This window comes from Aquimarina sp. MMG016 (assembly GCF_018100805.1).
Lineage (GTDB): Bacteria > Bacteroidota > Bacteroidia > Flavobacteriales > Flavobacteriaceae > Aquimarina.
In genome coordinates this window covers 288356-519041 of the sequence record NZ_JAGJEA010000001.1, presented here as the reverse complement: position 1 = coordinate 519041, position 230686 = coordinate 288356, and the positions used below count along the sequence as shown (strand labels likewise).

Below are 230686 nucleotides of genomic sequence, written 5' to 3'. Positions count from 1 at the left end.
AGATCTTTTATAATCTCAAAATCATTTTTAAAATCGGGGTCAGTGTCCAATAACCTATTAAAGTTATCTTTCTCTTCTGGGGCCAATGTTCCTTGAAGGAACTTATCGATGAGCTCTTCTCGTTCCATTTTAAATAGGGGTTTTAATTAGTTCTTTTAGGGATTTTAAACAACGAGATTTCTGACTTTTTACCACATTTTTATTTTCATAACCAAGGGTTTCAGTAATCTCATCAATAGTTAGTCCCCTATAATAGAATAAGGTTAACATTTCTTGGCAGCGTTTTCCCAAAGCGGAAAAATGCTTACGTAGTAACTGCTGTTCAGGTGTTAGTTCAGGTTCTTCAAAAATTTCCGGTGTGTCGGACATGTCCTTGAAATCCGAATGATCTTCATACGAGACAGTGTTATTTTTTTTTCGTAGTCGATCATAAATCATGTATTTACCAATACTGAATAAGTAGGTTTTTACGGAGCTTTTCAGGTGATTTAGTTTTCCTTCTATAGCATGTTCACGTAGCGCTATAAAAGCATCCTGATAAACATCAATTAATGAATCGTCATCTAGATTGTACTTTTTTGCAAACTGTAAAAAAGATATGCGATACTCAGTATAAATTTTTTCTAGGGATCGATTATCGCCTTTTTTTAAGGTTAAGAGTTCTTCCTTCATACTTGATAAACCTGGTTGAGGTAGTAATTAGGTGTGTAATTATGTCTTAAAGTTAATCTTTTTTACTGAATCAAATAAAATAGATAGATGAAGCTTGTAGTATTTATGTTTTTAGATAATTATTTAGAGTAATTAAAAATGTTTGTTAAACGAAAAATAAAATAATGTCAAAGTTAATTGTTTTTCATTGCTAAATGTTAAAATTCACAAACAGAAACTACGGTTTTTCCGTAAGTTTTGATGGCTTAAAAAATGGCTTGTTTTATAACTGAAAAAACATTGTGAATAAGTGTGAAATTCATACTTGTGGGGTTTTTGTTTGGACTTAAAACTAAAGAAGTTGATTTAGTTTAAATTACTGATAATCAATGTTTTGATTTAAAATTTAAATATTACTTTTTTAAAGGGGGAATCCCCCCGTGTTGAAAACTTTGTTGAAAACGTTTATTAACTTTCTGTAAAACTTTTACCACATTTCTTGATCTTTGTTAGTCCCTAGGGGAAAGAAAAAAACACCATAATCGCAAAAGAAAATTAACATGAACTCGGTTGAGCCAATCCTACAAGAAAATAAAGATAGATTCGTAATATTTCCAATTAAACATCATGACATTTGGGATTGGTATAAAAAGTCAGAGGCTAGTTTTTGGACTGCAGAAGAAATTGATCTTCATCAGGACTTAACAGATTGGTCTACAAAACTTACTGATGATGAGCGCTATTTTATTAAACATATCTTGGCTTTTTTCGCAGCTTCAGACGGAATTGTGAATGAAAATCTTGCTGAAAATTTTGTGAATGAAGTTCAATATTCTGAGGCTAAGTTCTTCTATGGTTTTCAGATTATGATGGAAAATATACATTCTGAAACATATTCATTATTGATTGATACTTATGTAAAGGATGAAAAAGAAAAAGATCTTTTATTCAATGCAATAGAGAATTTCCCGGCGATTAAGAAAAAAGCAGATTGGGCACTGAAATGGATAGAGTCTGATTCTTTCGCAGAACGATTAATAGCTTTTGCAGCTGTAGAAGGTATTTTCTTCTCAGGAGCGTTTTGTTCTATTTTCTGGTTAAAGAAACGTGGACTGATGCCTGGACTTACATTTTCTAACGAGCTAATCTCTAGAGATGAAGGAGTACACTGTGATTTTGCAGTGCATTTGCACAATAAGCATTTAGTAAATAAAGTACCAAAAGAAAGAATCCGTGAGATTATTGTAGATGCACTTAATATAGAAAGAGAATTTATTACTGAATCACTTCCTGTAAGTTTGATAGGAATGAACTCTAAACTAATGACACAATATCTGGAGTTTGTAACAGATAGATTATTAGTAGAATTAGAATGTGAAAAAGAATACGGAACAGCAAATCCATTTGATTTTATGGATATGATTTCTTTACAAGGAAAAACAAATTTCTTTGAGAAAAGAGTTTCAGAATACCAAAAAGCTGGAGTTCTTAATAAGGATAATGAAGATAGTAAGATAAGTTTTGATGCGGATTTTTAATTAAAAAACCTTCAAAACAAACAATATATTCATTCTGAGCTAGTCAAAAACTGTTACTTCTGTTTGATTAGATTAGCTCAGTTTGATAAGGTTCTTCTAGCTAGAAGAGCTTATAGCAAAGGGCGAAAGTCAAACAATTATATTTTTATGTAAAGAATACTCTGGGTTTGAATAAAAACAGAGCGTTTCTTTTAGTACCCAATCGGGGGATTGGAGTAAATGTAGTTTTTGATTTTCTAGGGAAAAATAGTTAGACAAATTAATAGCATTTTCTTCGAGAGAAGAAATCAACAAAAAACCAAAAGACGTATGTATGTAGTAAAAAGAGACGGGCGCAAAGAGCCGATTATGTTTGACAAAATTACCGCAAGGGTAAGAAAATTATGCTATGGATTAAATCCGTTGGTTGATCCGGTAAAGGTGGCAATGAGAGTGATAGAAGGATTGTATGATGGGGTAACCACTAGTGAATTGGATAATCTAGCCGCAGAAATTGCAGCTACGATGACTATAACACATCCTGATTATGCAAAACTTGCAGCGCGTATCTCTGTCTCTAACTTACATAAAAACACAAAGAAAACTTTCTCTGAAGTAGTTACTGATTTATATGAATATGTAAATCCAAGAACAGAAAAGAAAGCGCCTTTGATTTCTGATGAAGTATATGATGTGATTATAGCAAATAAAGAAAAGCTAGACTCTACCATCATTTACAATCGCGATTTTGGTTATGATTATTTTGGTTTTAAAACATTAGAACGTTCTTACTTGCTAAAAATCAATGGTAAGATCGCAGAACGTCCTCAACATATGTTAATGAGAGTTTCAATAGGAATCCATCTTAATGATTTGGATGCTGCTATTGAGACTTATGAGTTAATGTCTAAAAAATACTTTACACACGCTACACCTACGTTATTTAATTCTGGAACACCAAAACCGCAAATGTCATCTTGTTTCTTATTAACCATGCAGGATGATAGTATTGATGGAATATATGACACATTAAAACAGACTGCAAAAATTTCTCAATCTGCTGGAGGGATAGGATTGTCTATCCATAACGTTCGTGCAACTGGGTCTTATATAGCTGGAACTAATGGGACATCTAATGGTATTGTTCCTATGCTTAGAGTATATAATGATACCGCTCGTTATGTAGATCAGGGTGGAGGAAAACGTAAAGGATCTTTTGCAATATATGTAGAGCCTTGGCATGCAGATATCTTTGATTTTCTGGATCTAAAAAAGAACCATGGTAAAGAAGAAATGCGTGCTCGTGATTTATTCTATGCGATGTGGATCCCGGATCTATTTATGAAACGTGTACAGGATGATGCAGAATGGACGCTAATGTGTCCAAACGAATGTCCTGGTTTATTCGATATCCATAGTGATGAGTTTGAAGAAGCATATTTGCGTTTCGAAGCAGAAGGGAAAGGTCGTAGAACCATAAAGGCAAGAGAGCTTTGGGAAAAGATCTTAGAATCTCAGATAGAAACAGGTACACCATATATGTTGTATAAAGATGCTGCTAACCGTAAATCTAATCAACAGAACCTAGGTACCATTCGTTCTTCTAACTTATGTACAGAGATCTTAGAGTATACTAGTCCTGATGAGGTGGCAGTTTGTAACCTGGCTTCTATAGCGTTACCCATGTTTGTAAAGAACGGAGAGTTTGATCATAAAGAATTGTTCAGAATTACAAAACGTGTAACTAAAAACCTAAACAAGGTAATTGATCGTAATTATTATCCGGTAAAGGAAGCTGAAAACTCTAATATGCGTCATCGTCCTATCGGACTGGGAGTTCAGGGATTAGCAGATGCATTTATCCAGTTACGTTTACCATTTACCAGTGATGAAGCTAAGAAGTTAAACCAAGAGATTTTCGAAACATTATATTTTGCAGCAGTAACTGCTTCTATGGAAGAAGCGAAGGCTGATGGTCCATACCAAAGTTATGAAGGATCTCCAATTTCTAAAGGAGAATTCCAATACAACTTATGGGGAATCAAAGATGAAGAATTGAGTGGTCGTTGGGATTGGGGTAAATTGCGTAAGCAAGTGCTTAAGAATGGAGTACGCAACTCACTTCTAGTAGCACCAATGCCTACAGCATCTACTTCTCAGATCTTAGGAAATAATGAGGCATTCGAACCATATACAAGTAATATCTATACACGCCGTGTATTATCTGGTGAGTTTATTGTAGTAAACAAGCACTTGTTAGAGGATTTAGTAAAATTAGGATTATGGACAGATGATCTTAAGGATGCAATTATGCGTGCTAATGGATCAATCCAGAATATTGATATCATTCCTCAGGATTTAAAAGAGCTGTATAGAACTGTTTGGGAAATGAGTATGAAAGATATCATTGATATGTCTCGTCATAGAGGATACTTTATCGATCAGTCTCAGTCTCTAAATCTTTTTATGGAAGGAGCTACGATGGCAAAATTAACATCAATGCATTTCTATGCTTGGAAGAGCGGATTAAAAACAGGGATGTATTACCTGAGAACAAAGTCTGCTGTAGATGCGATTAAGTTTACACTAAAAAGCGAGAAGAAAGAAGCACCACAACCTGAAAAAGTAGCTGTAGCTGCAGCACAGGTAATGGAGGCGCAAGTGGCTAAGGCAGAACCAAAAGCAGAGCCTGTTTCTCCAGAAGGAACAGCACTATCTCCGGATGAACTTCGTGCAATTATTGCACAATCTAAAGAAGCTGAAGGAGACGATTGTTTAATGTGTGGGTCATAGACCTAGATTTATATAGGGCAAAAGGGGGAGTTTCCTTCAAGGATCTCTCCCTTTTTTAAATGAAAGTAAGTTAATTAACGGATAAATAGATTATATAAGAATAAAGAAAAGATTGATGAAGAGATGTAAAACTAGGAAATAAAAAAGGGACGCGTGAACATCCCTAGCTTATATTCTTAAATTAAAATTCGGCTGCACACCTAAAATTTAATTAAGAAAAAGAAATGAGATTATCTCATCTCCTATTTTGTTACTCCAAATGTAGCATATTAGATTCTTCTAGACAAGCCAAAATGTTCCAAATAAGTTATCAACATTAACACTCTTTGTGATTAATTGATTTTACTGATAGCTGAAATTATTTTTTTAATAAATTAAAAGATATTTAAAAAATGGAATATAAAATTTCTGTAAATCAAATGGCGGATTTTTCAAAATCCTCGGAAGCAAAAAAAAGAAGTATAATTAGACAACAAAAAAAGCCTAGCACTTTTAAGGTTGCTTGGTATCAATTGGCGAGAGCTAGATTTAAGAAATCAATAGCAATGAATGGTGATTTGGAACCTATTTTTCAAGGTATTGAAGAACTGATTGCTCGAAACCCACAGAAACAAAGACAGGTAACTGATAGAGTAGTTTCGTTAGAAGCGATGCAAAGATTTATTGTATTAAAACTCCCCTCTTTGATAAAGGTTCCTTCGGAAATTATAAAGAAGGTTGATTCTAAGTCTATTATTATAAATGGAGTTGAAGTAATAGTTTCTCCAGACGTTATTTTTAAGATAAAACTGGATGGTAAATACTATTTAGGAGCTGTGAAAATTCATATTTCTAAGAACAATATCTTTAATAATAAACAATCTCGTTATGTGTCCAGTTCTATTTACAAGTATTTGAAAGAGGTTGTTGCTGAAGAAGATTGCGAGGTTCTACCTGAATTATGTCTTTCTATAGATGTTTTTGGGGAGAGGGTCATATCCGTTCCAAATAATCTTGAAAAGTGTATTTCTGAAATAGAGGTTCTTTGTGAAGAGATTAAGAGTATTTGGAATGCCGCCTCTTAGAAAATGATAAATTGTGTAAACATGAAAAGGGAAGTTTTCTTAGGATTACTTTCCTTTTTAGTATATTCGGATTTTCTTAAAAATATGATGAATTGGGAACAGCTCCTGTCCTTAAAAAGACAAGGAGATAAGAATAAAAGATTACGTAAGGAACAGGATGAAACGCGATTAGGTTTTGAAGTGGATTATGATCGTATTATCTTCTCTTCAGCCTTTAGAAGCTTACAAGATAAAACACAAGTAATACCATTATCTAAAACTAGTTTTGTACATACACGTTTAACTCATAGCCTTGAAGTCTCAGTAGTAGGTCGGTCCTTGGGTAGAGTTGTGGGGAAAAAGATTCTAGAAAAGCATCCACATTTGTCTACAATACATGGATATCAATTTAATGATTTTGGAGCTATTGTAGCGGCAGCCGCTTTAGCCCATGATATTGGAAATCCGCCATTTGGACATTCCGGAGAAAAAGCGATTGGAGAATACTTTAAAACTGGAAATGGAAAAAGATATAAAAATCAATTAACCCCAAAGCAATATCAAGACCTAATTGATTTTGAAGGAAATGCTAATGGATTTAAAATTCTTACTGAGTCACGAGAAGGAATCGAAGGCGGATTAAGACTTTCTTATGCTACGCTGGGAGCATTTATGAAATACCCTAAGGAATCTCTTCCTAAAAAACCAACCAAACACATATCACATAAGAAATTTGGATATTTTCAGAACGAGAAACCTTTCTTTGATAAGGTGGCCGAAGAAGTAGGTTTGCTAAAACATAAAATAGGAGAAGAGACTACGTATAGTCGTCACCCTTTAACTTTTTTGGTAGAAGCTGCTGATGATATTTGTTATACCATCATAGATTTTGAAGATGGGATTAATTTAGGATTGATTCAGGAAGAATATGCGCTTGAATATTTAATCAAGCTCGTAAAGGATAGCATTAATACGTCTAAATATAATAATCTGGTAACCACAGCAGATCGCCTCAGTTACTTGAGGTCATTAGCAATTAATACATTGATACAAGAAGCGGCAAATATTTTTATCGAAAATGAAGAACAGATATTATCAGGTAGTTTTGATAATGCATTGATCGATAGAAGTAAATACCAAGCGCAAATTGATGATATTATCAATATTTGTATCTCTAAAATTTATCAAAGTTCTGAAGTTGTCGAAAAAGAAATTGCAGGATATGAGATTCTGGCGACGTTGTTAGGTCGCTATTGTGAAGCTACAGAGAATCATAACCGATCAGAAAGTTCAAACTATGACAAGTTAATTCTGAAAGCTGAAGGAAAAAACTTCGATTATAAGAATGATAATTTGTATGATAGATTGATAAGTATCAGCAATTATGTTGCAAGTCTAACGGATGGTAATGCTTTATTGAAGTTTCAGAAAATTAAAGGGTTACAGATATAATATGTATATTTATCACATCTTCACATAAGTTTTGGGAAAATATTACATGTAAGGTATAAGGCTTATTTTATAAAATTTATAATACATGAGACGATTTTACACTTTGTTTATTGTGGTTTTTTTGGGTTTGAATTTTGTTCATGCTCAATCTTCTACTAGCCTTCAATTGATTAAAAACTATTTACAGGAACAAGGAATGTCTTCTAAAGATATTTCTGAACTTAAAATTCAATCCGAATCTTTTTCTAAAAGCCTGAAAGCTAATAATGTTTATGTAGTACAACAATATAAGGGTATTCCTATAAAAAATGCTGTCGGGAGTTTTGCAATTAAAAATGGAAAGGTTATTTCTTTTGCAGGTACATATATTAATGATATTTTTTCTAAAATAAACACCATAACATCTACCATATCTCCTAAGAGTGCTGTTAATAACGCTTCATTATCTCTTGGTCTGGGTGTGGCTAAAGGCATTAAAACTCTTAATAAAAAATCTGGAAGTAATAATGCTGTTTTAATGTCTAAAGGAAATATTTCTATTGATGATATTCCAGTAGAATTGATTTATGAGCTTAAGGATGATAAACTTGTATTATGTTGGGAGCTAAGTATTCACACATTAGACGGTAAGAACTGGTTTAATATTAGAATTGATGCTAATAATGGTAAACTGCATAGTATGAATGATTGGATTGTGGAGTGTACTTTTGATAGTCATATTCATAACCAAACAGAGATTAAAAAACCTTCTATATTATTGAAGTCAACATCAGAAGCTTCTAGTTTTATAATGGATCCTGTATATAATGTATTTCAGATTCCTTCTATAGAAAGCCCTAATCATGGTGGTAGGCAATTAATTTCAGGGCAAGAAGATGCTACTGCTTCGCCATTTGGATGGCATGATACAAACGGAGTTACTGGTGCAGATTTTACAACTACTACGGGTAATAATGTAATCGTATATGAGGATTTTAATGGAAACAATGGAACTGGACGTCAAGCTGATGGCGGTGCTAGTCTTCAATTTGATTTTCCATATGATCCGAATGGAGTGGTTGCTAATCACGAAAATGCTTCAATTACTAATTTGTTTTATGTGAACAATGTGGTTCATGATGTTTGGTATCAATACGGATTTGATGAAGCTTCTGGAAATTTTCAATTTAATAACTATGGAAATGGTGGATCAGGGGGTGATGAAGTCCGTGCAGATGCTATAGATGGCTCTAGTTTTAATAATGCTAATTTTGGAACACCACCAGATGGTTCTAACCCGAGAATGCAGATGTTTTTGTGGAATCCACAATCTGATCCTAATACACAGGTGTTTGTGGTTAATAATACTGCTGCTGCAGGATCTTATAGTATTGTAGATAATAGTTTTGATCCTGGACATGTAGATGCGCCAGAGTTTCCAGCGGGAATCACTGCAAATTTGGTTTTGGCAATTGATGATAATGCAACTCCAAACTTGAGTGATGCTTGTAGCTCTTTAATAAATGGAGCTGCTATTAATGGAAATATAGCTGTGGTAAGAAGAGGGGAGTGCAATTTTGATGATAAGGTTTTCAGGTGTCAAGAAGCTGGAGCTATTGCGGTGTTAGTTGTTAATAATGCGGCTACAGATCCAATTGCTATGGGTGGAGATAATGGAGCAATTACTATACCTGCGGTTATGATAGGTATGAGTGATGGAGAAGCTATTATCAATCAGATGACTGGTAACACAGTCAATGTTACATTATCAGATGCGGGATTGAATATACTGGCAACGGATGGTTCTTTTGATAATGGAATTATTATTCATGAATATGGACACGGGATTTCTAATCGCCTTACTGGAGGAGCTGTTAATTCAAGTTGTTTAAGAGCTTGTGTAGATTTTGATGCAGAAGGTAATTGTTTGCAAACAACAGAGCAAATGGGAGAAGGCTGGTCAGATTGGTTTGCTCTGATGATGACAATTGAAGCTGGTGATACAGGCGCAGATTCTAGAGGTATTGGTACGTTTGCTATAGGACAACCAGTAACGGGAGTAGGAATAAGGCCTTTTCCGTACAGTACAAATATAAATGTCAATCCGGTTACCTATGATATGACTAACGATGAAGTTAATTTTTCTGCTCCACATGGAGTGGGTTCAGTTTGGGCATCTATGTTATGGGATTTAACTTGGGCTTTGATAGAACAAGAAGGATTCGATCCTGATCTTTATAATGGAACTGGAGGAAACAATAAAGCAATGCAATTAGTTATTGATGGTTTGAAATTGCAACCTTGTAGCCCTGGATTTATAGATGGGCGTGATGCTATTTTGGCCGCTGATGAAGCTGCTAATGGTGGTGCTAATGCTTGTTTGATATGGGGGGTTTTTGCAAGACGAGGACTAGGTTGGAGTGCAACTCAAGGAGATACATTATTAAGGACCGATCAAACAGAAGCTTTTGATTTACCTCCTGTTGCTGAGTTAGATTGTTCGACGCTAGGAGTGGATGATGTTAATGAAGGTATTTTTAAGATAGAGCCGAATCCTTCCACTGGTAGTTTTAATATAAGAGTTTCTCAAAGTATTGGAAATAGTACCATCTCTATATTTGATATGAATGGAAGAATTATTTTTATAGATAAAGCCCAAATAGATAACATTTATAGAGTAGATACTAATGTTAGACCGGGAATCTATTTACTTAGAATTGAGTCAGAAGATGGATCAGCTATATCTACCTCTAAAATGGTGATAAACTAGTTTTGATCCGTCTATATCGTTAATGATTAAAGCTGAATGATAATATTGTTATTCAGCTTTTTTTGATTTGTACTGTTTCCTTTTTAATGCTGGGTGATTTTTTCCGTTTTAGAATAATTACAAAGTCTTTGATAAGAAAAAACCTGTCTAAAAAGTTTTTTTGACAGGTTAAGTAGAATGTCGACGTTATTTTATTTCTTAGTATAAGTTTCTATATAAACAAACTCTTCACCATCTTCTACTTCTTTATATTCGAATTTAAGTGTGGTTGTAGTTAATTCAATTATCTTTTCTGAATCTTGATCAAAACCACCATCGACAAGTTCTGTATTCAGGATATTGCCAGAGGATAGAGACCAAACATATTCGTTGCTAGTTGATAGTTCACAATCACTTCCATTTGATATATCCTCTATAAAAGTTGCACGGTTTTCTCCTTGTTCATTTACAAATAAGTTTATGGTGTATTGTACTTCGCATGCATCTAGTACTAGTGCAACTCCGTTTTCTGTTTCAGAAGTTAGTTTCCATGATCCAATTAGATTAGCTTCTGTAATTTCTAATTCCGTTTCAATTACAGGAGGTTCTATTTGGTCATCATCTTCTCCACAGGAAATAAATGAGAATGTGAAAATACACATTAAAATTAGTAGTAAATCAAATTTTTTCATTTGTTGTTTTTATATAATACTGAATCATTTTTTGATGTGACAAAATTGATAAATAAGTATGATTAGTAAGCTAAATATTTTCTCAAAATAGGCTTTGAGTTTCTAAAAATGTATTATGAATTTCTAAACTAAAATTTGATAGAGCTTATATATTTAAAAAACTAATGTAGGAGGCTCAGAATTGTTTCTTTGATCTTTGATGAAGAGATTCCACAAATATCATGTAATTGCTCTACAGTTCCTTGATGAATAAACTCATCAGGAACCCCTAGATTGATAATTTTATTGCAGAAATTATGTTGGTTTGCAAATTCTAGTATCGAAAACCCAAAACCACCTTTAATAACTCCATCCTCGATCGTAATAATAGTTTTATGATCTTGTAGAATTTGTTTCAATAAAGTAGAGTCCAGAGGTTTGATAAAACCAAAGTGATAATGACTTATATTTTCTTTAAGGGTTTCTAAGGCCTTAGTTGCATTATAGCCAATGCTTCCTGTAGAGATGATTGCTATATCAGATCCTTTTTTTAAGATAGTCCCTTTACCTACTTCAATTTTCTGAAATGGTTTTTGCCAATCTTTAATATGACCTCGCCCTCGTGGATATCTGATTGCAATAGGTTGTTTTAGTCCTAAAGAAGCTGTGTGTAGTAAGTTGCGTAATTCAATTTCATTAGCCGGTGCAGCAACGATCATATTCGGAATACAATTCAAATATGCAATATCAAAAATGCCATGATGTGTTGCTCCATCTGCACCAACTAATCCGGCACGGTCTATGCAAAATATAACCGGAAGATTTTGTAAAGCCACATCATGAATAAGTTGGTCATATGCTCGCTGTAAAAAAGTAGAATAAATTGTGCAAAAAGGAATCAATCCCTGTGTCGCCATGCCTGCAGCCAATGTAACAGCGTGTTGTTCTGCAATACCTACGTCAAAGGCTCGATCTGGCATTTCTTCCATCATATATTTCAGAGAACTACCAGTTGGCATAGCTGGGGTAATACCAACAATTTTTTTATTTATCCTCGCAAGTTCTAAAATTGTATGGCCAAATACATCTTGGAATTTAGGTGGTAATGAAGTACTATCTTTTGAGATCAAATCACCGGTAGTAGCATCAAATTTTCCGGGGGCGTGATATTTTACCTGATTTTCTTCAGCTTGTTTTAAGCCTTTACCTTTGGTAGTTATGATATGTAAAAGTTTGGGACCGGATTTAGATTTTAGTTGCTCAAATGTTTTGAGTAAATTAGGTAAATCATGGCCGTCAATAGGTCCGAAATAATCAAAATTCAAAGCTTCAATTATATTGTCGGTTTTAGGTTTAAAACCTACTTTAGCTTTAGTAAGATATTCTTTTAATGCACCAACACTAGGATCGATTCCTATTGAATTGTCATTTAGGATAATTAACATATTTGCATCAGTAACTCCGGCGTGATTTAGCCCTTCAAAAGCCATCCCGCTGGCAATAGAAGCATCTCCGATCACAGCGATATGTTGTTTTCCTAGTTCTCCTTTGAGTTTAGAAGCAATTGCCATTCCTAACGCTGCTGAAATAGAAGTTGAGGAATGTCCTACACCAAAAGTGTCATATTCACTTTCACTACGTTTTGGAAATCCGCTAATACCATTTAATTGTCGATTGGTATGAAATATATCTTTCCTTCCGGTTAGGATTTTATGTGGATATGCCTGGTGTCCCACATCCCAAACTAATAGGTCATTTGGCGTGTCAAATATATAATGTAAAGCAATAGTAAGCTCGATAACACCTAAACTTGCTCCTAGATGCCCTTCTTTTGTCGCAACAATATTGATAACAAAATCGCGTAGCTCATTAGCAAGTTGTAATAATTCGGGCTTAGAGAGTTTTCGAAGATCCGAAGGGTATTTTATTTGAGAAAGTAGCGATGTAGCCATAGCACAAAAATACCAATTTGTAGCGGTTCTTAATAAACTTTTATTTCCTTCAGAATACGAAGAATTTATTTACTAGATTTACTTCAAAATTCGATATTATGTTTGATCCATACGATGATGCTCATTTTATGCGAAAAGCACTTCAGGAAGCAGAATCAGCTTATGATAAAGGAGAAATTCCAATAGGTGCGGTTATAGTAGTGGCTGATCGAGTGATTGCCAGAGCACATAATCTTACAGAATTATTGAATGATGTCACTGCACATGCCGAGATGCAGGCAATTACAGCCGCAGCTAATTATCTCGGAGGGAAATATCTAAAAGAATGCACACTATATGTTACCATAGAACCTTGTCAAATGTGTGCTGGAGCTTTATATTGGAGTCAGATAAAAAGAATTGTTTATGGAGCTGTAGATGAACAAAGGGGATGCACTGTGATGGGTACAAAACTACACCCAAAAACCGAAATGATTGGTGGGATATTAGAAGAGGAATGTAGCGAAATCCTAAAACGGTTTTTTATTGAAAAAAGGAATCTGAATTAAAATACTGCAACGCTACTCTCTTGATCTGGTCTTTTTATGCATTAGATGATTTAGATGCGTAACATTACTTTTATTTTTGTACTATGTTTTGCTTTTGTCGGTTTTGCCCAGGAAAATTCAAAACTTCAGGGTAAGATTGTTGCAGATACGCTTCAGGTCAGTGTTATTCATATTATCAATACGACTCAGAAGTTAGGTGTTGTCAGTGATCAAAATGGATATTTTGAAATAAATGCAGATGTGGGCGATGTCATACATTTTTCTTCGGTAGAATATACTTCTAAAACACATAAAGTAAGATCAGAAGATTTGGATAATGACGATTTTGTTGTCAGGTTAGAGTTTTTCGTAAATCAATTGGATGAGGTAATAATTTCTCAATATTCTTTATCTGGAGATGTCAAAAAGGACTTAAAAATGATCCCTACCTATGAGCAGAACTTACCATTATGGAATGCTGCAGAACTAAAACGGTTAGGAGTAGAAGGATTTAATGATGCTCAATCTCCTGTAAAGAATTATGCACTGGGAGATGAAATGAAAGCAACCCCTATAGATCTGATGGGCTTGGTTGACTTAGTTAATAACACTTTTAGAAAGAAAAAAATATTTACAGAAGTAAGTGCAGAAATTACTGATTTTTATACAGAAGAACTTATTGTTGAAGAACTCAAAATCCCGATAGCTGAGTATTATAATTTTTTAGATTATATTAATGAGCAAGCCGAGATGCAGGAATTACTTAGGATAAAGGATGACTTGAAGATTTTAGAATTTCTTATGAGGCAAGCGATTGCATACAAAGTAGAATATAACATTAAGGAATAAAAAAACGCCACAAAAGTAGCGTTTCTGAAACTTAGTAATACTATATCTTAATCGTGAATCACACGCACTTGTGCAGCAATGATTCCCTTGCGTCCTTCTTCTTCTTGATACTCTACTTTGTCACCTTCATTTAATGCTTCGCCATTCAGACTAGTTGCATGTACAAAGATGTCTTTACCTGTTTCGTCGTTGGTAATAAAACCGTAACCTTTTGATTCATTAAAAAATTTAACTGTTCCTTCCATTGTAATAAAAAATAAAATTTAAGTAATAAAGGTAGCAGTAAAAATTTAATGAATCGTTATGAAAATGTGAATATTTAGAAAATTTAGTGCTTTTTTTTATCCAATTTCTTCTCGTAATCCCTCATTTTATTAAGGTTTTCTTCAGTAAGCATATAATCTTTTACTTTTTTATTTTTCCATCTATGATAAATGAAAATTGGCATTAGAATGAAAGAAGCAGCCAATATTCCTATTCCTACCCATTTATCTCCCGTAGCGTGATCTCCTGAGTTTTTAAAATAATAGCCGGTACTTACTGCTACAATAATTGCAAAAAATAGTATACGAATGATATATTTCATAATACTGGATTCACTTTTTTTAATGGTTTCAGAATAACTTATTAACAATCAAAGGTTTTCGTACAATAGTAAACTAATAGATTTATAAAAGATGCGTTTAAAAAAAACAATTACTATCAGTAGTTCAAAACATACTTCAAATCTAAACTAATTAAAGATTATATATAAATCAAACACAAACTAAAATTAAAAAAATCGCACAATGAGAAAAAAAATATTAATTGGGGTGATAACCATTCTTTGTTTGTCAAAAAAAGGGTATTCCCAATCTGATGTAAACCTACCCTTTGTTTGGGAAAATGCTACGATTTATTTTGTTCTTACGGATCGTTTTGAAAACGGTGATACTTCTAATGATTTTGCATATGGTAGGGCGCAGAATGGTCCACCTTTAAGAAGTTATGAAGGAGGAGATTTACAAGGCTTAATCAATAAGTTAGATGAAGGTTATTTTGATGATTTAGGAGTAAATGCTATTTGGATTACACCTCCTATAGAAAATATCTACGGTTCTATAAGTGCAGGATATGCTTTTCATGGATATTGGGCAAAGGATTGGACAACAATAGATCGTAATTTAGGAACAGACGATCTTTTTAAAATCTTTGTGGATACTGCCCATAAACATGGGATAAGAATACTATTGGATGTAGTATTGAATCATGTCGGGCCAGAGAACTCTGTTGATCAGAACCAAACCTGGCCAGATGAATGGGTGAGAAGGAGTCCAAATTGTAATTTTCAAGGACCTCAGGGTACGATACCTTGCGAACTAGTTGATAATTTACCAGATATTAGAACTGATTCTAATGATGATGTAAGTTTGCCTGGTTGGTTATTGAGTAAGTGGGAGCAAGAAGGACGTAGAACAGAACAGGAAAGTGAACTTAATGATTTTTTTACTAGAACAGGAAAACCGAGGTCTCCAAGAAATTATATTATCAAGTGGTTAACAGACTATGTTCGAAAATATGGAGTAGATGGGTTTAGAGTGGATACTGTAAAGCACGTAGAAGAATTTGTTTGGAAAGAGCTGGAAGCTGAAGGTATTATAGCCTTAAGAGAATGGAAGAGTAATAATCCAAATAAAAAATTAGATGATTTAGATTTTTGGATGACTGGAGAGGTGTTTAATTATAACGCTCCCAGTATGGGAAGAAGTTTTACAGGAGATGGTTTTAACGTGGATTATTATAGTAACGGTTTTGCTAATCTAATTAATTTTGAGTTTAGGTTTAATGCCAACCAAGGTTTAGAAAGTATTTTTAGTAGGTACGATAATTTGTTACAAAATCAATTGGGAGATGGCAAAAGCGCAATGAATTTTTTAACGAATCATGATACTGATCAGGTTTTTGACCGAAATCGAGAAAAAACCTTTGAAGCAGGTACTAAATTATTATTAACTCCGGGGCCGGCACAAATATATTACGGAGATGAGACGGCTAGGACATTAACTCCTGGTGGGGGCGCAGATGGAGATGCCACACTAAGATCTTATATGAATTTTAATGAATTAAATAACCCTAATTCTTTAGCTTCTCTAACGTTAAAACACTTTCAGAAAATAGGAAAATTTAGAAGAGAGCATATTGCGGTGGGAGCAGGAAAACATACTAAGTTACAGGATAGTCCATATACCTTTAAGAGAGAATACAATAAAAATGGTTTTGAAGATGAAGCTCTTGTGTATACTGGTAACGATAATGATTTTACAGGAGCGTTGAATGTATTTGGGATTTGGTCGGATGGAACAGAGCTACAGGATTATTTTTCGGGTACGTTGGCAACAGTTTCTAATGGAACCGTAACATTTGGGACGACTTTTGGACTGGTGTTGATAGGGAAGCCAACCTTAAGAATACTTGGTGTTGAAGATATAAATACATTGAGTCCTAGTTTTGTAAAAGCATGGCCAAATCCTTTTGCTAATTCAGTAAAAGTTTCTTTTTTGAGTTCAGCAATAAAGTTAGAGGATGTAGAATTAGAAATGTATGATCTTTTAGGTAAAAAAGTTATCGAAGATGGCTCATTAATGAATATTCAAGGAAATATAATTGAGATTAATACCCCAAATCTTACAAAAGGAATGTATTTAATGAAAGTGTCTTTTAATGCTCAAAACCAAGTTTTTCAGTTGATTAAAGAATAATGCTTAAATAATACATATAGAATTAAAGAAACCTGTTGGGATAAACCTCAATAGGTTTTTCTTTTTGTCAGACATTCTATAATTTGATTTTTTACATCAAGTTCAAATCTTTACCTAGTAAAATTAATCAACTTTCTGCGATAAGAAGTAAGTAATTTCGATTTTGAGATAAAACCGTGATATTTACCATCTTTGATTACCGGTAAATTCCATACTCCAGTATCCTGAAATTTTTTCATTACTGTTTTTGCATCATCTTCTTCAAAAACAATAATAGTAGTGGTAGTAGACATTAGCATCTCTACTGTTGTTTTGTGATACAAGGTAATATCGAACATAATATCTCTAATATCGTCAAGCTTAACAATGCCAATAAGATGATCCATTTCGTCTATAACCGGAAATAAATTTCTATTTGATTTTGCTACCGCTTCACTCAGTAATTGTTTTAAAGTGAAATTTGATTTAACCGAAATAAAATTGGTTTCAATACAGTCTCCCAGATTCATGAGAGTTAAAACAGTTTGATCTTTATCATGTGTTAATAAATCTCCTTGTTCTGCAAGTTCACGGGTATAGATGTTATGTTCTATTTTGTTTTTTGATATAATAAAAGATATCGCAGTAGTAATCATAAGAGGTACAAACAATTCATAACTGGAGGTGATTTCTGCAATTAGAAATATTGATGTAAGCGGGGCGTGCAATACACCTGCTATAAGTCCAGCCATTCCTAATAAAGTAAAATTAGCTTCAGAAACTTGAAAGCCAATACCTAGATTATTAATAACCTTAGAAACTACATTGCCTAAGGCGCTACCCATGACCATAGTTGGGATAATAATACCTCCTGACCCTCCTGCGGCAAAGGTGGCTGTCATAGCTACAGCTTTAAAAACAGTAATACCTGCTAATAAGGCAATAACTATCCAAATATTATCCGTCATATGATCAAATGGACTTTTACCAATAGCTGTAATGTGATCACCGTGTAATAGATCATTTATAAAACCAAGACCTTCACCATAAAGAGGTGGTATGAAATATAACATGATACCAATAGCAAGTCCACCGATCAAAAGACGATGTATTTTTTTTGAAAATCGGTCAAAGAAATGTAAAATACCAAAATACATTTTAGTAAAATATATTGAAGCAAACGCGGTTCCTATCCCTAAGATGATATAAAAAGGGGTGTCATAAATGTCAAATTTTTCTAATACATCAAATCGAAATAGCACTTCATCTCCTAGAAAAAAATAAGAGGTAATTATGGATGATACCGAAGCAAAAAGCAATGGTAATAACGAGGTAAGTGTGAGATCTAGACTGAATACTTCTACCGCAAAAACCAATCCTGCCAAAGGTGATTTAAAAACAGCAGATATAGCACCAGCGGCTGCGCAACCAATTAACAGGAAGCGAGTTTTAGTATCTAACTTGAATAAATTACTAATATCTGAACTTAAGGTAGAACCAGATCCTATAGCAGGTCCTAATAGCCCAACTGATCCTCCAAATCCAACTGTAATTGGAGCTAAAATAAGTGGCAGATATCCATTAATACGTTTGATCACCCCATCTTTTTTAGAAAGTGAATATAGTATTAGAGGTATAGCCGATTTTACATCCTTTTTGATGATAAACTTAGTAAAAATATAAACCATCAATAAACCGATGACAGGTATGATAAAATAGAAAGATGTTTGCCAAGAGATAATATCACTTTCTAAAACAACTTGGATTAAGTGAGTGATATTTTTTAATAAAAGAGATATAAGACCAGCGGTAAACCCTATAAAAATACTAAGAATAAGAATGAAGTTCTTATTAGAGATATTTCGGTAACGCCATTTTAATAATCGATAAAGCAATGTCTTCTTTTGGGGACTCGCCATATTTGGATTGGATCTTGATTTTAATAAAGGTATAAAAAATCCCGCTTTTGGCGGGATGTTTTATATTACAAATCAAGTTTGATATTTAATTCTTTGAGTTGCTCCTCATCAATATTTGCGGGGGCGTCGATCATTACATCTCTACCGCTGTTGTTTTTAGGAAAGGCTATAAAGTCTCTAATTGTTTCCTGGCCTCCAAGAATTGCCACTAATCTGTCAAAACCAAATGCAATTCCACCATGAGGGGGAGCACCATATTGAAAAGCATCCATTAAGAACCCGAATTGAGCTTTTGCTTCTTCAGGAGTAAATCCTAGATGGTCAAACATTAATGCTTGAGTTTCCTTATCATGAATACGAATTGATCCACCACCAATTTCATTTCCGTTTAATACCAAATCATAGGCATTTGCTCTAACATCTCCTGGCTTAGTGTCTAATAAAGGAATGTCTTCTGGTTTTGGAGATGTAAATGGATGATGCATCGCATGGTAGCGTTCTGTTTCTTCATCCCATTCTAATAGAGGAAAATCAACTACCCATAACGGCGCAAATTCTTCAGGATTTCTTAACCCTAATCTTTCTGCTAGTTCCATACGTAATGCGCTTAACTGTGATCTCACTTTATTGGTTTGACCAGAAAGAATACAGATAAGATCGCCGGCTTTGGCTCCTGTAGACTTCGCCCATTTAGCTAAATCCTCTTGATCATAAAATTTATCTACAGAAGATTTATAAGTTCCATCATCATTACACTTTACATATACCATTCCTAGAGCTCCAACCTGAGGGCGTTTCACCCAATCGATAAGTTTATCAATTTCTTTACGGGTATACGAAGCACCACCCGGAACAGCAATACCAACCACTAATTCGGCATCATTAAAAACTTTAAAGTCTTTATGTTGAGCAACCTCATTTAATTCACCAAACTTCATCCCAAAACGAATATCCGGTTTGTCATTACCATAAGTACGGACGGCCTCATCATAAGTCATTCTAGGAAATTCATTAATTTCAACTCCCTTAATATCTTTGATGAGATGATGAGTAAGTCCTTCGAAAATATGTAGAATATCTTCTTGCTCTACAAATGCCATTTCGCAGTCTATCTGAGTAAATTCAGGTTGTCTATCTGCGCGAAGATCCTCATCTCTAAAGCATTTTACAATCTGGAAGTATTTATCCATTCCCCCAACCATCAATAACTGCTTGAAAGTTTGTGGCGATTGCGGAAGTGCATAAAATTGACCTTCATTCATACGAGAAGGAACTACAAAATCACGAGCACCTTCAGGCGTGGATTTAATCAAATAAGGGGTTTCAACTTCTATAAAACCTTCTTCAGAAAGATAATTTCTTACCTTCATTGCTACCTGATGACGAAACATCAAGCTGTTTTTTACAGGATTACGTCGAATATCCAGGTATCGGTACTTCATCCTGATATCTTCACCACCATCAGTTTCATCTTCTATGGTAAAAGGAGGAACAAGAGCTTCATTTAGTATAGATAATTCTTTTACCAAAATTTCTATTTCCCCTGTAGGAATATTTTTATTTTTAGATTCACGTTCTATAACCGTTCCTGTGACTTTAATAACAAACTCTCTTCCTAAAGTTTTTGCTTTTTCTACAACATCTTTTGGTGTACGTTGTTCATCAAAAATCAATTGAGTGATCCCGTAACGATCTCTCAGATCAACCCAAATCATAAACCCTTTATCCCTTGACTTTTGAACCCATCCAGAGATGGTTACTTCTTTATTGATGTCTGAGGCGCGTAATTCACCACATGAATGACTTCTGTACATAATATCTGTTATTAAGGGAGCAAAAATAAGAAGTTTTGAGATAAATAAGTGGAGTTTCAATAAAAATGAAAAATCAAATTTTAATGTTAAGGCAACAGTATTTTGTTGAGGTTGTTGTATTGGTTTTGTGGTTTTTTTACATCTATGTTAAGGTTTTTACGTTTTTTGTACGAACAATCGTTAGTTTTAACATTTTTTTATAATTATCTTTTAATAGCTTTAGCGAAGCAAAAATTTAAACAAATCATTATGAGAAAACACACAAATCATAGCAATGGGCTTTTGCTATTGTTATTATTCATTTTTCCTGTGATGCTACTAGCACAGGAAACAATTACCGGAAAGGTAGTCATTCAAGGCTCTGGAGAACCCGCAGCCTTTGTCAATGTTGTAGAAGATGGCACTAATAATGGAACTGCTAGTGATATCGATGGAAACTTTTCTATAACAGTTGGAAGTTTACCAGCGACACTTAAGGTTTTTGCTTTAGGTTTTGCCGAAACTTCTGTTAACGTGCAAACTGCAGGCGATATTACAGTAGAGATTGCAGAATCCTCAGAATCTCTGGAAGAAGTTGTTATTACAGGTTTAGGTACTTCTATCAAAAGAGCTAACCTTGCCAATGCTGTAGCAACTGTTTCTGCTGAAGAGTTAGTTGGTAACACAGGACAACCAACAGTAGATGGGGCATTATATGGTAAAGTACCCGGTGTAAATATAGTTTCTTCTTCCGGTGCACCAGGAGGAGGTTTTGCACTTAGATTAAGAGGAGTTTCGTCCATAAATGGTCAAAATCAGCCGCTTTTTGTAATTGATGGAGTATATTATAATAACGACGAAATCCCTACAGGTCTAAGAGCTGCATCTGGGGCTAATAGAGGTAATGAAGAAAACTCCGCTAATAGATTAGCGGATTTAGACCCTAATGATATTGAAAATATTGAGGTGCTTAAAGGAGCTTCCGCGGCAGCAATCTATGGACAACGTGCAAGTGCAGGGGTTATCATAATAACAACAAAAAGAGGTAAAGGTGGTAAAACAAAGATTAGTTTTAACCAAGATGTTGGATTTGCAAAGATTGCAAACCCTCTGGGATTAAGACCATGGACAGCACAGTCTGTAGAAGATACATTTGGTGCAGCTGAACGTGTTTTATTTGAACAAGCTATAGCAAGTGGTGGTTTAATTGACTACGAAGATGAAATTTACGGAGAAACAGGTTTTATTACTGAGACCAGGCTTAGTGCTGCTGGCGGAAATGAAAAAACTAAATTTTATGTAGGTGGCTCTTATCGTGATGAAGGAGGAATTATTAAAAACACTGGTTTTGATAGGCTATCCATTAGAGCTAATATCGATCATAAAATTTCGAATGTTTTTGACTTCTCTATAAACTCTAACTATGTAAAAAGTAATAATAGCAGAAGTTTTACAGGTAATGAAAATGAAGGTGGATTGAGTTATGGATATAATTTAGCATTTACTCGACCTTGGATTAATTTGTTCCCTGATGCTAATGGTGATTATCCAAATAATCCAAATGCTAATGGTAATATGATTTTTGTTAGAGATCAGGCAAGAAATGAAGATGCTACTAACAGGTTTTTACAAGGCTATAAGTTGAATGTAAAGTTGTTAACAACAGATAATAATAGAGTTAGATTCTTAATTAGCGGGGGTCTGGATTACTTAGCAAATGAAACATATGTGTATGTTCCTGAGACACATCAAGCACAGATCGGAGGACAAGAAGGATTTATTGCCCAAGGAAAGAACAATATTATCCAATTTAACAATCAAGCAATATTTGTTTGGGATAATACATCTTTGGGAGGTGATTTAAACCTAACTAGTCAGCTAGGTACTGCTTATATTGATATTGAAAGAAACTTTTTAAATAGTCAAGGTTCAGATCTTACTCCTGGTCAAACCAATGTAGATCAATCAGTAAATCAAGTACTAGATCAATTTTTAGCTAAAGAAAGAGATTTAGGTTATTTTGGTCAAGTAGAGGCTAATTACAAAGATCAACTGATTGCGACATTAGGGTATCGTTTGGATAAATCAACTAGAAATGGAGACCCTAATGAATTTTACGGGTTTTCTAAAGCATCTTTAGCGGTGAATGTTGCTAATTTTGACTTTTGGAATCTAGAAGTAATGAATCAATTAAAATTAAGAGCTGCTTATGGTGAAGCTGGAAATCCGGCTACTTTTGGAGATACATTTACTAGTTTTGATTCTTCTAATATTGGTGGTAATGGAGGATTAACACCTAGAGGTCTAAGAGGGGATCCTGGTATTAAGCCTGAAACTTCAAAAGAATTTGAAGCTGGTTTTGATATTGGATTTTTGGATAGTAGAGTTTCATTAGAAGCTACTTATTATAATCGCCAAGTTGATGACTTAATTCTGACTAGGCAATTAGAATCATCCTCTGGATTTACAACAGAGACTACTAACCTGGCAGATTTAACTAATGAAGGTATCGAATTGGCGTTAAGTGCAGATGTCTTTGATAATGATACTTTTTCTTGGAATACAGGAGTTCAGTTTTATAAAAACACTTCAGAAGTTACAAGACTAGATGTTCCTGCGTTTGCACAACCGGGAGCTGGTTTTGGAACAAGATTTGGAACTTTCTTTATCGAAGAAGGGCAGCCTATTACACAAATAGTTGGTGACGTAGATGGGGTTCAAACTCAAATAGGTAATGTCGAACCCGACTTTCAGATGGCATTTAATAATCGATTTACCATATTTAAGCAATTAGATGTGTCCTTTTTACTACAATGGAAAGAAGGTGGTGAGAATTTAAACCTTACAAGGCTACTGACGGATTCTGGAAGGACTTCTGCTGATTTAGAAACACCTGAAGGACAAGCACGTCTTGCTTCTTCTGATTTAAGACGATTGATTGAGGATGCTGGTTATGTTAGATTGAGGGAAGCCGCAATATATTATAGATTTCCTTCAAAAACAATTACTAATTTATTAGGGGATAGTGTAGAAGGAATAAAACTTGGGATATCGGGTAGAAATATTTTTACAATTACTGACTATAGTAGTTATGATCCGGAAGTTTCTGTTAATGGTGGAGCAGGACTGTCGAGTGGGTTAGAGGTGACACCTTTTCCTAGTTCCAGACAGTTCTATTTTCATTTAAATGTTAATTTTTAAGATAGAGTAATCATGAAAAAAATATCAAAAATAAGTTTAAGATTAGTAATGGTCATGGCTTTTATCTTTACGATTTTCACTTCTTGTGAATTTGATGAAGTTGTGGACCCTAATGGACCAAGTATTGGAGGAGTTGAATCAGGAGCTTCTATTGATCAATTGAATCAATTAGCGGTAGGTTTGGAGTCAACCTCAAGAAATGGATTGGGTGTAGAGGTTACTGTAAGTGGAACAATGGCTAGAGAATTGTATTTGTTTGATGCTGATCCGGGAAATACAGGAGATGTATTAGGAGCTAATGGTGGTCGACTTAGTAATAGTGCTTTTTATAGTGTTTCGCAATGGAATGGTAGTTACCGATGTATTAAAAACGCAAATTTACTTATAGGAGCCGTTAATAATACAGAATCAGTTACTGCAGAGGAAAGAGAAGGATATATAGGATTTGCAAAAACTTTTGTCGCATATGAGCTTATTCAAGTTTTAAAATCATATGGAGTGGCAAGAGTAGATGTTTCAGACCCTAATAATTTAGGACCAGTTTTAGATTTTGATCAAGCTATTACAGTAGTGAGGAATTTGTTGGATGAGGCAAATACCAATTTGAATAATGCGGGAAGCTCATTTGCTTTTCCTTTAAGTAATGGTTTTGATGGATTTAGTACTCCTGCAACATTCGCTCAATTCAATAGAGCAGTAGCAGCAGTAGCAGCGATTTATGATGAGAATGGTAGTGATGCTTTGACCGCTTTGACTGCTTCATATTTTGATTTAACTGGAGATCTCGAGTTGGGTCCTAAACATGTATTTAGTCAAAGTAGTGGAGATCGTGCAAATCCTGTTTTTAGAGTGCCTTCCACACCTACATCTGCTAGTAATGGAGACCAGATTGTTGTGCACGATAGTTGGATCAATGAAGCTGAGGCAGGTGATACAAGAGTAACCACAAAAGCTGCACTAAGAACGGATCCAAGTGTTCAAGATGGATTAACTGGTACCCACGAAACTAGACTGTATGCTACTAATGTTGATCCAATTGATATCATAAGAAATGAGGAATTAATCTTAGTATATGCTGAAGCTAGCATTTTAGCTAACAATTTACAAGATGCAGAAGATGCATTGAACGTAATTCGTAATGCTGCTGGGTTAGCAAATTATAGCGGAGTGCAAACCGCTGCTGCTCTTACTACAGAAATGTTAAACCAAAGAAGATATTCTTTATGGTCAGAAAACCATAGAATGTTTGATTTAAGAAGATATGATTTATCTGATACATTACCGTTGGATAGAGCCGGAGATCAAGTTTTTAATGTACTACCTATTCCGTTATCTGAAAATCAATAAAATCTAAATTTTATAAAAATCAAAACGCCGCAATTACTGCGGCGTTTTTTCTTTCAATTTTACAAATCTAAATATCAGGTAGTTGCAGGGTTACCTGCAATGATACCTTCATCGTTAACTTCTTCGCTGATTTTGGCAACACTAGTTTTTCTAAACCGTACTTTTACCCGATGTACAATGAAGAATAGGCAAGGAACAATAATAAGTGTTAGGAAGGTAGCTATGATTAATCCATAGATTACTGCCCAGGCTAAAGGTCCCCAGAATATTACATTGTCTCCTCCCATATAAATTTTAGGATCTCCAGTATTAAATAAAGAGAAGAAATCTATATTAAATCCTATGGCTAAAGGAATTAGTCCTAATACCGTAGTGATTGCAGTTAATATTACTGGCCTTAAACGAGCTCTACCTCCCTGGATAATTAATTTCATAACTTCTTCATTGGGTAATAATTCGTTTTCAGGAACATCAAGCTCTACTTTTTTACGGTCAATAAGGAGCTGAGTATAATCCAGTAGTACCACCCCATTGTTAACCACAATTCCTGCAAGAGATATAATCCCCATCATAGTCATCATAATTACGAAAGCAGCTCCTGTAATCAGAATACCACCAAATACTCCAATAAAACTTAAGAAAATAGCAATCATAATAATTGTTGGCTTAGAAATAGAGCTAAACTGAAATATTAATAATAGCATAATCAATCCAAGCCCTGCAAAGAAGGCACCCATTAAAAATGCCATTTGCTTATTTTGCTCTTCAATCTGACCAGTATAATCAATTTTTACACCTCTTGGGGGTTTAGGAAAACTTGCCATTTCGGTTTGGATCTGAGATACTATTGCTCCTGCATCAGTATATCCAGGTTGTAAACCAGAATATACTGTTACTACTCTCTTAGTGTCCTTATGTTTTACAGCACTAAAAGAAGATGTGTTTTTCTGTTTAGCAACTGCAGAAACCGGAATTTCCTTAATTTGCCCAGATGCCTGATCTCTAAAGGTGATATTTTGATTAAATATAGCATTGGTGTTATATCTGTTTTCTTCATTAAAACGCACATAAATATCATAATCTTCACCATCTTTTTTATAGACACCAGCTTTTTCTCCAAAAATAGAACGACGTAGTTGATTACCGACCTGACCGGCAGCAACACCAAGTTCTCCAGCTTTTTCTCGATCTACTACTACTTGCATTGCTGGTTTCCCTTTATTAACATCTATTTTTAATTCCTCAATTCCTGGAATGTTTTTCTCATTAATAAAGTTTCGCATCTGTTCTGCGATATTGATTAACTCATCATAATCATTACCTTCAATTTCAATATTAATAGGGTATCCTGCTGGCGGTCCGACAGCATCTTTTTCTACCGAAATGGCTACTCCGGGATAAATTCCTTTTAATGCTTCTTGAACCTGTTGACGTAATACTTCAGAATCTTTTCCTTTTCTAAATTTATATTCGCGCATTGCAGCTATAATTTTAGCGCGATGCGGCATTTCTGCGTTACTTCCTCCATCAGTCTGAGGATTACCTGCACCTTCTCCGACTTGAGAAACTGCAGCTTCTACTAAGAAGTTATAATCATCTCCTTCAACATACTCCTGATCATTGATCACAGCATATACTCTTTTCTCAATATCCTCAGTAATCTTATTGGTTTTATCAATATCTGTACCTTGTGGATATTCGATATAAACAATAATCTGATTAGGTTTGTTATCAGGGAAAAATTCTATTTTGGTACGTTGACTGCCTACTGAAGCACCAAACATAGCAAAAACGATAAAAAGCAATAAGAAAGTGCCTGCAACAAACCCATAGGCTCTCCAACCTTTTAGTGCATAACTTAAAAAGTTTTGATATTTGGTTTCTAACCAAACTAAAGTCTTTCTTTGGAAGAAGTTTGCTGCTCCTTTTAATGCATATCGATACAACCAAAACATAATTGCCGTAAAGATCATTAAGCTTCCTAGACCTCGAACCTGTCCACCAAATATTAAGATAAAAGTCCCGAATCCTCCAAGTATAAGACTTAGACGGATAAGTTGCTTTCTGGTTAATACTTTTTCACCAATTTCCATAAATCTTGATACCAACATAGAATTGATAAAAATGGCAACAAATAAAGAGGATCCTAATACTACAGAAAGTGTTATAGGGAAATAAATCATAAACTCACCCATTACTCCTGGCCACATCCCAAGAGGAACAAATGCGGCAATGGTAGTTGCAGTAGAAATAATAATAGGAAACGCTATCTCACCAATCCCTTTTTTGGCAGCTTCAATACGAGACATACCCTCTTCTTCCATCAAACGATATACATTTTCTACCACCACAATTCCATTATCTACCAGCATTCCTAATCCCATAATTAGAGCAAATAAGATCATGGTATTCATGGTGTATCCTAATAAGGATAAAATCATAAAGGACATAAACATAGACATAGGGATTGCAAATCCGACAAATAGTGCATTTCTGAATCCTAAAAAGAACTGTAGAACACCTACTACCAATATAATCCCAAAAATAATGTTGTTTACCAAGTCATCTACTTGATTAATGGTTTTTGAGGATTGATCATTAGCGATACTGATATTAAGATCTGTTGGAAACACATTTTCTTTAGCATCTTCTACAATTAGATTTATCTTTTCAGCAGCTTCAACCATATTTTTACCAGAACGTTTTTTTACTTCCAGCATTACTACATTATCTCCAAATTCCCTGGCATATGTAGTATGATCTTCTTCTTTAAAACTAACCTTTGCAATATCTCTTAAATATACTGCTCCATCCTGGGATTTTACTACAAAATCATCTAATTCTGTAGGTCTATCAATTTCTCCCAGAATTCGTATCGTACGTCTTTGTCCACTAGTGATCATATTTCCGGCAGACATGGTTACATTTCCATTCTTGATGGTATTAAGGACATCATCAAAGCTTACCTTTGCAGCCATCATCTTATAAATATCAACTGCAACTTCTACTTCTTTTTCCTGAACTCCACGAATGTCTACTTTTTTGATCTCCAGAAGATCTTCAATCTCATCCTCGAGGTATTCTCCATATTCTTTTAGCTTGTCAACTGGATAATCACCAGTAATGTTGATGTTCATAATCGGGGTTTCCTCAGAAATACTTAAGTCAAAAACATCAGGTTCTACTTTAGCATTATTAAAGGTTGGCCAATCTTCATTCGCTTTTTCAGAATCAACTTCATCTTTTACTCGTTGTTTTGCCTCTGGAATGGTAAGCCCTTCATCAAATTCTACTGTGATAATCGCATAATCTTCCTGAGAAGTGGATACAATTTCGACTACATCGCTTACGTTTTTTAATTTATCCTCGAGAGGATCTACAATCAAACGTTCAACATCTTCGGCCGTATTTCCGGGATAAGGGGCACTTATGTATATTTTGGTTTCGTTAATCTCCGGAAAGTTTTCTCTTGGCATGGAGAAATATGCAGAAAGACCTAATACCAAAAATATAGCAATCATTACATAGATAGTTGTTGGGTTGTCTATTGCCCAAGAGGATAATCTAAACTCCTTATCTACTTTTTTGTTGTTATTAACTTTTTCCATAAGGCTTTAGTTTATGATTTCTACTTTTTGACCATCTCTTACACTTCTGGCACCTTCGCTAATGATATCATCTCCATTGTTGATACCATTAAGAATTTCAATCAAATCACCTTGTGTTTTTCCCGTTTGTACAATTACTCTTTTAGCTTCAGCTACATTTTTAGCATCTTTTCCTGAAGTAACATAGGTGTACTGATCACCTTCTGAGTTTTCAGAAATAATGCTCTGCGGGATTAAAATGGCTTTCTCGCTAGTGTAATCGTTGATCTTAACTTTAGCTGTAAGATTAGGTTTAATGATTCCTTCTTTGTTTGGAACGGCTACTTCCACGGTAAAAGAACGATTGTTAGGATTGATATAGTTTCCTACTTGACGAACTTTGGTATCTATAGTTTTTCCTAATACAGGAAAATAGACTTGAGCTTTTTTGCCAACGGTGATTGTGGCAATATAACTTTCAGGAACTTCGGTCTCTATATACATATCATCCAGATTAACGATACGAATTAGTTCTGTCTGATTACCAACGACGCTTCCTTGTTCTGCCATCACATTATCTACGATGCCTGAAAATGGTGCATTTACCGTAGTTTTGGCTAGTTGTCTTTTGATTTGATCAACTGCTTTTTGTTTTGCTTCGTATCCGGCTTTTTCTTGCAAGTATTTAATCTCTGAACCTATTTTTTGTTCCCATAACTTTTTTTGACGTTCATAGGTAGTTTTGGCTAATTGTGCTTCAACTTCTGCTTGTGAGAGTTGTTGGCTGATTCCTCCATCGTCAATTCTAGCTAAAATCTGACCTTTTGTTACACGTTGACCTTCTTTAACATATACTCGAGTTAAAGTTCCAGGGGTTTCAGGATATAAAACAATGTTCTTTTTGGTTTCTACATTTCCTTGTAATTCTAAATAATGATTAAACAAGGTGTCTTTAGCAGTTATTGTGGTAACTAAAGGAAGTTTTTGAACTGTGTCTAAAGAAGCAATCGCTTTATCCAATGTATTTAACTGGTCTGCAATTTCTTGCTGTTTATCAACAATCTCTTGTCTTTTGGCACGTATTTCAGTTAAGTTACCTTTTTCGATAACTTTATCAATAGATTTTGAAGTGTCTTGCCCACAGGATATGATAAGTATAGATATGGATACTATAGTAAGTAACTTTTTCATAGTGGTGATTAATTTTTTGGTGTATTTATGATCGTTTCTAATTCTGCTTTTTTGTTTATAATACCAAGCATAGCTTGTAATACTTCTTGTTGTACGCCGTATAACTGTAGTTGCGCTTGTCTTAGCTCTAAGCTACTTGACAGTCCTTCTGTATATTTAATTTGATTTTTGTTTTCTATTCTTTCGGCTAATGCAAGATTCTGTTTTGTGGTTTCATAAGTTTCTATAGCAAGCTGATAGTCACTAGCGGTAGAGTTATATTGAAGCTGTATTTGCTGTTGGGCTTCCATAAAGTCAGTTTTAGATTGCTCTAGCGCTATTTTGGCTTGCTGTGTTTTTGCGCTTCTTTTTAAGGAACTAAAGATTGGTATATTAATGCTTGCTCCTAAAATAGAAGATTGAAACCAAGGTGTACTATTTTCAAAAAACACAAAGTCATTATCAAAAGCCGCAGTACCGTAATTTATAAATGCAGATATAGAAGGTAATGCTCTACTTTTTTCCAGTTTTAATTCAAGTCTTCTTTGTTCGGTAAACAAATAGGCTAATTTGTAATCTACATTATTTTCTATGTTAAAATTAGAAGTTGTGGCTGAACGATCGATATTTTTCATTGTTAAGCTATCAAGATCATCTGATAAAACGGTGTTAGAGTTTACATCTACTCCTATAGTCAGATTAAACATCTGCAAAGCAATTTTTTCCTGGCGTTTTGCATTGTTTAACTGATTAGTGGTTTGAAGCAAAGTTATTTGTAACTGTTCTACATCTTCCTCTTCGTTTAAACCATTTTCGAAAGTTTTTTTAGCCTCATCATAATTCTTTTGTAAAGTTTTCTGATTGTTTTGAAGGATTTTTACACTTTCCTCAGAAACTAAAACACTACCATAAGCATTGATAACACTTTTTCGTACCTCTAGTTGTGCTTTTTCTTCTGAATCATTGCTGAATTGCAAAAAGCTTTTAGCAGCTTCGACCCCAACTAGGTAGGAACCGTCAAAAATAGTTTGACTTAATGTAGCTGTTGCTGTAGCTTGTTGTTTAACTCCAAAAATTACTGGAACGAATGTACCGGGTTCTTCACCTACTACCTCTCCAGGTAAAACAGTCACGGGTTGTTTTAGTTGATTTTGATAATCGATCTTGCCATCAATCTGTGGTAGACCTTCTGCAGTGGCTTCCCATTTTCTTTTTAAGGCTTTAGCAACATCACGTCGTGCATTAATTGCTTTGTAACTATTTTCTAATGCAAATTCTATCGCTTCATCCAAGGTGAATGAATATTGCGAGGAAACAGGAGTTTCCTGGGCAAAAGTTAATAATGAGAATAAGCAAAAGAAACAAAATGACCAAAGGTTGTTTCTCATAATTTATTGTTCTTTTGTTAGATTGTTTAAAATATTTAATCCTTTTTCAGTAGCAATACCTCGTATATGGTATTCTAGATAATCTGTCATCAATTTTGATACAGGGAATGCTTGTCTCGGAAACATTTCTTGATCCTTAATTCCTATCATTCCCACAAAATAAAATCTCGATATAATTTCGACATCTATGTTTTCTCTAAAAACCCCTTTTTTGATGCCTCTTTCCAGGTTTTCGATCACACATTCTTGCATGGCTTCAAATTGCTTTACCTTTAAATTGTTGTGTATTTTAGGGTAGTATTTCTGAAGCTGATATTGAGGCGATGTTTTTTCATCTTTTAGGTGGAACATTACGAAAGCTTTGATAGCATATAATTCTTCGATTGGTTCTCTTTTTTCTTCTAAAATGGCATCTATACCATCACTTATTGTACAAAATAGGTGATCGGTTGTAGCCTCTACTAGCTTAGTTTTGTTCTGAAAGTGAGTATAGATAGTTTTTTTAGAGATCCCCATTTCTGATGCAAGATCGTCCATAGTAACGCTCTTAAAACCTAAGTTTAAAAACATATCATTCGCTTTCTCTATTATTTTTTCTTTCATTAAGGGACTTAAATATTTCGTGCAAATGTACAAGAGGAAACTTTAAAAACATTAAAAGTTTCCTAAGTTTCACAGTTTTTTAACATAGATGTGGTAAACATTAATATTTGCTTTACATAAGAGGAAACACTTTTAAACTCTTTATTTGTGATTTACATACTAATAAGACGAAAACATAAATATTATTTGGACAAATGTTTTTAAGATAAGCTTTGTGATTTTTGTTTTACTTTAGCACAAAAAAAATTATTGTGCACACAATTTCTGACTATCAGGGTTATTTTTTAGAATATCTTTCCCAAAAAAACAAAACAAAAGAACCTAAAAACTTATATGAACCCATTTCATATATCCTCAACCTAGGAGGAAAAAGGTTAAGACCTACTCTAGTGTTAATGGCATCAGAGATTTTTGGAAGTTCGTATGAAAAAGCATTAGATGCAGCTTTAGCAATTGAAGTTTTTCATAACTTTTCTTTAATTCATGATGATATTATGGATGATGCACCCTTGCGTAGAGGTAAAGAAACCGTTCATGAAAGATGGGATATTAATACTGGTATTCTCTCTGGGGATGCTATGTTGATCAATGCATATCAACTCTTCGAAAGTTACGAAGGAGATACTTTTAGGGAACTAGCAAAATTGTTTACCAAGACTGCTATAGAAGTATGTGAAGGACAGCAATACGATATTGATTTTGAAACAAGAGACGATGTCACCATCCCTGAGTACCTAAAAATGATAGAATATAAAACGGCGGTTTTGGTTGGTGCGGCTATGCAAATGGGTGCTATTATTGCCGAAGCATCTGAAAATTGTAGAGAGTCAATCTATGATTTTGGGAGGTTGTTAGGATTAGCGTTTCAGCTTCAGGATGATTATTTGGATGCTTTTGGTAATCCTGAAACTTTTGGAAAACAAGTAGGAGGAGATATTATAGAGAATAAAAAGACTTTTTTATATCTTAAAGCGTTAGAATATGCTTCTAAAGACGAACAAAAGCAGCTGGAAGGATTATTTTCTTTAAGTCCGGAAGATCCAACAGAAAAGATACATACGGTGAAAAGCCTTTTTGAAAGTACAGGAGCCAAAGATCGAACCCGATCAGAAATTGAAAAATATACAGAAGAAGCTTTTGCAGTATTGGATGAGTTATCAATTGCTGATGAAAAGAAACAATTGCTAAAATTGTTTGGAGAAAACTTAATGAATAGAAGTGTCTAAAGAGTATAATCTTGTATCAATCCAAAAATTCGTAGATAAGCTATCTGGATCAGATCTGTATCCACAGTTTTTATTACAAATTCAGAAAGATTTGAATCGCTCAGGAATTGATTATAATATAAAGAATTCAAAGCCAAAAGACCTCTTTAGGGAAATACAGAGTCTTCTTGTCGAGAAGTTGCAATACAGTTTTAATGAGTATGTGAGTTTTTTGTATGCCGTTGATGTTTCTGAAAACGAAGTCAGGAAAGGCAATCTAGAAGATATTCAGGATATAGCTGAGTACGCCACATATCTAATTTTGAAACGAGAGTGGCAAAAAGTATGGTATAGAAACAATATGAATCCATAATCCTATACTAAGATCTATTTCTAGATTTTTTCTGAATATTTACGGTATTAAAACTTGGATCAGTTGTGACAATAAAACGTTCTCCTGTTCTCGTATTAAGAAATCTCCACCAATAACCGGTTTTTGTTTTTATAACCTCGGACCTGGCAATATCATTTAAAGAAAATTTAGTGTGTTTCTCAAGAACCTCATTGACTCTTGTTAAAGTTTTTGGAGAATTATCTATTATACCTGGTGGAGCATTTTTTATAGTAACTAATTTGGCTGCCTTGCGGTTGTATTTTTGTGAAGTAGAAGTTGTTTCTTTAGAACCCGAACAAGCAATTAAGTTACAAAATAAGATTAGTAAAATAAGGGGTCTCATAACATAGATCTTTGGGTAATAACAGTTTAAATATATAAAAAATAGAATAAATGAAGTGTTGAAACCTTCTGTTGGCGAGGGTTTTGGGGAATTTTCAAACTATAAAAGTGTGATACAAAATGGGGTTAACAATGTTTTTTTAAAAGAACACTCTTACAAAAGGAGCGTAAGCGCTGGCATATATACTTTTGTCCTCATCGTAGAGTACATCATATCTTAATCCGACACTTACAAAACCTACTCGATATCCAGCTCCAACAAATAACGCAGGGTACCAATAGTTTTCATCTATGTCAGGACCATTATCAAACTCTATAGTTCTATTCACCCCCATTTCCTCGAATTCTGCAGATAACTGTAATGAAGGAAAAGGATTGTATAAAGTAATGATACTTGCACCATAATTGGTAGCGGTAAAATTAAGCCCATCAGTATACCCAAAATTAACACCTAATCCCATGCTGAATTGGTTATTAAAATCATAGATGGCTGAAGGTGCAATGACTCCGCTAAAGGTATTTCCAGAAAATCCAATTCCAATATTTCCTCCAAATCTTACATGAGACCAAAAATTTTCTTCTTGTGCTTCTATTTTTAGTAAGGAAAACATAATAAAAGCGACTAAAATTACGATTTTCTTATTTTGAAGAGTGTATACTTTCATTGTTAAAATTCTAAAAAATTATTACATAAATATAGAAAATTCAATGTCTAATATATTGTAATTGTTGTATTTTTGTGGCGTTTTGTCATTAAAAGGACGATTGAATACTTACATATGGATAAATATTCATTTTTGAATGCGGCTAATACCGCATTTTTTGCAGATTTATATGATCAATATTTGCAAAGCCCGGATAGCGTAGAGCCTAGTTGGCGAGCTTTTTTTCAGGGTTTTGATTTTGGTGTAGAAAGTTCTAATGGATCAACAGAAACTGAATATGTTGAACAATCCGAAGGTACGGTAGTGGTGCCTGAGAGTGTTCAGAAAGAATTTCAGGTGGTTAGATTGATTGATGCTTATAGAACTCGAGGTCATTTGTTTACCAAAACCAATCCGGTTAGAGAACGAAGAAAATATACTCCAACACTAGCTATAGAGAACTTTGGGTTAAGTCAGGGAGATCTTAATACCGTGTTTAGTGCTGGAGAGATCATTGGTATTGGCCCGAATACTTTGAGTAATATTGTAGTTCATCTAGAAAAGATATATTGTGATTCTATTGGAATAGAATATATGTATATCCGTAATCCAGAAGAACGTGAATGGATACAAGCCAGGGTTAATTTTAATACCAATAGAACAAAGTTTTCTGCCGATCAAAAGAAACACATTCTCAAAAAACTAAATCAAGCAGTCTCTTTCGAAAGTTTTTTGCATACTAAATATGTTGGGCAGAAACGATTTTCATTAGAAGGAGGAGAGTCTTTAATTCCGGCGTTGGATGCTTTGGTAGAAAAAGCTGCTGATCTGGGAGTAAAAGAATTTGTAATGGGGATGGCTCACCGTGGACGTCTTAGTACGCTGACTAATATTTTTGGAAAGAGTCCAAAAGATATTTTTAGTGAATTTGACGGTAAGGATTATGAAGAAGCTGTTTTTGATGGAGATGTAAAATATCACTTGGGTTGGACTTCTAAAAGAACAACCGATTCTGGCAAAGCAATAAACATGAATATTGCTCCAAACCCATCTCACTTAGAAACTGTTGGTGCGGTTGTAGAAGGAATTACGAGGGCGAAACAAGATCGACACTATCAAGAAAATACATCAGAAGTATTACCAATAGTTGTGCATGGGGATGCTGCGGTGGCTGGTCAAGGTCTAGTATATGAAATTGTACAAATGGCTAAGCTGGATGGTTATAAAACTGGTGGAACAATTCATATTGTGGTAAACAATCAAATAGGGTTTACTACTAATTATTTAGATGCCAGATCTTCTACCTATTGTACAGATGTAGGTAAAGTGACTTTATCCCCTGTATTGCATGTGAATTCTGATGATGCAGAAGCAGTAGTACACGCGGCTAATTTTGCGTTAGATTTTAGAATGACTTTTAAGCGAGACGTGTTTATTGATTTATTAGGATATCGTAAATATGGTCATAATGAAGGCGATGAGCCTCGTTTTACACAACCTAAATTATATAAAGCGATTGCAAAACATCAAAATCCACGTGATATCTATGCCGAAAAATTGATTTCAGAAGGTATTATTGACAAGGATTATGTAACTAAACTGGAAAAAGAATATAAAGCTTCATTAGAGGAAGAATTAGAAGATTCTCGAAAGGTAGAGAAAACTGTCATTACCCCATTTATGCAAGATGAATGGGCAGGTTTTGAAAGAGTACAGGAAGACGAGATGATGGAAGTAGTGGATACCACCTACCCAAAAGATAAATTGACCAAGATTGCTGAGGTAATTACAAAACTACCGTCGGATAAAAAGTTTTTGCGTAAGATCGAAAGGTTGATAGATCAAAGACATAAAATGTTTTTTGAAACAGATCAATTAGATTGGGCTATGGGAGAATTATTAGCTTATGGTTCTTTACTGAAAGAAGGTTTTGATGTGCGCATGAGTGGTCAGGATGTAGAAAGAGGAACATTCTCACATAGACACGCTGTGGTTAAGGTAGAGGATAGTGAAGAAGAGGTATTGTTGCTAAACAATCTTAATGGAGATCAAGGAGATTTCTATATTTATAATTCATTACTTTCAGAATACGGGGTAGTAGGTTTTGACTATGGATATGCAATGGCAAGCCCTGATACATTAACAATATGGGAGGCACAATTTGGAGACTTTAGTAATGGAGCTCAGATTATGATCGACCAGTATATTTCATCAGCAGAGGATAAATGGAAATTACAGAACGGTTTAGTGATGTTACTTCCACATGGTTATGAGGGACAGGGTGCAGAACATTCTTCTGGTAGAATGGAGAGATATCTACAACTATGCGCCAAGGATAATATGTTTATTGCCGATGTTACTACACCAGCCAATATGTTTCATTTGTTGCGTAGACAGATGAAGGCTAAATACCGTAAACCGCTAATAGTATTTACTCCTAAGAGTTTATTACGTCACCCAAAAGTGCTTTCTAAAGTAGAAGATTTTACTGATGGAAGTTTCCAAACGGTGATTGATGATCCAGAAGCTAAAGCAAAAGATGTAAAAACATTAGTATTCTGTACAGGTAAGTTCTACTATGATCTTTTAGCTGAAAAAGAAAAATTGGGTAGAAAAGATGTGGCATTAGTGCGTTTAGAACAGTTATTTCCTTTACCGGCTACTGAAATGGATAAGCTCGTGAAGAAATATAAAGCTGATGAAGTAGTTTGGGCTCAGGAAGAACCTCGTAATATGGGAGCGTTGAGTCATATGTTGATGCATTATGATGATGCAAAAAACTTTAGATTTGCAAGTAGAAGACCTTATGGTGCTCCTGCTGCAGGTAGTGCTACCAGATCTAAGCGCAGGCATCAAGAAGTAATTGATTATGTTTTTGATAAAACCAAAAACAATCAAAGAAGATAAATTAGTAAGTAACGATTGATTAAAAAGTTTCCGAAGGAAATCATATAAAAGGATATAAATTCAGAATTATGGCTTTAGAAATGAAAGTCCCATCACCGGGAGAGTCCATTACAGAAGTAGAAATTGCTCAATGGCTTGTAGAAACCGGAGATTATGTAGAAAAAGACCAGGCAATTGCCGAAGTTGATAGTGATAAGGCAACACTAGAATTACCCGCTGAAGCAAGTGGCGTTATTACGCTAATGGCAGAAGAAGGTGATGCTGTGGCTGTAGGACAAGTAGTTTGTCTTATTGATACAGATGCCGCAAAACCTGTAGGAGGAGAATCAAAACCTGCTCCAGCTGCCGAAGCACCTAAAGTAGAGGAGAAAAAAGTAGAGGCTCCGGCGCCTACACCAGCAAAAACTGAAACATATGCTACAGGAACAGCTTCTCCCGCTGCTAAAAAAGTTCTGGCAGAGAAGGGTATTGATGCTTCTCAGGTAAAAGGTACTGGTCGTGATGGACGTATTACTAAAGCGGATGCGATAGATGCAAAACCGTCTATGGGAACTCCTGGACTTGGAAGTAGAGGAGAATCTCGTACTAAATTATCTATGCTTCGTCGTAAGGTAGCAGAACGTTTAGTTTCAGTAAAAAATGAGACTGCAATGCTGACTACATTTAACGAAGTAGATATGCAGCCTATTTTTGATCTTCGTAGTGAGTATAAAGAAACGTTTAAAGCTAAACATGGAGTGAGTCTTGGGTTTATGTCTTTCTTTACTCTTGCCTGTGTAAGAGCATTACAACTATTCCCTGCTGTAAATTCTATGATTGATGGAAAAGAAATGCTTTCTTATGACTTTCAGGATATAAGTATTGCTGTTTCAGGACCCAAAGGATTAATGGTTCCGGTAATCAGAAATGCAGAAAACTTAAGTTTTAGAGGAGTAGAGTCTGAAGTAAAGCGTTTAGCGATCAGGGCTAGAGAAGGTCAGATTACAGTTGATGAGATGACAGGAGGAACGTTTACGATTACTAACGGAGGAGTTTTTGGTAGTATGTTATCGACACCTATCATAAACCCACCACAGAGTGCAATCTTAGGGATGCATAATATTGTAGAACGTCCAATCGTAAGAGATGGTCAGATCGTAGTAGCGCCAATTATGTATGTAGCATTATCTTATGATCATAGAATAATCGACGGTAAAGAATCTGTTGGATTCCTAGTAGCGGTAAAAGAAGCATTAGAAAATCCGGTAGAATTACTAATGGATAATAATGTAACTAAAGCTTTAGAACTATAAATATTTGATAACTATCACATATAAAAAAAACCTCAGTTTTGTTAAAGCTGAGGTTTTTTTGTTTAAATAATTGACCCTATATTTTAATTATTTTGGAAGTATAAGTGTTATTATCTCCAAAAACTTTTATTAGATATAAACCAGAGTTTAAATTACTGATATTGATGCTGGATTCTTCATTATTTAACTGCTTTTCAATTATTTTTTTTCCTTGAATTGAATATAATTCCAATGTAGCATTAGCATTATTTTTAGGTAATTTAATATTTAAAAGCCTGCTCGTTGGATTTGGAAATACTTTAAATAACTCAGAAACAGGTTCAAAATCATCTACTGATAGAGTGATGTTTTTTTTTTGATAAAAATCTAAAGCATGCATTGCATAGACCAAAGGAGCGTTCCAGTTAATGGTGATCTCGTTTGTAGAATAAGAACACCAGTGATCTACATATTTTGAAGCTGGCAGATTCGATGGGAAACTAACCCCAGAGCCTGTACAATCTCCTGTGTCCGGATTGTTTTCGTTTTGTGGCCCGCCTACAATCATGCCTGGTATCGGAGCAGAAATACCATCTGCATCAGATATCCTGTGATGAGGTTCAAATACTTGTCTGTCTCCAAAACCGGTTACATAAGAGTAACCCGTTCCGTTTCTACCGAAGATGTAATCCATTGCTGTATAAGCTGCATCCAAATAGGATTCATCTTTAGTAAGCTCGTATGCTCTTATCAGTAAGATTAATTGGTTGCCTACTGCTCCATTACTTCCCCAATTATAATCATTAGAGGCCATAGTAATTTTCATAGGAGAAGAATTAACTCGGTCTTTTAGTTGATCAGCTGTAGCTAATAAGGTGTTATTGGCAGTAGTTACATTAATAGAGCTCTCTAAACTGGTTGCATATTGAGCTATGGAAATTAATGCTAGTGGATCACTATACGGCCAGCTTGGGGTTCCGCCTCCGATGGAATTTACATTAATATCATCTCGATAAGTATTTTCTCTGGTTGTGATAAATAATTCAACGGCTGCCCATCGAAATTCATCAGTAACATCACTATCTCCGTATACACCTGTTCCTATATCTGAAGGTTGTTGATAGTATACTGCAGGATTAGCTTTTGCCCAAGCATAAGCATCTTTTGCAGCTTGTTCTAGCTGAGCACTAAATCCTGGTCTAACACTTTCGTAATCAGAAAATATTCTTGATGCAACCGCTGTTACAGCTGCAAAATTTAAAGCGGCTGCGGTAGATTTTTGTACTACATATCTATCTAAATTATATGCAGCAGGCATGATTCTGCCCGAGAAGTTTTTAGCAGTCAATTTGTGATAAACTCCGCCATCACCACCTTCACTTTTAGGATCTTGCATGTTAAGCATCCAATCTAAGTTCCATAAAACTTCATCTAGTATATCTGGAAGATCTCCACCTTGTTCAGGGATATTGTATTGTAAGCTTCCCCATTCTGTTGGATAGTGTTCAAAAGCTGCTAATAAGGTATATGTGCTGATGCCACTGTTTACTACATATTTATTATAATCCCCTGCATCATACCAACCTTTGGGTGCTGAAATAATTGTTCCAGTCGGTCTCGCTGGACTAGCTGCAGACGAATGTACTAGGACTATATTATCAGGAGTTCCCGCTGGCCTAGCATATACACCTGCGTTTGCTGATTCTAGTGCTGTAGACGAACGATTGTAATAGTAATATTTAAATGCTTCTTCTCTTAGGTCTGCGTACCCATCAATACTTACTTTAAAAGTAATTTCTTCTGAGTCAATTTGAAAACGATATGTTCCTTCTGTATTTACCTCAGAAATATCTATGTTAGCGATATGTTCTCCAGAGTCACTCCATAAGGATGATGTGCCAGTAGTTCCTGATAATACCACATTGTCAGCATTATCTAGGATCGTATATGCTTCGTTACTAAAACTACCGTTTGCAGCAATACTAATAGTTTTACCTCTTCCAACTAAGTACACCACTTGATTATAACGAACATCAAAAGCAGAAGGAGGAGGTATTGCTTCTAATGGTTCTCCAAAAGAAATCCAGTCGATTTCTATTGTTCCTGAGTATCCCCCTTGGGCATCGTTAACAAAGAATACCAGTCTATTTATAACAGAGGAATCAACAGGACAAGGAGCGGTTGCCGAAGTACAGGTGCTTCCTCCAAAACCTCCATCTTGTAACTTTCCGGTATAATCTAATTCATAGATTTCAAAATCATTAGATAGCCGTATCGATGTACTATTGGCGTTAGTAACAAAATCATTTTCATCTTGTAAATCAATTCTAAAATTAGGATTACTCGTGCCCTTTGCTTTTATATATAATTTTGGCGTTGACGTAACGTTGGTGCTAGTATTGGTGCCATTGTTGTGAAAGTTATAAGAAAAAGCAGAATATGCAGTAGCGGATCCATTGGCATTTATTAGTAAATTGTCATTAGATAATGAAGCGGAATAAGCAGAGGTTGATTCTACAGTAAGTACGTTTTCATTAAAGTTATCACTGTAGATAACTTGACTATTAACCAACGGAACTATAAATAATAGAAAGGCAGTAGTAAATAGAATTCTTTTTTTCATTTTGGACAATTTTTTTGAAAATTTCAAAAGGTGATTTTAATGTTTTTAGCTTAAAATATTTAATACCTTTTTTAAATATGAAAATTAAACTATTATTGAACCTTCCTCAACATAAAATTTAAAAAATCACGAAAAATTACAATTAATTTTAAGTAAATATTTTTCGTTTATTTATTTTTTTCTTTTAAGGGTAAAAAATCTTTATGATAAAGCCATTTCGTTGTATGGAATGATTGTATCATAACCCTTTTTTCTAAAATATTCCATATCGGATAACGAGCCTGTTGCTAAAACAAAATCACCTCCCCACCCACCAAGGCTTTTAATGCTGCCTGAATAATCAGAAAATAAAATTGATTTTACAGTAGGTGTTTTAATGATTTTAGAAATAATTTCTTCGTGTTGATTGATTAGTTTCTCAAATTCATCAAGAGTCTCACAATTTAGTACACTTTGAGTAATTTCATTAGCTGTAGCTTCGGCTTTATCATATTCTTTTAGAGGAAGAGATTGATAATGTTTTATAGAGGCTTTACTGTCCTGCTTTTGATTTAAATAAATAAAAAAAATATTTTTCTTAAAAGGAGGGTCAAAAGAAACTTCTTTTATTATGGGTTGATCGCCACTACGTGTAAATAATATAGGTGTATCATGTTTAGCGCAAGCAATATCATAACCGCTACCTCCAAAGCTATTTTCTAATAATGTAAAAGGATTGACTTTAGCCCATTGGGCTATATTATTGATCAGGGTAGATGAGGAGCCTAACCCCCATTCGCGATGAAACTCTAATCGGGTCTCTATATTGTATCCTTTTTGATCCGCTAAAAAATTAGGATTTAGTTCTTTAGCAGCATTTAGAATTGAAACTAAGGTTTCTGTTATGCCAGGTGAACTCAGGGCATTGTTGTCATGATCCTGAGCTTGTTTAAGAATACCATCTTCTAAAATGAAGTTAGTTTTAAACCAACAATTCCCTTGTTCATCATAACTTTTCCAATTAATGGTATCTAAGTCGTTTTTTTCGATTAACAACCATTGTCCTTTTTTAGTAGGAATTGCAAGTGCATTGGTGCCGTCTAATACTAGATACTCAGCAGTGAGTAAAAGTTTACCGTGACTATAGAAAGATTTTTGCATTATTGTCTCAATTTCTCAATCTGAGTGACTACCTCACTATGAGTAACGGTGTTGGTTTTGAAATATTCTATTAGTTGTTTCTTTTCGTTGACTGTTGCATCAAATTGGTTTAGAATATTCATCAGATGCATTTTCATATGCCCCTGTTGAATTCCTGTTGTGATTAATGAATTAATTGCCGCAAAGTTCTGTGCAAGTCCGGCGACAGCAGTAATTTCCATTAATTTTCTAGCATTAGGCTTGCCTAAAAGTTGTAACGCCAATTTCACTAATGGATGTAAAGATGTTAACCCACCAACTGTTCCTAATGCTAATGGAATTTCAATAGAGAACGTAAATATATCATCTTTGATATCTGCGTGGGTAAGACTGCTATATCTTCCATTTTTTGATGCATACGCATGTGCGCCGGCTTCAATAGCTCTAAAATCATTTCCTGTTGCCAAAACTACAGCATCAATACCATTCATAATCCCTTTATTATGTGTTACTGCACGATAAGGTTCTGTTTCTGCGATACGGATAGCCCTGACAAATTTTTCCGCATATTCTAATGACGAAAGTTGAGCGCTATTAGGTAATTCGTCCACTTTACAAGAAACTGAAGCACTCACTAAACATTGAGGGACATAGTTAGATAGAATACTCATAATGATCTCTATTTCCTTTTCAGTATCAGAAAAGGAGTCGTAGTCTTTTGCTTCAGTTGTCAAAGTCTTTGCAAATTGTTCTAAACACGAATTGATAAAATTCGCTCCCATGGCATCTACCGTTTCAAAACTGCAATGTAATTGATAGTACCCTTCGATTTCATCCGTTTTATTTCGTAACTCAATATTGGTAATACCACCACCACGTTTCTCCATGTTTTTGGTGATATGTTTTACCTGTTCAATGAATTTCGGTTTAACCGAAATAAAGAATTGTTCTAGTTTTTTAGAATCTCCTTTATAGGTAAAATGTACCTGTCCTATCTTGGTGGTTGATAATACTTCGGCTTTAAATCCTCCTCTGTTTTGCCAAAATTTTGCAGCTTTACTGGCAGCAGCTACTACAGAACTTTCTTCGATAGCCATCGGGATGGTGTATCGTTTATCATTAATCAGGAAGTTAGGTGCAACTGAAAATGGTAAATAGTAATTAGAGATAGTATTCTCGGTAAACTCATCGTGGAGTCTCTGTAATTTTTTGTCCGAGTTCCAATATGTTTCTAAAATACTGATAGCATTATTATCATTACTAAAATGATGTTCTGCTAACCACTTAATTTTATCATCCTTAGAAAGCTTAGAAAACCCTGAAACTATTGGAGCCATTTTGTTAATTCATTTAATGCGCTTCAAAGATACTATTCTGTTTTGTGATATACATCATGCATTGCTTTCTGTAAAAGTGAAGTAACATTTTGATTTCTAGATTCTTTAATGTTTTGTTGTTAATATGTTAAAAATAATTGTTTTCATACTCCTGTTTTTATGGTATTTAACATCAATTGTTGTATTTTTCGCAGATTTTTTAGTATTCTTGGCGCTAACATTTTATAAGAATTACACGAAATGAGTTATGAAATTAGGGTTTGAAAGACTTGTATGAGTATTAGCGAATTTCACCTGCCTGCTGGCAAAGGCAGGTTTAACTTTTGAAAAATTAAAATATATGAAGGTAACTAGATTGTTTTTGGGAATTATCTTTTTCATAGGAGTAGGGATCTATGCTCAGGATAAACAATTTACTTTAGAAGAAATATGGGGAGGAGCATTTAGAACTGAAGGTTTTCAGTCGCTTCATTCTATGAAAAACGGAAAACAATATTCTGTTTTAGAACAAGGAGAGCATTCTACCATAGAAGTATATGATTATGCAACCGGGAGTAAAGTAAATACATTAGTTAACACTTCCCATTTAGATGGTTTAAAATCATTTCAGGCATATACTTTTAGTAAAGATGAGAATAGAGTGCTGTTGGCAAGCGAAGTAGAAAAGATATTCCGCCGTTCCACACGAGCAATCTACCATATTTTTGATATACCATCTCAAACAATTTTTAAGATTAGTGATAAAAAAATTCAATCACCAATGCTATCTCCTAATGGGAACAAGGTGGCTTATGTATTGGATAATAACTTATATATGTTGGATTTCACCACTGGACAAGAAGTGCAACTTACAGATGATGGAAAGAAAAACGAAATCATTAACGGAATTACTGATTGGGTATATGAAGAAGAATTTGCTTTTGTAAGAGCTTTTGACTGGAGCGCTGATAGCAATAAGATTGCTTTTATTCGTTTTGATGAAAAAGAAGTGCCTGAATTCTCAATGGATGTATATGGTACGGATTTATATCAACGACAAGAAGTATTTAAGTATCCAAAAGCGGGAGAAAAGAATTCTAAGGTTTCTCTTTTTGTAGCAGATCTATCTGCAATGGCTTTGGATGAGATCAAACTTGGTGATTATAAAGATTTTTATATCCCTAGAATCAAATGGACAACTAATCCGGATGTTTTGAGTGTACAGGTAATGAACCGTCATCAGAATAATCTGGATTTAATTTTTGTGGATGCTAAGACCAAAGCACCTAAAGTAGTACTTAACGAAAAAGATGAAGCCTATATTGATATCACAGATAACTTAACGTTTTTAGATGATAATAGTTTTATCTGGACCAGTGAAAAAGATGGATATAACCATGTGTATCATTATAAGGAAACAGGGGAGTTCATAAATCAAGTGACTAAAGGGGCTTGGGAAGTAACCTCATACTATGGGTATGATAGTAAGAATAAGAAAATATTCTATCAAGGTGTAGAGAACGGAAATATCAATCGTGATATTTACTCTATTACTCTTGATGGAAAGGATAAAAAACGATTAAGTACTAAAGAAGGATTCAATACTGCAGAGTTTAGTGCAGATTTTTCTCTATACATAAATAATTTTTCAAGTGCTACTACACCAAGAGAGTATACATTAAACAAAGCAGAAACAGGAGAAGTAGTTCGTGAAATCAAAAATAATAAGGCGATACTTGATAAGTTAGGGCAATATGATGTTCGTTCAAAAGAATTCTCTACGATAGAAGTTAATGGAGAAACATTGAATATGTGGATGATTAAGCCAAAAGATTTTGATCCCAAGAAAAAGTATCCATTGTTTATGTATCAGTATTCCGGACCAGGCTCTCAGATGGTTAGAAATTCGTGGCATAATCCTAATGATTACTGGTATATGATGCTTGCTCAGCAGGGATATATTGTGGCATGTGTAGATGGTAAAGGAACAGGGCTAAAAGGTGCTAAGTTTAAGAAAGCTACACAGAATGATTTAGGTAATCTGGAAGTTCAGGATCAGATTGCAGCTGCTAAACAGTTAGGAGCTTTAGAATATGTTGATGCATCAAGAATCGGAATCTGGGGATGGAGTTATGGAGGCTTTATGTCTAGTAACTGCTTATTTAAAGCTCCGGATACCTTTAAAATGGCAATTGCCGTGGCTCCGGTAACGAGCTGGAGATTTTATGATACCATATATACTGAACGATATTTGATGACTCCACAGGAGAATGCAAAAGGTTATGATGATAATTCACCGATCAATTTTGTTAACGGATTAAAAGGCAAGTTTCTTTTAGTTCATGGTAGTGCAGATGATAATGTACATGTACAGAATACCATGCGATTGGTAGAAGCATTAGTGCAAGCCAATAAGGATTTTGATTGGGCAGTATACCCTGACAAAAATCATGGGATTTATGGTGGTAAGACAAGGTTGCATCTGTATAATAAGATGACCAACTTTATTAAAGAGAACTTATAATTAAACAACTTTATAAATTTTACTAACTTAATTTTTTTATATGGAATTCAAATTTGGAGGTTCAGAAATAAACCAAAGAACCGTTTTAGGACATCCTTCAGGGCTTTTTGTTCTCTTTTTTACAGAAATGTGGGAACGTTTTTCTTACTATGGAATGCGTGCTTTGCTTGTTTTATTTCTTGTGGCTTCTATTGTAGATGGTGGCTGGGGATGGGAGCGAGATAATGCTTTATTGCTTTATGGATGGTATACTGGATTAGTATATATTACTCCAATTTTTGGTGGTTTGATTGCAGATAAAATAATGGGTTATAGAAATGCTGTGGTTTTAGGAGCATTATTAATGACTTTGGGACATGCATCTATGGCGTTTGAGGTTACCGCTGACTTTTTCTTTTTTGTTGGATTAGGATTATTGATTATAGGTAATGGGCTTTTTAAACCAAATATCTCTTCAATGGTAGGTCAATTATATAAAACTCAGGGGAAGGAAAAAGATGCAGGGTATACTATATTTTATATGGGTATTAATGCTGGGGCTTTCTTAGGAATTCTTTTATGTGGATATATAGGAGAAAAAATTGGATGGCACTACGGATTTGGGTTAGCAGGAATTTTTATGTTCTTCGGTATGTTACAATTCTATTTTGCACAAAAAATATTTGCTAAAATTGGTCTTTCGCCAAAGAAAATGGAAGACTTGGATGATGTAATAGAAGATTCTATAGAAGATGCTCAAGATGCGATTGAAGAGGTGGTTGATGAATCTAAAAAATCGAAAGTAGTCAGAGATAGACTAATTGTAATTGGTGTTTTCTCATTCTTTGTAATATTTTTTTGGTGGGCGTTCGAGCAGGCAGGAGGTTCTATGACTATTTTTGCTTCAGATTATACAAACAGAGTTCTTGAAGGTGATGGCGCAATGATCTTTAAGATTTCTAATGCTGTATTAACTGTAGTGCCGATGTTAATAATCACTTGGGTATTAATGTTGTTATTCAAACAAACATTTGGCAAGTACTCTTTATCAAACATTTTATTGGGAACAAGTTTTGCAATTATCTGGGGAATTGTGATATGGATGCTACAAAGGGAGTTTGCTGATGATAAAACGGAGGTAGCTGCTTCTTGGTTCGGAATCCTGAATTCATTCTTTATTATAACATTTGCGCCACTTTTTTCTAAAATATGGCAAAGTAAATATAATCCAACAGGTCCTGTAAAGTTTGCAATTGGATTAATGCTTTTAGGTTTAGGTTTTGGAATATTGGCTTTTGGTTCTATGGGAATACCATTAGGAGCTAAAACTGCATCTGTAAGCATGATTTTCTTAATTTTAGCCTATTTATTTCATACGTTGGGTGAACTTTGTATATCACCAGTAGGTTTATCGTATGTTAGTAAATTAGCACCTATTAAGCTTGTTGGTTTTATGTTTGGTATTTGGTTTGTAGCTAATTTTATCGCTAATTTAATGGCAGGTGTAACAGGTAGTTTTATTGATCCTATTGTAGAAGAATATGGAATGAGCATTTTCTTCTTAATGTTTACTGTGATTCCTGCAGGAGCTGGAGTTATAATGTTAATTCTTAATAAAACATTATTAAGAATGATGCATGGTATTAGATAAATAAAATAATATATAACTTTACTCGTTCCCCAAAACGAGTAAAGTTATTTTAAATAAGGAACGGTTTTTGTTTCCGACTCATAGATAAAACTTAAAAAAATGAAGAACCTACTTTTAACTTTTGGACTTCTGATGTGTTTTTTTGCCCAGGCACAGGAGATCAAATGGATGACAATGAATGAGGCTTTAGAAGCTCAGCAAAAGGAGCCAAAGAAGATTTTTATGGATGTATATACTGATTGGTGTGGTCCATGTAAATTGTTGGATAAAAGAACTTTTCATAATAAAGACGTGGTGGAGTTTGTGAATAAACACTACTATGCTGTAAAGTTTAATGCAGAAGGGACAGAAGAGATTAGATATAATAATTTTACCTATACCAATCCTAATCATAATCCAAACCGAAAAGGTAGAAACAGTCAACACTTTTTTGCTAACGCATTAAAAATTACGGGATATCCTAGTCTTGTTTTTTTTGATGAAAATGGTAAGTTGATTACTCCTGTGGTGGGTTTTAAAACTCCAAAACAATTGGAGATTTATCTAAAAATGGTTCAGAATAATGATTATAAAAAGCTAACCACAGCAGAAGCTTGGCAGGACTATGAAAAATCTTTTGTAGGCACATTTTCAAATTAATCTTAATTATCTTTTAAAATATAGAAACTCTCTTTTAATGATCTGATTAAAAGGGAGTTTTTAGTTTTGGTAAAAGGTAATAAATAGACAACTATTCTTGTTACCCAGAATTATTTAGTATCTTCAAACTACACAATTCACAATCTTCTTAATTATGATACGATCAAGTATTTTACTCATTAGTTTTCTAATGAGTCTTAGTCTTACCGCTCAGAAAAGACCTAAAATTGGTATCAATAAAAAAGCGGTAATAGCTGCTGTAGAAAAACAACAGGAAAAAATGATCACCATGAGTGATCAGATTTGGGCACTGGCAGAAATGGCTTTCGAAGAAAAAGAATCTTCCAAAATATTAGCCGATTATGCAGAATCACAAGGCTTTATTGTAGAAAGGGCAGTAGCGGGAATGCCAACAGCTTTTGTAGCAACTTATGGTAGTGGTAAACCTGTGATTGGAGTCTTAGGAGAATTTGATGCTCTACCGGGAATTTCACAAAAGGCAACCTCTGCTAAGGAACCTTTAAAAAAAGGAGCAGGAGGCCATGGATGTGGGCATAATTTATTTGGAGTAGGTAGCCTGGCAGCTGCAGTAGCTATAAAAGATCTTATTGCTGCTGGTAAGTTAAAAGGAACTATAAAATTCTATGGAACTCCGGCAGAGGAGAAGTTCTTCGGAAAATTATTTATGGCTCGCGAAGGGTTGTTTAATGATCTTGATGTGTGTTTAGACTGGCATCCTAGTGATGAAATCAAGGCTAATGTCCAGAGTGGATTGGCTTTAGTAGATTTCATAGTAGAATTTAATGGTCAAGCAGCGCATGCAGCTGGTGATCCATGGAATGGGCGTAGTGCTGTAGATGCTTTAGAATTGTATACTACTGGAATCAATTACTTAAGAGAACATATCAAACCAAGTGTGAGAATACATTATCACATTCAGCATGGAGGAGATGTAGTTAATGTAGTACCGGATTATGCTAAACTATGGGTTAGGGTAAGGGATACCAAAAGAGAAGATATGCAGCAGGTCTGGAAACGAGTTGAGAAAATGGCTGAGGGAGCTGCGATAATGGCTAATGTAGATTATAAAATTTCATTGGTATCGGGATTACACGAAGTATTAGTAAATCGAACTGGAGGGGCAGCTCTGCAAAAGAATCTAGAATATCTGGGTGACATTACCTATACTGATAAAGAGCTTGCCTTTGCTCATGGCATTCAGGAAGTCACAGGTAAGCCTAAAGAAGGTATAGATGCCAAAGTTCGACCCATGGAAGAAACCAAAGAACATCCTGGAGGAGGATCCACAGATGTTGGGGATGTAAGTTGGCTGGTTCCCGAAATACGTTTAGGAGTGACTACTGCACCAAAAGGTACACCCTGGCATTCATGGGCTGTAGTAGCTTGTGGTGGAATGTCGATAGGTCATAAAGGTATGGTTCATGCCGCAAAGGCTTTGTCAATGACTATGGTAGACCTCTATGAAAATCAAAAGCTAATACAAAATATCCAAATTGAATTCAAAGAGCGAAAAGGCGATTATCAATATAAAGCAATACTACCTGAAGGCCCTCCACCAATTCCTATAGGATCAAATTAAGGAAATAAACCTAGCAAAATTAAGATGTTTATTTAGGTTGAAATCACATTTTTAAGGGTTAATCGGTAATATTTGTGAGAATTTACTTTAAAATTATAGGTCTTTTCTTATAATTGTTATATTAGCATACAATTAATGTAGCGTATGTGCGTTACTGTTACGTAAACCAAAAAATAAGTACCCAAATCTGATTCAAAAGCTGTATTGCTTTGAAAATGTATTTGTTATATAGACAAAGTTTAAGATACTGTTTTGAATCGTTACTTAATTATGAGAAAACTTCTAGTCATAGCTGTCCCCTCTATGTTGTTGTTTGTTTTGCTAATATCTTTTATATCTGCAAATCATTCTGAATCTGAACCAATAGCTAGCATGCCACAGCAGATACAACAACCTACTGTACCCGAGATAACCATTCATAAGCCAGATCCTTATAAAATACTTTTAGCAGAAGCTATAGAAAAGTATTTTCAAAAAGCATTGGATAAAAATCAAATTGTTGGAGCTTCCGTTGCTATCGTTAAATGTGACTCTATTATATATGTAGATGGTTTCGGTAATAAGGATACCAAGTTGAAAGATCAGATTGATAAGAATACCATATTTAGAATAGGGTCAGTATCTAAAGGATTTGGTGGTATACTCACAGGTATCCATGTAGAAGATGGATTGATACATTGGGGAGATAAAATTATTGATCATATTCCTAATTTTCAGTTAGCAAGTAAAAAACAAACAGGAGATGTTACCATATCTAATGTGCTATCTCATACTTCGGGATTACCGTATCATAGTTTTACCAACTTGGTAGAAGATGGATTGTCGCTAACTACTATAGCAGGACGTTTTAGAGAAGTATTACCAATACAAAATCCGGGTTCGATTTATAACTATCAGAATGCTGCTTTTGCACTAAGTGGAGAAGTTATTGAACGAATTACAGGAAAACCGATGAGAGAAGTGATCAAGGAAAGAATTTTTGATCCATTACAGATGAGTACTGCATCTGCTAGTTATGAAGAGTTAGGGTTATCAGATAATGTAGCGATGCCTCATCAACGATTATATGGCAGATGGAGAACATTGCCTATTAATAAAAAGTATTATAATGCCGTTGCCGCAGGAGGAGTGAACGCCAGTGCAACTGATATGGCCAAGTGGATGAAATTCTTATTAGGTCATAATCCCGAAGTGCTAAGTGCTAAAGGAATACAGGAAGTTTTTAACCCACAAATCCAAGTAGGAGGTAGAAGGCAATATTATCAACGTTGGCCAGGTTATGTGAGCTCGCATTATGCACACGGATGGCGTATTCATAAATTTAGAGATGATCTTTCAGGAGAGCTTAATACTGTGATACATCATGGAGGACATGTGAACAATTATAGAAGTGAAGTTGCTGTTTTTCCTAATGAGGATTTAGGGATATGTATTCTTTTTAATAGCCCTACCAAATTAGCACGAGTAGTAATCCCAGAGATCCATCAAATTATAAAAGATGTTATGGATGAAGTGGAACACGTAGAATATGTTGCAGAAGATCTACAGGCTATCAACTTTTTTTAAAAGCATGAAACTATAAATCATAAGACTCCCTTTTCAGTATTTGCGTGAAAAGGGAGTTTCTTTTTGTGTAATACATATATTGTTAGTATAATATATTCAGTGCGTCTTTGTCAGAATTGGTGAACTCACCATCTTCGTTAGGTGTAAAACAACTTAGCATGATAGAATCTGCATATGGAGACCAGGGTGTTCCAGGTATCCAGATTGCTGCTGGGTTAACAGAGGGTTCAGCAGGAAGAGGGCCGTTATAACCACAGCTCCAACGATTATACCAATCCTGATGTCTAAACCCTACAGAATGCCCAATTTCATGTCCCATTACATGCTCAATCACATTAAGACTGTATGCAGGAACATCAAGCCCGGTATTGATACGAACATACCTGTTTGGCTTTCCATCAGCCGTTGGAAACCCTGCAGATCCTCCAGGACCTCCCGGAACTCGATAGACTACCATATCAGCTTGTGATTGATTAGTACCAAAGGTAAGTGTAAAATTAAGCGTATTAGGCAATGCATTATAATTGGCTACTGCCCAAATTAATGCGGTTCTCATTCTTGGAGTGAGTTCATATCCTGTACCTGTCCATCCTAGAATACGAATGTTTCTGTATCGTGGTGCCACGATATGATCAGAACGGTATTGCTTGCTATTAACCTCTAACGATCCCAGATCAAGATATTTATCCAAATCATTAACTGGTAAAGTAATATCTCCTGAAACGAGATACTTCTCTTTGGTTCCATCTGGCAAAGGAATTTCTTCGATGCTTACATCGTCAATATTAACCCCCATTTTAAATAATTTATCCAATTGCGCCTTACTAGGCTGTTGGATTGCCTCCTGCGGTTCTGCAACGGTAATATCTTCTTTCTGACAAGACACAATACATCCTGCAATTATAGCGCTAAGCGCTAGTAGTTTCAACTTTTTCATGTTGTTGTGGTTTTAAGAATACTAAATTCAGTTAGTGAAACTTCTTTTTGAGAACCCGCCCAAGGCGAGAACTCAAAAAAGATAGTTCATCCTAAAAACTAGTTTGTGATCACGTATATAGAAACAATAATTATTGGCGCCAGTGATCTGTTTCTTACCCCATAGATGGGTGATCTTTGTGATGCATTACTAATTTTTTGGGATACTGTATTGTGAGGGAATATCAACTAAAGCAAATCTATGCTGTTATTGATGTTGATGTCAAATATAGATTAGAAATGGTTTTTAGAAAAATAGTTTTTAGAAAATATAATTTTTCATCGTTATTAAAATACTGAAAATCAATTATTTAAATTTTAATACAGAGGGAAATGACTCTCAAAAAATAGTGTTTCAACTACAGGTTAAATAGTTAAAGACCTTAAAGAATGGGCTGGTGTTATCCGAGATGTTTCGACGGTAAAGCCATATAATCTCAGGACAAATATATGTACATGCGGAATTCTGGGTGGAGAGGAGACCTATGAGCTATATCTGTACGTTGTCTTAGTATCTACTGATGCTAATTGGTATGAGTTCTTGATATAACATAAATGTCAAATGTTTCATATAGAAAAACAGCTTTTTTGTGTAGTACATCTGGGTAAAAATTCTTTTTAACAAAATATCTGATATAAAAGGGAAAACACCCTAGTCAGGCTATTGATTTGTATCCCTGCTGCTCCTACCGTGTCCGATTGGGTGCTCCCGCCAGCCTCATTGCTAGTGAAGGTAAAGATATTGTCTTGTCCTAAAAAATGTGACATCAGTTAAAGAAATGGTCTTATCACAGAATATTTTCACATAATAAATATAAGATTCGGGTTTGATTTACTATGTAATTAAAAGATCATTTAGTATTTTTAAATATCCAACTTAAAACCTGTGTTTACATGAAAACGATATCTACCATCCTTGATGACGCTAAAACGACCCCAGAAGTTGAAACTACGTTTACAACGATACAAGAAGAACTAAACGCGCCTTTTGTTCCTAATTTTTTTAAGGTATGGGCTAGTGTTCCGGATACATTAAAAGGTATATTCCCTGTGATGCAACATATTCTAACAGAAGGAGTATTGGATCGTAAACTAAAGGAAATGATTATGATTGCGATCTCATCTTCTAGAGATTGTGTGTACTGTGAGATTGCACATCAAGTGTTTTGTAGTATGGCAGGTGGAGAAGAAGCGCAGATAGCATCTCTAAAAAAGAACGCAACTCTTCCTGAATCTGCGGATCCTATGGAGAAAGCCGCTATAGACTATGCGGTTCGATTGTCTAAAGACCCAAAATCCTCAAGTCAGAAAGATTTTGACCACTTAATGAAATTAGGATATAGTGAGCCACAAATTATGGAGATGATCGCCATGTCTGGGATGGGGGTTTTTTATAATCACCTGGCGGATGCTACAAAGATAAATATAGACGAAGAGTTTTCTGGCGTTACTACTGCTTAAGTTTTGTATATAACTATTATTTTAAAATATATGCTCCCTTTTTATCAGTGCGATGAAAAGGGATGTTTTTTTGTATGCAAGTCAGTTCCCATCGATGCATAAAACTTTTATAATTACTACCATCGGCAATGATCTGTTTAGGTTGTAAACTATTGATAACCCTATCCAGATGTATTTTTGGAGAGTTAGATAGTAAAATAATATCAGGCTTTAGTTTAGGAATGTTGTAGATACCAGAGCTGTCAATAATAAGGATATTTTTTTCTTTATATTGATAGCTATTCTTTAGGGGTTGGGTTGTTGTATACTCAGCGTTGTTTGTTATACAATATTCATCAAATAAGAAGTTTTTAGTTTTATCAGGAATGCTGTCTTTACTATAGATATTCAGTTTTTGGTTTTCTAGAACTCCTAAAGCGGTATTGCGCTGATGATGAAAAATGATAAGTTCTTCCGTTTTTTTATATTGATTTTTCTCATAAATTAAAATACAGAACAATAGTACAAAACCAAAGCCAATCTCATATAGTCTTTGGTAACTAAATTTCTTAATCGCTAGCATCGAAGTGATCAGTAAAAAGTACAAAAGCAAAAGTAAAATGCCGGAGAATGGGATTTTAGTAATTATAAAACTATTCTGATGGGCTACCCAGCCTACAATAGTATTCATTGTGTCAATAATGCTACCATAGGTTATTGCTAAAAAATCGGGTAATAATCCTAATGTAGCCCCAATAACAACGATAATTCCAATCCCCAGAATACCACCTAAAAATGGTATGATCAACAAATTAGATATAAAGAATAATATCGGAAATTGATGAAAATAGAATAAGGATAATGGTAATATTCCTAACTGCGCAGCTATGGTTACAGTAAATGTATCCCAAAGTTTCTTGTCTATGTAGCCTTTTGGCTCATAACGTTTTGCAAAAATAGGTTGTATCCAAATAATAGCAAATACGGCTAAATAACTCAATTGAAATCCAACCGAAAAAAGAAGTAAAGGATCCCAACATAGCAACAGAAACATAGATATAAGCAAGGCATTGTATGTGCTGGTTTTAGATCGGATATGCATCCCGATAGCAACAAAAGTAAACATGGTAACTGCTCTGAGTACCGAAGATGATAATCCAGCCATAAAGGCAAAACACCAAAGCAGGATAATGCTGAGGATTAATATAATAAGCTTTCCATGTTTTCTAAATCGCAACAGAGGTTTCAACAAGATGTTTAATAGGATCAAAAGAATTCCTACGTGTAATCCTGAAACAGCCAGGATGTGAATTGCTCCTGCATCACGATATTCGCTAAATGTTTCCTGGGAGAGATCTTGTCGTTGTCCAAGAATCAAAGCATTAATAATGGCTAGTTGCTCTGATGTAAAAGGATATTGCGAAAGCCTGTAATTAATATGTTTTCGTATTTGATCTGTAAGTCTATAAATCGATTTTTTGGGATTATGATGATCTATAAGTTTATCTGGTGTAATGGTTATTTGATGGAATATATATTGTGTACTCAGATATCTAGCATAATCGAATTGTTCTGGATTTAGTGGTTGGGGGATAGGCCTTAATTTTGTATATGAAGTATAAATTCCTCCGACATCCAGAATGTTTTGTGTGTTGTCTTTAGGGATTTGTAATAGTACATTGCCTTTAGTAATAGTGGAGTCTATAATGATAATAGAAACAACATATTTGTAATAGTATGCAGTAGGTTTTAATCTTTCTTTAATGTAAAATTGAATTCCTTTTTCTTTGACAAGATTTTCCTTTGTAAATAGATTGGTATAATGATTGGCATCATTTTTAGGGTTGTGAATTTGAACTAAAATAGCGCCAAAAGTGATAAATATCAATATGGTAGCCATACTAAAGGAAAATCCTTTACGGAATATTTTTTTAGAACGATACCAGAGTATACTTAAAAGTATAATAGCACTAAAAAAGGATATGAATAAAATATATATCTCGGTTGGAAAATAATAACCAAGTAATATACCAAGTAAAGTAGAAGCGACAATAATAAGAAATGGAATGTTAAGAAGTCTCATGAACTATAACTATTCATTTCTTTAAGGAATGTTTCGGAATCATTTATCTTACAGGTCTTCTTCCTCTTCGAGTTTGCCTCATTTCTCGGGATACAATATTTACTTTTCCAGTATCTATCTTGACAGTATAATCAGGGTTTGGACCATGTGGATCTACATCAAGAAGTTTATGTAAAGAAAAATTGGATGTTCTTCCAAAATTATATGTTTCCTGGTAACCTTCATGGGTTAATGCATCAATTCTTTTTCCATCATGACGTATAATCATTTCAAACTCTCCACCAATACCAGTTTCATTATCCGGACGAAGGAATTTTCTACTATATGGTTTCATACCTATAAGGCTTCCAAAATAGCTTGATGCAGGGGTATGATACCAGTTTTTATACCTTGGAGCTTCCTCCCAGAGGTTCCCTTTATTGTCTCTATATTTATTACTCACATAATGAGTTAAGGTGGTTACTTCTTTTTTTACGTTAAAATGATTTCTATTTAGATGATAATAAATAAACTGCTGCTCATCATATTCTTCCCCATTTACTTTGGCATCAATAACTTGTTTTACTGCTTCTGCATTTAATGGATATTCCATGAGTCTAATTTTTAATAAGATATCTCAAAGTTAAAGTTTTTTAAAACGATTTAACAATGGCTTTGAAAAAATAATTAAAAAAGAGAAGAGGGGACCCTTCTACAAAATTCTCCTAACTCCTGCAAAACACTTATTCCAATACTTTTCGTTAAGGCTGGAGATAGTAACTCCTTTTGAGGTTGAGGCGTGTATGAATTTAATTCCTTTGCCGGTATCAATGACTAACCCCACATGATTAATCACATTTTTACGCTTATTAGTTTTAAAAAATAATAAATCACCTATGGATACTTTTTTTAAGGAAATAGATTTACCCTGTGTAGACATCGCTTTGGAAGTTCTTGGGAGAATGACTTCCTCTTTTTTAAAAGAAGTATATACTAACCCCGAGCAATCCATACCTCTTTTAGTGGTTCCTCCATATTTATATCTAGTACCATTAAAAGTTTTTGCATAGCTTACAATGCTTTTGATTTTCTTTGGTGTTTTTCTAGATGATGCATAACTGGCATTACCAGTTTTGGATCTAGACGAGGTATTCTTACCTTTAGAACTACCACAGGAGTATAGTATGGCAGCAATTGAAATTAGTAGGAAAAGTGTTTTTTTCATTTTGGGGATGAATTTATTGTATTGTCTCTATAATTAGGCTGGCAGTTTTATCGCTGGCACCTTTGCCACCTAGCTTTTTTTCTAGATCGTAATAGTCCAAAAACATAACTGCACGTTTATAATCATCTATAATAATAGTTAATTCTTCTTTTAGTTTTTTAGTATTAAAATCGCTCTGAATTAATTCTGTAACCACAGGCTTATCCATAATTAGATTCACCAGTGAAATATATTTCAAGTTAATAATTCTTTTTGCAATTTGGTAAGAAATCCAATTTCCCTTGTAGCAAACTACTTCGGGTACTTTAAAAAGTGCGGTTTCCAGTGTGGCCGTACCAGATGTTACCAATGCAGCATTACTGAGGCTTAAAAGATCATAAGTTTGATTCATGACCAGATGCACACCTTCTTTTTTGATAAAAGGAGCATAAAACGAAGCATCCTGACTTGGCGCTCCCGCAATAATAAATTGGTAGTCCGGAAAATCATCTACTACACTGAGCATAACCTCCAGCATTTTCTTTATTTCTTGTTTTCTGCTTCCTGGAAGTATAGAAATAATCGGACGGTCATCAAGGTTATGTTGTTCCTTAAAGGTTTCAGGCATGATCTGCTTATGATCAGAAATTGCATCAATAAGAGGATGTCCAACAAATTCTACCGGATATTCATAAGTTTCATAAAAATCTTTTACAAATGGCAGAACGACATACATTCTATCAATAGTAGCTTTGATAGTTTTTATGCGTCCCGCTCTCGATGCCCAGATTTGAGGACTGATATAATAATGCGTATTAAAGCCTTTAGGTTTTGCCCATTTTGCTATACGCAGATTGAAACCTGAGTTATCAATAAAAATAAGGGCGTCAGGTTGATATTGTTCGATATCCTTTTTACAATGCTTAATTAACCCAAGTATTTTAAAAAGATTCTGTAGAATTTCTACAAACCCCATAAAGGCTCGATCTTTATAGTGAACAACTATGGTTCCTCCGACTGCTTGCATCAAATCACCACCCCAGAACCTTATATCTGCTTCGGGGTCTTTTTTGAGGATGGATTTCATAAGATTGGCGCCATGTAAATCCCCTGATGCTTCACCTGCAATAAGATAATATTTCATGTAACTTATCCTTTCTTCATATTAGCTAAACTTACTAACTGCAATACATACTGCTGCTATCAAAGTAGCAAGAAGCACGCCACGCGCACGATAGGGTTTATTTTGTTTTAAAAATAAAAAGAAGATAATTAAATTAAGAATTGCTCCAAGAGCAATAAGACTTCCAAAGGAATCATTTTTTAATGATGCTTCGATTGTTCCTGTAAAAGTTGAAACTTGCGGGCTTATTGCAGAAAAAATGAATACACATATCGCAAAACCTATAGAATTTGCGATTAAACCCGTTATGAAGCCAATAATTATCTCTTTTTTAATCATGTAATGTCCAGTTATTTAATTCTTGTATGTAATGATGAGCAGTAAGGTCAAATTGAGTTGGTACAATAGATACGTAACCATTTTGTAAAGCCCATTCATCTGTATCTTCTCCTTTATCTTCATTGATAAATTTTCCAGAAAGCCAGTAATATTTTCTTCCCATAGGGTTGATGCGTTTATCAAACTCTTCGACCCAATGTGCATTAGCCTGTCGGCAAATTTTGATACCTTTAATTTTCTCGGCTTCAAGACTAGGAATGTTGACATTGAGAACAACTCCTTTGGGTAATCCATTTTGAAGCACATTTTCTACTATAGTTTTTACGTACTTTTTCGAAGGCTCAAAATTTGCATTCATAGAATAATCAAGTAATGAAAACCCAATTGCTGGTATTCCTTCTATTCCTGCTTCTACCGCAGCACTCATAGTACCAGAATAAATGACATTAATAGCAGAGTTAGACCCATGATTGATGCCACTAACACATAGGTCTGGCATTCTATCCAGAATTTGACGAGATGCCATTTTTACACAATCTGCCGGTGTGCCGGAGCAACTAAATTCTTTTTGTGGAGCATTTTTGTCAATTACAATTGGATCACAATATAAAGTGTTGTTCACTGTGATTGCGTGACCCATACCACTCTGTGGACTGTCTGGTGCGACAACATAAACCTCACCAATCTCATTCATAACATTTATGAGAGCTCTGATGCCTGGGGCAGTAATACCATCATCATTAGTCACCAGGATTAGTGGTTTTTTTGGAGTCATTTTGTCAGTTTTTTTCATTCGTAAAAATACACTTTTTTTATACGAAATGAGTTATTAGAATTTAGAGATGCCTTTTGGTAATTTTTAGCTTTTCAATTCTTAAATAATAGTAAAAAATGATAAATATAAGGTAGACAAATGTTAAGTTCTGTAACAGTAGAGAATAGAATTAGTTCATTTAAGAAAAAATTAGTAATATTACCTGTAATTGGCACGATTTTTAATGTATTTTGCCTGAACCCCTAAATTTAAAACAAGCGTATGAAAAAGAGTTTTTTGATTGTGATGCTTACCGTTATAGTTTCGGCTGCTTCCTGTAGTTTTACCACTAAGATTGATGATGACCCGGATAAGGATAGGTTGCTGATTGATTTAATAAGTTATGTGTTAAGTAAAGGGCATTATGATGCAAAGGATATGAATGATGATTTTTCTAAGGAAGTTTTCGCAGATTATATCGATGCATTGGATCCTCTAAAAAGATATTTCTATAAGAGTGATATTGTAGAGTTTAAGAAATATGAAAAACTTCTTGATGATCAAATCAGAGATAAAAACATTACTTTTTTTAATCTTACCTATGAGCGTCTTCAGAAAAGAATGTTAGAGGCACGTAGTTTGTATCAAGAGATTTTAGAAAGGCCATTTAACTATGAAAAAGATGAATCTATTAATACGGATTATGAAAGCTTGTCTTATGCAAGTAATAAAGCTGAAATGAAAGATAGATGGAGATTGCAGCTTAAGTTTAATGCATTATCCAGCTATTATGATAAAGTTGACGAGCAAATAGATTCGCTTGCTAAAAATAAAGATTATGCTCGCAAGACCGGTGCGACCTTAGAGTCTGAAGCTAGAGAAACTACTAAAACTTCGTTAAAAGAATATTTTGAATTCGCAGATGATCTGGAAAGAAAAGATTGGTTCACAATTTATATCAATTCTATTGTAGAAGAGTTTGATCCACATACGTACTACTTTGCACCGCAAGATAAAGATAGATTTGATATTGCAATGTCTGGTAAATTAGAAGGTATTGGTGCTAGACTGCAAAAGAAAAATGATAATGTAAAAATTATCGAAATTATTTCTGGTGGACCCGCTTGGAGAGGTAATAGAGTAGAAGTTGGTGATTTGATCATGAAAGTAAAGCAGGAAGATGAGATCGAGCCCGTAAGTGTGGTAGGAATGCGTTTGGATGATGCGGTAAGCTTAATTAAAGGCCCTAAGGGGACTAAAGTTACATTAACTGTTAAGAAAGTTGATGGGACTACAGAGAATATTGATATTATTAGAGATGTCGTAGAACTGGAAGAAACCTATGCAAAATCTTCTATTGTAAATAAAAAAGATAAGGCTTATGGTATTATCAACCTTCCTAAGTTCTATTTTAATATGGAGGATTATAATCAGCGTAATGCTGCTAAAGATGTCAAGCAAGAAATTATTCGTCTTAAGGAACAAGATATGGAAGGTCTTGTGATAGATCTTAGAGATAATGGAGGGGGATCTTTACAAACAGTGGTGGATATCGCTGGATTATTTATTGATAAAGGACCAATTGTTCAGGTAAGAACCAAAGGAGAATCTCCAGAAGTATTAAGTGATAAAGATAGAAATATCCTTTGGGATGGTCCATTAGTAATCTTAGTTAATGAATTATCTGCTTCTGCATCTGAGATTTTAGCCGCAGCTATGCAAGATTATAAAAGGGCTATTATCATAGGAAGTAAACAAACCTATGGTAAAGGTACTGTACAGAATGTAATGGATTTAAACCGATGGATGCGTAGTAATGATTTTGGAGACTTAGGAGCTTTAAAATTGACTACTCAAAAATTCTATAGAGTTAATGGTGGTTCTACACAGTTAGAAGGAGTGAAAAGTGATGTAGTAGTTCCGGATCGTTATAGCTATATAGATATTGGAGAAAAAGATCAAGAAAACCCATTGCCTTGGGATAAGATACCAGCTGCAGACTATACAGCTTGGGATGGTTATATAGATTTTGAACAAACGATTAACAATAGTAAATCCCGAATGGCCAAAAATGCTCAGTTAAGTTTGATTGAAGAAAATGCCAAATGGGTACGAGAAAAAAGGGATGTTGATGTATATTCTCTTAACTACAAAAAATATAAAGCCAATATAGAGCTTAATGAAAAACAAGCAAAGCGTTTTGAAGCTATAGATGATTACACTACTACCCTTAGTTTTGAATCTTTGCCATACGAAATGGAGCTAATGAAAAAAGATACAGTATTGGCAGAAAAAAGAAAAAGATGGCATGAGAGTCTTAGTAAAGATGTTTATGTAGAAGAAGCACTAAGTGTTTTAGAAGACATGAAGATTAACAACATACGCCGATCAAAAAATCCGCTTACGCTAAAGAACTAACATGCTTTAATGCAAGAAATAAAGTCAAACTCTTTAACTAAACTAGCGCTCCAAAGATTCAAGAAGAATTTTTGGGGCGTTTTGAGTTTTTGGTTTATTGTAGCTTGCGCCTTGATAGCAATCTTTGCATATGTTATTGCTCCTGATAATTCGCAAAATGCCAATCAAATGCATTTGTCTATTCATTCTAAACCACCAGGTTTTAAAGTGACAATGCTAACCATTCCATCTAAGAATATATCAAATCAATCTTTTCTAAACCGTATTTTTAAAGGGATTAAAAATACCGATACTGAAATTCCTATTGATACATATAATTTTGAAGATGGGGTGTTAAAAATATCACCATATAGCGAAGGAGAGCTAATAGAAATTTCTAAAAGCATTGAATTGAGTGCTTTCCCTACAGGATTGACTACTGATCAGATTGGAGAAAGATACATTAAAGCCCAAACTTTTATATTAGGCACAGATAAGTATGGTAGAGATTTGTTAAGTAGAATGTTGGTAGGTATTCGTATTTCTTTCTCTATTGGTTTTGTCGCTGTTCTGATTTCTCTTTTGTTAGGGATTACCCTGGGAGCTATCGCAGGATATTTTGGAGGCAAAGTAGATGCTTTAATTATGTGGTTTATTAATGTTACCTGGTCTATTCCTACCTTATTAATGGTTATCGCTATAACCGTAGCATTAGAAAAAGGTTTTTGGCAGGTTTTTGTGGCCGTTGGTTTGACAATGTGGGTTGAGGTTGCCAGAGTAGTAAGAGGTCAGGTTCTAGGAATAAAACAGATGCAATATGTTACTGCAGCAAAAGCATTAGGATTTAATCATTTTAGGATTATTACCAAACACGTACTCCCTAATAGTTTAGCTCCCGTTATAGTGATCTCTGCAGCTAATTTTGCTGCCGCAATCCTTATAGAAAGTGGATTAAGCTTTTTAGGGATCGGAGCGCAACCACCTATGCCCAGTTGGGGGGCTATGATTAAGGACCATTACTCATACATTATTTTAGGAAAAGCATATCTGGCAATTATTCCTGGATTAGGAATTATGAGCCTTGTGATGGCTTTTATGCTTATCGGTAATGCATTAAGAGATGCATTAGACGTAAAGGGATAAAAAATATCCCCTGAAAGTATGTGAAGCTTCCAGGGAATATTCTGAGTGTGTGTGAAAAAAAAGAATGTTTCGATAATCTCGATCCTGATTATAAGCCCCAACCAGAATCGGATCCTTTCTATCCAGAGATGCAATGATGCCTAGATATGGCTACAGTCTCCCAGATATCCACCTTTCGGTGTTCTAGTGATACAACAACTATAATCATCAATTGAGGGTAGAGGAATTGATCCCTTAATAATGATTTTTTGTTGATCTCTGTCCAGTGTATAAACACTTTCCAGTTTTAGAGTTTTTGGTAATATATATTGGTTCAAGTTGGAATATTTTATGATATTTCTACTGGTTGTTCTTTTTGAGTATTCATTTCGTTATGATTTTCTGCTAGTACACTGATAAAATGAAAAAATTCATTATAGCTATACTTTTTAGGATATAAAGTATGTCCTATTAAAGAAGCTGGAGTATAATACAATTCATTCTGATCTGCCCATTCTGATTGCTTTTTAAGAACTTTCAAGTGTTCTGGTTTATTAGAAGGCTTATTATATTTATGAATCCACTTGCTAAACGTTCTGTCTTTAAACCAATCGTTATAAGCAGTTATAAAATTCTCTTGGCCTTCATCTGTATAAATTTCTAATAACCTCAAGCTGATTTGTGTTGCTTCATTATCTACATTATCAAGATTAACACGCAGCCTAATGATAATCTGCAATTGTTTGCCTAAAGACTTTATTACTCGCATATATCCTTCAAAAGCATCTTTACAATAACCGCACATAGGATTGGTAAGACTAATGATCTTAAATTCTGAATCGGGATTACCTAATATGATTTCGTGTTCAATACTTTGATTATCTTTTATTTTCTCGGAAATACTTAATAAATGATTGAATATCTGTCCGTCTCTTTTAAAATGATTAAGTTTTACGTTTTCAGATTTAAAATCCTTATTGTCTTTTATCTTTTCTTTGATAAATAAATATCCTAATGTAAATAATGAAGAAATCATTATAAAATTGGTAATAGTATAAAGGTTTATATCAAAGGATAAATTTAGCACCGCAATAACCGCTAATCCTACAGATATAGATCCCATTGCGATACATACAGCACACCACTTTTTTATTACTAATGCTTGTGAATAAAAAGAGTATAGTATAAAAGGAATCCCTATAAGTGCCGGAATCATTAGTATAGAGCTGAAACCAAAAAATATTTGATATAGTGATAAAGTACCAAAAAATACCATTCCGGCATCTGCTAATGAAAACCCTTTAAAAAGTTTGCCGCTATTGTTATTAATGACATCTCCACAGTTAGTTTTCCCCACGGATGTGCAAAATTGATGCATAGTTTGGGATTGTATCCCTAAACTTTCTCTAACGGCATAAAAGCTAAAAACTACTCCAGTAAATGACAATAGTAAAAAGACAATCTGACTAATATCCCATGATCTTCCAATAAATGTAAAAGCTAAGCTGACAAACACAACTAAAAGCAAGATGTTTTGGAGGATAGATCGATTAGAGAAAAGCTTTGTCTTGGTATTTAATTCAACAGCTATTACCTTAGGAATCCAAATTTCTTTAAATTCATCTAGTGAAAAGTTCTTTTGTTTTGAAGTGCTATGTTTAAGCGTGATTGAGTTGTTCTTTTTAATTACAGCGACAATTTCTTCGGCTTGATCAATTTTTATTAATGAAACAAAGCTTTCCGGAAGCTGGTCTAAGGCATCTATAGGAACTTCAACAGCAATATTATCTATGCTAAAATAGTCTAAAGTGTCTGTGATGGATTGAAAACTGGGATAATTAGGGTGTATCTGTAATTGTAATTCCAGATCCTTCTTATCATAATCTCTAATACGATTTTGAATTAAGACACTTTCAACAATTTTTTCAATGTTGTTTTTCATTTAATATAAGCCTATTTAGTAATATGGTTAATTTTTAGAAAGCTTTAAGGGTATGAGCAATCGGATTGCTTGGTTTGGTATTTGGTTAGTCAGGTTGCTTTCATAAATTAACCCGACTAATGTATAGCTTTAAAGAAGTAATTCATATATGGGCATATCTCAAAATTGAAATGGTTAAACCGTAATTTTAATATTTATTTATGTTAATTTTTTGTGTTAACTAATTGATATGCAGTTTTTAATGTGTTTTAGAATTACTTGTTAAATCTGACATTTTATTTATGTTAAAATTTTTAAATACTGTCCAAATATCTTTAAAAAATTAGCTTTATCCCTTTAATCTTAATATACATTGTTGGTAATTTGTTACCTATGCCATCAACAAAATTTTAAATTTGCAGCTAATAGAATATCTTATATGAAACGAAAATATATTTATCCCCTATTAATTATTATAGTGACAGTAGGGTTTTATTATTTAGAAGGAAATATAGAAAATAGTAAAACTGGTGATAGTGATGGTGTTAAAGATAGTGCTGAACTAAGTTTCTTTTATTTGCCGACATCCACTACTGGAGCAATTGTTACACATAATTTTTATTCGTTATCATACTCTGAAAAACATGAGCAAGCAGAATGGGTAGCGTATGAGTTAAAAAAAGAACATCTTTCTAAGAACGAGATCAAAAGACCTTATTTTGAAGAAGATCGAAAAGTGAGAACTTCATCGGCAGATTGGCGTAATTATAAAAAATCGGGTTATGATCGTGGTCATTTATGTCCTGCAGGAGACAGAAGATTTAGTCACGAAGCTTTTGAAGAAACATTTCTTACTTCCAATATATCTCCTCAGGATCATGAGTTTAATAGTGGTATCTGGAATAAATTGGAACAGAAAGTAAGATATTGGGCAAATAAATATAATGGTGTATACGTGGTTACAGGAGGTGTTTTGACAGATAACTTAGAAACCATAGGGTATGAACACGTTTCTGTGCCAAAATATTTCTATAAAATAGTATTGGATAAAGATGGTGATGATGCGAAAATGATCGCCTTCTTATTTCCTCATAGAGAATCAGATGAACCTCTTAATCGATTTGTGGTAGCTGTAGATAAAATAGAAGAACTTACGGGAATTGATTTTTTTACTTCACTTGATGATCCATTAGAAAACAAACTGGAGAGATCAACAGATACTAAAAACTGGAAGTTTTAGTCGATATTACCATTCATTTACACGATTGGCATCTAGCTTAATAAAGATAAATAATAGGATTGTAAATCCCCACAATCCCGATCCTCCGTAACTAAAAAATGGTAGAGGAATACCAATAGTTGGCATCAAGCCAGTTACCATACCAATATTTATAGCGAAATGTATAAATAATATACCAACTACACTGTAGCCGTATACTCTGCTGAATTGTGTTTTCTGTCGTTCAGCAAGATGAATAAGTCTTAATAATAAAGCAACAAATAAGACAATGATTAGTGTAGCTCCAAGAAATCCCCATTCTTCACCAACGGTACTAAATATATAATCGGTATGTTGCTCAGGTACAAAACCTCCTTTAGTTTGGGTGCCTTCTTTCCATCCTTTTCCGGTCCATCCACCACTACCGATAGCTATCTGGCTTTGATTGGTGTTGTATCCAATACCTTTTGCATCTACTTCCTTTCCTAATACAATATTAAATCGATCGCGATGTCTTTGTTCGAATACATTATTAAAAATATAATTTACCGAAAAGCAAAATCCTGTAATTACAATTAAAGCCAAAAGAAACCGTGACACTTTTGGTTTCTGTTTTCTTTTTAGGATTAAGTAAATAATAATTATACCAGTAATAGCTAACACTACCCACAATGGTTTAAACAAAAGAGTGAGTATGAACAATACTGTTGCAGAAGCTCCAATAATCAAATAACTAGCTGCTAATCCTTCTCTATATAATGGAAAGAAAAAAGCGGCATATACCAATGCACTTCCCGGATCAGGTTGCGGGATAATAATCAACGCAGGTAGGGCGATAATCAAAAAAGCCCGTAACTGATGGTTGATATATTTTATGTTGGTTTGCATGTCGCTTAAGAATTTGGCTAATGCCAAAGCGGTTGCAGCTTTTGCAAACTCTGAGGGTTGTAAACTGGCAGGGCCAAATTGGTACCATGATGTAGCTCCAGAAATTGTTTTTCCAAAAAGAAATAGTCCGAGCAATGAGAGTATAGAAATTACATAAATCAAACCTGCAAATTGTTCGTAGAATTTGGCTTCTATGGCCTGAGTCATAATAATAAGTACTAATGTCAAGACAATCCAGATGGCTTGCTTAGCATATACCTGTGAGAAATCGGTTAAAGAAAAGGCTTTGTCTTCTAGAGAAGACGAATAGATATTACCCCAACCAAAGCCGACAAGCAATATAAATAACAAAACAGTTAACCAATCTATAGTGGCAATAGTAGATTTGGGCATTATTGATTAATTTTAAAAGGTTCTCCACTATAAGGTTTAGCATACTCTTCTTCCAGACTATGAGTAAGTACCCAATCTTCCAGATCCGTTCTGGAGATCTCGCCATTAATATGTTTTTCTATCATAAGTGATGCAATACGTCCAGCATATCTAGCACCCCAATATCCATTTTCTACAAAAACGGCAAGTGCAATTTTTGGATTATTCTTTGGGGCAAAAGCTACAAAAACAGAATGGTCAGTAAGCTGAACTTTTTCTCCATTTATTCTAGTAAAGTTCTCAGCAGTACCTGTTTTACCACAGATGTCTATTCCTTTTACCTGTAAAAAGCTAGCTGTACCATTGGTATATACTTGATGCATTCCTTCTACAACAGGTTCAAAATGTTCTTTTTCTATAGTGGTTTGTTTAGGTATGGTATAATTTTCATTTTCGATAGGCTTTCCATCAATAGCCTTAATAATATGTGGAGTATAAAAATGCCCTTTATTTCCTATAGCGGCAGTCATATTTGCCAATTGGATTGGGGTAGCTAATACTTCTCCTTGACCAATAGCATTAGATATGGTTGCAGTAGAGTACCACTTATAAGTAGGGTAATTATATATTTTATTATAATATTCGGCGGTAGGAACTTTTCCACGACTTCCGGCTGCAAGGTCATTTCCTAAATAATTTCCTAATCCAAAACTCTGCACATGTTTTCTCCATGTTTCTACTCCCTCTTGTGGAGTGTCATATTTTTCTATGATTCTTCGATATACATTGGCAAAATATGCGTTACAGGAATTTGCAATTCCTGGGATCATATTTAATGGTCCTCTATGAGAGTGACAACCCAGTTTAGTCCCTTTTTTACCATAGTAATATCCCATTCTACAGCTAAAACTTTCTTTGGTGTCTACTATACCCTCTTGTAGTCCAATTAAGGCATTAATAGTTTTAAACGGGGAACCTGGGGGGTATTCACCTTTTACGCCTCTATCGAAAAGAGGTTTTGCAATAGTATCATAATACAGTTTTGTAAAATTAGGAGATCTTTTTCTACCTACCAATAATTCGGGTTTATAGGTGGGAGCAGTCACCATCGCCAAAATTTCACCAGTTGAGGGTTCTAAGGCGACAATACCACCACGTTTATTTATCATTAACTTTTGTCCATATGCCTGAAGATCTGCATCGATAGTAATGGTCAAATCTTTTCCGTTAACAGGTAAGGTGTCATATCGACCATTTTTATATGGCCCAATATCACGGTTAAAACGATCTTTTTGGATACGTTTAACACCTTTTAACCCTCTTAATTCTTTTTCATATTGTTTTTCTACACCATCAATGCCTATCAGGTCACCAGATAAATAGTATGGGTCTTTGCTAATGATAGCATCGTTTACTTCTCCAATATAACCCAATACATTGGCTGCATTCGTAGTATGATAATCTCGGAGCGAACGCTTTTGGATATAAAAACCTTCAAATTTTCGCATTTTTTCCTGCAGATAAGCATATTCATCTTTAGTTAATTGTGGGATAACGATAGAAGGTACTCTAGGAGAATAAACCCTAGCTTTTCTAAGTTGTTTTTTGAGTTTCTCTTTTGTGATATTTAGGATAGAGCAAAATTCTAGGGTGTCAAATGGTTTAAGCTCTCGAGGAATTACCATTACATCGTAAGAAGGTTGATTGGTAACTAATAGTTTTCCATTGCGATCATAAATCGAACCTCTTTGAGGGTAATCATAGATTACTTTTATAGCATTGTCTTCTGATAAAGATGCAAAAGAAGTGTTATAAATCTGCAAATAAAAAAGCCGTCCTACAAACACTAGACCGGTAGTAACGATGATAAGATACAACAACAATTTTCTCATGAATCACTTTTTCTGAACAATACCAAAGTCAACATAGTAATTACTATAGTGAACAGGCTAGAAAATAACGTTTTTTTTGCAATTAATAGTATGTGAGAAAAGTTAAATACTTCTAATGAGAAAAGTATAATATGATGAATGAATATCATAAGGGTAACATATATTAATCGCTCCCCAAAACTTACATTACTTAGTTTAACTGTTTGGAATTCGTAACTTAGGCCAAAGGCTGATCTTAAAATGATAGGACGTATATATGCAATGGTTACGGAAGCTGCTGCATGAACGCCCCCTGAATCTCCAAACATATCAATGGCTAAGCCTAAAACAAAGCTTAACACCAGAAAAAGACTCCTATTAATGGTGATTGGAGCTAACAGGATAAAAATGATATAAATATAAGGATTTAGGTATCCCAAAAAGTTAATGTGATTGAGTACCAGTACCTGAACTAATACCAGAATCATAAATCTGCTTATTTGTACTAATGCATCTTTATTCATTGCCGTTTTCTAGTATTTGGATTTCCTTTTTGTCATTACCCTTAATGGCATATACAAATCCAATATCGGTCATGTCATTAAACAATCTGACATCGATAAGGTAGTAGTTTTGATTTTGATCCAATTCATAATTCAGTATGGTACCGATACCTATTCCTTTAGGAAAAATAGTAGATCTACCATTGGTGATAATAGTGTCACCGACTTTAAGTAATGCTTGGCGTGGTACTGTTTCTAATTGTACGATATTAGGATCTTTTCCATTCCAGGTAAGAGAACCATATTGGTTAGATTTCTTAAGACCGGCATTGATTTTAGAGTTGCTGTTTAATATAGAAATTACTCTACTGTAATTTGCGGTTGTATTTTCGACTATTCCTATGATGCCTTTATCTGTAATTACCCCCATATCGGGTATAATACTATCTTTTTCTCCTTTATTGATCAGAATGTAGTTATCAATTTTGCTATAATCGTTTTTGTACACTTTTCCTCTAATAAAAGTGTAAGGCTTATGAAAAGAAAGTGTGTCAATGTATTTAGAGTTAGAAGAGTCTTTATCAATTAATAAACTTAATTGATTTCTAAGGCGTTCATTTTCTTCTAATAACCGTTGATTGTGACTTTTAAGCCCAAAGTAAACATTAATAGAATGTTTCCAACCATATAATCCACCTCCCAGAAAGTTAGTAGAGCTTATAAATTTACTTTTGTGATAAGAATGTGATTGAACAGTAAATATTATCGACAAAAATAAAAGTAGCAGAAATAGTAGGAAATTTTTGTTCCTTAGTAAGAAATTAATAATCTGCTGCATGGGCTAAGGGATACTAATTTTAAAAAGCATGTGAACTCTAAAAAAGCCACATCCTTGGTATTGTCAAATCAATTAGTGCATAATAACGTATAATTATAGATTTAGGTATATACTAATTCATATTTATTATAAAAAAGCACTATTCACTACTTAATTAATACACTTTTGTATCGGTTTATATTTTTTAAAGTGATTCCTGTTCCTCTTACTACTGCTCTTAAAGGGTCTTCTGCTATATAAACAGGAAGATCTGTCTTCTGTGATAAACGTTTGTCTAATCCACGCAACATAGAACCTCCTCCGGCAAGATATATTCCGGTATTGTATATATCAGCTGCTAGTTCTGGTGGAGTCTGTGATAGTGTCTCCATCACAGCATCTTCTATACGCAATATGGATTTATCAAGAGCTTTTGCAATTTCTCTAAAAGAGATCTGAACTTGTTTTGGTTTACCTGTAAGTAAATCACGCCCCTGAACATTCATCTCTTCTGGTGGTAATTCCAGATCTTCTGTTGCAGCACCAATTTGTATTTTTATCTTTTCTGCAGTGCGCTCTCCAACATATAAGTTGTGTTGAGTACGCATATAATAAATAATATCATTAGTAAATACATCTCCCGCGATTTTTACAGACTTATCACACACAATTCCTCCAAGAGCTATAACAGCAATTTCTGTTGTTCCACCACCTATGTCTACAATCATATTACCTTTTGGCTGCATGATATCTACACCAATACCAATAGCAGCTGCCATAGGTTCATGAATTAGATATACTTCTTTACCATTAACACGCTCTGCACTTTCTTTTACTGCGCGCATCTCTACTTCTGTAATTCCCGAAGGGATACAGATCACCATACGTAGGGCAGGAGTAAAGATTTTTTTCTTTAATGCGGGAATATCTTTGATAAACATGCTGATCATCTTCTCACTAGCATCAAAATCAGCAATTACTCCATCCTTAAGTGGGCGAATAGTTTTTATGTTTTCATGAGTTTTTCCTTGCATCATGGAAGCCTCTTTTCCAGCTGCGATTATTTTACCCGTCATAATATCCCGAGCTACAATAGATGGGCTGTCTACTACAACCTTATCATTATGAATAACCAAAGTGTTTGCAGTTCCTAAATCTATCGCAATTTCTTCGGTAAAGAAGTCAAAAAATCCCATAAAAAGTCAAAAAAGGGGGTTAAATTTCGTAAATGTAATAAAATTAATGTTTAAAATGACGAGTTCCGGTCATTACCATCGCAATTCCGTTTTCATCACAGTAATCTATACTCAATTGATCTTTAATAGATCCTCCAGGTTGAATCACTGCTTTTATCCCTGCTTTATCCGCTATTTCTACACAATCCGGAAATGGAAAGAAAGCATCACTTGCCATAACAGCTCCATTAAGATCAAAATTAAAAGAAGTTGCTTTTTCTATGGATTGCTTTAAAGCATCTACTCTGGATGTTTGTCCGGTTCCACTAGCGAGGAGTTGTTTTCCTTTAGTAAAAACTATAGTATTGGACTTGGTATGTTTACAGATTTTAGACGCAAACAACAAATCTTCAACCTGTTCATCTGTTGGGGTAACTTTGGTTACTGTATTCAGATCAGCTTTAGAATCAGTTTTTAGATCTTTATCTTGAACCAGAGCTCCATTAAGACATGAACGAACTTGCGTTTGTGGTAACTCGATATCTTTTTGAATCAAGATGATTCTGTTTTTCTTTCCTTTTAGTATTTCCAAAGCATCATCACTATATGAAGGAGCAATGACTACTTCGCAAAATAATTTATGAATTTCTTCAGCTGTAGTTGCATCAATTTCAGAATTACTGATCAATATTCCACCAAAGGCAGAAACAGGATCACCAGCTAATGCATCAACATAGGACTGCAGAACAGTTCCTCTCTGAGCTAAACCACAAGCGTTATTATGTTTCAGAATAGCAAATGTTGGTGCTTCACCTTTAAACTCATTCATAAGATTTACAGCGGCATCAACATCAAGAAGATTGTTGTAGGATAATTCTTTACCGTGTAATTTATCGAACATAGCTTCAAAATCTCCAAAGAAAAATCCTCTTTGGTGAGGGTTTTCACCATAGCGAAGTACTTTACCTTTAGTCTCACTTATTTTTAGAGAAGCGATTGCATGATCACTATTAAAATAATTAAAAATAGCAGTGTCATAATGTGAAGATACATTAAATGCTTTAGCAGCAAAACGCTTACGGTTATCCATAGAGATGCTTCCGTTTCCTTCTGTAATCACATCTAAAAATTCTGCATAATCATCAACTGAAGCTACACAGGTTACATCTGCAAAGTTTTTGGCAGCCGCTCTAATCAATGAAATACCGCCAATGTCAATTTTTTCGATAATATCCTGTTCAGAAGCTCCAGAAGCTACAGTTTTCTCAAAAGGATAAAGATCTACAATAACAATATCTATCTGGGGGATTTCATACTGCTCTAATTCGGCAACATCACTATCATTATTCTGACGATTAAGGATTCCACCAAATACTTTAGGGTGTAAGGTTTTTACTCTTCCGCCAAGAATTGAGGGATACGAGGTTACATCTTCTACCGGAACCACATTGATTCCTAAATCTTTAATGAATTTTTCAGTTCCGCCTGTAGAATAAATGGTAATACCAAGTTCGTCTAATTTTTTTACGATAGGAGCTAATCCATCTTTACTAAATACAGAAATTAGTGCGGATTTCGCGGTTTTTGTGTTGCTCATGAGAAATTTTAGTTAGTAAAACGCAAAAGTAGCAATTTAGTTACCAATTAACTAGCCCATTATGTGTAATTGTTTTAGATAATTTGTAACAAAATTATAAGGAAAACGTCCTATCTTTAGATGATCAAAAATCTGGTTCAAAAAATAGCACATGCTTATTTATCTAAGAGTACTGAAAGAGAGTTTTAATTTTGCAATTAATGCTCTTAAAAATAATAAGTTGAGAACCTTTCTCTCTTTGTTAGGTGTCACTATTGGAATCTTTTCTATTATAGGTGTGCTTGCTGCGGTAGATTCTCTGGAAAAAGAAATTAAAGGAAGTATCAGTTCATTGGATAATAGTACAATTTATTTAATGCGCTTTTCTTTTGGCCCATCTACAGTACCACAATGGAAAAGAGAACAGTTTCCAGATCTAGCTTATGATGAATATCAAAGCCTAAAACGTACAGTCCCTGATGTGCAAGCCTCTAGTTTTGTTCTTTTTGTAAATCCTGAAACTATCAAAAGTGGTGATAATAGTGTAAGTAATGTTAGCATTACACCCGTTACTAATGAGTATTATGATGTAGAGGAGTTGCAAGTAGTTAAAGGTAGGTTTTTTAATGAACCAGAATCAGTTTCTGGAACTCCGGTGATTGTTATTGGAGATGAAATTGCAAATAGCTTGTTTGGTGAAAGAGACCCTATCGGAAATAAAGTACGATTATACGGAAGAAAATTTACCGTTATAGGGGTGCTTAAGAAGGAAGGAGCAGGGCTTTTTGGAGATTCTAAAGATACTACCGTGTTTATACCAGTGAATATGGCTAGAAAGATTTTTGGAGACAATAATAAATTTGCAGTGCCTTGTATGATTCTAAAACCAGAGGATGGGGTAGATAATCCACAGTTTATCGCTACACTGAAAGAAAAAGTGAGAACAATGAGAGGGTTAAAACCTGACGAAATTGATAACTTTTTTGTAAATCAATTACAAGGCTTTACAGATTTTATAGATAATATCACTGGTACTATGTCTACGATAGGTGGTTTTATTGGGATGTTCTCCCTTTTAGTAGGTGGTTTTGGAATAGCTAATATTATGTTTGTAAGTGTAAAAGAGCGAACCAATCTGATCGGTATACAAAAAGCTTTAGGCGCTAAGAGAAAGTTTATTCTCCTTCAGTTTTTATTTGAAGCTATTATACTTGCTATTTTTGGTGGGCTTGTTGGATTATTTCTTGTTTGGTTGATTTCAATTGCAGCATCACAATTTACTGGAGATTTTGAGTTTATCCTATCTACATCCAATATGTTCTGGGGGATGTTTTCTTCTACTTTAATAGGGCTTATAGCAGGAATTATTCCAGCATTGATGGCTTCAAAGCTAGATCCTGTAGAAGCAATTAGAACTGGAATGTAATACTGTTACATAAATTTTGACAATAGAAACATTGTCATACATAAAGCGATTAAGATCATCGCCAATATTACAATCGGAACTAATTTCATTAGTATTTTTCTGTTTTTTTTGGGGCTCATTACGCTAACTATCATAGGGTAAAAGTATGGTAAATAAGACTTCTTGACAATAGGTGTAAATACTTGTTTATACGATAAATAACTTTACATCTTATTCTTTAAATTATCTTTTACCATTCCTGAATTTGTCAGCTGGATGAAGTTTATAGGTGTATATGAGGTTGTTATATATGGTATTAGGTAGTTATTATCCCTTGTCAAGATTTGGCTCCATTGGGTTACGAGATAATTTAGACTCTCAATAAAGAGATAAGCACGGGATATCTTGTATGGATGTAGGTTGTTCAAATAATAAGCCGAAGCTATTTTTATAACTTCGGCTTATGAATAGTATGTATATATTTTTATTGTATAACCATCCTTTTGGTGGCTTTGGCATTTACAGAATTTACCGTGATCAGGTACATTCCGGATTGTATGTCAGAGATATCAAAGGTATTAACTACACTTCCTGAATCCAGTTGTTTTGAATAAATCAATTTACCTGTAATGTCAAATACCTGAACGTTTTTAAGTTTTAAACTAGTATCTGCAGAAATATTTAAAACACCTGTATTAGGCATAGGATATATTTTTACCCCTTGTGCTAGTAATTCATCTTGTACACTCAGTGTACTGTTATAGGTTATGCTAAACTGCGGAGCTGCGGTATTGTCATTTCCGGCATTGTCAACGGCTACACTAGCTCCTACATCAACTGTTACAATTCCATTGGCTGTTGGTGTTATATCAACGGAATAAGTCGTTCCGGAACCAGAAAAACCACCAGATGCGCCATTACTAACAATTAAATCGTTAACGTCAAAACCTGTAACGCTTTCAGAAAAAGTGATTGTTATTGGGATAGGATTAGCTCCTGTTGGTCCAGGACTTTCTGTGGAAGTTATCATTACAGTTGGAGGTGTAATGTCAGCTATAGTAATATTAAAAGTTTGGTTTGCAGAAGTATCTGACCCACCGTTGGCAGTTCCGCCATCATCCGATATATTTACTGTGATAGTTGCAGTCCCTAATGCATCTGTAGCTGGAGTATACGTCAGGTTTCCAGAAGCATCAATTGCAGGTTGTACACTGAATAGTGCATTGTTATCATTAGAAACATTAAAAGTTAGCGTTTGTACAGTTTCTGCATCTCCATCATCAATAGAAGTCGCAAACATGTTTACGGTCTGAGCTCCAGAGTTTTCTCCAACCGATTGATCTGGTGATCCTGGCAAACTAAAACTAGGCGCATCGTTTACTGCATTAACGGTGATAGTAAATTGTTGTGTCGCAAACGTATCATCACCACCATTTGCGGTTCCACCATCATCAGATAGTATGACATCTACAGTTGCCGATCCATTGGCATTGGTAGCAGGAGTGTAGGTAAGATTACCAGAAGCATCGATTGCAGGTTGTGTGCTGAATAATGCATTGTTGTCATTTGTTACTGCAAAAGTAAGTGTTTGTGTAGCTTCGGTATCTCCATCATCGATAGAGGTTGCCCATCCGTTTACAGTCTGTGCACCTGGATCTTCATTGATGGTTTCATTTGCTCCAGGCGTAAAACTAGGCTCATCATTTACTGCGTTAACGGTAATGGTAAATTGTTGTGTCGCAAACGTATCATCACCACCATTTGCGGTTCCACCATCATCAGATAGTATGACATCTACAGTTGCCGATCCATTGGCATTGGTAGCAGGAGTGTAGGTAAGATTACCAGAAGCATCGATTGCAGGTTGTGTGCTGAATAATGCATTGTTGTCATTTGTTACTGCGAAAGTAAGTGTTTGCGTAGCTTCGGTATCTCCATCATCGATAGAGGTTGCCCATGCGTTTACGGTTTGTACACCTGCATCTTCATTGACGGTTTCATTTGCTCCGGGTGTAAAACTAGGCTCATCATTTACTGCAGTAACATTCAGTGTAGCTACATAATTTCCAGTACTATTTTCTGTGCCATCATTGACTTCAAATTGAAAAGATGTATTTACTGAACCGGCTTGTACGTATTGTAAGTTTCCGGCATCTAAATCTGCTTTAGAAACAGTTGAGCCATTAGAGAGCTGTTCACCTCCATCAAAAGTATCATCATTATCTGCATCAACATATAGCGTGCCTACCGGAGGGACTAATTCTACCAAGAGATTATCTAAAGGATCACTATCTGTGTCGTTATAACCAAAATCAGCTGTAACAAATGTATATACTTGGTCTTCAAATGGACCGGGAGATGCGGTAAAACTGGAGGCAGTGGGGATATTATTGTTGACTGTGAAATCACAAGCAGGCGGACTTTGAGTATAAGGAGTAGCGTTATCAAATTGCCAGTTTGAAACAGTGTTTAGTAAGGTTCTTAAGGAGTTTATATCTGTAAAATTACTACAATTAGTTGGATCAAACCTAGCATTATCCACTTCTGGGCTAATAGAAATTGAATTGACTCCGTCTGTAAACACTGAAGGTTTTGCAGAGGTAGTAGTTGAAGATGCATCTGTATCCCAATCACCATTCATTTGAATAGCAGCAACAAAACCAGTTTCATTTCCGACAGAAGGAATATTATTAGGATCATATGCAAATATTTGATCTCCGGAAACGGCAAAACTAAGTCCGGCTCCAGAAAGAGCTCCTGCAGAACTGCCATCTTGATCCAGTGCTTGAAATGGACTACGCGAAATTACAATTTGAGTACCTGTTGGATAATTACTACTAAAGGTTAAAGTGCAACTATTCTCTCCCGATCTAAATCCGCCGGCAGCAAACCAACCATTTTCAGTAAAACCCAAGGATTCACCGGAGGAGACATCTCTTAGCAAAACAATAGTGAAACTATCCTCTGGAGTAAGTGAGTTATCAGAGTTGTAAGCTGAAAATGCAATATCACCAAGAGAGAATTGGGAAAAAATACTGCTACTGGAGAAGAGGCACAGTAAAAAAGAGGATAATAGTAGTTGTTTTTTCATAATTACAGATTTATTAATCTATATAAAGGTATTGAATTTTCAATACCTTTATATGCTTTTTGATAAAGATTTTAGTTTCTTGAAGGATATATTCCCTGTAAACAAATAATATAATGCAGTCCTAAAGAAGGTTGTATATTGTTTAGAGGTTGATTATTTCCTGTGTTTAATGTATTAATGTTTCCTGTCACAGGTGAATTAAATGCTGCAAGTTTTCCGTCAGAGGCATTAGAAGGACCATATATTTTTGTGGTTACAGAATTGTCAGATGAGGCAACCGCTAGTATACTTCCATCTGATTCTTCGACTGTGGCCTCATCATTTATTACAGGAATAGAAACTGAGGCGTTTAAAGAATTAGTCGATCCATCTACTACTACCGCATGATGGTGTGCTGGTAAATTAAGGTTAGTAAGCATATTGGTTTCTGAGCCTACTTGTTGTCCCTGATTATATGATGATAGACCAGGTCCATGACCTGACCCAATTGCAGTCCGCCCTCTTAAATCCGGTAACGCAAAAGAAGTTCTGCCATCACCTCCATAAGTAGTTCCTATTAACGAAAACAGAGATTGGTTTTGTGAGATTGCTAATACTTGCCCGTTACAAAGAGCCCAGTTTCTTGGTGCCCAGGTTGGGCCCCATAATCTTATTTCTGAAATGTATCCGTCCATAATTTTTTGATTTAAAGATTAATAATTAATTGTTTAGTGATGCTTTATAGAGCAACTTCTTTTTTGATTTTTATGCTGGTTGTAAAGCGATGTCCTTGGCGTATACCAAGATTTACATACTTTATCCCGGTTAAGATCCCTGCATCAGTACTTATAATATTGATTCTGATCAATTGGCCATATTTACAACACACAAATAACCCTTCTTGCGGGTGTGCATGAATAATTTCTCCGGGAGTTCTTCCAAACAAAGGAGTTTGACTATCTACTGGTGAAACTTCTACAATTTTAATTGGAGAACCTTGATAATAGGTAGTGGCACCACCATATTTGGGATTACAAGCATTTATCAGGTTTTCTATTTCGTCTGCAGTGTGGGTTTCCCAGTCAATTGTTGTATCAGATAATGTTGGTCTTTTATTATAACTTGTCAGTTTTTCTGTAGGCTGAGGTTTTAGGTTTGTAGGGTTTTGAATAAGTTCGAGTGCTTTTTGACCTAAATCTTTTAGTATATAACTCAACTTAGAATTTAGCATTCCTAAAGTTTCTCCCGGAATGATAGATACTGGTTGTTCTATTAATATTTTTCCCGTATCCCAATTCTCGTCCATTTGATGAATCGTAATGGCAGTTTGCTGTTCTCCATTTTTGATAGACCAGAAAAGAGGATCTGGACCTCGGTTTTCCGGAAGTTTACCAAAGTGAATGTTTAGAAAACCATAGGTTGGAATGTTTAATACTTCTTTCGGTATTTTTAATGAAAATCCACAAACCAATACTAAATCAGGTGATTGATCTTGTAGCCAATCTTTGAATTGATCAGAGATGTTTTCTTTATTTATAGTAAAGGTTTCTAATCCTTTTTTCTGTATAGTACTCCGGAAATTGTTATTAATAGTTGATGCCTCAAAACATACTGCTTGAAGATATTTATACTGCAATAAGTTTTCGTACAATGATATACAAACAGGGAAACTACCAATTAATATTATTTTCATGTTTTCTATATTCCAATTCGATATGATCAAATCTAAATATAGAATTAGAGGAAAAAAATAGGTAAAACTACCTGATTATTTCAGATATAAACAATTTCGTTCGTAATCAATTACAGCTTTACCGCGTTTTAGGATGTCAGCTCCTATAATGCCATCAACAGGTTCGGCATGATGTGTAACTAATGCTGTGTTAACATGTGCAAGATCAAATAATACCAGGGAGATTCTTTTTTTAGACCACTTGCCAATTTGTATGGTATTTTTTTTGGAGAGCTGGGTAAGCATATCAGTGGCTCCTGCTCCTGCAGCTTTTACATCACTATCTTGAGCAAAGAGGCTGAATTTATCTACCGCTTCAAAACCTACACAGGAATTAGAGGCTCCAGTATCAACTATAAAATTGCCTTCTATACCGTTAAGTATAGCCTTCACCTCAAAATGATTAGTCTTTGTAAAAACAAGTTTGATTCGGTGATATTCTTTTTGGGATAATAGTTTACGTAGTGTGCTCATTTTTTATGTTGAAGAAACTTTCGTAAAAGTAGTATAATTACAATGAATAATAGAATACTAATTCCAAACCAAAGGAATTTTGAGGAAGAAGAATCCTGAATCTCACCGTAATATACAAATGCAGCCCAATAATAAGGGGATTTCTGAGCATTAGCAATATCTTTATGATTGAGGTAATCTAGTTTTGCGTTATGTAGTGATGTTGATTTAATCTTAGAGTTATTGAGATTTTTGTAAAAACCACCCATGAGTCTTGAAGTGGTTTTATCGTTTACCCTCCATAGAGAGAATAAGACATTCTCTACCCCTGCATATTGGAATCCTCTGCCAATACTCAATGGTCCTTCGCCTTTGGCTAATTTTCCGATACCGGTTTCGCAAGCACTTAAAACTACTAAGTCTGCAGAGATGTTGAGTCCATATAGTTGATTAACAAGAATATCCTGATCATTAAATTTTATAGAGGCAGGTCTGGAGAAACTTCCGGCTTCAGCGTGAGTAGAAAGATGAAGTATAGAGTGTCTTTCGATATGGTTAATAAAACTATTGTATGTTGCCTGCTTTTTTTCTAAAAAAGAACCATTAAAATATTGTTGGATAGTTTTGCTTTCTGCTAAAGAAAATGGTAGCTCCAGATCTGTACCTTCGAACACAGGGAAAACGCCGAGTACATTATTCTTTTTGGTGCCTTTTGAAACAGATCTCGTGTATTTACGAGCAGAAATTTCATAGCTAACCTCAGAAGACTTGAATAAGAAAGGCATGTTTTGAAAGTTTAAACTGGTAGTTTCTTCGGTAAGTAAAGCTTCAAAAGGAATAAAACTCAAAAATCCATCTGGGATGATAAGTAATTTTTCAGTGTCTTCCGGAATCTTTAGCATCTTGAAAACTTCAGCTGCATTTTTGGTAAATTCAGGAATATTATTGGTAATCTTAGATGCGTCATTAAAGTAGTTGATATAGTTTTTGACCACAACTTCTAACAGAGTTTTGTTTTCTATTCTTTTTATTTCTAAGTAATCTGACTGTATTATGAATTGATATATGTTCTGATTTCCGTAGAAATATTCGATTAATGTTCTGTCATCTTTTTTTAGCTTTTGCTGAAGATCTGGTATTGAAAGTTGCTGATCATCCTGAAGCATTTTTGGATATTCTTGCTGAAGTTTCTGAGTGACCTCTTTTAATCGAATGGATTTGGTGCTATGTTCTGTTGACCATTGTTGGATTTGAGCAATATTAGCTTGGTTCCCTTTCAGTTTTTCTTTTAATAATAAGGTTTCAAAAGTTGCTAGATCTGAAGTAAGCTTATCTTTCTGGGATACTAAACTGTCATTTTTATATCGTGACAATATCTTTTTGGAAACCAATGCTTCATTCACAAAAGGAGCTTTAGAGTGCTCTGCAACTAGGAAAGCCTTTTTAATAAAATCTTCATCTTGTAAATCTTTATAAAGAGAAAAAAGTAAATCGATATAGTCCTCGGTCCTATTACGATTTTGACTATGCTGAATAAGTTTGGTATCCTGAAGCGGATATAACTGGTTTAGTTTTGTGTTTACTTTAAAGGCAAGTTCGTATGCTTCAATTGCTTGCAATGGATTCTCAGATTGTTGAGAAATATAAACCTGAACATCCAGAGCTTTAAGAAGAATAGGATCTGCGATTAGAATTTCTTCGGTTGGAAGCCCTTCATTATTATATCGAGGTAGTAGTGCTGCATACAATTCGTTTAGATTTTTCTGAGCTTCAGTATGGGATGATTTGGATAAAAGGATATCGATATATCCCAATTGTAATTTGGCAATATCTCTTGATGAGGTATTTGGTAGTTCGAGTAGTCTTGATTTTGCTTTTAGTATATACTGTTCGGCATTGTTAAGATCATTTTTTTCTAAATACACAGCTGCCAAAATTTGATAAGCATTGATTTGATCAAGATCTATCTGTAGTACCTTTTGTGCAAAACGTTCTGCTTCCACCATATTGCCAGAGTGCATATAATTCGTAGCAATGTTAGTTAGCAGATTAATATTGTTTGGATCCATGGCTAAACCTTGCTCAAGAATATGAATAGCTTTTGAATACTTGCCTAAATTATTGAAAGTGATGGAGAGGTTGGTAATTGCAGAGATAATGATATCCTTTTGTTGAATCTGTTCTGCTAAATAAAGGTAACGGGTAATTGTGCTTTCGGCTTTAGGGAGATCCCCAATTTGGATATAGAGGTTCCCTAAAGGCTGTAAGCAGTTTTTAATAATATCATAATCGCTCAGTCCTTTTTCTTGGTATGTTTTCCAGGCTTTTTCATAATACAAAATAGAGGCTGTTTTGCTACCAAATAGGTTCTTGTAATATCCCAAATTACAATGGACAACGACCCAAGCTAATTGATCGGCTTTGGTAAATAATTTGTTTTGTTTACCATGAATCATTTTACTCAACTTCAATGATCCTGATTTAGATGGATTTTGTAAAAACAGATCTAATTGATCGTATAGATATTGTGAAGTCTTATGGGTTTGTTGTGCTCGAAGTTGAGTATTAATAAAAAACAAAAAGACACCTATGCAGAATATTGTTCTAAAACTTCCAAATCCCATAGAACTGAATTTGAGAGTTTGGCGTATCAAAATTATAAACATATCTTATGCCTACACTGGGACCAATTCTTACTGTTCCTATATTCATTCCAACAAATATCCCTGTTTGGAAATTAAGGAAATCATCTTTGATCTCTAGAGTTTCAAAAGAGTTAAGATCTGGATTAGGAATTAAAAGACCGGTATTTGGTTCTACAATAAAAGCTTCACCTGTGATTTCTCGATCGTTAGTGCTAGTCAGATCCATCTTTAATTGTATCCCAGCTCCCATAGCCAGAAAGTTATTGAGATTATAACGATAAGATGCTGGTATGGCATATATAGAAATGTTATCAAACTGATTCGATTCTGAAAACCGTACAAGATTTTGATTTCCAGAAGCATCTATACTTCGGGTTTCAAAATTCCGAAGCTCATCATATGTTGAGGTGGAGAATAGTAACTCTGCCTGATAATATCCACGATAAGATTTAAAAGGGGAGAGCGTAGCTCCAACAAAATATTCCTGTTGGTTGTCTAATTCGGGAACCCTGATATACCCAGCTTTGGCTCCGATTGAAATACCAGGCATAAATCGAGTAGTGGCATAATTGGTTATTATAGGTTCATTTTTATCAAAGTAGATTGCAGTACGACTTCGAGTCTTTTTTTTATGAAAGTTCTTACCAAATTTCATGGAGTATTTGACAAAACCTTTAGTAGAATCAATCTCCTCGACATTTTTCTGCTGACTCCCAGGAAGGTAAATCCTATTAAACTGAAATATGATTTTATCTTTTTTCAGTATCGTATCCAAACAACTATAATTTACTTCTCGCTCTTTTGGACAAATAGGACATTCAGGATACATGCCATCAATTTTTAACGTGGATTTATCAAACATCTCCGGTGTATCGGTTTCTAATCTAATGGTATTAGCCGGGCCTTCGCCATTATTCTGAAAGCGTATTTTGAATTTTAATCTTTTAAATCGTACTATGCGATAGTTCATCAACCACCCGTTTGATGACATTTTGTTAGGATCGTGAGAGGTTACAATCTCCATCTCAGTGTCTTTTACGGTATGGTTGTCAAAATTATCATCAGGGACATAAACACTTCGTAATGTTACAATAGCACTAGTGTCCTTGATCATTTCTGGAGTAGTCTTTAATGTTCTGAAAATATTGCGCTCTTCTCCAGGTTGCATATCGTCAAATGCTACAATTTGGTAATTGCGATATAAGGTTTTAGACTCTTCCAACGTAAGTGGAAGATTTTTTCTTTTAGTAGTATCCTGAGCAAACAATGTTTTGTTTCTAAGTATTGAATGTGAAGAAGAAGCTAGTAAAGTATGATTATCATTTTCCGGGAGAACTTCAGAAATAGCTTCTAAAGGAACAATTCTCTCACCATGATACATTCTAGTATCTTCTATCGTGAAATTGTTGTTTTTAAATCGTTCGTCGTTATAAAAAAGATACAATTTTCCACTTGAGACATAATTGTTAGTGTTCTTATAACTGGTGATAAAAACCATTTCTTGATCAGGAATGGGCTCACGGTTTCGTTTTAGTAATAAATCCTCATCTTCTTTAAAAGGAGATGGGTCATCTATAGAGGCTTCATCAGAAGCATCGCCAATTGTTACGGATATAGGTCTGCTATCAGGAGGTTTACCATTATCATAATTATTAGTCGCCCAAAGCTTTGCTTCATAGGTTCCTGGTTTCTTGAATGTATGTGCAGGGGTAGATTTAAAACTGTAATTACCATCTCCAAACTCCCAATAATAGGTATAAAAAGCTTTTGGTGCTCCAGCAACTTGATTAAGCGGAGGCATTTCTGCTCCATACATTACCTGGTTACCCTGAATATCATAAGAAATAGGTGCAACCCTGGGAATGGTGTCATTAGTAAGTATTTGCCCAAAACCTAATATAGGAAGTAATAATAGTACAAGAAATCCCCTCATGATTTTTGTTAGTTGCTATTAAAGATAAGTAAAAAGTTAAATTATGATTATTAATACCAAAAATTCCGGAAGAAGGAACCCTTCCGGAATATATACTGAAATATGTCTTAACCCCCGTTAACTTGTGGATATATTTCAGTATAATAATTTATGGTAATGCATTAATCAATGCTACTAATTCTGCTTCAGTTCCTACACTTGTAGTTCCAATTACTTCTACGTGATCCTCTTCTATTGTAGCTCCTTGTATTGCATATATATATTGACCATCCTGAACAGAAACGAAGATAAAGTGTACTTCTAATCCGATAGGAATTAATCCATAGTGTTCGGAGAATAATCCAGTTTCAGTATTATAAATATCTAATAGGGCTAATGCTGTTGGCTCTCCATTATAGGAAATATATACGTTAGAATTTGTGTCATCAAAACCTTCTGGAACATCTGCATATAAAATAGTTTTTGGCCTTGGGTCATTATACCATCTGTCAATATTAGTCCATCCAAAATTACTTAAGAAACCACCATATCCAGTTACACCTTGCCCATCAGCACCTTCTCGCTGCATAGGTTCTACGCCACCTTGCTCATCTTCTTCCCAAACGATATCACATTCCAAATCATCTCCATCGCAATCGTTATCCTGACCGTTAAAAAGTGTCATTTCATTATCAATCTCATCTGCAGGAGCAAATAGCTGAAATCCATTAGCTAGTGCCAATTGCTCTCCATTCTGAGTTGCATTGATATAAAATTCTCCTCCTGATTTTAGAGTTTCTACATCTCCATTTGGTCGTTTACCATTAGTAGGCATTTTAGTCAATAACATTTTAGCTTTGTTGTAGATTTCAATAAGTTCAATATCTACATTTCCTGTGACTGGATCTCCGTTTTGATCTACAAAACTATTGGCTGGGAAATAAAGAATAGTTCCTTCTTCACCATATACTTCTCCGGCCCCATCACTATTAAAGGTGAAAGTTTGTTTAGCTTCTTGACGATTTTCGAGGATTTCTGCTTTGTATTCTAATCCATCAAAGACTTGTGGAATAAAAATGTCATTGTCGTCATTTGTTTTGCAACTACTTAATAAAAGGATAGATAACCCTAAAAATAAAAAGGTCATCATTACTTTTTTTGTATTCCTACTATTGTTCAGTAATACAATTGTTCTATTTGTTGTTTTCATAATATTCTAATTTTATCAATTACAACATCATATCAACAGCTTTGAGTTTTTGTTACCCTTAATCTTGAAAGTTTTTTTAAATTAGATGCGCTAACCAAGTATTTATGGGAAACACCAAACTACACACAGATCAAAAATATATTGAAGCACTCTTGCAAAATGATACTGTAATTCTCAATGAGATTTATGAAAAATTTGCTCCTAAAGTAATTGGTTATATCAAAAAAAATAGTGGGGATGAGTCCAGAGCTCAGGACATTATTCAGGAGACTTTAGTTACCGTATATAATCAAGCTAAAGAAAAAGGATTACAGCTCACTTGTCCCTTTGATGCCTATTTCTTTTTACTGTGTAAGCGAAGATGGCTTAACGAAATAAAAAAATCTTCTAGTAATAAGGTAACAATTAATGAAGAGGTTGTATCTATGGATGATGAGAGTGTTCGTTTTGCAGATGAAACTGAGCTTTTTAATGCAAAACACGAATTATTTACTGAAATGTTTGATCAATTGGGTAAAGCTTGTAAAGAATTGCTAAAAGTGACTTTTACGATTAAATCTATGGAAGAAGTTGCTCAAAAACTTGGACAATCCTATGCTTATGTTCGTAAAAAGAAGTCCTTATGTATTGGTCAATTAACAGAATTAGTTCAGAATGCTCCTCAGTTTAATCAGATAAAAAATTTGTTATGACCCCAGAAGAAAAATACGAATTGTTTGAGAAACATTGCAGTCAGGAGCTATCCATAAATGAAAAGGCTAGGTTGGATAAGTTAATCAAAGATGATGTAGTCAAGAAAGAATTGCAGGTATATAAAGAACTACACGTTCATTTAGATACCAATTTTAATACTGAAAATCAAAAAGCGGCTTTAGCCAAAAACCTAAAAAAGGTTGGAGATTCCTATTTTGCAAAGAAGCTAGCGGAGAAAGAAACTAAGCAGGAAGTAAAGAAAGAAATAAAACATGGGGTAAAAGAAGAGATTTTTGAAGAACCTGTTAAGAAATCAAAAGTAATTAAACTTCCATCTTGGGCATATGCTATAGCTGCAAGTGTAGCAATAGTTTTTGGGGTATACTTTTTTAGCCAGGGTAATCCAACATATAATAACTTTGTTTCTATTCCTGAGTTATCTATTACTGAAAGAGGTAGCGCTGAAGAAAGTATTAAAAATGCCGAAACAGCTTTTAATACTAAGAATTACGCTAAAGCAGAAGAATACCTTACTGAACTACTATCAGAGGATGAAAAGAATGCCGAATATCAGTTCTACTATGGGATTTCATTACTAGAACAAGATAAATATGCTAAAGCATCCAGAGCCTTTACAAAATTGCAACAAGGTAATTCGGCTTATAAATACAAAGCACTTTGGTTCGAAGCTTTAAACAAACTAAAGCAAAAGAATTATGATCAATGTGCCGCACTGCTCCATAAACTTCCTAAAGAAGCAGAAGATTATGATCAAGCTCAGAAATTATTAGAAAAGCTGGATTAGATTCTTGGTAAAGGTTTGTTATTCAATTTGTTAATTAACAATATTTTTAGTAGAAAAAACGTTAATAAACAGTAATTTATATCAGGGAATTACTACTAAATTTTTGAATAATTAATCTAAGAAATCAGGTCATGGGAACAATTGATCATATTATGCATATTGAAAAAGAGCAAATAAAACATTTACACTTTCCTAAACAAGAAGTTTTAGATACCAAAAGAAGTAAAAGAGATAGATATAGAAAATTGCTAAGGGGATTAAGCTTAGGTAATCTGGAGCATCTAAAAGTAAAAATTGTGTTTGCAGATGATGAGGGAACAAAAGAAGTTGAAACTACGATTTGGGGGATAACTGACAAATCCGTAATATTAAAACAATCTACAATTATACCACTAGAAAGAATTATTAGTATTTCTTAGTGAAACACGATTTTGAGAATCTGTCTCAGACAGAGTGCTCAAAATTGTTAGTTGAACCTGCCTATCTTGTGGATGGCAGGCAGGCTAATCCCACTTTTTCAGCGGGATCTTGGTTTAATACATTTATTGAAGAAAAATCTTAAAAAAACAGAATGCAAAAGTGTAATAAGTAAAATCTAAATTTACTTACTTTTGCGGCATGATACTTACCGATACTCACACACACATATATAGTGAAGCTTTTGATGAAGATCAAAGCGAAATGATGCAACGTGCTATAGAAAAAGGTGTACAGCGTTTTTTTGTTCCAGCCATAGATTCTACGTACACACAATCTATGTATGATATAGAAGCTAAATATCCTAATCAGGTATTTCTAATGATGGGGTTGCATCCCACACACGTTAAGGATAATTATAAGGAAGAACTTAAACACGTGGAAGAGGAGCTGGGAAAACGCCTTAGAGGTGGTTTAGATAAAACTTTTTACGCAGTAGGGGAGATAGGGATTGATCTCTATTGGGATAAAACTACACTGCCAGAACAGCAAGAAGCATTTAGATATCAAATCCAATTAGCCAAAAAATACAAGCTACCTATAGTTATACATTGTAGAGAATCTTTTGAGGAGATTTTCGAAGTGTTAGAATCAGAAAAAGGAGATGATCTTTTTGGTATCTTTCATTGCTTTACAGGAACTATCGAAGATGCTCATCGTGCTATAGGATATAATATGAAGTTAGGAATAGGTGGGGTAGTCACTTTCAAAAATGGTAAAATTGATAAATTTCTGGATCAAATTCCTTTAGAGCATATCGTTTTGGAAACAGATTCACCCTATCTGGCACCAACGCCTTTTAGAGGGAAGCGCAATGAAAGTTCATATATCATGAATGTGGTAGAAAAACTTTCAGATATTTATCAGAAACCTATAGAAGAGATTGCTGAGGTTACCACAAGGAATTCTAAAGAAGTATTCGGGATTTAGATTCGATATATATGATTTTAATTTTGTTCATTTGTGTAATCTAATAGAGCACGTTTTGCGATGAGTACTTCACCAAACATCTTGTTAATATACACCGGAGGTACAATCGGGATGATCAAAGACTTCGAAACAGGAGCATTGATCGCTTTTGATTTTGATGAATTACTGCTCAATATCCCTGAGTTGAAACAATTAGATTGTACAATAAGTACTTTGAGCTTTAAAGAACCTATTGATTCTTCGGATATGAATGTAGATATGTGGAAGAATTTAGGTGATATCATCAATAGTAACTATGAAAACTATGATGGTTTCGTAGTGTTGCACGGAAGCGATACCATGTCCTATACTGCATCTGCTGTTAGTTTTATGTTTGAAAACCTGGCAAAACCTATCATTTTTACCGGATCCCAATTACCAATAGGTGATTTAAGAACCGATGCTAAGGAAAATTTGATTACCGCAGTTCAAATTGCTGCTTTAAGAGAAAAAGGAAAGCCTGTCATTACGGAGGTTGGACTTTATTTTGAATATAAATTACTTCGTGCAAACAGAACGACTAAGATTAATGCAGAGCACTTTGAAGCTTTCCAGTCTTTAAATTATCCTTCTCTTATAGAGTCAGGAGTTCATCTTAAAGTTAACAAGGCTTTTCTCCGTAAAGTAAATCGTCGTAAAAAGATGGTATATCATACCCATTTTGACAATAGTATAGTGATCATTAAAATGTTTCCTGGTATTAATGAAGATATTCTGAGACGTATTTTTTCTATAGATACTATAAAAGGTATAATACTAGAAACCTATGGCTCAGGTAATACAACGACCAAGAAATGGTTTACTGGTATTATTTTTGATGCCATAAAAAGAGGAATCCCGGTGGTTAATGTTACCCAATGTGCAGGAGGAAGTGTAGAGATGGGTAAGTATAGCACTAGTGTGGCACTCAAAAAAGCAGGAGTAATCTCAGGAAAAGACATCACAACAGAAGCTGCTGTGGCTAAGTTGATGTATTTGTTGGGAGAAAACTTACCGCTTAAAGTGCTTAAAACCATATATGAAACCTCATTGCGAGGTGAAATGTTAGAAAATTAACGCCTCAAATTTTAGTACTTAACATTTTTTTTGTTATTTGCCCAACCATTTTTTGGGAAAACATTTTAATAGAGAGGTGGCCGAGTGGTCGAAGGCGCACGCCTGGAAAGTGTGTATACGTCAAAAGCGTATCGAGGGTTCGAATCCCTTCCTCTCTGCATTATTATTAAAATTATAACAGATTTTATAATATTTTTTTATCTTTAACCCTTTAACTAATTAAAATTAAGAATCAGCGCAATGAAAAGACTATTTTCTATTCTGGCAATCGCAACAGTAATGGCTTTTGGAAACATACAAGCAGCTACTGCTCCAGCCCAGGTATTATCGGCAAATGTGCAATTATTGATTGCTCCTATAACTACGACAGCAGTACAAGATGATGTAGCTGCAGATACATCAGAAGAATTAACGTTCCATCAGGAATTGAAAAAACGTTTTATAGAAGGAGGCCCTAGTTTTATGGGGATCGTACTTTTATGTTTAATTCTGGGGCTTGCGATAGCAATCGAAAGAATCATCTTTTTAAATCTTTCTACAACTAACACTAAGAAGTTACAACAAAACGTAGAAGATGCATTGAGTAGTGGTGGAGTTGAAGCGGCTAAGGAAGTTTGTAGAAATACAAAAGGACCTGTTGCATCAATCTATTATCAAGGTCTTGATAGAGCAGACGAAAGCATTGATGCAGCTGAGAAAGCTGTTGTTGCTTATGGTGGTGTTCAGATGGGACAATTAGAGAAAAATGTATCTTGGGTATCTTTATTCATCGCTCTAGCACCAATGCTTGGGTTTATGGGTACAGTAATTGGTATGATCCAGGCATTTGATAAAATTGAAGCAGCTGGTGATATGCAGCCTTCTCTTGTAGCAGGTGGTATTAAAGTAGCACTTTTGACTACAGTATTTGGACTTATCGTTGCAATTATTCTTCAGATATTTTATAACTATATCGTGGCAAAAATCGATAGAATTGTTAATGATATGGAAGATGCTTCGATTACTCTAATCGATATGTTAGTTGCTTATAAAAACAAGAAGTAATTTCAGATAAAATCTAAAGAAGATTTAATCGAAATTTTAACCTTGTTTAATCGAAAGTAAAAAGCTTTCAAATTTAAAATATAAGAAACATGAAAATATCAAAAATAATAACATACGCAGTACTAGCGATAGGTGTCATAGGAGCGATCCTTTGGTATGTTATGGGTAGTTCTATCGATGTTTTAATGGATCAATATGCTATCACAGATGCTAAAGATCTAGTTAAAGATCAAGATGCAAGTGCATTTTCTGAAGCTATTGCTACTGTTGGACCAATGTATACTTTAACTTTAATTATATTTGTAATTACGGTTATTGCTACACTTATCTCTGTTTTTTCTACGCTAGCTAAAAACCCTTCTGGACTTAAGAATGTTCTTATCGGTGTGGTTGCTTTCTTAGTTGTAGCAGGAATTGGATATGTATTAGCAGAAGGAGTAGAGACTCCTATGAAAGATGGAGAAGTACTTTCTGAAGGCGGATCTAAATTGGTCGGTGCAGGATTGTATACATTTTACTTTCTTGCTGCTATTGCAGTATTGATGATGTTCACATCAGGAATTAAAAAAATAATAGGTAAATAATTATGGCAAAAAGATCAGCACCAGAAGTAAATGCAGGTTCGATGGCTGATATAGCCTTCTTACTTCTTATATTCTTTCTGGTTACTACAACTATCGAAACCGATAGTGGTATTAGTCGTAAGCTTCCGCCACCAATTGACTCTGAAGTAGAACCACCAGTTCTAAAGGAGAAAAATATCTTTGTGGTAGAAGTAAATAAAAACAATGATTTGTTAGTAGAAGAAGAGCCTATGGAAATAGGAGATCTTCGTGCTGCTGCAATCAAGTTTTTAGACAATGGTGGAGGATCAGGAGATGAAGCCTGTGATTACTGCCAAGGAGCAAGAAGTTCTTCTTCTTCGGATAATCCGGTAAAGGCTGTAATTTCTTTACGTAATAACAGAGAAACTAATTATTCAACGTACATCGCCGTACAGAATGAGTTAGTGGCTGCTTACACAGAATTACGTAACAGAGAAGCTCAGCGTCTTTATGGTAAAACTTTCGTTCAGATGGAAAAAGACCTTAAGGATGTAAACTATTCTGGAAATAAGGAGAAGCTTAAAGAAGATATTAAGAAAATTCAGCTTTTGTTTCCTGAGAAACTATCAGAGGCAGAACCTAAGAAATAAATTAATAACATAAAACAATTATATTATGTCTAAGTTCAAAAAGAAAAAGAGTGGTGAATTGCCAGCTATTTCTACGGCATCTTTACCTGATATCGTATTTATGTTATTGTTCTTCTTTATGGTAGCTACAGTAATGCGTCAGAATACGTTAATGATAGAGAATAATTTACCTCAGGCAGATCAAGTGGAAAAACTTGATAAGAAAGATTTAGTAATGTATATTTATGCAGGAAAACCTAGTTCTAGATATAAATCAAGTGCAGGTACTCAGGCTAGAATACAACTCAATGATAAATTTGCTGAGGTAGCTGATATTGCTCCTTTTGTTTTGGCAGAAAGAGCTGCAAAACGAGAGGAATTACTTCCATTTTTGACTACAGCTTTAAAAGTTGATGGAAAAACAAATATGGGATTAGTTGGCGATATCAAAAAAGAACTCAGAGAAGTTCAAGCGCTTAAGATTAATTATACTACAAGAATTGGTGCAGCTACAGAGAATAGATAATTTCTTATTGTAGTTACAAGTTTTTGAAACATAAAAAAATCTCACCGTTGTGGTGAGATTTTTTTATGTTTCGATTTTCTGAAGTATTTTTTTCATTCTTCTTCTTAAAAAAACAGCTGTTTTAATAATAATGGCATAACAATTGTTGCTGTTTTGTATATAACTGTGATCTATTTCAATGACTAATCTTCCAAAAATGATATTGAGAATAGTAGCTTTTAGCAGTTATATTTTACCATCATTATTTCTTCGTTAAGTAAAGGATATTAACTTTTAAGCTATTCTTCTTTAATATCTAAATATTTTTTAGTGTTTCAGTAAGTAATTAATAACCTAAATATATTTTTATGAAAACAAGGAGATTAGCACCATCAGTTAATGCAGGATCTATGGCGGATATCGCATTTTTATTACTCATCTTTTTTTTAGTTAGTACTACAATTGCCACAGATCAGGGGATTAGCAGAAAACTCCCGCCAAAGCTTAATGATACTCCGCCAATTACCATAAGAGAGCGTAATATCTTCAGGGTCGAACTTAACCAATTGAATGAATTATTGGTAGAGGGAGAGCTTGTTAGTCTTGAGGATTTAAAGGATAAGGCTATTTCATTTTTGGATAATGGTGGAGGAGTATCAGGAGAAGCTTGTAGTTATTGTAGAGGTTCTAAAGGGATAACCTCTTCTGATAATCCAAAAAAGGCTGTGATTTCTCTTCAGAGTAGTAGAGAGACAAATTATGAGACTTATATAGCAGTGCAGGATCAATTAGTCAGTGCGTATACAGAACTTCGGAATAGAGAAGCAATGCGGTTATACGGTGTTTTGTTTACTACTATGGAAGAAAACCTTAAAAGTGTTCATTATGATGGCGATAAAGCTAAACTTAGGGAGAGAATTAAGCATATACAAATGATGTATCCCGAAAAAATTTCTGAAGCAGAAACAAAAATGGAGTAGTAATTATAAAAATCAAATGATGTCAAAATTTAGAAAAAAACAAAAAGTAGCATTACCGGAGATATCCACAGCATCGCTACCCGATATCGTATTTATGTTATTATTCTTTTTTATGGTAGCTACTATAATGCGTAAGGATATTTTGATGGTGGAAAATAAATTACCAATGGCTGATCAGATAGAGAAACTAGAAAAAAGAGATTTGATTATGAATATTTATGTGGGAAAACCAAGCTCCAGGTATCTTGGTACAGAGGGCAGAATTCAGCTTAATGACAAGTTTGCGAAGTTAGAGGATATAAAACCGTTCATTCTTTCGGAAATAGCTTCTAAAAGAGATGGAGTCAAACCATTTTTGATTACTTCATTAAAAGTAGATAAAAAGACAAAAATGGGTTTAGTCAATGATATTAAAAAGGAACTAAGAGAGGTTGATGCTCTTAAGATTAATTATGCTACTATACAAGGCGGTACTACAAATAACATTCCGTAAGTTTTATCAGAAGTTAGAAATCCTGCCACTGGCAGGATTTCTTATATTTTACACCTCATTTTTTAAATGATCATGTGTTTTTTAACGAAATAGATTTATTTTAGTGTCTTGTATGAAACAATTACTAATATTCTTTGTTTGTTGCGTTTCCGCATTTAGTTCTTTTGGTCAGGATTCTATTCCTGTTACTGAGCCTAAAAAGGTTTTGGATTCCTTATATAGAGAAGATCAGTTTTATGTTGGTTTAACATTTAATTTGCTTGTTAATAGGTCAACAGGTATTGATCAATCGGGATTCTCAGGAGGTTTGCATTTAGGTTTTATTAGAGATATGCCAATTAATAAACTAAGAAACGTAGCTATAGGGTTAGGAGTGGGTTATTCTTTTAATACCTATGGACAGAATCTTTCTATAAATGTGGATGATACTAACGGTAACGGGGTGTTTGAAGCTTTGGATGGAAGCGATTTCGATACTAATCGTTTTACAACTCACTTAGCAGAAGTTCCTTTAGAATTCAGATGGCGTACCTCTGTTCCTGAAACACATAAGTTCTACAGAATATATGCAGGACTGCGATTCGGGTATTTATTTCATTTCAGATCTAATTTCGAAAAAGGTGATATCAAAGTACGAGAAACCAAGGTGGATGAATTAAATAGATTGAGATATGGTGCTACTTTTACCTTTGGTTGGAATACCTATAACTTTTCGGTTTATTATAGTTTAAATCCTTTATTTAATGATGATGCTAAAATTGATGGCGAAAGAGTAGGGCTTAATCCGATAAAAATTGGACTGACTTTTTATATTCTATAACCAAAAATTCACTAAGGTAAGCTGAGGTATAACTCCAACCAGAAACCCTAAAATCAATTCCAGATTGCTATGAGCTTTATAATGTAATCTTGATGTAGCAACTAGTCCATTGGCAATCATAAGCGCAGCGATTAGGATGGTTAGGTTCATGCCGAAATGGATACTTAAGGCTATAGTAAACATAGTTACACCCCCTGTTCCAATCATATGTAGACTAGCTTTAATATTAAAAAGAACAATAAAGATTGCGCTAAGTGATGAAAAGAGAATGCCCAGGAAAAAGAAATATAATTCGGGGTAGTTATATACATCAACAATCATTTTAATAACCAGAAGTAGTAAAATGGATTGAAGCAGCAAAGGGATTTTACGTTGTTTTACATTAGCTAAGTGAAAAGATGTAATCATTCCAGAGCTTTTGAGTATAAAAAACAGAACTATAGGAATTAGAACTGTCATAATTGTCAGCCCTATGATTTTGGACATCACTATATTTTCTGGAATAAATCTTGGAGCGGTTGTAAAATAAATAATTGAGCCGATAAGAGGCATCAATATTGGGTGTAAAATGTATGAAACGCTTTTTAGAAAAAAATTCATTAAATTTTCTTTCGTAATCTAGCTACAGGAATATCTAATTGTTCTCTGTATTTAGCTACAGTTCTTCTGGCAATAGGATATCCTTTTTCTTTAAGGATTTTGGCAAGTTTGTCGTCTGTTAAAGGCTTTTTCTTGTCTTCCTCACCTACTGTAATTTCCAGTATTTTCTTTATTTCTCTGGTAGAGACCTCTTCTCCTTCGACATTGGTCATGGATTCAGAGAAAAACTCCTTGATTAGCTTAGTTCCATATGGAGTGTCTACATATTTACTATTGGCTACTCTAGAAACTGTACTTACATCCATGCCGATCTCATCTGCAATGTCTTTTAGGATCATTGGTTTTAGATTTCGCTCGTCTCCACTTAAGAAATAACTTTTTTGATAGTGCATTATTGCACTCATTGTAATAAAAAGTGTTTGTTGTCTCTGTTTTACCGCTTCAATGAACCATTTTGCAGCATCCAGTTTTTGTTTAATAAACAAAACGGCATCTTTTTGAGATTTGGATTTTTCTTTACTTGCCTTATACCCCTGGAGCATATTATTATACTCTCTGGAAACGTGTAATTCCGGGGCATTGCGACCATTTAAGGTGAGTTCTAATTCACCATCAATAATTCTTATAGTATAATCCGGCACTACGTGTTCTACAATACGATTATTACCTGCATAGGCTCCACCAGGCTTTGGATTAAGGTGTTCTATTTCTTCTATAGCTTCTTTTAGTTCTTCTTCATTAATGTCAAATTTCGTCAAAAGCTTTTCATAATGCTTTTTACTAAAGTGATCAAAGGATCTCTCCAGAATCATAGAAGCTAATTTGATAGGAATAGTTAACTCTTTTCTATCCAACTGAATCAAAAGACATTCCTGAAGATTTCTGGCTCCTACACCTGCAGGATCCAGTTGATGAACTATCTTTAGGATATTTTCTATCTTTTCTTCTGTAGTGTATACGTTTTGGGTAAAAGCAAGATCATCAAGAATATCAGTAAGAGATCTTCTGATATAACCACTTTCGTCAATGCTGCCTACCAAAAACTCAGCAATCTCTCTTTCTTCTTCGTCTAAACGATAAGTATTAAGTTGGTTAACCAGGTGTTGGTGAAAAGTTGTCCCTGATGCATAAGGAACACTTTTATCTTCATCATCAGCACTATAGTTATTAGAGCTTAATCTATAGCTCGGGATTTCATCATCACTTAAATATTCATCGACATTGATGTCAGTTTCTATTTTTTCTGTCCCATAGTCATCGTCTGTATTTTCATTGCTATAAGCATCTTCAAATTCATCTGCTTTTTCTTTACCACTATCCAAAGCAGGGTTTTCTTCCATTTCTTGTTTAAGACGTTGTTCAAAAGCTTGTGTAGGCAATTGAATCAATTTCATTAATTGAATTTGTTGGGGAGAAAGTTTCTGAGAAAGTTTAAAATTTAGTTGTTGCTTAAGCATGAAAATATTGATATTCTTGAACTAACAAAAATAAACAAAAACGCTGTATTTAAGTTAGTACAAGATGGTTAGTTTACTTAAAAAAAGCTTTTAGAACATATCGTGCTGATAAGATTTTATAAAGCTATTTTTTTGCTTAATCAATAAACGCGCCAAAATCAATATTATTGGTTGTAAAAAATATATTTAGATGTTGAACAAGGGATAAAAAACTCCCGAATTAAGGCACAAATATCTTGTTCTTAATAGCATAGATAACTAATCCTGTTCTGTTTTTGAGATTTAGTTTTTCGAAAATAGAATCTCTATACCCTTCAATTGTTTTTGGACTTAAGCACATGTCACTGGCAATCTCTTTATAGGTTTTTTCCGTACATGCATGTTTTATGAATTCCATTTCTCGTTCCTTAAGAATTACTTTGTTTTCTTTTTTAGGGTTTAGTGAACCTAGTAACAGGTCGGTAACATTTTTGGTGTGATAAAAACCAGTTTCCTGGACTTCTACCAAAGCATTTTCGAGTATGCTTTTTTCGGTATCTTTTAAAAGATATCCTTTTGCACCGGCACGTAACATTTTAAGGATAGTTTTTTCATCTTCCTCTACAGAAAGTGCTAATACGTTTACATCAGGGTATTCTTCCTTTAGAGCTGCAGTGGTTTCTATACCATTCATTATAGGCATATTGATATCCATAAGTACAATGTCCGGAATATTCTTAGGGTCTTTAAAACGAGTTAATAATTCTCTGCCGTTTTTACAGATATATAATATTTTGAATTTTGCAAACCCTTCAACTAAACCGGCAAGTGCCTGAGATAACAAAATGTGGTCCTCTACAATTACTACTGAATATTTCATCTGTAAGTTTTTATTTTTTTATTGTCATCTGGAATTCGCCAATAACATTCTGAATTATATGGATATGGCTCATTTCCTGATTCTTGATTTGTGCGAACTGCTTATGCTTTTGTTTAGCAATTATAAAATTAGGTAACTTCTTAATAATAATAGGTTAATATTATAGAAGTTCCTTTTCCTTCTTCAGAATGCAGTTTTATATCTGCATCGATTAGTTTCCCTCTACTGATCATATTGCCTAGCCCAATACCTCGTCTAATTTTAGTGTTTTTGATATCAAAACCTACTCCATCATCTTTGGCTTCTATGATTAATTTTTCGTGGTCATATTGGGCGCTAACTTCTAATTTAGAGGCTTTAGAATGTTTCATGGTGTTGGTAAAAAACTCCTGAAAAATTCTAAAAATAATGATCTCTACTTTGTCATCTAATACCCTTATTTCTTTATTACTAGTAATTGAAGCTTCAACAAACTGCAATCTATTAAATCTTTCAACTTCTAATTCTAAAGCTTCTGTTAAAGATAGACTTTTAATAGCATCAGGGTTAATCAGCTTGGATAAAGATCGAAGCTCTGTAAGGCTTTTGGTAATTGTATCCGTAACTTCTTTTAATCTTTCAGGATCATCTCTAGCTACTTCTACCTGAATTTTTGCCAGCGTTAATAATTGACCAATATTGTCATGAAGTTCCCAACTGATATTACGTAGCGTTTCTTCACGTATCTCTATCTGTGTCTCTGCAATAGCACGTTCAAATCTCTTCTCCGCTTCTTTTTGATGTAGTAATAAACTATTCTTCCTTTTTTGAAAGATTAAAAAAAGAGAAATCAATAAAACTATAATTACTACAAGTACAATACTCGCAATTAGTACTGCTGTTTCTTGTCGCTCCATAAAAAACCAATAATAAAACAGATATACATTACAATACCTAGAGTTAGGTTCACTAGAAATAAGATAGTTGCATCTGCTAAGTCTTGATAATAATTCCTTATAATTCTAAAAGGAATATTACCAACATAGTATAATAATAACCCTACGCTTATCCAAAACAATAAGTTTTTTTTTGCGTGCAAAACTTTTTCAGAATTTAATACTTCTGAAAAATATAATATAACCGTAATTATCAAAAACAAAGCAGCTATGATATATGGAAATCTTTGAAATTCGATTAAATAGTTCTCAAAAAAACCATTTACTATGAATGAAAACAGATATATTAATGTGAAAGTTAATACAACGACTTTACTTTTTTTATTGCTTAAATATGCTCTATATAAAAGTAAAAGATAGGTGAAATTCACAACATAATAAATGTTATATATGATTGCATTATAGTGGGTGACTTTCTCTCTAAGATACATGCCAATAATATCATTTATTGTTACATACCAAAGAAGTAGTAAAAAGTACTTTAAGGCTGTGTTTTTATATTTATAAAAATAAATAACACCTATAATGGCTGCCATTAATTCAGTGAAAATTCCAATATATCTTAAAGTACCCAATACCTATTAACTTTATATTTTTAATTATCTCCAATTGGAGGAGAGCTTCCAAACTCATTTCCTAGCGTGCTGTTTAACTCATCATCAACAATAGCACTAAAATTAAATAAGCCTGCTTGTTGTAACTTAGATTTGCTGTACACGTTTCCAGTTCTGCTATCTAAACCAATTTTGTTAGTTAAAAATTCTACTTTAAAATCATCACTGATAGTATATCCTACTTGTCTAGTTTTACCTTCTATAGTTTTAGGTAAAGTTGGTGCAATAAAAAATGTCTGCCTTTTTGCATACCCTTTATTGTTTCTACGAACATAATCATCTGCATATACTCCAAAATAAAATCGTAGCCCTGATGGCTCAACACCTGCTTTTTTAGATATTCTGTTTATATATGCTAAATAATTTTTTAGGCTATCTAAATCATAAAACAATGATCTGGTAGCTTCAAAGGGTTTTCCATCCGGTCCTTTTCCAACTAAGGAATCAATAAACTTCACTCTTTTTCGGGCATAATTGTCATATAACTTTCTGGCTTGGACAGAAGTAATAATATTTTTGGGTTTACTGTCATTTACCTGGCCCAGTTGTTCCTGTAGTTCTGCAATCTGTTCTTTTAATTCTTTAATCTGTTTTATGTATTGTTCATTTCCATGTTCTCCAGTGCAAGAACCTATAAATAATATAAGTAGTCCTGCCAATAGAATTCTTAGGGTGTGGTTAGTTAGTTTTTTCATTTTGAATAGGTTTTTAAGATAATTTGTTTGTAATAAAAATAGTGTTATTCCTTAGTTATAAAAAATTAACAAGAAGTTTTGTTAAAATATAAAATTGTTACTCTTTGATAATTAGGTGTTTTGCAGGTGAAAAGCAGATATTTTCAGAAAAGCTCAAGTTGTACGAATAGGGGGAAACACCCCATGTTGAAAAAGGGTTTTGACTCTGTTGTATTTATGTAATAATCTAAGGATTTTTGTAAATCATAATATTCCAACGAAAAAAAACAAATCAAATTTTCATAAAAGATCATCTAAAAGGTTTTCGAGGATAAATTCTTACAGGATAGCAACTATAATTTTTCGATGTTTTTTCTACTAAAATTTCGTTGTTTGAAAACGTTTTGATAATAAAACAGAGGTTTTTTTGAATACTTGAAAGTCTCATTTTTTCTTCACTTAAATTGTTGTTAAGATTATCTTAAATCGAAAACGTTTTTTGTTAAAGTGTTAAAGAAATTGGAGCTATAAATTGTTACAGATATACTTCTTTCGGAACTTAAATATAGCTTAAAAATAGAACCTAAACTTTTCGAAAAGTTAAACCAACAAAAACCACAATCTAGTCTAACAAGCATTATTATGAGAAAATTATTAATTGTACTCGCCATTGCGTTCGGATTGTATTCTTGTAACCAGGATACAGATCAAATAGGTTCAGAGATTGAATCTATAGAATTAGCAGCAAAAAACAGTTCTGAAAATGTTAAGCTCCTTAGAGCTTGGACATCTAATAGTAGTAGCCCAGTGCAACAAAGATATGTAAGGCGCTTTGTTGTAAAGGTTAAAAACCTTGCATACCAAAAAGAAGTTGTTATTCATCAAGCCACTTATTCTGGAAATTGGGTGGATATTCCATTAACGTATCAACAAAGCATAGATAATAATGAAGAAATCTGGGTTGGTGAAGTAGAACCAGATACTGAGATCTATAATGATGAATTTGTCGTTAAATATACTGTGGATGGTCAAACTTACTGGGATAACAATAGTGGATCCAATTACAGTATGCAAACCAATATAGGAGCATATCTTGCTCCAGAACTAGAAGTATATGTTGATAGTTCTTATACTAGGTTTTCGGGTAGTTATTTTGGTATTAACGCAGATGTGAGAAGGGATTATGGCGCACCGGGAACGGTTGAAGTGGTTTTTACTACAGATGGTTGGGTAACTACAGAAAGAGCTTCTTTGAGCTATCAAAGATACTTTAGAGTAGGATATTCTAATTATATCCTTAGCCCTAATGAATTTGATATTGATAAATGGGAAACTTCTGTGAGAGTAAATCCAGATGTTAATTCAATTGAATATGCTGTGGTATATACGGTTGGAGATCAGGAATATTGGGATAATAATTACGGAAACAATTATACCATAAATAAATTAACATATTAAAATTCATAACCACAAATTATCATTAAATGAAAAAGTATTTATTTCTATTACTAAGCTTAGTCATCTTTTCTTGTACTACGGAGGATGATTTCATAACAAATCAAGAAGAGGCTACTATTGATCAGGTGTCTGCAAAAAGTACAAATGCGGTTAGCTTAATCAAAACATACAACTCATATAGTTTTTATAGAGGTTTTAATACCTGGAGAAGAGAGTTCACTGTAAGAGTGGCCAACATTGGTTTTGAAAAAAATGTAAGTATCTATCACGAAAAAGTTGATGGTTCTTGGGAAGAAATTCCATTGACATATAGTCTTAGTGTAGATGATCAAGCTGAAATTTGGACCGGAAAATATGAATATACAGGTTACACAGCAGACAAAATTTATGATGATGAGTTTGTTGTGAAGTATGAGGTAAACGGCACTACATATTGGGATAACAATAATAATGAAAATTATGTTGTAGGGGAGAAAGAGGTAGGATACCTTTTTACACAACCAGACCTTAATATAAGTGTTGATTCTGCTAGTTTATATCCTCACTATACTGGGGGTAACAGCTTTAACTTAATTGTGGATGTAAGAAATATAGATCCTTCTAAAGAAGTTGAAGTGGCTTACACTACAGATGGTTGGCAAACTATACAATATTTACCGTTAAATTTCACAGCACGCTACTATAGTGGTTATCAATATGTCTTGGTTAGCCCTAATCAATTCGGAATCGAAAGATGGACTGGTTCTACTATTGTTGATAGCTCTATTGATACTATCGAATATGCGGTGGTTTATAGAGTTAATGGTCAAGAATATTGGGATAACAATTATAACAATAATTACACGGTACATAAAACAAACTAAATATTAACCTTTTAAAACCACCACACAATGAAAAAGTACATTTATTTATTATTGAGTTTAGTTATCTTTTCTTGTTCAACAGAAGATGACTTTGTAGAAAATCAAGAAAGTCTAATTTCTAAAAGTGAAGTTGAGGCTACAAGCCCAAATCCAGTAAGCTTGGTTAAATCCTGGACCTCTTATGGTTCGTATAGAGGCTACACATCTTACACATTGAAGTTTACAGTAAAAGTTGCAGATCTTGCCTTTGATAAACAAGTAAGTATCTATCATGAGAAGTTAGATGGTTCTTGGGAAGAAATTCCATTATCGTACAGTTTTGATATAGATAACCAAAATGAAATATGGACTGGACAAAAAAGTCTAGGAGGGTATGGTGCATCTCAGGTTTATGCAGATGAATTTGTTGTTAAATATGATGTAAACGGCACTACATATTGGGACAATAATAATGGTGCTAACTATACTATGTCCGTAAGGGATGGTTACTTTTTTGCTGATCCTAATGCTAATGTAAGTGTAGATACTGATTTTGATAGTATATCGTATATACCTTATTATGATAAGAATTCAATGACCGTTACAGTAGATGTTAGAAATCTGGCACCTAACAAAGAAGTTGGAGTGCTATATACAACAGATGGATGGCAAACACAAAACTATTTTACACTTAATTATAGACGATACTGGAGTAATGGTCCATTTTTCTATATTCAAAGCCCAAACCAGTTTGATATAGAAAGATGGTCTGGAAGCGTACAAGTTGATAAATCAGCTAATACGGTGGAATATGTTGTTGTTTACAAGGTAAATGGTCAAGAATACTGGGATAACAATTATGGAAAGAACCACGTAGTTTCTAAATAGTTTTATAATTAAATAAAGGGGATTATTTAATTTACAAGTCCGCTTTGCATGAAATATCAGCAAAGCGGATTTTGTATTATAATACCAATTCCATTTTTATATTGCTTCTTTGATATGGAGAATCTTTTTCTAATTCAATTTCTATAAAACCATATTTACTATAGATGTGGATTGCATTCTTCAAAATTCTATTAGAATAGAGTACTACCTTAGTCCACCCTTGAATTTTTGAGAATTCTATACAAAACTCCATTAATTGCTGTCCAATTTTTTGTCCCTGATATTTTGGAGAAACCGCCATTTTTCCTAATTCATAAACTCCATCTTCTATTTTGATTAAAGCGAAGGTTCCGGCAATAGCTCCATCTATTTTAGCAAAGAAAATATATCCTCCTTGGTTAATAATGGTTTCTTCGCATTGTTCCAATAGGTCAACATCATGAGGTTCTACTACAAAATATTTCTCTAGCCACTCTACATTAAGATCAGCAAAGTCTTTTGCATACTTTGGATCAAAAGGTATTATTGTTGTTTTTTTTAAGGTTTTCATTGGATATTATTTAAATTTTCTAGTATTCTTTGACTTAATGACTTCTCTTTTAATTGATCTTCTATAAAGGTTAAATGATGGGTTAAGCTTACAGCACTTCCTTCGGTTAACCACTTTACCTGCTCATCCATTACTTTCCATAAAGGAATCATTCGTTGATGGGTTTCTTTTCCTTTTTTAGTAAGTCCAAACTGTTTCTTTCGTTTATCCACGTTGTCAGTTTTGTAGGTGACTAATTTCTTATCCGCTAGTTTTTTCAGCGCCTGTGTGATCGCGGGTTGGGTATACTGTATGGCTTCTTGGATTTCTGTAGTAGTGGCTAGTTGTTGATCGATAATTACCTTGAAAATTGGAAAAAGGTATGGGTCAAAGTCAATATTACAGGTATTATAAACCAATTGAATTTCTTTCATCATATGATCACTCAGTCTTTTTAATCTTGATCCTAACCCTAGCTCACCATATTGCTGTAATTTATCTTTCATAAGTGTTTATATAAGTACTTATGTAAAAATATAAAATTATTCTGAATATAGAAATATTAGGGTGAAAAAAACTCTTTAGGTTTCGTAATCGTGAAGAGTTTATAAATACTCTTTGTAATTATTAATATTAGATTTAGGTCAAGCCTGGAATGATAATCTGGAGTTGATTTTATGAAGTTTTACTTGTCATCCCAGCGTGGGCTGGGCCAAATAAAATGCTACAATCCTGTTCATAGATTCTAGATTAAGTCTGGAATGAGAAAGAGCTTACTTACTAACTTTTTTTAACATTCACTTTATCCATATAATATATATACTTGCTAAACAGGATCATTTAAGCGAATACCTGAACCATTTCCATTATATTTCCAAAACCCCTATTAACTTCTACTTTTTAAATTCTTGATACAAGGCTATTGCTTTCAGATAATTCTGTGCACCGTCTTTCGTCTGATCATGTATAAAACCATCTAATTGAGGATGATTCATTTTTATCCAGGTAACGATCTCATTTTTCTTGATATTCCAAAGTTTGAAATCAGAATCCATTTCTACCGTTTTTATTTTTGAAATTTTCCGATTCTTTATTTCAATTATCTCATTTGAGATGATAGGTTTTTGATTTAGAAATTTAATTCTAGTACATGTTTTTGAAACTTTGATTTCTACTTTTTCATCAATTTCTCGAATTTCTAAAATTTCATATTTGGGGGAGAATACAGAATCCCATTGAAAGAATTTATAATAATCATTTTTAGAAAAATTCATGTTATAATTTCCTTCAATAAGAACTATGCTGTCGCCGATAAATTCTGATAATTCTATGTAGTTGCTATGGTTTAATGCATTGTAAAACCCCTGTACTAATTGCGTGTTATCATTTTTTCTGGTACAACTGCTGAAAGAAAAAATAAATACAGATAAAATTATAGTGCTGATTATTGTTTTTAGTTTCATTATATCATTCTTTTTCCAACCCCTTCTTCAATACATCTTGGATTCCGGCCAAATGATCACTAAACTGCATCATCTGAGCTAATACCTGAGCCATTTCATTTTTATCACCAAAGCCTTTCAATTTATTATTCTTTATAAAGGTTTCTTTGATGGTTTCCCAGCGAATGATTTCTTCCTTAACGATAGTTTTTGTCATTTCTTTGTACTTCAATAAATTAGCTTCTGCAGCACTAGTCAAGGTTTGTGATTCATTCTCATAATGAGACAGGAGTAAGGTTTGTAATTCTTTCTCATTCATAATGGGTACTACTTTGGCGACCAGTTTACTCATATCACGATATGACCCTTGCAATTTAAAAGAGGGTTCAGTACGATAAGCATCTTCCATTGCTGCGGATTTGATATAGGTTTCGTTTACCTTCAATACTGTATTCCGAATCGTAACTACTTTTTCCAGCACAGCCAGATAGTCTTGCACTTCCTGTTTAGTATGATTTCCTTTTAGTTCGATCCCTTCCTGAGAACCAGTTTCAACAATCTCGATCAGTTTATAAATGTCTTCGAAATGTTTGCTGCTCAACTGATGTAATACAGGATTGGAGGTCATAGAGTTTTCGATCAGACTTAACTTAAATAAATCTGCAGTATCACCAATAATATCTCCCAGGTTATAAATATCTGCACGGTTAGCTAACATATCCGGAATCTGGAACTTCTCACCACTTTCGGTATATGGGTTACCCGCCATAATCACACAGAAACGTTTACTACGTAAATCATAAGTTCTCGGTTTACCGTTATATACTCCTTCAATTTTACGAGTACCATCGGCAAGCGAAATAAATTTCTGCAAAAACTCAGGATTACAATGTTGGATATCATCCAGATACAACATCACGTTATTGCCCATTTCGAAGGCTAGGTTGAGTTTTTTTAATTCCTCTCTAGAGGCTGCATTATTGGCAGCCATAGGATCAACCGAGGTTACCTCATGACCAATTGCCGGACCATTGATTTTCATAAACACCAATCCCAATCGATTGGCCATATATTCCATCAAAGTCGTTTTACCATAACCAGGAGGAGAGATAAGTAGTAGCATTCCCATACGGTCAGTGCGTTTGTTTTCACCTACGCTTCCTAACTGTTTGGATAAGTTGTCTCCAAATAGAGGGAGATATACCTGATCAATAAGTTTATTTCTAACAAAAGAAGAAAGTACTTTAGGCTTAAATTCACTAAGTTTTAAGTCTTCTTTTAATTCTTCGGTTACCTGGTGTTTTGCTTCGCGATAAGCTTCAAATGCAGGAACTTCTATGGTAGCAAATTGTTCTAATTTTGAAACGAAATTATGATAATTAAACTCAAAATTACCTTCAGTAATGGTTTGATGACTTCCCTTTAGTCCTTCTATGGTTTGTGAAGGATTAACATGAATTACTTCTGAAGTCGATTCGTCTTTAAATAACAAAATACTAACAACTTCGTGGGCATATTCGATCTGAGCTGGACGATGCATTTTGATATACGAGGTAATCCACTGCAAAGCCAGATTGATTTTGTCACTCCAATTGATGTCACCATTAGAACGAGGTTTGGTATCTAGGTCAAGAGATTTCTTCAATTTTGCAAATACCTTTTTCTTTTTGAGTTCAGCTATAAAAACATCACACAGCTCATTTGCAGTTTGACTAATACAAAAAGTATGATCGTTTTGTAATTCGTTAAACAGATATCTGGAAATTTCATTACTGAAACTCGTTTCAAAAAGGTGAGTGGTTTCCGCGAAAGCGAAAATATCTTCTTTTAAATTTGCTAACACCTTCTGGTATTCATTACTATCTGGGAAAATAGCTAATACTTCTCCTGAAGCTTTGATAGTGTCATTCCAATACGTTTGTTTTTCTATATGTAATCCATGCCAGAAATATTGTGCAAAAGCTCTAGTATTTGGCGCAAAACGAAGTAACCCTAAATCATGATCTTTGGTTACTAAAACTTTTAAAATTTTGGCTGCATCTACATCGTGTACACCTTTTATATATCCTTCGGCATAATTTTTACTACTTTCAGATTTTACAAGCTCAAGAAGTTCCTGTTCATTGGAATTCAAAAAGCTTTCTTTATCCGAAGTGTTGAAAATTTTATAAGCCAGATATGCTGATCTATATACTTCTGGATTTTCGGAAATGAGTTCTTGATCCCAATATTTCTGAGATTTTAGTAAGATCTCATTGTTGATTTCCTGGTAAAAGTCAGTTCCGGTAAGGTGATATGCTAGTGCACCGTCTTTGTAAACAATGGTTAAATCAAGAGGTTGTTTATTGACTCCAAATTTATGTTTTCCTAGTTTGATGATGTTTTCACCATCTTCATATAGATCTTGCTTGTCTTTTAGCTTACGGGTAGCATCTTCTTTAGCAACCTTAAGTGCTGTCTCAATAGCTTCTGCTTTACCAGCATCATCGAGTTCTTGCAGTTGCACAACAATATCCCGCAATTTATTGATCATCAGATCTGAAGCAAAATATCCATTGATATCTACTACAGTATCAAAACTCAATGCTTTTTTGGCAACTCCCTTTAAAATACGGTTCGCCGCATTTTCTAAAGCAACTGCCTTTTTGTTTCTGGCCTCAATCAAATTATTTTTACGAGCTTCGAAAGCATTGTATACTTCTTCACGTTTCTCGATGATCTGAGTGATGAACTCTTCAAAATCTGCAAACCTGCCTTCTAAATCTTCTAGTTGAACAGAGACTTTATTCAATAACTCATCTGTTTTTTCAGGGGTGCTGGCGATATCTAAATAGTTGATAATGCTTTGATCAACTAATTTTAGTTGGGCAGCAAATTCTGCAGTCGCTTCTTTGCTTCCCAAAGATTTAGTTTTGTTCTTAATTCCAGCTTTGAGCTGATTGATGGTGGCAAAAATCAGTGAGATATTATCAATGATCTTGGTAGAATGCGAAGTGTCTTCGATCTGTAGATTAGATACAATATCAATCAACATTTCCAGATCAATAGCAATCTGATTAACTTCCTCTTCAAGTTTTTTAGCATCTATAACTTTTTTGATCTTTTCAAGATCAACCTGTTTTTCTTCTACCCGTGCATGATAGGGTAGGAGTGCTTTATCATCTAATAAGAATTGAACGCAACGCTGAGAAATCTTTTCTGTCTGTTCTGCAATTTCCTTTTCCAGTTTCTCGATAAAACTCTTATCCACATATCTTATGTCGTTTAATCCAATTACTTCGCCACGAAGGGTTCGTAATTGTGATAATACCTGTACAAAATCATCTATAGATCTAAAAGAGCTGCTTTTGATCTTTCCGAATATGACTTCGGCTTTATCTTTAGTTGCTGCAGTGACGTTTGCTGCCGTTCTACGAAGTTGAACTACTTTTTCGAACTCATCGATAGCGGCATTAGCCGCACCATTTATTTCTGAAAGAGGAACATCAAGTCTAAAAGTGTCGTCTTCTCGAATCCAATAATAACTATCAATGACATCGTTAGAGAATTTGGCAATATCATCATATAAGCCATCGTAGCTATCCTCTTTATTTAATAATGTAATCAAGGCATGGCACTCAGCCATTGCTTTAACGATATCTTTATTGCCGATTTTATACAATAATGTATCCGTATGTTCAGAAGGCATTACATTACCTTTCATAAAGGGTGTTTGCCATATCTGAATCACATGGTGTTTGGTTTGCTCATCTTCAGTTTTGAAATAGCACAATTCACCGTTTTGAAGAATAGTAAATCCATTACAAATTATTGGTGTTTTTACTTCTTGCTCAATGACATTATATGACATCAAGGTGTATAACCCTTTTTCGCTTTCGTAGAAAACATATAAGAAATCTTCGCCATTAGGAGAAATGATTTTCTCCTGAAACTTAACATTAGAAACCTCATTGGTGAATAGTTTAAATTCACCAGATTGTAAGTAATATCCGTTGGGATATATGATCCCCTGATCATCAGGTAGGAGTACACAAGCATCTTTAATACATTCAATCTTTTTGACCTCCTGCATTTTGTGATTATACACGAAGTATCTTGGAGACTCTTGAAAAGGTTTTATTTCTAATGCAATCAGATTTCCGATATCTGCAAATCGATATTGTCCATCATCTAATGTTTGATCCGAAAGTTCTACGGGTTCATCCAGGATACCTTTTCCTTCATCTGTATTGTCCTCGATTTTAATGGTTAGATCTCCTCCAATCGTTTCTACAAATACTTTATCGAGAATGGAGATATGAGGATGTGCTCCATAGCGATGCATATCCCTAGTAACCTCTGTCCAATTGAATTCATGTTGTTTTGGAAATTGGAATTCGTGTTCACTGCGGTTATCTACATAAGTCAATGACCCTTCATTGATTAACCATTTGAACGTCTTGATGTCTGAAATGCTTTCACTTAATTGAAATACCATATGAAGGTAGTTTCCAACCACGGCAAATTTCGAAAATATCGTATTACGGTAGTATTTATAGAGATTGGTAAAATCATCGATAAATACGGCGTCGTTAATAAGATCTAACGGCTTTGCTGAAAAATGATCATTGGTATAGGTATAGACACTAAATACATCTGCCAATGTAATCTCGGTACGAAGTCCAAAATGCACATTATATCCAAATAGGCAATACTCGCCAATAGTAACAATATCCCTGGCGATACAGTTATTCTCAGTATTAATCCGGTTATTGGCGATGAGTTTGGTTTCTACACTGCCAAAAACTTCTTTTCGCGCATCATTAAGTTGGGTTAGACGGTTTTGGAGTTCACTCTTATGCTTTTGCAAACGATTCTGGATGATCTCGTATGTACCTCCGTCTAGTTGTATGTTGTTAGTGTTTTCTTCTTGCATGTTTTAAGTCGAATTTTCATTCGTTTTGTAAAAAGACTCAAGCATTATTTATTTAAGTCTTTTTATTTCTTTTATGGTCGTTCCATAATTCTTCTGGATTATCAATTGTCATTTCTACTTTGCCACAAGAACCACATACCTTAGCTTTTAATTCGTATTTATTTGATCCTTTGAATAGAAAAGCGTTTGGGTTTTTAATAGTTTCTATAGAAAGATTTTGTTTCATATAATCTGCAGCATTATCTACTATATTAAGCCCTTCTATAATTTTATCAGACCCACAATTTGTGCATTTAGGATTCATTTTTTGTGTGTTTTTTCAATTTTAGAATTCTTGGGATTTTCAGCATCATATATAATTTTAATCGAATCACCCACTTTTCCGGTTTTTGCAAAATACAAATCGTGTTCATGTCTTGAAACCTCTTGCGTTTTTATAAATTCTTTAGCATCTACAATATATTTGTATTTAACATGAATATTCTCTACTGTAGGTGAGAGTTCATTATCAATTCTATTTGTTGAAATTTTTTCAATGATAGCCGATGTGCTTGCCCCATTTTTTACCAGGTTCTCTTTTTTAGTATATGTATTGTATGTTAAGACACCAATACATGCTAATAACACTGCGATTAATCCAATAAATTTTCTATTCATGTTTTCTATGTTTTAAATGAAGTATATACTATTAATCAAGTGATCAATACTATAACAAATCCAAAACCAATCAATCTTCGTATAAATAATGCTTGTCGCTGCATTTTTAGTTTATTTCTGATTCCTTGTAATAATTCCTCAGACACTGGCTCTACTTTTATCCCTTGACTTTCTTCATCACTTTCAGTCCATCCATCATAGGCTTTTCGCTCTTTTCTTCTACTGTTTTTAAGAAGATTACTTAGGTTATGACCATATCCTCCCATAACTACACTATATATATTATGATGGCCGTAGTCAGAACTATCAAAAACACAGAAGCTAATAATTGCTTTTTAAAAACTGCTAATCTTTGTTTCTTTAGTTTGTCTCTGATTTCTTGTAATGTCTCTTCAGAAACAGGTTCTACTTTTATTCCTTGACTTTTAGTATCTGTATGTCCATTTATATGGCTAAAAGCGTCTCTTTTATTTCTTCTATCGTTAAACTTGATCGAAGCAATCATTGCTGCAATACTCATATTAAACCGTATTAAAAGTTAAACAATTCCCATCCTGAGCCTTCTCAGGATGAGAAGACTTTTATGGGTTTAAAAATGTGTCTATGATGATGTTCATAAAGTATATTATAATTGAAAATGAAGGGTGCGTGAACACCCTCACCTCAATCCTCTCCTTTGAGGGAGAGGAAGTCTTTTGTTACTTCAGTTTTTTGTCTGAAAGACCTAGACCACTTGCCAGATTATACAAATTGGTAAACAGATTATTCTCATCGGGATCTGTCGTTTTTTGCTTCAATTCCATAAGAAGATTAGCAATAGTTAGGTTCTTGATATCTTCTGATCCGATACCGTATTTAGTTGCGAATTCTTTGATTTTTTCTAAAAGGTTACCTTTTACATCTTCACTTCCTAGGATCGCATCTTTTACATCCTGAATATTATCAGAGTGTTGTACCAATCGATCAATTCCTTTGGCTCTGGTGATCTGACCCATAATTTGCTCAAAGAACATAGTCTCACCGCCTACGATATCAATATTAGCAGCTTTTAATGCCTCACCGATTACATCTGCTTGTGCATCTGCAATATCTTTTTGGATATTGATATGAGCTAAATCAACTTGTAATTCTTTATCTAAACGTAGCTTGAATTCTTCGTGTTCTTTTCCGACACCATCAAGCTTCTTCATTGCTTCAGCTTTTTCTTCTATTCCGGCAGCATCAGCAAGCGCTTTTTCTTTGATGACTTCGGCTTCTGCCATTCCTTCTTTGCGGATTGCTTCAGCTTTTGCTTCAATACCTGCAGCTTCAGCTTTAGCTTTTTTCTCAATTACTGTAGCTTCGACTAATCCTTCTCTTTCACGGGCATCTGCTTTTGCATGCATTACTTGAGCTTCAGACATACCAAGTGTAGCTTCTTCTTTGGCTTGAGCTTCTGCTAGGGTTTTACGAGCTTCAGCTTCTTTTTCACTAGCTTCTTTTTGAGCTTGTGCTTCGATATTGATCTCTTCCGCTTTTTGCTTAGCAGCTTCTTTTTCTGCCTCTGCGGCTTTGATAGTTTTAATTAATGATTCCTGTGCATCAGCTTCGGCAATGGTGATTTTTACTTGCTTCTCACGATCGGCAGTTTTGAAAGCCTCAATGTCTTTCATATTCTCTTGTTCTTCTACTACACCTTTCTCCAACATCACTCGATCTCTGATCACATCCTGTATATTCTTTTTCTCTACTTCTACAACTTTTTCTTTTTCAATCTGCGCCAACGTTACAATTCTTTCACGTTCAGTAGCTTCAAGCATTCTATCTTTTTCTACTCTTTCAGTTTCTACGGCGTCAGTACGTTGCTTATTTTTAGAAGCTACAATGATCTGTCGCTCCATGTTTTCTTCGGCAACTTTTACTTTTTCTTCTGTAGCAATACGAGCCGTTTCAGATTTTAGACGTTCTTCTTCTGCGACTTTTAGTATTTCTGCTTCTTCTCGGGATTTGATATTAGAGATTTCACGTTTTTGCTGCTCTTCTTTTTCAGCTAATTGTTTATCTAATTCCAGAATTGCCTCACGTGCTTCTACATCTTGTTTACGGATAACTTTTTCTTCATCACGTTTGATGAGGTTAGATTTTATATTCTGTGCAGCGGTAAGTTCAGTAATCTTTTTGATCCCTTCTGCATCTAAGATATTATCAGCCTTCATTACACTAAGCGAAGTTTGCTCTAAGTCATCAATAGCGCAGTCATCCAGAATATATCCATTAAGATCAGTACCAATAATATTCACAATTTCGTCTCTAAATTCTCTACGAGCTTCATATAATTCTACAAATTCGAATTTTTTACCTACAGTTTTTAATGCTTCTGAGAATTTAGCATCAAAAAGACTTCTTAGCGTATCAATCTCTGAAGCACGGTTACAACCAATGGTTTGAGCAACATTAATAATATCTTCTACAGATTTGTTTACTCTAACGAAAAAGGCTACTTTGATATCTGCCCGGATATTATCCTTACAGATCAATCCATTTATTCCAGTACGTTCGATCTCAATCTTTTTTATAGAGATATCCATGATTTCCACTTTGTGGAGTACTGGGATTACATACAATCCCTTGTCAAATGCAACCGCGGTTCCTCCAAAACCGGTTCGGACTAGTGATTCTCCCTGAGGAATCTTCTTATAGAAGATTGCGATTATTATAAAGTATAGTACAATTAGTAGTACCAATGCGACCACCACGATGATGGCTATATTTGCTATGTTGCTCATAATTTAATTAATAGTTTAATGGTTGAACGATATAAAGTTGTTTGTTTTTTACTTGATTTACGATCTCTACAGAGGTATTAGCAGGAATTTCTATTCCATCTTTGGATTTGACCATTACCTTAATAGGATCTGATTGAATTTTTATTTCAATTGTGGTAATTTTTTCTCCTGAAATGGTGCTTTGTAATACACCTTGTCTTCCTAATAATTCTAAAGCACTTTCTCCTTTGTTATTAAAGTTTGTAAAGAACCTTTTGAAGGGAGTGGTGAAAATTTTAGTTAAAAATAGTGCAGGGATAATACCTCCAAAGAAGAATACAAATCCAAAATCATTATCATAACTATGAGTAATAGAGGTTCCTGCCATTGTGATTGCCCACCAAAACAGTACAAAAAAAGTAAAGGTGAACATAAATGGCAACCCAACAAAGTTGAAAAAGATCAGGAATATCTGAAAGAAATTAAGTTTGCCACGACGACGGATTATATCTTCCTTTTTAACCTCTGTGTTGGATATATCTTGGACATCAAGATTAGCTCTGGCATCAAAATCAGATTCCATATCAACATCCGCATCTACATCAGCGTCAATATCTATATCAGCATCAAAGAAATCTAAATCAATACCTGATAAAGTAGTTAATAACCAGTATAGGATTAATAACCCAAAAAGAATAGTTAATGGTAGATTAACAGTCGAAATTGCTATGTCAAATAATTCTTTCAAGATAGATGGTTAGTTTAATAGTTAATTATCTCTTTTTTCAAAATCTTCAGTTTTCATTATTCTGATTCTTCTTACAATCAGATAAATTAAAGCTGCCAATACTCCAAACCAGATTAAACCGTGTATGATTACAAAAAAGGTTTCCATAATCTGGTTATTTAAGTTTTACCGCAGTACCGTATGCAAGTATCTCTGATGCGCCCTGCATGACCATTGATGTCGTAAGTCGTACATTTATTACCGCATCTGCGCCTAAATTTTGTGCATCACGTGTCATTCTCTGCATTGCTTGTTCCCTGGATTGGGCTTGTAGCTTAGTATATTCTTCAATTTCCCCACCTACAATATTTTTTAAGCCTGCAAAAACATCTCTACCAATATTTCTGGCTCTAACTGTACTTCCTCTCGCAATACCTAATATTTCATAAATCTCTTTGTTAGGAACAGTTTCTGTTGTTGAAATTATCATGGCTTATACGTTTTTTAATTTGTTTTCCAGAACATCTCTGGAGCACCCCAATTACTTGGTTTAGGCATCCTTATCCTTGATCCCCAATTGTTCTTTTAGCTTAGCCAAATCATCTTCTGCATTAACTTCTGTAACATCAATAGCTTTATCAATTTCATCATCAATAGATTTTGAAGCATTGGCAATATCTCCGTAAGCTTCGGCAAGTGCTTCTTCCTGATTAACTTTGTCCTTCATTCGCTCTAGCATAGTTACCGTACTTGAGCTATCGATCTCAGCCATTTGCTTGTTAAGATTTTTGGTAGCTTTTGAAACTTTTACTCTTGCTTTTAGGGTTTTTAGCTCATTTTCCCACTTGCTGATATTCTGTTTGATTTCCTGTACATTTTTCTCTAACTGATCTACAGATTTATCGAATTTTTCAGACTCCTCTTTAGTACGAGTTACATGCTGTAAAGACTCTTCTTTTTTTACTAAAGCTTCTTTAGCCAATCGATCAGCTTCAGAAACATCAAGATCTCCACCTTGCGCTTTTTTAAGGATAAGCATAGCTTTCTGTTGGTAATCTTCGGCTTTTGAAGCAAACTCTTCGGTTTCATTTTTGGCTCTTATGGCTAAAGCTTTTACTTGCGCTAGGGCTTCAAGGCTTTTTTCAAGATCTGTTTTCATATCGCGTATTCCTTGTTCGGTCATCTTGATAGGATCTTCCATCTTGTCAATTGCAGAATGTGCCTCAGCCTCACCTATTTTGAATAATCGTTTAAAAAAGTTCATAGTATTAGTATTTTGAAAAATTTATAATATGGTCTGAATATTCGCTTAATAATAAACCTAAGGAATTCAGAGAGCCTTCGAGTTCATTTAAATCTAAGTTGTTTACTTGAAGCGTATCTCTAAAGATTACTTTTTCACCGGTTTCATCCAATACAAAAGCCCCGTGAACGATATCTCTGTTTTTCTGAAGTAAGCTTCTATATACAACTTCGTTTTTATTTTTGATATTAAAAATATGTTGTTCCATAATTAGAATCGGTGGTGCGATCCCCAGAATCATGTTTTTGATTCCCTCATTTTCTTTGCTAATCATAATGATCCCTTCCCCTTTGTTTTCGTGGATAATATTATAATTAAGCTGCAATAAATAGTCTTTTACCAGTTGAAAATGATCTTGCATGAGATGGTTATTTTTGATTGATAATTAGTAATTGATTTTATGTTGTCTGACAGTGTATCAATATTACAAAAAGTCACATAACTTTTCTGCAATATCTACTGCTAAATTAGCGAGATAATATACAATGACTATCATGGGTATGTTGATTAAGTGATTAATGATTCAGTTAAATTGCTAAAAATTTTAGTACATCCCCAATTGTTCCTTAATGAAATGATAAAGTCAAAAAGTAATTCTACTAAAATTAGCATTATTCAAAAGTATTAGCTAATATTGTTAGTGTAAATGTACAATAAATTTTTATAATTGCAAATAAAATTAGCAAAAATGTCATTTTTTGGAAAAAACATTAAAAAAATACGAAGCGTAAAGGGATTAAGCCAGCAGGCTTTTGCAGAGCTTTTTGACCTGAAACGCGGTACTTTGGGAGCTTATGAAGAGGGTAGAAGTGAACCTAAAATTGAAACCATTATTAAAATAGCTAATTATTTTAGCATACAAATAGATGCTTTGCTAACTAATGAGCTAACTGTAAATGAACTTTTAAAGTTTAAGGGAGATCTTACTACATATGCAGAGGATGTAAAACGCGAACAATTTCCATTAATTCCATGTATTACAGATAATACATCAAGCGAATATGTTACATTATTCGATAAGGAAAATTTTATTAAAGAATTACCTACCATTCAATTACCTATTAATCCTGCAAAGGAGTTTAGAGGTTATACAGTTTCTAATCTAGAAATGACATCACACGATAATGGTTTCTATCCTAAAGATATTGTAATTGGAGAAAAGGTTCCTTCTCAAGTAATAAAAAAATTGAATAATGGAACTCTGGTTTTTGTTGTTGTGGATGATAAGTTAATTTTTAGAAGATTATATATCACAAAAAACAGTGCAGTATTACGAGCTGATCATAAAAATATTGAGGATGAAGAGTTTCCTGTTGCTGATATCAAAGAGATGTGGAGAGTACGCTATGTATTCTGTAAACGTATTCCTGAATTTGCAGATCAGATGCAAGATAAATTATTGATGATTGAACAGGAGCTCATGAAAATGAAAGATAAGCTTAAATAATTATATTAAGAGTTTTGACTACAGTAAGCCAGCTCTATGAAGTCTTTGTTTTATAAACGTATTAAATGGTTGAATAAAGTTTATGTATAGAAAACATAAATATAATAAGTAAAGATTATTGTATTTTTAAGTATTCTAAAATTTAAACTCTTTAAACTTTTAATATGGAAAATCACAATCAAGCAAGCACATCATCCCATGGTTCGAGTTACAATATAAATGGTGAAGGCATGTGTCCTTTTCTGAATGGAGCTTTAAAGCAGGGTGCTGGTGGTGGAACATCAAATAGAGATTGGTGGCCGAATCAGTTAAAATTGAACATTCTTAGACAAAACTCCTACTTATCTAATCCTATGGATAAGGATTTTAATTATGCAAAGGAGTTTAACGCTCTTGATCTTACTGCGATCAAGAAGGATCTTTTTGAATTAATGACGGATTCTCAGGATTGGTGGCCTGCCGATTATGGTCATTATGGTCCATTTTTCATTCGTATGGCTTGGCATAGTGCGGGTACTTATCGAATAGCAGATGGTCGAGGCGGTGCGGGTTCAGGAACTCAGCGTTTTGCACCACTGAATAGCTGGCCGGATAATGGAAATCTTGATAAAGCACGTTTACTATTATGGCCTATTAAACAGAAATATGGCAATAAGATTTCTTGGGCAGACCTAATGATTCTTGCAGGGAATTGCGCTTTAGAATCAATGGGTTTCAAGACCTTTGGTTTTGCGGGTGGTCGTGAGGATATTTGGGAGCCTGAAGAAGATATTTATTGGGGTGCTGAGACCGAATGGTTAGGAGATAAACGTTATGCTGGAGATCGAGAATTAGAGAATCCTTTAGGTGCGGTCCAGATGGGATTGATCTATGTAAACCCCGAAGGCCCTAATGGTAATCCAGATCCAGTAGCATCAGCCGTAGATATTAGAGAAACTTTTGGGCGTATGGCGATGAATGATGAAGAAACAGTAGCGTTGGTTGCTGGTGGTCACACTTTTGGGAAAGCCCACGGTGCGGCTGATCCCGATAAGTATGTTGGTAGAGAACCTGCAGGCGCAAGTATTGAGGAGCAAGGTTTAGGTTGGAAAAACACCTTCGGCAGTGGTTACGGTGACGATACTATTACCAGTGGTATAGAAGGTGCCTGGACACCAAATCCAACACAATGGGATAATGATTATTTTGATGTTTTATTCGGCTATGAATGGGAATTAACTAAGAGTCCGGCGGGAGCACATCAATGGAAACCAACTGCCGCATCATCGGCAAAAACCGCTCCTAAGGCTCACGACTCGTCCAAAACCCAAGATCTTATGATGACCACCGCAGATATGGGGTTGAAAATGGACCCTGTATATGCAAAAATCTCAAAGCATTTTCAGGAAAATCCTGATGAGTTTGCTGATGCTTTTGCTCGTGCTTGGTTTAAGTTAACACATCGTGATATGGGGCCAATTGCTCGTTATCTTGGTCCAGAAGTACCTAAAGAAGAATTGATATGGCAGGATCCAGTCCCAGTTTTGACTCATCAATTGATTGATGAAGAGGATATTGCAGCTCTAAAAAGTAATATACTGGCTTCTGGTCTGTCAGTATCTGAACTAGTATCAACCGCCTGGGCTTCTGCTTCTACTTTTCGAGGGTCTGATAAACGGGGAGGGGCTAATGGTGCTCGAATTCGTCTTGCTCCTCAGAAGAATTGGGAAGTAAACAATCCAGATCAACTTGCTAAAGTATTGGATATATTAGAAAGAATCCAAAATGAATTTAATACTACACAGACTGATAAAAAAGTTTCGCTGGCAGACACTATTATTCTTGCCGGATGTGCAGGTGTTGAAATGGCAGCAAATAATGCCGGTCATAAGATTACGGTGCCATTTACACCAGGACGAACAGATGCTTCACAAGAGCAAACTGATATAGAATCTTTCTCAGTTCTGGAACCCATGGCGGATGGTTTTCGTAACTACATTAAAGGTCAGTATGAGATTTCTGCAGAAGAGATGTTGGTTGATCGAGCACAGTTGTTAACACTTACAGCGCCAGAGATGACTGTTCTTGTTGGAGGATTGCGTGTTATTAGTACCAATTATGATCAGTCTAATTATGGGGTTTTTACAAATCGTCCAGAAGCACTCACCAATGATTTCTTTACAAACCTATTGGATATGAGTATTACCTGGAAAGCAACTTCTGAGTCCGATGAATTGTTTGAAGGTCGCGATCGTAAAACAGGCGAGCATAAATGGACTGGTTCTCGTGTAGATCTTATCTTTGGCTCTAATTCAGAACTGCGAGCAATTGCTGAGGCCTATGGTTCGTATGATTCTCAAGAGCGATTTATAAATCATTTTGTTGCTGCCTGGAGCAAGGTTATGGATCTTGATCGCTTTGATCTAGCTTAGTTTAGTACTCAGGAATATTTAATAATATTACAGGTGGTTTACAATAAACCACCTGTTTTTAATAATCAGAATTATTATATGGATGCTCTTTTTAATGCTATTCGATCCTCGGATTTAGAAACTATAAAAACGATTCTTGATAATAACCCAAATTTGGTATCCTCAAAAGATACAAGAGGGTCGACCCCTTTATTGTTGGCTGCTTATTATGGTTTGGAAGATGTTGTTAAAGCTATTTTGAAATACAATCCTGATATTAATGCAAAAGATGGAATGGGTAATACCGCTTTGATGGGAGTTTGTTTTAAAGGACATTATACTATTGCTAAAATATTAATAGATGCAGGGGCAGATGTAAATCAAAAGAATAACAATAATGCTACTGCTTTAATCTATGCGGCAACCTTTAGTCAAAAAGAAATCATTATATTACTACTAGAAAATGCAGCAGATATAAATATTAGAGATAATCGTGGTTATACTGCCGAGATGCATGCAAAAGATCAAGGGTTGGACTTTTCAGAACTATTAGACCTGACATCGTGAGTGAGATTGAAAAAATAGAAAGTATAAAATCTGTCAATATCAGATCCACGGACATCAAACGTAGATTGTTGATGTCATCTGATATGGTAGATGCTTTTGAAACTTTTTTGCAAGAAAATATAAGTGATGAAGTATTGGTGGTCAATACTAATATTGGGATGGAAGTTTATTACTACTCAAAAAATAATTATAGTGATTTTATTAAGGAAAGTGTTCTTTTGTATACCATAAAGAATACAGATCATTCAAAATTAAAATTCACTAATAATCAAAATAGAGAAGCAGTATATCAAAGTTTTTGCAAAGCCTTGATGACTTTCGCTCAATATCCTCAGATTTTTTTGGCGTATACTAAAAAGTTTATTCACGTAAAGCAAAAGAATAAATCTAGTATGCACGTAATACCAATTCTTAATAGTTTTTTCGAGGAAGTGTTTGCTTTTTTATCCAAGACAGGTAAAATTCCGCATTTCGAAAAAATAACTAAAGCAAAAAATAAATCTCCGAAATCGGATCCTGACAGTTTAATTATCCAAGATTTAATTTCGGAGATTTTATTAAAGAAGCATTATAATTAAGTAAAAAATTGCTTTGAAAGCTTTAATGCGAATTCAAAGTAGTAAGTTTGAACCTCTGCCTTTGTAAGCAGTCAAGCTCACCTCGTTATAAAGCTATTTTGTTAAAACTCTGCATTAAGTGGCGTTCTCGGGTAAGGAATTACGTCTCTGATATTACCCATTCCTGTTACGAAAAGCACTAATCTTTCGAAACCTAAACCAAAGCCACTATGTGTACATGTTCCAAAACGACGTGTATCTAGGTACCACCATAACTCTTCTTCAGGTATATTTAATGCAGCCATTTTTTCTTTTAGTACATCTAGTCGTTCCTCTCGCTGAGAACCTCCTACGATCTCTCCGATCCCTGGAAAAAGTATGTCCATAGCCCTTACTGTCTTTCCATCTTCATTAAGACGCATGTAGAACGATTTAATATCAGCTGGATAATCAAATAGGATTACAGGGCATTTAAAATGTTTTTCTACTAAGAATCTTTCGTGCTCGCTTTGTAAATCTGCTCCCCATTCGTTAATAGGAAACTTAAATTTCTTTTTCTTGTTAGGTTTAGAATTTTTGAGGATTTCTATAGCTTCAGTATAACTTACTCGCTTGAAGTTATTTTCTAAAACAAACTTTAGCTTATCGCGAAGTAACATTTCTGAACGTTCTGCTTGAGGTTTTTGTTTATCTTCCTGTACTAAACGGTTTTCTAAAAATTCTAAATCATCTTGGCAATTGTCCAATACATATTGGATAACATATTTTATAAAATCTTCTGCCAAATCCATGTTCCCATCCAGATCACAAAAAGCCACCTCTGGTTCAACCATCCAGAATTCTGCAAGGTGACGAGAGGTATTAGAGTTTTCTGCCCTAAAAGTAGGTCCAAAAGTATATACCTGGCCTAATCCCATAGCGTATGTTTCTGCTTCTAATTGTCCGGATACAGTAAGGTTTGTTTCACCACCGAAGAAATCTTCTTTGTAATCAACCTCACCATTTTCATCTTTAGGAACATTGTTTAGGTCGAGGTTGGTTACTTTAAAAGCCTCACCAGCGCCTTCTGCATCACTTTTGGTAATAACAGGAGTATGTACATAATAAAAGTCATTTTTCTGAAAGTATTCGTGTATCGCAAAGGATAACTTAGATCGCATACGCATAATAGCACCAAAAGTATTGGTTCGAACTCTTAAGTGAGCTTGTTCTCTTAGTTTTTCGAGCGTATGACGTTTTGGTGAAAGAATAGTAAGTTTTAGCTCCTCTGGATCAGCATCGCCTTCTATCTGTACACCAGAAACCTGTATTTCTACACGTTGTCCTTTTCCCTGGCTTTCTACTAATGTACCAGTTATAACAATAGCTGCACCAACATTAATTCTATCCTGAGTAGCTGCATCAACAACGTTATCATCTAAAACACACTGGATGTTTTTGATAGTAGATCCATCATTAACCGCTATAAAACGATCATTACGAAAAGAACGAACCCAACCTTTAACAGTTACTGGTTGTAATAGTTTATCACTTTGTAGAACTTCTATTACTTTAGTATGCTTCATTTTATGCTAAATTTTCTGAATTATATACATCTCAATTTTGTTGTCATATATCAATGACCAATTGAGATATTAAAAAGTGTTGTAAATTTTAAGGTAGCAAAGATAATTTTTTAATCTGATTGATACATCATCTTCTGAATTCAAAAAAAAAAGATCTATTCGAAAAAAGATGTTTATGTGTTTGGTTAAACTTTCAATAAATTATAATGAAAAGTTAAAAATCTGACGTTTTTTTGAAGTGCCAATTCTATAAAATAATCTGAAATACGGTTTTTTGCCCGTTTTTTTAGGGTTTTTTGAAATTTTTCTGATAAAAATTATCAAAAAACCGATTTTTATTTATTTTTTAAATATCTGAAAATCAAAATTTTATAAAGGTTTACAGGATTGTACTAGTCTAAATAATGTTAAAATTTTACTATTTTTTGGCAAAAGGGGATTTTTCCCCCCTACAAGCTATTTTAAAATACAAAAAGGCGCTGTATCTTGTAATTGCAATTATGACGATTGTGTTTACGTTAAGTTTAGTTCGATAGGTTTTGGGGTAATCTATCTTACAGAAGTCCCGTTAAATTTTTAACGGGATTTTTTATTTTATAATTTTATAGAAAAGTTAAATTTGGGGATTATTCCTCTTCTTCGCTAGGAATGATTTTTAAAGAAGGTTCCTTTAGGGTCTTTTTGTTAGCAATACTTCTTTCTAAAGAGAGTAGTAGAGAAGGCAACAATAATAAATTAGCTAACATTGCAAATAACAAAGTAGTAGAAACCAACCCTCCTAAGGCCTTTGTTCCTCCAAAACTGGATATCATAAATACAGAGAATCCAAAGAAAAGAACTGTAGAGGTATAAAACATACTTACTCCTGTCTCCCTTAACGCGGCAAAAACTGATTTTCTAATACGCCAGTGGTTAGATTTTAGTTCTTGTCGGTATTTTGCCAAAAAGTGAATAGTATCATCTACAGAGATACCAAAAGCAATACTAAATACTAATATAGTAGATGGTTTTATTGGCACACCCAGATATCCCATTAGACCTGCTGTCATAAGTAATGGTAGAAGATTAGGGATAAGTGAAATTAAAATCATCTTAAATGACCTAAACATCCAGGCCATAAATAACGCTATAAGTATTACAGCTAACCCAAGAGAAAAAGTAAGATTCCAAACGAGATAATTTGTGCCTTTTTGAAATATCAGTGCTCTACCTGTAAAGGAAACATCGTATCGGTCTTTAGGAAATATCTTTTCAATTTTAGGAATCAAGTTAGCTTCTATTCTCTCCATTTCCTCGGTTCCTACATCTTTCATAAAGGTGGTGATTCGTGCATACCTATTGGTAGAATCTATATAGCTTTTCATTGCTCCAGCTTCATTTCCGAAACTTTTAGCATATGGTAATATGAAATTTCTTTCCTGACTGGTTGGAATCTGATAATACTTAGGGTTACCATTGTAAAAGGTTTGTTTGGCGTACTTAACCAGATTGACAATGGAAATAGGTTTAGATAGCTCTGGTGTTTCCTCAAGTAACTCTTCTAACTGTTCCATTCTGCGTATTGTAGGCAGTTTCAGAACACCTTGTTTTCTTTTAGTATCAATGAAAATTTCTAATGGCATAATACCATCAAATTCATCTTCAAAAAACTCGATATCTTTAAAAAATGCAGCTGATTTAGGCATGTCTTCTAATAGACTGCCAGATACTTTTATAGTATAGATACCAATTATACTTACGATTAAAATAATTACAGAAGAAAAATATATGGTAATTCTTCTGGTCTTAACCATATGCTCCATCCAGTCTACCAGTCTTTCGATCCATCTTCTTCCCAAGTGTTTTAAGTGTCGTTCTTTAGGCTGAGGCATATAACTATAAATAATAGTAATCACTAACAAGCACAGAATGAATAACGCTATAATATTAAGTGAAGCTACAATACCAAATTCTTTTAAAAGCTTACTCTCAGTTAAAGCAAAAGTGGCAAAGCCAGAAGCAGTAGTTACGTTGGTCATTAATGTTGCATTACCAACTTTAGTAATTACACGTTGCAATGACTTGGCTTTGTTACCGTGTTTCTTGATCTCATGTTGGTATTTGTTGATTAGGAATATACAATTGGGTATTCCAATTACAATAACTAATGGAGGTATAATAGCAGTGAGTACAGTAATTTCATATTGTAAAAGTCCTAAAAGTCCAAAAGCCCACATTACACCTATGATAACCGCAGTCATGGATATAAACGTAGCTCTAAAAGATCTAAAAAAGAAATAAAAAATTAAAGAAGTCACTATAAGTGCAGCCAGTATAAACACCAGGATTTCATCCATGATGTTCTGAGAATTCATCGTTCTAATGTAAGGCATCCCCGAAACCTTAATATCCACATTGTACTTTTTCTCAAAATCTTTTACAGATGGGTTAAGCGTACCTTCAATAAACTTTTTTCTAAGGCTAGTATTGACAATACTCTTTTTTAAGTATAAAGCGCTTTGTATTGTTTGATTTTTATTACTAAAAACAAGACCTTCATAGAATGGAAGTTCATTAAATAGTTCATGCTTATATTTGGATACTTGTTCCTGTGTGTAATTCGTGTCTTTTATAAATGGGATTAGCTCAAATCGGGCAGGGTTATCCTCTTTTTTTAGCTTTTTTAAATCCGCGATAGAGATTACTACATCAACTTCTTCATATTGCTTAAAAGAATTATTGAAATCGTTCCAAGCTTTTAGCTTTTGAGGAGTAAATAAAGTACTATCTTGAATTGCCATAACAATTAGATTACCTTCTTCTCCAAATTTATCCAGAAATTTTTGGTAGTTGACGTTTATCTCATGATCATCGGGTAATAGATTGGCTTCAGTAAAGGAAAGCCTCATATGTTGCCATTGAAAACCTAAATAAACGGTAATCCCGATAATTCCAAGAAGTATTACTGCTCTGTTACGAAGTATAATTCCAGCTAGGGTATTCCAAAATCCGAAACTTAATAATTTTGCCATCCTTTATTTTCGTTGTGCAAATGTAATGATTTGAGTGCGTATTCACTTTGAATTATTGCAAAGAAACCATTAATTAGGCAAAAATTAAAGTTTTAAATAAAAAGTGAATTTAAAGGAGATGTTATCACTAAAATCCGATAGGTGATATGCTCCATATCGATATGCAAAACTTAATCCAAAACCGGCAAATAATTTATTAATTTCAAAACCAGATTCTTGATAACCATGTTGTAATGAATTAAAGTCAACTCCCTGGTGGTTATCTCTATTAGTAACATCACCTATGGCGTATCTGGAAATAAGAACCATCTCTGGTTTAAGCCAACTTGTAATTTTAAATGGTCTAAGTTGATGTCTTATTTGTAATGTGGCCAGTTTATCACTAAAAAACTCACTAAAAAACATGGTTTCAAAACTTCTCCTACCGGCTACAGAAAATCGTTGAAAAACAGTTTCTTTGGTAGGTGCATTTGGATAAGCATGATACAAATGAGTTAGTGGGATGTCACCTATGGCAATATCACCTTCCAGTAGAAAACTAGTCCTGGATTGATTTAACCTGTTGATCACATATTCGCCCTTGATTCCCATTTTACTATAACTAAAATTACTGTCCAATACATCTTTAAATCCTTGAGTATATTGTGCAGTTATTTTTGGGTAACCGTCATAAATTTCTTTAAAACCGTTGGGTGTTTTTAAAAACTCACTAAAAGGACTCCATCTAAGCGCTATAGTAGATTCAGCGGTTTTATATGATGAGAAAATATTGCCATTATTAAGATAGGTATAATTTCCGGTTTGGTCAATATCACTAACAGACAACTGTGTCTCTGAAAAAAGTTTTGGAGAAACCCTATGTTGTAGGCTGGTGCTCCAGGTTTTATGTTTATAATAGAAATCAATATTAACTAATCTGGGTTCGAATAAAGAGTATACTCTACGATCTGTAAGATAAAAGAAGCTTCCTACTTCTTTTAAATCATCTGTATAATTGAAGTTAAGCCAGGATTCTGAGTTTCTATTCAGAAGAACTCCTCCACCAAGACCATATTTAAATTTTCCATCTCTAAAACCATAAACTAAATATCCTTCCAGCCTGAATCGATTGGAGAGTTTTTCATTTGTTAAACCACCAAGTCCTAGTCTTAGTCCCTCAAAATTGTTATACTTAATCGGGTAAGTGAGATCAAAGTCAAAGAAGCCAACTGGATAATATCCTATATTAAAACTTTGGATAACATTAATCCGACGTTCTATGTTTTGGGCCTTTACTATACTATCAACAACCGGAAAAGAATTGAGATCTTTTTCTGTAATAGCACTAGTTCTATACTTTTTCCAATATTCCTCAGATCTTTTTGTAGCTTCGGGGTCAATTTCTATAGTAGCTAATCGACTTTTTATCTGAAGTTTGGGGTTTAATTTTACATCAAACAAATCTGTTTTAGAGACTAAAAAATCATTATTGCCTGTAAAACTTTTTTTGTCATTACTTAATCTTCCAACAGATATCTGTCCTCCAAATAAGCTAACTTTTTGTTTTCCTATACCAGGTTTAATGATTACCTCTTGATTAGAAGGGAACCATTTTTTGTTGTCAGCATAATATTTAAAATTATGAGTCGCCATTATATTCAGCTCTCCTCTAACCTCGGCTACGGCTTTTTGGAGAGCAAGTGTTTCCATGTCTAGATATAAAACCCCTTCTAAACTTGCTATTCGTTTAGCTCTACGAGGTTGAAATAAAACGACATAAGCAGGTCTTTCACTTTGCGTTGTGTCTAATACTTTATAATAATAATTTTTAATCGCTCTGTTTGATAAAGGGCCTGCATACTTATTGTCAAAAATGGTGTAATCTTCTTCGTATAGCGAATTAGATTGCACTTTAATGCCTAGAACATCATAAACTGGTTTTTTAAAACCAGTCATTCTAGTCGCTAAAACTGTTTCTTTTTCTTCTTTGCCCTTGTTAAACTTGTATTGGCTAATTTTTTCTGATAAAAAAGAATGTGTGTCATTAAAAATACGTTCAATTGCTACATTGGTAGTGTCTGGATTATCTATTCTAGCTTGATTGTCTTCGGTGATTTTGAATTTATTATAACTCTTATAACTATAACTCTGTAGTGCTTTTTGGGGATTGTTTAATGTTTTTCTTTTAATTGCTTCTTTAATAATATTTGTTGCAATATTTCCTGGAATATCTAACTGAATAGTTTCTAAACTTTCTTCTTCAGGAGTAAGTCTAACTTCTATTTTTTTAATATCTCTGGATTGAATTAAAAATGTTCTGGTTTTATAACCAAGATAACTAATAGTAAGTTTGATAGGGTATGCATCACATCTAATAACAAATTCTCCAATAGAAGAGGTTAATGCATAAGAGGAGTCGTTTCTTACTGTAGCAAAGGGTAGTGGTGCATTGGAGCTTTCGTCAATAACAGTTCCGGTAATGCTAATTTGGGATAGTAAGACGAAAGGAGTAAAAAGTAAAAACCAGAAAAATTTATTTCGCATTATCCGAATGAGTTCATTAAAAGCCGAAGATACAAAAAAAGTGTTTCTGACCAGAAACACTTTTTTTTATATGATATACAGTTGTCCAGGGATTAAACTGTCATGATTTCTTTTTCTTTTACAGCCAACATATCATCAATTTTTTTGATGTATGAGTTCGTCAATTCCTGAATATCTACTTCTGCATTTTTAGACATATCTTCAGATAATCCATCTTTTTCTAATTTCTTGATCTCATTATTCGCATTCTTACGATCGTTACGAACACCAATTTTAGAATCTTCGGCTTCAGCTTTTGCTTGCTTTACAAGATCCCTTCTGCGTTCTTCTGTAAGCGGCGGAACATTAATAATTACGCTCTCACCATTATTCATTGGATTGAAACCAAGATTAGCAATCATAATTCCTTTTTCAATTTCTGGAATAAGGGATTTCTCAAAAGGTTGTATTGTGATTGTTCTTGCGTCAGGAGTGGTTACATTTCCTACCTGATTTAATGGAGTGGGGGAACCATAATATTCCACCATAACCCCTCCAAGCATAGCGGGAGATGCTTTTCCAGCTCTAATGTTAAGTAATTTTTTTTCCAAATGAGCTACTGCACCTTGCATAGCTTCTTTAGCTGAGTCTATTATAAAATCTACTTCTTCCTTCATTTTTTTAGTTCTTTTCTTTGACCAATCAAAAAATGAGCCAATATGATAATTAAAGGTTTACTCTAGTTCCGACAGATTCTCCAGAAACTACTTTTAGCAAGTTCCCGTTTTTATTCATATCAAAAACTATTATAGGTAATTCGTTTTCTTGACTAAGCGTAAAGGCAGTGGTGTCCATCACCTTTAGACCTTTGCTTAATACATCATCAAACGAAATAAAATCAAATTTTGTTGCATCAGCATTCTTTTCAGGATCCGATGTATAAATTCCATCTACACGAGTACCCTTTAGAATCACATCCGCATTAATTTCAATAGCTCTAAGTACCGCAGCAGAATCTGTGGTGAAATACGGGTTTCCTGTTCCGCCACCAAAAATGACTACTCTTCCTTTTTCTAAATGGCGAAGTGCTCTGCGACGAATAAAGGGTTCCGCCACTTCATTTATTTTTACAGCGGATTGTAATCGAGTTGGAATACCAGAGTCTTCTAAAGCACTCTGTAATGCTAATCCATTAATTACAGTGGCTAGCATGCCCATATGATCTCCTTGTACGCGATCCATTCCTTTGCTAGCTCCTGCTACTCCTCTAAAAATATTACCTCCACCAATTACAATTGCTACTTCAACACCTCTTTCTGTAATTTGTTTGATTTCATTAGCGTATTCTGCCAATCTATTTGGGTCAATTCCATATTGACGTTCGCCCATTAAAGCTTCGCCGGATAGTTTTAGTAATATTCTTTTGTATTTCATTGCTTAATTGTAGTGTGGTGCAAATATAATGATATTCTTAATTTAGAAAATACTTTTATGGCAAAGGTATTTTTTTTGAATCTCTAAAGAAAAATCAAAATTAAAAAACCCCTGTAAAAAAGGGTTCTTTTCCCCCAGCCCTTGTATTGATTGGCTTTGAATTATGTTATACGTTTGCCACAGGAAAATAAAAAAAGGGGAAAACAAAAGATTTGAGGGGGATGAGAAATATTTTTGTAATAGCGATTAGATGTTTTTTCAGAGTTAGCATATTTATTAATAATATAATATGTTCATTCTAGACTGATTGGGGAGTCGGTCTTTTTTGGGGTAACATTTTAGAGGGGTCTAAAATGTTTAGAGAAAACACTAAATGCTGTGAAGAAAGTATTTTGAAAAATGAGGAAAACCCGCTTCTTATTCAGAAGCGGGTTTTGATCTTTTTCGCTCGGTGCGAAATTAATATGTATTATTATCCTAAAGCTACTCTTTCGAAAGCAACTACGGATATATCACCAAGAGTTTTTACATAATCAGCAACACTCTTCTTGTTGTCTTTAATAAAAGCTTGATTTACTAAAGTATTATCTTTAAAGAAACGCTTTATTTTACCTTTTGCGATATTATCAAGCATAGCTTCTGGTTTTCCTTCTTGGCGAAGTTGATCTTTAGCAATTTCGATTTCTTTGTCAATTACTGTTTGGTCAACACCATCTTCGTTTAACGCAACTGGGTTCATTGCAGCAGCCTGCATTGCAACATCTTTAGCAACTGCTTCTGCACCATCAGCACTTCCAGAAAGACCTGTTAATACACCGATTTTATTACCAGCGTGGATATAAGACCCTACAAAAGGAGCTTCTAAAACTCTGAAGTCACCGATTTCGATTTTTTCTCCAATTACACCAGTCTGCTCAGTTAATTTATCCTGTACAGAAATACCATTAAAATCTTTAGCAAGTAAATCTTCTTTTGAAGAAGCAGTTAATGCTAATTCTGCTAATTCGTGAGCTAAAGAAACAAAAGTGTCGTTCTTTCCTACGAAGTCAGTTTCGCAATTAAGAGAAACAATTACTCCTTTATTTTTAGCATCGTTAACTTTTGCAATTACAGCACCCTCAGTAGATTCTCTGTCAGCTCTGTTTGCAGCAACTTTTTGTCCTTTTTTTCTAAGAACTTCTATAGCTTTGTCAAAATCTCCATCAGCTTCGACAAGAGCTTTTTTGCAGTCCATCATTCCTGCTCCGGTTGCTTTTCTTAATTTATTTACTTCTGCGGCGGTGATCTTTGCCATATCGTTTAAAAATTTAATGTGTTTGTTTAAAAAAAGAAGTCGTTTAGTCAGTACTGCAAAAGTAAAGAACCAAACGACTTGTCATTTTATTTGAAAGTTAAATTTTATTAATGTTAAAACTTAACTACGAACTGTTTATTCTTCCTCTTGCTTTGCAGCCTCGGTTACTGCCGGAGCCTCAACTTCTACTGCTTTTTCAGGAGCAGCTTCAACTTTTGTCTTTGCCTTAGGAGCAGCTTCTACCTTTGCATCAGCCTTAGGAGCAGCAGCTTCTTTAGGAGCATCTTTAGCAGCTTTTCTTTCACTTAGACCTTCAATTATAGCGTCACTTACAAAAGTCATTACTTTGTCAATAGATTTAGAAGCATCATCATTTGCAGGAATAACATACTCTACCTGACGTGGATCAGAATTAGTATCTACCATTGCAAAAATAGGAATGTTTAATTTCTGAGCTTCTTTTACTGCGATGTGCTCGCGAGTGATATCTACAACAAATAATGCTCCTGGTAGACGAGTCATATCAGAAATAGAACCAAGGTTCTTTTCTAATTTAGCTCTTAAACGGTCTACTTGAAGACGTTCTTTCTTAGATAGTGTCATGAAGGTACCATCTTTCTTCATTCTATCAATAGCAGCCATTTTCTTAACAGCTTTACGGATAGTTACGAAATTGGTAAGCATACCACCTGGCCATCTTTCTGTGATGTATGGTTGGTTTGCTTTTGCTGCTTTTTCAGCAACGATTTCTTTAGCTTGTTTTTTGGTAGCAACAAAAAGGATTTTTCTACCAGATGCTGCGATTTTCTTTAAAGCTTCACTAGCTTCATCGATTTTTGCCGCAGTTTTATATAAGTTAATGATGTGGATACCATTGCGCTCCATATAAATATATGGTGCCATGTTTGGATCCCATCTTCTTGTCAGGTGACCAAAGTGTACACCTGCATCAAGTAATTCTTTTACTTCGATATTGTTTGCCATTTTTGTAATAGTTTACGTTCTGTTGAATTAGCAATACTCAAGTGGCTATCATTTTGATATGGCCTTGAATATTTAGATGCTAAACTAACCTCCCTAAAATCGGGGATAACAACAAATACTGTTTTAATAAATTAACGTTTAGAGAACTGGAATTTCTTACGAGCTTTCTTCTGACCGAATTTCTTACGCTCTACCATTCTTGGATCTCTGGTCAATAAACCTTCTGGTTTAAGGACTAATCTGTGTTCTGCGTCTAATTCGCATACAGCTCTGGATATTGCTAAACGTACAGCTTCTGCTTGTCCAGTGATTCCTCCACCATATACATTTACATTCACATCGTATTTATCCTCATTACCTGTTAGGGTAAAAGGCTGATTTACTTTGTACTGTAAAGGTGCTGTTGTGAAATACTCATTAAGGTCTTTTTTGTTTACGGTAATTTTACCGGAACCTTCCTTAACATACACTCGAGCTACAGCGGTCTTTCTACGACCAATTTTGTGAATAACTTCCATTACTTAAATTCGTTTAAGTTAATAGTTTTAGGCTGCTGAGCTTGCTGATTGTGTTCTGCTCCTGCATATACCTTTAAATTACGGAATAATTCAGCTCCTAATTTGTTTTTAGGTAGCATTCCTTTTACCGCTTTTTCTACTAAACGCTCTGGATTTTTGTCATACAATTCCTGAGCAGTAAGACTTCTTTGCCCTCCAGGGTATCCAGTGTGACGGATATAAGATTTATCTGTCCACTTTTTTCCTGATAAGTTGATTTTAGCAGCATTTGTAATAACTACATTGTCACCGCAATCAACGTGTGGGGTAAAGTTAGGTTTACGCTTACCTCTTAGTAGTATAGCTACTACAGAAGAAAGACGTCCTAAAGTCTGTCCTTCAGCATCTACGTGTAACCATTCTTTAGAAACGGTTGCTTTGTTGGCAGATACTGTTTTGTAACTTAATGTGTCCACACTAATTAATTTTTACTTATTAAACATTCCTTTCCTATATAAAATAGGGGTGCAAATGTACAATTATATATTTATATAGCAAACAGGTAGTTGATATTATTTTTTGGAGGATATCTGTTGGTTTTCAAGTAGATTGGTGTCGTTGCAAAATATTTGATGATTTTATATCACTACGTACAGTTTCTTGTTAATTTTTTATTAAAAATAGTCGTTAAGTGTGACAAAGTTTAATAATTCTTGTCATCTTCTATATATCAATCACTAAACTAATCACTATGAGACTAATTGTTCATCTTCTAGGATGCTTTTTGTTTTCACTTTTTATTACTGCACAAGATTCTACTCAAACTGTAAAAAAGAGAATTTATACTACTAAACCACTAAATGGAACTGAAGCCCCCACCATAGATGGAATTATTAATGAATCTAGTTGGGATCTGGTTGAATGGACAGGGGATTTCATTGAGAATCAACCGGATGAGAATACTTCGCCAAGTCAGCAAACTAAGTTTAAGATTGTCTATGATCAGAAATACTTGTATGTCGCATATCGCTGTTATGACACAGAACCTGATAAGATCGAAAAAAGATTATCCCGGCGAGATGGTTTCGCTGGAGATTGGGTAGAAATCAATCTGGATAGTTATCTAGATAAAAGAACAGGTTTTTCCTTTACTATTACCGCCTCAGGAGTTAAAGGGGATGAATTTATTTCTGATAATGGTAATAATTGGGATAGTAGCTGGAACCCAATATGGTATACAGCCACAAATATTGATGAAGAAGGTTGGACGGCAGAGGTGAAAATTCCATTGAGTCAATTAAAATTTGGTAAGAGTAAGGAGCAAATCTGGGGGCTACAGGTTAACAGAAGATTTTTTAGAAATGAAGAAAGGTCGGTTTGGCAGCGTATTCCGCAGGATGCTCCAGGTTGGGTAAGTGAGTTTGGAGAGCTGCATGGGCTTATTGATATCGAGCCTCAGAAACAGTTAGAGATTCAACCCTTTGTGGTTACTCAATATGATACTTTTCCTGAAGAAGAAGGTAACCCTTTTAGGGATGGTGATGATTTTAAGTTAAATGGTGGGTTAGATGCCAAAATTGGTATTACTAATGATTTAACCGTGGATTTAACTGTGAATCCAGATTTTGGACAAGTAGAAGCTGATCCAGCTGCTATTGCTCTAGATGGGTTTCAGATATTTTTTAGGGAGCAGCGGCCATTCTTTGTAGAAAACAAAAATATATTTGATTATCGTTTTGCTAATGGATTTGATAACGTGTTTTATTCCAGAAGGATTGGAAGAAGTCCACAAGGGTCTGTTAACCAATTAGATGGTGAATTTGTGGATCGTCCCAACAATACTACAATTCTTGGAGCAGCAAAATTTAGTGGTAAAACTAAAGATGGTTGGTCAATTGGAGTGCTTGAAAGTGTAACGGAAAGAGAGATTGCGAAGATAGAAGATGCAGCTGGAAATGAGAGAGAAGCTATCGTGGAGCCTTTGACTAATTATTTTGTAGGCAGAGTGCAGAAGGATTTTAATGATCGTAATTCATTTATAGGAGGAATTTTTACGGCTACTAATCGAAATTTAGGCGATTTTTTTGAGATAGATAGTGATAACCCTGATACAGATGAAACGTTTGAAGTAGCAGGTAGAAGAGAGAATAATTTAAACCTTCTCCGTAAATCAGCATACTCTGGGGGTTTTGATTTTAGGCACAATTGGAAGGATAGAAAATATTTCGTAGAGGGTAATATCATTGCTAGCCATGTGGAGGGTTCTAAAGAAGCTATTGAAGAAACACAGAGAGAATTGACACACAACTTTCAACGTCCAGATGCGGGTCATGTGAGGGTTGATCCTAATAGAACCTCACTTACAGGTACTGGAGGAAAAGTAGTTGGAGGAAAGTCTGGAGGTGGAAATTGGAGATATACAGGTGGTATTTTTTGGCGATCTCCGGAATTAGAGCTCAACGATATTGGGTTCTTGCGTCAGGCAGATGAGATTAGACAGTTTGCCAATGTGCGATATTTATTTCTAAAACCAACTAAATTATATAGAAGAGTTAATCTTTTTGCAGAACAGTTTACAACATTTGATTTCGACGGGAATTATAATCGGATTCAATATGAGTTTAATGGATTTATAAATTATCAGAACAATTGGTTTACCGAAGTTGGTTATGGACATAAACCAAGAATTTATACTAATACATTTTTGCAAGGAGGTCCAAGGTGGCGGTTTTCTGATGAGAATTTCATGTTTTTATTTTTTGGATCTGATAGTCGTAAAAAATTCAATTTTACTGTTGGGCACGTAAATACTTGGGCAGCTCAGAATAATTTTGCATTTCAGAGATATGTGTTAAGGCTTCGTTATCAGCCATTTGATGCTTTTAGTATGTCAATCAATCCTGAGTTTAGACTAAACCCTAATAAAACACAATACGTTACCGAAACTGATTTTAATGGGACACCAAGGTATATTACCGCTCGTATTGATCAACAAACATTAAGTGCTAGTATTAGATTAAATTATAATATTAATCCTAACCTTACTATCCAATATTATGGCGAGCCATTTATTTCCAGAGGAAGATATACGGACTTTAACTATGTAAATAATCCTGTTGCAAAAGACCTAAACGAAAGAGTAACATTGTATAATAATAGTCAGATCTCTTTTGCAGATGATGTATATTCAATAGATGAAGATGGAGGAGGGGTTGATTATACTTTTGATAATCCTGATTTTGCTTTTGTGCAATTCAGGTCTAATCTGGTATTACGATGGGAATATATTCCAGGATCTGAAATATTTTTAGTTTGGTCGCAAGGGGTTACAGGAGACGGAAACCCCGGGGATCATTTATTTAGAAGCCTTAATAACGAGATTTTGGATAAACAACCAGAAAATACATTCTTAATCAAAGCAACTTATAGATTTGTGTTATAAGAAGAATATATTTATCGACTTTAAAAATGCCTTTTTATATTGAAAAGGCATTTTTTTGTTCCTCTTTTTTAGGATTACTATTTAAAACGTATTTTGCAGCAAACTTATAGAATTACCGTATGAGATATTTTTATGTGCTGTTTGTTTTTGTTTTTTTGGCGAGTTGTACTACTTCAAAACCTAAAAAAGAAATAGTAGTTAAGGATAAGGTTTCGGAACAGCCTAAAGCTGATTCTTTATCATTGTTTCTAGAGCATTATGATAAATTTTTTACCACAAATTTTAATGTTTCAGAATGTCCTGGGGCTGCAGTAGTGATTGTTAAAGATTCTACGGTTGTTTATAAAAAGGGTTTTGGAGTGAAAAAACTACATACGCAGGATTCTGTTGATGTGAATACAGTGTTTAGAATAGCAAGTTTGTCAAAAGGGGTTACAGCTGTTCTTGCGGGTAATATGGTTGATCGTGGAGAATTGAAGTGGAGTCATAAAATAAAAGAAAAAGTACCATCATTTAGTTTAAAAGATAAAGAACAGGCAGATCGACTTCGGGTTAGTCATTTGTTATCTCATACCTCTGGATTGTATAAATATACCTATAGCAATCTTATAAGTCGAGGATTATCGATGGATCAAATTATAAGGCATTTTAAGCGAAAAGGAGTTGTGTCTAAGGAAGGTTCTGAATATGAATACCAAAATGCTATGTTTTCTGTGATAGAAAAAGTGATGGAGGAACAAACTCAACAATCTTTTGAAACGCTTGTAAAACAAAGAGTTTTTGATCCTTCGGGAATGATACATGCTTCCAGCTCTTATGCGAGTATAAAAAATAATGATAATGTTGCCTTACCACATAGCTATAATCATTATTCAAAAAAGTACAATCTTACCAGACTCCATAGAAATTATTATAATGTGGCTGCTGCCGGTGGAATTAATGCCTCTATTACAGATATGGGAGAATATCTAAAGGTGTTGCTAGGCAACCGGCCTGATGTGATTTCTGAAGCAAGTCTGAAAGATATTTTTAATCCTGTTATCTGTACAAGTGAAAAAGATACTTATGTTAATCTCTGGGAAGGGGTAACAGATTCGTATTATGCAATGGGTTGGCGTATTTTGGATTATCGTGGTCGAAGAATTATTTATCATGGGGGAAATGTAAATCAATACAAAACGCAGTTACTCATAGATCCGGATAATGGTATAGCTATTTGTGTTTTATTTAATGCACCTAACCCATTCAATGGTCCTGTGATGCCTACTTTTCTGAATTATTATGAGTTTTATAAAGAGCTTACTAAAAGCAAACAAAAAACTGCCTAAGTTTAATAAAAAAAAGGCAGTTTTGAAATATGTTTTTATGTTGCCAAAGCTTAACTTTTGAAATTAAACCGTTTCTTACTTTTAGAGCTATTCCCTTTTTGATCTTTAGTAATAATTTCTAGGTAATACACAGTATCATAATTAATACTTTGATTTTGAATACTCACGTCCTGGGTGTTACTCAAAATTGTTGGCGGATTATCAGAAGTGCCAAGCTTAACATCATACGCATCAATGTCATTGTCGAGATCAGAACCAATCCAGGAAATATTTATAGTTCCATCCTGATTATCTGTTAGAGTAATGGTTGCAGGAAAAGGAATGTGATTATCCGCTGTAATACCTTCAGAATAAAAACTCCAAGTCTCATTACTTGGTAAAGCTAAGGCGTCTAAAGTAGCTGTGACTTTCCAGGTAAACTGTGTTCCTTTTGGTAAGGCAATGTCTACAGAATTAGATGTAGCGCTAGCATTATAGGTTTGCCCGTTTTCATCACGTACTTCAATGTTATATGATGATGCATTTGCAGAATTATTCCATCTAAAAGGAATAGATACCATATCATTACCTACATCAGTACCTTCTGTACAAACTTCATTGTTATCCGGAAAAACCAAATCAAATGCTCCTAACACTATTGGAGCAGGGCCGTCATCTCCTCCGCTACTACACGACTGAAAGATAATGGCTATTATAATAAGTAATCGTATTAGTTTCATTTTTTGTAGATTTTAGTAGTAATAGTTTGGGTGCTTGTAGTAATGTGTACTAGATACATTCCGGTAGCCAAATTACTAATTGATAACTGTATTTGGGTTTCAGTTTCTTTTGGAGATGAAGATAAAACTACATTGCCAGTTATATCCGTAATTAGGATTTCGGTATTTTTAAAATTTCCTAACCCTGCAATATTTAAATAATCAGAGGCTGGAATTGGATAGATATTTAGGTCATTAACCATAATAGTTTCACTGAATTTTCCCTGACAAATTTTATCAGTTTCTACTGAAATATTATTTAATCCATTTTCTAAGGTGATAGCTACTTGTTTAATTCCAGTATCCCCAAAACCAAATTCATACATATTGTCGTTAACTAAAACTTTATAGTAGATGCTCCCAGAAACTTCTATAGTTGCTTTCTTAGAATCATAATCTACCTTGGCTTCAGAAGTTTTAAGACTCTCTGGAGCCTCAACTACTACAGTGTAGCATTGCTCAAAATTGGTAAACGCAGGAACAGTAATACATACTTCATAGTTTCCAACTGCAAGATTATCTAATATCAGGTCTTGACTAAAACTTACGTTATTTTCAGTTCTGTTTTCACCATTGCCAGTCAACGTAACTGTATATGTATAATCTTTTTCAAAAGAAATGGTGACTTCTCCATTCGGAACTCCTGGGCAAGAAGTGCTGGTTACAATTACCTGAATATCATTATTGTCAATATCCAAAGCTTGATCCAGAGAACAACCATTAGCATCTACAATTTCTCCTGCAGAAGTATTTGGACATATATCTATATCATTTGTAACACCATCATTATCGCTATCTCCAATCAATATTTGTAATGTAGTTATTTCTTTTAGCAAAGATAAATCAGTAACCACTGTATTGGTTATTACGCAATCATAAGCTCCCGCATCCGATAGTCTTACACTATTTATAGTGTAACTTGAATTAGTTGCTCCACTAATATTCACACCATTTCTTCTCCATTGATATCGGTTATTAGAACTTGTTGTTGCTTGTACTTCAACGGTGAATGTATCATCTTCGGTAAGGGTAATCGTTTCTGCAGTATCAACATTTTGCTGATTATCATAATCATACCTACCTATAACGGCATAATTACTATACGTTGGCTCCATATCATCAAATACAAACCTGTTAGATTCAATAGAAAACCAAGTTAGGTTTGTTGTAGGAATCGAAGGGATAATACCTGACAAATTATTGTTGCCTAGTAACACCTGATTTAAAGTTGGGATGCTGGAGAAAGAAGAAGGTATTTCCCCTTCTAGATTATTGTTTGTTAGAATAATTGAATTCAAACTTGTCAAACCTGAAAAGGTGTTTGGTAAAGCTCCTTCCAGATTGGTATTACTTAAATTTAAAAGACGAAGCTGAGTTAAATTTCCAATACTTGATGGTAGCTGGTATGGATCAAAGTTATTTGAAGAGATATCAATTGATCTTGTATTAACATTGGAAAAAACATTTGAAGGAGATCCCGTCAAGGCATTTCGGCTCAAATTAATGTTAACCAAATTTGTAATGCTACTTAGATCAGGAATTGAACCTGAGAAATCATTTCCTTCAATATTTATATTCTCCAATAAAATTAAATTGGTAATCCAATCTATAGTGCCTGTAAAACCACCATTGGATTCCAGGTTTATTAATGTTAAGTTTATTAAGTTTTGAAAGCTAGAAGGTATTCCTCCTGACATGTCATTGGCTTGTAAATTCAGTTGTTCTAAATTGGTTAGGTTGCCATAGGCGGTAGGTAAAGTTCCAATAAAACCGTTTCGCTGTAATAAAATCTCTCTTAAAGAAGGGATGTTACTAAAAACATCAGGTAAATTTCCAGTATAATTATTGTCACTAGCACTTATAGATTCTAGTTTGGTGAGGTTAGACATACTTGATGGAAAATCACCGGATAAATTGTTATCAGAAACTTCAATAGAGGTAAGTTCTACTAAATCCCCAAGTTCCTGAGGAAGAATTCCGGTTAAGTTTCGACTTTTAAGCGAAAGGATGATTACCTCATTTTCACTATTAAGAATAACTCCAGCCCATTCGTTTATGTTTTTGGATAAATCCCAGGGATTTACCCAGTTCGGGCCATCTGTGGCGTTATAAATAGCTAGTAAGGCATCACGTTCTGCTTGTGAGAATATGTTAATAGTAACCGTATTTCTATATAAAGTAAGACCGGATACATTAGGATTGGTTATTACACAATCATAAGCTCCAGAATCAGAAGCTGATAGGTTGGTTAGAGAAAGTGATGTTCCCATTTCACCGGGAATATTGACACCATTTCTTCTCCATTGATAAATGTTATTGGGACTAGAAGTTCCCGAAACTGTAATGGTATAATTCGTACCAACATCAAGAACTAAATCCTCTTCTGTATCCAGATTAGGTTGAGGACTGACAATAAAACTTGTAACATTACTGTCATATGTTGCATATTCTGCTTCAAGATCTTCAAATACAAAGCTATTGTTGTAAATACCATAAAGTGAAACCCCCGTAGCGCTCAAACCAGGAATTGTTCCTGAAAAATTATTATTCTGAAAAGTAACAATTTTAAGATTGGTAGGAGTAGACATTGTTGCCGGTATAGAGCCGGACAAATCATTATTTTCTACTCTAAAACGTTCCAAATTAGGGAAAGCATCAAATACATCTGGTAATGTGCCTGTTAATCTACTATTTCCGGCTTCAAACCATACTAATGATATTAAGTTAGCAATATCAGCGGTAATAGACCAAGGGTCCAAAGTGCTAAGATTTTCAACATTAAAATATTGAAGATTTGTCAAGCTCCATAATTGAGATGGTAAAACTCCTGTCAATCTGTTATTTCCTAAATTAAGTGTAGTAAGATTGGTTAGGTTGCTAATATCAGCCGTAATACTCCCTGTAAAACGATTGGATTGAATTTCTATATTTTCTAACCAGGTCATTGACCATATAAAAGTAGGTAAATCGCCAGAAAGGTTATTTCCTGATAACTGTAAATCAGTCATATTGGTTAGATTCACAAATGTACTAGGGATGGTGCCTGTAAAATCATTGTTGCTTAAGTCAATCTCAGTTGCATTAGTTAAACTTCCTAATGTTGTTGGGATATCTCCATCAAAATCATTGGAGCTTAGCAGTAATGATTCTAAACTTGATATAGAGCCAATATTTGATGGAATTGTTCCTGAAAAACTATTATTCTGTAAATTTAATGTTATTAATGAGCTTAAATTATCCAGGTTTGTAGGTAAACTACCATTAAAGTTGTTAGAAGATAGATTTAAGGTTTCCAGATTAGTTAAATCTGGAATTGATGATGTTAATGTTCCACTTAAATTATTTCCTGTAAGATTTAATAAAGTTAGTTGAGAAAGCAAACCAACTTCATCAGGAATATTTCCGCTAAACCCATTATTGGTCAATTGCAATGATTCTAAATTCGATAAGTTGCCAATTTCGGTAGGAATAGTTCCTGTAAGAAGAGGATTGTTTAAAATTTGTATGGATGTTAATTCTGTTAAGTTTTCAATTTCTTCAGGTAATGTGCCATTTAATCCTCTAGCAATAAGATTAAGACCAGTTACTTTGTTATTAGCGTCTACAATAACTCCATCCCAGGTAGTGTGGTCTTCGGATAAATCCCAGGGATTTGTCCAGCTTGCTCCATTAGTGGCATTATAAATTGCAATGAGTGCATCTCTTTCTGGAGTAGCCTCAGCGATATCAATTATTTTGATATTATCAATATAGACTTCAAAAGGATCTGCAATAAAAGATGCAAGACTTATCTCAAAATACCAAGTTTCCGTGACTGTTGGAGTAATAGTTTGGGTAACAGTATTCCAATTAAAGTCTGATGGAATCCTGCTAGAACTATTATTTGGATCAAGATCAGTGGCCCCGTAAGCATATGAGATAACCTGTTGCCCAAAAGAGGTGTTAGCATTTTTGACTTTATAATCAAAACTTAATTCATAGGTCTTACCAGCTTCCAAGGTATAGTTAGTTGCAACAATTTTAGGAGTTGTTGCTCCATCTACAAATAAGGCTCCACTGGAACCATTAGTAAACTCCACTTGGGTTTGAGTAATATTCCCTTCTTGTAAAGACCAGTTATTTAATTGATCCAATGTCCAATCCTCCAGAGATCCATTTTGGATCAAATTGGTTTGAGAATACGAAAATGTAGTTAAAGCCATAACGGCTATAAGTAGTAGTTTTTTCATACTGAGGCATTTGGGTGCGCTGCAAACATAGGGATTTTAAAAGTTATTAACAAGTAATTAAAAATAAATGTTAACAAATATTATGGCAAAACCGTAATTTTTATTTTTGAAGACAAACACACATAGTTTTTGATAAGTTTCTTATTTGATTATTCCTCATTTAATAATTTATTTCTTTTAATTTTGATTTGTAATAGGAGCTTTATTAATACGTTATATCCATATACTAAAACTAATAATTATGAAAATTAGAGTTGTTTTCTTATTTGTGGTCTCATTAGGATTATTCTCTTGTAGTTCAGATGATGATGCACCCTCGGTTATGGGGTCCTTGGTAGGAACTTGGGAACTTACCTCAGTAACGGGCGGAATACCTGTAGATCTTAATATGGATGGTACACCATCTACCAACCTATTACAAGAGTTACCTTGTTTTAAAGATACCCTTGTAGTAAATGATGATAATACATATAGTCAGGATGTCACTGATATAGATGTAAGTGTTGATACCTCTGGACCATTTCCTATTCCTATTGTAGAATGTACAGGTCTTATACTTATGGAAACAGGAACTTGGAGTCTGGTAGGTGATCAATTAACATTTACTCCTGAGGGACAGGATCCTACAATAGTCGCTATTATGCTAACTGAAACTACTCTTTCTTTCTCGGATACAGTAGAGGGATTAGGTCAGGTTGCATTGATGTTTACCAGACAATAATTTAGCTTTATAAGCTAAAAAGCGTTTCTCTACTGAGAAACGCTTTTTTTATTGGTAAAACTCTATTTTGAAAAACTCCGAAGCAAAGTAACTACTGGATTGTCAGTAGATTTTAAAATAGTTAGTTAAGCTAACTTCGCTTCTTGAGCAAAGTCTTTGGTTTAAAATCTTTTATAGAGTTTTAAATCTTATTTTCTTCTTCATCTTTTATCAACGCCTCTTGATGCCTCTTTTTTGCTAATAGATTTTTCTGATAACGACCTTGAACAATATCCACAATCACCAATACGATGATCACAAAATAGAATGTGGTTTTGCTCATAGGAGTGATTTCGTTGTGAAAAAGATGTAAATGTGCTAAATGACCCCCTTCTGATAACAGCATTATACCAACAATAAATAATATAAAAAGCCCTAATACCTCATACATTCTGTTTTTCTGTAAGAAATTAGAGACTTTATCAGCTAAGACAATCATTAAAATACCGCCAATAACAATAGCAATAGACATTAAAACTAGTTGAGGAATATATTCCATATGGCTGGTAAGTGCCATAGCACTTAAAATAGAATCAAAAGAAAAGACCAAATTCATAATCACGATCCATAAAATAATCTTTTTTGTAGAGCCTTTTTTCTTGTCTTTTTCGGCCGCTTCATGCTCGTGAAGTAGCATCATATGCCAAATCTCTTTTATAGCAGTATAAATGATAAACACACCACCAGCTAATACGATTATACTATGTACATTAAAATCAAATTCGATAAATGCATTGTCATGAAGGCTTACAAATGGATCCTGAAAAAATTGTATTAAAGACATTAATACAAAAAGTAATACTATACGTAGGATGATGGCTAGACCAACTCCCATTTTACGAACAAAACTTTGTTGGCTTTCTGGTGCTTTTTTGGATTCTAATGAGATATATAAAAGATTGTCAAATCCTAAAACGGCTTGTAATAATACTAACATGAAAAGTGTAAACAAGCTGTCAATAGTAAGAAGTTGTTCCATAAATTAATTTTTTAGTTTGTTCAATAAAAGCTGCAAATATATAATAATACAGCAGTACAACTAAAAATCAATGCACTTTTGAAAATTTAATAGAGTTAGTATTTGGTTTTCAAAACTTGTTTAATGCGCCTCCAGCCAATTATCACCTAATCCAAGATCCACATCTAATGGAACAGCTAATTCATAAGCACTTTCCATTTCGGTTTTGATTAAAGCTTTAATTGAATCAAGTTCTGGTTTGTAAACGTCAAAAACCAATTCATCATGAACCTGTAGCAACATTTTGGTTTTATAATTACCCTCTTTAAGTTTTTTATGAATGTTAATCATGGCAATCTTAATAATATCTGCTGCGCTTCCCTGAATAGGAGCATTGACCGCATTTCGTTCTGCTGCTCCGCGAACAACAGCATTAGCAGAATTAATATCTTTTAGGTAACGACGTCTTCCTAAAACCGTTTGTACATAACCATTATCACGAGCAAAATCTACTTGCTCACTCATGTAATTACGTAGTTTAGGGTAAGTTTTATAATAAGTATCTATCAGTTCTTTAGCTTCGCTACGAGAAAGATCGGTTTGATTACTTAGTCCAAAAGCAGAAACCCCATAGATAATCCCAAAGTTCACTGTTTTTGCATTACTTCGTTGTTCCCTACTTACTTCCTCGATTGGAACATTAAACACTTTAGCAGCGGTAGAGGCATGAATATCTTCTCCGTTTTTAAAAGCTTCGATCATCGTTTCCTCTTTACTCAAAGCTGCAATGATTCTTAATTCTATTTGAGAATAATCCGCCGCTAGCAAAGTATATTCGTCACTTCTAGGAACAAATGCTTTTCTGACCTGACGACCGCGTTCTGTTCTGATCGGTATATTCTGCAAGTTGGGATTATTAGAGCTTAATCGTCCGGTAGCTGCCACTGTTTGCATATAATCCGTATGAACGTGCTGGGTGTTAGGATTTATTTGAGTTGGTAGAGCATCCACATATGTGCTTCTTAACTTTGATAAACCTCTGAAATCTAATATATTTTGGATAATTTCATGATCTTTTGCTAAATAAGATAAAACATCTTCTGCAGTAGAGTACTGACCCGTTTTGGTCTTTTTGGGTTTATCAACCAGTTTCATCTTTTCGAATAAAATGACACCTAACTGTTTAGGTGAAGCGATATTGAACTCTTCTCCAGCTTCCGTGTAAATTATATTTTCTAAAGTTTGGATGTCTTTATCTAGTTCATCAGAAAGAGAAGCAAGAAATTCCTTATCCAGGTTAATGCCTTCAATTTCCATATCCGCTAAAACACGAAGTAAAGGAATCTCAATATCCTCAAATAATGATAAAGTATTAGCTTCATTAAGCTCCGGAGCAAAATGTTCTTTTAACTGAAAAGTAATATCTGCATCTTCTACCGCATATTCTGTTTGTTTGTCTATAGGTACTTGTCTAAAGGATAATTGATTCTTTCCTTTTTTACCGATAAGTTCTGTAATAGATACTGGTGTATAGTTGAGATAGGTTTCAGCTAGTACATCCATATTATGGCGCATATCCGGATTGATCAGATAATGTGCAAGCATTGTGTCAAATAATTTTCCTTTGACCTCTATGTTATATTTTGCCAGTACCTTGATGTCATATTTTAGGTTTTGACCAATTTTAGTAATGTTTTCAGCTTCAAAGAAAGGACGGATTTGTTCAATAAGCTCCTGAGCTTCATTTTGATCTTCAGGAAAAGGAATATAGAAGCCTTTTCCGGCTTCCCAGGAAAAAGCAATTCCTACTAGTTCTGCAGTAAGTGGATCAAGTCCTGTAGTTTCAGTATCAAAACAAACACTTTCCTGTTTTAATAAATTCTGTAGAAATAGTTTCATAGCCATTCCCGGGGCAATACTTTGATAAAAGTGCTCTGTATTGGCAATCGTTTTTCTACTGGAATATGAAGCTATTTCTGTAGAGTCTTCATTACCTCCAAATAATGAGAATTGACCTGCGCCGGCTTCTTGGGCTTTTTTCTTAGTAGTTGGAGCCGTTTTGTTGATCGTTGAAGTTTCTTCTCCAGAAAAAATCTTTATAAACTGATCTTTTAGCCTTCTGAATTCTAGTTCTTCAAAAATCTCTTGTACTTTTTTAGCATCAGGTTCAGAAAGCTCATAATCATTAGCATTAAACGTTACATCACAATCAATGATAATGGTTGCTAATTTTTTAGAAAGCAAACCTAGTTCTGCATTAGCCTCAACTTTCTCTTTCATTTTGCCTTTTAGCTTATCCGTATTGGCTAGAAGTTCTTCCATAGAACCAAATTCTGCCAAAAATTTCTTTGCAGTCTTATCACCCACGCCAGGAAGACCAGGAATATTATCTACAGCATCTCCCATCATCCCTAGATAATCAATAACCTGTTCTGGCCTTTCCACCTCAAATCTTTTTTGTACTTCGGGTATTCCCCAGATCTCAATGCCGTTACCCATTCTAGCGGGGCGATACATGAATATATTTTCAGAAACCAATTGGGCATAATCTTTATCTGGGGTTACCATATAGGTTTGATACCCTTCTTTTTCTGCTTGCTTAGCAATGGTGCCGATTAAATCATCTGCTTCTACACCGGCTTGTTCAATAATAGGAATATGCATAGCTTTCAGAATATCCTGAATTATTGGTACAGCAATTTTAATAGCTTCGGGTGTTTCGTCTCTATTAGCTTTATATTCAGGAAAAATTTCTAAACGATCCTTGCTGCCTTGTTTGTCAAAAGCTACTGCTAGGTGATCAGGTTTTTCTCTTTTAATTACATCAAACAGAGAATTAACAAAACCTAATACTGCTGATGTATCCTGTCCTTTAGAGTTTATTCTAGGGTTTTTAATTAATGCATAATAACCGCGAAAAATCAAAGCGAAAGCATCTAGAAGAAAAAGACGTTTTTGTGACATGTGTTAGTTGACTTTTAAAAAATGCAATATAAAAAGAAGATTGATCAAAATGATCATAAATAAGGTAATATCTAGAAATAAGAAATGCCGTCAAGAATTGACGGCATTTCGCCCCAAAATAAAATTGATAACAATGTTATCAATTGCTTTAAATGCGGTTATATATATTTTTTAAAACAATTTGTTTTCCAAGTAGATAGCCCATTTATAAGACATTATGGGCGAAGGTACGAATAAAAGTTTTACATTTTAAAAAAAAGTTATTAAGAATTATCGCTTTTTTAACATAGAAACCCTCAATTTTTTGCGCTTTAAAATGAAAAGACCGTTAATTTTTACTTAAATAGATAAACAATTGAAAAAGGTAGGATAGATTTGCTTAAAAAAGCAATCTTAAGAAATTATGCGCTGGTTAATCCCCATTATTATATATCTGCTTATAGAAATATATGCTTTTCAGGCTATACGAACAATTACCAAAAATCATTGGATTCAAGTAGGTTATTTTGTGATTTCTATAGCAATCATAAGTTATACGATCTACATTTTTGCAAACTATGATAGAAGTGTGGGGCCTACAAAGTATACACTTAGAGCTAGTGGATTGTTGTTGGTTACCATAGTTCCAAAATTGATTCTAGTATTATTTATGTTTGGTGAAGATATTATTAGAATTTGTGTAACAGGGTATAATTACTTGACAAATACTTTTTTTGAGGGGACTTCACCGCAATATTTGCCGGATCGTAGAAAGTTTATAAGTCAAATAGCTTTAGGGGTTGCAGCAATACCTTTTGCAGGTTTAATTCACGGAATTTTTAGAGGGAAGTATAATTTTAAGGTAATCCATCACGTTTTGCATTTTGATGATCTTCCTGCTGCTTTTGATGGATTTAGAGTAACACAAATTTCAGATATTCATTCAGGTAGTTTTGATGATCCTAAAAAGATTGAATATGCTGTTGATCTAATCAATGAGCAAGAATCGGACCTTTTGTTGTTTACCGGAGATATTGTAAATACAATGGCGAGGGAGATGGATAATTGGATTGATACCTTTAAACGAATAAAAACACCGTCTCACGGTAAATACTCTGTATTAGGAAACCACGATTACGGAGAATATGTTACCTGGGATAGTGAGGAAGAGAAAGAAGCTAATTTTCAGGCAATAAAAGATATACACAAAAAGATTGACTTTAATTTATTGCTTAATGATAGTGCTTTTGTTAAAAAAGATGGTGAACGTATTGCGGTAGTGGGAGTTGAGAATTGGGGACATAATTTTAAAAAAGCTGGTGATTTAGCCAAAGCTTCAGAGAAAGTTCAGAAAGAGGATTTCAAGATTTTATTGAGTCATGACCCCTCTCATTGGGAGTATGAAGTAAAGAAACACAATGATCATTATCATTTAACGTTAAGTGGTCATACCCATGGGTTTCAGTTTGGAATTGAAATACCGGGATTTGTAAGATGGAGTCCTGTGCAATATGTGTATAAACAATGGGCAGGAATGTATAATGAGATGGGGCGTTACCTTAATGTGAATAGAGGATTTGGTTTTCACGCCTTTCCTGGTAGAGTAGGGATTTGGCCCGAGATTACTGTTATAGAATTAAGAAAGGGGGCACAGCCTGCTTAATTCAAAGAAAATAGTATATTTACAATTGTAATAACTGCATCTTTTTGTAAGGTAAGGTTAAAACATAAAATTCTTAGAAATGTCAAAGTTTGGTGAATTAATTGGTCTTGAAGTACCTGTTTTATTGGATTTCTATACAGAATGGAATGAGCCATCAGTATCTATGCATCCCGTCTTAAAAGATGTTGCTGCCGCTCTTGGTGATAAAGGTAAAGTGATCAAGATCGATGTAGATAAGAATGAAGAGTTAGCGACTGCGCTTAGAATCAAAGGGCTTCCTACTTTAATGATATACAAAGGAGGAGAAATGGTCTGGAGGCAAAGCGGAGAACAGGATGCTAATACATTAATTGGTTTGATGAAAGAATACGTTTAGTATTCTATTTTATCAAAAACATATCCTTTCTCGGTAAAATAACTTAAAACTTCTGGTAATACTATTTTAAGATTTTTATAAGCTTTAATGCTATCGTGAAATACTACTATGCTGCCTTGTTTTGTATTTGTGATCACATTTTTTAGGCATTCTTTAGGGGATAGAGTATTATCCCAATCTTTTGATAATATGTCCCAAAGTACAATTTGATACCCTATTTTTTTAAGTTCACTGAATTTAGAAATACTTATTTGTCCATAAGGAGGGCGGAATAGCTTTTGATTATGACTTTTTGTGAGTTTTAAAATTTCTTTTTCGCAGCTTGTAACATTCTCTATATATGTTTTTATATCATTATCCCAAGCTTTGAGATGATGCATGGTATGATTTCCAATAGTATGTTCATCAGAAAGTATCTTTTTAAAAACTTCAGGGTGTTTCTGAATGTTATCTCCAATACAAAAGAAAGTAGCTTTGGCATTAAACCTTTGCAACTGCTCTAATACAAATTCGGTTACTTCAGGAATTGGGCCGTCATCAAAAGTGAGGTATATTTTTTTTTCATCTTCAGTATAAAAATCCCAAATATAGTTTGGATATATTTTTTTAATAATTCCAGGTGTTTTAGTAGGAATAAGTACTGACATAGAAATAAAATGAGCCTTAAACCAAGGCTCATTTTTTAGTTTTAATTGGGTATGGTATCCAAAGAATCCAAAGACTGTTCACTGTTTTGGAATTCTTTAATCAAATCCTCTTCTTGCTTACGAATGGCATCTTCATCATCATATTCTTCATCAGAAGAGTATAATCGTGTAAATAACCTTAGATATCGGTTAAATTCATCTGCTTTTTCTTCAATCATTTCTTTATCTTGATTGATTAGTAGAAGATCCACAACACTTCGATATCGCTCTACATTAGTAACTATTTCCTCAGCATAGTTATATTGGTCTTTAAGCTCCAAGCTACCAAAATAAGTAAGTTGTTCCTGATATTTTTTGGCAATTTTGTTCCAAAGTTCACGAGCTTTTTCTTTTTCACCTACTTCATAATACCCAGACACGTAGGGTTCTAATAAGGTGTAATACTCATAATACTCGATGGGCATTTTTTCTACACCTAAATCCAGAATTTCTTTAGCTTTTTCTTTTTTGTCCTCATTAATCAATGCTTCTACCAATCGAGCTAAATTGCTTCTATAAGTTATTGCATTTTTTCTGGTTTCAGGGTCGTGATAGATATCAGGACTTTCACTATTACCCCAATCCCAACTTTTTACATTATTATACATAACATCGGTATCTATACGCCCCATATCGAATGGGTTTCGTTTATCAATCTTAGTACGAATCGGTACTAGTTTGTAAGTTACACCATCTAATTGTAAATAATCTTTCATCCATAAGTAATCATCATCTCCAAAACTTCCTCCAGTAAAATAGATAGGTCTTTCCCAGTTATTATTGGCAATGATGTCTAACATCAACAAACGATTTTTAAATAGTAAATCACCTTTAAAATGAATATCTATATAAGGCACAATAAGATCGGCGTCTTTTTCCGGTACAATACCATTTCTTAAAACTGCTTCTTTATCTACTGGTATTCTTACGTGTTTAGTAGGAAAGGTATTGACTTTTTTACCGCTTTGCAGATCACCTTTGGTTCTTGGGTCATCGGTTTCGATCCATCGCATCCAGTTTTTAATAAGCATAGTGTCATTAGTAACCGGCTTATAATAAATTGCATCATTATTCCCAAATCTATAAAACTTGTGAGTTAGCTGTGATGGTATTGGTTTACCTTCATATGCCGCTCTCTTCATTTGATCAATGTACCAATCCGTGGCAAATAGACTAGTATTTACGGTTCTCACATCAGTGCGATACCCTTCAATTTCTTGAGCATACCATAAAGCAAAAGTATCATTGTCACCAATCGTAAATAGAATTGCATCTTGTTGGCAGGATTGTAAATACATTTTTGCCATGGCCTGAGCTGTATATCGGTTAGAACGATCATGATCATCCCAATTCTGAGCTGCTAATACAACCGGCACGGCTAATAAGCATACAGTAGTAACAATTGGTGCTAAGAGTTTTGGCTTGATTGAATTTTTGAGCAAGTCAAAAAGTGCATATACTCCAAACCCAATCCAAATGGCAAATACATAAAATGACCCTACCAATGCATAATCTCTTTCCCTGGGTTCGAACGGTCTTTCATTAAGATATATTTTTAAAGCCAAACCGGTAAATAAAAAGAAAATTAGTAAGACCCAGAAGTTTTTCTTGTCTCTAGTGGCTTGAAATACAAACCCTAATAGTCCTAATAATAAAGGTAAGAAGAAGTATGTGTTACGAGCTTTGTTTTTTAAAGCATCTCTCGGTAAATTATCCTGAGAACCCAAACGCATTTCGTCAATAAAAGTAATACCACTTAACCAGTTTCCGTTAAGGTCAGACCATTCTCCTTGAACATCATCTTGTCTGCCCACAAAGTTCCACATAAAATAACGCCAGTACATGTATCCGATTTGATATTCGAACAAGTATTTTACGTTATCAATAAAAGATGGTTTTTCTACATTAAGATAATTCCCGAAGGATCTTAAAAACTTGTCATAGTCGTCATTGTCAAGTTTGCCAGCCGCATATTCTCTTCTAAATTGCGTTACCGCATTAAGTAATTCATCTTCGTCCTGATATTCTGGTTTGATTGTGAACTTTATTGGACCGGTAAACTCCATATAGTTAGCAATATGCTCAGTGCTCCACATTCGTGGTAAAATAGCTTTATGAGCATCATCTATGTTTTGCTTGGCGTTTTTCCAATCATTTACGATGTCATACTTACCGGTAACTAGATTCTTTTCGTATTTAGGTTTATCATCTTCATATGGATTGTTTTCATCAAGTCCAGCGTAAATCTCTGTAAACTGGGGCCCATAGAATAAATGTGTTTCAGGATATTGTTCCAGATTATAATAAGCCAGAAGTTCTCTAGCATTGTTCGGGTTATTTTCATTAATTACTGTTCCTGCATTAGCACGTATTGGAAGCATAATCCAGCAGGAGAATCCTATAAAAATGAAAACGACACATAATAATATCGTGTTTAGCAGAGGGTATTGTTTTGTTTTTGTGTGTTTTATGGCAAAATAAAATGCAGCAGCAATTAATAATCCAACTATGATTGTACCTGAATTAAAAGGTAAACTTAGGGAGTTTACAAAAAATACTTCTGCCACACCAAAAAGTTTTAGAGTGGAGGGTAATAATAACTTAAAAATGAATAATAATATGAATACCACTACTACATTTGCTATAATGAAGTTTTTTACGGTAATCTCCTTGTAATTTTTGAAATAATACAACAACCCTATTGCTGGGATTGACAATAATCCCATGAAGTGAACTCCAAAAGATAACCCTACTATAAATGCTATAAGAATTAACCATTTGTTACCTCTTGGCTTATGCATATCTCTTTCCCAAAGTAATCCTAAATAGAAAAGAATAGATAATATGCAGGAAGCCATAGCGTATACTTCAGCTTCCACAGCATTAAACCAAAAACTATCTGTAAAAGTAAATGTAAGAGAGCCTACTAATGCACTTCCTAATACAGCAAGTGCTTTGGATTGAGTCATTTCTTCATCTTTGATGATAAGTTTTCTAACAAGAATGGTTATGGACCAGAACATAAATAGTATGGCAAAGGCGCTGGCAAAAGCAGATGTCATATTAACTACTAGTGCAATTTGTGTCGCATCAGGCGCAAATATTGAAGCAAATGCCCCAATCATTTGAAATAATGGTGCTCCCGGTGGGTGCCCTACCTGAAGTTTTGATGATGTAGCAATATATTCTCCGGCATCCCAAAAACTAGCTGTAGGTTCTACAGTAAGTGAGTAAACGCATAATGCAATTGCAAAAACGACCCATCCTAAAATTTTATTCCACTTTACAAAGTTGAATGTACTCATAAGTATTTACTGTTATATAACGTGTGGCGAATTTAGTAATAAAAATACTTTCCCTTCGGTTTTTTTAGCAAACGCTTAACAGAAGTTTATATTTTGGTTGTATAATAAGGAGTTGCAAAAAAATAAATTTAGATGTAAATTTTTAATAAAAATGTTTGCAGACCTAAAAGAATGTATTAAATTTGCACCCGCAATGACGCATTGGTCTATGGTGTAACTGGCAACACGTCTGGTTTTGGTCCAGAAGAGTCTAGGTTCGAGCCCTAGTAGACCAACATAAAAAGGAGTAACAAATTTAATGTTGCTCCTTTTTTATTTTGAAAAACATCTAGAATATTTAATGTTTTATTTTAAAAGTAATCACAGGTCTTTTGGCATGATTAACTACATCTTCACCAAGACTTCCGTTAATAAAGTGTGAGATTCCTTTTCTTCCGTGAGTACTAATACCAATCATCCCTGCATCCACTGAAACTGCAAAATTCAGAATACCCTTTTCTACAGTAATGTCGTTATATATGTTAAGAGAATGGACATCAATCGGCATATCAGCGATCATTAAATTCATTTTAGTCTCCGTTTCGTGGGTAGTTTTAAAACCATTAGCTGTATTGACCCATACTAAGTGAAGTTTTGCATCAATAGATTTTGCAAATTCGTTAGCAGCTAATAATGATGGTTTGTCTTCTTCATCAAAATTGGTTGCGTATACAAAATCGGTCACATTATAGATATCGCATTCTTCTTTAATAACTAAAACAGGCTTTTTTGCCATGCGAACCACTTTCTCCGCATTAGATCCAATAAACAGTTCTTCAAAACCTGTGGATCCATGTGATCCCATAATAATAATATCTACATCATTTTTGGCACTCGAATCAATGATGCCATGCATAACATCTTCAAAACTTACTGTTTCCACTACTTCAATGTCTTTTAGATAGTCTTGTTCCAAAACATCTTCGAATTTCTTGTGAGCTTGCTTCATAAAAAATATAGCTTCAGGTGCGGGTGCAGGTGCTCCAGAAGACATTAAGTCTGTCAAATGCATTGGTAATTCTAGGATATGCAAAAGATAGATCGTAGCATCGTTTTTTTTTGCGATTTGGGCTGCAACTTTTAAAGCACTTTCAGCTTGAGTAGAAAAATCGGTAGGGACAAGTATACTTTTTATCATGATAATGTGTGTTAAATATTGAATTAGAAGTTTTTAGGTTTTGAAAGAGTGTTAATAGGTTAATAGTGTTGTTGGATTATTTTAAATTTGTTTAAAATACAATCTAAGCATTCTTAAATTTACAAAATAAATTGATTCTTCACTAGATTTTGAATCTAAGATATTATTACTATCTTTGCACCGTTGAAATTAAAAAACCAGGATGAGGGGACGAGAAGTCCCCTCTTTTTATCTATTTATGTCATTAAAAGACAAGGTTCAGAATTTATTGGAAGGGGCGCTTACTGAAAATCCGTCACTATTCCTTATTGATTTTAAAATTTACCCGGATAATCGTATCGAGGTTATCATTGATGGTGATGATGGTGTTAAGGTAGAAGATTGTATTGCAGTTAGTAGAGCAATAGAGCATAATCTTGATCGGGATGAAGAAGATTTTTCTTTAGAAGTTATGTCTGCGGGCGTTTCTGAAGGAATACGACATATTAGACAATACAAAAAAAATGTAGGGAGAAAGCTTAAGGTTAAAACCAAAGATGATAAAATTGAAGGTGAATTAATCTCTGCTACAGATGATGCTATTACTTTGACTTGGAAAACAAGAGAGCCTAAACCGGTAGGAAAAGGAAAGGTTACGGTAACCAAAAAGGTGAGTGTCTTATATGAAGAAATTGTAGAAGCAAAAGTTATGATAACATTTTAATTATAGATTGATATGGAAAATATCGCATTAATAGAATCATTTTCAGAATTCAAGGACGATAAATTTATAGATCGAGTGACGTTGATGTCGATCTTAGAAGATGTATTTAGAAATGCTCTAAAGAAGAAATTTGGTAGTGATGATAATTTCGATATCATTATAAATCCTGATAAAGGGGATTTAGAAATTTGGAGAAACCGTATTGTAGTTGCTGATGGAGAAGTAGAGGATGGTAATCAGGAAATTTCATTGACAGAAGCACAAAAAATAGAACCTGATTTTGAAATTGGTGAAGATGTTTCGCAGGAAGTAAAGCTAATTGATCTGGGAAGACGTTCTATTTTAGCTTTACGTCAGAATTTGATTTCTAAGATTCATGAACATGATAATACGAATATTTACAAGCAATTTAAAGAATTAGAAGGAGAGATCTATACTGCAGAGGTGCATCATATTAGACATAGAGCAATTATACTTCTTGATGATGAAGGTAACGAAATCATTCTTCCAAAAGATAGACAGATACCATCAGATTTCTTTAGAAAAGGAGAAAATGTTCGAGGAGTTATCGAGTCTGTAGAATTAAAAGGTAATAAACCGGCAATAATAATGTCTAGAACATCACCATTATTCTTAGAGAAATTATTCGAGTCTGAGATTCCTGAAGTGTTTGATGGTTTGATTACAGTGAAGAAAGTGGTAAGAATTCCAGGTGAGAAAGCTAAAGTTGCTGTGGATTCTTATGATGATAGAATTGATCCTGTTGGAGCGTGTGTTGGTATGAAAGGGTCTAGAATTCATGGAATTGTGCGTGAATTAGGGAATGAAAATATAGATGTTATTAACTATACTAATAATGTGCAGTTATACATCACCAGGGCTTTAAGTCCTGCGAGGATTACCTCTGTGAAAATGGATGAAGAAGGAAGTAGAGCTGAGGTAATGCTAAAACCGGAAGAAGTTTCTAAAGCCATCGGTAGAGGTGGTCACAATATTCGATTAGCTGGTCAATTAACTGGTTACGAAATAGATGTGTATAGAGAAGGTGTTGAAGAAGATGTAGAATTAACTGAGTTTTCTGATGAAATAGATTCTTGGATTATCGAAGAATTTGCTAAAATTGGTTTGGATACAGCGAAAAGTATTTTAGAACAGGATGTGGCAGATTTAGTGAAACGTACTGATCTCGAAGAGGAGACTGTATCAGAGGTAGTTCGAATATTAAAATCAGAATTTGAAGATTAATAAATACAATTAATTTATATTTGAGCATTAAATAAAGAGGCATTTATGGCTGAAGCAAGAACAATGAGATTAAATAAGGTATTACGCGAATTCAATATCTCGCTAGATCGGGCTGTTGACTTTTTGAATTCAAAAGGTCACGAGATAGACGCGCGTCCTACCACAAAAATTTCTTCAGAGATCTATCAGCTCTTGTGTGATGAATTTCAGACGGATAAGAGTAAGAAGGTAGCTTCAAAAGAGGTCGGAGAAGAAAAAAGGAAAGAGAAAGAGGCATTGCGTGTGCAGATTGAAAGCGAGCAGGAAGAAAAACGTAAACGTGCTGAAGCTAGAGATGTCATAAAAGCCAAAGCTCAATTAAGTGGCCCTAAGCAAGTGGGTAAAATTGAGTTGAATAAAAAAGAGGAAGAGCCACAACCGCAGCCCGAAGAAAAAGTTGTAGAGCTACCTAAGAAGGAGAAAGAAGTAGAAAAGCCTAAAGAACCGGAAGTAGTTTCTAATAGACCTAAGAAAGTGGGTATTAAAATTACTAAAGAAGCACCTAAACAAGAGGAGAAAAAACCTGTTGTGCAGGAGAAAGCTCCTGAGGTTAAAAAAGATGAGCCGGTAGCTCCGGAATCAGAAGTTTCTGCAGAGCCGGAAAAGGTTAAGACTCAGTATAAAAAACTGGATGGCCCTAATTTTACGGGTCAGAAGATTGATTTAGCACAGTTTAAAAAACCTGTAAAGAAAAAAGAAGAGAAATCAGATAAATCTAAAGCTGGAGGAGATCCTAAAAAACGTCGTCGTCGAATTAGCAAGGAAGGTGCTCCAGGTTCTGGAGGAAGACCAGGTGGAGGTCAACAAGGTGGAAACCGTGGTGGTGGAAACCGTGGTGGTGGAAACCGAGGACGAGGTGGAGGTCCTGGAAAAGGAAGAAAGCCAGCTATTGTTAAGGAAGAGCCTAGTGAAGAAGAAGTACAGAAGCAGGTAAGAGAAACCTTAGAAAAACTTCAAGGTAAATCTAATAAATCCAAAGCTGCAAAGTATCGTAGAGATAAAAGAGATCAACACCGTCAGAAAGTAGAAGATGATGTTGCACAACAGGAACAAGAAAGCAAGGTGCTTAAAGTGACAGAGTTTGTTACTGTTTCTGAAGTTGCTACAATGATGAGTGTTCCTACGACTCAAGTGATTTCTGCTTGTATGTCATTGGGAATTATGGTGACGATGAATCAGCGATTGGATGCAGAAACACTTTCTATTGTTGCAGATGAATTTGGGTACGAAGTAGATTTTGTAACCGCAGATATAGAGGATTCAATAGAAGAGGTTGTAGATGCACCTGAGGATTTAGTAGATAGAGCTCCAATAGTTACTGTTATGGGTCACGTTGACCACGGTAAAACATCGCTGCTAGATTATATTCGAGAAGAAAATGTGATCGCAGGAGAGAGTGGAGGTATAACACAACACATAGGTGCATATGGAGTGCAATTAGAAAATGGTCAGAAAATAGCATTTCTGGATACACCAGGTCACGAAGCGTTTACGGCAATGCGTGCTCGTGGTGCACAAGTAACGGATTTGGCTATTATCGTAATTGCTGCAGATGATGATGTAATGCCACAGACCAAAGAGGCAATTAGTCATGCTCAGGCTGCAGGAGTTCCTATTGTCTTTGCAATTAATAAAGTGGATCGACAAGAGGCAAATCCTGATAAAATTAAAGAAAAATTAGCTTCCATGAACCTTTTGGTAGAAGATTGGGGAGGAAAAATTCAGTCTCACGATATTTCTGCTAAAACTGGTCAGGGAGTGAAAGAATTATTAGAAAAAGTCTTATTAGAAGCTGAAATACTAGAGCTTAAAGCAAATCCGGAAAGATTAGCTTCGGGTACTGTAGTTGAGGCTTTCTTGGATAAGGGTCGTGGATATGTATCTACTATTTTAGTGCAAACAGGAACACTTCGTGTAGGAGATTATGTTCTTGCCGGTAAGAATAGTGGTAAGGTAAAAGCGATGCAGGATGAACGTGGTAATAATGTTAAAGAAGCAGGGCCTTCTACACCGGTATCAATTTTAGGTTTAGACGGTGCTCCTCAAGCTGGTGATAAGTTTAGTGTGTTAGAAGATGAGAGAGAGGCCAAAGATATTGCTTCTAAGCGTGCTCAATTACATAGAGAACAATCTGTTCGTACACAACGACATATCACATTAGATGAAATTGGACGTCGTATTGCTCTTGGAGACTTTAAAGAGTTGAATATTATTCTTAAAGGTGATGTTGATGGTTCAGTTGAGGCATTGACAGATTCTTTCCAGAAGTTATCTACAGAAGAGATTCATGTGAATATTATTCACAAAGCTGTTGGTGCAATTACAGAGAGTGATGTGTTGTTAGCGTCTGCATCTGATGCAATTATTATTGGATTTAATGTGAGACCAGCAGGTAATGCGCGACAGGTGGCTGATAAAGAAGAAATCGATATCAGAACATACTCAATTATCTATGATGCGATCAATGATCTTAAAGATGCAATGGAAGGAATGCTTTCTCCAGTGATGAAGGAAGAGATTACTGGTACTGCAGAGATCAGAGAGACATTTAAAATATCTAAGATTGGTACTATTGCCGGTTGTATGGTTCAGAGTGGTAAAATCTTCCGTAATTCAGGAATTCGTTTAATCAGAGAAGGAGTTGTTGTCTATACTGGAGAATTAGCGTCTCTAAAACGTTTCAAGGATGATGTGAAGGAAGTGTCTAAAGGGTATGATTGTGGTATGCAAATTAAAAACTACAATGATATTAGAGAAGGTGATGTAATAGAAGCTTATCAGGAAGTAGCTGTTAAGAAGAAATTGTAATCACAATACATTCATATAAGCAAAAAAAAGACCGGTAAATTACCGGTCTTTTTTTTGCTTATAATATTATAAAATATATTAGTTCTTTTCTGGTTTGAAAGAAAAGGCCTCAACAAACACTGTTTTAATTTCTTTTAAAGCTCTGTCTGCTTCCAATTTGGTTCTGTAGTTACCTATCCACACCTTGTAATTTGGAGTTTCCCATTTAATATCTGTTTCCCATTTAGGAAAAGCTTCTTTTGCAGCTTTTTCAACTTCATTGGCCTTCACTAGATTTCCATAATAAAGCTGAATCCTGTATCGATCACTAAACTCTCCATCCTTATCCATTTTAGCTTTTATGTCTAATAATCTTTGAATTCTGGGGTCCTGGTTTATAGTCACAGTTGCTTCTTGGGGTTCAAACGTGATGTTTTCGGCAATAAAATTATTAACGATTGAGTCGGTTGGGTTAGTTTTTGGGGTTTCTTGAGCTTGTGTTCCAAGGATTCCAAAAAGGCAAAAACCGGGTAGGAAAATAAAGTTTCGTTTACTTAAAATTCTCATTACAAATTAATTTGCTGCAAAGTTATAGTTTAATAACTCAAAATTGTCAAAAAATATTATTTAGAATTATTATAAATTACCACTTAACAGTTCGCTAACATTTCCAAAATCGACTTATTATAGTACTTTTGCTGTCGAATTAAAAGTGGTGGTTTTTTGTGCTTTTTTCAAACGATAGAGTGAAAAAACCATGCCAAAGTTAAGACGATAATTCTACTTGATAATATGAAACAGGTGAAACACCGAAATTCAGCCTCTAAACTCCTACTTCTAGGAACTGTTTTTTTATTTACTTTTTTTAATCCTGTCTTTGCACAGGATGAAGCAGCTGTTGATGCTGCAGCGCCTACAGAAACTACTTCTGGTGGTGATGTGGCAAAAGGAGAAGCGTTATTCAAATCGCTTTGTGCTGCGTGTCACAGACGTTATAAAAAAATGACTGGGCCAGCTCTTTTTGGGGTTGCGGATAAGTACGAGAGAGAATGGTTATACTCTTGGATAAAGAATAGTGCTGCAATGATTGCTTCTGGTGATGCTAAAGCAATAGCTATTTACGAAGAGTACAACAAGACTGCGATGAATGCGTTCCCGCAGTTGAGTAATACAGACATCGACAATATTTTGGCCTATGTTATGGTTCCAAAAGCAGATCCTCCAGTAGGTCAGAAGATTATTGGTTCTGAACCTGTAGATCAGGGGATTTCTATGGATATTGTTTTAGGTTTACTTGCCTTGGTGTTCTTAATGTTAGTAACCGTTCTGTTTTTAGTGAATAAAACACTTAGAAATTTTGCAGAAGCTAATGATATAGAATTACCTGAAACAGAAGGAAGAACTCCAATCTGGAAAGCTTTTATTCAGAATCAGTTCTTAGTATTGGTTACAGCAATATTCTTATTGTTGGCGAGTGGATACTTTGTATATGGGTACTTTATGCAGGTTGGCGTTGATCAAGGATATGCTCCGATACAACCAATTCACTATTCTCATAAAATCCACGCTGGAGATAATAAGATAGAGTGCAAATATTGTCACTCTTCAGCTAGAGTTTCAAAACACTCAGGGATACCTTCTCTTAATGTTTGTATGAATTGTCACAAATCTATAAGTGAAGTGGCAGAATCCACTGCTACTGCAGATTATTCTAAGGAGTTTTATGATAAAGAGATTCTGAAGTTATATGATGCTGTAGGTTGGGATACAGAAAAGCAAGCATATACTGGTGAAACCAAGCCAGTAAAATGGGTTCGCATACATAACCTTCCTGATTTTGCATATTTCAATCACTCTCAGCACGTAAGTGTTGCGGGAGTGGAGTGTCAGACTTGTCACGGACCAGTGGAAGAAATGGAAATTATGTATCAGTATGCTCCATTAACTATGGGATGGTGTATTAACTGTCACAGAGAAACCAATGTAAATGTTGCAGATAACGAATATTACGAGAAAATTCATAAAGAACTTTCTAAGAAATATGGTGTTGACCAGTTAACAGCTGCTCAGATGGGTGGACTGGAATGTGGTAAGTGTCATTATTAATAAAAAAATGTTCGCTTAGGCGGAAATAAGTAAGAAGCTAATATCAATTATATATGTCATCAAACAAGAAATACTGGAAAAGTGTTGAAGAGCTAAACGAAAATAGCTCTATTGTTGAGACGCTACAACAAAATGAATTCGTTCAGGAGATCCCTACGGATGAGTTTTTAGGAGATAAATCATCTTTAGAGAGTTCGTCAACTACTCGTCGTGATTTTCTTAAATATGTAGGTTTTAGTACTGCTGCAGCTACGCTTGCAGCTTGTGAAGGACCAGTTAAAAAGTCAATTCCTTATGTGGTGCAACCAGAGAGAATCGTTCCTGGTGTGGCTAACTACTATGCTACTACTATAGCGGATGGGTATGATTTTGCTAGTGTTTTGATCAAAACTAGAGAAGGTCGTCCTATTAAAGTAGAGAATAATAATCTTGCAACTTCTAATGGAGAAGCAAATGCTAGAGTTCATGCTTCAGTATTGTCATTATATGATAGTGCTCGCCTTCAAGGGCCAAAGAGAAATGGTGAGGATGTTAGTTGGGAAGATTTGGATAAAGAGGTTGTTGCTCAATTGAATAACCTCCGAGGTAAAGAATTAGTGTTATTAACTCAGACATACGCCAGTCCTTCTACTTCAAAATTAATTTCAGAATTTAAAGCAAAATACCAAAACGTAAAACACGTAGTGTATGATGCTGTTTCTTATAGCGAGGCTTTGGATGCATACCAGATGATGTATGGAGAAAGAGCACTTGCAGATTATGATTTTGCTAAAGTAAACACTATTGTTAGTGTTGGTGCAGACTTTTTAGGAGACTGGCAAGGTGGAGGATATGATGGAGGTTATGCAACTGGTCGTATCCCTAAGAACGGAAAAATGTCTAAGCACATTCAGTTCGAAGCAAATATGTCTTTGGCTGGTGCTAATGCAGATAAAAGAGTTCCTGTAAAACCATCTGAGCAAAAACAAATATTAGCTGCATTATATGCTTATGTAACAGGTTCAGGTTCTAAAAGTTCACTAACTCCTGAATTAGATGCTGAGGTAGTAAAAGCTGCAAAGCAAATCCAAAAAGCAGGAAGCAATGCAGTTGTTGTTTCAGGTATTCAGGATGTAGATGCTCAATTAGTAGTTTTAGCTATTAATAAGCATATCAATAGTAAAGCATTTAATGAGAATACACCTCGCAAAATCCGTCAGGGTGATGCTAAGGCGGTTGCTCAATTAGTAAAAGATATGAATGCAGGAAAAGTTGGAGGTCTGTTGATCGCTGGTGTAAATCCTGCATATTCATTACCAAATGCTTCAGAATTTAAAACCGGACTGGAAAAAGTTGGTATTTCTTTAGCGTTTAGTTCACATAATGATGAGACTACTTCATTATGTAATTATGTAGCAACTACTCCTCATTACCTTGAGTCTTGGGGTGATGTAGAGTTTAAGAAAGGAAGCTATAGTTTAACACAGCCTACAATAAGACCTTTATTTAATACACGTCAATTTCAGGATACTTTACTGAAGTGGAATGGAAATTCATCAACGTATCATGATTATATAAAGAGTACCTGGACAGGTATTCTTGGAGGTACTTCGTGGAGCCAAGCGCTTCATGATGGGGTGTTAGTAACTCCTGCACTTCCTAAGGAAGAGTTAGTAGAAGCAATTGCAGCTCCAGAAGGAGATCAGATAGAAGAAGGAACTTCAGCATCAGCAGGACCAAATGTTGGAGCAGCAGCAAGAAGATTGTCTACTGCAAAATCAAGCGGGTTAGAGCTTACATTATATACTAAGACTGCAATGGGAGATGGTCAGCAAGCCAATAACCCTTGGTTGCAGGAAATGCCGGACCCTATTTCCAGAGCTTCTTGGGATAATTATCTAACAGTTTCTAAAGCAGATGCAGAGCAGTTAGGACTAACTAATGAAAATGTAGCGAATGGCGCTTTAAACGGAAGCTATGCAAAAGTTACTGTAAATGGAGCAGAAGTAGTTGCCCCGGTAATTATTCAACCTGGTCAGGCTCAGGGTTCTGTTGGATTAGCATTAGGATATGGTAAGACACAAGGGTTAAAAGAAGAAATGCAGGTAGGTGTTAATGCGTATCCTTTATATCAAAACCTAAATGCAGTACAGAATGTTTCTGTAGAAGCTGCAGAAGGAACACACGAATTTGCTTGTGTTCAGTTACATAACACGCTGATGGGGCGTGGAGATATTGTTAAGGAAACGACATTAGAGATTTTTAATACTAAAGATCATCACGAATGGAATGCAATTCCTGAAGTATCTAAAAATCATATAGAATATGAAGTAACTTCTCCAGAGGTTGATCTTTGGGATGAGTTTGATCGTTCAATTGGGCATCACTTTAATCTTTCGATTGACTTAAATGCCTGTACAGGATGTGGTGCTTGTGTGATTGCTTGTCATGCAGAGAACAATGTTCCTGTGGTTGGTAAATCAGAAGTTCGCAGATCTCGTGATATGCATTGGTTAAGAATTGACCGTTATTACTCTTCAGAAGATAGTTTTGCAAGCGATAATGAGAAGAAAGATAATATTGCAGGATTAGGAAGCTCTTTGTCAGAGTTTGGTGAGATGGAAAACCCATCTGATAATCCACAAGTAGTATTCCAACCGGTAATGTGTCAGCACTGTAATCACGCTCCTTGTGAGACTGTATGTCCAGTGGCAGCTACATCTCACGGTAGGCAAGGGCAAAACCACATGGCTTATAACCGTTGTGTAGGTACAAGATATTGTGCAAATAACTGTCCATATAAAGTACGTAGATTCAACTGGTTCTTATATAGTAATAATGATGAGTTTGATTATCATATGAATAATGACTTAGGTCGAATGGTAATTAATCCTGATGTTACTGTACGCTCCAGAGGAGTAATGGAAAAATGTTCTATGTGTATCCAGATGACTCAGAAGACTATTTTGGATGCTAAGAGAGATGGAAGACCAGTAAAAGATGGTGAATTCCAGACAGCTTGTTCAGCAGCTTGTTCATCCGGAGCAATGGTATTTGGAGATATCAACGATAAGGATAGTAAAGTAGCTAAGCTTACAAAAGATAATCGTATGTATCACTTACTAGAGCACGTAGGTACTAAGCCAAATGTGATGTACCAAACTAAAGTAAGAAATACTACAGAAGCCTAATTAACTAAATAAAGAATCAATTCAATTATAAAGGATTATGTCTCATTACGAAGCACCTATAAGAAAACCTTTAGTTACCGGAGATAAAACATACCACGATGTAACGGTGGATGTTGCAGCGCCGGTTGAAGGTAAAGCAAATAAATCTTGGTGGATTGTATTTTCCATCGCGCTTATTGCTTTCCTTTGGGGGATAGGTTGTATAATATACACAGTATCCACAGGTATTGGAGTCTGGGGATTAAATAAAACAGTAGGATGGGCCTGGGATATCACCAACTTTGTATGGTGGGTAGGTATCGGTCACGCAGGAACCTTGATTTCTGCTGTACTATTGTTATTCCGTCAAAAATGGAGAATGGCGATTAACCGATCTGCAGAGGCGATGACCATCTTTTCTGTTATCCAGGCAGGTTTATTCCCAATCATTCACATGGGACGTCCTTGGTTAGCGTATTGGGTATTACCGATACCAAACCAGTTTGGGTCATTGTGGGTAAACTTTAATTCTCCACTTCTTTGGGATGTATTTGCAATCTCTACGTATCTATCAGTTTCATTAGTATTCTGGTGGACGGGATTATTACCTGATTTTGCAATGATTAGAGACCGTGCAATTACTCCTTTTACAAAAAGAATTTATAGTATCCTTTCTTTTGGATGGAGTGGTAGAGCAAAAGACTGGCAACGTTTTGAAGAGGTTTCTTTAGTACTTGCAGGTTTGGCAACACCACTAGTACTTTCTGTACATACTATTGTATCCTTTGACTTTGCTACATCGGTAATTCCTGGATGGCATACTACTATCTTTCCACCGTATTTCGTTGCGGGGGCAATTTTTTCAGGGTTTGCAATGGTAAATACCCTTCTTATCATTATGAGAAAGGTATCTAATCTAGAAAACTATATTACGATTCAACATATAGAATTAATGAACATTGTAATTATGATTACAGGTTCTATTGTTGGAGTTGCGTATATTACCGAGTTGTTTATAGCCTGGTACTCAGGAGTAGAGTATGAACAGTATGCATTCTTAAACAGAGCAACTGGTCCTTACTGGTGGGCATATTGGGCAATGATGTCTTGTAATGTATTCTCTCCACAGTTTATGTGGTTCCCTAAGTTGAGAAGAAGTATTATGTTCTCTTTTATTATTTCGATAGTTGTGAATATAGGGATGTGGTTTGAGCGTTTTGTAATTATTGTGACTTCACTTCACAGAGATTACTTACCATCATCTTGGACGATGTTCTCTCCAACATTTGTTGATATCGGAATTTTCATTGGTACTATAGGGTTTTTCTTTGTATTATTCTTATTATATGCACGTACATTCCCAGTGATTGCACAAGCAGAAGTTAAAACAATTCTAAAATCTTCTGGAGAGAAGTATAAGAAGCTAAGAGAGGCAGGAATAGATCATAGAGATGAATTACCAAAGGTAAAAGCTGAAGTAACCAAAGAAGAAGCTGAAGCTCCTGCAGAGAAAACTGAGGCTAAGGCTGAAGATAGTAAGGAAAGTATAAGTAATCTACTTGGTAATATAGGAACCTTTGATCCCAATACCCAAACTGCAGATGACTTGAAGCAAGTTAATGGTATTGGTCCTAAAATGGAAGAGAAGCTGAATGGGATCGGAATCTTTACATTCGATCAGGTGAGTAAAATGACCAAAACAGAGTACGATTTATTAGATAGTATAACCGGATCATTCCCTGGTAGAGCACAACGTGACGACTGGGCTGGTCAGGCAGATAAACTTAAAAATAACTAGAAGTATGGCATCAAAAGTTATACATGCATTATATATAGATGATGATGTCCTGATGGACGCTGTAAAGAAAGTTCGTTCAGAGCATTATCAGATAGAAGAGATATATACACCTTTTCCAGTACACGGACTTGATAAAGCTATGGGGCTACCGCATACACGTTTGGCAATTACTGCTTTTATGTATGGTTGTGTAGGATTGACAGTAGCAATCTTAATGATGAATTTCATTATGATAGAGGATTGGCCTCAAAACATTGGTGGTAAACCAAGTTTTAGCTATATCGAGAATATGCCTGCTTTCGTACCAATTATGTTTGAGCTTACGGTGTTTTTTGCGGCTCACTTAATGGTAATCACTTTTTATATGAGAAGTAAGTTGTGGCCATTCAAAGAAGCAGAAAATCCTGATGTAAGAACTACGGACGACCATTTCTTAATGGAGGTTGATGCTGGAAGTCACGATGTAGATCAGTTGACGAACTTCTTAGGAGGTACTGGAGCAGTAGAAATTAAAGTAATAGATAAGGAAGACGATAACCATTAGTAATAATGAAGACTACTATAAAAATATTAGCAACGGCAATAGTGATTATTAGTGTTGTTTCATGTCAGGATGATGCGAAACCTAACTATCAGTTTATGCCTAATATGTATGAATCTGTTGGTTATGAAACTTACGGAGAATACGGAGTATTTGGTGAAACAGGTCAGGAAGCTATGTTGCCTGCAGAAGGTTCTATACCAAGAGGATGGATGCCATATGAGCTTGAAAACTCTGCAGAAGGTTATCAGATGGCCAAAGATTCTCTTAAGAACTCCATTAAATATACTAAAGAAAATGAAGAGGCAGGAAAGGCATTATATGATATCTATTGTGCGATCTGTCACGGAACCAAAGGAGATGGTAAAGGTACTTTAGTACAGAGAGAAAAAATTCTTGGGGTACCAAGTTATGATGATATAGGTAGAGCCATTACAGAAGGAAGTATTTATCATGTAATGTACTACGGAATTAACTCTATGGGATCTTATGCTGCTCAAACAAGCGAGCACGAAAGATGGCAAATTGTACAATATGTTGAAAAGCTAAAGGCGGATCTAGAAGGTAAAACTCCTCGTATTGATGCAGACCTAGCCGTTGTAGAAACCAAGGTTGAAGAAGAACATCAAGAATCAACAGAACAACACGATAACGCACACTAGTGCATAGTTAAAAGTTAAGAATAACGATATTATTAAGATATGTATACGCTATCAAATAGATTAAGATTATTTTCTTTCATTCTTATGATTGTAGGAGGAATAGGACTTATATATGGTTTCCTTTCTACACCAAAATCCGTAGAAGAAGTAAAAGAGATGATGGCAGCGCATGATGCGCACGGAGGTGGTCATGGAGATTCACACGCAAAAGCTGAAGCCGAGCATGGAGGAGAACATGCTGATGATGCTCACGGAGGTGATGCACATTATGAGCATACTTTGCATCAATTGCAGAATAAGCCTTGGGCTTCATTATATGTGGCGGCATTTTTCTTTTTTATGATCGCGTTAGGGGTTTTGGCGTTCTATGCAATTCAATTTGCATCGCAAGCGGGATGGTCTCCTGTGCTTTTTAGAGTAATGGAAGCCATTACAGCATATTTGGTTCCAGGAGGAATCATTATGTTTGTTATACTTGCCTTATCAGGATTCCATGTAAACCATTTGTTTGTATGGGCAGATCCAGAAGTGGTAGCTCACGATAAATTGATACAAGGTAAATCAGGATGGTTGAACGGAACTGGATTGATGATCAGAGCAGCTATCTTTTTAGGAGGTTGGTTATTTTACCGTCACTTTGCTGTAAAGTTCTCAAGAAAGCAGGATGAAGATTCAGAAGGAAACAAGTGGTATAAGAAAAGTTTCAAATGGTCAGCAGCATTCCTAGTGTTCTTTATCTATACAGAATCTATGATGTCTTGGGATTGGATTATGAGTTTTGATCCACACTGGTTCAGTACATTATTTGGGTGGTATGTGTTCGCAAGTTTGTTTGTGTCAGGTATTACTGTAATCGCCTTAATGACTATTTACCTAAAATCTAAGGGATATATGGATTTCGTAAATAATAGTCATATTCACGATTTGGCTAAGTTCATGTTCGGGATAAGTATTTTCTGGACTTACCTTTGGTTTTCACAGTTTATGCTAATCTGGTATTCTAATATTCCTGAAGAAGTAACATATTTCATTACACGAATTGAAGACTATAAGTTGCCATTCTTTGGTATGCTGGTAATGAATTTTATATTCCCATTATTAGTATTGATGAATAGCGATTTCAAACGTGTAAACTGGTTTGTAGTTATGTCAGGTATTATAATCCTTTGTGGTCACTATATTGATATATTTAATATGGTGATGCCGGCTACTGTTGGAGAATCTTGGTTTATTGGTTTAAGTGAAATAAGCGCGGTATTATTATTCTTAGGATTATTCTTGTTTGTAGTATTTACGGCATTGACCAAAGCTCCTTTGTTAGCTAAAGGAAACCCATATTTAGAGGAAAGTAAACATTTCCATTATTAATTTAGAATTGTATAAAAGAAGATAGATAAAAATGACTGTATTCTTAACCATAGTAGTTATAGCGCTTTTTGGAATTACGTTATGGCAAATGTCAAAAATTTTGAGATTGTCAGAATTAAACGGTGCAGATAACTCTCAAGTAGCTAATGACAAGGATAATAACTTACACGGTAAGTTAATGCTTGGCTTTGTAATATTCATTTACTTATTAACCATATATTGTTTTGTTCAATATAGAAGCTTCTTCTTACCTGAATCTGCTTCTGAACACGGATATGACTATGATCAATTGATGTTTATCTCTATGGTCTTGATTTTTATTGTTCAGATCATTACCCAGGGATTACTACACTATTTTTCTTATAAGTATAGAGGGAAGAAAGAAAATAAAGCATTATTTTTTGCTGATAACGATAAGTTAGAATTTATCTGGACTATTATTCCTGTAATTGTTTTGGCAGGATTAATAATCTATGGTTTATTTACTTGGTCAGATATTATGAATATTGATGAAGAAGAAGGTGATCCATTGATTATAGAGTTATATGCATACCAGTTCGATTGGAGAGCAAGATATTCTGGAGCAGATAATGAACTTGGTAAAGCCAATGTACGCTTTATAGAAGGGATCAATACTTTAGGTCTTGATGTTTCTGATAGTTATGGTAAAGATGATAAAATTGTAAATGAATTACATTTACCAGTAAATAGAAAAGTAATCTTTAAGATGAGATCTCAGGATATTTTGCATTCTGCATATATGCCTTTCTTTAGAGCTCAGATGAATGTAGTACCAGGTATGATTACAGAATTCTCTTATACACCAACAATGACTTCTGAACATATGAGAAACAGTGAGTTTATGGTAGAAAAGGTGGCTACGATTAATAAGATAAGAAAAGAGAAAAGTAAAAAGTTAGTTGCTGCAGGAGATGAAGCATTAGAAGAATATACATTTGATTATTACTTGTTATGTAATAAGATATGTGGAGCTTCACATTATAATATGCAAATGAAAATAATTGTGGAGTCTGAAGAAGATTATAATGCTTGGTTAAAACAACAACCAACGTTTGGAGAGCAATTATCAGCTCAGGCAAGTAATTAAGAGAAAGAAAGATTAATATATTATATTAAAAAAGAAATAGCGATATGTCAGCAATAGCACACGCAGATGATCACGCCCACGACGATCACGGACATCATAAAGAGACATTTATAACAAAATATATCTTTAGTCAGGATCATAAAATGATTTCCAAACAGTACTTAATAACTGGTTTGATTATGGGAATAATAGGGATTGCAATGTCTTTATTATTTAGAATGCAATTGGCGTGGCCTGATCATAAATTTACAATATATGAAGTACTATTAGGTAAGTTTGGTGCCGATGGGGTTATGGATCCTAGTATCTATCTTGCATTAGTAACGATTCATGGTACTATTATGGTATTCTTTGTACTTACAGCCGGATTAAGTGGTACGTTTAGTAATCTATTAATTCCTTTGCAGATTGGAGCCAGAGATATGGCTTCTGGGTTTTTAAATATGGTATCCTACTGGCTATTCTTTTTGAGTAGTGTGATTATGGTGTTGTCTCTATTTGCGGAGGCAGGACCAGCATCTGCAGGTTGGACAATTTATCCTCCGTTAAGTGCATTACCTCAGGCTATTGGAGGTTCAGGTATGGGGATGACGCTTTGGCTTGTTTCTATGGCAATTTTTATTGCTTCATCATTATTAGGTTCTTTGAACTATGTAGTAACAGTAATTAACCTTAGAACAAAAGGAATGTCAATGACTCGTTTACCATTAACGATTTGGGCATTTTTTGTAACTGCAATCATTGGTATTGTTTCCTTCCCGGTATTATTATCAGCAGCATTGTTGTTAATAATGGATAGAAGTTTTGGTACCTCATTCTACCTGAGCGATATCTATATCCAAGGAGAAGTACTACATAACCAAGGAGGTTCTCCAGTATTATTTGAGCATTTATTTTGGTTCCTTGGGCACCCAGAAGTATATATTGTATTGTTACCTGCTCTTGGTATAACTTCAGAGATTATAGCAACGAATGCACGTAAACCAATATTTGGTTATCGAGCGATGGTTGCATCGATTTTAGCAATTGCATTTTTATCTACAATAGTATGGGGTCACCATATGTTTATTTCAGGGATGAATCCATTCTTAGGATCGGTATTTACGTTTACTACTTTATTGATCGCAATACCATCCGCAGTAAAGGCGTTTAACTATATAACCACCCTCTGGAAAGGTAATCTTCAGCTTAATCCTGCGATGTTATTCTCTATAGGTTTGGTTTCGACATTCATCACAGGAGGTCTTACAGGAATTATCCTTGGAGATAGTACCCTGGATATTAATGTACACGATACATATTTTGTAGTGGCTCACTTCCACTTGGTGATGGGTATTTCTGCATTATATGGTTTATTTGCGGGTGTTTATCACTGGTTCCCTAAGATGTATGGTAAAATGATGAACAAGAATCTGGGATATATACATTTCTGGGTAACTGCAATTGGAGCGTATGGGGTTTTCTTCCCAATGCACTTTATTGGTATGGCAGGTTTACCACGTAGATATTATACAAATTCTAATTTTCCATATTTTGATGATTTAGCAGATACCAATGTGTTGATTACCGTTTTTGCTTTGATAACAGCAGCAGCTCAATTGGTGTTTTTATATAACTTTATCAGCTCTATTTTCTATGGAAAGAAAGCAACTCAAAACCCTTGGAAATCTAATACTATGGAGTGGACAACCCCAGTAGAGCATATGCACGGTAACTGGCCTGGAGATATCCCTCACGTACACAGATGGGCATATGATTATAGTAAGACTAGAGAAGATGGTGAATATGTGATCCCAGGACAAGATTTTGTCTCTCAAATAACACCACTACAAGACGGAGAAGAAGAAATGCATCATTAATATAGAATGTAAATTATTTATATAACAGAAGCCTTTTCATCACGAAAAGGCTTTATGTTTTTATAATCTCTAAGGTTAGAGAGGTTATTTTAGATATAAACTAAGATTTGTATAGCGCTAACTGAAGTAGTTCTTTGTTTTTTTTTGAATCCTACTTATTTTTTAGACCTCTTTATAAATCGATAAACAAAAATAAGAAGTCCCATTGCAATAAGGAGATATAATCCATAGGATTGAATAAAAGACGTTTTAGACGTAGTTAAGATCAAAGGTGTGGCTTTGTTGTATAAAACCGTAATTTTGTCTCCTTCGTTATTTAAAGGGCCAATAAAGGGTATGTGAAATAGCTTTACAGTACTAGATAAACTATCTCCCTCTTTGGTTACATAATCCACAGTAGCAGTTGCAGAAGATCGGCGACTACGTACTTTAAAATTTATTTCTGTAATGGTGGCTTCAGTTTCAATATATTCTGCAGTTGGTTCTTGTGTATAAGATACTATTGAAAAGCTAAGAAGAAGTAAAGAAAGATAGGTTTTAAATGTTTTCATAAGATGATTATTGGTATGTTTAAATATACTATAACCTTATTAAAATAGAAAATCCTCATACTGCCCTTGGTATCGAAACGGACAATCTGCGAATGAACCTTTAGCCAACTTACGAAAAAATCCATCATAGCAGCCTGGCTAGTTCGCTAAAAAGGTCTACCAGACCTTTTTTTAACGCTCCGCTCTCATAAATATCATATTCTACTGTCCAGGCTTTAATACCAACACTATCATACATTTCTACGGGAGTACTCAAGTAATTCGTTATGATAGAGTAGGTTTCATCTTTTATAATCTTAGCTTTGTATGATAAGAAAACTATTAGGCGTTAGGAAGATAGAAACACTAGATCCAAAAAACATTCATAATATTATTTACTGTGATTGATACTTTTTTAAGAAATTTTAAAGCTAGATTGACGTATAAATAGAAAATCGTTCTCTGTAGAGTGGTTAAATCTTATTATCGACTATTGGCATAAATTTTATCTAAAATAGGTGTCCAAGATTTTTTCTTTTTTTTCCTCATCGCTTCCTGATGACATAAACTCAATTGCTATTTTATAATCTTCTGGTATTTCTCTATTAAAAACTAAGTCTTTATAAGGGTCAACATTTTTGTTTAATAAATAGCATAGATAAAGTCTTTCATTTAAGGTAGGATAAACTGATAAGTTTGTCAATTCATTATTATCAATAGTATTATCGGCATTTAATTCTATACTTTCTAAGATAACAGAATCAATAACACCACTAGGGTGTGGTCTAGTTCGCATCTCAGGTGTTGGGCTCCACCAAAGGTCTTTTTTAACTAACGAACCTCCAGCTTCACCTCCTAATATAAGAAACTCAATTTCTTGTTTTGTTCCTTCCCATACTTTTACTTTTCTATTTCCACTTTTTTGGTGTATCCATACGTCAGAATCCTCTCTTTTTAGATCAGGGATAGCATCTTTAATTACAGTAATATTACTGGATTTTAGAAATTGTCTAGTTACTGCATTTACAAATAATGTATCAAAAATACCAACGTTTATTTTTTCCCAATCTTCATCTTCACGAAAAGCCTTATAAAATCGTATAAATGGTTCTTTCAACATCTGTGCTAATACAAATGTTCCTTTACGTGTTTCAATACTAATCACTTTACCTTCTTTCCAAGGTGTTGCTCTTTTTGCCATAAAAATTGAATAGTCTTTATTCTAAATATAGCTTAGAAATTAACTTAACTTATTCTATTTAACTAGCTAATTCTCCAAACAACTCTTTAATAATGCGCTTTTCTAGTTGAGATGCACGCCAAACTTTCCACTTCTCGTATTTTTCTGCTTCAACTTCTGAAATACTTCCAACAGTATTACCTCCTTTCCACAAACTCAAATCATCATATGTGCCTGCAACTAGAATTATTTCTGAATATTTAGAATCTTTTTCCTTATCATAATTTTCTTGCTGGTGAATTTTTTTCTACCTTTTTTTACCAATTCCTAAACCAGATGCTGATATTGGAGGAAACAAGCGATTAGATTTTAAAATATCTGATAAAGGTTCATTTAATACTCCTATATGATCAAAGACTTCTATCAGTATTCCTCCTCCTTTGAGGTCATCTATAATCCTGCAAAATGCAAACTCTTTTCCTTAGTCAGTAAATTTGTTTCGTGAAAAACTTTTTGTGTCTTTTTCTTCTGATAAAAACAGAGGAATTGCATAAATCTCCCCAATGGTTAAATTAGCTAATTTATTCATTACTTACATTTGATTTTAGATTTACCTTTTCCTTTAGCCTTATCATATTCTGCCTTAAACTTTTTACCTCTTGCATCGGTACGGGTTTTATCGAAAGAATTAACTTTGTTTCCTCTTTGTTTAGCTGTTAGTTCATCTTCGGATAAATCTTGACCTATTGTTGCCGTTTTTGTTCCGTGTTTTTCTATTAGATGTTGTTCTTTTCCTCTAGCTTCTGCATATGTCATATCGGTATTTGTATCTAATAATTGCATACTATCTCCATCTCTGATTCTTTCAGTGTCAATGTGTTGTCCTTCACGTACATCAGTATTATTGGATATACCTACAAAATAAGGTTCTTTGGCACCTTCTTCAAATAACCCATAAACTGAGAACCCTCCTTGATCGAGAGGAGTTAAACCCATTATATCAGTTAATAAGTTTACATTTTTGGTATAAGTATAAAGATTGTCACCACCACTAAGTTTTATAGGATCTCGGCTAATATATATACCCTCGTTGGCGAGTAATATCTAAACCTATTATAATACACAACCCAGTTTATGTATTCTCATACTGCCCTTGATGTGTAAAAGGAGTATTAGCTATCCTTTATTAATAAGTTTTTTGATTAAGTCTTTAATGAATGGTTGTACTTCTAATACATATTTATAAGTTTCACTTTTCAGTGTACAGATTATCTGATTTTGATTGATTTCAAGACTTAATATTTCATTTTTACTCCAAGGGTTTTGTTTTATTAGAAATAGTTTGTTGTCTTCAGAAATTATGGAGAGTGATTCTTTTAGATTGTAACCTTCATATTTATAACAATAAATTTTAGAAATATTTCCCGATGTAAAAATCATTTCTATTTTATCTTCATCGGAAGTAATATTAAAATTGTCCTTGTTAAAATCTACTAAAGTTTCATAAATAATACGATCATAATATTTATCACTGTTTAAAGTAAATTCAGTATTCTTATTTCTGTAATTCGCCTGAATAATTAATTTTTCAAAATTATCTTCAGTTCTTATTTCATCTATTATGACTAAACTTGGTTCTCCATTGGGGTTTTGATCTAATTGAAATTCTTCTTTTTCTTTATTAAAAGAGAATTTCAATTCTGAGACAAATGTTAATTCATTAATCTTAGGATTATACCTAATAGAAGATTCTTTAGGTTTAATTTTTTTTAACTGCATGTTCCATGTTTTTTTAATACATCCCAAGCGGCATCGGATTTTGTTTTATTGTTTCCAGGACCACTTCTTATTGCATCTATTTCAGCCTGAGCTATGCCAAATTTATCAGATTGAATTGTAATATGACCAGTTACTTGGTTGCTTTTTGTTACAGGTATAGTAACACTATTGGCACCACCTTTCTGTAAAACATCGAACATATTACCTCTGCAATTTGTACAAACTCCCACAGGTTTTGTGCCACCTGGATTGAAATCACCTACGACATCACTTATTACTACATCTTGTCCAGCTAATTTTCCAGCATCAGCAAAAGAATTTAATCCATTCATTTCGGCATGTCCAGACGGTGAACTATTAAAGACTTGCGAATTATCTCCTGCAGTAATTTTTGCACTTGCGCCATTCATAAAACCATCTCCCCATAATCCTTTAACATCCACCCAAGTATTTGTATCATGAACATAACTGTAAAATCTATCGCCACCTTTAAATTTTACAGGATCCTGAGATATATAAATGCCCTCGTCAGGCGAGTAATACCTAAACCTATTATAATACAATCCAATCTCTATATCTTCATACTGCCCCTGATATCTAAAAGGACAATCTGCCAATGAACCTTTAGCTAACTTACGTACTTTTCCGTAAATATCATACTCTACTTGCCAGGTTTTTTCACCTTTGGAGTTATACATCTCAACCGGTGTACCTAAGTGATCAGTAATGATAGAGTACGTTTCATTTTCGGTTATTTTAGCAGCCGGTTTAAAAGTACCTTCATCAAATACCCAGGTAATCAGGTTTTCAATCGGTTCTGGTTTGCTTTCTTTTAGCATACCAAATTCATCTACTACGAGTTCTGGTCTATCTTTTAGGTCATAACTCCATTCGTGTACTGGTACATTGCCGTCCCAAACGAAGCGAGTGATTAAACCCCTCTGTCCGCCACTGGCGGACATCTCCCCTTGCGAAAGGGAGAAGCTTTTTATAAGGTTTATCTTGGCAGTTCTTCTGCCGAGTGCGTCGTATTCGAACTCAGTTGTTTTGTTTTTAGGGTCGGTTACGGATTTCAACATTCCGTTACCATGCCACTCATAATCCCAATTACCTTTGGTAGTGATTTTGGTAATCAGGTTCCCTTCGTCATCATATTTAAACTTGTTTCCGTCAGCTTCTTGCAATTGCCCTCCAGTTCCATATTTTCGGTCTCCTTTACCTTCGGTTCTGTATAAATTACCTACTTCATCTGGGAGTTTATAATCAAACTGTTTATTCTCATATCTGGCACCAGCCAAGTTATTAAAGCTATCGTAACTATAATTTACAGTCCCCCTGGTTAATTCATCAACCATTTTGGTCAGTCGGTCATTTACATTCCAGTTGTAGGTGCGGTGACGCATTTCGCGGTTACCAGCCGTTACTTTATGTTGTATAGGCCTACCGGCTTGATCATATTCGATTTGATTGATCACCCCACCTGGTAGGACGCGTTCGACTTCCATACCGAGGCTGTTGTATGAGAATTGTGCAGACCAGATTTTGTTATTAACACCTCCCTGACCCTCCTCAAGGAGTGAACTTGTTGCATTTACTTCTTGAATTAATCCAAGCTTATTTCTAGTAAAATCAATATCGGCTCCTAGGCTACTGGTTACTTTAATACGATTACTTAAAGTGTCGTATTCGCTTTCCACGATATGACCATCCTGGTTTTCGGCAATGATACGCCCGGCTTCATCTCGTACCAGATGGACTTTACTGTTTTCGTTTATCGCTTCGATCAGGTTGCCGTTTTGATCATAGCTATAGGTTTCCCAGGTACCATCGCTATGTTCGGCACGAGTTATTCTTCCGTTAAGGTCATATTCGTATTCGGTATATTTATCATCCGGTCGATTGACCCTAAGTACTTTTCCTGCAAGGTCTCGATCATATTTTCTGGTTAGCCCGTCAAAACCAATTTCTCTAATAATCTCACCCTTATTATTACGAGAAAAACGATAAAACTCCTCGTGTTCATTGGTAATGGTATTCAGTTGTTCTTCAGTGTCATATTGGAAGAATACTTTTCTGCCTTTTTCCTCACGCATCTTCAAACTTCCCATTGGAGTGTACTCAAAATTGACTTCTCTGTTTTTTTGATCTATAGTCTGAGTAACCTCATCGTAGGCATTATATTTTAGCTTAATAAGATTATTATCTGCCTGTCGTATCTGATGAATACGATCTAGTTCATCATAAAAGAAATGTTGTTGATGATTTTCTGCATTTTGTGTATATAAGCATCGACCCCATAAATCATATTTCCACCTGGATTCTGCACCATTGGGTAATATTAAAGAATCTAGATTATGATCTTCATCATAAGACAGTAAGGTTATATTCCCTGCATTGTCTCGTACTTGGCCAATCAACCCTTCATCATTGTACTCAAAAGAAGTAACACCTCCATCTAATCCAATCACGGCGTGTAGTCTATCCTGATCAAAAGTACGCACTACCGACCCTCCTGTCGGATCTTTGGTCAATACCAATCTGTCTTTTTCGTCATATACAAAGCCGATCACTGATCCATCAGGTTGATGAAGCCCTGTTAGGTTACCGCGTTCGTCATAACTATATCCTGTGATATTACCTTCTTCATCAATATCTCTATAATTTTCCATATAGGGTGTATATTCATGAAAAATATGCCCACCCATAGGATCTGTAACCTGAGTACAAAGATTTTGATTATTAAAATAATAGGTGCTTTCTTGTCCTAAAGAGTTAGTAACCACATTATAGCCTTTGTTATATTCTATAGATCCGGACAGAATGCCTCCATCTCCCCAGGTTTCTATACATTTGGCCCCAGTAGTTTTTCCGTCATATTTCCAGTAAAATGCCTGACCATTACGATCTGTTTTTTTGATCATAAGGTGGTTTTCGTATTCCATGATGGTTGCCTCACCCAATGCATCAATAATTTCAATCAGGTCACCGTCTTTATTGTATGCATATTCTACCATAGTACGGGTTTCCCCACAATGCGTAGCAGTAACTTTGGTAATGTGATTTTCTTCGTCTAATGCTAAATCGATTACTCTGCCAACAGTATCAATAATTTGTTCTAATTGATATACTGCATTGTATACAAACTGAATTTTGAAACCTTCGGGATTGCTTAAGGAGGTTGGTTTGTAAAGTGTATCAGTATATTTAGTAAAGGTATAGGTTTGCTGAGATTGGTGATCGGTTACCTCATAGGTGTTACCATCGATAAAGGTAAGTGTTAGTTTTTCGGTTCTATTATATGAGGATTCATTTTCTACCACTAATAATGGGAAAGAAGTAATTCTTCCATCTGGTAAACGCATTACGATAGTGTCTTCATCATAATCTATATGTAATGCCAAATCATAATTACAATGCATACCATGTCCCATCATACCTTCATAACCGGAGTCTGAATACCAATTACGTTCCCAGCGAATAGGTATTTGTCCTGGAATGCTAAAATCAAGCCCTTCATATACCATGCGGCCAGTAACAAGATCTACTGGTTCGAAGCCCATCTTACACATTTTTTTACTTAGGCCTTCTGTAGCAGGAAATTTCTTTAATACTTTATGATTAAGTTTTGTTAGCCCTTTTCCAGCACCTTTCATTAACGCGCCAAAACCATACGACATAACTAGTGCCATCAACATACCCATCAAATCCGGAGCATATGGGCCACCAACATTAACAGGTTTACCCATGGGTAAAGGGACACTCATAGAAGAGGGTAAATATAAACTTGGGATCGGTTTCATTTTTTTACCCGGAGTTAATGATAAAGGCATTCCGATATCATTACAAGTCATGGTCATATATCCAGCAGGGGTAAAGTATGCATCTTCTGCACTTACTTTGGTACTTCCAAAAAAGTTCATTGAATCGTGACCAATCATGGGTGCCATGGCAAATGGTCCTCCCATTGGGATATGAATAACTGTACCTATCATACCAGCAGTACCGCTATTACCCTTAGGTACATTATTGACATTCACTGTAGATCCTATAATAGGAACATAATCCATTGGATCTACTACCATACCTATATATGGATGCGGTATGGGTACTGGAACACCAGGTGGTATGATTACAATGTGTATATCGATTCCTAAAACAGGGGTAAAATGTTTGCTTGCTAATAACATATCCTAGAACCAGTTTAAAATTGATAGACTTTTTTTCTCCATTTCTTTACGGTGAGCTTCTACATTTTCTCTCCATTCAGTACCTTCAACCTCGGACATAAACGTATGTGTCGCATCGCATTCGTCTTGCTTTCTCTCTTTTTCACAGAAATTATAATAATCAGCAGCTATATAAGCCATACAGGTAGATTTAATCATCTCTGGAGCTAATGTCGTTCCATATTGATATGATTTGGTTACTATATCCTGATATCTTTTTCGATCTCGTTTCTTAATCACGTTGTATCCTAACCACCAGGCTGATAATGCTTGAGGACCTAATCCATATTCTATAGCTACATCTGCCTGCTTACAAAATAGGTCTGCAGCTACTTCTTTTTCTTTTTGTAGTTGCTTGCAACTGGCTTGAAATCCATAATTCTGTATAATGATAGGCTTACAGGTTTCATCACCGGTTAGTAATCCTTGTTTGGCAATTGCCATTCCCTTTTGCAGTAATTCCTCAATAGCTTTATATTCTTTGAAACTAAAAAGCATTCCGGCATACACAACATGAGCTGTAGCAAAGGCAGATTTACTACCTGATTTTTGTGTCACTAGTAATCCTTTTTTACCCCATAGATGTAATCTATTCAGATTTTTTTTGGTAACGCTCTTAGACATCTCGATCATACATTGTCTAAACTGTACTTCTGGATCATTAGGATCCCCGGCAGCAGCTATTTTATTAATTGCTCCGTGCAAGTCCAATGGAACAGCTAATGTTTTAGCTATGTCACTATGAGTTTTTATGAGTTGATCAAAATGACGTTCTTCTACATAATCAAAAAACATAATTCTTACTTTATCAGGCAACCCAAGTTCGATCATATGATGAATCCACTTTTCGTAACTTCTAGTTTCTGCAATAGAATAAGGGTATAATGATAATGCCAAAGGTAATTGTGGATTAGGCATAGTTTTTTGAAAAGCATTCAGCATTTCTAATAATAATATATCATGATCTTCTTCTGAGTCTACCTTCTGTTCATAAGTCGTAACATCCCAGTTGAATTTTAGATTCCTAGCCGCCAGATCTTTTTGAAGTTTTTCATCTTTCTTGAAATGTGTGATCCAATCCTGTATTAGATTTTTGCTATGCGTCTCTTTGTCTTCAAAAGCTGTAAGTAATACAATGGGTACGTCCGGGAGTCCTCCATTTGGTGTAGACTCTAGTCTTAGAAAGCCTTCATATAATCTAGCCTGATCAGGTTTTATTAACCATCGTACCAGTTGTATATGATGGTGAGGGCTTACTTCATCTATCCATTTTTGCTGAATTTTAGTCACCAATTGCGCTATGGGATTATGCTCGTTGTTCATAATGTATTAACCGCAATTAAGATTCAATAATCCTCCTTTTACATTTGTCATGGCTGTACCATCAATATCAGTCATTCCGGTACTCTTTAATTTTAGTTCGGTTTTTCCTTCAATTAACGTGCTCGGTGCTCCAACTTCTACTTTAGCTTTGCTGTTTACAGTAACTTTAGAGCTTCCGTCATTTAGTATTTCTTTAGAAGTTACATTTACATTGTTCTTACCATCAATGTTTACAGTTTCTTCAGCATTAATATTGATTTCTTTTGATGCAATATTAATTTTTTCGGGAGCACTTATGGTTAACTCAGATTTTGCCGTATCCAAGACTATAGAATTACCACTACTATCCGTAATGGTAATACTTTCTTTTCCATCAGCATCTGAGAGTGAAATAGTATGACCACTTCGAGTTTTTATCGCTTTTGTATCATTCTTTTCTGATTTCCAATCTCCTGCATTGCTACCTCCGGTATAGAATGCTCCCATCACATAAGGACGCTCGGCATTACCACCTTCGAAGCCAACAATAACTTCCTCATCTTTTTCTGGAGTGAATTGAAATCCTTTGCCGCCTCCTGCATGAGGCGTGAGTACACGTAACCACGGAGTCATTTCTCCAGTCGCTTTTTGCCAAGGAAACTGAACTTTTATTCTGCTAATACCTTCTGGATCTGCATTATCCATTACTGTAGCTACTTGAGATTCACTTTTTGGATAAGCCATGATATCCGTATTAGGATATACATCAAGGTCTGCGGTTACTCCCACAAAACGATTTTGATATTTCCCATTTTCTGTAGAGGTATGAGAAACTTTTATAATTCTAAAACTACCGTAATCAGAATTTTCTCCTTTGATTTTTACTACTTGCCCAAGATTAACTCCTGGATTATCACTCTTGCCATTAATATGAACTTGCTTAATTTCTTCTGCTTTCTTTTGCTGTTCTACGTGCTTATCTAACCTCTTTTTAAGTTGTGGATCATAATAAGCATTTACATATACAGCAGTTTCTTTAGCAAAAATACTCATGCTTCGCTCACTAGTAAAACCATTATATCCATTAACTCCAGAGTTTACAGCAGAAGTAGCCATCTCATGTTGCTCATCTGTAAGGTAATCGTTGGTGAAATATTTAAAGTTATTAGGACTTGGATTAAGGTCTAGTGAAAATTCCTGTAAATCGTGACCATAACTCAATTGAGTAGCTTCGCCATCCTCCGGTTTACCAAATACCAGTGCTTTTCCATCATAAAAAAACCATTCACTGTACTGAGCAGCTAGTCTACTAGCATATTTATAAGCACTTTCGTTATGTTGTACACTATAGTGCAACGTTTCTTTGTTTTGAGGACTAAAAGAAGTCTCTAATTTAGACTGATCATATCCCTGAAATGTTTTATTTAGTATCTCTGATAACCCCACATCGCTATGAGAATCATAATGTGGACCATCATCAGCAATAATACTAGGGCTATGTGCCTTAATAGATATCAAGTCTCCACCTTGTTGATGGAATCCTTTGGTATTGTTTACGGAAGTCACAATGCCTTTGAACTCTAATTCTTTATAGCCCGAAGCTCCATCCAGAGAAGAAACTTTAAGCGTAATAATCTTACCTAAGAAATTTTTACTTTCTGAAGCAACTTCTCCTGAAGTTTTTTCCAAGACATCCATTCTGCACACTAACTCAAGAGTATGGTGTGAATTAATCTCTTGGTGCAGAGTTAAACGCTTATAAGCGTGAATTGGATTGCCTTCTATAAATATTTGTGTGTTGGATTGAAGAGCCATAATCTCTATATATTTTTATATGTTTTAATAACTTAATCATAAACACCATTGCATTAAACTACCTTAAAAAAAAATAGCATAAAAACAGGGGGCATACGGTTATATTCTGGTTCGACTTTTGGGGCTGTCAAATACGTTTTGCTAGCGAGGACAATAATTATCGAAGTTGTAAACAACTGATAGTTAACTGCAAAACCTATTATTTTTATTAGATACTATAAAAATAGTTAATTTTTTAAAGCTAAAGTAATGCATCATATTATTTTTGTATTTCCTACATAAAAAAGGGTGTATTCCCCCTGTTTAAATGTATATTCAACATTAGATACAGTTACAATAGAAATTGTTACCCATTTTAGAAATATTTTTGATTTTTATATCATTTGATTTCAATGTGTAATCCAAATTAATTGTATTTCTTATTCTATTATCTTTGTGAAAATTAAATTGGGATAGTTAACATAGTCATTGTTTTTTATGAACGAAAATCTGAATCCAACAAACGATAATTTTTCTAATGAAGATCTAGATATCGAGAGAGCCTTGAGGCCACTTAATTTTCAGGATTTTACTGGACAGGATCAGGTATTGGAGAATCTTCAGATTTTTGTACAAGCGGCAAACTTAAGAGATGAGGCTTTAGATCATACGTTGTTTCATGGTCCTCCTGGGTTGGGTAAAACTACACTTGCTCATATTTTGGCCAATGAACTAGGAGTTGGTATTAAGGTTACTTCTGGTCCAGTACTGGATAAACCGGGTGATTTAGCTGGGTTACTAACCAATCTGGATGATAGAGATGTATTATTTATAGATGAGATTCACAGGTTAAGTCCGATTGTAGAGGAATATTTATATTCTGCAATGGAAGATTATAAGATTGATATTATGATCGAGAGTGGCCCTAATGCTCGTACAGTACAGATTAATCTAAACCCTTTTACGTTAGTAGGAGCAACAACACGGTCTGGGTTACTTACTGCTCCAATGAGAGCGCGTTTTGGGATTCAATCCAGATTACAATACTATTCTACAGAATTATTATCTACTATTGTACAAAGAAGTGCTCATATCTTAAATGTTCCTATTTCTATGGAAGCTGCTATAGAAATTGCAGGAAGAAGTAGAGGAACTCCTAGAATTGCAAATGCTTTGTTACGTAGAGTTCGCGATTTTGCCCAAATTAAGGGTAATGGTAAAATAGATATAGAGATTTCCAAATTTGCGCTGAAAGCTTTAAACGTAGATGCACATGGGCTTGATGAAATGGATAATAAGATCTTAACCACTTTAATTGATAAGTTTAAAGGTGGTCCCGTAGGTATTACTACTTTGGCTACTGCTGTTAGCGAAAGCGCAGAGACTATTGAAGAAGTATATGAACCTTTTTTAATTCAGCAAGGTTTTATTATGCGTACCCCACGTGGTAGAGAAGTTACAGAAGCTGCTTATAAACATTTGGGAAGAATAAAAGGTGGAATTCAAGGAGGATTATTTTGATTAAAAATAAAATTATTTATTATAATGAATAATCTCCCAACAGTTTCTTTTTTTAAAGTGCTTAAAAATGCTAAGCGTATTCTTAAGAATCCTTTGCCTTTTCATCATAAGAATTTTGAAAAACATGGGGATTGCTTTAGAGTTAAGTTAGGCTTTGGTAGTAATAGCGTTATTTTTACACGTGATGCAGGTTTGGCAAAACATATGTTGCAAAAGCAACATCGAAAATATTATAAGTCTAAGTTGCAAACAGAAGACCTTGCACGTTATATTGGAGAAGGATTACTAACCGCTAATGGTGAAAAGTGGTTACGGCAAAGAAGATTGATTCAGCCTGCATTTCATAAAAAGAAATTAGAGTTGCTGGTGACTACCATGAAGGAAGTAATAGATCTTGAACTTCAAAAAATTACTTCAGGTCAAACCATTGATGTTTTTCCAATAATGAATGATTTAGCGTTTAAAGTAGTAGCTCGTTCACTATTTAGTTATACCGGAGAAGACAAAGTAATTTCCAGGCTACAGTATATAACCGAAAGCGCTCAAAAAACTCTGATTAAAGAAATACGACAACCTTATAAGCGATGGTGGTTTTATTTAAGTGGAAAAATGAGAAGTACTTTACAGCTAACACAGGAAGCACGAGAAATTCTTAACGGAATCATAGAGGAGCGCAAAAATTCTTCGATACATTATGATGACCTATTGGATATGTTGCTTAACTCAAAATACGAGGATGGGAGTGCGATGGATAATGAGCAATTGATTGATGAAATTTTAATCCTTTTCACAGCAGGTCACGAAACCACATCTAATGCGCTTACTTTTACCTTGCAACTGTTAGCGAAACATCCTGAAATTCAGGAGAAGGTATATCAGGAAACATTAAATCCAGAACTAGATCAAGGCTCTTTGTTAGAAGAAATAAGTAAACTGCAGTACACAAAACAATGTGTTGAAGAAGCAATGCGATTATATCCTCCAGCATACTTTTCTGATCGTGTGGCTATCGAGGATGATGAATATAATGATGTACAGTTTTCTAAAGGATCGATGATCCTGATTTCGTTTTTCGAAATACATAGACATCAAGATCTTTGGAAAGACCCTGAGGCATATAATCCGGATCGTTTTGCTCCCGATGTGGATAAAAAAGAATATGCTGATTATTATTTCCCCTTTGGATCAGGTCCAAGAATGTGTATAGGAAATAATTTTGCAATGTATGAGATGATCTTGGCTATTAGCAATATAGCCTCTAAATATAAAATTACTACCGAGATCAATCAAATTGCTATAAAACCTTTGATTACACTAAAACCTGATAATGCACTTCTGAAATTTATCAATCGATAATCAAGTACAAATTTTTTGAAAATCAAAAATTTGACACTTCTTTTCCTTTTATAAACTTTAGTTTTAAGAGCTCTACGATATAGTCCTGAGTGTCTTTAAATGAACAAGAATATAAACTCTTAAATCTAAAAACTTATCAAGTATGAAAATCTTAAATGTAAAAGGAGCAAAAGAAATTGACAAATCAGCTCAAAAGTCAATCAAGGGAGGGCGTGATATCGATATTTGGTGCCTAAAAAAACGCCTTTTTTATAGATAATCGATTTAAAGATGTACCGCCAGAAGCTGTAAAAATAATGTACTAAATGTTTACCCGATACAATCCCAAAACCTTTTGTAAGGGGGCGCATTCTTGAGGGAATAGGCTATATTGATGCGCAAGCACCACTAATGCTGTTTTGTAATTGGTGTGCACCAATATGATTTGTTTATAAATCATATTTTGGCCCCAGCAAAGAATCAGGATACGTTGATAGCGTATCCTGATTCAATATATAGAAGTTTCATATGATCTGAAGATAGTTTACTTTTGAAAAAAAAGTACTTCTATCCATTTGTTTTGAATTCTAAAGAAAAATATACGCAACTTATCAAAACCGAAGCCAAACGTTTAGGTTTTTTGTCTTGTGGGATCAGTAAAGCTGGTTTTCTTGAAGAAGAAGCACCTCGTCTGGAAAAATGGCTCAAGCAGCAGATGCACGGTGAGATGAGGTACATGGAAAATCATTTTGATAAACGCCTGGATCCAACCAAATTGGTAGAAGGTTCAAAAAGTGTGATTTCCCTATTGTTGAATTACTTTCCGACAGAAACACAAAAAGATCCCGAAGCCCCTAGAATATCTAAGTATGCTTACGGAACAGATTATCATTTTGTGATAAAGGATAAGCTCAAATTATTGCTACAATTCATACAAGAAGAGATAGGAGAAGTACATGGTAGGGCGTTTGTAGACTCTGCTCCCGTTTTGGATAAAGTGTGGGCAGCCAAAAGTGGACTGGGATGGATAGGAAAAAATAGTAACTTACTTACCCAAAAAGTAGGATCGTTCTATTTTATTGCCGAATTAATTGTAGATCTTGATCTTGATTATGACTTACCTGTCACAGATCATTGTGGTACCTGTACGGCTTGTATAGATGCATGTCCTACTCAAGCTATTGTCGAACCATATGTTGTGGACGGAAGCAAATGTATTTCTTACTTTACTATTGAACTCAAAGAAGAGATTCCTAATTCTTACAAAGGACAATTTGATGATTGGATGTTTGGTTGTGATGTTTGTCAGGATGTATGTCCCTGGAATCGTTTTTCAAAACCTCATAATGAACCACTTTTTAACCCTAAACCCGAGTTGCTGGAGATGACCAAAAAGGATTGGGAAGAGATTACACAAGAAGTGTTTTCCAAAGTTTTTCAAAAATCAGCAGTAAAAAGAACAAAGTTTTCTGGTTTGACAAGGAATATTCGATTTTTGGAAAAGGGGTAAGCTTTTTAATTGAAAATTTCATAATACAAACGCTTACATAGATAGTTTTAACAATTTTGTTTACTTAAAATTCATTCATCCTGCTTTAATCTTGTATATTCCATAAATTTTTTAACAAAAAATATAACGTTTTTGTTTTTGATCCCCCGAATCCTTTACTTTAAAAAATAATTATTTATTGGATTAGCATAAAAACACTTCACACACATGAATGGATTATCTTATATCGACATAACTGTCATTGTAGTTTATTTAATCGGAATTATTATTTATGGAATATCTAAATCAAAACGCGGTAGCTCTGAAGATTATTTTTTAGGAGGTCGAACAATGACCTGGCCAATTGTGGGGATAGCATTATTTTCTGCAAATATCTCTAGTTCTACGCTTGTTGGATTAGCTTCAGACGCGTATCAAACCAATATTAATGTCTATAATTATGAATGGTTTGCTGTTGTAGTTTTAATATTCTTTGCCATATTTTTCCTTCCTTTTTATTTAAGGTCGGGGGTATATACCATGCCAGAATTTTTAGAAAGACGATATGATAGCAGATCTAGGTACTATTTTTCCTTTATTACAGTTGTTGGAAATATTTTAGTTGATACGGCTGCAGGGTTATATGTAGGTAAAATTGTTTTAACACTTTTATTTCCTTCATTAGATTCAACTTTAATATTGATTATTCTTGCAGTTGCAGCAGCAGCATATACAATACCGGGAGGATTAAATTCTGTGATCCAAACAGAAGTAATACAAGCAATTTTATTAATTCTGGGATCGTGTTTATTGACCTATTTTGCTTTTGATCAATTAGGAGGAGGATGGTCAGGAATGATGGCTAAGCTTGATACAATGTTATCTGCAGGTGAGGTTAATTTTGGGGATCGAGCAGCTGAAGGAAAATTTATTCCCGCTAATTCTGATGAGGTATTTAGTTTAGTAAGACCAGATAATGATGAATTCATGCCTTGGTGGGGGTTATTAACTGGTGTTCCTTTATTAGGGTTTTACTTCTGGGCAAATAATCAGTTTATGGTACAACGTGTTCTGGGGGCCAAAGATTTAAACCATGGTAGGTGGGGAGCACTTTTTGCAGGGTTACTAAAATTGCCTGTTATTTTTATTATGGTGGTTCCAGGTGTTTTGGCATTACTACTTTTTAGTACCTTAGATATTTCTGAACTTAATTATGTATTAACTAATGGGGAAGTTTGTAATAATCTTGCGGATTGCCCTAATCTTACTTACCCGGTGTTATTGTTTCAATTATTACCTGTCGGAGTATTGGGATTAGTAGTTGCTGGTTTAATGGCGGCAATGATGTCCTCTGTTTCAGCTACATTTAATTCGGCATCTACTTTGGTAACCATGGATTTTGTAAAACAAATGAGACCAGATCTAACTAGTAAACAACTGGTAAGAGTTGGACAGATCACTACTGTTATTTTAGTAGTTCTAGCAATTTCTTGGGTGCCATTTATCGAAAGTGTTAGTGATTCGCTATGGACATACCTACAATTAGTTATTGCCTATACTTGTCCTCCTGCGGTCTCTACTTTTATCCTTGGATTATTCTGGAAACGTGCAAATGGAACAGGGTCAATTGTGAGCTTATTAACTGGTTTTTCTCTTGCCATTTTAATGATTCTTTCTCAAACTTTTGATTGGGTTCCTGAAGTAAATGAGCTGCATTTTTTGGCTAAGGCTACCTGGTTATTTGTTATTTGCGTAACACTGCATGTACTAGTGAGTTTAGCTACTAAACGACAGTCTGAACAACAAATCAAAGAATATACTTATAAAAAAGAAATGTTTGCAGAAGAATCAAAGGAGCTTGCTGTATTGCCTTGGTATAAGAATTACAGAACTTTGTCTTTAATTCTTTTAATTGTTACTACTATTGTCGTAGGGTTCTTTTGGTAATATAATTCATAAACTATGATTCTTGCATTTAGATATATTTCTGTAATTACTGTTTTTATGGTTTTCGTCAGTTGTAAAGAAAAACAAGAAGAGCAAAGACCAAATCATGTATCTATGTTGAATGACCTAATCAGTCAGGAAGATACTGATGGTGATAAAAAGATCACCATAGAAGATAAAGGTCCTAAAAAGTTTCAGTTTATTGATGTTAATGGAAAAGTTCATAGTGTAGACGGAACTTATCATTTGTCAAACCTGCTTCAGGAATTAGCAATTGCAGAAGAAGGAGATACTATTTCGATAGAAAAAATATCCGAAGCACCTTCAGATCGAATTTCGAGATTAATAAAAACTCGTTTTTGGGATAATTTAACAAGATCTATTGATAAAGAAGGGTTAGATAGAGTGCTTTCAGATACAAAATCTGACACTGATACTTTACGGTTATATATACCATCTAATGATAAAGAAGCGATTGCATATTTTAAATCTTTAGAGAAAGAAATTTCAAAGCTCGAAATAGTTGTTCTTCCGGAAGAAATCACACCAGATTATGTAAAAACGCTTAATAGTAAACCAGGAATCCTAAATTTAGCAAGTGAAAGCAATGATAATTACTATAAGGGTAAACCATTTGTAGTTCCAGGAGGAAGGTTTAATGAAATGTATGGTTGGGATAGTTATTTTGAATCAATTGGTTTACTGATTGATGATAGAGCAGATTTAGCTATGTCAATGGCGGATAACTTTGCATATCAAATCAAACATTATGGTAAGATTCTAAATGCCAACAGAAGTTATTATCTAACACGTACTCAACCACCATTTTTTAGTTCTCTACTTAAAGAAATATACCTAAATAATGAAAATGTTTCTAAAGAATGGCTTTCTGATAACCTAAAGATGGTAATAAAAGAATATGAAACGGTTTGGATGCAAAAAGGAGTTCGTTTGACCAATACTGGTCTAAATCGTTTTTATGGAGAAGGAATAGGGATACCTCCTGAAACCGAAGAAGGACATTTTGATTTTGTACTAAAGAAATATGCTGAAAAACATAAATTAACACTTGAGGGATTTACGAGAAAATATGATTCGGGTGAGCTAAAGGACAAAGAGTTGGATTTATATTTCACTCACGATCGATCGATGCGCGAAAGCGGTCATGATACTTCTAATCGACTAGATGATATATGTGTTGATCTAAATACTGTTGGATTAAATAGTCTATTGTATAAATATGAAGTTGATATTGCTTTTTTAATCAAAAATGCATTTGCTAATAGTTTTGATTATAATGGTAAACTATTTACTGCTGAAAATTGGTTGCTAAAAGCGGAAAAAAGAAAAAATTTAATGAATAAGCTGATGTGGGACGACACCATAGGAGCATATTATGACTATAATTTTGTCACTCAGAAACAACAAAAAATAGAATCAGCAACAAATTACTACCCTCTTTGGGCTGGTCTTTGTTCTGATGATCAGGCTTCCAGAATGGTTAAACAGTTATTCTTAAGTTTAGTTGAGAAAGGAGGTGTATCCGGAACTTCAGATATCACTAATAATATCAATCCTGATGCTCCTCAAAGACAGTGGGATTACCCAAACGGTTGGGCGCCTCATCAAATGTTGATTTGGAGAGGATTAGTTGCCACAGGATATGAAGTAGAAGCTCGTGAACTTATTTATAGGTGGTTGTGGATGATTACCAAAAATGCTGTGAATTACAATGGTACCATTCCTGAAAAATATGATGTGGTTCAATGTACTCATAAGGTATATGCAGAGTATGGTAATGTAGGAACTGAGTTTGATTATATCACGCCCAGTGGTTTTGGATGGATGAATGCTTCGTATCAGTTGGGGTTAACTTTTTTAAATGATGAATTGAAGGCTAAGCTTGATAAATTGATTGATCCTGATGAAATATTCAAAAAAATCAACAAATAATTATTGAATTTGTAACACATTAGTTAAAAAGACAACTTCTTTTTACTATTCCTGATTTTTTGAAAGATAACACCATATAAATTTCCGCATCTCAGGTAGACATGTACCTTTGTATAGGTATAGATAGTATTCGCACATTATATCTTGATTTAGTATGAGTATTGAAAGTAAAAGAAGAGAAGCTTTAGTATATCACGCAAAGCCTACCCCTGGTAAAATCAAAGTTGTTCCCACAAAAAAATACGCTACCCAAAGAGATTTGGCGTTAGCATATTCTCCTGGAGTGGCAGAACCTTGTTTAGAAATTGAAAAAGACACCTCTAATGTATATCGATATACGGCAAAAGGAAATCTGGTCGCGGTAATATCCAATGGTACTGCAGTTTTAGGATTAGGTGATATTGGTCCTGAAGCTTCAAAACCGGTAATGGAAGGTAAAGGTTTGCTTTTCAAAATTTTTGCTGATATAGATGTTTTTGATATTGAAGTAGACACCAAAGATGTTGATGCTTTTATAGAAACAGTTAAAAATATAGCACCAACTTTTGGTGGAATTAATCTGGAAGATATCAAAGCTCCTGAAGCATTCGAAATAGAAAGACGCTTAAAAGAAGAGCTTGATATTCCTGTGATGCATGATGATCAGCACGGTACTGCTATTATTTCTGCAGCAGCATTATTAAATGCTTTGGAACTAGCTGAGAAAGATATTGAAAAAGTGAAAATTGTAGTGAGTGGGGCAGGAGCAGCTGCTGTATCTTGCACACGATTATATAAAGCTTTTGGAGCAAAAGCTGAAAATATAGTAATGACGGATAGTAAAGGTGTTATCAGAAAAGATCGTGAAAACCTTACTAAAGAAAAAGCAGAATTCGCAACTGATAGAGATTTGCATGAATTAGAAGATGCAATGAAAGATGCTGATGTGTTTATTGGATTATCTATGGCTAATTTGGTTACTCCGGAAATGTTAATTTCCATGGCAGATAATCCAATTGTTTTTGCGATGGCCAATCCCGATCCTGAAATAAAATATGATCTTGCTATAAAAGCTAGAAAAGATGTGATTATGGCAACAGGGCGTAGCGATCATCCTAATCAAGTGAATAATGTATTAGGTTTTCCTTTTATTTTTAGAGGAGCCATGGATGTTAGAGCTACAGGAATTAACGAAGCTATGAAGATGGCGGCTGTTAAAGCTTTGGCTGAATTAGCCAAAGAACCTGTTCCTGAGCAAGTAAATATAGCCTATGGAGAAACCAGATTGAATTTTGGAAGAGATTATATTATACCTAAACCATTTGACCCAAGATTAATTGCCAAAGTACCTCCGGCCGTAGCTAAAGCCGCAATAGAAAGTGGTCTGGCAACTGAACCAATTACGGATTGGGAGAAATATGAAGATGAATTGCTGGAGAGAATGGGTAATGATAATAAGTTGGTCAGATTGCTTTTGGATAGAGCCAGAACTAACCCTAAACGAGTTGTTTTTGCAGAAGGAGATCATCTGGATGTCTTAAAGGCAGCCCAAACGGTAAAAGAAGAAGGAATTGCTTTTCCAATCCTATTAGGAAGAAAAGATGTCATATTAGAATTGATGAAGGAAATTGATTTTGATGCTACAGATATTGAAATCATTGACCCAAAAGCAGATGAAGAACTAGAGAGAAAAAACCATTATGCGAAGAAATATTGGGAAGCTAATAAGCGAAAAGGAATTACTTTATATGATGCTCAGCGTTTATTAAGAGAACGTAATTATTTTGCGGCGATGATGATTAATGAAGGTGATGCTGATGCTTTGCTTTCAGGATATTCTAGGAGTTATCCAACCGTTGTTAAACCTATGCTGGACCTTATTGGGTTGGCTAAAGGAGCAACGCGCATAGCTACCATGAACGTGATGATGACAGATCGAGGCCCTTTATTTATAAGTGATACTTCGATTAATATAGATCCTTCTTCAAAAGAATTGGCAAAAATCGCTCAAATGAGTGCCAGAACGGTAGAAATGTTTGGTATTAAACCTGTAATGGCAATGGTCTCATATTCTAATTTTGGATCTTCTAAACACCCCGGTGCTACTAAGGTTACCGATGCTGTAGCATATTTACATCGTTATTATCCAAATCTACTCGTAGATGGTGAATTACAGATGAATTTTGCTTTAAATAGAAAAATGAGAAAAGATAAATTCCCGTTTTCTAAGCTTAATGGACAAAAAGTGAATACCCTAGTTTTTCCTAATCTGGATTCTGCCAATAGTAATTATAAGTTGTTAAGTGAACTTAATAAAACAGAATCTATTGGTCCTATTATGATGGGAATGGCAAAACCAGTTCATATATTACAATTAGGTGCAAGCGTAGAAGAAATGATCAATATGGCAGCAGTAGCGGTAATTGACGCGCAAGAAAAAGAAAAAAGAGAACGTGAATTTGCTATGATGACTTGATAAGTTTGACGGTTTTCTTGCAAAACTTAACGCTAAAACAATCAGTTTAATAAGTTTTAAAACAATGTTTTTTGAAGCTTAAGATTCTGTCTTTTTATATAGTTTAATTTTATTACTTTTGAGTGCTTAACACTCAATTAACAAATGATCACACATATCAAAGGTAGGCTTATAGAAAAAAATCCTACCGACGTGGTAATAGACTGCAATGGGGTAGGGTACTTTCTACATATCTCATTACACACTTTTTCTTTAATTCCTGAAGGAGAAGCTTTACAGCTATATACACATTTACAAGTTAAAGAAGATTCACATACATTATTTGGATTTGCCGAAAAATCAGAAAGAGAAATTTTTAGACTCTTGATATCCGTTTCAGGAATTGGTGCTAGCACAGCTAGAACCATGTTATCCTCTCTGCATCCTAATCAAATTAAAGAGGCTATTGCTTCTAATGATGTTGCAACAATACAATCTATAAAAGGCATTGGAGCAAAAACAGCACAAAGAGTAATATTAGATTTAAAGGATAAAATACTTAAAGTCTATAATATTGATGAAGTTTCGGTGCCTCAAAGCAATACGAACAAGGAAGAAGCGTTATCTGCTTTAGAAACCCTTGGATTTAATCGGAAGCTAGCAGAAAAAGCTGTAGATAGAGTTCTTAGAGAAACCCCCAAAGAGACAGTAGAAAATATTATTAAACAAGCACTTAAAAATTTATAAAAGCATTGGGTCCATCAACTTATTTACGATTTATTTTTTTTAAAGTAATAATTTGTTTAATAGCACTTTCTAGTACTGGGATTTACGCTCAGGATACAGAAAAAGTACGTGATTCAACAAGTACTACCCATACACTAGGCGAAATATATTTACCAGATCCTAATAGTATAGTTGCTAAATATGAGTATGACCCTATAACTAATCGATATATTTATCGAGAAATGCTGGGGGATTTTAATGTTAGATATCCTCTATTCCTTACACCCAAAGAATATGAAGCTTTAGTTGAAGAAGAACAAAGACGTTCTTATTTCAAAGAAAAAATTGAAGCTTTTAGCGGTAAAACCGATGAGAGCGAGGGGAAAAGAAAGAATTTACTTCCTATTTTTTATGTAAAATCTAACCTTTTCGAATCGATTTTTGGAGGTAATGAGATTGAAATTATACCTCAGGGATCTGTAGAAATGGATTTAGGGGTTTTATATACCAAGCAGGATAACCCGGCTTTCTCGCCACGTAACCGAAGTAACTTTACTTTTGATTTTGATCAAAGAATAAGCCTTAGTTTGTTGGGTAAAATTGGTAAACGATTACAAATAACAGCGAATTATGATACTGAGTCTACATTTGACTTTCAGAATCAGATCAAATTAGAGTACACTCCTACAGAAGACGATATTATTAGAAGTATTGAGGTTGGTAATGTTACTATGCCTTTGAATAGTTCTTTAATTCAGGGGGCTCAGAGTCTTTTTGGAGTTAAGATGGGGCTACAATTTGGGAATACAACAGTTACTGGAGTATATTCTGAGCAAAGATCAGAAACCAGGTCGGTAAATGTTCAAGGAGGTGGTACTGTTCAGAATTTTGAGGTTTTTGCTTCGCAATATGACGAAAACAGACACTTTTTCTTAGCACATTACTTTAGGGATACTTATGATGATGCTTTAAGAAACTATCCTTTTATTAATAATAATATCCAGATTAATAGAATTGAAGTTTGGGTAACTAATAGAGCTACTAGTGCTCAGACATTAACTAATGCTCGAAATATTGTAGCATTACAGGATTTAGGTGAATCTCCAGTGGATGGTAATTTTGTAATTGATCCGTCATTGTTTAACAGACCTGCAGGGTCTTTTGCTGATAATACTAATAATGACCTGAACCCATTTGCTATTGGCCCTGGAGGGCCTATTACAGAAGCTGTTCGTCAGATTTCTACAGTGCAAAATGGATTTGTTGGTGCAACTTCTAATTTTCAAGAAGGGCTAGATTATGCAATCTTGGAAAATGCAAGGCAATTGACTTCAAATGAATATACTTTAAATACTCAGTTGGGGTATATTTCATTGAATCAGAGATTAAATAATGATGAAACACTTGCAGTTGCTTTTCAGTATACTGTCGCAGGGCAGGTGTATCAGGTAGGGGAGTTCTCTATTGATGGTGTAGATGCTACGGTTAGTGACAACCCAGATGTTAATGACCCTCAAAACCCACAAGTAGGATCAAGTAGGAGTTTAGTGGTAAAAATGCTGAAAAGTCCAATCACTAATGTGCAACTTCCGATTTGGGATCTAATGATGAAAAATATTTATAGTACGGGAGCTTTTAGGTTAGAACAAAATGACTTCAGGCTTAATATATTATATACTGACCCTTCACCACTTAATTATATTACTGCGGTTGAAGGTTCTACATTGCCTGCTGATGTAGATCAAACTACGTTATTGCAGGTTTTTAATATGGATCGTTTAAATCCGAATAGAGACCCTGTAGCTGGCGGTGATGGTTTCTTTGATTATGTGCCCGGACTTACAGTTGATACCGAAAACGGACGTATTATTTTTACTTCTGTTGAGCCCTTTGGAGAACATCTTTTTAATAAATTAGATGATCCAAATGTAACAGAAAATTATAATGATCCAGGTACGTACAACCCTAACCAAGCAGCATATGTGTATCGTGAATTATATACCCAAACCAATATAATTGCAGAGCAGCAGGCAGCAAATAAAAATAAATTTCAGTTAAAAGGTAGTTATAAGTCTTCTTCGCAAGATGGAGGAATTCCATTGGGGGCGTTTAATGTGCCTCAGGGATCTGTTACGGTTACTGCTGGAGGTAGAGTGCTGCAAGAGGGGGTAGATTATACAGTAAATTATCAATTAGGAAGAGTTAATATTTTAGACGAATCCTTATTGGCTTCTAATACACCAATTCAGGTTTCTACAGAAAATAATGCTGTTTTTGGTCAACAGACTAAACGTTTTACTGGTATAAATATAGAACACAAGTTTAGTGATGATTTTATTATTGGTGGTACATATCTTAATCTAAATGAACGCCCAATAACTCAAAAATCCAATTACAACTTTGAGCCTATTAATAATACAATTCTAGGGTTTAATCTTAATTATGCAACAGAAGTGCCTTTTCTAACCAGAATGGTGAATAAACTTCCCAATATAGACACAGATGTTCCATCTAACATTTCTGTTAGAGCTGAGGTTGCTCGATTAATAGCAGGAGCGCCAAAAGGAGCTGATTTCGATGGAAAGGTAACAACATATATAGATGATTTTGAAGGGGCACAAACTGCCATTGATGTAAGTTCTCCTTTATCTTGGGAATTATCCAGTGTACCTGCTGGATTTGGGAATCCTAGTGATCCCAATAGTCAGATTATTGTGGATGGAATCGAGTCAGGGAATAGAAGGGCAAAACTTGCCTGGTATTCTATTGACCCTATTTTCTATAGTAATTCCAGACCTAGTGGTATTGATGACACTGATTTGTCATTTAATGGTACGCGTAGAATTTTTAATAGTGAGATTTTTCCACAAACAGATATCGTACAGGGGCAGACTTTAGCTTTGTTTACTATGGATTTAAATTATATTCCGACTCAGAGAGGGCCATATAATTTTAGTGACGATGCACAGGATAATGTTTTGACTAATCCTGAAAATAATTTTGGAGGAATTATCAGACAATTGACGTCAACTAATTTTGAACAATCAAATGTAGAGTTTATAGAATTTTGGTTATTGGATCCTTTTTGGACCAATGGTGGGACACAAGAGGCGCTGACAACTTCTAATGAAGGAAGGATTGTGTTTAACTTGGGTAATATTAGTGAAGATGTACTGAAAGACGGTAGAAAACAATATGAAAATGGTTTGCCAGCAGCGGTTGATCCAACTTTTGTTCCGGGTGACTCAAGAGCTACCTCGTATAATGCACAAGTTCCTATAAATCAGTCTCTAATTTATGCTTTTGATTCTGATGGTGCTGCAAGAACAATTCAGGATGCTGGATATGATGGATTGACGGATGATCAGGAAAGAGAGTTTTTTCCGGATTTTGACACTAATGACCCGGCAGCTGACAACTACCAATATTATCTACAGGCCGATGGGAGTATTCAAAATCGATATCTAAATTATAATGGTGTACAAGGTAATTCACCTACAGATGTTGCTAATGATGATCGTGGTAATACGGCCTTGCCTACGGTAGAAGATGTGAACCGGGATAATACAATGAATACAATCAATAGTTATTTTCAATATACGGTGCCCATTTTTGAGGGTATGGGTATTGGCAATGATAGGGGTACGGGTTATATCTCTGATGTAATTGAAGATAAGGAGGTTAGTCTTCAGAATGGCCAAATTATCAGGCCAAGATGGGTTCGATTTAAGATTCCTATCAGTATTGAAGATACTAATCCAAATGATAATATTTTTAGAGGTTACGAAGCTATTAATGGAGCGTCAGATTTTAGATCCATTCGGTTCATGAGAATGTTTCTTACAGGTTTTGATAGTGCTGCATTATTAAGATTCGGGACACTTGATTTAGTAAGGGGTGATTATAGAAGGTATTTGCCGTTAGCTGCCGAAATTGATGCCGAGGGATTGAATGTGGATGATAATGATGTAATAGTTACTTCTGTAAGTGAAGAAGAAACAGTTAATTATGTTACACCGCCAGGAGTTTTTAGAGAACAATTGATAAATAATAACTCAGTTATTAGAGAAGATGAAAGATCATTGGCTCTTACTGTAAATGACCTAGATGGGGGTGATGCTAGAGGAGTGTATAAAAATTTTAATGTAGACATGCGACAGTATGAAAACTTAGAAATGTTTTTACACGCAGAAGAGTTACAGCTTAATGATCAATTGGATGATAATGAATTGGTAGCTTTTATCAGAATGGGTAATGATTTTACTAATAATTTCTATCAGATAGAAGTCCCATTACAGTTATCGCCTTTTGATCCTAATAATTCTAATCCTAACCCAGATGTTATTTGGCCATCTGCCAATAGACTAGAATTACCACTGTCGGAACTGGGAAGAATTAAATCTCAAATCTTGGTTAGAGGTACTTCTGCAGGAACTAATCCGGATGGTTCCCTTGCTGGTTTTGAGGTAGAAGGAAATAATGGGAATATAATTACCGTTAGGATGAAGGGTAACCCAAGTATAGGGAATGTACGAGTAATGATGGTGGGGGTTAAAAATTCACTAGAGGATGCTCCGGGTAATCAGCGTTCTGGTACAGTTTGGTTTAATGAGATGCGTCTAAGCGACCTAAAAAACCAAGGAGGTTGGGCCGCAGTCGGTAGTATGGATGGTAATATTGCGGATTTTGCTAATGTAAGTGCATCCGGAAGAATAAGTACTATAGGTTTTGGAGGTATAGAACAAGGTCCTAACGAACGTAGTATAGAAGATGTGATGCAATATGACCTGACGACTGATGTTAATTTGGGACAATTATTGCCTAAAAAATGGGGTATGCAGATCCCGTTTAACTATAGTAGAGGTGAAGAATTGATTACTCCGCAATATGATCAGTTTTACGAAGATCTGGAATTACAGGATAATATTGATAATGCAATAAATCAAAGATCAAAAGATTCTATTCTAAATGTAAATACAGAATATACAAAACGTCAAAGTTTTAATGTAATTGGTCTCAGAAAAGATCGGACTGGAGATGCTAAACCAATGCCTTATGATGTCGAAAACTTCACTTTTTCAGGAACTTATAACCAGACAGACCATCGTGATTTTGAAATTGAGAAAGCTTTAGATCAGAGTGTGAGGTTAGGCGGAACTTATGATTTTAGCTTTCAGCCAAAGGAAGTTGAGCCTCTAAAAAACATTAAATTCCTTGGTAAAAGTAAATACTTCAGTTTGCTAAAAGATTTTAATTTTAACTTACTTCCAACAAGTGTAAATGTCAGCTCTAATATTAATAGACAGTATAATGAGCAGACTTTTAGAGATCTCACCAGGGGGGAAGGGTTTTTAGAAATTCCTAAGTTAACCCAGCGTACTTTTCTATTTGACTGGCAGTATGGATTTAATTATAACCTGACCAAATCATTGAATTTTAACTTTACTTCTGCAAATAATCGTATTGTAAAGAATTTTATCAATAATGATGGAAGTATAAATGATAATATTGGTGTATGGAGCGGTTTATTTGATATCGGAGATCCTAATACGCATAGTCAGCAATTACAGGTGAATTATGATATTCCATTTAGTAAAGTGCCTCTACTGAAGTTTATGCGAGGAACATATACGTATTCTGCCGATTTTCAATGGACAAAGGGTAGTGAAGCTTTAAAGAACCTTGAAGGAATCCCCGATCTTGGTAATACGATTCAGAATGCTAATGTGCATACGATAAATGGATCTTTGGATATGAATACCTTATACAAGTATGTAGGATTGACAAAGAAAAAACCAGGAAGAAGAAAAGCTAAGAAAAAGAAAGGTAGTGCTAAAGAAGAAAAAGGAAAAGCGGAGCCTAAAGTAGCTTCTGCTTCTAAAGGCAAACCAAAAAGGGCATCTAATAAATTAAGCGTTGGTGCTAAAGCTTATAATACACTTATTGGATTGGTGACGGCTGTTAAGAAGGTAAATATTAATTATCAGCAAGATAACGGTATATTTTTACCTGGATATTTAAGAGAGCCTGGTTTTGTAGGGACTTTAAAACCTTCCTTAGGATTTACTTTTGGTAGTCAAGCTGAGATTCGTGATCTAGCTGCCAGAAATGGATGGCTGACGTTATATGATGACTTTAATCAACAGTATCGTGAGGTAGAAGGGAGAGAATTTAGGGTGCAAGCTTCTGTGGGCTTGTTAAAAGACCTTACGATAGATATTAGTGCTAATAGAAACTACCAAGAAACATATTCTGAAAATTATAGAGTACAGGATAATAATCCTTTGGATGATGTTTTAGAATATGGCTATGAGTCGTTGGCACCTAATACGTTTGGTAACTTCACGATTTCAACTAATTTGATTAAAACAGCTTTTAAGAAAAGTGATGAATTTACCTCTGAAACTTTTGAAGAGTTTAGGCAAAATCGACAAATAGTAGCAGATAGGTTGGCTACAGAGTTTTATGGTACTTCAGCATTTCCGAGAAGTGAAGAGGTGGAGCCTAATGGATATAGTTACCCTGTAGGTTTTGGTAAAACTAATCAAGCGGTACTTTTACCGGCGTTTTTATCTGCATATTCCGGTTCGAATGCAGAGAAGGTTAAAAAAGGAGCTTTTAGAGATATACCTCTTCCTAATTGGGATGTAAAATATACTGGACTGATGAGGATTAAATGGTTTAAGAAAAGATTTAAACGTTTTTCTATGGCTCACGGGTATCGTGCTAATTATACGATTAATCAATTTCAGACTAATTTAGATTTTGATAGTGATGCTGTTGATGCAATTGATCAAGCAGGTAATTTTAAGAATCCTTTCTTGTATAATAATGTCAACCTTACGGAGCAGTTTAGTCCATTGATACGATTAGACATGGAGATGCAAAATTCTTTCAAAATCCTTGCTGAATGGAAGAAGGATAGGGCATTATCTTTGAGTTTTGCGAATAATTTATTGACAGAGATAAGTGGTAACGAATATATTATTGGATTAGGATATAGATTGAGTGATCTAAAGATTTCAACAAAAATAGCAGGTAAAAAACAAATTCTTAGAGGGGATTTGAACTTCAGAGCAGATTTGTCATTACGTCAAAACGAAACCTTGATACGATATTTAGATATTGATAATACTCAGATTACAGCGGGTCAGGATATTTATGGAATAAAGTTTACTTCGGATTATGCTTTAAGCAAAAACCTTACGGCATTGTTATTTTATGATCATACATTCTCTAAATATTCTATATCTACAGCATTTCCGCAAACGACAATTCGTGGTGGTTTTACGCTGAGGTATAATTTTGGTAATTAAAAAGCCGTGATTATAATTTTTAATAAAATTTTGTTGGCTTTTCTTAAAATCTGATAAAATAGATTTATTTTCGTCTTCGATATAAAAACTTATAAATTTTATCACGGATGAACATTCCTTCAGAATTAAAATATACTAAAGATCACGAGTGGATCAAGATAGACGGTGATATCGCTACTGTAGGTATTACTGATTTTGCTCAAAGCGAGTTGGGTGATATCGTTTATGTAGAAGTAGAAACAGTAGGAGAAGAATTGGAGCAAGAAGAAGTTTTTGGCACGGTAGAGGCTGTAAAAACGGTTTCAGATTTGTTTCTACCACTAACAGGAGAAATTACAGAGTTTAATGAAACTTTAGAAGACGATCCTGAATTAGTAAATAATGATCCTTATGGAGAAGGTTGGATGGTGAAAATCAAATTTTCTGAAGCCTCTCAGGTAGAAGATTTATTATCTGCTGATGATTATAAAAACCTTATTGGAGCGTAAATTTCTGGCGATATTAGCCCTTTTATATACTGGTTTGATTACTTGGGCTTCATTAGCACGAATTATAATTAATCCAATTAATTTTAATATAAAAGGGAGTGATAAAATAGCTCACTTTTTAGCATATTTTATCTTTACACTGGTTTGGTTTATGTTTTGGTTTTTTTCTAAAAAATCTACAACTAAATTCAGTAAACATTTAGTCAAAGCTTCTGTTATTTGTTTTTGTTATGGACTTTTGATGGAAGTGCTTCAAGGATTGTTAACAACTTATAGAAGTTCAGAATGGTTTGATGTATTGGCTAATACAAGCGGTATAATTTTTGCTGTAATTATTTTGAAATTGATTGAAAATAAATTGATTATAATAAGGGAGCGCTTGTAAGTGTTCTTTAAAATGTAATACATCAAGCTATTTTAAAAAGTTAAAAAATCTGGTTTTTAACCTACATTTTTAGCTTTAGTTGGAAATTAATAAAGAAATTAGCTATTTTAGCAATCGTATAATAATATTTGTAATATGGAACCGAAGAAAAATCCAAAAGCAGATTTGTCTAAAAGAAGCATGCTGTTCTTACAGTTAGGTCTTGTTTTAGTTCTTTTTATCACTTGGAGAGGTATAGAGTGGAAAACCTATGATAAAAGCAATATAGATATTGGTCAGGTTAATCTTGATGAATTGGAAGAAGAAGATGTTCCAATTACACAAAATTTAAATACACCACCACCTCCACCACCTCCACCGCCGGCACCAGAAATTATTGATGTTGTAGAAGATGAGGAAGAAGTAGAGGAGACTATTATCGAATCTACAGAGACGAATCAGGAAGAAGAGATCGTAGAGATTGAAGAAGTAGAAGATGTAGATACAGACGAAGAAATTGCTGATGTACCTTTTGCAGTAATCGAGAATGTACCGGTTTTTCCAGGTTGTGAAAAGGCTGGAGGAAATGCTGCTAAGAAAAAATGTATGAGTGATAAGGTTAAGAAATTTGTTAACCGTAAGTTTAATACAGAACTTGGTAGTGAACTAGGTCTTTCTGGAGTGAACAGGATTTATGTTCGTTTTAAGATTGATAAGCAAGGAAACATTGTTGGAGTTCAGGCTAGAGGTCCTCACCCTAGACTAGAAAAAGAAGCTCAGCGAGTAGTAAAAATGTTACCTAAAATGACTCCTGGTAGACAGAGAGGAAAAGCAGTTGGTGTATTATATTCATTACCAATTGTATTCCAGGTACAAGATTAAAATATATTTTTCTTAAAATATCAGAATCCCGTCACGTTTCCGTAGACGGGATTCTTTTTTGGTATGCTTGTTGATCAGTTTTAATTGTAACGTTAAAACTAATATATTATGAGTAACAAGCATGACGCTAATGTACGAAAAAGTACATTGGTGAACTTTCAGATCGGACTTGTAGCAAGTCTATTATTTACTTACCTAATGTTCGAGGTGTATACTACGGATCCTGCGGTTTACAACCCTAAGATAGAAGAATCAGTGCCGCAGGAAGAGTTTGTATGGAATCAGGTTTTTGAGGTGTACAAGGAGCCTGAAGCGAAACCTATTGCTGAAAAAAGATCAGAGCCGGTGGTTAATCCCGATGATTTTAAGGTAATTGATGATAAAGATAAGATTGCTGAAGCAGAAGATGAATTTAAAAATGATCCTCCAGCAGAAGTTTCTACTCCAGTCAATACATCTGATATCGATGATGTGCCTGAAGCTGAAGAACCAGTTGATTTCCCATTTAATGTGGTAGAATTCGTTCCTGTATTTCCGGGGTGTGAAAAATTAGCGACTAATGAGGAGAAAGCAAGTTGTTTTTCTCAAAAGGTAAAACGTATTGTTTCTAAAAAATTCAATGCTGGTTTAGGTGAAGAGCTTGGTCTTAAAGGACTTCAAAGAATTTATGTTCAGTTTGAGGTGTATAAAGATGGAACGATCCAAAACATTCAGGCTAGAGGAACACATCCTATGTTAGAAAAAGAAGCCAAGAGAGTGGTGAGTAAGTTTCCCAAAATGACTCCTGGTAAGCAACGGGATAAAAATGTAACAGTAAAATATCAGTTGCCAATAGTTTTTAAAGTTGTAGATTAATAAGCAACTGTCACACTGAGCTTGTCGAAGTATAATCGGAGAAGATGTTTTTGTGGTCTTCGGTAAGCTCAGAATGACAGAAATAATTATTTAGCAAGACTCCGGTAAATTGTCTTTCGCATCTGTTCCGGATTGATGTAGCCACTACCAAAACCTTTGGAGTCATAACTAGCGGTTAAAGATGTATTTTTTATGATACTATCTTCTGATTTACCCGCATCAATTTCTTTTTGAACGGCAGCAGTAATGCCTTTCAGCATCGTCAAAAAGCTTTTTAAATCCTTTTTTGTAGCCAAGCTTCCATGTCCTGGGATAATTTTAGTATCATCGTTAGCGATCATTAAAGCTTTTTCCGATGCTTTTATGTATCCTTTAATACTTCCACCAGAGTTAAGGTCAATATATGGATAGCGGCCATTAAAAAAAGTGTCTCCCATATGTAAGACATTTCCTTTAGCAAAATAAACCAGAGCATCTCCATCTGTATGCGCATTATGTACATGAAATGCTTTTATGCTTTCGTCTTTAAAATATAATTGTAGCCCTTCGTCAAAAGTAATTACAGGTAAAGAAGCAGTAATTACATCACCTTTTTCTTTTTGTTTATTTTCCATTCTGGACCTTACGTTTTTTTGCGCAAAAATTGTAGCGCCCTGATCAGTCATATTTTTGTTACCTCCAGTGTGATCTCCGTGATAATGAGTGTTGATTACCATAGTAACTGGTTGGTCACTTATAGTTTTTAAACTAGAAAGAATTTTACCCGATAATCTAGCAAACTGATCATCAATAATAAATATTCCTTTCTCGTTTTTAAAGACACCAATATTTCCACCTTGTCCTGTCAGCATATAAATATTCTCTGTCAAAGGATCAATTTGAATCTTGACTTCTTTTTTTTGTGCAGAGATGTTAAACCAAATTAGAGATAATCCTAGGATAAATAAATTTTTCATATAAGTAAGTGTGTAGTTTATGTATTTAAAATTCAGTCGATAATAGAGTACAAAAATTACTGAGATTCAATAAAACGGCACCTGAAATGTTCTGTTAAAACCAAGTGTTTGGATCATTCAGCTTGTTAAAAGGTGAATTATAAGGAGTTATAAGTTGTCTAAAATGCTTTTAAGGTATATCTTTGCACAACTTTTAAAAAAGCTATTTAGAAAAGTGGAAAATTTGAGTGTGACCCAAGTAAATACTACAAAAATTTCTGTAATTCAGGATTTTAAAGAGATTACCAAAATGCGATTAGCGCTAAGTGTAGTTTTTTCTTCAGTCGCAGGTTATTTATTAGGTGTAGAAACTGTCTCGTGGAGTGCACTTTTATTATTAGCAATTGGTGGTTATTTTATGGTTGGAGCTTCTAATGCTTTTAATCAAATCATAGAAAGAGATCTGGATGTTTTGATGGATCGTACAAAAAATAGACCGATTCCTGCAGGAAGAATGTCTGTGAATACTGCTTTTGCAATTGCTACTATTTTTACAATTTCAGGTATTTCGGTTTTATATTTTATCAATCCACAAACAGCAATGTTTGGTGCGATCTCCATTTTTATATATGTTAGTTTATATACACCACTAAAAACTAAAACACCATTATCTGTTTTTGTTGGAGCAATACCTGGAGCGATACCTTTTATGTTAGGTTGGGTAGCAGCTACGAATGATTTCGGAATTGAGCCTGGTACATTGTTTATGGTTCAGTTCTTTTGGCAATTTCCTCATTTTTGGGCTATTGGCTGGTTCTTATTTGACGATTATAAAAAAGGTGGTTTTTTTATGTTACCAACCGGTAAAAGAGATCAAGGAACTGCTGTTCAGGTTATCATTTATACGGCTTGGACTGTAGTAACTTCCTTAATACCTGTGTTTGGTGTTACCGGAAAGTTGTATTTAACTCCGGTTTCAGGAGTTTTGATTTTGCTATTAGGAATAGTTTTATTGCGATCAGCAATTCGTTTATATAAAATAAGAGATGCAAAAACTGCTAAGCAATTAATGCTAATGAGTGTTTTGTATATCACGCTACTACAGATTATTTATGTAGCGGATAAATTTATACGTGTATGGATTTAACCCAGGGAACAACCCAAGAAAAAATTAATAGGTCTAAAAAGACAATGATGTTGTTTGCTATGGTAAGTATGGCGATGGTTTTTGCTGGACTTACAAGTGCATATGTAGTAAGTAAAGGAAGAAAAGACTGGTTGACAGATCTTGTTTTTCCTCAACCATTTATCTATAGCATATTTGTAATTTTAGCAAGTAGTATTACTTTTTACCTAGTTAAAAAAGCAATCGAAAATAATAACAGAAGTCTGGCAACTATTTTGTTGCTAACTACGCTTGCGTTAGGTGTTGGATTTATATTTCTTCAGTTTGAAGGATTTTCGGATATTGTAAATCAAGGATATCATTTTACAGGCCCGACATCTAATATTGTGTCTACGTTTATGTTTATCATTGTTGTAACACACATAGCGCACGTAGTTGGTGGGATTCTGGTACTTTTAGTCGTAATTTATAATCATTTTAAACAAAAGTATAAAAGTGGTCAAACCCTTGGTTTAGAACTAGGTGCTATGTATTGGCATTTTGTAGACTTTTTGTGGGTTTATCTCTTTTTGTTTTTATATTTCGTGAGATAATAAAATTCCTTACTTTTGTGGAAAATTTAACAATACCAAATTCTTTTTATGGAAACAGCTGTTACTAAAACAGGTACTGAAGATAAAATCTGGGGAGGTGGTAACCAGCCACTGAAGGTGAGTTATGGTAAGATGATGATGTGGTTTTTTATCGTTTCTGATGCACTTACATTCTCAGGATTTCTTGCCGCATATGGTTTTTCGAGATTTAAGTTTATTGATTCTTGGCCAATAGCCGATGAAGTGTTTAACCACTTTCCGTTTTTACATGGAGTAGATGCTCCAATGTACTATGTGGCTTTGATGACCTTTATACTTATATTTTCTTCTGTTACCATGGTACTAGCGGTTGATGCTGGTCACCAAATGAAGCAGAAAAAGGTAATTTTTTATATGTTCTTAACCATAATTGGAGGTGCAATATTTGTTGGATCACAGGCCTGGGAGTGGAAAAACTTTATCAAAGGAGAATATGGTGCCGTAGAAACAAAAGGAGGTCAAATTCTTCAGTTTGTGGATGCAGAAGGACATAGAGTTGGATTAAAAGAAATTGCAATTATTGATAATAATCAAGATAGAGCTCAGCACGAAGAACGAAATGGGTTGTGGTATGAAAGCGAAGCTACACTTCCAACATATACAATTGATGAAATCAGAGCTGGTTTTGCAAAGAATAAAGATCTTGTCATAAGAACACAAATACTTACTGAGAAAGGTGAGAAAACGGTATTATCAAGAGAAGAGTCTTTAAGAAGACTAACCAATGATGCAATCGGTATAGTAGAGGGAGCTAATCTTCGTCATAATGAATATGGAACTCCATTGTTTGCTAACTTTTTCTTTTTCATCACCGGTTTTCATGGTTTCCACGTATTCTCTGGTGTTGTAATTAATATTATCATCTTTATCAATGTGATTCTTGGAACCTATGAGAGAAGAAAGAACTATGAAATGGTTGAGAAAGTTGGTTTATACTGGCACTTTGTAGATTTAGTTTGGGTATTTGTATTTACATTCTTCTACCTGGTATAATTATTTAAAAAGATATTAAACAAAATATGGCACACGATACAGCACATCACGAATCAAATACAGGAAGAATCTGGAAAGTATTCATACTGTTATCTGTTGTAACAATAGTTGAAGTTATATTAGGTATTATAAAACCAGCATTTTTGGTTGAAACTACTGTAATCAGTATGAAATTACTAAACTGGATTTTTATTATACTTACATTGTATAAAGCATATTATATCACTTGGTCGTTCATGCACATGGAAGGTGAAACTAAAGGGTTGAGAAGAGCAGTGGTTTGGACGTCAATTTTCTTAATTTGTTATTTAATCTTCATTCTTCTTACAGAAGGAGATTATGTATACGAAGTGTTCAAAGCTGGACATAAAAGTTGGGATTTTTAACCCTTTAATGATATAAGTTAAAAGCTTAATAAAAGACGGTTCTTTTCGACCGTCTTTTTTATTTTTGCACAAGAAGTAAAACATATATAAAATGAAGAAATTTCTGGTTCTTGGTATCTTATTCGTATTACCCTTGGTTGCCTATTTATTTTTTGCTTCTGGAGTTCATAATTTTGCAAAACTTCCGGTTCTGAATAGTGCTGTGGGAGGTATTGAAAATTTTGAAAGCTTGTCTAGTGAAGAAATAACATTTAAAGATAAAATTACAGTTCTAGGCTTTTTGGGTAAGGATATCTATAACAAACAAGGAAATGCTTTTAACTTAAATCAAAAGATTTATAAGAAAAACCACGAATTTAGAGACTTTCAATTTGTGATGCCATTACCATATGGAAGTGAAAAAGCTGCTAAGGATCTTTTAGATGAATTAGATAATATTACTAATGTGTCTGAATGGAAATTTGTTTTTGGAACACCAGAAAGTATTATGGCGCTATTTAAAAGCCTTAAAGTATCGCATCAGTTAGACGATAACCTTTCAACGCATTATGTATATATCATTGATAAAAGCGGGAGCCTAAGAGGTAGGGATGGTACACTAAAAGAAAACGAATCAAAAGTGTATGGGTATGATGCCAGTTCGGTTGCTGATTTGGCAAATGTAATGACAGATGATGTAAAAGTTATTCTTGCAGAATATCGTTTGGCACTTAAAAAATATAAAGCTGATCGTACTGATGGCTTTCGGGAAAAATAATGTAAATAATTCTATGAAAAAGTATTCATACGTTGGTATATCCTTTGTTATATTAATTTTCGGAATCATATTTATTCCAAGAATTATTAATAGGGTAAAAACTTCTTCTGTAGTAAAAAATGATAGGATGAGTGCCAGCAATCCTGTTGCAAATAAAAAGTTATCATATATAAAGATTAATGATAAACCTAAAAAAGTACCTGAATTTGCATTTCTGAATCAGGATAGCATTTTGATTACTAACCATGATTATATTGGTAAAGTTTATATTGCAGAATTCTTCTTTACGAGTTGCCCTACTATTTGTCCAAAGATGACTAGGAATCTGGTGTATTTACAAGATAAGCTTAAAGGATACGAGGATTTTGGAGTAGCTTCTTTTACTATCAATCCTAAGTTTGACACACCTACCAGACTTAAAAAGTATGCTGAGAATTACAAGGTAACGAATCCGGATTGGCATTTTTTAACTGGCGATAGAGAAGATATCTATGATTTAGCAAATGCTGGATTTAATATTTATGCAGCAGAAAATCCCGATGTGCCGGGAGGATTTGAGCATAATGGATATTTCGCTTTAATTGATCAGGAAGGTTATATAAGATCACGGTATGACGCTTCCGGAAACCCACTTATTTATTATAGAGGTACTATAGGGGTTGAAGAAAGGGTAGATGAAAATGGAGAAGAAGAACAGATCACTATTTTGTTAGAAGACATCAAGAAATTATTAAAAAAAGATGAGTAATACATCAGCATTAGAGAAAAAATATAATAAATGGATAGTGGTATTATCTATTGTTATTCCGGGAGCTGTGGCAGCACTATTTGGTGTTAATCTAAGAAGAATGGGATTTGATGTAGAGCCATTAACATTTTTACCTCCAATTTATGCTTCAATTAACGGATTAACTGCTGTAATTTTGGTTGTGGCATTATGGGCTGTCAAAAACAAAAAAATAAAGCTTCATGAGCGCTTAATGAAAACAGCAATTCTTTGTTCTATTCTTTTTTTGGTAATGTATGTAGCTTATCATATGACAAGTGATTCAACTGCATTTGGGGGAGAAGGAGCAATACGTTATATATATTACTTTATACTCATTACACATATTGTTTTGTCTATAGTTGTGATTCCGTTTGTGTTGATTACGTTTGTAAGAGCATTGGCAGAGCGATTTGATAAACATCGCAAGATTGCCAGAATCACATTCCCGATTTGGTTATATGTGGCGATTAGTGGTGTAATTGTTTATATTATGATTTCACCCTATTATGTTTAAAAAAGTGTCATGTTGAGCTTGTCAAAGTACTTATGAAAATAAAAATATTTTACATATCAATCTTATTGTTGTTGATTTCCGTTTCAGCTGAAGCTCAGTGTGCTATGTGTCGTGCAGTTTTAGAAAGTGAAGAAGGTCAAGAAACTGCAAAAGGCATTAATAATGGTATTAAATATTTAATGATTATTCCATATATTTTGGTTGGAACCGTTGGGTATTTTATTTATAAGGAAAATAAGAAGGGTAGTAAAAAGTAATAGTGATTTTAAATTTAACATTTTCCTAACAAAATCTACTGTAACGAAATGACGGTATTGTAAGTCTTATCCTATAGATAAGATTGCACTAACCAATCCAAAATGAACCTCTATTGGGGAAAAAATAGTAGGTTAATTAAAAATCTGTTTTTTATAAGTCAGTGGGTCTTAACTATAAGTTTCTTGGGCTTTTTGCCTAAATAAATCTTAATCAAGCATTATGATTGAAATCAAAGACTTGCATAAATCTTACCAGATGGGAAGCAATTCGCTTCACGTACTCAAAGGGATTAATTTTAGTGTAAAAGAAGGTGAATTAGTTGCTATTATGGGATCTTCCGGTTCAGGAAAATCTACTTTGCTCAATATCTTAGGAATGCTGGATGAAGCAGATAGTGGAAGTTATTTTCTGGATAACGTTCCTATTAGGGGGTTGAATGAAACTAAAGCAGCTCAATACCGAAACAAATTCTTAGGGTTTGTTTTCCAGTCTTTTAACCTGATTAATTATAAGTCTGCAATGGAAAATGTTGCACTTCCATTATATTATCAGCGCAAAAAAAGAAAAGAAAGAACAGAAAAAGCAATGACTTATTTAGGTAAAGTTGGTTTAGCCGAATGGGCGACCCATTTACCTAGTGAACTTTCAGGAGGTCAAAAACAACGTGTAGCAATTGCGCGAGCCCTTGCGGCTGACCCTAAAGTGTTATTAGCAGATGAACCAACAGGAGCATTAGATAGTACAACTTCTTACGAAGTAATGGATATCATTCAAGGTATTAATGATGAAGGTAAAACAATATTGGTAGTAACTCACGAAGAGGATATTGCTAATATGTGTAAACGCATTGTGCATCTTAAAGATGGTGTTATTGTAGAAGATAAATATGTAGAACAAGTTAGGGCATCAAAGTATGTTTGATAGAGATAGATGGCAAGAAATATTCGAAGCCATAGGAAAAAATAAGCTACGTACATTCCTTTCCGGATTTACAGTGGCCTTAGGGATCTTGATCTTTACTATTCTTTTAGGGTTAGGAAATGGTTTGCTCAATAGTTTCCTGAGCAGTTTTGTTGATGATGCGCAAAATATCATATTTATTAGAGGAGGAAACACATCTAAAGCATATAAGGGCTTTCAGGAAAATAGAAGAATTCAATTTGAAAATGAAGATTTCGAATTTATCAAAGATAATTATATCGGAAAAGTAGAACATGCTACCCCAAGAATTTATCGCAATGGATTAGCAAAGTATAAAAAAGAATCTGGTAGTTATAGTATAAGAGCGGTGAATCAGGATCATCAGTATCTAGAGAAAACGATAATGATGAAAGGTAGATATCTTAACGAAGTAGATGTAGAAGAACGAACCAAAAATATTGTTATTGGTAGACTAATAGAAAAAGATCTTTTTAAAAATGAAGATGCACTAGGAAAAATACTTGATGTAGATGGTATAGCTTATAAAATAGTAGGTGTTTTTCAGGATAGTGGTGGAGACAATGAAGAAAGGATTATCTATATGTCTTATAAAACCGTGCAATTACTTTTTGGTAACAATGAGAAGTTGGACCAGATAAATATATCTTATAATATGGCGATGAATACCGAACAAGCCATTGCTTTTTCAAAAAAAATAGAAGAAGATTTTAAGAAAAAATTCAATGTAGCACCAGATGATCAAAGCGCTATAAGAGTAAGAAGTTTTGCAGAAGATATTAAAGAAACTATGGTAATTCTTGGCGGTATCTACGCACTCATATTTATAGTAGGAATAGGGACATTAATTTCAGGGGTCATTGGTATTGGTAATATTATGACCTTTAGTATAAAAGAACGAACTAAAGAATTGGGTATTAGAAAAGCACTGGGTGCTTCTCCAAGATCAATTATAGCCATGGTACTCCAGGAGTCTGTTTTGATTACTGCTATCGCTGGATATGTAGGTTTGATTTTGGGGATTCTGATCTTAAAATTGATTGGAAATAACTTAGAAGACTTTTTTATTCTGAACCCAAAAGTAGAAACAGGTGTTATTGTAGTTGCTACGATTACTTTAGTGCTTTCAGGATTGTTAGCAGGATATATTCCTGCAAGAAGAGCTGCAAAAATAAAACCGATAATTGCGCTAAGAGATGAATAAGTAAAAACACTTGTTATGAAATTTATATTCGAAAGGGATACCTGGCAAGAAATATATGGAGCAATCCGTAAGAATAAGATCAGAACCATAATTACAGTTATAGGTGTAACCTGGGGAGTATTTTTATTTGTAGTGCTTCTGGGTATGGCAAAAGGCCTAGATAATAGCTTTAGAAGTCAGTTTAATGATTTTGCTACAAATACTATGTTTCTTTGGGGGCAGCAAACCAGTATTCCTAATGAAGGTTTTAAACGAGGTAGAAGAATGCAACTAACACTTGATGATGTGGATGCTTTAAAATCTCAAGTGGATGATATCGAATATATTGCTCCTCGTAATGTTACAGGTAGATGGGGTACTCCTCCCGGTCAATTTGTTAGAGGATCAAAATCCGGCGCATTTCAGGTATTTGGAGATTATCCAACGATAGACAAAGTGTCTAAGAAAAAAATGTTCGATGGGGGGCGATTCATCAATGAAGAAGATATCAAATATGAGCGTAAAGTCTGTGTTATAGGAGAAGATATTTACAAGCAGTTTTATGATAAAGATGAAAATGCAATTGGTGATTTTGTAAAAATTAATGGAATTTATTTTAAGGTTATTGGAGTGTATAAACCAACCCAGCAAGGCTTTGAAGGTGATGATTCTATTTTCTTACCATTTACTACATTTCAGACAATTTTTAATCAAGGGAGAAATATTTCTTGGATGGTAATTACTGCTAAAGCTGATAAAAATATAGTGAATACTGAAGCCACTATAAAAACTTATCTAAAACGAATGCACGATGTGCACCCTGATGATAATCAGGCGTTTGGAAGTTTCAACCTTGGTGAACAAGTAGCAAAAGTCAATGGATTTTTATCAGGAATGCGTTTGATCACTTATATTGTTGGTATTGCTACACTGATTGCGGGAGTTATAGCTATTGGTAATGTTTTACTAATTACAGTGAAAGAACGAACTCGAGAGATAGGTGTGAGAAGGGCGTTAGGAGCAACACCATCAGAGGTTAGAGGTCAAATTATGTTAGAATCAGTTTTACTTACATTTTTAGCTGGATTAATAGGTTTCGTATTTGGAACATTAATTCTTTGGGGTGTAAATACTGCTATAGGTAATAATGATGACATTCCTTTACTAAATCCTACTGTAGATTTCTTTGCAGTAACAGGTGCTATGTTTGCTATCGTTTTACTGGGAACACTAATAGGTTTAATACCAGCTCAGAAGGCCGTAAGTATAAAGCCAATAGAAGCATTAAGGGAAGAATAATATAACAGTCAAAGTAATATAATCAATCAAAATGAAAAAAGTTTTTAAAATTTTATTAGTTGTAGTTTTTATAGCTTTACTTGGTTTTTCAGGTAAATATCTAATAAGCTCCAATAGTAAATCACCAATAGTATTCACCACAGAAAAAGCTTTTAGAACCTCTATAGAAGAGAAAACTGTAGCTACAGGAAAAGTGATACCAGAAGAAGAAGTAGAAATAAAACCTCAGGTATCAGGAATTATTGAAAAGATTTATGTGGAAGAGGGGAGTGCAATCAAAACAGGTGATTTAATAGCTAAAGTAAAAGTAGTGCCTAATGAACAAGCATTGAACAGTGCTAGAGGACGTGTTAAAAATGCACAAATAAGCCTTGATAATGCTAAACAAGATTATGATCGTAATAAAGCGCTTTTTGATAAAGGAGTAATAGCTTCTCAAGATTTTCAAAATATAAAATTACGTTATGATCAGGCAGTACAAGAGGTTAGTAATTCACGTAATGACCTGCAAATCATACGTCAGGGATCGACAGGTGGAGCACAAGCAATAACAAATGTTAGAGCTTCTGTTTCCGGAACGGTTTTAGAAATTCCTGTAGAAGAAGGTGATCAGGTAATTCAAAGTAATAATTTTAATGATGGTACTACGGTAGCAACTATCGCTGATCTTAATAAGATGATCTTTGAAGGAAAGGTTGATGAAGCTGAGGTAAGTAAACTTAAAATTGATATGCCACTTAAGGTAAGCCTAGGGGCGATCAGAGATAAAGAATTTGACGCTAAATTAAAGTTTATTGCACCTAAAGGAAGCGAAGAACAAGGTGCTGTGCAGTTTAAGATAGAGGGAGAAGTTTTTTTGGATAAAGAATATTTTATTAGAGCTGGATATAGTGCTAATGCTTCTATAGTTTTGGATACAAAAAATGATATTTTAGCAATTAAAGAAGCGTTATTACAATTTGATAAAGAAACAGAAGACCCTTATGTAGAGGTTCAAACAGGTGATCAGGAATTCGAAAGAAAAGATATAGAAATAGGACTGTCTGATGGAATCAATGTCGAAATACTTTCTGGTATTACTGAAGAAGATGATATCAAAGTATGGAATAAAACAGAACCTATAAAGAAAGAACCAGAGGGGAACCGGAATTAAGATAATTTGTTCTGAAATTAATATACACGAAATAAACAGTTTATGTTTAGTTTCCTAGAATCAATATGGCAAAATTAATTTTGTTAAGAAAAAATGTAACAACAGCAATCAATTATATACAAATAGGGTATGATGCGAATTAAAATTTCAATTTTATTTTTCACACTTCTTGGGGTAATGAGTTCTCATGCACAAGAAAAAAAATGGACACTTAGAGAATGTGTAGAATATGCTTTAGAAAACAATATCACCATAAAACAATCTGCTCTTAATTTAGAAGCATCAGAGATTGATAGGATTGATGCAATAGGTAATTTTTTACCATCACTCAATGCACAAGCTGGTAATTCATGGAATTCAGGATTAGTAAATGACCCAAGAACAGGTACTAATATTGATCAAACCATAAGGAGTTCTAGCTATGGAGGTTCTATCGGGGTGGATATTTTTAGAGGTCTAAGCAATTGGAAAAGATTGCAAAGAGCAAAAATCAATATGTTGTTAAATCAATACAACTTAGGCAAGTCTAAAGATGATATTGCACTTTTTGTTGCTAATAGCTATTTGCAAGTATTGCTTAATAAAGAATCCTTAAAAGTAATTGAAAAACAGCACGAGATTACATTAGAACAACTTAAAAGGACAAAAGATTTGGTAGATGCAGGAGTTTTGCCTCAAGGCGATCTTTTAGAAATAGAAGCAACTTCTGCGGATGAATTAACTCGTATTGTACAGGCAGAAAATGCAGTACTGATTGCTCGTGTAGGATTGGCTCAGACATTGTTGATTAAAGAGTATGAAAGTTTTGACATTGCAGAGCAAGATTATTTGATTCCCTCTGCGGATGTTTTGGATAATTCTATAGAAACTATTCGTTCAAGGTCGAGAGAAGCTCGATATGAAGTACAAATTGCGGAGCAAAACAAGCTATTGGCAGAGAAAGATGTTGAAATAGCGAGAGCTGCTTATTATCCTACGCTTACTGCTTCATTTGGAGCTAGTACCTTTGAAACTGGAGCTGATCAAGTTGCTAGGAATGCATCTGGAGATGTTATAATTGATGTTTTAGGAAATCCTGTTTTTACTGGACCTGATCCAATTTTCGATCAGTTTTCTGAGAATAGAAGTTTTAATTATGGTTTTTCTCTTTCAGTTCCAATATTTAACGGTTTTGCAACTAGAAACCAAGTCAAAAGAAGTAAGATTAATGTAAAACGTAATGCTTTTCAGTTAGAGCAAGCTGAGCTTGATTTGGATAGTAACGTATATCAGGCGTATCTTGATGCCAAAGGCTCTGCTGAAGCTTATGAAGCATCAGAGGTTGCTGTAAAAGCTCAAGAAAGAGCATATGAATACGCTAAGGATAGGTATGATGTGGGATTAACTAATGCATTTGACTTTAGTCAATCAAAATTTAGATTAGAAAATGCTCAAAGTAATGCCGTACAAGCTAAATTTGATTATATTTTTAAAATTAAAGTATTAGAGCTTTATTTTGGGATAAAGATTGCTGATATAAAATTATAAATAGTAGCCTTCTATTTTGGCTACTCTATAAAAGGTTGTAATTTCATACAACAAAAATTAACTGTAAAGTAAGCCATGAATAGAAAAACATTACTCATTGTTTTAAGTGTTGCTATCCTTTTAATTGTATTACTAGTTGCTGGTAAAAAAGCAGGTTGGTTTGGTAAAAATGGTAATCTTAAATCCGTTTCTATTACTAAGATAGAGAAGATTGATATTATCGAGACTGTTGCCGCTACTGGAAAAATACAGCCAGAAGTAGAGGTTAAACTTTCTTCAGAAGTTTCTGGAGAAATTATTGAACTACCAATAAAAGAAGGACAACAAGTTAAGAAAGGAGATCTCTTAGTTAGAATCAACCCTGATATTATTCAGGCAGGGTTAAACAGGTCTCAGGCATCTTTACAAAACGTAAGAGCGGGCCTTCAGCAAGCAGAGGCAAGTCTTAAAGAAGCTAAACTTAGCTATGAGCGTAATAAAGAATTATTTGATAAAGGAGTAATTTCTAAAGCAGAGTGGGATAGAGCGGTTTCTGCTTTTGAAGTCGCAGAAGCTTCTAAGCAATCTGCTTTTTATAGTGTAAAGAGCGCTCAAGCTACCGTTAATGAGGCTAAAGATAACCTGAGCAGAACTACTATTTATGCTCCCATGAGCGGAACAGTCTCTAAGTTATCTGTAGAACTGGGAGAAAGAGTAGTTGGAACACAGCAGATGGCTGGTACTGAGATTGTACGTGTTGCGAACCTTAGCAATATGGAGGTTGAAGTAGATGTTAATGAAAATGATATTGTAAAGGTTCAGATTGGTGATTCTACAATTGTGGAGGTAGATGCATATCTAAAAAAAGAATTTAAAGGACTGGTTACTGAGATTGCAAATTCAGCAGAAAGTGCTTTGAGTGCTGATCAGGTCACTAATTTTAGAGTTAAGGTTCGCATTCTTGAAGAATCTTATAAAGATTTATTAGAAGGTAAACCAGAGAGTTATTCTCCTTTTCGTCCTGGGATGACCGCCACGGTAGATGTTATTACTAACAAGAGAGAAAACATAATTGGAGTTCCTATTAGTGCTATTGTGATTAAGAGTGATACTTCTTCTACAAAACGAACTTATACCAAGGAAAAAATTGAAGATTCTGATAAGAAATTTGAATGTGTGTTTGTCAAAGATGGCGAAACTGCTAAACTTAGAGTGATTGAGACAGGAATCCAAGATGATAGTAATATAGAGATTACGACTGGTTTAAAAGAAGGAGAAGAAGTAATTACTGGTCCATACAACTTGGTAACCAAGATTCTGAAAACCGGTGATAAAGTTCAGCTAGAATCTAAAAAAGAGGCTAAGAAGTAATAACTTAATTGAGTTATCTTTGCCAAAATTTAATAGGATGGCTTATATACTTTATATCGAAACTGCAACTACCAATTGTTCGGTTTGTTTAGCTAAGGATAATGAAATTGTAGCCAGTATCGAGGATTATGATACTAAATATTCTCATGCAGAACGATTGCACAACTACATAGATCAGGTTATGAAAGAAGCAGAGGTTTTGTTTAAAGATCTTTCTGCTGTTGCCGTTAGTAAAGGTCCTGGATCATATACAGGATTAAGAATAGGAGTCTCTACTGCAAAAGGATTGTGTTATGCTTTAGATATTCCTTTAATCTCTATACCCACGTTACAATCTTTAGCATTGCAAGTTAATACTAATGATGGGTATATTGTTCCTATGCTCGACGCTAGGCGAATGGAAGTGTATTCAGTAGTTTTTTCGGGCTCTTTTGAACAAGTTAGAGAGACCAAAGCTGAGATATTATCAGAAGATTCTTTTCAGGATTATTTACAAGATGATAAAGTGTATTTTATTGGCAATGGCGTCGAAAAGTTTACTGAAATATGTGAACATAAAAATGCAGTGTTTATAAAAAAGAAATTGCCATCTGCTAATGAGATGGCAACACTCGGTTATTCTAAATTTTTAGAAAAAGATTTTGAAGATGTTAGTTATTTTGATCCGTATTACCTAAAAGACTTCGTGTCGGGCTAGCGTCTATACTTTTTAAAGCATTATATTTAGCAACTAGTCGTATAAGATCTTCTTCTTTTTTAAGTTTAATTTTTTCCTTCTTAATATATTTTTTCAATTCATCTTGCTTATCGGAAAAAGCAGATAATATTCCTTTTTTACTCATAGGTAACTCTAAGATTATTCCATTTTCTTCTAAATAAAGGGTTTTTAATACCTTTATTTTTCCAATAGTCGAAGTACCCATAGAATTCATGTCCTCGGGGTCAGTGATTTTAAGTTCGTATCTTTTGTAGATACGATATAAATCATTTAGTTCCACAAGTACAAAGTACCCATCTTTTCTAACTCCTCTTTGAGTTTTAAAATTACAAAAATAGTAGTAGTCACCATCTATTCTTGCATGAGTAGTAGGAGTTTTAACCAATTGAAATAATTTAGAGTCTTCAGTGAATTCTAAAGCATCAGTATATATGTTATAATTCAATTCAGCTTCGAATGTTCCGGATGATTCGTTTATTACATCAGCTTGTTTATAATCTTCAAATACATAAATAGACCCCGCATATTTATCAAATTTCGAAATCTTCTTTGAGGATTTCATCATGGTTGGAGGAAACTGCGCGAATAGTACAGATGTGGTCAGGAAGGTTAACAGTTGTAAGATTTTTCTCATAATTTTTGTGTATTGTCAAGACGAAAATAATAACAAATCAGATAAAAAGCAAAAATCATTATTTTGAATTTTAGATTTCATAAAAAAATCGCCCAAATATCTATAAAATCGCAATGGCTACATAATTTATTTCAAAAATAATGCCATCTCTAAAATAGGATGGCATTATATTTTTTTAAGTGAGAAAAACAGTAAGAGGAAGTAATACAAATTTTAGTTGCCTCTTGACCTATTGCTTAGAAGACTTCTTGACGGAGTATCATCAGAACTTTTTAGGGCATTGTATCTAGATACAAGTCGAATTAAATCCTCTTCTTTTCTAAGTCTTATTTTTTCTTTCTTCATATATTGCTTTAGCTCACTTTCTTTATCACTAAAAGTAGCTAACATATCCTTTTTAGACATAGGTAACTCCATAATCATACCGGCCTCTTCTATATAATATGTAGTAACCATTTTTAATTCACCTGCTTCTTCTAAACTAGTAAGATCATTCTTCTTAGGTTCTTTTATATCAAGAGTAAATCTTTTATAGATTCTGTATTTGTCATTTAGTTCGACTAATACATAATACCCATCTCTTTTTAAACCTCTCTGGGTTTTGAAATTACAATAGTAAAAATAATCACCATCAATTCGCGCATGTATAGTGGGAACCTTACGTATTGCGAAATAATTTGATCCGTCTTTATATTCTAAAGCATCACTGTATATGTTATACTTTAATTTGGCGTCAAAAGTTCCTGATCTCTCATCAATAACACTAGACTCTTTATATTTTGATTTCATATAAACAGAGCCATCATATTCGTCAAATGAAGAAATTCTCTGTGTAGAGGTCATTAAGGATCTAGGAAGTTGTGCAAATACACTAGTCGAAAATATCAACAATAAAAGAAGTAAAAGTTTTCTCATGTTATACTGATTTAGGTTCGATAAATGTATCAAAACATCGGATGAAGTGCAAGATTTTATAATTTTTAACGTTAATTTTTATGTATAATTAAAAAAATTATCAATAATACGATATAATTATTATTAAAATCTATTTTTTAACAAATTATCTTCATGTATTTTTACGGTAAAACCTTACTTTTTCTCTATTTTTTAGCTACGAAAACGTTTGATTTTGACTATTTTGGACATTTTTGTAATGTTGAGTTAGGTAGTTTTTCCACAGTTATGGGGAAATATTACCTTAAATTCTATGGTAATTATAATTCTCGTATATATTAAACTCTAATCGATAAGCTTAATAGCCTCTACTACGTTATTTACGGGATACTTACATGCATTATTTACACATATATATATCAACGTTTCGTTTGGAGAATATCTTCCTTCAAATAAGGGTTCATTAATCTGATAGGTGCTACTCGCTAATAATTTGTTAGGAATGTAATAATTATTTAGTTCTTTTAACTTGTTTTCTGTTTCGGCTCCAATAACAACAACTTCATAGAACGGGTATGAAAAATTGAGCATCAAATCTAACCAATTAGAGTATACTGAAGCATATTCTCGTATCTGCGGTTGTATATTATGTAGCATTTGTTTTGAAATACTATTATATTCAGGTTTATATTTATAATGAGATAAAAGAAATAGGTTCTTAGCCATTATAGAATTCGATGCAGGAATCACATTATCATTATATTCTATCGTTCGACTGACTAGTTTTGGATCTTTATCCGATGTGAAGTAGAATATGTTTTTTTCTTTATCAAAAAAGTGTTTAAAGGTATATGCTGCAAGTCCTTCTGAAATATCAATCCATAGTTTGTCTGAAGTAGACTCATATAAAGCAATAAAAGCCTCTATAACCGCAGCATAATCTTCTAGATAACCATTTATTGTACTTTTTTCTTCTTTATAATTATGATATAAAGAATAGTCTTTATTGAGTTGATTGTCTTTAATAAAGTTTGCATTTCGCAATGCAGCGTCTAGAAATTTCTTTTCATTAAATACACGATAAGCATCTAGATATCCTTTTAGCATTAACGCATTCCAGGAAGTTAATGTTTTATCATCTAATCTAGGTCTGGAACGTTCTTCTCGTTCGTTTAATAAAAGTTCTTTCCAGGTGTTAAGTTTTTGGTCAAGCTTTTCGGGCTTTATATTGTTTTTATTGCAAAACTCTTCAGTATTTTGTTTTCTAATCAACACATAATTTCCTTTTTCCCATAAACCATACGAATTGATATTATAATAATCAGAGAATAGTTCATAATCATTACCTAGCAAGGTTTTAAGTTTTTCTTTCCTCCAAACATAAAACGCACCTTCTTCTAATTCTCCTTCTGGTGTTAGACTATCCGCATCCAGAGATGAATAAAAAGCCCCTTCATTATTAGTGAGTTCTCTAGAAACAAATTCTAATGTTTCATATACTACATCTTTATACCATGGGTCTTTGGTTACCAGATAAGCGTCAGAATATAAACTGACCAATTGTGCGTTATCATATAACATCTTTTCGAAATGTGGAACATGCCACTTGGCATCTGTTGAATATCTTGCAAAGCCACCTCCAACATGATCATAGACTCCGCCAAAAGATATCTTGGTCAATGTATTAGTAACATACTCCATAAGTTCTTTGTCTTCTGATTGATGTGCGTATCTAAGTAAAAAGTGATAGTTGTTGGGCATCATAAATTTAGGAACTCTGTTGGTACCTCCTTTTTGATGATCAAAATGTTTACTCCAATCATTTACTGCTGAGGCAATGATTTCTTTGTCAAAATTGATTTCATCAGTATTTACTTCAATAATATCAACAGCTTTAATACCTTGCTCTAGCTTTTCTGCATATTCCAAAAGCTTGTCGGGCTGCTTTTGGTAGAGATCAGCTATTTGTTTTATGGCATCCATCCAATTTCCTTTAGGAAAATAGGTGCCTCCCCAAACGGGTCTACCATCGGGAAGTGTAATCATATTTAGAGGCCACCCACCACTACCGGTCATAAGTTGCACGGCATTCATATATACGTGATCTATATCCGGGCGCTCCTCCCGATCCACTTTTATATTAATAAAATTTGTATTCATTAATTCTGCTACTTCTGGATCTTCAAAACTTTCATGTTCCATGACATGACACCAATGACAAGCTGCATAGCCAATACTTACAATTATAAGTTTATTCTCATTTTTAGCTTGCTTAAGAGCTTTATCCCCCCATGGTTTCCAATCTACAGGGTTATGGGCATGTTGTAAAAGATAAGGACTGGTTTCGTGAATCAAATCATTAGTGTAGGTATGTTGTTCCATAGCCGGTTTGTTTTGACTAGTACATTGTGTCAATAAAAATATTGACAGTATAAAAAATAAATATTTCACTGAATAGAGATTTATAATCTCTAAAAATATAAAAAGCATCCCAACAATGTGGAATGCTTTTCATAAAGAATAAAGTATTTTTTTTAACTAATCTCAAAAGAGATTTTAAGATTTACCCGAAACTCTACAATTTCGTCACCTTTTACGATAGCTTTTTGATCAGATACCCAAGCAGACTTTATGTTTTTTACTGTTTTTCCTGCTTGTTTTATTCCGTTTTTAGCAGCATCGTCCCATCCTTTATCAGAACTTGCGATTACCTCGATAGTTTTAACAATTGCCATTGTGTGAATTTTTTAGGTTAAAATTTAACTATTATTTCCCTAAGATACGAGATACTTTGTTCTTTTCGAAACAAAAGCAGGTGTAATTTTAACAGTATTTTGGATGAAATTAAAGTTTTCTCGTCAAACTACCCATTTATTGCTTCTACAGATTCTACCTTATCCTTAAGCATCTCTTTTAGCATGTTTTCGATACCATTTTTTAAAGTAAATGTAGATGAAGGGCATCCACTACAAGCTCCCTGTAAGATTACCTTAACTGCTTTACTTTCTGGATCGTAAGAGTCAAATAAAATATTACCACCATCACTTGCCACAGCTGGTTTTATGTATTCTTCAATGATGTTAACAATATCCTTGGATATATCATCTAATTTTTCAAAATCAACATCAGCTTGTTTTTCTACTTCGGTTTTAGATACAGTAGCATTGGCGGTCAAGACTTCTTTACCCTGTTCCAGATAGTTACGTAAAAACTCTCTTAGTTCTATGGTGATATCATTCCAGTCTGCCATATCGTATTTCTGGATAGAGATATAATTCTCATCAATATATACCTCTTTTACAAATGGTAAGTGAAATAATTCTTGTGCCAATGGCGCATCTTTGGCATCATCAATGTTTTTAAATTCGTGACCTGTGGTGACTAATTTTTTATTAGCAACAAATTTTAAAACAGCTGGATTAGGAGTACTCTCAGCATAAATGGTGATCGGAACTTTTTTAGTCGTTTCAGCCTCGCTCACTACAGGTTGACCATTATTAAGATAATTTTTGATCTGTTCCGCGACTTCATCCTGAACATCAGACCACTCTACAATATCATACTTGTCAATAGCTACAAAATTCTGTGCAATAAAAACTCTTTTTACAAACGGAAGATAAAACAACTGTTGTGCAAGTGGAGAGTTTTTAGCTTGATCGATATTATCAAACTCATAACTAGTATGTTGGGTGAGAAAATAATTAGCTTCGAATTTAGTTATACTTGGATTCGAAGTTGGTTCTATTTTTATCTCAAAATTCTTTTCCATCATTTAATTTTTGGCAAATTTACTAAAAACCCGATCGATATCAGTATTGTCTTAGCTTTGCTAACAGTTTTTAACGATTCAAGTAGCGAAACAGGGTTAAATTCAGTTCTTATAAAAATTTATATATTTGATGCTGGCAGTATAATAAGTTTTAACTTAGAAAAAGAAATAGTAGGATTCTACAATATTAGAAGTTTTTCGCAGTTAAAGAATATTGTACTTTCTTTGTCCCCATGTTAACTATAAGCGCACCAATGAACTTGAAGCGATATTATTTGTTGTTGATCATTTTGATCTCTCAGTATACGTTCTCACAAGAAGGTATTCCTGTTTATGCAGATTATCTTTCTGATAATTTGTATTTATTGCATCCATCTATGGCAGGTGCTGCTAATGCTAATAAAATTAGATTAACTGCCAGGAAACAATGGTTTGATGTAGATGACGCACCAAGTACTCAGTCTGCCAATATTAACTTTAGAACTAACGATAAAGTAGGTTTAGGAGCAATTTTATATTCTGATAAGAACGGTCGTTTTAAACAAACCGGAGTGTATGCAACTTTTGCCTATCACTTATTATTTTCTAGAGATCGTACAGATCTTAATATGTTGTCATTTGGATCGAGTGTGGGATATATTCAATCTAATGTAGATTTTACAGGAATTGTTGATCCTGTGGTTAGAGATGCTAGTAATCGAAAAGATGGATATTTTAATGTAGATGTTGGAGCTTCATACCATTACTTAGAATGGTATGCCCATTTTACGATAAAAAATTTATTACCGACTGCTAGAGATCTTTTTGATAATACAGACTTTGGAGATGTCACCTTAAGAGATTCTAATAATCAACGTAGATATATTTTCTCTCTTGGATATGTATTTGGTTTGCGAGGTCCATGGAGTATGGAACCATCTATTATGTACCAATCTACAGATGAGACACAGGAAAGTACTATTGATGCTAATCTAAAAGTATACTACGATATGAAAATAGGTACATTGTGGGGAGGAGCATCGTATAGACGAAGTTTTGATGGAGCAGAATTTTCGCAAGATGGATTAGCTGTAGAAAGTCAAAAATTACAATATATAACTCCGTTCTTAGGGGTGAATTACAAAAAATGGATGGTAGGATATACCTATAGTTATCAATCTAACTCTGTTGTATTGAGCAATGGAGGTTTTCATCAGATTACTTTAGGTTATGACTTTGGTAAGCGCGAAGAGCGATGGAGTTGTAAATGCCCTGCTGTGAATTCTAAGAATTAAGAATAAAAAATGCCCTGATCAGGGCATTTTTTATTAGAGATAATAGCTATTCTGTTTCACTTCCTTCAAACTCTAATCTTTTATCATCTATAGCAACCAAAGATGACAATTCATATACGTTTTTATAACCATACCCATAAAGATTAATAAACGTAGGGATATTTAGAGCCATAGAAATCTTTTTGGTCATAAAATTAACCAAATCGCCATCAATATTGTTATTACAGTAGATCAAGATCCTTGTGGTTTTAGAAGGGATTGTCTTTGCTAATTTTTTGTCTGAAAACTCGGAAAAATTAAGGTGTATTGCTCCTATAAGATGCTTTCTATTATAAGCAGCTTCCGAGCGTGTGTCAAGAATAATAGTATTTTCTTCACTAGCGTATAGTATGAATTTATCCAGAGGGATTAATCTTTCTTTTCGATATTCTAAAACTTCTTCAGATATATTTAGAAAAGAATCATAGTCAACAAGTGATTTTGGTAATTTGTTTTTTTTCTGAGACATCATCGATACCGAAATAAATATTAAAACAATTAATTTATAATAGAATTTCATAGAGATATAACTTTTGAGTTTATTCGTCCCAGCTGAAGGATTTCTTTTCTCCTTGTTTTTTAATGGCATTTAACAAAGCTGCTTCTAAATTAGTGTCATCTTTTTTACGATTGTTTTTGATGTATTCTACACGCTTTTTATTCAATTCTTGTATTTTTTGTTGAATTTCTGCACGTTCTTTACTTTTGGTAGCAACATATTGTTTTAGTTCTGTCTTGGATTTGTTCTTTAATTCATTAGGTAGTTGTTCTTTTGCAACCTCTTCTATTTCGAAATCCTTATCTTCTGAAGCATCTACGAGATCCCAGCTTTTGTTTTTATAAAAGCCTGAACTTTTACTTACAGTTCTACTCACCGCATTAGCCGAACTATAAGATCTTGCATTACTATCTTGTTCTGCTTGTAAACTTCTTTTGTTTGCACCCTGGCTTCCGTAATAGATATAAGTGCCATTTAATTTATTATTCAATTTCAATATGATATCATCATATGGTGTAGCAATATGTATGGTTTTGTGATTGTGGTCTATAGCACTATATTCTCCATCAGTAATATCTGCTCCATGCTTCCATTTGGTATCCATTCCTTGTTTATAATTGCCACAGAAAATTGTGTTGATAGTAATACCTTTTTCCAGGGCATCTGTAGCAGCATCTTTGTAATTCACAGGACCTTGAGTAAAGGGTTCGTTTCCAGCGATGAAGATTAACTTTAGGTGATCATCATTTTTCTTCCAATCTAATTGGTTAATAGAGGTGTTGATGACTTTACCACAATACTCGTTTCCACCATTAGTGGTTAATCTAAAAAGCTCTTTTGAGATTTCATCAAGATCTTCAGAAAATGGTAAAACCTGCCTGATGTAACCTTCTTTAGACGGTAAACCATCATTCCCATATTCGTAAAGAGCGATTTGTAAGTTAATTTTATGGTTGCCACATTTAGCATAGGATAATTCATTTACAATCTCCCAGAGCTGGGCTTTGGCTTGATCAATAAGTCCATCCATACTATTACTAGTATCTAGTAATAATGCTACCTGAATATTACGTGAATTAGGATCGGTTTTAGTGGTGAAAATTTCTTGCACTTTTTCTGGTTGAATAGCTAGGTCATTTTTTGACTTGTGATTAGCATTACAGGAAAAGTGGATTCCGTTCAGTAATAATATACTCCAAATAAAAATTGTTCTCATGGCTTTTTGTTTTTTAATTCAGGTTAAAACTATATCCAACTTTTTTTGCAAAAAATCTATAATGAGGGAAAAGGGTAATAAAATGAGTGAATGCTATTTTTTGATTAGGGAAGTTTTCTTTTGAAGCTTAAAAAGTGTCTAAAAACCTATCGTAGCGGTATTACTGATTTTATTATCCGATAGAAATAGGTTAAGTTTACCTTATTGTAATTGAATGAAATGAGAAAAATAGGTTTCATAGTATTGTTTATCTGTTTACTACCTAATGTTTTTTTGGGTCAGCATGAGAATAGAAGGTTAGCTTCACCAGAACGTCCTAAACCTATGGTGATTAGAGGTTCTGTAAAAGAGGAGAAAACATATAAGCCCGTTCAGGATGTTGAAGTACAAGTAATGGGTGGAAGAACATACAGAACTAACAATACTGGGGATTTTAGAATTGAAGCTAGAATAGGAGATGAGATTATTATTGCTCATGATAGTTTTGAGACTATTATTTATAAAATTAAAGGCAATGATAGGATAGATGTTACGGTAAAGGAGAATCCTGTAGAATTAGAAGCAGCGGTTCAAAAGCGTAAGAAAGCCGCTGCTGCTTATGGAGCAAACTTGGCTGCTGCCAGAAATGCACTAAAAAAAGATGCTTCTATCAGTATAGATTATATTACCAGAGCTTTGGAGACTGTTAAAGATGATGATCCGTTTGCTGATGAAAAAAAGGCAGAATTGTTTGAAACACTGGCTGATATATATATGTATTGGAAACAACCTGACTTGGCAGAAAGCAACTTCCTTACCAGTTTGAGCAATAAATATAGTGCTGATGTAAAAATTAAATTAGGCAAAGCTCAATTACAAAGTAAAAATTATAATGCTGCGTTAAAAACATTCAATAATTTGAAGAAATCCAGATTGAATTCTTCTCAGCGCATTCTGGTATATGAAGGATTAGGAGATAGTTATAAAGGATTGAATGATTATAATAAAGCTAATGCTAATTATAGTAAGGCGCTATCAGGCAATCAAAAAAGGAAGAAGAGTGATAAAGTTATTCTGCTTAACTCTAAAATGGCTGAGGTTTTAGAACAACAGGGTAATGTAACAGAAGCCGAAGAATATCTTGATAATTCAGTTCAGCTTGCGGAACAAAGCAATAAGAGATCAGCAGCAAGACAACGAGCTAAAGCAGCAGATTTTTATAGTAAGAATAGTAGTTTTGATAAAGAAATAGAATTAAGACAACAGACCCTTAAGGATATTAAGCAAATAGAAACGGTAGCAGATTCTATAGGTCAGCCAGAGGAGGGTACTGAGGATAGAGCTTTGACCCCACAGGTCCAAAACTATAAGATAGCAAATGCTTTTGCAGCACAATCTAATTATGACGAAGCAATTCCTTATCTAGAGGAAAGTATAAAAGAAGCTGAATCTAAAAATGATTTAGTTGTTCAAAAAGATGCTACTCGAAAACTAGGAGAAGTATATCGAGAAAAAGGAGAATTAAAAAAGGCTTCAGAAGCTTTCGAAGAGTATGAAGTAATTATTGATAAGCTTTATATCCAAAAGGAACAGGAAATATCGCAGGCAACCCGTTTTAATCGTGAATTGGCCCAGCGAGCCAATCGTATAGCTACCCTCGAAAAAGATAGAGAACTAAACGAAACTAGATATCAATTGGCTTTTGCTGCACAAGAATTGGCAGATCAACAGAGCATAAGACAACAGATTGTAATCTATTCTTTGATTGGACTTACAGTTCTGTTACTTCTAGCGGGCTATTTGATGTTTCGTAATATGAAGCAACAACGATATGCTAATAACCTTTTGGCATTAAAATCATTGCGTTCCCAGATGAACCCGCACTTTATTTTTAATGCGTTAAATTCTGTAAACACTTTTATTGCTACTAGCGATGAACGTGCTGCAAATCGATACCTTACGGATTTTTCACTGTTGATGAGAGCTGTCCTAGAGAATAGTGAAGAAGATTTTATCCCGTTAGAAAAGGAAATTGAGCTACTTAAATTGTATGTTCAATTGGAGCATTTCAGATTTCAGGATAAATTCGAATACAACATAGAGGTAGATCCTGAAATTAATGTATCTGAATTTATGATTCCACCAATGTTGTTGCAACCCTACGTGGAGAATGCAGTTTGGCATGGCTTACGTTATAAATCAGAGAAAGGTTTATTGTCAATTAATTTCGAAAGAATAAATTCAGAAAGTATTCAAATTGTTATTACTGATGATGGAATCGGACGTAAAAAGTCTGTTGAACTAAAAACGATGAACCAAAAACTACAGAACTCTAAAGGAATGAGTAATATCAAAAAACGGATTTCAATTCTTAATGAGATGTATAAGGACAAAGTAGATGTTTTCATATCCGATCTTGATGATAATGAAGAAGGAACTCAGGTAAAGTTGATTTTAAAGAAAGATACATAGAACTAAAAAATATACTGTGAAGTTAAACGCAATTATAGTAGACGACGAAGCAAACAGCAGAGCTATTCTTAATAACTATTTAGGTAAATATTGTCCATCGGTAAATATTATGGGTGAGGCTGCTAGTGTGCAAGAGACATTAACCTTATTAGAATCAAAAGATCCGGATGTATTATTTTTAGATGTTGAAATGCCTTACGGAAATGCTTTTGATTTAATAGAACAGGTTCCTGATCGTACTTTCGAAATTGTATTTGTAACCGCTTATGATCATTATGCGGTAGAAGCGCTTAATGCTCAAGCGACATATTATCTTCTGAAACCAATTGCGATTGATAATTTAATCAAGGCGGTAGATCATGTTATCCATATTAAAGAACGTGAAATAGCATTGCAGGATGCGGTTTTGGTTTCTAAATTTTCAGCTGCAAATGGTAAAATCACTATTCCACAACAAGATGGTTTTGAAGTACTGGAGATTGCCAATATCTTATACTGCGAAGCTGATGATAATTATACCAAAATATTTTTGGAAAAAGGGCAGAAGCTGGTGAGTAAGACTCTGAAGTATTTTGAGGATTCTTTACACGATCAAGGTTTTGCACGAATACATAAAAGTTTTTTGGTCAACGTCAATAAAATAGTACGTTATAGAAAAGGGAAGGGAGGGAGTGTAGAAATTACTTCCGGAAAAGAGTTAGCAGTATCTTCTTCTAAAAAGGCTGCGCTTCTGGATTACTTTAAGTAAAAAGTTTAATATTAAAAATCTAAGGTATCAGCCAAGTAAAGGATGTTACTTTTTTGAAGAATATGCTGCAGTGTAGCAATATCTGAATTTGTATAAAAATGATGTTCTCCCATATTGGAATTTGTGCGTAAAAGATTGTTGGTAGCGAGGATTGCTTTGGTTTGCTTGGCAACTGCTTCTCCAGAATCAATGATCGTTACGTTTTCGGAAAGGATTTCTTTTAGAACCGGTATAAGATATGGATAATGACTACAGCCTAATACCAGATGATCAATGTCTTTTTGGATCATTGGTTTGATATAGGATTCTAGTAACGTATACATTTCAGGGCTTTCGATTTTACCACCTTCAATGAGTTCTACCAACCCTGTGCCTATTACCTCTATCACTTCAATATTATTAGCGTATAAGTCAGATGTTTTGGCGAATAATTCGCTGGATAATGTGCCTTTGGTAGCTAAGACTCCTATTTTTCTCGTTTTAGTGCGAATTGCAGCCGGCTTTATTGCTGGTTCTATTCCGATAAAAGGAATGTTATATGTCGAACGAAGCACTTTTATGGCATTGGTGGTTGCTGTATTGCACGCTACTACAATTATTTTGCAATTAAGTTCTAATAGTTTTTCAGTGTTTTTTATACTGAGTTCTATGATTTCCTCTTTACTTCTTTTGCCGTAAGGTGCATATTTACTATCTGCCAGATATATGGTATTCTCATTTGGTAAAAGTGTTGCAATTTCTTTCCAAATTGAGGTTCCACCGACTCCTGAGTCAAATATACCGATAGCTTTATCTTGCATAATTATTAGATCGTATGCTGTCAAAAATAAAAAAACAGTGAGTAGCTACTCACTGTTTTTTTATTTTTTATTAAGATTTTTTATCTTTTAGATACCTAAATCTTTTTTTACGTCTGCCATAAGATCTTTACCATCAGCAAGAATTACTCCTGTTCCAGTGGTAGAATCTAATACATATTGAAAACCTTGAGCTCTGGCAACTTTCTGAATAGAAACTCTAGCTTTCTCATATATCGGCTTTAATAATTCGATTTCTTTTTTCTGAATATCTTGCATCGCATTTTGTCTGTATTCGTTGATGCTTTTTTCAGTAGCTTGAATCTCTTGTTGCCTTTTTAGATTCTCTTCATCAGTTTTAGTTTCGGCTTCTTGAGAATACTGTTGGATTGTCTTTTGATATTCTAAAAACATATTTCTGATTTCAGCTTCATACGTTTTGTTTAGTTTTTCAATCTCTCCTTTTGCAGCTTTAAAAGCAGGCATAGCCTCCACAAGCTCTTGTGATGCTATATGCGCTACTTTAGACTGTGCGCTCACAAAACTTGAGGCTCCCAACATCAATGCACAAGCTACGAATAGTGTTCTAAATTGTTTCATTTCTAGTAATATTAAGTGTATATAAATTTATAATAGTTTTAAGGTTATTGATTCTCATCTCCTTCGGACGAGTCATCTTTATTAAGATTTTCTTTTTGCTTTTTTAATGCATTTATAGAATCTTTTCTTCTTTTTTGTGCTTCAAGAAGCTTAGCTCTTCTGGCTTCAAATTCTTTTTTCTTTGCAGCTCTAATAGAATCTCTCTGTGCTTTACGCTCAGCAAGTAATTGTTCTCTTTGAGATTGTTTTTTCTTTGCAGCAGCTTCTCTATCACTTACCTCATTTTCTTGCTCAGCGGTTCTTTTTTCTGCTCTCTCCAGGGCTTTCTTTTCTT

General features: G+C 34.4%; 184 protein-coding genes and 2 tRNA genes (2 of these 186 cut by a window edge). 91 read left to right on the top strand and 95 right to left on the bottom strand.

The genetic code is table 11. The features are described from left to right. A protein-coding gene (locus tag J8M14_RS02105; RefSeq protein ID WP_211072687.1) for a hypothetical protein crosses the window boundary here: on the bottom strand, positions 1 to 128 show its 5' end (the start). The gene continues 607 nt to the left of window position 1, outside the view; 128 of the gene's 735 nt are visible here — the first part of the coding sequence; it begins with the start codon at positions 126 to 128; its stop codon lies beyond the left edge, outside the window. 1 nt (position 129) lies between these two features. Then, positions 130 to 672, bottom strand: a complete 543-nt coding sequence (locus J8M14_RS02100) for a sigma-70 family RNA polymerase sigma factor (protein ID WP_211072686.1) — start codon at positions 670 to 672, stop codon at positions 130 to 132. 539 nt (positions 673 to 1211) lie between these two features. Between J8M14_RS02100 and J8M14_RS02095 the strand changes: the two genes are divergently transcribed. From J8M14_RS02095 to J8M14_RS02075, 5 genes are all read left to right on the top strand, one after another. Then, positions 1212 to 2189, top strand: a complete 978-nt coding sequence (locus J8M14_RS02095; protein ID WP_211072685.1) for a ribonucleotide-diphosphate reductase subunit beta — start codon at positions 1212 to 1214, stop codon at positions 2187 to 2189. Positions 2190 to 2498: 309 nt separating this feature from the next. Next, on the top strand, positions 2499 to 4961 hold the full coding sequence (locus tag J8M14_RS02090; protein WP_211072684.1) for a ribonucleoside-diphosphate reductase subunit alpha: 2463 nt from the start codon (positions 2499 to 2501) through the stop codon (positions 4959 to 4961). A 392-nt stretch (positions 4962 to 5353) separates the two neighbouring features. After that, the gene (locus J8M14_RS02085; RefSeq protein WP_211072683.1) at positions 5354 to 6025 is read left to right on the top strand and encodes a hypothetical protein; all 672 of its coding nucleotides are present in this window, start codon (positions 5354 to 5356) and stop codon (positions 6023 to 6025) included. A gap of 87 nt (positions 6026 to 6112) precedes the next feature. After that, positions 6113 to 7456 carry a deoxyguanosinetriphosphate triphosphohydrolase gene (locus tag J8M14_RS02080; RefSeq protein WP_211072986.1) on the top strand — a complete coding sequence of 448 codons (1344 nt, stop codon included), beginning with the start codon at positions 6113 to 6115 and terminating at the stop codon, positions 7454 to 7456. A gap of 85 nt (positions 7457 to 7541) precedes the next feature. After that, positions 7542 to 10205, top strand: a complete 2664-nt coding sequence (locus tag J8M14_RS02075) for a T9SS-dependent M36 family metallopeptidase (protein WP_211072682.1) — start codon at positions 7542 to 7544, stop codon at positions 10203 to 10205. A 191-nt stretch (positions 10206 to 10396) separates the two neighbouring features. Here J8M14_RS02075 and J8M14_RS02070 read toward each other — a convergent pair whose 3' ends face one another. After that, positions 10397 to 10876, bottom strand: coding sequence for a lipocalin family protein (locus tag J8M14_RS02070; protein ID WP_211072681.1), 480 nt, complete (start codon positions 10874 to 10876; stop codon positions 10397 to 10399). A gap of 161 nt (positions 10877 to 11037) precedes the next feature. Then, positions 11038 to 12807, bottom strand: a complete 1770-nt coding sequence (locus tag J8M14_RS02065; protein ID WP_211072680.1) for a 1-deoxy-D-xylulose-5-phosphate synthase — start codon at positions 12805 to 12807, stop codon at positions 11038 to 11040. A 98-nt stretch (positions 12808 to 12905) separates the two neighbouring features. Here J8M14_RS02065 and J8M14_RS02060 point away from each other — a divergent pair, with 98 nt between their 5' ends. Continuing rightward, positions 12906 to 13355: a nucleoside deaminase gene (locus tag J8M14_RS02060; RefSeq protein WP_211072679.1), complete on the top strand. Its 450-nt coding sequence runs from the start codon at positions 12906 to 12908 to the stop codon at positions 13353 to 13355. Positions 13356 to 13409: 54 nt separating this feature from the next. After that, positions 13410 to 14183, top strand: a complete 774-nt coding sequence (locus J8M14_RS02055) for a carboxypeptidase-like regulatory domain-containing protein (protein ID WP_211072678.1) — start codon at positions 13410 to 13412, stop codon at positions 14181 to 14183. A 47-nt stretch (positions 14184 to 14230) separates the two neighbouring features. Here J8M14_RS02055 and J8M14_RS02050 read toward each other — a convergent pair whose 3' ends face one another. Further along, positions 14231 to 14428, bottom strand: a complete 198-nt coding sequence (locus J8M14_RS02050; RefSeq protein ID WP_211072677.1) for a cold shock domain-containing protein — start codon at positions 14426 to 14428, stop codon at positions 14231 to 14233. Positions 14429 to 14511: 83 nt separating this feature from the next. Beyond that, a complete protein-coding gene (locus tag J8M14_RS02045; protein ID WP_211072676.1) occupies positions 14512 to 14769 on the bottom strand; it encodes a hypothetical protein in 258 nt (85 codons plus the stop codon). Positions 14770 to 14971: 202 nt separating this feature from the next. Between J8M14_RS02045 and J8M14_RS02040 the strand changes: the two genes are divergently transcribed. Then, on the top strand, positions 14972 to 16921 hold the full coding sequence (locus J8M14_RS02040) for an alpha-amylase family glycosyl hydrolase (RefSeq protein WP_211072675.1): 1950 nt from the start codon (positions 14972 to 14974) through the stop codon (positions 16919 to 16921). A 110-nt stretch (positions 16922 to 17031) separates the two neighbouring features. On the opposite strand, the gene J8M14_RS02035 is transcribed toward J8M14_RS02040, so the two are convergent. Together J8M14_RS02035 and aspS are read right to left on the bottom strand one after the other, a co-directional pair. Beyond that, the gene (locus J8M14_RS02035; protein WP_211072674.1) at positions 17032 to 18819 is read right to left on the bottom strand and encodes a chloride channel protein; all 1788 of its coding nucleotides are present in this window, start codon (positions 18817 to 18819) and stop codon (positions 17032 to 17034) included. Between the two features lie 65 nt (positions 18820 to 18884). After that, complete coding sequence (aspS, locus tag J8M14_RS02030) at positions 18885 to 20633, bottom strand: aspartate--tRNA ligase (protein ID WP_211072673.1); 1749 nt, start codon at positions 20631 to 20633, stop codon at positions 18885 to 18887. Positions 20634 to 20882: 249 nt separating this feature from the next. On the opposite strand from aspS, the gene J8M14_RS02025 reads away from it, so the two are divergent. Then, positions 20883 to 23813, top strand: a complete 2931-nt coding sequence (locus J8M14_RS02025) for a SusC/RagA family TonB-linked outer membrane protein (RefSeq protein WP_211072672.1) — start codon at positions 20883 to 20885, stop codon at positions 23811 to 23813. A gap of 12 nt (positions 23814 to 23825) precedes the next feature. Beyond that, positions 23826 to 25160 carry a RagB/SusD family nutrient uptake outer membrane protein gene (locus tag J8M14_RS02020; RefSeq protein ID WP_211072671.1) on the top strand — a complete coding sequence of 445 codons (1335 nt, stop codon included), beginning with the start codon at positions 23826 to 23828 and terminating at the stop codon, positions 25158 to 25160. A gap of 74 nt (positions 25161 to 25234) precedes the next feature. Here the strand turns inward: J8M14_RS02020 and J8M14_RS02015 are convergent, their stop codons facing one another. Genes J8M14_RS02015 through J8M14_RS02000 form a run of 4 tightly spaced genes read right to left on the bottom strand, consistent with a single transcriptional unit; the run spans position 25235 to position 31908 of the window. Beyond that, positions 25235 to 28768 carry an efflux RND transporter permease subunit gene (locus J8M14_RS02015; RefSeq protein WP_211072670.1) on the bottom strand — a complete coding sequence of 1178 codons (3534 nt, stop codon included), beginning with the start codon at positions 28766 to 28768 and terminating at the stop codon, positions 25235 to 25237. 6 nt (positions 28769 to 28774) lie between these two features. Further along, positions 28775 to 29938, bottom strand: a complete 1164-nt coding sequence (locus tag J8M14_RS02010) for an efflux RND transporter periplasmic adaptor subunit (RefSeq protein WP_211072669.1) — start codon at positions 29936 to 29938, stop codon at positions 28775 to 28777. Between the two features lie 8 nt (positions 29939 to 29946). Continuing rightward, on the bottom strand, positions 29947 to 31305 hold the full coding sequence (locus J8M14_RS02005) for a TolC family protein (protein WP_211072668.1): 1359 nt from the start codon (positions 31303 to 31305) through the stop codon (positions 29947 to 29949). 3 nt (positions 31306 to 31308) lie between these two features. Then, positions 31309 to 31908 (bottom strand): TetR/AcrR family transcriptional regulator, encoded by a 600-nt coding sequence (locus J8M14_RS02000; protein ID WP_211072667.1) that lies wholly within the window; start codon positions 31906 to 31908, stop codon positions 31309 to 31311. 251 nt (positions 31909 to 32159) lie between these two features. On the opposite strand from J8M14_RS02000, the gene J8M14_RS01995 reads away from it, so the two are divergent. Both J8M14_RS01995 and J8M14_RS01990 read left to right on the top strand, forming a co-directional pair. Then, the gene (locus tag J8M14_RS01995) at positions 32160 to 33134 is read left to right on the top strand and encodes a polyprenyl synthetase family protein (RefSeq protein ID WP_211072666.1); all 975 of its coding nucleotides are present in this window, start codon (positions 32160 to 32162) and stop codon (positions 33132 to 33134) included. Continuing rightward, positions 33127 to 33486, top strand: a complete 360-nt coding sequence (locus J8M14_RS01990) for a hypothetical protein (protein WP_211072665.1) — start codon at positions 33127 to 33129, stop codon at positions 33484 to 33486. Before J8M14_RS01995 ends, J8M14_RS01990 begins: the two co-directional genes overlap by 8 nt. 7 nt (positions 33487 to 33493) lie before the next feature. Here J8M14_RS01990 and J8M14_RS01985 read toward each other — a convergent pair whose 3' ends face one another. Both J8M14_RS01985 and J8M14_RS01980 read right to left on the bottom strand, forming a co-directional pair. Beyond that, positions 33494 to 33850, bottom strand: coding sequence for a hypothetical protein (locus tag J8M14_RS01985; protein WP_211072664.1), 357 nt, complete (start codon positions 33848 to 33850; stop codon positions 33494 to 33496). Positions 33851 to 33989: 139 nt separating this feature from the next. Continuing rightward, complete coding sequence (locus J8M14_RS01980; protein WP_211072663.1) at positions 33990 to 34514, bottom strand: alpha-ketoglutarate decarboxylase; 525 nt, start codon at positions 34512 to 34514, stop codon at positions 33990 to 33992. A 114-nt stretch (positions 34515 to 34628) separates the two neighbouring features. On the opposite strand from J8M14_RS01980, the gene J8M14_RS01975 reads away from it, so the two are divergent. After that, on the top strand, positions 34629 to 37400 hold the full coding sequence (locus tag J8M14_RS01975; RefSeq protein WP_211072662.1) for a 2-oxoglutarate dehydrogenase E1 component: 2772 nt from the start codon (positions 34629 to 34631) through the stop codon (positions 37398 to 37400). Positions 37401 to 37468: 68 nt separating this feature from the next. Next, entirely contained in the window at positions 37469 to 38692 is a 1224-nt protein-coding gene (odhB, locus tag J8M14_RS01970) for a 2-oxoglutarate dehydrogenase complex dihydrolipoyllysine-residue succinyltransferase (protein ID WP_211072661.1), read from the top strand. 76 nt (positions 38693 to 38768) lie between these two features. Here odhB and J8M14_RS01965 read toward each other — a convergent pair whose 3' ends face one another. From J8M14_RS01965 to J8M14_RS01955, 3 genes are all read right to left on the bottom strand, one after another. Beyond that, the gene (locus tag J8M14_RS01965) at positions 38769 to 41294 is read right to left on the bottom strand and encodes a glycoside hydrolase family 9 protein (protein WP_211072660.1); all 2526 of its coding nucleotides are present in this window, start codon (positions 41292 to 41294) and stop codon (positions 38769 to 38771) included. Between the two features lie 201 nt (positions 41295 to 41495). Next, positions 41496 to 42434, bottom strand: a complete 939-nt coding sequence (locus J8M14_RS01960; RefSeq protein ID WP_211072659.1) for a GYDIA family GHMP kinase — start codon at positions 42432 to 42434, stop codon at positions 41496 to 41498. Further along, the gene (locus J8M14_RS01955; protein WP_211072658.1) at positions 42434 to 43750 is read right to left on the bottom strand and encodes a hydroxymethylglutaryl-CoA reductase, degradative; all 1317 of its coding nucleotides are present in this window, start codon (positions 43748 to 43750) and stop codon (positions 42434 to 42436) included. Before J8M14_RS01955 ends, J8M14_RS01960 begins: the two co-directional genes overlap by 1 nt. 340 nt (positions 43751 to 44090) lie before the next feature. Between J8M14_RS01955 and J8M14_RS01950 the strand changes: the two genes are divergently transcribed. From J8M14_RS01950 to J8M14_RS01930, 5 genes are all read left to right on the top strand, one after another. Continuing rightward, positions 44091 to 46253: a S9 family peptidase gene (locus J8M14_RS01950; RefSeq protein WP_211072657.1), complete on the top strand. Its 2163-nt coding sequence runs from the start codon at positions 44091 to 44093 to the stop codon at positions 46251 to 46253. 40 nt (positions 46254 to 46293) lie between these two features. Next, positions 46294 to 47883, top strand: a complete 1590-nt coding sequence (locus J8M14_RS01945) for a peptide MFS transporter (RefSeq protein WP_211072656.1) — start codon at positions 46294 to 46296, stop codon at positions 47881 to 47883. A 99-nt stretch (positions 47884 to 47982) separates the two neighbouring features. Then, on the top strand, positions 47983 to 48522 hold the full coding sequence (locus J8M14_RS01940; protein WP_211072655.1) for a thioredoxin fold domain-containing protein: 540 nt from the start codon (positions 47983 to 47985) through the stop codon (positions 48520 to 48522). Between the two features lie 154 nt (positions 48523 to 48676). Beyond that, positions 48677 to 50122: an amidohydrolase gene (locus J8M14_RS01935; RefSeq protein ID WP_211072654.1), complete on the top strand. Its 1446-nt coding sequence runs from the start codon at positions 48677 to 48679 to the stop codon at positions 50120 to 50122. Positions 50123 to 50392: 270 nt separating this feature from the next. Then, on the top strand, positions 50393 to 51688 hold the full coding sequence (locus J8M14_RS01930; protein ID WP_211072653.1) for a serine hydrolase domain-containing protein: 1296 nt from the start codon (positions 50393 to 50395) through the stop codon (positions 51686 to 51688). Positions 51689 to 51770: 82 nt separating this feature from the next. On the opposite strand, the gene J8M14_RS01925 is transcribed toward J8M14_RS01930, so the two are convergent. Beyond that, on the bottom strand, positions 51771 to 52625 hold the full coding sequence (locus J8M14_RS01925; RefSeq protein ID WP_211072652.1) for a M57 family metalloprotease: 855 nt from the start codon (positions 52623 to 52625) through the stop codon (positions 51771 to 51773). Between the two features lie 932 nt (positions 52626 to 53557). Between J8M14_RS01925 and J8M14_RS01920 the strand changes: the two genes are divergently transcribed. Continuing rightward, entirely contained in the window at positions 53558 to 54124 is a 567-nt protein-coding gene (locus J8M14_RS01920) for a peroxidase-related enzyme (protein ID WP_211072651.1), read from the top strand. 16 nt (positions 54125 to 54140) lie between these two features. On the opposite strand, the gene J8M14_RS01915 is transcribed toward J8M14_RS01920, so the two are convergent. The 6 genes from J8M14_RS01915 to surE form a co-directional block, all read right to left on the bottom strand. Continuing rightward, positions 54141 to 56186: a ComEC/Rec2 family competence protein gene (locus tag J8M14_RS01915; RefSeq protein WP_211072650.1), complete on the bottom strand. Its 2046-nt coding sequence runs from the start codon at positions 56184 to 56186 to the stop codon at positions 54141 to 54143. Between the two features lie 43 nt (positions 56187 to 56229). Beyond that, the gene (locus J8M14_RS01910) at positions 56230 to 56778 is read right to left on the bottom strand and encodes a hypothetical protein (protein ID WP_211072649.1); all 549 of its coding nucleotides are present in this window, start codon (positions 56776 to 56778) and stop codon (positions 56230 to 56232) included. Positions 56779 to 56877: 99 nt separating this feature from the next. Then, positions 56878 to 57390 (bottom strand): C40 family peptidase, encoded by a 513-nt coding sequence (locus J8M14_RS01905; protein WP_211072648.1) that lies wholly within the window; start codon positions 57388 to 57390, stop codon positions 56878 to 56880. A gap of 13 nt (positions 57391 to 57403) precedes the next feature. Beyond that, complete coding sequence (gene lpxB, locus J8M14_RS01900; RefSeq protein ID WP_211072647.1) at positions 57404 to 58513, bottom strand: lipid-A-disaccharide synthase; 1110 nt, start codon at positions 58511 to 58513, stop codon at positions 57404 to 57406. A gap of 21 nt (positions 58514 to 58534) precedes the next feature. Next, positions 58535 to 58831 (bottom strand): hypothetical protein, encoded by a 297-nt coding sequence (locus tag J8M14_RS01895; protein ID WP_211072646.1) that lies wholly within the window; start codon positions 58829 to 58831, stop codon positions 58535 to 58537. Further along, positions 58824 to 59606 carry a 5'/3'-nucleotidase SurE gene (surE, locus tag J8M14_RS01890; protein WP_211072984.1) on the bottom strand — a complete coding sequence of 261 codons (783 nt, stop codon included), beginning with the start codon at positions 59604 to 59606 and terminating at the stop codon, positions 58824 to 58826. Before surE ends, J8M14_RS01895 begins: the two co-directional genes overlap by 8 nt. A gap of 261 nt (positions 59607 to 59867) precedes the next feature. On the opposite strand from surE, the gene J8M14_RS01885 reads away from it, so the two are divergent. Both J8M14_RS01885 and J8M14_RS01880 read left to right on the top strand, forming a co-directional pair. After that, positions 59868 to 62003, top strand: a complete 2136-nt coding sequence (locus J8M14_RS01885) for a carboxy terminal-processing peptidase (protein WP_211072645.1) — start codon at positions 59868 to 59870, stop codon at positions 62001 to 62003. A 9-nt stretch (positions 62004 to 62012) separates the two neighbouring features. Continuing rightward, a complete protein-coding gene (locus J8M14_RS01880; protein ID WP_211072644.1) occupies positions 62013 to 63125 on the top strand; it encodes an ABC transporter permease in 1113 nt (370 codons plus the stop codon). Between the two features lie 328 nt (positions 63126 to 63453). On the opposite strand, the gene J8M14_RS01875 is transcribed toward J8M14_RS01880, so the two are convergent. Continuing rightward, positions 63454 to 65046, bottom strand: a complete 1593-nt coding sequence (locus J8M14_RS01875) for a vitamin K epoxide reductase family protein (RefSeq protein ID WP_211072643.1) — start codon at positions 65044 to 65046, stop codon at positions 63454 to 63456. 418 nt (positions 65047 to 65464) lie between these two features. On the opposite strand from J8M14_RS01875, the gene J8M14_RS01870 reads away from it, so the two are divergent. After that, positions 65465 to 66265 carry a DNA/RNA non-specific endonuclease gene (locus J8M14_RS01870; protein ID WP_211072642.1) on the top strand — a complete coding sequence of 267 codons (801 nt, stop codon included), beginning with the start codon at positions 65465 to 65467 and terminating at the stop codon, positions 66263 to 66265. Positions 66266 to 66271: 6 nt separating this feature from the next. Here the strand turns inward: J8M14_RS01870 and rodA are convergent, their stop codons facing one another. From rodA to purH, 6 genes are all read right to left on the bottom strand, one after another. Then, positions 66272 to 67525, bottom strand: coding sequence for a rod shape-determining protein RodA (gene rodA / locus J8M14_RS01865; RefSeq protein WP_211072641.1), 1254 nt, complete (start codon positions 67523 to 67525; stop codon positions 66272 to 66274). Beyond that, entirely contained in the window at positions 67525 to 69396 is a 1872-nt protein-coding gene (gene mrdA / locus J8M14_RS01860; RefSeq protein WP_211072640.1) for a penicillin-binding protein 2, read from the bottom strand. Before mrdA ends, rodA begins: the two co-directional genes overlap by 1 nt. Further along, positions 69393 to 69899 carry a rod shape-determining protein MreD gene (locus J8M14_RS01855; RefSeq protein ID WP_211072639.1) on the bottom strand — a complete coding sequence of 169 codons (507 nt, stop codon included), beginning with the start codon at positions 69897 to 69899 and terminating at the stop codon, positions 69393 to 69395. The genes mrdA and J8M14_RS01855 overlap by 4 nt, the downstream gene beginning before the upstream one ends. Continuing rightward, entirely contained in the window at positions 69892 to 70716 is an 825-nt protein-coding gene (gene mreC / locus J8M14_RS01850) for a rod shape-determining protein MreC (protein ID WP_211072638.1), read from the bottom strand. The genes J8M14_RS01855 and mreC overlap by 8 nt, the downstream gene beginning before the upstream one ends. Positions 70717 to 70862: 146 nt before the next feature. After that, a complete protein-coding gene (locus J8M14_RS01845) occupies positions 70863 to 71891 on the bottom strand; it encodes a rod shape-determining protein (protein WP_211072637.1) in 1029 nt (342 codons plus the stop codon). Between the two features lie 43 nt (positions 71892 to 71934). Beyond that, positions 71935 to 73467: a bifunctional phosphoribosylaminoimidazolecarboxamide formyltransferase/IMP cyclohydrolase gene (gene purH / locus J8M14_RS01840; RefSeq protein ID WP_211072636.1), complete on the bottom strand. Its 1533-nt coding sequence runs from the start codon at positions 73465 to 73467 to the stop codon at positions 71935 to 71937. A 151-nt stretch (positions 73468 to 73618) separates the two neighbouring features. Between purH and J8M14_RS01835 the strand changes: the two genes are divergently transcribed. Continuing rightward, positions 73619 to 74872 carry an ABC transporter permease gene (locus J8M14_RS01835; RefSeq protein ID WP_211072635.1) on the top strand — a complete coding sequence of 418 codons (1254 nt, stop codon included), beginning with the start codon at positions 73619 to 73621 and terminating at the stop codon, positions 74870 to 74872. A 463-nt stretch (positions 74873 to 75335) separates the two neighbouring features. Here J8M14_RS01835 and J8M14_RS01830 read toward each other — a convergent pair whose 3' ends face one another. The 7 genes from J8M14_RS01830 to J8M14_RS01800 all read right to left on the bottom strand — a co-directional run bounded on the left by J8M14_RS01830 (position 75336) and on the right by J8M14_RS01800 (position 85873). Then, a complete protein-coding gene (locus J8M14_RS01830) occupies positions 75336 to 77942 on the bottom strand; it encodes an Ig-like domain-containing protein (RefSeq protein ID WP_211072634.1) in 2607 nt (868 codons plus the stop codon). A 71-nt stretch (positions 77943 to 78013) separates the two neighbouring features. Then, positions 78014 to 78616: a tail fiber protein gene (locus J8M14_RS01825; RefSeq protein WP_211072633.1), complete on the bottom strand. Its 603-nt coding sequence runs from the start codon at positions 78614 to 78616 to the stop codon at positions 78014 to 78016. A gap of 44 nt (positions 78617 to 78660) precedes the next feature. Next, positions 78661 to 79614: a formyltransferase family protein gene (locus J8M14_RS01820; protein ID WP_211072632.1), complete on the bottom strand. Its 954-nt coding sequence runs from the start codon at positions 79612 to 79614 to the stop codon at positions 78661 to 78663. Positions 79615 to 79689: 75 nt separating this feature from the next. Then, positions 79690 to 80127 carry a retropepsin-like aspartic protease gene (locus tag J8M14_RS01815; RefSeq protein WP_211072631.1) on the bottom strand — a complete coding sequence of 146 codons (438 nt, stop codon included), beginning with the start codon at positions 80125 to 80127 and terminating at the stop codon, positions 79690 to 79692. Continuing rightward, complete coding sequence (locus J8M14_RS01810; protein WP_211072630.1) at positions 80124 to 82730, bottom strand: CHAT domain-containing protein; 2607 nt, start codon at positions 82728 to 82730, stop codon at positions 80124 to 80126. Before J8M14_RS01810 ends, J8M14_RS01815 begins: the two co-directional genes overlap by 4 nt. Next, complete coding sequence (locus J8M14_RS01805; RefSeq protein WP_211072629.1) at positions 82711 to 84684, bottom strand: PKD domain-containing protein; 1974 nt, start codon at positions 84682 to 84684, stop codon at positions 82711 to 82713. The genes J8M14_RS01810 and J8M14_RS01805 overlap by 20 nt, the downstream gene beginning before the upstream one ends. Before the next feature lie 148 nt (positions 84685 to 84832). Then, a complete protein-coding gene (locus tag J8M14_RS01800; RefSeq protein WP_211072628.1) occupies positions 84833 to 85873 on the bottom strand; it encodes a hypothetical protein in 1041 nt (346 codons plus the stop codon). A 104-nt stretch (positions 85874 to 85977) separates the two neighbouring features. On the opposite strand from J8M14_RS01800, the gene J8M14_RS01795 reads away from it, so the two are divergent. The 13 genes from J8M14_RS01795 (at position 85978) to J8M14_RS01735 (ending at position 94889) form a co-directional block, all read left to right on the top strand. Beyond that, positions 85978 to 86565 (top strand): sigma-70 family RNA polymerase sigma factor, encoded by a 588-nt coding sequence (locus tag J8M14_RS01795; protein WP_211072627.1) that lies wholly within the window; start codon positions 85978 to 85980, stop codon positions 86563 to 86565. Further along, positions 86562 to 87371: a hypothetical protein gene (locus tag J8M14_RS01790; protein ID WP_211072626.1), complete on the top strand. Its 810-nt coding sequence runs from the start codon at positions 86562 to 86564 to the stop codon at positions 87369 to 87371. The genes J8M14_RS01795 and J8M14_RS01790 overlap by 4 nt, the downstream gene beginning before the upstream one ends. 131 nt (positions 87372 to 87502) lie before the next feature. After that, on the top strand, positions 87503 to 87790 hold the full coding sequence (locus tag J8M14_RS01785) for a hypothetical protein (protein ID WP_211072625.1): 288 nt from the start codon (positions 87503 to 87505) through the stop codon (positions 87788 to 87790). Positions 87791 to 87989: 199 nt separating this feature from the next. Next, the gene (locus tag J8M14_RS01780) at positions 87990 to 88778 is read left to right on the top strand and encodes a TatD family hydrolase (protein ID WP_211072624.1); all 789 of its coding nucleotides are present in this window, start codon (positions 87990 to 87992) and stop codon (positions 88776 to 88778) included. Positions 88779 to 88838: 60 nt separating this feature from the next. After that, positions 88839 to 89873 carry an asparaginase gene (locus J8M14_RS01775; RefSeq protein WP_211072623.1) on the top strand — a complete coding sequence of 345 codons (1035 nt, stop codon included), beginning with the start codon at positions 88839 to 88841 and terminating at the stop codon, positions 89871 to 89873. Positions 89874 to 89943: 70 nt separating this feature from the next. After that, positions 89944 to 90031, top strand: a tRNA-Ser gene (locus tag J8M14_RS01770). 82 nt (positions 90032 to 90113) lie between these two features. Next, a complete protein-coding gene (locus tag J8M14_RS01765) occupies positions 90114 to 90917 on the top strand; it encodes a MotA/TolQ/ExbB proton channel family protein (RefSeq protein ID WP_211072622.1) in 804 nt (267 codons plus the stop codon). Positions 90918 to 91006: 89 nt separating this feature from the next. Then, a complete protein-coding gene (locus tag J8M14_RS01760; RefSeq protein ID WP_211072621.1) occupies positions 91007 to 91501 on the top strand; it encodes a hypothetical protein in 495 nt (164 codons plus the stop codon). A gap of 2 nt (positions 91502 to 91503) precedes the next feature. Next, complete coding sequence (locus tag J8M14_RS01755; RefSeq protein WP_211072620.1) at positions 91504 to 92112, top strand: biopolymer transporter ExbD; 609 nt, start codon at positions 91504 to 91506, stop codon at positions 92110 to 92112. A 25-nt stretch (positions 92113 to 92137) separates the two neighbouring features. Beyond that, positions 92138 to 92617, top strand: a complete 480-nt coding sequence (locus J8M14_RS01750; RefSeq protein ID WP_211072619.1) for a biopolymer transporter ExbD — start codon at positions 92138 to 92140, stop codon at positions 92615 to 92617. Between the two features lie 347 nt (positions 92618 to 92964). Next, positions 92965 to 93576, top strand: a complete 612-nt coding sequence (locus tag J8M14_RS01745; RefSeq protein WP_211072618.1) for a biopolymer transporter ExbD — start codon at positions 92965 to 92967, stop codon at positions 93574 to 93576. Between the two features lie 19 nt (positions 93577 to 93595). Beyond that, the gene (locus J8M14_RS01740; protein WP_211072617.1) at positions 93596 to 94069 is read left to right on the top strand and encodes a biopolymer transporter ExbD; all 474 of its coding nucleotides are present in this window, start codon (positions 93596 to 93598) and stop codon (positions 94067 to 94069) included. Between the two features lie 112 nt (positions 94070 to 94181). Next, positions 94182 to 94889, top strand: a complete 708-nt coding sequence (locus tag J8M14_RS01735) for a porin family protein (protein ID WP_211072616.1) — start codon at positions 94182 to 94184, stop codon at positions 94887 to 94889. On the opposite strand, the gene J8M14_RS01730 is transcribed toward J8M14_RS01735, so the two are convergent. The 6 genes from J8M14_RS01730 to J8M14_RS01705 form a co-directional block, all read right to left on the bottom strand. Further along, a complete protein-coding gene (locus tag J8M14_RS01730) occupies positions 94884 to 95441 on the bottom strand; it encodes a hypothetical protein (protein WP_211072615.1) in 558 nt (185 codons plus the stop codon). The two genes, J8M14_RS01735 and J8M14_RS01730, sit on opposite strands and share 6 nt — an antisense overlap. 47 nt (positions 95442 to 95488) lie before the next feature. After that, positions 95489 to 96946, bottom strand: coding sequence for an RNA polymerase factor sigma-54 (gene rpoN, locus J8M14_RS01725; protein ID WP_211072614.1), 1458 nt, complete (start codon positions 96944 to 96946; stop codon positions 95489 to 95491). A gap of 220 nt (positions 96947 to 97166) precedes the next feature. Further along, positions 97167 to 97805 carry a response regulator transcription factor gene (locus J8M14_RS01720; protein WP_211072613.1) on the bottom strand — a complete coding sequence of 213 codons (639 nt, stop codon included), beginning with the start codon at positions 97803 to 97805 and terminating at the stop codon, positions 97167 to 97169. A gap of 140 nt (positions 97806 to 97945) precedes the next feature. After that, positions 97946 to 98701 (bottom strand): ATP-binding protein, encoded by a 756-nt coding sequence (locus J8M14_RS01715; protein WP_211072612.1) that lies wholly within the window; start codon positions 98699 to 98701, stop codon positions 97946 to 97948. Beyond that, positions 98674 to 99276 (bottom strand): hypothetical protein, encoded by a 603-nt coding sequence (locus J8M14_RS01710; RefSeq protein WP_211072611.1) that lies wholly within the window; start codon positions 99274 to 99276, stop codon positions 98674 to 98676. Before J8M14_RS01710 ends, J8M14_RS01715 begins: the two co-directional genes overlap by 28 nt. Before the next feature lie 59 nt (positions 99277 to 99335). Then, complete coding sequence (locus J8M14_RS01705) at positions 99336 to 100049, bottom strand: hypothetical protein (protein WP_211072610.1); 714 nt, start codon at positions 100047 to 100049, stop codon at positions 99336 to 99338. A gap of 621 nt (positions 100050 to 100670) precedes the next feature. On the opposite strand from J8M14_RS01705, the gene J8M14_RS01700 reads away from it, so the two are divergent. Genes J8M14_RS01700 through J8M14_RS01690 form a run of 3 tightly spaced genes read left to right on the top strand, consistent with a single transcriptional unit; the run spans position 100671 to position 103216 of the window. After that, positions 100671 to 101486, top strand: coding sequence for a carbohydrate-binding protein (locus J8M14_RS01700; protein ID WP_211072609.1), 816 nt, complete (start codon positions 100671 to 100673; stop codon positions 101484 to 101486). Between the two features lie 26 nt (positions 101487 to 101512). Next, positions 101513 to 102349: a carbohydrate-binding protein gene (locus J8M14_RS01695; RefSeq protein WP_211072608.1), complete on the top strand. Its 837-nt coding sequence runs from the start codon at positions 101513 to 101515 to the stop codon at positions 102347 to 102349. A gap of 27 nt (positions 102350 to 102376) precedes the next feature. Next, a complete protein-coding gene (locus tag J8M14_RS01690) occupies positions 102377 to 103216 on the top strand; it encodes a carbohydrate-binding protein (RefSeq protein ID WP_211072607.1) in 840 nt (279 codons plus the stop codon). Positions 103217 to 103292: 76 nt separating this feature from the next. Here J8M14_RS01690 and J8M14_RS01685 read toward each other — a convergent pair whose 3' ends face one another. From J8M14_RS01685 to J8M14_RS01625, 14 genes are all read right to left on the bottom strand, one after another. Then, positions 103293 to 103766, bottom strand: coding sequence for a GNAT family N-acetyltransferase (locus J8M14_RS01685; protein ID WP_211072606.1), 474 nt, complete (start codon positions 103764 to 103766; stop codon positions 103293 to 103295). Beyond that, positions 103763 to 104251, bottom strand: a complete 489-nt coding sequence (locus J8M14_RS01680; protein WP_211072605.1) for a hypothetical protein — start codon at positions 104249 to 104251, stop codon at positions 103763 to 103765. Before J8M14_RS01680 ends, J8M14_RS01685 begins: the two co-directional genes overlap by 4 nt. A 387-nt stretch (positions 104252 to 104638) precedes the next feature. Continuing rightward, positions 104639 to 105208 carry a hypothetical protein gene (locus J8M14_RS01675; protein ID WP_211072604.1) on the bottom strand — a complete coding sequence of 190 codons (570 nt, stop codon included), beginning with the start codon at positions 105206 to 105208 and terminating at the stop codon, positions 104639 to 104641. Positions 105209 to 105212: 4 nt separating this feature from the next. Continuing rightward, the gene (locus J8M14_RS01670; RefSeq protein ID WP_211072603.1) at positions 105213 to 110102 is read right to left on the bottom strand and encodes a DNA repair ATPase; all 4890 of its coding nucleotides are present in this window, start codon (positions 110100 to 110102) and stop codon (positions 105213 to 105215) included. Positions 110103 to 110154: 52 nt separating this feature from the next. Then, positions 110155 to 110406 (bottom strand): hypothetical protein, encoded by a 252-nt coding sequence (locus tag J8M14_RS01665; protein WP_211072602.1) that lies wholly within the window; start codon positions 110404 to 110406, stop codon positions 110155 to 110157. Continuing rightward, the gene (locus tag J8M14_RS01660) at positions 110403 to 110759 is read right to left on the bottom strand and encodes a DUF3592 domain-containing protein (RefSeq protein WP_211072601.1); all 357 of its coding nucleotides are present in this window, start codon (positions 110757 to 110759) and stop codon (positions 110403 to 110405) included. Before J8M14_RS01660 ends, J8M14_RS01665 begins: the two co-directional genes overlap by 4 nt. Before the next feature lie 35 nt (positions 110760 to 110794). After that, positions 110795 to 111025, bottom strand: coding sequence for a hypothetical protein (locus tag J8M14_RS01655; protein ID WP_211072600.1), 231 nt, complete (start codon positions 111023 to 111025; stop codon positions 110795 to 110797). 2 nt (positions 111026 to 111027) lie between these two features. Beyond that, positions 111028 to 111279, bottom strand: coding sequence for a hypothetical protein (locus tag J8M14_RS01650; RefSeq protein ID WP_211072599.1), 252 nt, complete (start codon positions 111277 to 111279; stop codon positions 111028 to 111030). A gap of 178 nt (positions 111280 to 111457) precedes the next feature. Further along, a complete protein-coding gene (locus J8M14_RS01645) occupies positions 111458 to 113524 on the bottom strand; it encodes a flotillin family protein (RefSeq protein ID WP_211072598.1) in 2067 nt (688 codons plus the stop codon). 7 nt (positions 113525 to 113531) lie between these two features. Continuing rightward, positions 113532 to 114251: a hypothetical protein gene (locus J8M14_RS01640; protein ID WP_247672525.1), complete on the bottom strand. Its 720-nt coding sequence runs from the start codon at positions 114249 to 114251 to the stop codon at positions 113532 to 113534. Between the two features lie 21 nt (positions 114252 to 114272). Beyond that, positions 114273 to 114398 (bottom strand): hypothetical protein, encoded by a 126-nt coding sequence (locus J8M14_RS23245; protein ID WP_282100222.1) that lies wholly within the window; start codon positions 114396 to 114398, stop codon positions 114273 to 114275. 7 nt (positions 114399 to 114405) lie between these two features. Continuing rightward, complete coding sequence (locus J8M14_RS01635; RefSeq protein ID WP_211072597.1) at positions 114406 to 114720, bottom strand: YbjQ family protein; 315 nt, start codon at positions 114718 to 114720, stop codon at positions 114406 to 114408. Positions 114721 to 114780: 60 nt separating this feature from the next. Next, positions 114781 to 115494 carry a PspA/IM30 family protein gene (locus J8M14_RS01630; protein ID WP_211072596.1) on the bottom strand — a complete coding sequence of 238 codons (714 nt, stop codon included), beginning with the start codon at positions 115492 to 115494 and terminating at the stop codon, positions 114781 to 114783. Between the two features lie 4 nt (positions 115495 to 115498). Then, positions 115499 to 115894 carry a molecular chaperone Tir gene (locus J8M14_RS01625; protein ID WP_211072595.1) on the bottom strand — a complete coding sequence of 132 codons (396 nt, stop codon included), beginning with the start codon at positions 115892 to 115894 and terminating at the stop codon, positions 115499 to 115501. 327 nt (positions 115895 to 116221) lie between these two features. On the opposite strand from J8M14_RS01625, the gene J8M14_RS01620 reads away from it, so the two are divergent. The 4 genes from J8M14_RS01620 to J8M14_RS01605 all read left to right on the top strand — a co-directional run bounded on the left by J8M14_RS01620 (position 116222) and on the right by J8M14_RS01605 (position 120515). Beyond that, positions 116222 to 116980, top strand: a complete 759-nt coding sequence (locus tag J8M14_RS01620; RefSeq protein ID WP_211072594.1) for a helix-turn-helix transcriptional regulator — start codon at positions 116222 to 116224, stop codon at positions 116978 to 116980. Between the two features lie 164 nt (positions 116981 to 117144). Further along, positions 117145 to 119391: a catalase/peroxidase HPI gene (gene katG / locus J8M14_RS01615; protein ID WP_211072593.1), complete on the top strand. Its 2247-nt coding sequence runs from the start codon at positions 117145 to 117147 to the stop codon at positions 119389 to 119391. A gap of 33 nt (positions 119392 to 119424) precedes the next feature. After that, the gene (locus J8M14_RS01610) at positions 119425 to 119937 is read left to right on the top strand and encodes an ankyrin repeat domain-containing protein (protein WP_348772820.1); all 513 of its coding nucleotides are present in this window, start codon (positions 119425 to 119427) and stop codon (positions 119935 to 119937) included. Further along, complete coding sequence (locus tag J8M14_RS01605) at positions 119934 to 120515, top strand: hypothetical protein (RefSeq protein WP_211072592.1); 582 nt, start codon at positions 119934 to 119936, stop codon at positions 120513 to 120515. The genes J8M14_RS01610 and J8M14_RS01605 overlap by 4 nt, the downstream gene beginning before the upstream one ends. A gap of 101 nt (positions 120516 to 120616) precedes the next feature. Here the strand turns inward: J8M14_RS01605 and asnS are convergent, their stop codons facing one another. The 9 genes from asnS to rplM all read right to left on the bottom strand — a co-directional run bounded on the left by asnS (position 120617) and on the right by rplM (position 132257). Beyond that, positions 120617 to 122059, bottom strand: coding sequence for an asparagine--tRNA ligase (gene asnS, locus J8M14_RS01600; RefSeq protein ID WP_211072591.1), 1443 nt, complete (start codon positions 122057 to 122059; stop codon positions 120617 to 120619). Positions 122060 to 122685: 626 nt separating this feature from the next. Further along, positions 122686 to 125070 (bottom strand): efflux RND transporter permease subunit, encoded by a 2385-nt coding sequence (locus J8M14_RS01595; protein ID WP_211072590.1) that lies wholly within the window; start codon positions 125068 to 125070, stop codon positions 122686 to 122688. Positions 125071 to 125154: 84 nt separating this feature from the next. Further along, complete coding sequence (locus J8M14_RS01590; protein ID WP_211072589.1) at positions 125155 to 127593, bottom strand: DUF5686 family protein; 2439 nt, start codon at positions 127591 to 127593, stop codon at positions 125155 to 125157. A gap of 92 nt (positions 127594 to 127685) precedes the next feature. Continuing rightward, positions 127686 to 128249, bottom strand: coding sequence for a ribosome recycling factor (frr, locus tag J8M14_RS01585; protein WP_211072588.1), 564 nt, complete (start codon positions 128247 to 128249; stop codon positions 127686 to 127688). Positions 128250 to 128298: 49 nt separating this feature from the next. Continuing rightward, entirely contained in the window at positions 128299 to 129006 is a 708-nt protein-coding gene (pyrH, locus tag J8M14_RS01580) for a UMP kinase (RefSeq protein ID WP_211072587.1), read from the bottom strand. 472 nt (positions 129007 to 129478) lie between these two features. Beyond that, positions 129479 to 130300: a translation elongation factor Ts gene (tsf, locus tag J8M14_RS01575; RefSeq protein WP_211072586.1), complete on the bottom strand. Its 822-nt coding sequence runs from the start codon at positions 130298 to 130300 to the stop codon at positions 129479 to 129481. A 135-nt stretch (positions 130301 to 130435) separates the two neighbouring features. Further along, positions 130436 to 131284, bottom strand: a complete 849-nt coding sequence (gene rpsB / locus J8M14_RS01570) for a 30S ribosomal protein S2 (protein ID WP_211072585.1) — start codon at positions 131282 to 131284, stop codon at positions 130436 to 130438. A gap of 131 nt (positions 131285 to 131415) precedes the next feature. Further along, entirely contained in the window at positions 131416 to 131802 is a 387-nt protein-coding gene (rpsI, locus tag J8M14_RS01565) for a 30S ribosomal protein S9 (RefSeq protein ID WP_211072584.1), read from the bottom strand. Beyond that, complete coding sequence (gene rplM, locus J8M14_RS01560; protein WP_211072583.1) at positions 131802 to 132257, bottom strand: 50S ribosomal protein L13; 456 nt, start codon at positions 132255 to 132257, stop codon at positions 131802 to 131804. Before rplM ends, rpsI begins: the two co-directional genes overlap by 1 nt. 275 nt (positions 132258 to 132532) lie before the next feature. On the opposite strand from rplM, the gene J8M14_RS01555 reads away from it, so the two are divergent. Both J8M14_RS01555 and J8M14_RS01550 read left to right on the top strand, forming a co-directional pair. After that, positions 132533 to 135223, top strand: coding sequence for a DUF5916 domain-containing protein (locus J8M14_RS01555; protein WP_211072582.1), 2691 nt, complete (start codon positions 132533 to 132535; stop codon positions 135221 to 135223). A 119-nt stretch (positions 135224 to 135342) separates the two neighbouring features. Further along, positions 135343 to 136551 (top strand): serine hydrolase domain-containing protein, encoded by a 1209-nt coding sequence (locus J8M14_RS01550; protein WP_211072581.1) that lies wholly within the window; start codon positions 135343 to 135345, stop codon positions 136549 to 136551. A gap of 50 nt (positions 136552 to 136601) precedes the next feature. Here the strand turns inward: J8M14_RS01550 and J8M14_RS01545 are convergent, their stop codons facing one another. Beyond that, positions 136602 to 137270, bottom strand: coding sequence for a hypothetical protein (locus J8M14_RS01545; protein WP_211072580.1), 669 nt, complete (start codon positions 137268 to 137270; stop codon positions 136602 to 136604). Beyond that, positions 137267 to 141538, bottom strand: a complete 4272-nt coding sequence (locus tag J8M14_RS01540) for an immunoglobulin domain-containing protein (protein ID WP_211072579.1) — start codon at positions 141536 to 141538, stop codon at positions 137267 to 137269. The genes J8M14_RS01545 and J8M14_RS01540 overlap by 4 nt, the downstream gene beginning before the upstream one ends. Positions 141539 to 141779: 241 nt before the next feature. Here J8M14_RS01540 and J8M14_RS01535 point away from each other — a divergent pair, with 241 nt between their 5' ends. Then, positions 141780 to 142259, top strand: coding sequence for a lipocalin family protein (locus J8M14_RS01535; protein WP_211072578.1), 480 nt, complete (start codon positions 141780 to 141782; stop codon positions 142257 to 142259). 181 nt (positions 142260 to 142440) lie between these two features. On the opposite strand, the gene J8M14_RS01530 is transcribed toward J8M14_RS01535, so the two are convergent. Further along, entirely contained in the window at positions 142441 to 143277 is an 837-nt protein-coding gene (locus tag J8M14_RS01530; RefSeq protein ID WP_211072577.1) for a tellurium resistance protein TerC, read from the bottom strand. 120 nt (positions 143278 to 143397) lie between these two features. After that, positions 143398 to 146220, bottom strand: a complete 2823-nt coding sequence (gene polA, locus J8M14_RS01525) for a DNA polymerase I (protein ID WP_211072576.1) — start codon at positions 146218 to 146220, stop codon at positions 143398 to 143400. Positions 146221 to 146623: 403 nt separating this feature from the next. On the opposite strand from polA, the gene J8M14_RS01520 reads away from it, so the two are divergent. After that, positions 146624 to 147862 carry a metallophosphoesterase gene (locus tag J8M14_RS01520; RefSeq protein WP_211072575.1) on the top strand — a complete coding sequence of 413 codons (1239 nt, stop codon included), beginning with the start codon at positions 146624 to 146626 and terminating at the stop codon, positions 147860 to 147862. Between the two features lie 79 nt (positions 147863 to 147941). After that, positions 147942 to 148238 carry a thioredoxin family protein gene (locus J8M14_RS01515; RefSeq protein WP_211072574.1) on the top strand — a complete coding sequence of 99 codons (297 nt, stop codon included), beginning with the start codon at positions 147942 to 147944 and terminating at the stop codon, positions 148236 to 148238. Here the strand turns inward: J8M14_RS01515 and J8M14_RS01510 are convergent. After that, the gene (locus J8M14_RS01510) at positions 148235 to 148885 is read right to left on the bottom strand and encodes a polysaccharide deacetylase family protein (protein WP_211072573.1); all 651 of its coding nucleotides are present in this window, start codon (positions 148883 to 148885) and stop codon (positions 148235 to 148237) included. The genes J8M14_RS01515 and J8M14_RS01510 overlap by 4 nt on opposite strands. A 41-nt stretch (positions 148886 to 148926) precedes the next feature. Continuing rightward, positions 148927 to 152229, bottom strand: coding sequence for a DUF2723 domain-containing protein (locus J8M14_RS01505; protein ID WP_211072572.1), 3303 nt, complete (start codon positions 152227 to 152229; stop codon positions 148927 to 148929). A gap of 202 nt (positions 152230 to 152431) precedes the next feature. Here J8M14_RS01505 and J8M14_RS01500 point away from each other — a divergent pair. Next, positions 152432 to 152504, top strand: a tRNA-Gln gene (locus J8M14_RS01500). Between the two features lie 62 nt (positions 152505 to 152566). Here J8M14_RS01500 and J8M14_RS01495 read toward each other — a convergent pair. Beyond that, on the bottom strand, positions 152567 to 153406 hold the full coding sequence (locus J8M14_RS01495; RefSeq protein ID WP_247672524.1) for a universal stress protein: 840 nt from the start codon (positions 153404 to 153406) through the stop codon (positions 152567 to 152569). A gap of 202 nt (positions 153407 to 153608) precedes the next feature. Here J8M14_RS01495 and rimP point away from each other — a divergent pair, with 202 nt between their 5' ends. From rimP to infB, 3 genes are read left to right on the top strand one after another with little or no spacing between them, the layout of a single operon-like run. Then, positions 153609 to 154109: a ribosome assembly cofactor RimP gene (gene rimP / locus J8M14_RS01490; protein ID WP_247672523.1), complete on the top strand. Its 501-nt coding sequence runs from the start codon at positions 153609 to 153611 to the stop codon at positions 154107 to 154109. Positions 154110 to 154121: 12 nt separating this feature from the next. After that, positions 154122 to 155354, top strand: coding sequence for a transcription termination factor NusA (gene nusA, locus J8M14_RS01485; protein WP_211072571.1), 1233 nt, complete (start codon positions 154122 to 154124; stop codon positions 155352 to 155354). 45 nt (positions 155355 to 155399) lie between these two features. Further along, a complete protein-coding gene (gene infB, locus J8M14_RS01480; RefSeq protein ID WP_211072570.1) occupies positions 155400 to 158201 on the top strand; it encodes a translation initiation factor IF-2 in 2802 nt (933 codons plus the stop codon). A 78-nt stretch (positions 158202 to 158279) separates the two neighbouring features. Here infB and J8M14_RS01475 read toward each other — a convergent pair whose 3' ends face one another. Then, on the bottom strand, positions 158280 to 158747 hold the full coding sequence (locus J8M14_RS01475) for an SPOR domain-containing protein (protein ID WP_211072569.1): 468 nt from the start codon (positions 158745 to 158747) through the stop codon (positions 158280 to 158282). A gap of 225 nt (positions 158748 to 158972) precedes the next feature. Between J8M14_RS01475 and J8M14_RS01470 the strand changes: the two genes are divergently transcribed. The 8 genes from J8M14_RS01470 to J8M14_RS01435 are packed head-to-tail and all read left to right on the top strand — an operon-like array spanning position 158973 to position 170771. Then, the gene (locus J8M14_RS01470; RefSeq protein WP_211072568.1) at positions 158973 to 160286 is read left to right on the top strand and encodes a c-type cytochrome; all 1314 of its coding nucleotides are present in this window, start codon (positions 158973 to 158975) and stop codon (positions 160284 to 160286) included. Between the two features lie 53 nt (positions 160287 to 160339). Next, entirely contained in the window at positions 160340 to 163456 is a 3117-nt protein-coding gene (locus tag J8M14_RS01465) for a TAT-variant-translocated molybdopterin oxidoreductase (protein ID WP_211072567.1), read from the top strand. 34 nt (positions 163457 to 163490) lie between these two features. Beyond that, entirely contained in the window at positions 163491 to 165233 is a 1743-nt protein-coding gene (gene nrfD / locus J8M14_RS01460) for an NrfD/PsrC family molybdoenzyme membrane anchor subunit (protein ID WP_211072977.1), read from the top strand. Between the two features lie 4 nt (positions 165234 to 165237). Then, positions 165238 to 165777: a DUF3341 domain-containing protein gene (locus J8M14_RS01455; protein ID WP_211072566.1), complete on the top strand. Its 540-nt coding sequence runs from the start codon at positions 165238 to 165240 to the stop codon at positions 165775 to 165777. 5 nt (positions 165778 to 165782) lie between these two features. Then, positions 165783 to 166436: a cytochrome c gene (locus J8M14_RS01450; RefSeq protein ID WP_211072565.1), complete on the top strand. Its 654-nt coding sequence runs from the start codon at positions 165783 to 165785 to the stop codon at positions 166434 to 166436. Positions 166437 to 166475: 39 nt separating this feature from the next. Beyond that, positions 166476 to 167804, top strand: a complete 1329-nt coding sequence (locus J8M14_RS01445; RefSeq protein WP_211072564.1) for a quinol:cytochrome C oxidoreductase — start codon at positions 166476 to 166478, stop codon at positions 167802 to 167804. Positions 167805 to 167835: 31 nt separating this feature from the next. Further along, positions 167836 to 168912, top strand: a complete 1077-nt coding sequence (locus tag J8M14_RS01440) for a cytochrome c oxidase subunit II (RefSeq protein WP_211072563.1) — start codon at positions 167836 to 167838, stop codon at positions 168910 to 168912. Between the two features lie 44 nt (positions 168913 to 168956). Beyond that, positions 168957 to 170771 carry a cbb3-type cytochrome c oxidase subunit I gene (locus J8M14_RS01435; RefSeq protein WP_211072562.1) on the top strand — a complete coding sequence of 605 codons (1815 nt, stop codon included), beginning with the start codon at positions 168957 to 168959 and terminating at the stop codon, positions 170769 to 170771. Positions 170772 to 170926: 155 nt separating this feature from the next. Here J8M14_RS01435 and J8M14_RS01430 read toward each other — a convergent pair whose 3' ends face one another. The 9 genes from J8M14_RS01430 to J8M14_RS01390 all read right to left on the bottom strand — a co-directional run bounded on the left by J8M14_RS01430 (position 170927) and on the right by J8M14_RS01390 (position 181603). Then, positions 170927 to 171322: a DUF3592 domain-containing protein gene (locus J8M14_RS01430; RefSeq protein WP_211072561.1), complete on the bottom strand. Its 396-nt coding sequence runs from the start codon at positions 171320 to 171322 to the stop codon at positions 170927 to 170929. Positions 171323 to 171446: 124 nt separating this feature from the next. Further along, the gene (locus J8M14_RS23240) at positions 171447 to 171578 is read right to left on the bottom strand and encodes a hypothetical protein (RefSeq protein ID WP_282100219.1); all 132 of its coding nucleotides are present in this window, start codon (positions 171576 to 171578) and stop codon (positions 171447 to 171449) included. Positions 171579 to 171806: 228 nt separating this feature from the next. Next, on the bottom strand, positions 171807 to 172502 hold the full coding sequence (locus J8M14_RS01425) for a hypothetical protein (RefSeq protein WP_211072560.1): 696 nt from the start codon (positions 172500 to 172502) through the stop codon (positions 171807 to 171809). A gap of 58 nt (positions 172503 to 172560) precedes the next feature. Then, a complete protein-coding gene (locus J8M14_RS01420; RefSeq protein ID WP_211072559.1) occupies positions 172561 to 172701 on the bottom strand; it encodes a hypothetical protein in 141 nt (46 codons plus the stop codon). A gap of 368 nt (positions 172702 to 173069) precedes the next feature. Further along, a complete protein-coding gene (locus J8M14_RS01410) occupies positions 173070 to 173477 on the bottom strand; it encodes a hypothetical protein (protein ID WP_211072558.1) in 408 nt (135 codons plus the stop codon). 180 nt (positions 173478 to 173657) lie between these two features. After that, positions 173658 to 174260 carry a hypothetical protein gene (locus J8M14_RS01405; RefSeq protein WP_211072557.1) on the bottom strand — a complete coding sequence of 201 codons (603 nt, stop codon included), beginning with the start codon at positions 174258 to 174260 and terminating at the stop codon, positions 173658 to 173660. After that, complete coding sequence (locus J8M14_RS01400; RefSeq protein ID WP_211072556.1) at positions 174251 to 178447, bottom strand: DUF6531 domain-containing protein; 4197 nt, start codon at positions 178445 to 178447, stop codon at positions 174251 to 174253. Before J8M14_RS01400 ends, J8M14_RS01405 begins: the two co-directional genes overlap by 10 nt. A gap of 3 nt (positions 178448 to 178450) precedes the next feature. Beyond that, positions 178451 to 179809, bottom strand: a complete 1359-nt coding sequence (locus J8M14_RS01395) for a hypothetical protein (RefSeq protein WP_211072555.1) — start codon at positions 179807 to 179809, stop codon at positions 178451 to 178453. 6 nt (positions 179810 to 179815) lie between these two features. Beyond that, the gene (locus tag J8M14_RS01390) at positions 179816 to 181603 is read right to left on the bottom strand and encodes a phage baseplate assembly protein V (RefSeq protein WP_211072554.1); all 1788 of its coding nucleotides are present in this window, start codon (positions 181601 to 181603) and stop codon (positions 179816 to 179818) included. Positions 181604 to 182080: 477 nt separating this feature from the next. On the opposite strand from J8M14_RS01390, the gene ruvB reads away from it, so the two are divergent. From ruvB to J8M14_RS01330, 12 genes are all read left to right on the top strand, one after another. Continuing rightward, positions 182081 to 183103, top strand: coding sequence for a Holliday junction branch migration DNA helicase RuvB (ruvB, locus tag J8M14_RS01385; RefSeq protein WP_211072553.1), 1023 nt, complete (start codon positions 182081 to 182083; stop codon positions 183101 to 183103). Positions 183104 to 183127: 24 nt separating this feature from the next. After that, positions 183128 to 184459 (top strand): cytochrome P450, encoded by a 1332-nt coding sequence (locus J8M14_RS01380; protein WP_211072552.1) that lies wholly within the window; start codon positions 183128 to 183130, stop codon positions 184457 to 184459. 559 nt (positions 184460 to 185018) lie between these two features. Continuing rightward, positions 185019 to 185948, top strand: coding sequence for a tRNA epoxyqueuosine(34) reductase QueG (gene queG / locus J8M14_RS01375; protein ID WP_211072975.1), 930 nt, complete (start codon positions 185019 to 185021; stop codon positions 185946 to 185948). Between the two features lie 207 nt (positions 185949 to 186155). Next, positions 186156 to 187874, top strand: coding sequence for a sodium:solute symporter (locus tag J8M14_RS01370; RefSeq protein WP_211072551.1), 1719 nt, complete (start codon positions 186156 to 186158; stop codon positions 187872 to 187874). Between the two features lie 15 nt (positions 187875 to 187889). Continuing rightward, positions 187890 to 189827: an alpha,alpha-trehalase gene (locus J8M14_RS01365; RefSeq protein ID WP_247672521.1), complete on the top strand. Its 1938-nt coding sequence runs from the start codon at positions 187890 to 187892 to the stop codon at positions 189825 to 189827. 154 nt (positions 189828 to 189981) lie between these two features. Continuing rightward, on the top strand, positions 189982 to 192282 hold the full coding sequence (locus J8M14_RS01360; protein ID WP_211072550.1) for an NADP-dependent malic enzyme: 2301 nt from the start codon (positions 189982 to 189984) through the stop codon (positions 192280 to 192282). A 144-nt stretch (positions 192283 to 192426) separates the two neighbouring features. Beyond that, the gene (gene ruvA, locus J8M14_RS01355) at positions 192427 to 193008 is read left to right on the top strand and encodes a Holliday junction branch migration protein RuvA (RefSeq protein ID WP_211072549.1); all 582 of its coding nucleotides are present in this window, start codon (positions 192427 to 192429) and stop codon (positions 193006 to 193008) included. Positions 193009 to 193013: 5 nt separating this feature from the next. Then, positions 193014 to 200303, top strand: a complete 7290-nt coding sequence (sprA, locus tag J8M14_RS01350; protein WP_211072548.1) for a cell surface protein SprA — start codon at positions 193014 to 193016, stop codon at positions 200301 to 200303. A gap of 107 nt (positions 200304 to 200410) precedes the next feature. Continuing rightward, complete coding sequence (gene gcvH, locus J8M14_RS01345; protein ID WP_211072547.1) at positions 200411 to 200791, top strand: glycine cleavage system protein GcvH; 381 nt, start codon at positions 200411 to 200413, stop codon at positions 200789 to 200791. Continuing rightward, entirely contained in the window at positions 200781 to 201176 is a 396-nt protein-coding gene (locus J8M14_RS01340) for a VanZ family protein (RefSeq protein WP_211072546.1), read from the top strand. Before gcvH ends, J8M14_RS01340 begins: the two co-directional genes overlap by 11 nt. A 135-nt stretch (positions 201177 to 201311) precedes the next feature. Continuing rightward, a complete protein-coding gene (locus tag J8M14_RS01335; protein ID WP_211072545.1) occupies positions 201312 to 202037 on the top strand; it encodes an energy transducer TonB in 726 nt (241 codons plus the stop codon). A 108-nt stretch (positions 202038 to 202145) separates the two neighbouring features. Then, complete coding sequence (locus tag J8M14_RS01330; RefSeq protein WP_211072544.1) at positions 202146 to 202892, top strand: energy transducer TonB; 747 nt, start codon at positions 202146 to 202148, stop codon at positions 202890 to 202892. Between the two features lie 86 nt (positions 202893 to 202978). On the opposite strand, the gene J8M14_RS01325 is transcribed toward J8M14_RS01330, so the two are convergent. Next, positions 202979 to 203848, bottom strand: coding sequence for an MBL fold metallo-hydrolase (locus tag J8M14_RS01325; protein ID WP_211072543.1), 870 nt, complete (start codon positions 203846 to 203848; stop codon positions 202979 to 202981). Positions 203849 to 204071: 223 nt separating this feature from the next. Here J8M14_RS01325 and cyoE point away from each other — a divergent pair, with 223 nt between their 5' ends. From cyoE to tsaB, 15 genes are all read left to right on the top strand, one after another. Continuing rightward, on the top strand, positions 204072 to 204974 hold the full coding sequence (cyoE, locus tag J8M14_RS01320) for a heme o synthase (RefSeq protein WP_211072973.1): 903 nt from the start codon (positions 204072 to 204074) through the stop codon (positions 204972 to 204974). Beyond that, on the top strand, positions 204965 to 205546 hold the full coding sequence (locus J8M14_RS01315; RefSeq protein WP_211072542.1) for a cytochrome c oxidase subunit 3: 582 nt from the start codon (positions 204965 to 204967) through the stop codon (positions 205544 to 205546). Before cyoE ends, J8M14_RS01315 begins: the two co-directional genes overlap by 10 nt. Before the next feature lie 48 nt (positions 205547 to 205594). Continuing rightward, on the top strand, positions 205595 to 206578 hold the full coding sequence (locus tag J8M14_RS01310; protein ID WP_211072541.1) for a cytochrome c oxidase subunit 3: 984 nt from the start codon (positions 205595 to 205597) through the stop codon (positions 206576 to 206578). A gap of 26 nt (positions 206579 to 206604) precedes the next feature. Further along, the gene (locus tag J8M14_RS01305) at positions 206605 to 206964 is read left to right on the top strand and encodes a cytochrome C oxidase subunit IV family protein (RefSeq protein ID WP_211072540.1); all 360 of its coding nucleotides are present in this window, start codon (positions 206605 to 206607) and stop codon (positions 206962 to 206964) included. 91 nt (positions 206965 to 207055) lie between these two features. Further along, positions 207056 to 207721: a hypothetical protein gene (locus J8M14_RS01300; RefSeq protein WP_211072539.1), complete on the top strand. Its 666-nt coding sequence runs from the start codon at positions 207056 to 207058 to the stop codon at positions 207719 to 207721. 13 nt (positions 207722 to 207734) lie between these two features. Further along, positions 207735 to 208469 carry an SCO family protein gene (locus J8M14_RS01295; protein WP_211072538.1) on the top strand — a complete coding sequence of 245 codons (735 nt, stop codon included), beginning with the start codon at positions 207735 to 207737 and terminating at the stop codon, positions 208467 to 208469. Then, positions 208462 to 209004 (top strand): DUF420 domain-containing protein, encoded by a 543-nt coding sequence (locus J8M14_RS01290; protein WP_211072537.1) that lies wholly within the window; start codon positions 208462 to 208464, stop codon positions 209002 to 209004. Before J8M14_RS01295 ends, J8M14_RS01290 begins: the two co-directional genes overlap by 8 nt. A gap of 71 nt (positions 209005 to 209075) precedes the next feature. Then, complete coding sequence (locus J8M14_RS01285) at positions 209076 to 209261, top strand: hypothetical protein (protein ID WP_348772819.1); 186 nt, start codon at positions 209076 to 209078, stop codon at positions 209259 to 209261. Between the two features lie 220 nt (positions 209262 to 209481). Next, entirely contained in the window at positions 209482 to 210183 is a 702-nt protein-coding gene (locus J8M14_RS01280) for an ABC transporter ATP-binding protein (RefSeq protein WP_211072535.1), read from the top strand. After that, positions 210176 to 211405 carry an ABC transporter permease gene (locus J8M14_RS01275; RefSeq protein WP_211072534.1) on the top strand — a complete coding sequence of 410 codons (1230 nt, stop codon included), beginning with the start codon at positions 210176 to 210178 and terminating at the stop codon, positions 211403 to 211405. The genes J8M14_RS01280 and J8M14_RS01275 overlap by 8 nt, the downstream gene beginning before the upstream one ends. A gap of 15 nt (positions 211406 to 211420) precedes the next feature. Further along, positions 211421 to 212683: an ABC transporter permease gene (locus tag J8M14_RS01270; RefSeq protein WP_211072533.1), complete on the top strand. Its 1263-nt coding sequence runs from the start codon at positions 211421 to 211423 to the stop codon at positions 212681 to 212683. Positions 212684 to 212714: 31 nt separating this feature from the next. Next, the gene (locus tag J8M14_RS01265) at positions 212715 to 213836 is read left to right on the top strand and encodes an efflux RND transporter periplasmic adaptor subunit (protein ID WP_211072532.1); all 1122 of its coding nucleotides are present in this window, start codon (positions 212715 to 212717) and stop codon (positions 213834 to 213836) included. 129 nt (positions 213837 to 213965) lie between these two features. Next, a complete protein-coding gene (locus J8M14_RS01260) occupies positions 213966 to 215363 on the top strand; it encodes a TolC family protein (protein WP_247672520.1) in 1398 nt (465 codons plus the stop codon). Positions 215364 to 215438: 75 nt separating this feature from the next. Continuing rightward, the gene (locus J8M14_RS01255) at positions 215439 to 216713 is read left to right on the top strand and encodes an efflux RND transporter periplasmic adaptor subunit (protein ID WP_211072531.1); all 1275 of its coding nucleotides are present in this window, start codon (positions 215439 to 215441) and stop codon (positions 216711 to 216713) included. Positions 216714 to 216750: 37 nt separating this feature from the next. After that, a complete protein-coding gene (tsaB, locus tag J8M14_RS01250) occupies positions 216751 to 217410 on the top strand; it encodes a tRNA (adenosine(37)-N6)-threonylcarbamoyltransferase complex dimerization subunit type 1 TsaB (protein ID WP_211072530.1) in 660 nt (219 codons plus the stop codon). Here tsaB and J8M14_RS01245 read toward each other — a convergent pair. From J8M14_RS01245 to J8M14_RS01225, 5 genes are all read right to left on the bottom strand, one after another. After that, entirely contained in the window at positions 217364 to 218065 is a 702-nt protein-coding gene (locus J8M14_RS01245) for a hypothetical protein (protein WP_211072529.1), read from the bottom strand. The two genes, tsaB and J8M14_RS01245, sit on opposite strands and share 47 nt — an antisense overlap. Positions 218066 to 218278: 213 nt before the next feature. After that, on the bottom strand, positions 218279 to 218980 hold the full coding sequence (locus J8M14_RS01240; protein ID WP_211072528.1) for a hypothetical protein: 702 nt from the start codon (positions 218978 to 218980) through the stop codon (positions 218279 to 218281). Between the two features lie 324 nt (positions 218981 to 219304). Then, positions 219305 to 221341 carry a thioredoxin domain-containing protein gene (locus tag J8M14_RS01235; RefSeq protein ID WP_211072527.1) on the bottom strand — a complete coding sequence of 679 codons (2037 nt, stop codon included), beginning with the start codon at positions 221339 to 221341 and terminating at the stop codon, positions 219305 to 219307. A gap of 152 nt (positions 221342 to 221493) precedes the next feature. Then, the gene (locus J8M14_RS01230) at positions 221494 to 221694 is read right to left on the bottom strand and encodes a dodecin family protein (protein ID WP_211072526.1); all 201 of its coding nucleotides are present in this window, start codon (positions 221692 to 221694) and stop codon (positions 221494 to 221496) included. Between the two features lie 128 nt (positions 221695 to 221822). Beyond that, a complete protein-coding gene (locus J8M14_RS01225) occupies positions 221823 to 222728 on the bottom strand; it encodes a NifU family protein (RefSeq protein ID WP_211072525.1) in 906 nt (301 codons plus the stop codon). A 254-nt stretch (positions 222729 to 222982) separates the two neighbouring features. Between J8M14_RS01225 and J8M14_RS01220 the strand changes: the two genes are divergently transcribed. Continuing rightward, complete coding sequence (locus J8M14_RS01220; protein ID WP_211072524.1) at positions 222983 to 224002, top strand: type IX secretion system membrane protein PorP/SprF; 1020 nt, start codon at positions 222983 to 222985, stop codon at positions 224000 to 224002. Positions 224003 to 224048: 46 nt separating this feature from the next. Here J8M14_RS01220 and J8M14_RS01215 read toward each other — a convergent pair whose 3' ends face one another. Continuing rightward, on the bottom strand, positions 224049 to 224561 hold the full coding sequence (locus J8M14_RS01215; protein WP_211072523.1) for a rhodanese-like domain-containing protein: 513 nt from the start codon (positions 224559 to 224561) through the stop codon (positions 224049 to 224051). Between the two features lie 19 nt (positions 224562 to 224580). After that, positions 224581 to 225756, bottom strand: coding sequence for a vWA domain-containing protein (locus J8M14_RS01210; RefSeq protein ID WP_211072522.1), 1176 nt, complete (start codon positions 225754 to 225756; stop codon positions 224581 to 224583). 219 nt (positions 225757 to 225975) lie between these two features. Between J8M14_RS01210 and J8M14_RS01205 the strand changes: the two genes are divergently transcribed. Together J8M14_RS01205 and J8M14_RS01200 are read left to right on the top strand one after the other, a co-directional pair. Then, positions 225976 to 228207 (top strand): histidine kinase, encoded by a 2232-nt coding sequence (locus J8M14_RS01205; protein ID WP_211072521.1) that lies wholly within the window; start codon positions 225976 to 225978, stop codon positions 228205 to 228207. A 16-nt stretch (positions 228208 to 228223) separates the two neighbouring features. Beyond that, on the top strand, positions 228224 to 228955 hold the full coding sequence (locus J8M14_RS01200) for a LytTR family DNA-binding domain-containing protein (RefSeq protein WP_211072520.1): 732 nt from the start codon (positions 228224 to 228226) through the stop codon (positions 228953 to 228955). A gap of 11 nt (positions 228956 to 228966) precedes the next feature. On the opposite strand, the gene murI is transcribed toward J8M14_RS01200, so the two are convergent. From murI to J8M14_RS01185, 3 genes are all read right to left on the bottom strand, one after another. Next, a complete protein-coding gene (gene murI / locus J8M14_RS01195; protein WP_211072519.1) occupies positions 228967 to 229755 on the bottom strand; it encodes a glutamate racemase in 789 nt (262 codons plus the stop codon). 87 nt (positions 229756 to 229842) lie between these two features. Beyond that, positions 229843 to 230352 (bottom strand): OmpH family outer membrane protein, encoded by a 510-nt coding sequence (locus J8M14_RS01190; protein ID WP_211072518.1) that lies wholly within the window; start codon positions 230350 to 230352, stop codon positions 229843 to 229845. A 44-nt stretch (positions 230353 to 230396) separates the two neighbouring features. Next, positions 230397 to 230686, bottom strand: partial view of an OmpH family outer membrane protein gene (locus tag J8M14_RS01185; protein WP_211072517.1) — the 3' portion only. It continues 556 nt past the right edge of the window; the window shows 290 of its 846 coding nt (coding positions 557–846); its start codon lies off the right edge, out of view; its stop codon occupies positions 230397 to 230399.

Coding starts and splice junctions, on each gene's coding strand:
- frr (WP_211072588.1), bottom strand. CDS start 128,249: ATGAAGGAAGAAGTAGATTTTATAATAGACTCAGCTAAAGAAGCTATG.
- asnS (WP_211072591.1), bottom strand. CDS start 122,059: ATGAAGCATACTAAAGTAATAGAAGTTCTACAAAGTGATAAACTATTA.
- J8M14_RS02075 (WP_211072682.1), top strand. CDS start 7,542: ATGAGACGATTTTACACTTTGTTTATTGTGGTTTTTTTGGGTTTGAAT.
- J8M14_RS01595 (WP_211072590.1), bottom strand. CDS start 125,070: ATGGCAAAATTATTAAGTTTCGGATTTTGGAATACCCTAGCTGGAATT.
- J8M14_RS01390 (WP_211072554.1), bottom strand. CDS start 181,603: ATGGCTCTTCAATCCAACACACAAATATTTATAGAAGGCAATCCAATT.
- J8M14_RS01275 (WP_211072534.1), top strand. CDS start 210,176: ATGTTTGATAGAGATAGATGGCAAGAAATATTCGAAGCCATAGGAAAA.
- J8M14_RS02010 (WP_211072669.1), bottom strand. CDS start 29,938: ATGAAAAAGTTACTTACTATAGTATCCATATCTATACTTATCATATCC.
- J8M14_RS02065 (WP_211072680.1), bottom strand. CDS start 12,807: ATGGCTACATCGCTACTTTCTCAAATAAAATACCCTTCGGATCTTCGA.
- J8M14_RS01360 (WP_211072550.1), top strand. CDS start 189,982: ATGAGTATTGAAAGTAAAAGAAGAGAAGCTTTAGTATATCACGCAAAG.
- J8M14_RS01625 (WP_211072595.1), bottom strand. CDS start 115,894: ATGCAAGATCATTTTCAACTGGTAAAAGACTATTTATTGCAGCTTAAT.
- J8M14_RS01735 (WP_211072616.1), top strand. CDS start 94,182: ATGAAACAATTACTAATATTCTTTGTTTGTTGCGTTTCCGCATTTAGT.
- aspS (WP_211072673.1), bottom strand. CDS start 20,633: ATGTACAGAAGTCATTCATGTGGTGAATTACGCGCCTCAGACATCAAT.
- J8M14_RS01985 (WP_211072664.1), bottom strand. CDS start 33,850: ATGAGACCCCTTATTTTACTAATCTTATTTTGTAACTTAATTGCTTGT.
- J8M14_RS01510 (WP_211072573.1), bottom strand. CDS start 148,885: ATGTCAGTACTTATTCCTACTAAAACACCTGGAATTATTAAAAAAATA.
- rpsB (WP_211072585.1), bottom strand. CDS start 131,284: ATGGCAAACAATATCGAAGTAAAAGAATTACTTGATGCAGGTGTACAC.
- J8M14_RS01215 (WP_211072523.1), bottom strand. CDS start 224,561: ATGAAATTCTATTATAAATTAATTGTTTTAATATTTATTTCGGTATCG.
- J8M14_RS01620 (WP_211072594.1), top strand. CDS start 116,222: ATGTCATTTTTTGGAAAAAACATTAAAAAAATACGAAGCGTAAAGGGA.
- surE (WP_211072984.1), bottom strand. CDS start 59,606: ATGACTCCAAAAAAACCACTAATCCTGGTGACTAATGATGATGGTATT.
- J8M14_RS01670 (WP_211072603.1), bottom strand. CDS start 110,102: ATGCAAGAAGAAAACACTAACAACATACAACTAGACGGAGGTACATAC.
- J8M14_RS01905 (WP_211072648.1), bottom strand. CDS start 57,390: ATGAAAAAAACACTTTTCCTACTAATTTCAATTGCTGCCATACTATAC.
- J8M14_RS01545 (WP_211072580.1), bottom strand. CDS start 137,270: ATGAAACTAATACGATTACTTATTATAATAGCCATTATCTTTCAGTCG.
- J8M14_RS01660 (WP_211072601.1), bottom strand. CDS start 110,759: ATGAATAGAAAATTTATTGGATTAATCGCAGTGTTATTAGCATGTATT.
- J8M14_RS01325 (WP_211072543.1), bottom strand. CDS start 203,848: ATGAAAAATTTATTTATCCTAGGATTATCTCTAATTTGGTTTAACATC.
- J8M14_RS23245 (WP_282100222.1), bottom strand. CDS start 114,398: ATGGAAACCTTTTTTGTAATCATACACGGTTTAATCTGGTTTGGAGTA.
- J8M14_RS02045 (WP_211072676.1), bottom strand. CDS start 14,769: ATGAAATATATCATTCGTATACTATTTTTTGCAATTATTGTAGCAGTA.
- infB (WP_211072570.1), top strand. CDS start 155,400: ATGGCTGAAGCAAGAACAATGAGATTAAATAAGGTATTACGCGAATTC.
- J8M14_RS02085 (WP_211072683.1), top strand. CDS start 5,354: ATGGAATATAAAATTTCTGTAAATCAAATGGCGGATTTTTCAAAATCC.
- J8M14_RS01895 (WP_211072646.1), bottom strand. CDS start 58,831: ATGATTAAAAAAGAGATAATTATTGGCTTCATAACGGGTTTAATCGCA.
- nusA (WP_211072571.1), top strand. CDS start 154,122: ATGGAAAATATCGCATTAATAGAATCATTTTCAGAATTCAAGGACGAT.
- J8M14_RS01330 (WP_211072544.1), top strand. CDS start 202,146: ATGAGTAACAAGCATGACGCTAATGTACGAAAAAGTACATTGGTGAAC.
- J8M14_RS01530 (WP_211072577.1), bottom strand. CDS start 143,277: ATGGAACAACTTCTTACTATTGACAGCTTGTTTACACTTTTCATGTTA.
- mreC (WP_211072638.1), bottom strand. CDS start 70,716: ATGCAGCAGATTATTAATTTCTTACTAAGGAACAAAAATTTCCTACTA.
- murI (WP_211072519.1), bottom strand. CDS start 229,755: ATGCAAGATAAAGCTATCGGTATATTTGACTCAGGAGTCGGTGGAACC.
- J8M14_RS01520 (WP_211072575.1), top strand. CDS start 146,624: ATGCGCTGGTTAATCCCCATTATTATATATCTGCTTATAGAAATATAT.
- J8M14_RS02090 (WP_211072684.1), top strand. CDS start 2,499: ATGTATGTAGTAAAAAGAGACGGGCGCAAAGAGCCGATTATGTTTGAC.
- J8M14_RS01815 (WP_211072631.1), bottom strand. CDS start 80,127: ATGAGCACACTACGTAAACTATTATCCCAAAAAGAATATCACCGAATC.
- J8M14_RS01950 (WP_211072657.1), top strand. CDS start 44,091: ATGAAGGTAACTAGATTGTTTTTGGGAATTATCTTTTTCATAGGAGTA.
- J8M14_RS01440 (WP_211072563.1), top strand. CDS start 167,836: ATGACTGTATTCTTAACCATAGTAGTTATAGCGCTTTTTGGAATTACG.
- J8M14_RS01810 (WP_211072630.1), bottom strand. CDS start 82,730: ATGGGATTTGGAAGTTTTAGAACAATATTCTGCATAGGTGTCTTTTTG.
- J8M14_RS01715 (WP_211072612.1), bottom strand. CDS start 98,701: ATGGAGCGACAAGAAACAGCAGTACTAATTGCGAGTATTGTACTTGTA.
- J8M14_RS02100 (WP_211072686.1), bottom strand. CDS start 672: ATGAAGGAAGAACTCTTAACCTTAAAAAAAGGCGATAATCGATCCCTA.
- J8M14_RS01220 (WP_211072524.1), top strand. CDS start 222,983: ATGAACTTGAAGCGATATTATTTGTTGTTGATCATTTTGATCTCTCAG.
- J8M14_RS02095 (WP_211072685.1), top strand. CDS start 1,212: ATGAACTCGGTTGAGCCAATCCTACAAGAAAATAAAGATAGATTCGTA.
- J8M14_RS01655 (WP_211072600.1), bottom strand. CDS start 111,025: ATGGGAGGATATGGTCATAACCTAAGTAATCTTCTTAAAAACAGTAGA.
- J8M14_RS01915 (WP_211072650.1), bottom strand. CDS start 56,186: ATGAGACTTCTTAACATTCCATTTCTTATTATTGTCGCTTCTACTTTA.
- J8M14_RS01835 (WP_211072635.1), top strand. CDS start 73,619: ATGCTTATTTATCTAAGAGTACTGAAAGAGAGTTTTAATTTTGCAATT.
- J8M14_RS01310 (WP_211072541.1), top strand. CDS start 205,595: ATGGAAACAGCTGTTACTAAAACAGGTACTGAAGATAAAATCTGGGGA.
- J8M14_RS01830 (WP_211072634.1), bottom strand. CDS start 77,942: ATGAAAAAACAACTACTATTATCCTCTTTTTTACTGTGCCTCTTCTCC.
- J8M14_RS01315 (WP_211072542.1), top strand. CDS start 204,965: ATGGATTTAACCCAGGGAACAACCCAAGAAAAAATTAATAGGTCTAAA.
- J8M14_RS01450 (WP_211072565.1), top strand. CDS start 165,783: ATGAAGACTACTATAAAAATATTAGCAACGGCAATAGTGATTATTAGT.
- J8M14_RS01945 (WP_211072656.1), top strand. CDS start 46,294: ATGGAATTCAAATTTGGAGGTTCAGAAATAAACCAAAGAACCGTTTTA.
- J8M14_RS01455 (WP_211072566.1), top strand. CDS start 165,238: ATGGCATCAAAAGTTATACATGCATTATATATAGATGATGATGTCCTG.
- J8M14_RS01935 (WP_211072654.1), top strand. CDS start 48,677: ATGATACGATCAAGTATTTTACTCATTAGTTTTCTAATGAGTCTTAGT.
- J8M14_RS01410 (WP_211072558.1), bottom strand. CDS start 173,477: ATGGGTTTAACTCCTCTCGATCAAGGAGGGTTCTCAGTTTATGGGTTA.
- J8M14_RS01845 (WP_211072637.1), bottom strand. CDS start 71,891: ATGGGATTTTTTGACTTCTTTACCGAAGAAATTGCGATAGATTTAGGA.
- J8M14_RS01505 (WP_211072572.1), bottom strand. CDS start 152,229: ATGAGTACATTCAACTTTGTAAAGTGGAATAAAATTTTAGGATGGGTC.
- J8M14_RS01820 (WP_211072632.1), bottom strand. CDS start 79,614: ATGAAAATAATATTAATTGGTAGTTTCCCTGTTTGTATATCATTGTAC.
- rpoN (WP_211072614.1), bottom strand. CDS start 96,946: ATGCTTAAGCAACAACTAAATTTTAAACTTTCTCAGAAACTTTCTCCC.
- tsf (WP_211072586.1), bottom strand. CDS start 130,300: ATGGCAAAGATCACCGCCGCAGAAGTAAATAAATTAAGAAAAGCAACC.
- J8M14_RS01720 (WP_211072613.1), bottom strand. CDS start 97,805: ATGAAATATTCAGTAGTAATTGTAGAGGACCACATTTTGTTATCTCAG.
- J8M14_RS01295 (WP_211072538.1), top strand. CDS start 207,735: ATGAAAAAGTATTCATACGTTGGTATATCCTTTGTTATATTAATTTTC.
- J8M14_RS01960 (WP_211072659.1), bottom strand. CDS start 42,434: ATGCAAAAATCTTTCTATAGTCACGGTAAACTTTTACTCACTGCTGAG.
- J8M14_RS02050 (WP_211072677.1), bottom strand. CDS start 14,428: ATGGAAGGAACAGTTAAATTTTTTAATGAATCAAAAGGTTACGGTTTT.
- J8M14_RS01980 (WP_211072663.1), bottom strand. CDS start 34,514: ATGAAAGTATACACTCTTCAAAATAAGAAAATCGTAATTTTAGTCGCT.
- J8M14_RS01270 (WP_211072533.1), top strand. CDS start 211,421: ATGAAATTTATATTCGAAAGGGATACCTGGCAAGAAATATATGGAGCA.
- J8M14_RS01290 (WP_211072537.1), top strand. CDS start 208,462: ATGAGTAATACATCAGCATTAGAGAAAAAATATAATAAATGGATAGTG.
- J8M14_RS01665 (WP_211072602.1), bottom strand. CDS start 110,406: ATGAATCCTAAATGCACAAATTGTGGGTCTGATAAAATTATAGAAGGG.
- J8M14_RS01225 (WP_211072525.1), bottom strand. CDS start 222,728: ATGGAAAAGAATTTTGAGATAAAAATAGAACCAACTTCGAATCCAAGT.
- J8M14_RS01550 (WP_211072581.1), top strand. CDS start 135,343: ATGAGATATTTTTATGTGCTGTTTGTTTTTGTTTTTTTGGCGAGTTGT.
- tsaB (WP_211072530.1), top strand. CDS start 216,751: ATGGCTTATATACTTTATATCGAAACTGCAACTACCAATTGTTCGGTT.
- J8M14_RS01470 (WP_211072568.1), top strand. CDS start 158,973: ATGAAACAGGTGAAACACCGAAATTCAGCCTCTAAACTCCTACTTCTA.
- J8M14_RS01255 (WP_211072531.1), top strand. CDS start 215,439: ATGAATAGAAAAACATTACTCATTGTTTTAAGTGTTGCTATCCTTTTA.
- J8M14_RS01635 (WP_211072597.1), bottom strand. CDS start 114,720: ATGATAATTTCAACAACAGAAACTGTTCCTAACAAAGAGATTTATGAA.
- J8M14_RS02040 (WP_211072675.1), top strand. CDS start 14,972: ATGAGAAAAAAAATATTAATTGGGGTGATAACCATTCTTTGTTTGTCA.
- J8M14_RS01365 (WP_247672521.1), top strand. CDS start 187,890: ATGATTCTTGCATTTAGATATATTTCTGTAATTACTGTTTTTATGGTT.
- J8M14_RS02035 (WP_211072674.1), bottom strand. CDS start 18,819: ATGGCGAGTCCCCAAAAGAAGACATTGCTTTATCGATTATTAAAATGG.
- J8M14_RS01740 (WP_211072617.1), top strand. CDS start 93,596: ATGTCAAAATTTAGAAAAAAACAAAAAGTAGCATTACCGGAGATATCC.
- J8M14_RS01555 (WP_211072582.1), top strand. CDS start 132,533: ATGAGACTAATTGTTCATCTTCTAGGATGCTTTTTGTTTTCACTTTTT.
- J8M14_RS01400 (WP_211072556.1), bottom strand. CDS start 178,447: ATGTTATTAGCAAGCAAACATTTTACCCCTGTTTTAGGAATCGATATA.
- J8M14_RS01700 (WP_211072609.1), top strand. CDS start 100,671: ATGAGAAAATTATTAATTGTACTCGCCATTGCGTTCGGATTGTATTCT.
- J8M14_RS02025 (WP_211072672.1), top strand. CDS start 20,883: ATGAGAAAACACACAAATCATAGCAATGGGCTTTTGCTATTGTTATTA.
- pyrH (WP_211072587.1), bottom strand. CDS start 129,006: ATGAAATACAAAAGAATATTACTAAAACTATCCGGCGAAGCTTTAATG.
- J8M14_RS01495 (WP_247672524.1), bottom strand. CDS start 153,406: ATGATAAAAAGTATACTTGTCCCTACCGATTTTTCTACTCAAGCTGAA.
- rimP (WP_247672523.1), top strand. CDS start 153,609: ATGAGGGGACGAGAAGTCCCCTCTTTTTATCTATTTATGTCATTAAAA.
- J8M14_RS01305 (WP_211072540.1), top strand. CDS start 206,605: ATGGCACACGATACAGCACATCACGAATCAAATACAGGAAGAATCTGG.
- J8M14_RS02015 (WP_211072670.1), bottom strand. CDS start 28,768: ATGGAAAAAGTTAATAACAACAAAAAAGTAGATAAGGAGTTTAGATTA.
- katG (WP_211072593.1), top strand. CDS start 117,145: ATGGAAAATCACAATCAAGCAAGCACATCATCCCATGGTTCGAGTTAC.
- rpsI (WP_211072584.1), bottom strand. CDS start 131,802: ATGGAAGTTATTCACAAAATTGGTCGTAGAAAGACCGCTGTAGCTCGA.
- J8M14_RS01405 (WP_211072557.1), bottom strand. CDS start 174,260: ATGCAGTTAAAAAAAATTAAACCTAAAGAATCTTCTATTAGGTATAAT.
- J8M14_RS01880 (WP_211072644.1), top strand. CDS start 62,013: ATGCAAGAAATAAAGTCAAACTCTTTAACTAAACTAGCGCTCCAAAGA.
- J8M14_RS01395 (WP_211072555.1), bottom strand. CDS start 179,809: ATGAACAACGAGCATAATCCCATAGCGCAATTGGTGACTAAAATTCAG.
- J8M14_RS01235 (WP_211072527.1), bottom strand. CDS start 221,341: ATGGAACAACATACCTACACTAATGATTTGATTCACGAAACCAGTCCT.
- J8M14_RS01730 (WP_211072615.1), bottom strand. CDS start 95,441: ATGCCTCTTATCGGCTCAATTATTTATTTTACAACCGCTCCAAGATTT.
- J8M14_RS01680 (WP_211072605.1), bottom strand. CDS start 104,251: ATGAAAGATAAATTACAGCAATATGGTGAGCTAGGGTTAGGATCAAGA.
- mrdA (WP_211072640.1), bottom strand. CDS start 69,396: ATGAGAAAATTGTTGTTGTATCTTATCATCGTTACTACCGGTCTAGTG.
- J8M14_RS01690 (WP_211072607.1), top strand. CDS start 102,377: ATGAAAAAGTACATTTATTTATTATTGAGTTTAGTTATCTTTTCTTGT.
- J8M14_RS01765 (WP_211072622.1), top strand. CDS start 90,114: ATGAAAAGACTATTTTCTATTCTGGCAATCGCAACAGTAATGGCTTTT.
- J8M14_RS01300 (WP_211072539.1), top strand. CDS start 207,056: ATGAAGAAATTTCTGGTTCTTGGTATCTTATTCGTATTACCCTTGGTT.
- J8M14_RS01705 (WP_211072610.1), bottom strand. CDS start 100,049: ATGAAAAAACTAACTAACCACACCCTAAGAATTCTATTGGCAGGACTA.
- J8M14_RS01515 (WP_211072574.1), top strand. CDS start 147,942: ATGTCAAAGTTTGGTGAATTAATTGGTCTTGAAGTACCTGTTTTATTG.
- J8M14_RS01380 (WP_211072552.1), top strand. CDS start 183,128: ATGAATAATCTCCCAACAGTTTCTTTTTTTAAAGTGCTTAAAAATGCT.
- J8M14_RS02055 (WP_211072678.1), top strand. CDS start 13,410: ATGCGTAACATTACTTTTATTTTTGTACTATGTTTTGCTTTTGTCGGT.
- J8M14_RS01785 (WP_211072625.1), top strand. CDS start 87,503: ATGGGAACAATTGATCATATTATGCATATTGAAAAAGAGCAAATAAAA.
- J8M14_RS01710 (WP_211072611.1), bottom strand. CDS start 99,276: ATGGCAGCCATTATAGGTGTTATTTATTTTTATAAATATAAAAACACA.
- J8M14_RS01760 (WP_211072621.1), top strand. CDS start 91,007: ATGAAAATATCAAAAATAATAACATACGCAGTACTAGCGATAGGTGTC.
- gcvH (WP_211072547.1), top strand. CDS start 200,411: ATGAACATTCCTTCAGAATTAAAATATACTAAAGATCACGAGTGGATC.
- J8M14_RS01475 (WP_211072569.1), bottom strand. CDS start 158,747: ATGAGAATTTTAAGTAAACGAAACTTTATTTTCCTACCCGGTTTTTGC.
- J8M14_RS01925 (WP_211072652.1), bottom strand. CDS start 52,625: ATGAAAAAGTTGAAACTACTAGCGCTTAGCGCTATAATTGCAGGATGT.
- J8M14_RS01685 (WP_211072606.1), bottom strand. CDS start 103,766: ATGAAAACCTTAAAAAAAACAACAATAATACCTTTTGATCCAAAGTAT.
- J8M14_RS01780 (WP_211072624.1), top strand. CDS start 87,990: ATGATACTTACCGATACTCACACACACATATATAGTGAAGCTTTTGAT.
- J8M14_RS01230 (WP_211072526.1), bottom strand. CDS start 221,694: ATGGCAATTGTTAAAACTATCGAGGTAATCGCAAGTTCTGATAAAGGA.
- J8M14_RS01750 (WP_211072619.1), top strand. CDS start 92,138: ATGTCTAAGTTCAAAAAGAAAAAGAGTGGTGAATTGCCAGCTATTTCT.
- J8M14_RS01435 (WP_211072562.1), top strand. CDS start 168,957: ATGTCAGCAATAGCACACGCAGATGATCACGCCCACGACGATCACGGA.
- J8M14_RS02000 (WP_211072667.1), bottom strand. CDS start 31,908: ATGAAAGAAAAAATAATAGAGAAAGCGAATGATATGTTTTTAAACTTA.
- J8M14_RS01650 (WP_211072599.1), bottom strand. CDS start 111,279: ATGAGTATTGCAGCAATGATTGCTTCGATCAAGTTTAACGATAGAAGA.
- J8M14_RS02070 (WP_211072681.1), bottom strand. CDS start 10,876: ATGAAAAAATTTGATTTACTACTAATTTTAATGTGTATTTTCACATTC.
- J8M14_RS01930 (WP_211072653.1), top strand. CDS start 50,393: ATGAGAAAACTTCTAGTCATAGCTGTCCCCTCTATGTTGTTGTTTGTT.
- polA (WP_211072576.1), bottom strand. CDS start 146,220: ATGTCACAAAAACGTCTTTTTCTTCTAGATGCTTTCGCTTTGATTTTT.
- J8M14_RS01370 (WP_211072551.1), top strand. CDS start 186,156: ATGAATGGATTATCTTATATCGACATAACTGTCATTGTAGTTTATTTA.
- J8M14_RS01795 (WP_211072627.1), top strand. CDS start 85,978: ATGGGAAACACCAAACTACACACAGATCAAAAATATATTGAAGCACTC.
- J8M14_RS01800 (WP_211072628.1), bottom strand. CDS start 85,873: ATGAAAACAACAAATAGAACAATTGTATTACTGAACAATAGTAGGAAT.
- J8M14_RS01590 (WP_211072589.1), bottom strand. CDS start 127,593: ATGCGAAATAAATTTTTCTGGTTTTTACTTTTTACTCCTTTCGTCTTA.
- J8M14_RS02080 (WP_211072986.1), top strand. CDS start 6,113: ATGAATTGGGAACAGCTCCTGTCCTTAAAAAGACAAGGAGATAAGAAT.
- J8M14_RS01645 (WP_211072598.1), bottom strand. CDS start 113,524: ATGAGCAACATAGCAAATATAGCCATCATCGTGGTGGTCGCATTGGTA.
- J8M14_RS01955 (WP_211072658.1), bottom strand. CDS start 43,750: ATGGCTCCAATAGTTTCAGGGTTTTCTAAGCTTTCTAAGGATGATAAA.
- J8M14_RS01190 (WP_211072518.1), bottom strand. CDS start 230,352: ATGAAACAATTTAGAACACTATTCGTAGCTTGTGCATTGATGTTGGGA.
- J8M14_RS02005 (WP_211072668.1), bottom strand. CDS start 31,305: ATGAGAAACAACCTTTGGTCATTTTGTTTCTTTTGCTTATTCTCATTA.
- J8M14_RS01240 (WP_211072528.1), bottom strand. CDS start 218,980: ATGAGAAAACTTTTACTTCTTTTATTGTTGATATTTTCGACTAGTGTA.
- J8M14_RS01885 (WP_211072645.1), top strand. CDS start 59,868: ATGAAAAAGAGTTTTTTGATTGTGATGCTTACCGTTATAGTTTCGGCT.
- ruvB (WP_211072553.1), top strand. CDS start 182,081: ATGAACGAAAATCTGAATCCAACAAACGATAATTTTTCTAATGAAGAT.
- J8M14_RS01910 (WP_211072649.1), bottom strand. CDS start 56,778: ATGGAATATCCATTAAATGCAGAAGCAGTAAAACAAGTTATTGATGCC.
- J8M14_RS01335 (WP_211072545.1), top strand. CDS start 201,312: ATGGAACCGAAGAAAAATCCAAAAGCAGATTTGTCTAAAAGAAGCATG.
- J8M14_RS01535 (WP_211072578.1), top strand. CDS start 141,780: ATGAAAATTAGAGTTGTTTTCTTATTTGTGGTCTCATTAGGATTATTC.
- J8M14_RS01875 (WP_211072643.1), bottom strand. CDS start 65,046: ATGAAAAACAACATTGAAAAAATTGTTGAAAGTGTCTTAATTCAAAAT.
- J8M14_RS01975 (WP_211072662.1), top strand. CDS start 34,629: ATGGATAAATATTCATTTTTGAATGCGGCTAATACCGCATTTTTTGCA.
- J8M14_RS01430 (WP_211072561.1), bottom strand. CDS start 171,322: ATGAAAACATTTAAAACCTATCTTTCTTTACTTCTTCTTAGCTTTTCA.
- J8M14_RS01695 (WP_211072608.1), top strand. CDS start 101,513: ATGAAAAAGTATTTATTTCTATTACTAAGCTTAGTCATCTTTTCTTGT.
- lpxB (WP_211072647.1), bottom strand. CDS start 58,513: ATGAAATATTATCTTATTGCAGGTGAAGCATCAGGGGATTTACATGGC.
- J8M14_RS01675 (WP_211072604.1), bottom strand. CDS start 105,208: ATGAAACTAAAAACAATAATCAGCACTATAATTTTATCTGTATTTATT.
- J8M14_RS02060 (WP_211072679.1), top strand. CDS start 12,906: ATGTTTGATCCATACGATGATGCTCATTTTATGCGAAAAGCACTTCAG.
- J8M14_RS01790 (WP_211072626.1), top strand. CDS start 86,562: ATGACCCCAGAAGAAAAATACGAATTGTTTGAGAAACATTGCAGTCAG.
- J8M14_RS01940 (WP_211072655.1), top strand. CDS start 47,983: ATGAAGAACCTACTTTTAACTTTTGGACTTCTGATGTGTTTTTTTGCC.
- rodA (WP_211072641.1), bottom strand. CDS start 67,525: ATGCCCAAATCTACTATTGCCACTATAGATTGGTTAACTGTTTTGTTA.
- J8M14_RS01775 (WP_211072623.1), top strand. CDS start 88,839: ATGAGTACTTCACCAAACATCTTGTTAATATACACCGGAGGTACAATC.
- J8M14_RS01210 (WP_211072522.1), bottom strand. CDS start 225,756: ATGAGAACAATTTTTATTTGGAGTATATTATTACTGAACGGAATCCAC.
- J8M14_RS01805 (WP_211072629.1), bottom strand. CDS start 84,684: ATGAGGGGATTTCTTGTACTATTATTACTTCCTATATTAGGTTTTGGG.
- J8M14_RS01425 (WP_211072560.1), bottom strand. CDS start 172,502: ATGGCAAAAAGAGCAACACCTTGGAAAGAAGGTAAAGTGATTAGTATT.
- J8M14_RS01630 (WP_211072596.1), bottom strand. CDS start 115,494: ATGAACTTTTTTAAACGATTATTCAAAATAGGTGAGGCTGAGGCACAT.
- J8M14_RS01920 (WP_211072651.1), top strand. CDS start 53,558: ATGAAAACGATATCTACCATCCTTGATGACGCTAAAACGACCCCAGAA.
- J8M14_RS01870 (WP_211072642.1), top strand. CDS start 65,465: ATGAAACGAAAATATATTTATCCCCTATTAATTATTATAGTGACAGTA.
- J8M14_RS01245 (WP_211072529.1), bottom strand. CDS start 218,065: ATGAGAAAAATCTTACAACTGTTAACCTTCCTGACCACATCTGTACTA.
- odhB (WP_211072661.1), top strand. CDS start 37,469: ATGGCTTTAGAAATGAAAGTCCCATCACCGGGAGAGTCCATTACAGAA.
- J8M14_RS02020 (WP_211072671.1), top strand. CDS start 23,826: ATGAAAAAAATATCAAAAATAAGTTTAAGATTAGTAATGGTCATGGCT.
- J8M14_RS01745 (WP_211072618.1), top strand. CDS start 92,965: ATGAAAACAAGGAGATTAGCACCATCAGTTAATGCAGGATCTATGGCG.
- J8M14_RS01825 (WP_211072633.1), bottom strand. CDS start 78,616: ATGGACGGATACATTTCAGAAATAAGATTATGGGGCCCAACCTGGGCA.
- J8M14_RS01445 (WP_211072564.1), top strand. CDS start 166,476: ATGTATACGCTATCAAATAGATTAAGATTATTTTCTTTCATTCTTATG.
- J8M14_RS01205 (WP_211072521.1), top strand. CDS start 225,976: ATGAGAAAAATAGGTTTCATAGTATTGTTTATCTGTTTACTACCTAAT.
- purH (WP_211072636.1), bottom strand. CDS start 73,467: ATGAGCAACACAAAAACCGCGAAATCCGCACTAATTTCTGTATTTAGT.
- J8M14_RS01855 (WP_211072639.1), bottom strand. CDS start 69,899: ATGAATAAAGATGCATTAGTACAAATAAGCAGATTTATGATTCTGGTA.
- J8M14_RS01280 (WP_211072535.1), top strand. CDS start 209,482: ATGATTGAAATCAAAGACTTGCATAAATCTTACCAGATGGGAAGCAAT.
- J8M14_RS01755 (WP_211072620.1), top strand. CDS start 91,504: ATGGCAAAAAGATCAGCACCAGAAGTAAATGCAGGTTCGATGGCTGAT.
- J8M14_RS01540 (WP_211072579.1), bottom strand. CDS start 141,538: ATGAAAAAACTACTACTTATAGCCGTTATGGCTTTAACTACATTTTCG.
- J8M14_RS01965 (WP_211072660.1), bottom strand. CDS start 41,294: ATGAAAAAAAGAATTCTATTTACTACTGCCTTTCTATTATTTATAGTT.
- J8M14_RS01265 (WP_211072532.1), top strand. CDS start 212,715: ATGAAAAAAGTTTTTAAAATTTTATTAGTTGTAGTTTTTATAGCTTTA.
- ruvA (WP_211072549.1), top strand. CDS start 192,427: ATGATCACACATATCAAAGGTAGGCTTATAGAAAAAAATCCTACCGAC.
- J8M14_RS01465 (WP_211072567.1), top strand. CDS start 160,340: ATGTCATCAAACAAGAAATACTGGAAAAGTGTTGAAGAGCTAAACGAA.
- J8M14_RS01260 (WP_247672520.1), top strand. CDS start 213,966: ATGATGCGAATTAAAATTTCAATTTTATTTTTCACACTTCTTGGGGTA.